Origin of the sequence: Maritimibacter sp. DP1N21-5 (assembly GCF_019218295.1) — a bacterium.
Lineage (GTDB): Bacteria > Pseudomonadota > Alphaproteobacteria > Rhodobacterales > Rhodobacteraceae > Maritimibacter.
In genome coordinates this window covers 334,035-539,704 of the sequence record NZ_JAHUZF010000004.1, presented here as the reverse complement: position 1 = coordinate 539,704, position 205,670 = coordinate 334,035, and the positions used below count along the sequence as shown (strand labels likewise).

The 205,670-nt window shown below is 64.5% G+C and carries 236 protein-coding genes, 2 tRNA genes and 2 riboswitches (1 of these 240 only partly in view); of the genes, 92 read left to right on the top strand and 146 right to left on the bottom strand.

Translation table 11 applies throughout. The annotated features are described in order from the left end of the window. Positions 1-155: 155 nt before the first annotated feature. Both KJP29_RS07330 and KJP29_RS07325 read right to left on the bottom strand, forming a co-directional pair. Positions 156-623, bottom strand: a complete 468-nt coding sequence (locus KJP29_RS07330; RefSeq protein WP_218462943.1) for a nuclear transport factor 2 family protein — start codon at positions 621-623, stop codon at positions 156-158. A gap of 70 nt (positions 624-693) precedes the next feature. Continuing rightward, positions 694-1,248 (bottom strand): carboxymuconolactone decarboxylase family protein, encoded by a 555-nt coding sequence (locus KJP29_RS07325; RefSeq protein WP_218462907.1) that lies wholly within the window; start codon positions 1,246-1,248, stop codon positions 694-696. 118 nt (positions 1,249-1,366) lie between these two features. Here KJP29_RS07325 and KJP29_RS07320 point away from each other — a divergent pair, with 118 nt between their 5' ends. Together KJP29_RS07320 and KJP29_RS07315 are read left to right on the top strand one after the other, a co-directional pair. Then, positions 1,367-2,257, top strand: coding sequence for a LysR family transcriptional regulator (locus KJP29_RS07320; RefSeq protein WP_218462906.1), 891 nt, complete (start codon positions 1,367-1,369; stop codon positions 2,255-2,257). A gap of 313 nt (positions 2,258-2,570) precedes the next feature. Next, positions 2,571-3,845, top strand: a complete 1,275-nt coding sequence (locus KJP29_RS07315; protein ID WP_218462905.1) for a DUF6538 domain-containing protein — start codon at positions 2,571-2,573, stop codon at positions 3,843-3,845. On the opposite strand, the gene KJP29_RS07310 is transcribed toward KJP29_RS07315, so the two are convergent. From KJP29_RS07310 to KJP29_RS07075, 48 genes are all read right to left on the bottom strand, one after another. Further along, positions 3,846-4,130 (bottom strand): hypothetical protein, encoded by a 285-nt coding sequence (locus tag KJP29_RS07310; RefSeq protein ID WP_218462904.1) that lies wholly within the window; start codon positions 4,128-4,130, stop codon positions 3,846-3,848. Beyond that, positions 4,130-4,399: a hypothetical protein gene (locus KJP29_RS07305; protein WP_218462903.1), complete on the bottom strand. Its 270-nt coding sequence runs from the start codon at positions 4,397-4,399 to the stop codon at positions 4,130-4,132. The genes KJP29_RS07310 and KJP29_RS07305 overlap by 1 nt, the downstream gene beginning before the upstream one ends. Then, positions 4,396-4,707: a hypothetical protein gene (locus KJP29_RS07300; protein ID WP_218462902.1), complete on the bottom strand. Its 312-nt coding sequence runs from the start codon at positions 4,705-4,707 to the stop codon at positions 4,396-4,398. The genes KJP29_RS07305 and KJP29_RS07300 overlap by 4 nt, the downstream gene beginning before the upstream one ends. Beyond that, the gene (locus KJP29_RS07295; RefSeq protein WP_218462901.1) at positions 4,700-4,906 is read right to left on the bottom strand and encodes a hypothetical protein; all 207 of its coding nucleotides are present in this window, start codon (positions 4,904-4,906) and stop codon (positions 4,700-4,702) included. Before KJP29_RS07295 ends, KJP29_RS07300 begins: the two co-directional genes overlap by 8 nt. Then, positions 4,875-5,174, bottom strand: coding sequence for a hypothetical protein (locus KJP29_RS07290; protein ID WP_218462900.1), 300 nt, complete (start codon positions 5,172-5,174; stop codon positions 4,875-4,877). Before KJP29_RS07290 ends, KJP29_RS07295 begins: the two co-directional genes overlap by 32 nt. Continuing rightward, positions 5,171-5,488 (bottom strand): DUF6527 family protein, encoded by a 318-nt coding sequence (locus KJP29_RS07285; protein WP_218462899.1) that lies wholly within the window; start codon positions 5,486-5,488, stop codon positions 5,171-5,173. The genes KJP29_RS07290 and KJP29_RS07285 overlap by 4 nt, the downstream gene beginning before the upstream one ends. Next, a complete protein-coding gene (locus KJP29_RS07280; RefSeq protein WP_255553462.1) occupies positions 5,488-6,216 on the bottom strand; it encodes a lysozyme in 729 nt (242 codons plus the stop codon). Before KJP29_RS07280 ends, KJP29_RS07285 begins: the two co-directional genes overlap by 1 nt. After that, entirely contained in the window at positions 6,213-6,665 is a 453-nt protein-coding gene (locus KJP29_RS07275; RefSeq protein ID WP_218462898.1) for a hypothetical protein, read from the bottom strand. Before KJP29_RS07275 ends, KJP29_RS07280 begins: the two co-directional genes overlap by 4 nt. Then, the gene (locus tag KJP29_RS07270) at positions 6,665-7,048 is read right to left on the bottom strand and encodes a hypothetical protein (RefSeq protein ID WP_218462897.1); all 384 of its coding nucleotides are present in this window, start codon (positions 7,046-7,048) and stop codon (positions 6,665-6,667) included. Before KJP29_RS07270 ends, KJP29_RS07275 begins: the two co-directional genes overlap by 1 nt. Positions 7,049-7,111: 63 nt before the next feature. Next, entirely contained in the window at positions 7,112-8,089 is a 978-nt protein-coding gene (locus tag KJP29_RS07265; protein WP_218462896.1) for a hypothetical protein, read from the bottom strand. Beyond that, positions 8,086-8,862 (bottom strand): hypothetical protein, encoded by a 777-nt coding sequence (locus tag KJP29_RS07260; RefSeq protein WP_218462895.1) that lies wholly within the window; start codon positions 8,860-8,862, stop codon positions 8,086-8,088. The genes KJP29_RS07265 and KJP29_RS07260 overlap by 4 nt, the downstream gene beginning before the upstream one ends. Next, the gene (locus tag KJP29_RS07255; protein WP_218462894.1) at positions 8,862-9,161 is read right to left on the bottom strand and encodes a hypothetical protein; all 300 of its coding nucleotides are present in this window, start codon (positions 9,159-9,161) and stop codon (positions 8,862-8,864) included. Before KJP29_RS07255 ends, KJP29_RS07260 begins: the two co-directional genes overlap by 1 nt. Before the next feature lie 12 nt (positions 9,162-9,173). Further along, on the bottom strand, positions 9,174-9,764 hold the full coding sequence (locus KJP29_RS07250) for a hypothetical protein (RefSeq protein ID WP_218462893.1): 591 nt from the start codon (positions 9,762-9,764) through the stop codon (positions 9,174-9,176). A 93-nt stretch (positions 9,765-9,857) separates the two neighbouring features. After that, positions 9,858-25,379, bottom strand: a complete 15,522-nt coding sequence (locus KJP29_RS07245; RefSeq protein WP_218462892.1) for a PLxRFG domain-containing protein — start codon at positions 25,377-25,379, stop codon at positions 9,858-9,860. 87 nt (positions 25,380-25,466) lie between these two features. Then, positions 25,467-27,320, bottom strand: a complete 1,854-nt coding sequence (locus tag KJP29_RS07240; protein ID WP_218462891.1) for a hypothetical protein — start codon at positions 27,318-27,320, stop codon at positions 25,467-25,469. Positions 27,321-27,335: 15 nt separating this feature from the next. Next, entirely contained in the window at positions 27,336-28,133 is a 798-nt protein-coding gene (locus tag KJP29_RS07235) for a lysozyme (RefSeq protein WP_218462890.1), read from the bottom strand. Next, a complete protein-coding gene (locus KJP29_RS07230) occupies positions 28,130-29,086 on the bottom strand; it encodes a tail fiber domain-containing protein (protein WP_218462889.1) in 957 nt (318 codons plus the stop codon). The genes KJP29_RS07235 and KJP29_RS07230 overlap by 4 nt, the downstream gene beginning before the upstream one ends. After that, positions 29,064-29,516, bottom strand: coding sequence for a GNAT family N-acetyltransferase (locus KJP29_RS07225; RefSeq protein ID WP_218462888.1), 453 nt, complete (start codon positions 29,514-29,516; stop codon positions 29,064-29,066). The genes KJP29_RS07230 and KJP29_RS07225 overlap by 23 nt, the downstream gene beginning before the upstream one ends. An 11-nt stretch (positions 29,517-29,527) precedes the next feature. Beyond that, entirely contained in the window at positions 29,528-30,229 is a 702-nt protein-coding gene (locus KJP29_RS07220) for a hypothetical protein (protein ID WP_218462887.1), read from the bottom strand. A gap of 1 nt (position 30,230) precedes the next feature. Beyond that, entirely contained in the window at positions 30,231-31,805 is a 1,575-nt protein-coding gene (locus KJP29_RS07215; RefSeq protein ID WP_218462886.1) for a hypothetical protein, read from the bottom strand. Positions 31,806-31,817: 12 nt separating this feature from the next. Continuing rightward, on the bottom strand, positions 31,818-32,438 hold the full coding sequence (locus KJP29_RS07210; RefSeq protein WP_218462885.1) for a hypothetical protein: 621 nt from the start codon (positions 32,436-32,438) through the stop codon (positions 31,818-31,820). A gap of 3 nt (positions 32,439-32,441) precedes the next feature. After that, on the bottom strand, positions 32,442-33,095 hold the full coding sequence (locus KJP29_RS07205; RefSeq protein ID WP_218462884.1) for a DUF6682 family protein: 654 nt from the start codon (positions 33,093-33,095) through the stop codon (positions 32,442-32,444). Positions 33,096-33,150: 55 nt separating this feature from the next. Then, positions 33,151-33,702 (bottom strand): hypothetical protein, encoded by a 552-nt coding sequence (locus tag KJP29_RS07200; protein WP_218462883.1) that lies wholly within the window; start codon positions 33,700-33,702, stop codon positions 33,151-33,153. 103 nt (positions 33,703-33,805) lie between these two features. Beyond that, positions 33,806-34,246, bottom strand: coding sequence for a hypothetical protein (locus KJP29_RS07195; RefSeq protein ID WP_218462882.1), 441 nt, complete (start codon positions 34,244-34,246; stop codon positions 33,806-33,808). 64 nt (positions 34,247-34,310) lie between these two features. Further along, a complete protein-coding gene (locus tag KJP29_RS07190) occupies positions 34,311-35,417 on the bottom strand; it encodes a N4-gp56 family major capsid protein (RefSeq protein ID WP_218462881.1) in 1,107 nt (368 codons plus the stop codon). Between the two features lie 100 nt (positions 35,418-35,517). After that, on the bottom strand, positions 35,518-35,754 hold the full coding sequence (locus KJP29_RS07185; protein WP_218462880.1) for a hypothetical protein: 237 nt from the start codon (positions 35,752-35,754) through the stop codon (positions 35,518-35,520). A 33-nt stretch (positions 35,755-35,787) separates the two neighbouring features. Next, complete coding sequence (locus tag KJP29_RS07180; protein WP_218462879.1) at positions 35,788-36,732, bottom strand: hypothetical protein; 945 nt, start codon at positions 36,730-36,732, stop codon at positions 35,788-35,790. Between the two features lie 13 nt (positions 36,733-36,745). Then, on the bottom strand, positions 36,746-39,016 hold the full coding sequence (locus tag KJP29_RS07175) for a hypothetical protein (protein ID WP_218462878.1): 2,271 nt from the start codon (positions 39,014-39,016) through the stop codon (positions 36,746-36,748). Then, on the bottom strand, positions 39,009-39,476 hold the full coding sequence (locus tag KJP29_RS07170) for a hypothetical protein (RefSeq protein WP_218462877.1): 468 nt from the start codon (positions 39,474-39,476) through the stop codon (positions 39,009-39,011). The genes KJP29_RS07175 and KJP29_RS07170 overlap by 8 nt, the downstream gene beginning before the upstream one ends. After that, positions 39,473-41,089 carry a hypothetical protein gene (locus KJP29_RS07165; RefSeq protein WP_218462876.1) on the bottom strand — a complete coding sequence of 539 codons (1,617 nt, stop codon included), beginning with the start codon at positions 41,087-41,089 and terminating at the stop codon, positions 39,473-39,475. The genes KJP29_RS07170 and KJP29_RS07165 overlap by 4 nt, the downstream gene beginning before the upstream one ends. Continuing rightward, positions 41,086-41,490, bottom strand: a complete 405-nt coding sequence (locus tag KJP29_RS07160) for a hypothetical protein (RefSeq protein ID WP_218462875.1) — start codon at positions 41,488-41,490, stop codon at positions 41,086-41,088. Before KJP29_RS07160 ends, KJP29_RS07165 begins: the two co-directional genes overlap by 4 nt. Continuing rightward, a complete protein-coding gene (locus KJP29_RS07155; RefSeq protein ID WP_218462874.1) occupies positions 41,487-42,116 on the bottom strand; it encodes a terminase small subunit in 630 nt (209 codons plus the stop codon). Before KJP29_RS07155 ends, KJP29_RS07160 begins: the two co-directional genes overlap by 4 nt. A gap of 132 nt (positions 42,117-42,248) precedes the next feature. Then, positions 42,249-42,644: a hypothetical protein gene (locus tag KJP29_RS07150; protein ID WP_218462873.1), complete on the bottom strand. Its 396-nt coding sequence runs from the start codon at positions 42,642-42,644 to the stop codon at positions 42,249-42,251. Beyond that, positions 42,641-43,093, bottom strand: a complete 453-nt coding sequence (locus KJP29_RS07145; protein ID WP_218462872.1) for a hypothetical protein — start codon at positions 43,091-43,093, stop codon at positions 42,641-42,643. Before KJP29_RS07145 ends, KJP29_RS07150 begins: the two co-directional genes overlap by 4 nt. Then, positions 43,090-43,410 carry a hypothetical protein gene (locus KJP29_RS07140; protein WP_218462871.1) on the bottom strand — a complete coding sequence of 107 codons (321 nt, stop codon included), beginning with the start codon at positions 43,408-43,410 and terminating at the stop codon, positions 43,090-43,092. The genes KJP29_RS07145 and KJP29_RS07140 overlap by 4 nt, the downstream gene beginning before the upstream one ends. Before the next feature lie 2 nt (positions 43,411-43,412). Beyond that, positions 43,413-43,790 carry a hypothetical protein gene (locus KJP29_RS07135; RefSeq protein ID WP_218462870.1) on the bottom strand — a complete coding sequence of 126 codons (378 nt, stop codon included), beginning with the start codon at positions 43,788-43,790 and terminating at the stop codon, positions 43,413-43,415. Positions 43,791-43,919: 129 nt separating this feature from the next. Then, a complete protein-coding gene (locus tag KJP29_RS07130; RefSeq protein WP_218462869.1) occupies positions 43,920-44,303 on the bottom strand; it encodes a hypothetical protein in 384 nt (127 codons plus the stop codon). After that, positions 44,303-44,494: a hypothetical protein gene (locus KJP29_RS07125; RefSeq protein WP_218462868.1), complete on the bottom strand. Its 192-nt coding sequence runs from the start codon at positions 44,492-44,494 to the stop codon at positions 44,303-44,305. The genes KJP29_RS07130 and KJP29_RS07125 overlap by 1 nt, the downstream gene beginning before the upstream one ends. A gap of 2 nt (positions 44,495-44,496) precedes the next feature. Continuing rightward, positions 44,497-45,003, bottom strand: a complete 507-nt coding sequence (locus KJP29_RS07120; RefSeq protein WP_218462867.1) for a hypothetical protein — start codon at positions 45,001-45,003, stop codon at positions 44,497-44,499. A 6-nt stretch (positions 45,004-45,009) separates the two neighbouring features. After that, positions 45,010-45,219, bottom strand: a complete 210-nt coding sequence (locus tag KJP29_RS07115) for a hypothetical protein (protein WP_218462866.1) — start codon at positions 45,217-45,219, stop codon at positions 45,010-45,012. Then, positions 45,216-45,413 carry a hypothetical protein gene (locus KJP29_RS07110; protein WP_218462865.1) on the bottom strand — a complete coding sequence of 66 codons (198 nt, stop codon included), beginning with the start codon at positions 45,411-45,413 and terminating at the stop codon, positions 45,216-45,218. The genes KJP29_RS07115 and KJP29_RS07110 overlap by 4 nt, the downstream gene beginning before the upstream one ends. Before the next feature lie 89 nt (positions 45,414-45,502). Continuing rightward, complete coding sequence (locus KJP29_RS07105; RefSeq protein WP_218462864.1) at positions 45,503-45,790, bottom strand: hypothetical protein; 288 nt, start codon at positions 45,788-45,790, stop codon at positions 45,503-45,505. After that, positions 45,783-46,373: an MT-A70 family methyltransferase gene (locus tag KJP29_RS07100; RefSeq protein WP_218462863.1), complete on the bottom strand. Its 591-nt coding sequence runs from the start codon at positions 46,371-46,373 to the stop codon at positions 45,783-45,785. Before KJP29_RS07100 ends, KJP29_RS07105 begins: the two co-directional genes overlap by 8 nt. After that, the gene (locus tag KJP29_RS07095; RefSeq protein ID WP_218462862.1) at positions 46,370-46,660 is read right to left on the bottom strand and encodes a hypothetical protein; all 291 of its coding nucleotides are present in this window, start codon (positions 46,658-46,660) and stop codon (positions 46,370-46,372) included. Before KJP29_RS07095 ends, KJP29_RS07100 begins: the two co-directional genes overlap by 4 nt. Beyond that, on the bottom strand, positions 46,653-47,078 hold the full coding sequence (locus KJP29_RS07090; RefSeq protein WP_218462861.1) for a hypothetical protein: 426 nt from the start codon (positions 47,076-47,078) through the stop codon (positions 46,653-46,655). Before KJP29_RS07090 ends, KJP29_RS07095 begins: the two co-directional genes overlap by 8 nt. A 149-nt stretch (positions 47,079-47,227) precedes the next feature. Further along, positions 47,228-47,461 carry a hypothetical protein gene (locus tag KJP29_RS07085; RefSeq protein ID WP_218462860.1) on the bottom strand — a complete coding sequence of 78 codons (234 nt, stop codon included), beginning with the start codon at positions 47,459-47,461 and terminating at the stop codon, positions 47,228-47,230. Further along, positions 47,458-48,297, bottom strand: coding sequence for a hypothetical protein (locus KJP29_RS07080; RefSeq protein WP_218462859.1), 840 nt, complete (start codon positions 48,295-48,297; stop codon positions 47,458-47,460). The genes KJP29_RS07085 and KJP29_RS07080 overlap by 4 nt, the downstream gene beginning before the upstream one ends. 191 nt (positions 48,298-48,488) lie before the next feature. Further along, the gene (locus tag KJP29_RS07075; protein ID WP_218462858.1) at positions 48,489-48,731 is read right to left on the bottom strand and encodes a hypothetical protein; all 243 of its coding nucleotides are present in this window, start codon (positions 48,729-48,731) and stop codon (positions 48,489-48,491) included. A gap of 90 nt (positions 48,732-48,821) precedes the next feature. On the opposite strand from KJP29_RS07075, the gene KJP29_RS07070 reads away from it, so the two are divergent. From KJP29_RS07070 to KJP29_RS06925, 30 genes are all read left to right on the top strand, one after another. Further along, positions 48,822-49,136 carry a helix-turn-helix transcriptional regulator gene (locus KJP29_RS07070; protein ID WP_255553494.1) on the top strand — a complete coding sequence of 105 codons (315 nt, stop codon included), beginning with the start codon at positions 48,822-48,824 and terminating at the stop codon, positions 49,134-49,136. Positions 49,137-49,487: 351 nt separating this feature from the next. Beyond that, positions 49,488-49,676: a hypothetical protein gene (locus tag KJP29_RS07065; protein ID WP_218462856.1), complete on the top strand. Its 189-nt coding sequence runs from the start codon at positions 49,488-49,490 to the stop codon at positions 49,674-49,676. Continuing rightward, entirely contained in the window at positions 49,673-49,912 is a 240-nt protein-coding gene (locus KJP29_RS07060; protein ID WP_218462855.1) for a hypothetical protein, read from the top strand. Before KJP29_RS07065 ends, KJP29_RS07060 begins: the two co-directional genes overlap by 4 nt. Further along, positions 49,905-50,294: a hypothetical protein gene (locus KJP29_RS07055; RefSeq protein ID WP_218462854.1), complete on the top strand. Its 390-nt coding sequence runs from the start codon at positions 49,905-49,907 to the stop codon at positions 50,292-50,294. The genes KJP29_RS07060 and KJP29_RS07055 overlap by 8 nt, the downstream gene beginning before the upstream one ends. A 2-nt stretch (positions 50,295-50,296) precedes the next feature. Further along, positions 50,297-51,073: a hypothetical protein gene (locus tag KJP29_RS07050; RefSeq protein WP_218462853.1), complete on the top strand. Its 777-nt coding sequence runs from the start codon at positions 50,297-50,299 to the stop codon at positions 51,071-51,073. Next, positions 51,070-51,324 (top strand): hypothetical protein, encoded by a 255-nt coding sequence (locus KJP29_RS07045; protein ID WP_218462852.1) that lies wholly within the window; start codon positions 51,070-51,072, stop codon positions 51,322-51,324. Before KJP29_RS07050 ends, KJP29_RS07045 begins: the two co-directional genes overlap by 4 nt. After that, positions 51,321-52,502 (top strand): recombinase RecT, encoded by a 1,182-nt coding sequence (locus KJP29_RS07040; RefSeq protein ID WP_218462851.1) that lies wholly within the window; start codon positions 51,321-51,323, stop codon positions 52,500-52,502. The genes KJP29_RS07045 and KJP29_RS07040 overlap by 4 nt, the downstream gene beginning before the upstream one ends. Continuing rightward, the gene (locus KJP29_RS07035) at positions 52,499-52,810 is read left to right on the top strand and encodes a hypothetical protein (RefSeq protein ID WP_218462850.1); all 312 of its coding nucleotides are present in this window, start codon (positions 52,499-52,501) and stop codon (positions 52,808-52,810) included. The genes KJP29_RS07040 and KJP29_RS07035 overlap by 4 nt, the downstream gene beginning before the upstream one ends. Continuing rightward, positions 52,810-53,622, top strand: coding sequence for a hypothetical protein (locus KJP29_RS07030; protein ID WP_218462849.1), 813 nt, complete (start codon positions 52,810-52,812; stop codon positions 53,620-53,622). Before KJP29_RS07035 ends, KJP29_RS07030 begins: the two co-directional genes overlap by 1 nt. Positions 53,623-53,633: 11 nt before the next feature. Further along, positions 53,634-53,891: a DUF2312 domain-containing protein gene (locus KJP29_RS07025; protein WP_218462848.1), complete on the top strand. Its 258-nt coding sequence runs from the start codon at positions 53,634-53,636 to the stop codon at positions 53,889-53,891. Between the two features lie 2 nt (positions 53,892-53,893). Beyond that, positions 53,894-55,054: a hypothetical protein gene (locus KJP29_RS07020; protein WP_218462847.1), complete on the top strand. Its 1,161-nt coding sequence runs from the start codon at positions 53,894-53,896 to the stop codon at positions 55,052-55,054. A 9-nt stretch (positions 55,055-55,063) separates the two neighbouring features. After that, a complete protein-coding gene (locus KJP29_RS07015; protein WP_218462846.1) occupies positions 55,064-55,375 on the top strand; it encodes a hypothetical protein in 312 nt (103 codons plus the stop codon). Beyond that, positions 55,359-55,637, top strand: coding sequence for a hypothetical protein (locus tag KJP29_RS07010; protein ID WP_218462845.1), 279 nt, complete (start codon positions 55,359-55,361; stop codon positions 55,635-55,637). The genes KJP29_RS07015 and KJP29_RS07010 overlap by 17 nt, the downstream gene beginning before the upstream one ends. Continuing rightward, positions 55,634-56,044, top strand: a complete 411-nt coding sequence (locus tag KJP29_RS07005; protein WP_218462844.1) for an HNH endonuclease — start codon at positions 55,634-55,636, stop codon at positions 56,042-56,044. The genes KJP29_RS07010 and KJP29_RS07005 overlap by 4 nt, the downstream gene beginning before the upstream one ends. Next, positions 56,041-56,226, top strand: a complete 186-nt coding sequence (locus KJP29_RS07000; protein WP_218462843.1) for a hypothetical protein — start codon at positions 56,041-56,043, stop codon at positions 56,224-56,226. The genes KJP29_RS07005 and KJP29_RS07000 overlap by 4 nt, the downstream gene beginning before the upstream one ends. Continuing rightward, positions 56,223-56,918, top strand: a complete 696-nt coding sequence (locus KJP29_RS06995; RefSeq protein ID WP_218462842.1) for a hypothetical protein — start codon at positions 56,223-56,225, stop codon at positions 56,916-56,918. The genes KJP29_RS07000 and KJP29_RS06995 overlap by 4 nt, the downstream gene beginning before the upstream one ends. After that, entirely contained in the window at positions 56,915-57,094 is a 180-nt protein-coding gene (locus KJP29_RS06990) for a hypothetical protein (protein ID WP_218462841.1), read from the top strand. The genes KJP29_RS06995 and KJP29_RS06990 overlap by 4 nt, the downstream gene beginning before the upstream one ends. Before the next feature lie 8 nt (positions 57,095-57,102). Continuing rightward, the gene (locus KJP29_RS06985; RefSeq protein ID WP_218462840.1) at positions 57,103-57,309 is read left to right on the top strand and encodes a hypothetical protein; all 207 of its coding nucleotides are present in this window, start codon (positions 57,103-57,105) and stop codon (positions 57,307-57,309) included. After that, positions 57,309-57,641 carry a hypothetical protein gene (locus KJP29_RS06980; protein ID WP_218462839.1) on the top strand — a complete coding sequence of 111 codons (333 nt, stop codon included), beginning with the start codon at positions 57,309-57,311 and terminating at the stop codon, positions 57,639-57,641. Before KJP29_RS06985 ends, KJP29_RS06980 begins: the two co-directional genes overlap by 1 nt. Further along, positions 57,638-58,267: a hypothetical protein gene (locus tag KJP29_RS06975; RefSeq protein WP_218462838.1), complete on the top strand. Its 630-nt coding sequence runs from the start codon at positions 57,638-57,640 to the stop codon at positions 58,265-58,267. The genes KJP29_RS06980 and KJP29_RS06975 overlap by 4 nt, the downstream gene beginning before the upstream one ends. Continuing rightward, a complete protein-coding gene (locus KJP29_RS06970; protein WP_218462837.1) occupies positions 58,264-58,581 on the top strand; it encodes a hypothetical protein in 318 nt (105 codons plus the stop codon). Before KJP29_RS06975 ends, KJP29_RS06970 begins: the two co-directional genes overlap by 4 nt. Beyond that, positions 58,581-58,841 carry a hypothetical protein gene (locus KJP29_RS06965; RefSeq protein WP_218462836.1) on the top strand — a complete coding sequence of 87 codons (261 nt, stop codon included), beginning with the start codon at positions 58,581-58,583 and terminating at the stop codon, positions 58,839-58,841. The genes KJP29_RS06970 and KJP29_RS06965 overlap by 1 nt, the downstream gene beginning before the upstream one ends. Further along, complete coding sequence (locus KJP29_RS06960; protein WP_218462835.1) at positions 58,834-59,103, top strand: hypothetical protein; 270 nt, start codon at positions 58,834-58,836, stop codon at positions 59,101-59,103. Before KJP29_RS06965 ends, KJP29_RS06960 begins: the two co-directional genes overlap by 8 nt. Continuing rightward, positions 59,103-59,768 carry a hypothetical protein gene (locus KJP29_RS06955; RefSeq protein ID WP_218462834.1) on the top strand — a complete coding sequence of 222 codons (666 nt, stop codon included), beginning with the start codon at positions 59,103-59,105 and terminating at the stop codon, positions 59,766-59,768. The genes KJP29_RS06960 and KJP29_RS06955 overlap by 1 nt, the downstream gene beginning before the upstream one ends. After that, a complete protein-coding gene (locus tag KJP29_RS06950) occupies positions 59,765-60,283 on the top strand; it encodes a hypothetical protein (RefSeq protein ID WP_218462833.1) in 519 nt (172 codons plus the stop codon). The genes KJP29_RS06955 and KJP29_RS06950 overlap by 4 nt, the downstream gene beginning before the upstream one ends. Further along, on the top strand, positions 60,280-60,531 hold the full coding sequence (locus KJP29_RS06945; RefSeq protein WP_218462832.1) for a hypothetical protein: 252 nt from the start codon (positions 60,280-60,282) through the stop codon (positions 60,529-60,531). The genes KJP29_RS06950 and KJP29_RS06945 overlap by 4 nt, the downstream gene beginning before the upstream one ends. Continuing rightward, entirely contained in the window at positions 60,528-60,803 is a 276-nt protein-coding gene (locus KJP29_RS06940) for a DUF4031 domain-containing protein (protein ID WP_218462831.1), read from the top strand. The genes KJP29_RS06945 and KJP29_RS06940 overlap by 4 nt, the downstream gene beginning before the upstream one ends. Further along, positions 60,796-61,341 carry a DUF1192 domain-containing protein gene (locus KJP29_RS06935; protein WP_218462830.1) on the top strand — a complete coding sequence of 182 codons (546 nt, stop codon included), beginning with the start codon at positions 60,796-60,798 and terminating at the stop codon, positions 61,339-61,341. The genes KJP29_RS06940 and KJP29_RS06935 overlap by 8 nt, the downstream gene beginning before the upstream one ends. After that, entirely contained in the window at positions 61,338-61,517 is a 180-nt protein-coding gene (locus tag KJP29_RS06930; protein WP_218462829.1) for a hypothetical protein, read from the top strand. The genes KJP29_RS06935 and KJP29_RS06930 overlap by 4 nt, the downstream gene beginning before the upstream one ends. Beyond that, positions 61,514-62,140, top strand: a complete 627-nt coding sequence (locus KJP29_RS06925; protein ID WP_218462828.1) for a hypothetical protein — start codon at positions 61,514-61,516, stop codon at positions 62,138-62,140. The genes KJP29_RS06930 and KJP29_RS06925 overlap by 4 nt, the downstream gene beginning before the upstream one ends. Here the strand turns inward: KJP29_RS06925 and KJP29_RS06920 are convergent. Both KJP29_RS06920 and KJP29_RS06915 read right to left on the bottom strand, forming a co-directional pair. Continuing rightward, positions 62,112-62,285: a hypothetical protein gene (locus KJP29_RS06920; protein WP_218462827.1), complete on the bottom strand. Its 174-nt coding sequence runs from the start codon at positions 62,283-62,285 to the stop codon at positions 62,112-62,114. The two genes, KJP29_RS06925 and KJP29_RS06920, sit on opposite strands and share 29 nt — an antisense overlap. A 123-nt stretch (positions 62,286-62,408) precedes the next feature. After that, a tRNA-Ser gene (locus KJP29_RS06915) sits at positions 62,409-62,498 on the bottom strand. Positions 62,499-62,837: 339 nt separating this feature from the next. Between KJP29_RS06915 and KJP29_RS06910 the strand changes: the two genes are divergently transcribed. Beyond that, positions 62,838-63,503, top strand: coding sequence for a sugar transferase (locus KJP29_RS06910; RefSeq protein ID WP_218462826.1), 666 nt, complete (start codon positions 62,838-62,840; stop codon positions 63,501-63,503). A gap of 21 nt (positions 63,504-63,524) precedes the next feature. On the opposite strand, the gene ychF is transcribed toward KJP29_RS06910, so the two are convergent. Beyond that, complete coding sequence (gene ychF / locus KJP29_RS06905; protein ID WP_218462825.1) at positions 63,525-64,622, bottom strand: redox-regulated ATPase YchF; 1,098 nt, start codon at positions 64,620-64,622, stop codon at positions 63,525-63,527. A 103-nt stretch (positions 64,623-64,725) separates the two neighbouring features. Between ychF and KJP29_RS06900 the strand changes: the two genes are divergently transcribed. Then, the gene (locus KJP29_RS06900; protein ID WP_218462824.1) at positions 64,726-65,124 is read left to right on the top strand and encodes a VOC family protein; all 399 of its coding nucleotides are present in this window, start codon (positions 64,726-64,728) and stop codon (positions 65,122-65,124) included. Here the strand turns inward: KJP29_RS06900 and KJP29_RS06895 are convergent. The 6 genes from KJP29_RS06895 to KJP29_RS06870 form a co-directional block, all read right to left on the bottom strand. After that, positions 65,121-65,882 (bottom strand): TIGR02186 family protein, encoded by a 762-nt coding sequence (locus tag KJP29_RS06895; protein WP_370630845.1) that lies wholly within the window; start codon positions 65,880-65,882, stop codon positions 65,121-65,123. The two genes, KJP29_RS06900 and KJP29_RS06895, sit on opposite strands and share 4 nt — an antisense overlap. Beyond that, positions 65,882-66,787, bottom strand: a complete 906-nt coding sequence (locus KJP29_RS06890) for a sulfite exporter TauE/SafE family protein (RefSeq protein WP_218462822.1) — start codon at positions 66,785-66,787, stop codon at positions 65,882-65,884. Before KJP29_RS06890 ends, KJP29_RS06895 begins: the two co-directional genes overlap by 1 nt. 78 nt (positions 66,788-66,865) lie before the next feature. Beyond that, positions 66,866-67,669: a purine-nucleoside phosphorylase gene (locus KJP29_RS06885; RefSeq protein WP_218462821.1), complete on the bottom strand. Its 804-nt coding sequence runs from the start codon at positions 67,667-67,669 to the stop codon at positions 66,866-66,868. 96 nt (positions 67,670-67,765) lie between these two features. Beyond that, on the bottom strand, positions 67,766-68,182 hold the full coding sequence (locus KJP29_RS06880; RefSeq protein ID WP_218462820.1) for a GNAT family N-acetyltransferase: 417 nt from the start codon (positions 68,180-68,182) through the stop codon (positions 67,766-67,768). Next, positions 68,179-68,766 carry a tRNA (adenosine(37)-N6)-threonylcarbamoyltransferase complex dimerization subunit type 1 TsaB gene (gene tsaB / locus KJP29_RS06875; RefSeq protein WP_218462819.1) on the bottom strand — a complete coding sequence of 196 codons (588 nt, stop codon included), beginning with the start codon at positions 68,764-68,766 and terminating at the stop codon, positions 68,179-68,181. Before tsaB ends, KJP29_RS06880 begins: the two co-directional genes overlap by 4 nt. Then, complete coding sequence (locus tag KJP29_RS06870; protein WP_218462818.1) at positions 68,756-69,322, bottom strand: NifU family protein; 567 nt, start codon at positions 69,320-69,322, stop codon at positions 68,756-68,758. Before KJP29_RS06870 ends, tsaB begins: the two co-directional genes overlap by 11 nt. 101 nt (positions 69,323-69,423) lie before the next feature. On the opposite strand from KJP29_RS06870, the gene KJP29_RS06865 reads away from it, so the two are divergent. After that, a complete protein-coding gene (locus KJP29_RS06865; protein ID WP_218462817.1) occupies positions 69,424-70,326 on the top strand; it encodes a DMT family transporter in 903 nt (300 codons plus the stop codon). 4 nt (positions 70,327-70,330) lie between these two features. On the opposite strand, the gene KJP29_RS06860 is transcribed toward KJP29_RS06865, so the two are convergent. The 6 genes from KJP29_RS06860 to KJP29_RS06835 all read right to left on the bottom strand — a co-directional run bounded on the left by KJP29_RS06860 (position 70,331) and on the right by KJP29_RS06835 (position 75,943). Next, entirely contained in the window at positions 70,331-70,786 is a 456-nt protein-coding gene (locus KJP29_RS06860) for a universal stress protein (protein WP_218462816.1), read from the bottom strand. Between the two features lie 84 nt (positions 70,787-70,870). After that, positions 70,871-72,226: a TrkH family potassium uptake protein gene (locus tag KJP29_RS06855; RefSeq protein WP_218462815.1), complete on the bottom strand. Its 1,356-nt coding sequence runs from the start codon at positions 72,224-72,226 to the stop codon at positions 70,871-70,873. A gap of 3 nt (positions 72,227-72,229) precedes the next feature. Beyond that, positions 72,230-72,892: a TrkA family potassium uptake protein gene (locus tag KJP29_RS06850; protein ID WP_218462814.1), complete on the bottom strand. Its 663-nt coding sequence runs from the start codon at positions 72,890-72,892 to the stop codon at positions 72,230-72,232. An 89-nt stretch (positions 72,893-72,981) separates the two neighbouring features. Beyond that, the gene (locus tag KJP29_RS06845) at positions 72,982-73,764 is read right to left on the bottom strand and encodes an ATP-binding cassette domain-containing protein (protein ID WP_218462813.1); all 783 of its coding nucleotides are present in this window, start codon (positions 73,762-73,764) and stop codon (positions 72,982-72,984) included. Beyond that, positions 73,761-74,840, bottom strand: coding sequence for an ABC transporter permease (locus tag KJP29_RS06840; RefSeq protein WP_218462812.1), 1,080 nt, complete (start codon positions 74,838-74,840; stop codon positions 73,761-73,763). Before KJP29_RS06840 ends, KJP29_RS06845 begins: the two co-directional genes overlap by 4 nt. A 95-nt stretch (positions 74,841-74,935) precedes the next feature. Continuing rightward, positions 74,936-75,943: a sugar ABC transporter substrate-binding protein gene (locus KJP29_RS06835; RefSeq protein WP_218462811.1), complete on the bottom strand. Its 1,008-nt coding sequence runs from the start codon at positions 75,941-75,943 to the stop codon at positions 74,936-74,938. Positions 75,944-76,135: 192 nt separating this feature from the next. Here KJP29_RS06835 and KJP29_RS06830 point away from each other — a divergent pair, with 192 nt between their 5' ends. Continuing rightward, the gene (locus tag KJP29_RS06830) at positions 76,136-77,323 is read left to right on the top strand and encodes an ROK family transcriptional regulator (RefSeq protein WP_370630844.1); all 1,188 of its coding nucleotides are present in this window, start codon (positions 76,136-76,138) and stop codon (positions 77,321-77,323) included. A gap of 16 nt (positions 77,324-77,339) precedes the next feature. Here the strand turns inward: KJP29_RS06830 and KJP29_RS06825 are convergent, their stop codons facing one another. Both KJP29_RS06825 and KJP29_RS06820 read right to left on the bottom strand, forming a co-directional pair. Beyond that, positions 77,340-78,200, bottom strand: coding sequence for a branched-chain amino acid aminotransferase (locus KJP29_RS06825; protein WP_218462810.1), 861 nt, complete (start codon positions 78,198-78,200; stop codon positions 77,340-77,342). A gap of 230 nt (positions 78,201-78,430) precedes the next feature. Beyond that, positions 78,431-79,054, bottom strand: coding sequence for a gamma-glutamylcyclotransferase family protein (locus tag KJP29_RS06820; protein ID WP_218462809.1), 624 nt, complete (start codon positions 79,052-79,054; stop codon positions 78,431-78,433). Between the two features lie 72 nt (positions 79,055-79,126). Continuing rightward, positions 79,127-79,225, top strand: a riboswitch (glycine riboswitch). A gap of 127 nt (positions 79,226-79,352) precedes the next feature. Between KJP29_RS06820 and gcvT the strand changes: the two genes are divergently transcribed. The 5 genes from gcvT to gcvP are packed head-to-tail and all read left to right on the top strand — an operon-like array spanning position 79,353 to position 84,493. Beyond that, a complete protein-coding gene (gene gcvT / locus KJP29_RS06815; RefSeq protein WP_218462808.1) occupies positions 79,353-80,447 on the top strand; it encodes a glycine cleavage system aminomethyltransferase GcvT in 1,095 nt (364 codons plus the stop codon). Between the two features lie 17 nt (positions 80,448-80,464). Continuing rightward, positions 80,465-80,824 carry a glycine cleavage system protein GcvH gene (gene gcvH / locus KJP29_RS06810; RefSeq protein WP_218462807.1) on the top strand — a complete coding sequence of 120 codons (360 nt, stop codon included), beginning with the start codon at positions 80,465-80,467 and terminating at the stop codon, positions 80,822-80,824. After that, positions 80,821-81,285 carry an SRPBCC domain-containing protein gene (locus KJP29_RS06805; RefSeq protein WP_218462806.1) on the top strand — a complete coding sequence of 155 codons (465 nt, stop codon included), beginning with the start codon at positions 80,821-80,823 and terminating at the stop codon, positions 81,283-81,285. Before gcvH ends, KJP29_RS06805 begins: the two co-directional genes overlap by 4 nt. Beyond that, complete coding sequence (locus KJP29_RS06800; RefSeq protein ID WP_218462805.1) at positions 81,282-81,635, top strand: VOC family protein; 354 nt, start codon at positions 81,282-81,284, stop codon at positions 81,633-81,635. Before KJP29_RS06805 ends, KJP29_RS06800 begins: the two co-directional genes overlap by 4 nt. 11 nt (positions 81,636-81,646) lie before the next feature. After that, the gene (gene gcvP, locus KJP29_RS06795) at positions 81,647-84,493 is read left to right on the top strand and encodes an aminomethyl-transferring glycine dehydrogenase (RefSeq protein ID WP_218462804.1); all 2,847 of its coding nucleotides are present in this window, start codon (positions 81,647-81,649) and stop codon (positions 84,491-84,493) included. 124 nt (positions 84,494-84,617) lie between these two features. On the opposite strand, the gene KJP29_RS06790 is transcribed toward gcvP, so the two are convergent. From KJP29_RS06790 to KJP29_RS06780, 3 genes are all read right to left on the bottom strand, one after another. Then, positions 84,618-85,799, bottom strand: a complete 1,182-nt coding sequence (locus KJP29_RS06790) for a geranylgeranyl reductase family protein (RefSeq protein ID WP_218462803.1) — start codon at positions 85,797-85,799, stop codon at positions 84,618-84,620. After that, positions 85,796-86,989, bottom strand: coding sequence for a geranylgeranyl reductase family protein (locus KJP29_RS06785; protein ID WP_218462802.1), 1,194 nt, complete (start codon positions 86,987-86,989; stop codon positions 85,796-85,798). The genes KJP29_RS06790 and KJP29_RS06785 overlap by 4 nt, the downstream gene beginning before the upstream one ends. A 61-nt stretch (positions 86,990-87,050) precedes the next feature. Then, a complete protein-coding gene (locus KJP29_RS06780; protein ID WP_218462801.1) occupies positions 87,051-87,236 on the bottom strand; it encodes a hypothetical protein in 186 nt (61 codons plus the stop codon). A gap of 71 nt (positions 87,237-87,307) precedes the next feature. Between KJP29_RS06780 and trxC the strand changes: the two genes are divergently transcribed. Then, a complete protein-coding gene (gene trxC / locus KJP29_RS06775) occupies positions 87,308-87,754 on the top strand; it encodes a thioredoxin TrxC (protein ID WP_218462800.1) in 447 nt (148 codons plus the stop codon). Between the two features lie 68 nt (positions 87,755-87,822). After that, a tRNA-Ala gene (locus KJP29_RS06770) sits at positions 87,823-87,898 on the top strand. Positions 87,899-87,928: 30 nt separating this feature from the next. On the opposite strand, the gene KJP29_RS06765 is transcribed toward KJP29_RS06770, so the two are convergent. The 4 genes from KJP29_RS06765 to KJP29_RS06750 all read right to left on the bottom strand — a co-directional run bounded on the left by KJP29_RS06765 (position 87,929) and on the right by KJP29_RS06750 (position 92,617). Further along, positions 87,929-88,318 carry a GFA family protein gene (locus tag KJP29_RS06765; protein ID WP_218462799.1) on the bottom strand — a complete coding sequence of 130 codons (390 nt, stop codon included), beginning with the start codon at positions 88,316-88,318 and terminating at the stop codon, positions 87,929-87,931. Beyond that, on the bottom strand, positions 88,281-90,782 hold the full coding sequence (locus KJP29_RS06760; protein ID WP_218462798.1) for an FAD-dependent oxidoreductase: 2,502 nt from the start codon (positions 90,780-90,782) through the stop codon (positions 88,281-88,283). Before KJP29_RS06760 ends, KJP29_RS06765 begins: the two co-directional genes overlap by 38 nt. A 114-nt stretch (positions 90,783-90,896) precedes the next feature. Beyond that, positions 90,897-91,565, bottom strand: coding sequence for a hypothetical protein (locus tag KJP29_RS06755; RefSeq protein WP_218462797.1), 669 nt, complete (start codon positions 91,563-91,565; stop codon positions 90,897-90,899). Positions 91,566-91,630: 65 nt separating this feature from the next. After that, positions 91,631-92,617 carry a D-glycerate dehydrogenase gene (locus tag KJP29_RS06750; RefSeq protein ID WP_218462796.1) on the bottom strand — a complete coding sequence of 329 codons (987 nt, stop codon included), beginning with the start codon at positions 92,615-92,617 and terminating at the stop codon, positions 91,631-91,633. A 141-nt stretch (positions 92,618-92,758) separates the two neighbouring features. On the opposite strand from KJP29_RS06750, the gene KJP29_RS06745 reads away from it, so the two are divergent. From KJP29_RS06745 to KJP29_RS06735, 3 genes are read left to right on the top strand one after another with little or no spacing between them, the layout of a single operon-like run. Next, positions 92,759-93,268, top strand: a complete 510-nt coding sequence (locus KJP29_RS06745; protein WP_218462795.1) for an SH3 domain-containing protein — start codon at positions 92,759-92,761, stop codon at positions 93,266-93,268. Then, entirely contained in the window at positions 93,214-94,260 is a 1,047-nt protein-coding gene (locus KJP29_RS06740) for a CDP-glycerol glycerophosphotransferase family protein (protein ID WP_218462794.1), read from the top strand. The genes KJP29_RS06745 and KJP29_RS06740 overlap by 55 nt, the downstream gene beginning before the upstream one ends. A gap of 47 nt (positions 94,261-94,307) precedes the next feature. Beyond that, positions 94,308-95,216: a cation diffusion facilitator family transporter gene (locus KJP29_RS06735; RefSeq protein ID WP_218462793.1), complete on the top strand. Its 909-nt coding sequence runs from the start codon at positions 94,308-94,310 to the stop codon at positions 95,214-95,216. 49 nt (positions 95,217-95,265) lie between these two features. Here the strand turns inward: KJP29_RS06735 and KJP29_RS06730 are convergent, their stop codons facing one another. Then, complete coding sequence (locus KJP29_RS06730; RefSeq protein WP_218462792.1) at positions 95,266-96,828, bottom strand: 2-isopropylmalate synthase; 1,563 nt, start codon at positions 96,826-96,828, stop codon at positions 95,266-95,268. Positions 96,829-97,087: 259 nt separating this feature from the next. On the opposite strand from KJP29_RS06730, the gene KJP29_RS06725 reads away from it, so the two are divergent. From KJP29_RS06725 to KJP29_RS06710, 4 genes are all read left to right on the top strand, one after another. Beyond that, entirely contained in the window at positions 97,088-97,756 is a 669-nt protein-coding gene (locus KJP29_RS06725) for an SDR family NAD(P)-dependent oxidoreductase (RefSeq protein WP_218462791.1), read from the top strand. Continuing rightward, a complete protein-coding gene (locus KJP29_RS06720) occupies positions 97,750-99,276 on the top strand; it encodes a cryptochrome/photolyase family protein (RefSeq protein WP_218462790.1) in 1,527 nt (508 codons plus the stop codon). Before KJP29_RS06725 ends, KJP29_RS06720 begins: the two co-directional genes overlap by 7 nt. A 119-nt stretch (positions 99,277-99,395) precedes the next feature. Further along, on the top strand, positions 99,396-100,010 hold the full coding sequence (locus tag KJP29_RS06715) for a TetR/AcrR family transcriptional regulator (protein ID WP_218462789.1): 615 nt from the start codon (positions 99,396-99,398) through the stop codon (positions 100,008-100,010). A 195-nt stretch (positions 100,011-100,205) separates the two neighbouring features. Further along, entirely contained in the window at positions 100,206-101,492 is a 1,287-nt protein-coding gene (locus KJP29_RS06710; RefSeq protein WP_218462788.1) for an NAD(P)/FAD-dependent oxidoreductase, read from the top strand. Positions 101,493-101,578: 86 nt separating this feature from the next. On the opposite strand, the gene KJP29_RS06705 is transcribed toward KJP29_RS06710, so the two are convergent. After that, the gene (locus tag KJP29_RS06705) at positions 101,579-103,348 is read right to left on the bottom strand and encodes a 2-isopropylmalate synthase (RefSeq protein ID WP_218462787.1); all 1,770 of its coding nucleotides are present in this window, start codon (positions 103,346-103,348) and stop codon (positions 101,579-101,581) included. A gap of 181 nt (positions 103,349-103,529) precedes the next feature. Here KJP29_RS06705 and KJP29_RS06700 point away from each other — a divergent pair, with 181 nt between their 5' ends. Both KJP29_RS06700 and KJP29_RS06695 read left to right on the top strand, forming a co-directional pair. Further along, a complete protein-coding gene (locus KJP29_RS06700) occupies positions 103,530-105,191 on the top strand; it encodes an NAD+ synthase (RefSeq protein WP_218462786.1) in 1,662 nt (553 codons plus the stop codon). A gap of 90 nt (positions 105,192-105,281) precedes the next feature. Beyond that, the gene (locus KJP29_RS06695) at positions 105,282-105,830 is read left to right on the top strand and encodes a hypothetical protein (RefSeq protein WP_218462785.1); all 549 of its coding nucleotides are present in this window, start codon (positions 105,282-105,284) and stop codon (positions 105,828-105,830) included. Here the strand turns inward: KJP29_RS06695 and KJP29_RS06690 are convergent. The 3 genes from KJP29_RS06690 to KJP29_RS06680 all read right to left on the bottom strand — a co-directional run bounded on the left by KJP29_RS06690 (position 105,805) and on the right by KJP29_RS06680 (position 107,441). After that, positions 105,805-106,266, bottom strand: a complete 462-nt coding sequence (locus KJP29_RS06690; protein WP_218462784.1) for a MaoC family dehydratase — start codon at positions 106,264-106,266, stop codon at positions 105,805-105,807. The genes KJP29_RS06695 and KJP29_RS06690 overlap by 26 nt on opposite strands. Before the next feature lie 5 nt (positions 106,267-106,271). After that, complete coding sequence (locus tag KJP29_RS06685) at positions 106,272-106,589, bottom strand: hypothetical protein (protein ID WP_218462783.1); 318 nt, start codon at positions 106,587-106,589, stop codon at positions 106,272-106,274. 78 nt (positions 106,590-106,667) lie between these two features. Next, positions 106,668-107,441: a ZIP family metal transporter gene (locus KJP29_RS06680; protein ID WP_255553461.1), complete on the bottom strand. Its 774-nt coding sequence runs from the start codon at positions 107,439-107,441 to the stop codon at positions 106,668-106,670. Positions 107,442-107,533: 92 nt separating this feature from the next. Between KJP29_RS06680 and KJP29_RS06675 the strand changes: the two genes are divergently transcribed. Further along, positions 107,534-108,697 (top strand): alpha-hydroxy acid oxidase, encoded by a 1,164-nt coding sequence (locus KJP29_RS06675; RefSeq protein ID WP_218462782.1) that lies wholly within the window; start codon positions 107,534-107,536, stop codon positions 108,695-108,697. Positions 108,698-108,821: 124 nt separating this feature from the next. Then, on the top strand, positions 108,822-109,448 hold the full coding sequence (locus tag KJP29_RS06670) for a 50S ribosomal protein L25/general stress protein Ctc (RefSeq protein WP_218462781.1): 627 nt from the start codon (positions 108,822-108,824) through the stop codon (positions 109,446-109,448). A gap of 70 nt (positions 109,449-109,518) precedes the next feature. Here KJP29_RS06670 and KJP29_RS06665 read toward each other — a convergent pair whose 3' ends face one another. Then, positions 109,519-110,196 (bottom strand): FkbM family methyltransferase, encoded by a 678-nt coding sequence (locus tag KJP29_RS06665; RefSeq protein ID WP_218462780.1) that lies wholly within the window; start codon positions 110,194-110,196, stop codon positions 109,519-109,521. Positions 110,197-110,312: 116 nt separating this feature from the next. Between KJP29_RS06665 and pth the strand changes: the two genes are divergently transcribed. From pth to KJP29_RS06630, 7 genes are all read left to right on the top strand, one after another. Continuing rightward, a complete protein-coding gene (pth, locus tag KJP29_RS06660; RefSeq protein WP_218462779.1) occupies positions 110,313-111,017 on the top strand; it encodes an aminoacyl-tRNA hydrolase in 705 nt (234 codons plus the stop codon). 62 nt (positions 111,018-111,079) lie between these two features. Then, positions 111,080-112,240 carry a serine hydrolase gene (locus tag KJP29_RS06655; protein ID WP_218462778.1) on the top strand — a complete coding sequence of 387 codons (1,161 nt, stop codon included), beginning with the start codon at positions 111,080-111,082 and terminating at the stop codon, positions 112,238-112,240. Positions 112,241-112,249: 9 nt separating this feature from the next. Then, positions 112,250-112,624 (top strand): DUF2237 family protein, encoded by a 375-nt coding sequence (locus tag KJP29_RS06650; RefSeq protein WP_218462777.1) that lies wholly within the window; start codon positions 112,250-112,252, stop codon positions 112,622-112,624. A 60-nt stretch (positions 112,625-112,684) separates the two neighbouring features. Continuing rightward, positions 112,685-113,017, top strand: a complete 333-nt coding sequence (locus tag KJP29_RS06645) for a hypothetical protein (RefSeq protein ID WP_218462776.1) — start codon at positions 112,685-112,687, stop codon at positions 113,015-113,017. A 263-nt stretch (positions 113,018-113,280) separates the two neighbouring features. Beyond that, the gene (locus KJP29_RS06640) at positions 113,281-113,838 is read left to right on the top strand and encodes a PepSY domain-containing protein (RefSeq protein WP_218462775.1); all 558 of its coding nucleotides are present in this window, start codon (positions 113,281-113,283) and stop codon (positions 113,836-113,838) included. Between the two features lie 274 nt (positions 113,839-114,112). Then, entirely contained in the window at positions 114,113-114,697 is a 585-nt protein-coding gene (locus KJP29_RS06635; protein WP_218462774.1) for a hypothetical protein, read from the top strand. Positions 114,698-114,952: 255 nt separating this feature from the next. Next, complete coding sequence (locus tag KJP29_RS06630; protein WP_218462773.1) at positions 114,953-115,393, top strand: hypothetical protein; 441 nt, start codon at positions 114,953-114,955, stop codon at positions 115,391-115,393. 80 nt (positions 115,394-115,473) lie between these two features. On the opposite strand, the gene KJP29_RS06625 is transcribed toward KJP29_RS06630, so the two are convergent. From KJP29_RS06625 to trpB, 4 genes are all read right to left on the bottom strand, one after another. Beyond that, positions 115,474-116,058 carry a helix-turn-helix transcriptional regulator gene (locus tag KJP29_RS06625; RefSeq protein WP_218462772.1) on the bottom strand — a complete coding sequence of 195 codons (585 nt, stop codon included), beginning with the start codon at positions 116,056-116,058 and terminating at the stop codon, positions 115,474-115,476. Between the two features lie 3 nt (positions 116,059-116,061). Next, on the bottom strand, positions 116,062-116,469 hold the full coding sequence (locus KJP29_RS06620; RefSeq protein ID WP_218462771.1) for a hypothetical protein: 408 nt from the start codon (positions 116,467-116,469) through the stop codon (positions 116,062-116,064). Positions 116,470-116,543: 74 nt separating this feature from the next. Further along, positions 116,544-117,002, bottom strand: a complete 459-nt coding sequence (locus KJP29_RS06615; protein ID WP_218462770.1) for a hypothetical protein — start codon at positions 117,000-117,002, stop codon at positions 116,544-116,546. 144 nt (positions 117,003-117,146) lie between these two features. Then, positions 117,147-118,382: a tryptophan synthase subunit beta gene (trpB, locus tag KJP29_RS06610; protein WP_218462769.1), complete on the bottom strand. Its 1,236-nt coding sequence runs from the start codon at positions 118,380-118,382 to the stop codon at positions 117,147-117,149. A 177-nt stretch (positions 118,383-118,559) separates the two neighbouring features. On the opposite strand from trpB, the gene KJP29_RS06605 reads away from it, so the two are divergent. Continuing rightward, positions 118,560-120,188: a tannase/feruloyl esterase family alpha/beta hydrolase gene (locus KJP29_RS06605; protein WP_218462768.1), complete on the top strand. Its 1,629-nt coding sequence runs from the start codon at positions 118,560-118,562 to the stop codon at positions 120,186-120,188. 50 nt (positions 120,189-120,238) lie between these two features. On the opposite strand, the gene KJP29_RS06600 is transcribed toward KJP29_RS06605, so the two are convergent. The 6 genes from KJP29_RS06600 to rpsA all read right to left on the bottom strand — a co-directional run bounded on the left by KJP29_RS06600 (position 120,239) and on the right by rpsA (position 124,259). Next, positions 120,239-120,505 (bottom strand): N-(5'-phosphoribosyl)anthranilate isomerase, encoded by a 267-nt coding sequence (locus KJP29_RS06600; protein ID WP_218462767.1) that lies wholly within the window; start codon positions 120,503-120,505, stop codon positions 120,239-120,241. Between the two features lie 54 nt (positions 120,506-120,559). Next, a complete protein-coding gene (locus tag KJP29_RS06595) occupies positions 120,560-121,000 on the bottom strand; it encodes a GNAT family N-acetyltransferase (RefSeq protein WP_218462766.1) in 441 nt (146 codons plus the stop codon). Then, positions 120,997-121,629: a phosphoribosylanthranilate isomerase gene (locus KJP29_RS06590; RefSeq protein WP_218462765.1), complete on the bottom strand. Its 633-nt coding sequence runs from the start codon at positions 121,627-121,629 to the stop codon at positions 120,997-120,999. Before KJP29_RS06590 ends, KJP29_RS06595 begins: the two co-directional genes overlap by 4 nt. 4 nt (positions 121,630-121,633) lie before the next feature. Next, on the bottom strand, positions 121,634-121,984 hold the full coding sequence (locus KJP29_RS06585) for a LapA family protein (RefSeq protein ID WP_218462764.1): 351 nt from the start codon (positions 121,982-121,984) through the stop codon (positions 121,634-121,636). 13 nt (positions 121,985-121,997) lie between these two features. Next, positions 121,998-122,279 carry an integration host factor subunit beta gene (ihfB, locus tag KJP29_RS06580; protein ID WP_218462763.1) on the bottom strand — a complete coding sequence of 94 codons (282 nt, stop codon included), beginning with the start codon at positions 122,277-122,279 and terminating at the stop codon, positions 121,998-122,000. Between the two features lie 300 nt (positions 122,280-122,579). After that, entirely contained in the window at positions 122,580-124,259 is a 1,680-nt protein-coding gene (gene rpsA / locus KJP29_RS06575) for a 30S ribosomal protein S1 (RefSeq protein ID WP_218462762.1), read from the bottom strand. A gap of 377 nt (positions 124,260-124,636) precedes the next feature. Here rpsA and KJP29_RS06570 point away from each other — a divergent pair, with 377 nt between their 5' ends. The 3 genes from KJP29_RS06570 to KJP29_RS06560 all read left to right on the top strand — a co-directional run bounded on the left by KJP29_RS06570 (position 124,637) and on the right by KJP29_RS06560 (position 127,047). Further along, positions 124,637-125,029, top strand: coding sequence for a DoxX family protein (locus KJP29_RS06570; RefSeq protein WP_218462761.1), 393 nt, complete (start codon positions 124,637-124,639; stop codon positions 125,027-125,029). Positions 125,030-125,068: 39 nt separating this feature from the next. Continuing rightward, positions 125,069-125,764, top strand: coding sequence for a ZIP family metal transporter (locus KJP29_RS06565; RefSeq protein ID WP_218462760.1), 696 nt, complete (start codon positions 125,069-125,071; stop codon positions 125,762-125,764). A 167-nt stretch (positions 125,765-125,931) separates the two neighbouring features. Beyond that, positions 125,932-127,047, top strand: a complete 1,116-nt coding sequence (locus tag KJP29_RS06560; protein WP_218462759.1) for a sulfotransferase — start codon at positions 125,932-125,934, stop codon at positions 127,045-127,047. On the opposite strand, the gene KJP29_RS06555 is transcribed toward KJP29_RS06560, so the two are convergent. The 6 genes from KJP29_RS06555 to KJP29_RS06530 form a co-directional block, all read right to left on the bottom strand. Beyond that, entirely contained in the window at positions 127,044-127,649 is a 606-nt protein-coding gene (locus KJP29_RS06555; protein ID WP_218462758.1) for a d(CMP) kinase, read from the bottom strand. The two genes, KJP29_RS06560 and KJP29_RS06555, sit on opposite strands and share 4 nt — an antisense overlap. Further along, the gene (locus tag KJP29_RS06550) at positions 127,646-128,167 is read right to left on the bottom strand and encodes a hypothetical protein (RefSeq protein WP_218462757.1); all 522 of its coding nucleotides are present in this window, start codon (positions 128,165-128,167) and stop codon (positions 127,646-127,648) included. Before KJP29_RS06550 ends, KJP29_RS06555 begins: the two co-directional genes overlap by 4 nt. Then, entirely contained in the window at positions 128,164-128,538 is a 375-nt protein-coding gene (locus KJP29_RS06545; RefSeq protein ID WP_218462756.1) for a hypothetical protein, read from the bottom strand. Before KJP29_RS06545 ends, KJP29_RS06550 begins: the two co-directional genes overlap by 4 nt. After that, positions 128,535-129,056 (bottom strand): hypothetical protein, encoded by a 522-nt coding sequence (locus tag KJP29_RS06540; protein ID WP_218462755.1) that lies wholly within the window; start codon positions 129,054-129,056, stop codon positions 128,535-128,537. Before KJP29_RS06540 ends, KJP29_RS06545 begins: the two co-directional genes overlap by 4 nt. Further along, positions 129,053-130,405: a 3-phosphoshikimate 1-carboxyvinyltransferase gene (aroA, locus tag KJP29_RS06535; protein ID WP_218462754.1), complete on the bottom strand. Its 1,353-nt coding sequence runs from the start codon at positions 130,403-130,405 to the stop codon at positions 129,053-129,055. The genes KJP29_RS06540 and aroA overlap by 4 nt, the downstream gene beginning before the upstream one ends. 101 nt (positions 130,406-130,506) lie before the next feature. Further along, on the bottom strand, positions 130,507-131,232 hold the full coding sequence (locus KJP29_RS06530) for a tRNA (guanosine(46)-N(7))-methyltransferase TrmB (protein WP_218462753.1): 726 nt from the start codon (positions 131,230-131,232) through the stop codon (positions 130,507-130,509). 147 nt (positions 131,233-131,379) lie between these two features. Here KJP29_RS06530 and KJP29_RS06525 point away from each other — a divergent pair, with 147 nt between their 5' ends. Next, on the top strand, positions 131,380-131,805 hold the full coding sequence (locus KJP29_RS06525) for a DoxX family protein (RefSeq protein WP_218462752.1): 426 nt from the start codon (positions 131,380-131,382) through the stop codon (positions 131,803-131,805). Between the two features lie 170 nt (positions 131,806-131,975). Here the strand turns inward: KJP29_RS06525 and metK are convergent, their stop codons facing one another. The 9 genes from metK to miaB form a co-directional block, all read right to left on the bottom strand. Then, positions 131,976-133,142 (bottom strand): methionine adenosyltransferase, encoded by a 1,167-nt coding sequence (gene metK / locus KJP29_RS06520; RefSeq protein ID WP_218462751.1) that lies wholly within the window; start codon positions 133,140-133,142, stop codon positions 131,976-131,978. A gap of 6 nt (positions 133,143-133,148) precedes the next feature. Continuing rightward, positions 133,149-133,197, bottom strand: a riboswitch (SAM-SAH riboswitch). 11 nt (positions 133,198-133,208) lie between these two features. Then, entirely contained in the window at positions 133,209-134,759 is a 1,551-nt protein-coding gene (gene lnt, locus KJP29_RS06515) for an apolipoprotein N-acyltransferase (protein WP_218462750.1), read from the bottom strand. Next, positions 134,749-135,654 carry a hemolysin family protein gene (locus KJP29_RS06510; RefSeq protein WP_218462749.1) on the bottom strand — a complete coding sequence of 302 codons (906 nt, stop codon included), beginning with the start codon at positions 135,652-135,654 and terminating at the stop codon, positions 134,749-134,751. The genes lnt and KJP29_RS06510 overlap by 11 nt, the downstream gene beginning before the upstream one ends. Positions 135,655-135,678: 24 nt before the next feature. Continuing rightward, positions 135,679-136,164, bottom strand: a complete 486-nt coding sequence (ybeY, locus tag KJP29_RS06505; protein WP_218462748.1) for an rRNA maturation RNase YbeY — start codon at positions 136,162-136,164, stop codon at positions 135,679-135,681. A gap of 9 nt (positions 136,165-136,173) precedes the next feature. After that, on the bottom strand, positions 136,174-137,130 hold the full coding sequence (locus tag KJP29_RS06500; RefSeq protein ID WP_218462747.1) for an SDR family NAD(P)-dependent oxidoreductase: 957 nt from the start codon (positions 137,128-137,130) through the stop codon (positions 136,174-136,176). Positions 137,131-137,257: 127 nt separating this feature from the next. Beyond that, positions 137,258-138,277: a PhoH family protein gene (locus tag KJP29_RS06495; RefSeq protein ID WP_218462746.1), complete on the bottom strand. Its 1,020-nt coding sequence runs from the start codon at positions 138,275-138,277 to the stop codon at positions 137,258-137,260. Positions 138,278-138,451: 174 nt separating this feature from the next. Further along, positions 138,452-138,784 (bottom strand): hypothetical protein, encoded by a 333-nt coding sequence (locus tag KJP29_RS06490; RefSeq protein WP_218462745.1) that lies wholly within the window; start codon positions 138,782-138,784, stop codon positions 138,452-138,454. Continuing rightward, positions 138,781-139,368, bottom strand: coding sequence for an OmpA family protein (locus KJP29_RS06485; protein ID WP_370630843.1), 588 nt, complete (start codon positions 139,366-139,368; stop codon positions 138,781-138,783). The genes KJP29_RS06490 and KJP29_RS06485 overlap by 4 nt, the downstream gene beginning before the upstream one ends. Before the next feature lie 199 nt (positions 139,369-139,567). Beyond that, on the bottom strand, positions 139,568-140,914 hold the full coding sequence (miaB, locus tag KJP29_RS06480; RefSeq protein ID WP_218462744.1) for a tRNA (N6-isopentenyl adenosine(37)-C2)-methylthiotransferase MiaB: 1,347 nt from the start codon (positions 140,912-140,914) through the stop codon (positions 139,568-139,570). A 147-nt stretch (positions 140,915-141,061) separates the two neighbouring features. Between miaB and KJP29_RS06475 the strand changes: the two genes are divergently transcribed. From KJP29_RS06475 to KJP29_RS06465, 3 genes are all read left to right on the top strand, one after another. Then, a complete protein-coding gene (locus KJP29_RS06475) occupies positions 141,062-141,931 on the top strand; it encodes a hypothetical protein (protein WP_218462743.1) in 870 nt (289 codons plus the stop codon). 172 nt (positions 141,932-142,103) lie between these two features. Then, entirely contained in the window at positions 142,104-142,532 is a 429-nt protein-coding gene (locus KJP29_RS06470) for a peptidylprolyl isomerase (protein WP_218462742.1), read from the top strand. Positions 142,533-142,595: 63 nt separating this feature from the next. Then, on the top strand, positions 142,596-143,045 hold the full coding sequence (locus tag KJP29_RS06465) for an SRPBCC domain-containing protein (protein ID WP_218462741.1): 450 nt from the start codon (positions 142,596-142,598) through the stop codon (positions 143,043-143,045). Positions 143,046-143,073: 28 nt separating this feature from the next. Here the strand turns inward: KJP29_RS06465 and irrA are convergent, their stop codons facing one another. After that, positions 143,074-143,496: an iron response transcriptional regulator IrrA gene (gene irrA, locus KJP29_RS06460; protein ID WP_218462740.1), complete on the bottom strand. Its 423-nt coding sequence runs from the start codon at positions 143,494-143,496 to the stop codon at positions 143,074-143,076. A 248-nt stretch (positions 143,497-143,744) separates the two neighbouring features. Between irrA and fabA the strand changes: the two genes are divergently transcribed. From fabA to KJP29_RS06445, 3 genes are read left to right on the top strand one after another with little or no spacing between them, the layout of a single operon-like run. Beyond that, entirely contained in the window at positions 143,745-144,254 is a 510-nt protein-coding gene (gene fabA, locus KJP29_RS06455; protein WP_218462739.1) for a bifunctional 3-hydroxydecanoyl-ACP dehydratase/trans-2-decenoyl-ACP isomerase, read from the top strand. Between the two features lie 36 nt (positions 144,255-144,290). Next, positions 144,291-145,520: a beta-ketoacyl-ACP synthase I gene (gene fabB, locus KJP29_RS06450; RefSeq protein WP_218462738.1), complete on the top strand. Its 1,230-nt coding sequence runs from the start codon at positions 144,291-144,293 to the stop codon at positions 145,518-145,520. Between the two features lie 20 nt (positions 145,521-145,540). Further along, entirely contained in the window at positions 145,541-146,329 is a 789-nt protein-coding gene (locus KJP29_RS06445; protein WP_218462737.1) for an enoyl-ACP reductase, read from the top strand. Between the two features lie 28 nt (positions 146,330-146,357). Here the strand turns inward: KJP29_RS06445 and KJP29_RS06440 are convergent, their stop codons facing one another. After that, a complete protein-coding gene (locus tag KJP29_RS06440; protein WP_218462736.1) occupies positions 146,358-146,924 on the bottom strand; it encodes a hypothetical protein in 567 nt (188 codons plus the stop codon). A 352-nt stretch (positions 146,925-147,276) separates the two neighbouring features. On the opposite strand from KJP29_RS06440, the gene KJP29_RS06435 reads away from it, so the two are divergent. From KJP29_RS06435 to KJP29_RS06405, 7 genes are all read left to right on the top strand, one after another. Continuing rightward, complete coding sequence (locus KJP29_RS06435) at positions 147,277-147,966, top strand: haloacid dehalogenase type II (protein ID WP_218462735.1); 690 nt, start codon at positions 147,277-147,279, stop codon at positions 147,964-147,966. Then, positions 147,963-148,784, top strand: a complete 822-nt coding sequence (locus KJP29_RS06430) for an alpha/beta fold hydrolase (protein ID WP_218462734.1) — start codon at positions 147,963-147,965, stop codon at positions 148,782-148,784. Before KJP29_RS06435 ends, KJP29_RS06430 begins: the two co-directional genes overlap by 4 nt. Then, positions 148,781-149,743, top strand: coding sequence for a threonine/serine dehydratase (locus KJP29_RS06425; RefSeq protein WP_218462733.1), 963 nt, complete (start codon positions 148,781-148,783; stop codon positions 149,741-149,743). The genes KJP29_RS06430 and KJP29_RS06425 overlap by 4 nt, the downstream gene beginning before the upstream one ends. Beyond that, entirely contained in the window at positions 149,743-150,537 is a 795-nt protein-coding gene (gene pcaD / locus KJP29_RS06420) for a 3-oxoadipate enol-lactonase (RefSeq protein WP_218462732.1), read from the top strand. The genes KJP29_RS06425 and pcaD overlap by 1 nt, the downstream gene beginning before the upstream one ends. Beyond that, the gene (locus KJP29_RS06415; protein ID WP_218462731.1) at positions 150,537-151,250 is read left to right on the top strand and encodes an alpha/beta fold hydrolase; all 714 of its coding nucleotides are present in this window, start codon (positions 150,537-150,539) and stop codon (positions 151,248-151,250) included. Before pcaD ends, KJP29_RS06415 begins: the two co-directional genes overlap by 1 nt. Positions 151,251-151,331: 81 nt before the next feature. Then, positions 151,332-152,423 carry a Zn-dependent alcohol dehydrogenase gene (locus tag KJP29_RS06410; RefSeq protein ID WP_218462730.1) on the top strand — a complete coding sequence of 364 codons (1,092 nt, stop codon included), beginning with the start codon at positions 151,332-151,334 and terminating at the stop codon, positions 152,421-152,423. 281 nt (positions 152,424-152,704) lie between these two features. Next, complete coding sequence (locus tag KJP29_RS06405) at positions 152,705-153,409, top strand: Crp/Fnr family transcriptional regulator (protein ID WP_218462729.1); 705 nt, start codon at positions 152,705-152,707, stop codon at positions 153,407-153,409. Between the two features lie 16 nt (positions 153,410-153,425). Here KJP29_RS06405 and KJP29_RS06400 read toward each other — a convergent pair whose 3' ends face one another. Beyond that, positions 153,426-153,848 carry a hypothetical protein gene (locus tag KJP29_RS06400; protein ID WP_218462728.1) on the bottom strand — a complete coding sequence of 141 codons (423 nt, stop codon included), beginning with the start codon at positions 153,846-153,848 and terminating at the stop codon, positions 153,426-153,428. Continuing rightward, positions 153,845-154,078, bottom strand: coding sequence for a YdeI/OmpD-associated family protein (locus tag KJP29_RS06395; RefSeq protein ID WP_218462727.1), 234 nt, complete (start codon positions 154,076-154,078; stop codon positions 153,845-153,847). Before KJP29_RS06395 ends, KJP29_RS06400 begins: the two co-directional genes overlap by 4 nt. A 52-nt stretch (positions 154,079-154,130) precedes the next feature. Between KJP29_RS06395 and KJP29_RS06390 the strand changes: the two genes are divergently transcribed. Beyond that, on the top strand, positions 154,131-154,826 hold the full coding sequence (locus KJP29_RS06390) for an NAD-dependent deacylase (protein WP_218462726.1): 696 nt from the start codon (positions 154,131-154,133) through the stop codon (positions 154,824-154,826). A gap of 38 nt (positions 154,827-154,864) precedes the next feature. Here the strand turns inward: KJP29_RS06390 and KJP29_RS06385 are convergent, their stop codons facing one another. The 14 genes from KJP29_RS06385 to KJP29_RS06320 form a co-directional block, all read right to left on the bottom strand. After that, a complete protein-coding gene (locus KJP29_RS06385; protein WP_218462725.1) occupies positions 154,865-155,398 on the bottom strand; it encodes a copper chaperone PCu(A)C in 534 nt (177 codons plus the stop codon). 36 nt (positions 155,399-155,434) lie between these two features. After that, positions 155,435-155,773 (bottom strand): hypothetical protein, encoded by a 339-nt coding sequence (locus KJP29_RS06380; protein ID WP_218462724.1) that lies wholly within the window; start codon positions 155,771-155,773, stop codon positions 155,435-155,437. A 120-nt stretch (positions 155,774-155,893) separates the two neighbouring features. Beyond that, the gene (gene rpmB / locus KJP29_RS06375; protein WP_218462723.1) at positions 155,894-156,181 is read right to left on the bottom strand and encodes a 50S ribosomal protein L28; all 288 of its coding nucleotides are present in this window, start codon (positions 156,179-156,181) and stop codon (positions 155,894-155,896) included. Between the two features lie 238 nt (positions 156,182-156,419). Further along, entirely contained in the window at positions 156,420-157,349 is a 930-nt protein-coding gene (locus KJP29_RS06370) for a glyoxylate/hydroxypyruvate reductase A (protein ID WP_218462722.1), read from the bottom strand. Next, the gene (gene rodA / locus KJP29_RS06365) at positions 157,349-158,494 is read right to left on the bottom strand and encodes a rod shape-determining protein RodA (RefSeq protein WP_218462721.1); all 1,146 of its coding nucleotides are present in this window, start codon (positions 158,492-158,494) and stop codon (positions 157,349-157,351) included. The genes KJP29_RS06370 and rodA overlap by 1 nt, the downstream gene beginning before the upstream one ends. Next, positions 158,491-160,434, bottom strand: a complete 1,944-nt coding sequence (gene mrdA / locus KJP29_RS06360; protein ID WP_218462720.1) for a penicillin-binding protein 2 — start codon at positions 160,432-160,434, stop codon at positions 158,491-158,493. The genes rodA and mrdA overlap by 4 nt, the downstream gene beginning before the upstream one ends. Then, entirely contained in the window at positions 160,431-160,970 is a 540-nt protein-coding gene (locus tag KJP29_RS06355) for a rod shape-determining protein MreD (RefSeq protein ID WP_218462719.1), read from the bottom strand. Before KJP29_RS06355 ends, mrdA begins: the two co-directional genes overlap by 4 nt. Further along, positions 160,967-161,953, bottom strand: a complete 987-nt coding sequence (gene mreC, locus KJP29_RS06350) for a rod shape-determining protein MreC (protein WP_218462718.1) — start codon at positions 161,951-161,953, stop codon at positions 160,967-160,969. The genes KJP29_RS06355 and mreC overlap by 4 nt, the downstream gene beginning before the upstream one ends. A 41-nt stretch (positions 161,954-161,994) precedes the next feature. Then, a complete protein-coding gene (locus tag KJP29_RS06345; protein ID WP_218462717.1) occupies positions 161,995-163,032 on the bottom strand; it encodes a rod shape-determining protein in 1,038 nt (345 codons plus the stop codon). A gap of 174 nt (positions 163,033-163,206) precedes the next feature. Next, a complete protein-coding gene (locus KJP29_RS06340; RefSeq protein WP_218462716.1) occupies positions 163,207-165,243 on the bottom strand; it encodes a M3 family metallopeptidase in 2,037 nt (678 codons plus the stop codon). A 57-nt stretch (positions 165,244-165,300) separates the two neighbouring features. Then, positions 165,301-166,344, bottom strand: coding sequence for a ThiF family adenylyltransferase (locus KJP29_RS06335; protein ID WP_370630842.1), 1,044 nt, complete (start codon positions 166,342-166,344; stop codon positions 165,301-165,303). Between the two features lie 9 nt (positions 166,345-166,353). After that, positions 166,354-166,821 (bottom strand): dUTP diphosphatase, encoded by a 468-nt coding sequence (gene dut / locus KJP29_RS06330; protein WP_218462715.1) that lies wholly within the window; start codon positions 166,819-166,821, stop codon positions 166,354-166,356. After that, complete coding sequence (coaBC, locus tag KJP29_RS06325) at positions 166,818-168,014, bottom strand: bifunctional phosphopantothenoylcysteine decarboxylase/phosphopantothenate--cysteine ligase CoaBC (RefSeq protein WP_218462714.1); 1,197 nt, start codon at positions 168,012-168,014, stop codon at positions 166,818-166,820. Before coaBC ends, dut begins: the two co-directional genes overlap by 4 nt. Positions 168,015-168,085: 71 nt before the next feature. Continuing rightward, positions 168,086-168,871 carry a ChaN family lipoprotein gene (locus tag KJP29_RS06320; protein WP_218462713.1) on the bottom strand — a complete coding sequence of 262 codons (786 nt, stop codon included), beginning with the start codon at positions 168,869-168,871 and terminating at the stop codon, positions 168,086-168,088. Positions 168,872-168,945: 74 nt separating this feature from the next. Here KJP29_RS06320 and cobU point away from each other — a divergent pair, with 74 nt between their 5' ends. The 4 genes from cobU to KJP29_RS06300 are packed head-to-tail and all read left to right on the top strand — an operon-like array spanning position 168,946 to position 172,547. Continuing rightward, positions 168,946-169,485: a bifunctional adenosylcobinamide kinase/adenosylcobinamide-phosphate guanylyltransferase gene (cobU, locus tag KJP29_RS06315; protein ID WP_218462712.1), complete on the top strand. Its 540-nt coding sequence runs from the start codon at positions 168,946-168,948 to the stop codon at positions 169,483-169,485. Next, positions 169,482-170,054, top strand: coding sequence for a histidine phosphatase family protein (locus tag KJP29_RS06310; protein ID WP_218462711.1), 573 nt, complete (start codon positions 169,482-169,484; stop codon positions 170,052-170,054). Before cobU ends, KJP29_RS06310 begins: the two co-directional genes overlap by 4 nt. A 57-nt stretch (positions 170,055-170,111) precedes the next feature. Further along, positions 170,112-170,984, top strand: coding sequence for a glutathione S-transferase (locus KJP29_RS06305; protein ID WP_218462710.1), 873 nt, complete (start codon positions 170,112-170,114; stop codon positions 170,982-170,984). Between the two features lie 51 nt (positions 170,985-171,035). Beyond that, positions 171,036-172,547, top strand: a complete 1,512-nt coding sequence (locus KJP29_RS06300; RefSeq protein WP_218462709.1) for a YifB family Mg chelatase-like AAA ATPase — start codon at positions 171,036-171,038, stop codon at positions 172,545-172,547. On the opposite strand, the gene KJP29_RS06295 is transcribed toward KJP29_RS06300, so the two are convergent. From KJP29_RS06295 to rsmI, 4 genes are read right to left on the bottom strand one after another with little or no spacing between them, the layout of a single operon-like run. Continuing rightward, positions 172,528-173,445, bottom strand: a complete 918-nt coding sequence (locus KJP29_RS06295) for an alpha/beta hydrolase (protein ID WP_218462708.1) — start codon at positions 173,443-173,445, stop codon at positions 172,528-172,530. The two genes, KJP29_RS06300 and KJP29_RS06295, sit on opposite strands and share 20 nt — an antisense overlap. Further along, a complete protein-coding gene (gene gshB / locus KJP29_RS06290; RefSeq protein ID WP_218462707.1) occupies positions 173,442-174,389 on the bottom strand; it encodes a glutathione synthase in 948 nt (315 codons plus the stop codon). The genes KJP29_RS06295 and gshB overlap by 4 nt, the downstream gene beginning before the upstream one ends. Positions 174,390-174,448: 59 nt before the next feature. Further along, complete coding sequence (locus tag KJP29_RS06285) at positions 174,449-174,799, bottom strand: YraN family protein (RefSeq protein ID WP_218462706.1); 351 nt, start codon at positions 174,797-174,799, stop codon at positions 174,449-174,451. Beyond that, a complete protein-coding gene (gene rsmI / locus KJP29_RS06280) occupies positions 174,796-175,653 on the bottom strand; it encodes a 16S rRNA (cytidine(1402)-2'-O)-methyltransferase (RefSeq protein ID WP_218462705.1) in 858 nt (285 codons plus the stop codon). Before rsmI ends, KJP29_RS06285 begins: the two co-directional genes overlap by 4 nt. A 111-nt stretch (positions 175,654-175,764) precedes the next feature. Between rsmI and KJP29_RS06275 the strand changes: the two genes are divergently transcribed. From KJP29_RS06275 to murJ, 3 genes are read left to right on the top strand one after another with little or no spacing between them, the layout of a single operon-like run. Next, the gene (locus KJP29_RS06275; RefSeq protein WP_218462704.1) at positions 175,765-176,949 is read left to right on the top strand and encodes a penicillin-binding protein activator; all 1,185 of its coding nucleotides are present in this window, start codon (positions 175,765-175,767) and stop codon (positions 176,947-176,949) included. After that, positions 176,930-179,719, top strand: coding sequence for a [protein-PII] uridylyltransferase (locus tag KJP29_RS06270; RefSeq protein WP_218462703.1), 2,790 nt, complete (start codon positions 176,930-176,932; stop codon positions 179,717-179,719). The genes KJP29_RS06275 and KJP29_RS06270 overlap by 20 nt, the downstream gene beginning before the upstream one ends. Further along, positions 179,719-181,275, top strand: a complete 1,557-nt coding sequence (murJ, locus tag KJP29_RS06265; protein ID WP_218462702.1) for a murein biosynthesis integral membrane protein MurJ — start codon at positions 179,719-179,721, stop codon at positions 181,273-181,275. The genes KJP29_RS06270 and murJ overlap by 1 nt, the downstream gene beginning before the upstream one ends. Positions 181,276-181,287: 12 nt before the next feature. Here murJ and KJP29_RS06260 read toward each other — a convergent pair whose 3' ends face one another. Then, a complete protein-coding gene (locus KJP29_RS06260) occupies positions 181,288-181,980 on the bottom strand; it encodes a rhomboid family intramembrane serine protease (RefSeq protein WP_218462701.1) in 693 nt (230 codons plus the stop codon). A 93-nt stretch (positions 181,981-182,073) separates the two neighbouring features. Here KJP29_RS06260 and trpS point away from each other — a divergent pair, with 93 nt between their 5' ends. Next, complete coding sequence (gene trpS / locus KJP29_RS06255) at positions 182,074-183,093, top strand: tryptophan--tRNA ligase (RefSeq protein ID WP_218462700.1); 1,020 nt, start codon at positions 182,074-182,076, stop codon at positions 183,091-183,093. Between the two features lie 144 nt (positions 183,094-183,237). On the opposite strand, the gene gltX is transcribed toward trpS, so the two are convergent. Beyond that, positions 183,238-184,563, bottom strand: coding sequence for a glutamate--tRNA ligase (gltX, locus tag KJP29_RS06250; RefSeq protein WP_218462699.1), 1,326 nt, complete (start codon positions 184,561-184,563; stop codon positions 183,238-183,240). A gap of 284 nt (positions 184,564-184,847) precedes the next feature. Here gltX and KJP29_RS06245 point away from each other — a divergent pair, with 284 nt between their 5' ends. Then, entirely contained in the window at positions 184,848-185,207 is a 360-nt protein-coding gene (locus tag KJP29_RS06245; protein ID WP_255553488.1) for a metallopeptidase family protein, read from the top strand. Positions 185,208-185,228: 21 nt separating this feature from the next. Here KJP29_RS06245 and KJP29_RS06240 read toward each other — a convergent pair whose 3' ends face one another. Then, positions 185,229-185,657, bottom strand: coding sequence for a DUF1801 domain-containing protein (locus tag KJP29_RS06240; RefSeq protein WP_218462697.1), 429 nt, complete (start codon positions 185,655-185,657; stop codon positions 185,229-185,231). Between the two features lie 98 nt (positions 185,658-185,755). Between KJP29_RS06240 and KJP29_RS06235 the strand changes: the two genes are divergently transcribed. After that, a complete protein-coding gene (locus KJP29_RS06235; protein WP_255553459.1) occupies positions 185,756-186,706 on the top strand; it encodes an MBL fold metallo-hydrolase in 951 nt (316 codons plus the stop codon). Between the two features lie 17 nt (positions 186,707-186,723). On the opposite strand, the gene trpA is transcribed toward KJP29_RS06235, so the two are convergent. From trpA to KJP29_RS06205, 6 genes are all read right to left on the bottom strand, one after another. After that, complete coding sequence (gene trpA / locus KJP29_RS06230; protein ID WP_218462696.1) at positions 186,724-187,515, bottom strand: tryptophan synthase subunit alpha; 792 nt, start codon at positions 187,513-187,515, stop codon at positions 186,724-186,726. 277 nt (positions 187,516-187,792) lie between these two features. After that, positions 187,793-188,488, bottom strand: a complete 696-nt coding sequence (locus KJP29_RS06225) for a dienelactone hydrolase family protein (RefSeq protein ID WP_218462695.1) — start codon at positions 188,486-188,488, stop codon at positions 187,793-187,795. Positions 188,489-188,543: 55 nt separating this feature from the next. Further along, the gene (locus KJP29_RS06220; RefSeq protein ID WP_218462694.1) at positions 188,544-189,965 is read right to left on the bottom strand and encodes a UdgX family uracil-DNA binding protein; all 1,422 of its coding nucleotides are present in this window, start codon (positions 189,963-189,965) and stop codon (positions 188,544-188,546) included. Then, positions 189,965-191,197 carry a putative DNA modification/repair radical SAM protein gene (locus tag KJP29_RS06215; RefSeq protein ID WP_218462693.1) on the bottom strand — a complete coding sequence of 411 codons (1,233 nt, stop codon included), beginning with the start codon at positions 191,195-191,197 and terminating at the stop codon, positions 189,965-189,967. The genes KJP29_RS06220 and KJP29_RS06215 overlap by 1 nt, the downstream gene beginning before the upstream one ends. A gap of 163 nt (positions 191,198-191,360) precedes the next feature. Next, positions 191,361-192,350 (bottom strand): hypothetical protein, encoded by a 990-nt coding sequence (locus KJP29_RS06210; RefSeq protein ID WP_218462692.1) that lies wholly within the window; start codon positions 192,348-192,350, stop codon positions 191,361-191,363. Next, a complete protein-coding gene (locus tag KJP29_RS06205; protein ID WP_218462691.1) occupies positions 192,347-193,063 on the bottom strand; it encodes a hypothetical protein in 717 nt (238 codons plus the stop codon). The genes KJP29_RS06210 and KJP29_RS06205 overlap by 4 nt, the downstream gene beginning before the upstream one ends. Positions 193,064-193,158: 95 nt before the next feature. On the opposite strand from KJP29_RS06205, the gene KJP29_RS06200 reads away from it, so the two are divergent. Then, positions 193,159-194,175, top strand: coding sequence for a hypothetical protein (locus KJP29_RS06200; protein WP_218462690.1), 1,017 nt, complete (start codon positions 193,159-193,161; stop codon positions 194,173-194,175). A gap of 1 nt (position 194,176) precedes the next feature. Here the strand turns inward: KJP29_RS06200 and KJP29_RS06195 are convergent, their stop codons facing one another. From KJP29_RS06195 to KJP29_RS06155, 9 genes are all read right to left on the bottom strand, one after another. Further along, positions 194,177-194,794, bottom strand: coding sequence for a hypothetical protein (locus KJP29_RS06195; RefSeq protein WP_218462689.1), 618 nt, complete (start codon positions 194,792-194,794; stop codon positions 194,177-194,179). A gap of 163 nt (positions 194,795-194,957) precedes the next feature. Further along, positions 194,958-196,520 carry a flotillin family protein gene (locus tag KJP29_RS06190; RefSeq protein ID WP_218462688.1) on the bottom strand — a complete coding sequence of 521 codons (1,563 nt, stop codon included), beginning with the start codon at positions 196,518-196,520 and terminating at the stop codon, positions 194,958-194,960. 13 nt (positions 196,521-196,533) lie between these two features. Next, on the bottom strand, positions 196,534-198,009 hold the full coding sequence (locus KJP29_RS06185) for an aldehyde dehydrogenase family protein (protein WP_218462687.1): 1,476 nt from the start codon (positions 198,007-198,009) through the stop codon (positions 196,534-196,536). A 15-nt stretch (positions 198,010-198,024) separates the two neighbouring features. Then, positions 198,025-199,239: an ABC transporter ATP-binding protein gene (locus KJP29_RS06180; protein ID WP_218462686.1), complete on the bottom strand. Its 1,215-nt coding sequence runs from the start codon at positions 199,237-199,239 to the stop codon at positions 198,025-198,027. After that, positions 199,232-199,966 (bottom strand): ABC transporter ATP-binding protein, encoded by a 735-nt coding sequence (locus KJP29_RS06175; protein ID WP_218462685.1) that lies wholly within the window; start codon positions 199,964-199,966, stop codon positions 199,232-199,234. Before KJP29_RS06175 ends, KJP29_RS06180 begins: the two co-directional genes overlap by 8 nt. Beyond that, positions 199,963-200,895 (bottom strand): branched-chain amino acid ABC transporter permease, encoded by a 933-nt coding sequence (locus KJP29_RS06170; RefSeq protein WP_218462684.1) that lies wholly within the window; start codon positions 200,893-200,895, stop codon positions 199,963-199,965. Before KJP29_RS06170 ends, KJP29_RS06175 begins: the two co-directional genes overlap by 4 nt. Then, the gene (locus KJP29_RS06165) at positions 200,892-201,758 is read right to left on the bottom strand and encodes a branched-chain amino acid ABC transporter permease (protein WP_218462683.1); all 867 of its coding nucleotides are present in this window, start codon (positions 201,756-201,758) and stop codon (positions 200,892-200,894) included. Before KJP29_RS06165 ends, KJP29_RS06170 begins: the two co-directional genes overlap by 4 nt. Positions 201,759-201,818: 60 nt before the next feature. Beyond that, positions 201,819-203,018, bottom strand: a complete 1,200-nt coding sequence (locus KJP29_RS06160; protein ID WP_218462682.1) for an amino acid ABC transporter substrate-binding protein — start codon at positions 203,016-203,018, stop codon at positions 201,819-201,821. A 39-nt stretch (positions 203,019-203,057) separates the two neighbouring features. Beyond that, positions 203,058-204,506, bottom strand: coding sequence for an aldehyde dehydrogenase (locus KJP29_RS06155; protein ID WP_218462681.1), 1,449 nt, complete (start codon positions 204,504-204,506; stop codon positions 203,058-203,060). A gap of 145 nt (positions 204,507-204,651) precedes the next feature. Here KJP29_RS06155 and KJP29_RS06150 point away from each other — a divergent pair, with 145 nt between their 5' ends. Further along, on the top strand, positions 204,652-205,542 hold the full coding sequence (locus KJP29_RS06150; RefSeq protein ID WP_218462680.1) for an AraC family transcriptional regulator: 891 nt from the start codon (positions 204,652-204,654) through the stop codon (positions 205,540-205,542). On the opposite strand, the gene KJP29_RS06145 is transcribed toward KJP29_RS06150, so the two are convergent. Further along, positions 205,539-205,670, bottom strand: the end of a protein-coding gene (locus KJP29_RS06145) for a TetR/AcrR family transcriptional regulator (protein ID WP_218462679.1). Its footprint extends 630 nt past the window's final position; the window shows 132 of its 762 coding nt (coding positions 631-762); its start codon lies beyond the right edge, outside the window; the stop codon is at positions 205,539-205,541. The genes KJP29_RS06150 and KJP29_RS06145 overlap by 4 nt on opposite strands.

Below are 205,670 nucleotides of genomic sequence, written 5' to 3'. Positions count from 1 at the left end.
GACGGCCGTGTGCAACGATACCGGCGCGGCGACGATGATCGCCGCGCAGTGAACGAGCAGCACCAGCTATGAAGAAGCAGGTGGACGCCAGTTCCTACACCATCTCCCGGGACACTACCACATCGCTGGAATAGAAAATGTCCATTCGATCCTCGCTATAGCCCGAGATCGTCGAGACCGGGGTGGTCGTCGGGGCGGCGTCCCAAGGGCCAGTGGAACTTGCGGTCGTGTTCTCGGATCGGGTGTTCGTTGATGCTGGCATGGCGGACCGCCATCAGTCCATCCTCGGCGAATTCCCAGTTTTCATTGCCATACGCCCGAAACCATTGTCCGCTGTCATTGTGGTATTCATACGCATACCGCACGGCGATCCGATTACCGGAGACTGCCCAAAGCTTCTTGATCAGGCGATAGTCCAGTTCCCGCGCCCATTTGCGGGCCAGGAAGGCTTCGATTTCAGCGCGCCCAACCGGGAATTCAGCGCGATTGCGCCAGCGGCTTTCCGGCGTGTAGGCCAGCGCCACTTTGGCCGGAGCGCGAGAATTCCAGGCATCCTCGGCCAGCCGGACCTTTTCTCTGGCGCTGTCTTTGTTGAAGGGGGGAGAGGGGGGCGGCTCATTGATGCGTCCTTTCAGTTCTGGGCCTCAAAGACGGGTGGCCGGGTTGGGGAGCGGCCCGGCCACCGCGCTACGGTTATGCCGCGAGTTCGTCGGCATTCACCGTGGGGAAATCGATCTCGGTCTGTGCAACCTCGTTCAGGTAATTGGTCCAGGTGTTCAGCGCGACATGCTGCACGATCTCGATGATCTGGGCATCGTCATAGCCGGCATTGCGCACCGCGTGCAGATCCTCGGCGCTGATGTGGCCGCGTTCGATAACCAATTTCGCGGCAAAGCGCACGGCGGCGTCGGCCTTGGGATCATTCGAACGGCCGGCACGGTTGGCGGCGACTTCGGCCGCGTCGAGCTTGGCGAGATTCGTGCCAAGATAGGTGTGTGCCGAGAGGCAGTAGTTGCAGCCGTTGATCTGTGCCACCGCCAGAGCGACGCGTTCGCGGGTCGCGGCTGGCAAGCGTCCTTTTCCAAGGGCACCGGACAAGCTGAGATAGCCTTCCAGGGCGGCCGGGCTGACGCTGGCGAGGCGGAACAGGTTGGGGACAGACCCCAGCTGTTTTTCAACCGCTTGCAACAAAGGTTGCGCGGCCTCGGAAGCGGCTGCGATATCGGCGGGATAGGTAATGCGGGACATGTGAAAGCCTCCTTGGGTTATGGCCAGTCATTCTGGTCGAGCGATAGATAGCGGCTGGCATCTTTCGGGATAATCCTTTATTTTCGGCAATCAAAATTCCATTTTTCGGGAGGGTGATTTGGACCGGTTTGATGCGATATCCATTCTCCATGCGGTCGTGGAAACAGGGAACCTGTCGGCCGCCGGAAGGCGGCTCGGTGTGCCGCTCTCGACGGTTAGCCGCAAAGTTTCCGATCTCGAAGCGCATCTCGGTGCGCGCTTGCTGATCCGGTCAACACGCAACGTCAGCCTGACCGAGGCTGGAAAAGCCTATTTGGTCGCGACCCGGCGCATCCTCGAAGACCTCGCCGAGGCCGAGCGGGCGGCGGCTGGCGAATATGCGGTTGTGAAGGGGGAACTGGTGATCACCGCGCCTATCGTGTTCGGACGCCTGCACATTCTGCCGATCGTCACGGCCTTCCTGCAGGCCTATCCGGAAACCGATGTGAAGTTGGTCCTTGCCGACAGGCTTTTGCACCTTGCGGACGAACACATCGATCTGGCCCTACGCATCGCGACGCTGCCTGACAGCAGCGATGTCGCCGTGAAGGTCGGAACGATCCGTCGTGTGGTCTGCGCAAGCCCCAGCTATATCGAAAGGCGGGGCCGTCCGCAAAATCCGGCGGAGCTTGTTGGCCATGATGTCGTGACCTTCTCGGCCTTCGCCCTATCCGAGGCCTGGACCTTCGGAAGGGGAGCGGCGGCACGGCCTGCCACGCCCCGTTTGCGTCTGACAGTCAATACGGCCGAAGCCGCAATCGATGCGGCCATCGCCGGCGTGGGCATGACGCGCGTGTTGTCCTATCAGATCGCAAAAGCCGTCCGTGCAGGACGACTTGTAACTGTCCTCGACGATCACGCTCCCGATCCGCTGCCTGTCAGTTTGGTCTATCGCGGTCAGGAAATGCTGCCACGGAAGCTTCGGGCCTTCATCGATTTCGCGACCCCGCGCCTCAAGGCTGCTCTATAAGCTGCATGAGCGGCGATTCTATGGGCGAAGCCGCGTTCGTTCCGCCGACTATGCGTTCGGCCACGCCAATCAATAGGGTGGCACTCTCCTGAGAGCTGGCCATGCAGTTGGATTTCGGTTCCATTTGCTTGTGGCGGAGACGAAGTCCGACACTAAATATGCACTAGCGCCATAAAAACAAGGGATACACCGAACAAGACGCGAGAAAAAGCTACGCTTTGGGTCACGTTTTGGGTCACAAATCGGGCCTCATTTCATCTTGCCGTTTTTACACCAATTCGGCACCCTGCGGCGAGTCGGCAGGGGAAGCGAAGTGTCATTGATCGAACGAGGCGGGGTCTACCACATGCGCAGGCGCGTGCCCCGGCGCTATGCCAAGGTCGATCCCCGCACCTTCGTCAAAATCTCCCTCAAGACCGACAGCCGCGCCGTCGCCGAACTGAAGGCGAAAGCCGCATGGGCCGAACTCATCGACGGATGGGAGGCGCGGCTCGCCGGTGACACGGACGACGCTGACGACCGGTTCGCCGCGGCGCGCGAGATCGCCCAGAAGCGCGGGTTCAGGTTCCTGCCGGTCCAACAGGTCGCGCGCCTGCCCGTCGAAGAGATCGTTGAGCGCATCGAGGCCGCGACCGATCGGATCGGACGCGTGAACAAACAGGAGGCCGACGCGCTGCTCGGCGTGGTGAAGCCGCCCGAGATCATGCTCGCCGGCATCCTCGATGAATACTGGCCGTTCGCCCGGGACAAGATCAGGGGGAAAAGCCCGGACCAACTCCGGCGTTGGCGCAATCCCCAGATCAAGGCGTTCAAGAACCTGCTGGCGATCACCGGGAACAAGCCGCTCTCGGAACTGACCCGCGACGACATGCTCGACCTGGTGCAATGGTGGCAGGACAAGATCGAGCGCGAGAACCTGACGCCCAACAGCGCGAACAAGGATTTCACCTACATCGCGTCGGTCCTGCGGCGCCTGAACGAAAAGAAGCGTCTGGGCCTCGACGTGGAAAACCTCGTCGGGCGCCTGCGTATCGCAGAACATGAGAAAGGCCACAGGCCGCCGTTTTCGACCACGTGGATCCGCGAGAAGCTGCTCGCGCCGGGCGCGCTGTCCGGGCTCAATGGTCAGGCGCGCGGCATCCTCATCGGCATGATCAACACCGGATACCGCCCGAGCGAGGCCGCAAGCCTCCTGCCCGAACACATCGTCCTCGATGCGACGATCCCGCACATCGTCATCGCGCCAGAGGGCCGGCAGTTGAAAAGCCAGTATAGCCGGCGGTCCATCCCACTGACCGGCGTGAGCCTGGAAGCGTTCCGGCAGAACCCGCGCGGGTTCCCACGCTATGCCGACAACCCGGCGCTATCCGCGACCGTGAACAAGTTTCTTCGGGAAAACGGCCTACAGGAGACCCCCGAGCATACGCTCTACTGCCTGCGCCACAGTTTCGAGGATCGCCTTCTCGCGGCGGAGGTCGATGAACGCATTCGCCGCGACCTCATGGGCCACACGCTCAACCGCCAGAGATACGGGCACGGCGCGTCCCTCGAACACATGCACGGCATCCTCAAGGGTGTCGCGATCTGATTAGGCCGGAATGGGCTGCTCGAATTTCCGTCCGAAACCGAGGATGCAGGAGCGCCCCGAAGGGTAGGACAATATGACTGTCCACGTTCCGGTGCGCAGGTTCGCAAAGGTCTCCACCACCTCGCCGGATGACATATCGCCCTTCGATTGCAGCGTCTCGCCGAACCTGGTGTCGAGCGCCATCACGATCTGCGAGCGAAGCGCACAGTTGTCATTGGCGAGGACCGGCGCGGCTGGCCACGCAAGGCAAGCGGCGATTCCGATTGAAAGGATGATCGCTCGCATCACCGATCCCTCCCGATCCGATAGTTTCGCCACGCAATCGCGACGAGGATCGCGGCGAGGCTTGTCTTACTGAACGCGGCCAGCCCCTCGAACCCGGCACCGTTAGCGCGCTGGACCATGGTGACAAGGATCGACATGCCGAGCGCGGCCAGGAACCACGCGAGGACACGCCCGGGCGGGATGGCGCGCGCGTATTGATGGGCCAGCCACCAGCACGCGAGGACCGCGACCATGGAGGCCACATGGTTCCAGAGGTCGATATGTGTCACTTCGCTTTCTCCTTCAGGATCATCTGGCGGAACATGCGGATCGCCGCGAGCCCGCTCTCCCCCATCACGAAACCAGCCGCGAGATAGGAGGCGGTCCCGGCGCCGGTGGCCGCGTTGATGATGTGGCCGACGACACCGCCCAGGAACACCGCGCTCGCGCCCCCGGCGATGCCCTCGATTACCCGCCGTTTCCAATGGTGCTCGGGCGCGTAGATCGCGCGCACGAACGCGCCGGCCGCACCGCTGACGATCAGGGCCTTCACGTGATCCGGGAGGTCAGCGATGACGGTGGGCATTTTATCAATCATCAGACACGATCTCCGCGATGCTGGTCAGTTTGTCGTTTGCGGTGTCGAGCCCGCGGCGCAGCGCGATCGCGCAGGAGCCGAGGGCGCGCACCGTGTCACCCGGCGGGCAGGTGACGATTTCAGGGCGCAGAAGCTCGTCTGGAATCGGCTGCGTAACCGGCGGCACCTCACCGCACGCGGTCAAGAACAGCCCGGCCATAATCACTAAGCGGCTCATCGGCTCCCTCCATGGTTTCGAGGTCTTTGGCGATCTGCTCCCACCGCTGCCGCTCGGCGGTCTGGAACTTGATGTGGGCATCGAGGACGCGCGCGGCTTCCTCATGTGCCTCGATCGTGCGCAGGGCGGCGTCACGCTCGCGCGTGAGCTGCGCCACGTCCTGCCGCAGCGACATGACCCACCATGTCCCGCCTCCCACCGCCGCGAGTGCCAGCCCGAGAGCGGCGAGGATGAGGGTCAAGCGGTTCATGGCGTATCCAGATCGGGCAGATCGACCGTCTGCCCGCGCAGATCGTGGGTGCAGTCGTTCAGAAACTGGATGCGGCCATCGGTGACATACGAATGGCAGCGCGCCGGAGGTGCGTCCTCGATCCCCGCATCGGCACCGTCATAGGTGACGAGGATCGACGGCGAGAAAGTGGGCGCGTCAGGATTGCCGTTGAACGACCACATTGGACGCCCCTCGCCCTCGACCCGGACGTGATGCATGTATCCGCAGCCAGGACACTTGAACGCGACCCGCCCGCCTTCGAGGGAACGGAGTTTCGAGCCGATACGCGCCATCACTTCAGCCCCGACAGACAGAGCCCGCGCTCATCAGCGCGCCGGTTGTCGAGCCCCTTCCAAACGCGCCCTCCGGCCCGGTTCCAGCGCGGGAGCTGGTCGCAGGCCGCGCGCCAGTCACCGGCCCGGGCATACCGCGCGAGCGTGGAACTACACGCCGCGCCGATGCCCACGTTGTAGGTCCACGACGCGAACGACGCCTGCACCTCGACCGGGGCCATGGGCAGGTTGGGGATGCAACGGGTGAGCGGGACATAGTAATCCTCGAAAAGCCGCTCCTCGAGCATCGAGGCGCACTCGGCCCGGGTGTGAACGTCGCCCGGGCGAACGCCCTCGGTCTCGCCGTAGCAGACAGTCCAGACACCCACGACATCGCGGTAGGCCTCGGTTCGGAGCCCTTCCCATTTCGCGACCACGGGCACGGCCAGAGCCATGACCGCCGCCCCGATCGCCGCGCCCTTGGCGGTCTTGCTGCGGATCGCACCGGCCTCGTCGCGGATCATCTCGGCAACCTTCCGGGCGAGGTCCTTCTGTTGCAGGAGCCGGGCTGGGATGCCGATGATGCCGAGAACCGCACTGATCAGCGCCCAGGTCATGACCGACAGTCCGGTCTGCTCCGGCGTCGTGGCGTCCCAGATCGCGCCGATGCCGGCGGCGGCTTGGGCGACCAGAACCCAGATCGACCACATGCGGTGGGCCTGTTTCCACTCGGGGATGAGGTATTTCATGTCGATGCTCCTTGAAGAACGAGGAGGATGACAAACGGCAGGGCGCCGGCGAGGACCGCCACCGCCTTTGTCTGCCCGTCGCTCATGCTCCATTTCGGGGGATTGTGTCTGTGCCAGAAGCCGGGATCGGCGAAGGGCGAGCCATAGCGGATCCAGCTCCGGCCCTTGTCCCAGATGTCCATCGCATTGCCCGCGATCCAGCCGGAAACCATGACCCAAGGGATGCCGGAAAGAAACGCCGCGAGTGCGAACATCAGGATCGGCACGCCGTCCCAGAGAATATGCTGACGCGACAGGAACCGCCCGTAGGGGTGTTCCCAGAAGCGATCGAGGACGTGGTGCGAAAGAAAGGCCAGCGGCAGAGCCCCGACCACGCCAGCAGGCCCCGCGACGGACCATGCCGCGACAGTGATGATGGCTCCGAAGGTTCCGTGGGCGGCGGTATACATCACTTCCACCGACCGATTGCGAGAAAGCTACCAGCGGCGCTGTTTCCATCATTCGTGCCGCCAATTTCCTTCGCAGATATTTTCGCCGCTGTCGCTGAGTTTGAGAACTGGCGGCGGGGCGAGATAATAACCTCCCCGGTCGTGTTTGCAGCCGCCTGCTCCTGATCGCCTGATGCGAACACCCGAGGCGTCTCTAAGAACGCATGGGGGTAGGTCCATGTGTAGTTCTCAAGTTTGTTTCCCGCTGTTCCCGACCAGCCGCTCGGAGGTCCGAAGCTGTGATCCATCCAGCAAATCAGCGTCCCATCGGGGAACTTGGTGTAACTCCCGTTCGCGTTCGAGCCGTATTCGATGCCGTCTGCGTTCTGTCTTGCTTTGGACATTAGATAATCCTCATGTAATATGTCGCGAAGGTTCCGTGGACGGCGGTATACATCACGGGCTCCTCATGGACTGCAATCTGCTGTCCAAGTGAGCTGCATCCCCTCGGTGTCGCTGGCATTAATTCTCCACGTAAAACCGTGAATGTAGGGCCCGCTAATTATCCCGTAGGTTGCAGAAACGCTGGTGCCGCCACCAGTGTATCTACTACCTGCTGCGGTAACCGTGTGAGGCACGGAGGCTTTTGTTACCTTGAAACTCACATATCGCCGCAAGTCTGAGGCAGTTTCTGAGCTAGAGTATTCAACCTGGTATCCCGTTTCGTAGTATGCTTGGCACCGCAACAGTTCTGCGGTCCGCGCCAGAAGCTCGAACGATGTGGCAACACTACCCGGCTCAAGCTGGACTAGGCTCATTTCGCCAGTGCCAGATGTTTCAACCTCGGCATCGGTCCCGCCCGTGAGAGTATCAATCATGCCGCTGTCGCCAGCCGTGCCGCCGTCGATCTTCATTTGCAGCGTGCCGGTCCACGAAAGGACATAGGTGCCGGATTGCAGGTCATCGCCGCTGATTATTTGCTTGAGAGAACCTGCGCTGATCGTGATCGTCGTAACGTTCTCGCTGGTCGCGAAGGTATAGGTGCACCCGCTCGCCCCAGCTTTCCACATATCGTGGCCGTAGGCCCCTGCGGACAGAACAACCGTGCCCGACACTTCTCGTTGGTTGATCGCGAAGTTGCCATTGATGATCCTATTCCGAGGCCCCAGATGCGCGCCGGAGAGGAAAGATGCAGCCTCGAACGTCTTGAACGCGATGAACTCAAGCACATCATCTGCGGCTGCCCCGGAAGCCAGCACAATGTCCGACCCGTTGACCGCCGTGTAGTCGTCTCCACGCACCAGCTTCACGCCGTTCAGCCATACCAACTCGAAACCGGGAGTATACCCGAGGGTCGCGAAGGTTGTCTGCGAGGCGGTCGCGATGAACGATTGGTCCGTGCGGGTCGCCTGCGGGACCGGGGTGCGTCCGTTGTAGCCGCTCATGTGTAAATCTCCGCGTCGATGGAAACTGTGTCGAGCGTGTGGGCGTAGCGGTTGGTTGCGCCAAAACGGACGCTATTGGGCGAAACGTCGCCCCCAATGCTGGCTGCGCCCGATACCGAGCCACCGGCCGATGCGTTGAAATAGCCGGACGCCGCAGGAGTCGTGCGCAGAGGGTTTTCAAACTGCATGACAACAGAGGAACCCAAACCAGTGCCGCTACTCTCTGTCTGCTGAGACATCGGCCCTTTGTTAGCTGCCACTGACCAGCCGATGTAATACCGGCGACACCGACGCAATTCGTCATCCCGAAACTCAAAGGGAGTGATGACGCCGCCACGCTCAAGCTGAACGAGGTTAAGTGTCCCCGTGCCCACCGTCTCCAAGTAGCAATCGGCGCCACCCGTCAAGACTGCCTGCATTCCGCTGACGCCTGCCGCCCCTCCATTGATCTTCATGCCTACGGAGCCGCCCCATGACAGCGTGTGCGCGCCGCTTTGCAGTGTGGCGCCTTCAACGACTTGGACCAACGAACCAGCCGTGATGGTAATAGTCGTCAAGTTTTCTGAGGTGGCGAAAGTGTAGGTGCAGCCAGAGTCCCCGCCGCGCCATCTGTCATGTGCGTAGGTGTATGCCCCGACTGATACCGTGCCTGAAACGGCCCGCTGGTTGATCGAGAAGGCGCCATTGATCACGCGATTGCGCTGACCGAGTTGGTAGAGCAAGTCCGGCGTTGGCGTCACCAGTGTTGGGGTTGACCCGTTGTATCCACTCATCAGGCCTGCTCCAACATGCTGACGAACACGTCGAGGCTCGCCGCCGTGTCGCTAGTCACGACAAGCGTTTGCGCGGCTTCCAAGACGACCTTGCAGTCGTAGGAGAACGACGCGCCGGCAGGGATTGGGATCGCGGGCAAGAGCACGACGCCGTTGGCCGTGACGGTCGCCTCGATCTGGGTCGCCTCTGTGTTCGCAAGGTTGATGTTGATGATCGTCGCGACCGTGGAGGCCGGGACGGTGTAGACCGTCGCCGGGCTGGTGCCGACATCGGCTTGCGTTGCGTTGGTGAGTGCCATGTCTGTCTCCTGTTACCCGAGTGCAATGGCGTAGGTGATCGCGGCCTCTTCCGCCGCCGCCGCGCTGGCCGCTGCATCACCGGCGCTGTCGGATGCCGCCGAGGCACTTCCGGCCGCCGCCGTAGCTGACCCATCCGCCGCCGTGGCCGATGCCGCGGAATTGCCGGCGCTGGTCGCGCTGGCCGCCGCGCTATCCGCCGATCCCGTGGCCGATGCCGCCGCAGCCGCCGCACTGGCCGCCGCCGCGTCCTCATGGTCGCCCGCCGCTTCAGTGAGCAACACGATTTCGGACTTCGCGTTCGAGATCGGGATTTCGGTCAGGATGCTCGCGAGGGTCGCGGTCTCAACGTCATCGACAATGACCCCGGACTGAAAAGAGCGCGCCACGCCGTCCTTGGGAACGATGGTCATGACGTAGCCGCCGGGGATCAGCTCGCACTCAAGCGCGCCGTCCTCGTCGGTTTCATACTGAAGCCGCTCGGGCAAAGCGATGTCGCCGCCGATCCGGGCGGTCAGGTCGGGGGATGGGCGGAAGAACACGAAGGCACCCGCCTTGGCGACGTTCGCGTAATTCGACACGGTTCCTGTGATGGTGCAAGTCATGCGGACGCGATCCTCGGGTGCGGTCAAAGAGGAAGCGCGTCCTGCACTTTCCGCTCTTGTAGCACGTAACCGGGGGTCTCGCTATCCCTTGCCTCAGTCGTAGATCATGGGCGCCACACCCTCGCGCACGCGCCGCTCGATCTTCGGATTGATCCTCACACCGCCCTCGCGCTGGCCCTCATACCGCTGCTTGGACGCGAGCGACTGCCGGATCGACTTCGCCGTGATCATCCATTCCGGGTAGTCGCGGTTGAACTCCATGATCTTGTCCAGCGTGCGCTGCGAAATCGGCTTGCCGTCCATAAGCGCCTGGCGCGCGTCCGCAAGGAGCCGGTCGCGCCGCCCGTCGATACGCTTTTCGGAGTTCACCAGATGGTTGTTGACCCGATAGCGCTCCGACACCCTAGCGGGGCTGAAACCAAGCGCCTTGGTGATCGCCTCGCGCGGCGAAACCTCGGGCAAGACCTCATAGCCGGAATAGGCCTGCACGCCCTCCGACCAATAGCGCCCCGCGACCATGAGATCGCGGATCGCCTTGGGCGCGACGGCCTCGATGCCCCGGTAGACTTCGCCCTCGCTGATAAACTGCACGCCCTTGATCACGTTCGAGCCAATGGCCGGGACCGCGCCGACAAGCTGCTCGAGCCAGTGCGCGTAAACGTCCTGCCCTTCGAGCATCCGATCGCTCGACCGGAACCACAGTTCCGGCATACCGATCCGCGACGAAAGGTCGATCCCGAGCATGTGCCCGGGGATGCCGTTGAACATCATGCCCGCGACGTGCCGCCCGAACAGTTTGTAGAGCGCGCCCTTGATCTCTTCCTCGATCTCGTCCTTCTCGCCGAGCCCCAACATGCTCATCATGGTCAGGATCAGCGAATAGCCCCAGACGCCGCGCACGCCCGCGTGCAGGAACATCGACGTTGTGATGCCGATCAGTTGAGCGCGCGCCTCGCGCCGCACCTCCGGGCTGTCTCCCTGCGTGGCCTGATGCACGTCCCGGAACAGGCGCCAGAGCATGTTGATCTGGAAGTTGCGGAACACCATGAACACGCGCAGCCAATCGTTCTGCATCAGCCGGGGCCGGCTGGTGTTCTGGTAGTCGAAGTGCGTCTTGTAGGTGAGTTCGCCCGCCTTCTGGATCGCGCTGTCATGTGCGTAGCCGTTCTTGCGCGCCATGCGGTAGGCGGCGAGGAACGTCACCTCACGGTTCAGGCGCTCGGCGTGGTGGAACGAGAACGAAATCACTTCCATGGCCCGGCGCCAGCCCACCTGGTATTCGGTCCCGGTTTCGGAAATCCCCGCGAGGTCGTGCGCCTGGGACGCATCGACAATCCCTTGATCATAGGCCGCCCGCATCGCCGCCTTCTCATCGCCGGTGAGCCGTGCCGAACGTTCGGCCTTGCCCTTGCCGCGCGTGAAGTCGGCCAGAGCCTTGGAAAGCTCGGCTCCGGCGCGGGTGAGCCCGCCCTTCTCGAACGCGGCCCCGAGGATCGGCGTGCCAACGACCGTGGTCTGCGTGAGGTTGACCATGGCCGCAGACGGCGTGATCCCGAGGTAGTAGACGAAGGCCGCGCTCGTCGCCTTCTGGGCGATGGGCGAGCCGCCCGGGTTCATCACGTGGTCGTGCCGACGCTTCATCTCCGCCACGATCAGGCCATTGCGGTTCGGATCACTCGACCGCGCCGCTTCGGTCTCCGCCTTCTCAAGCTCGCGCTCCATCTCGACCGCGTATTTCAGGCGGGCGAGCTGGTGAGAGCCATGGAAGAGCGCGCGGGCATAGGCGCGGAACGCATCCCCGGAATAGCCGGCGGTGCCCTTGCGGTGGATCCGCGACTTGCGCACGCTCATATCCGGCAGGGTCATCAGCCACCGCTGCCAGATCGCATCCATCACGCCCGGGTCAACGATGGCGTCACCGAGGATTTCATCAATGTCGGCCACGAAAGACGGGTCCACCTGGTCCCGGAAATCCGCGTCCTCATCAATGACACCCGTGGTCACGTTGACACCGCGCTCCTTGGCCGCTTCCTTGGCCGCCTTCTGCTGCTCGCGCTCGGTCTCGTATTTCGAGAACGACAGGACCCGGCCCTCGGCATCGCGCACCGTGACGAAGAAGTTGCCGAAGCGCATGAGCGGGAAATAGGGCTCGGGCACCTTCTGGGTCTCGAAGATCGACCGCAGTTGCTTGATCCGCGCGGCCTTGTTCCAGCCGTGGCGCATTTCCGCCGCCTTGAGTTCCTGCTTGGCCGCGTCGGTCGCCTCGGACAGCGCCGCGCCGCGAAGGCCCATGTCGGCGATTTCCTTGATCGCCTTCTCATACTTGTCCTTGGCCCGATCGAGGCCGATCTCCATGGACTTCTGCACATTCTCGATGATGGCGGCCTCGAAGGCATCGCCCATCGCCTTGTGCTCGCCCCGCACCTTGCGGAACACGTCCTTGAACTCGGCGGGCAGAGCGTTCCATTTCGGCTTCATCTCCTGCCATGCCGCGAAACGGCGCTCGTTGATCGCGCGCAGGCGCTCGGTGGCCCCAAACCCGTATTCGCCTTCATCGGGCGCAAAGAACGCATCGAGGTCCGTGGCCGCGCCCAGAGGCAGGAACGGGCGCGACGGGTCAACGCCCGCGATGGTGGCCTCGTGCATGAGGTTCATCATCGCCTCGTTGGCGGCTCTGTCCTTGACCATGACCTTGCGCCACGACTTCGCCACCTCGTCGGTGCGCTCATGCCATTCGTTGCGCACCTTATCCATGCGCTCCTTGAGCCGAAGATACCGCTTTGCCGATCCGATGTTGCGGCCAAGCTCTTCGTAGAGCGGACGGCCCGGCACCAGTGCCAGAACCCCGCCACGGCCATTCATCGCCTGGGTGAGAAGGTTCGAGATCAGCGTGCGCTCTTTCTTGGCGTAGGCCGCATCGCTTTTCGCGGGAGCCGCATCCGTGAACGCCGCCATTTCACGGGCACCAGCCATGGCAAACCGCCCGGAATCGTCGCGGGCGCGCTTGCCCACGTCGCCGCGTGCGATCCGGTCCATGATGTCGGCATGGCTGTGGAAGCCCTCGCCCCTCAGGGCAGAGGCCAGCGCCGTGAAGAAGCGCGAAATCTTGTCCATGATCCCCGACAGCCGTTCGCCGTTGCGCGCCTCGTATCCGCCGCCCGCACGCCAGCGCCGATAGAGTTCCGCCACGGCTTCCTCGTTCTTCGCCGCCGTCGAGAGCGTCGGATAATACTGGTTCACCCACGCCATGATTTCCGCATCGGCCCGCGCCGCCCGGGTCAGAGCCCGCCATTCGTTCTGGTCGAACAGGCCATAATCCCGGCCCCAGAGTTGCGAGGACCGCAGGGCATGGATGATTTCGTGATGCAGGATCGAGGTCGGGTCAAACCCGCTGCCCGCGCTGATCTCGATGCCGGTGCGCGTGGAGAACACGCCGGGAATGGGCGTGCCCGTGCGCGTGGACAGGATTTCGGCCACGACCCTTGCCGGGACACGCCCCTTGATGCCATGGGCGCGCATTTCGTTGTTCACCGCCATCTGGATCAACCGCGGATCCGGCGCGTCCTCCGCCTCGATTTCCGTCCAGCCGTCAGCGGCCATTTCCTTGCTGTCGTCATCCTTCTTGTGATCGGAGATGAGCGCGCCCTCGATCTCGGCGATCTGAACCTCGATTTCGGCGAGCTTGTCGCTGTCCTCAAAGGGTTTCACGCGCGCCAGTGCCTCGGTCGACTCCTTCACCGTCGCCTCGGAGCGAGCGATGTCACGTTGGATGCGCGCAGGCGCCTCCGCGATGGCGGCGACGGCGTTCTCAAGCCGCCGCGACAGCCCGACCGGATCATCGGACCAACCGGCCTCGATGTTCTCGTCGCTGAATGCCCTGAGGTCGAAATCCACCGACTGCGCGGCGATGGACGTGTTCATGAGAACGTCAAATCCGCTGATCTTCGCCACGACCTTCTGCCGTGCCGCCACACCAGCGGCTAAGGCATCATCAGCCAGGTCGATCAGCATTCGGCCAAACTCGACGCGCTCGGTCGTCTCCACGGAACCGACACGGGCGGTGAAATTCTTGCCCTTGAGGTCAACCACCTTCTCGGCGGCGGCCTGCCACGCTTCGATTTCGCTGGTCAGGAACTCGATGGAACGGCGGCTCGACCGGATGCGCCCGTCAAGGCGCGACCGCTGCCGGTCCACGGCATCGGCACGGCGCTTGAGTTGGTCGCGCTGCCCCTTCAATTCGGTGAGCTGAAGCACGCGCGGGTCAGAGGTCGTGAGTGCCTTTGCCTGCTCGAACACGCTGGCCTCGCCAATGTCCTCGATGTCGCGCACGTTCGGATCGCCACGGAAGAACCCTTCGATGAACGCGCCCTTCCGGCCCATCATCTGCCACATGGTCGAGTCGTAGGTGCCCTTGGTCGAATAGTCGTTGATCGCGATCTCGCGGTTCATGTTGCCTTGGCGGATGCCGCGCCCATTGCGCTGCTCGTCGTCGGCGGGGAACCAGAGCGGATCGAGGTTGTGGATCGCGCGCAGGCGCCGTTGCGCGTTCACGCCTGTGAACAGGGTTCGCGAGCCGATGAGGATGCGCCGCTTGCCCTCGTTCATGTCGTTGAACGCCCGCTGCTTCTTCGCGTGCGAGTTCAATTCGTCGGCCACAATGATCTCGTTCGCGGGCACGCCACGGCGGATCAGTTCGCTGCGAATGAAGCGGTGGACGCTGAAACCCGGGTTGTGCTTGGTCGGGTTCACCCCGAGCGTCGAGAACACGATCTGCGTGGCCGGGCCATGGGATACCGGCTCGTCCGTGTAACCGCCCTCGGGCTTCACGCCGTAGAATGGAACGTTCTTGCCGTCCTCCCACTCGCGATAGATCGCCTCCACCATCTCGCTGAGTTTCGACCCGGTGCCGGTGGCGTTTTCATCGACAAGGCGCATGTCGATCGCCGCGAGCCGCCCATCGCCGATGACGTTCAAGAGAATGTCGTCACCCTTCTGGCGCGGTCCCTTGTGGTTCTTGATCTTCTCCATCCGGGCGCGAAGCTGCTCCTGATAAGCCTTGGCTTCCGGTCCCGCCGGGACAACGACCAGATTGCGGGACCCGCCTTTCAGCGCGGGACGGGTCACATACTGGTCGAGGTCGTGCGACGACACCACGTCCATGACCTGCCGCACCATCAGCGACAGTTCCGGCGTGTTCACGAACCGGGCGAAGCGCGCCACCGACTTGTAGGACCCATCGGGCTCCTGCTCCAAGTCCTCGGCAACCTCTCCGAACGTGGCCGCCCAGGCATCGAAGGACGCGACACCACGGCGGCGAAGCTCCTGCGGCTGAAGGAACCGGCTGATGGAGAACAGTTCGGCCATGGTGTTGGTGATCGGCGTGCCCGACATGAAGACGAGCCCGCGCCCGGGGTTCTTGGCCTCCACGCTCCTGGTCTTCACGAAGAGGTCCATCGACTTGTCGGAGCCAGCGGCATCCACGCCCTTGATGGAGCCCATGCTGGTGGCAAACGACAGTTTGCGGAACTCATGGACCTCATCCACGATCAGGGCATCGACGCCGATTTCCTCGAAGTCGACCACCTGATCCCGGTTCGCTGTCGAAACCTGCCGGGTGACGCGCTGCTCGGCTTGCTCGAGGATTTGCTCGATCTTCTTGCGCGTGCTGCGCCCCTTCTCCTTCACGATGGAATTGACCGGCACGCCGGCGGCCTTCGCGATGGAGGTGAGCGCATAGAGGATCGAGCGTTCCGTCGCCATATCCGCGTTCCGGTCGCCGCTGCCGCCCTGCTCAAGAAGTTCGCGAATGTCGGACAGGAAGTCCGCGACGGCGGCGGCGCGCGCCTGTTCGCTCGACGGGATTTTCTCGAACGCGCTGTGCGTGATGATGACCGCATCGTAATCGTTGAGCGCGATGTCGGCGACGAACGCCTTGCGCCGGCTGGTATGGAACCGCTGCTCGTCGGCCACCGCGATCTTCGCGAGCGGGTATTGCTCGTAGAACTCCTTGGTGAACTGCACCAGCATGTGGTTTGGCACCACGATCATGGGCTTCTTCCAGAGCCCGAGACGCCGCGCCTCCATGGTCGCGCCAATCGCAGCGCTGGTCTTACCGGCCCCGACCGTGTGCGCCATGTAGGTGTTGCCGTCCTGAAGGATGCGGGCGATCACCGCAGACTGATGCGGGCGCCATTGCCATGCGGTGTTGATCCCCGGCGTGGTGAGATAGCCCCCATCGAAGGACGGGGCCACATCGCCGTTGAACTTCCGGTTGTAGGTGTCCTCAAGGTCCGCTTTGCGTGCCTCGTCCGACCAGAGCCAATCGCGGAACAGGTCCCGCATTTCGCGCGCCTTGTCGGTGGCCGCCTGTGTCGCGGTCTCGTCCGTAAAGCTCGTCGTGGACCCATCCGGGTTCTTGGCTGTTCGCGTGACCTTGAGCGGCTGGTTGTTCATCACCTTGCGCATGAGCTTCGCGAACGGCAGGTCCTCGGTGCCGTAGTCGCTCGTCGCCTTGGCCCCGGCTTCCGAACCGTCCACGACCCACGTGCCGAGCGCGGGCTTGAATGTCGCGGTCAGGCGCAGGCCAAGGTGTTCCGCGAACTGGCTGTAGATACCGGCATCGAACCAGTGCGCACCGATCGGCACCGTGATCTGCTCGCCCGGGATCGGGTCAGGCTGAATGGCCTCAAGCTCGGTGACGTTGCCCTCATAGGCGGGGTTGGTCTTGGCGGCGGCGCGTGCCGCATCCAGCTTCTCGCGCACGTTGCCGGAGAGATATTTGGCCCGGGTCTGCCATTCGCGCGTCGTCGGATCGCGGAACACCTTGCCGGCAAGCTCCTTCTGGACGGTCGGAACATCGGACTTCGCATAATGGGCGATCTTCTCAAGATCGACGCGCCCGAACTCCGCCAGGGTGAACAGGAGCGCGTCCTCGGGCGAATTGATCTTTGGCGTCACCGACTTCGTGACCACATTCTCGCGGAACACCGGGCCTTTCTTCGCGGTGTCCGTCACCTCGTCATAATGCTCGATGGCGAGAAGGCGATAGCCGTCCTGATCTTCCATGAAGGGGTCAAGGTTCGGGCGGGTCACGATGATGTTGGCAGGCGCCGCGTCCGGGTTGAAATCGCCCTCGCGATAGCCCGGCTGGTTTCTCGCCTCTTCACGTGCGGCCGCCACTTCCGCCATGGACTTCCCTTGCTCATCGAACAGGGGTTGAGCGTCGAAAGAGCCGATGTCGAAGTCCTCACCAGCGGAACGCGCGTCCTCGCGCGCCCGCTGCCGGAGCGTTTCCATCTGAACCCGGCTCGGGCGGCGTTCGCTGCGAACCTGTTGGTTGATCGGCCCGAACTTCTTGACGAAGGCATCATAGGTGTCGTTGAGCCGCTTGCGCGCTTCCGACGAGTCCTTGCCCGCCACATCGGCGGCGTAGACATCGCGCAACGCCATCTTGATCGGGACCAGCCCCATGATCCGGTCAATCGCGGCCTTGGTCTTGCCGGTCTTGCCTTTGGCGCGAGCCTCGACCTTCACCCCGGCGTTTCCATCGAACTGCCAGAGCTGACCGTCCTTGATGTAGTAGCCGCCGGTCTTGGTTTCGGTCGCGGAGCCGTCGCGGGCGTCGAGTTTCTGCTCGGCGGTGCGCTCGCTCATGATCTGGCTCGGGAACCGCTCGATGACCTCGGCGATCTGCTTGCGAATGTCCGCGCCGGGTAGCGCGCGCACGCCCACACGCGGTCCAGCCGCCAGTTTCTCGTATAGCCCCTGCTCGCCAAGGATCATTTCCGGGTGGTCGATGAAATACTGGTTCACCGTGGCCTGTCCCTCGCCACCGTCCCGGTCGGGGAGCGTGACGACCGGAGCCTTGCGCCAAGAGGGATCGACCTCGGCCTCACCCTCAAGGCGCTTGCGCAGGATGATGATGTCGGTCGTGACCTCGGTGCCGTTCTCCTTGAACGCGGTGTTGGGCAGGCGGATGGCCCCCACCAGATCGGCGCGGTCAGCCAGATAGTCGCGAGCCTTGGTATCGGCCTTGTTCATGGTCCCGGCGCTGGTGACGAACATGAGAAGCCCGCCCGGGCGCACGCTGTCGAGCGACTTCGCAAAGAAGTAGTCGTGCATCAGGAACTTCTGCGGATATGCCGGGTCAGCCTCGATGCGGGTGCCGGAGAACGGCGGGTTGCCGATCACCATGTCGTAGTAGTCGCGCGGCGGTGCCATGGTGATGAAATCGCCCTGTGCGATTTCGGAGCGCGGATAGAGCGTCTTGGCGATCAGCGCGGTCACATGATCAAGCTCGATCCCGCGATAGCGCGTATCGGCGCGAATGGCCGCCGGGACCGTGCCTGCGAAGCCGCCGACGCCCATGCCGGGCTCGAACACGCGCCCGCCCTCGAAACCGAGACGCTGCGCGAGCGTCCACATGCCGCGCAAGACCGGTTCAGCCGTGTAGAAGGCGTATTGGCTCGTGCGCGAGAGGGTGGCGTATTCCTCGTCGGTCAGAAGGTCCTTGATGTCCGCGTGAACGTCCTCGAACCGGATCGACCCATCGTCACGCGGGAGAGCCGGAGCCAACGTGCCCGCGCCGCCGTAGAGCGCAATCGTGGCGCGCTCTTCCGGCGAGGCGACACGCCCCTCGGCCTCGATCTCCTTCGCCAGACGAATGGCGGCCACGGAATTGCGCGCGCGGGTTTTCTCGCCGCCGCTGACTTCCAACGCGCCGCGTTCGATGACGTGATCTTGTGGGGTTACTCGTCGGCCAGCGCGGTTTCCAGAGCCAGCGCCATCGCCCGCTCCCTGACCATCTGCATCCGCGCCGGGTCCGTCTCCGGCACGTTCTGCGTCTCGATCTCCGTCCGCGCCTGTGTCGCGATCATCTTGGCGTAGGCTTCCAGCTTCCCGGGGCCGCGCTTCTGGATCGCCCGCGCCTTCGCCGGGGCCTTGTCCACCATCGCCTGCATCAGCTCGGTTATCATCGCCGGAATCCTCATCCACGCTTTCCTGCATGGAAGATAGGCCTTCCTCTGGCAGTTTTCCAGCCTCAAGCCCGTCGATAGCGCCAGACTGAAGGATCGTGCGCACGGTCTCGGCGCTGTCCATGCCCTCAACGGACACGTCGCTGTCCTCCATCATGTCGCGCGCGCCGTTATACCAGGACCGCAGATAAGGTTTCAGCGCCTTGGGCGTGGTGCTCAGATCGCCCGAGATCGCCCGGGCCATGTCGATGAACCGGCGCGCACCGGCCTCGATGTGGAACACGGCCAGTTCCGCGCCGAGGGCGAGGATTTCCGGGTCAATGCCCGCGTTGGTCTGGTTCTTCAGTTTGTCCATGAGCCGCGCGCGCAGTTCGGCGGCCCGGTCGGTGGAGACGAGCTTGTTGTCGGCGCCGTAGGCGGGTTTTGCCGGTTTTGCCGGTTTTGCTGTAACCTCGCCGGGTTCTTCCACTCCAAAGAACGGGATGCCCGCCTCACGGAACAAGGCTTGCGTCTCTTCAAGCCCGCCGTTTCCAAGGTGCGTGGCCCCGTGGAAAGGGTTCATGTCGTCCTTGAATTGCGGGGCGAGCCGGTCCAGTTCAGCATCGCTGCGTGCCGCGAGCCAATCCGCATAGTCTGCCAGTTCCGGGAACATCGAGCCACGCAGGTCTCCGGCCCCATCGCCGCGCTCCAAGTTGTTGGCCCATGCCTGCTTGAACAGGGAAAGCCCCTTATTGCCCTTCCATCCCTTCTGGGCCTGCGCACCGTTCACCCGGTCGGCGATCTCCTGCGCTATTTCGCGGAATATTTCACCCGCACGCTCAAGGTTGTCGCCAGCGGTAGTGAAATGCTCCGTCGTCTTGGTCTTTCCATCCCCCGTGGTCTCAATGTGCTGTAGAACGCCGATGGCCTTAACGTGCAGTCGATGGCCGCGTGGCATCGTTTCCTGAACCGCGCTGACGGCGGCTTTCGCGTCAGCATATCCCTTGTTCAGCTTGTCCTGTCGTGCCTTCGGGTCGCCGCCGATCATCAGTTCCAATTCGGAAACGCCCGCCATGTAGTCGTCGCGCTTCTTGGTCTTGGGCTCGGCCTTGCCGCCCTTGGCTTTCTCGGCGTTCTGGCGCGTGAACTCGGCGCGTTCCTCGTCGGTGAGCTTGCGCCCGCGTTCTTGATCGGTTTTCCCATCCGGGCCGACATAGTTGACCAAAACGCGCGGGCCGGCGAACTCACCATTGGTTTCAGCCGGCGTATCTTTCTTGATCGACTTTTGATCCCGCAAGGCTTCCTCGATCGACTCGTGAAGCTGCGAGGGAGAGGCATAGGCGATCACGCCGCTGTCGCGGTCGAGGTCGATGGACGTGCGATCCGAACTCCAAGTGGGCGTGTTGTAGGACACCGCCATGGAAATCCGCCCGCGATCAGGCAGCGCGGCCTTGTAGAAGATGGTGACATCGCCAATCGTTACGGCTTCGCCACTGGCCACCCAATCCTCGATCTCGGAACGGTCGTAGTCCTTGCTGGTGACGACCTTCTTATCACGGGCCGACGCGGGCGCAGTGAACGCCTCGACCGTGTTGCGGATTCCGCGATTCGCCATGCCGGTGAACACACGCTTGAACGCTTGCAGAGCATCGGTCTGCTTCTTCTCGCCGCGAATGCGCTGCCACGATCCGTTCCCATTGCGGTATTCGGCGACATACTCCTTCGCGTTGACCAGCCTATAGGCCATCCTGCCGATCTGGATCGTGGAGCCTTTGCGCAGATCGCGGACAGCCGCCTTCCACGCATCGCCGTCACCGGCGAGCGCATCGTATTCAGCCCCATCCTTGTCCGGCGCCGCATCCTTCGGCTCTGCCTTGGGCTTCTCGGCCTTCGCCCTCAACGGCTTCTTCCACTTGGCGGGGTCGGCGATCAGCGCGCCGAAATCCGCCACGCTCATGGCGGTGAGACCGCCCAGACGGTCCTTACCCTTCCCATCCGAGAACCCGGCCTCATAGGCGGCCCGGGCGTCGGCCTCGGTCGCGAACCCGAGCATGACCTTGTGTTCATCGAATTTGCCGGTCTCAGCGTCCACCTGGTCGATGACAAAAGCGCGCTCGGCCTTCGGATCGTCGCCCATGTAGAAGTCCACATGATCGCCGTCCGCGCCCTCGGTGCCGAGGATGCGCCCGTAGTGGGCGGGCATCTTCACCTCCCACGCGGTTTCCCCGTCCGGGCCGATCTTGCGGCGCATGGAGCCCTTGGCGTTCTCGATCGACAGCGTGAGCCCGCGCCAGCCAATCTTCCCCGTCTTGTAGTTTTCCGCCTCGGCCTGCGCCGGAGACGGGTCTTTCACCGTCTCGGCTGCGGCTTTTCGCACATCGGTGGCGGTCGGCACCACGTCCTCTTTCATCTTCGGCGCGATCGGCGCCGGGGCCTTCTGCTGGCCGGTGAGCTGGCGCAGTTTCGAGAGAATGACGCCGGTCGGCGCGTCGGCACGCACCTTGCCCATGATTTCGCCGGTGTCCCGGTCCATCACGTCGAGGTGGCCGCCCGCGCGCCCCTTGTGGCCGGTGATGAAGAAGCCCGCGACTTCCTCCTTGATGTCGGCGAGGTATCCGCCTTCCAGCATCCCGCCGATGCGACCAAACGCACGCCGCGCATTCTCTTCGCGCTCCATATCCGCAGCGGCCTTATCCTTTCCGAACAAGTCACCCTGGCTCTTGGGCTCTTCCATGGTCGCGGGCTTGGCGCGCGGGGTCTCGGTCTTGGCCTTCGACGGCAGGTCGATCGGTTTGCCGAGTTCCTTCCGTGCGGTCGGGTCGTTGGCCATGAAGAAGGCATAGGCGAAGCCCTCGGGGGTCTTGGAGCGGTTTTCCTTGCCCATGGGGTCGTCGCCGCGCATCTGCGACTGCATCTTGGACCCGTCTACCGGCTCCACGTTGGCGGTCGGCAGGTCTGTTTTCATAGTCCCGAACAATTGGGTGCGCTTGGTGTAGGCGTCACCGAAGTTGTGCGGGTGCAGCCGCACGGCGGGCTTGGACAGGCCGGTTTTCTCCTGAATGCGCCCGATGGGGTTTTCCAACACATGGAACCGCGTCGGCGCCGCAGCCGCGATCACGTCCCGCGTGGCCTCGTAGAGCATGACGTTATACTCGACCGGGCTCTTTGCGCCCGAGGCGAGTGCGCCGGAGCCAAACACCTTCGCCACGGCGTCGGGGCTCTCCACGTCATGCAATTCCTCCCACCAGCGCGCACCAGAGCCCGCGAACGTGGTGCAGGGGCAGGCGCTCAACACGCCCACGACCTCGAACCCGGATTGCCGGGCCTCGGTGATCTGATCGTAGATCCACTGATCGGTGAGGACGTTGGCTCCCGCCTTGATGTCGTGCTGGATCACGCGGTAGCCGGCATCACGCCACGGCTGCGCCCACGATCCGGTGTAGTCGAACAGGCTGACCACGACCTTCTTGGAGTTGTCCACCTCGTCGCCGATGCGTTGGGCGGTCTCCTTCCACGATGCGACCAGCGCGTCGGCATCCTCTTGCGGGATGAAACCCTCTTTCTTCAGGCGCGTGTCGATTGCCACCGTGGACTTGAGCGGCGGGAAAATCTCGGCGGCGGGCATTTCCGGCGTCGGCGTGTCCGGGTTCCAGGAGGGTTCACCCTGCGCGGTGTCCGTCTCGTTGATCGGAAAGCCGTGGCCCTCGAAATCGTCGCGCAGGTTGTCAAACTCTTCGAGAAGCGCGGCGGCGGTCTCGTCCTCTTGGTCGAAGTTTCCATCTTTCGGCGCGGCATCGAGGATGCGCTCGGCAAGATCGGTGATTTGCGCGATCTCCGCGAACCCCTGCTCGTAGATGTTCCGGCCCTTGTTGATGTCGCGGGGCTCCTTGCCGCGCTCGTAGAGATGCGCGGCGGCGCGGCGAGCCATGCTGTCGAGTTCACCGAGCATGTAACCGGTGTCGCTGCCGCTGAGTTCCGGGCCGGTGAATTTCGCCTGCCGCTTGCGATAGCTGTCGTCGGGCAGGTTGTCGGCGAGCTTGAAGGCGCCGAACTTCGGCCCGCTGGCACGCGGCTTGGGCTCTGCGGCCGGCGCCGCATCATCCTCGGCCTCGACGGGCGCGGCGGGCGCTTCCACCTTGGGCGCGGGCGCCTTCGGTGCCGGTTCTGCCTTGGCCTCGGTCGGCGCGGTCTCGGTCTCGGCGCGCGACTGCTTCACCATGTCGCCAAGGCGGTCGGCCATGGCCTGCACGGCTTCCTCCGGCCACATGGACAGAAGCTCGCCCTCCATGTCCTCAAGCCACTTGACGGCTTCACGCGCGTTGCCAGCGGCGATCTCGGCGGCCTCTTCGGGGCTCGTGCCCTTCTTCACCTTGAAGGACGGTTTGGCGCCCTCGCGGATGCGTTTCGCCTCGTCGGCCCATTCTGCGGCCTCAGAGCTGCGCCCGAAAGCTTCGCCCATGGTCTCCATGAGCGAGGTCGCCACGGCCTCCGGGTCAAGGATCGTCGGATCGAGCCGCCCCTCTGCATCAAGAGCCAGGAGTTTCTGCGGGTCAGGCGATGGGAACGTGGCCTCGAAATCCCACGGGCCTTCGCGCGTCACCGATACCTTGCCCGGGCCGGTGCCGTCCTCGACCTCCACGTCGAAATCCCCGACCACGTTGTATTCGCTGCCCGGCGTGCCCTGCGGCGGCTCCATGGTGCCCTCGGTGGCGCCTTCCGCATCCAGTTTCGCGAGCGCGGCCATGGTGTCGGCGCGCAATTTCATGCGCTCGTCGGTCCAGCCGCGCGACCGGCCCTGATCTTCGATGATGGCGAGGCGGCGCTCTAGCTGATCGCGATCCGGGGCCGGGTCGGGCTCACGCGGTGCGGGCTTCGTCGTGGGGGGTGACACTTTTGTCGCCCCTTGGGGGGGCACGTCTGACGTGATCTCGGTATCCCGCTGCATGGGCGTGAACCGGACCTGCCCGCTTTCGATCTGATCGCGGGGGATGGCGAAATCCATGCCGTCATCGCTCTTCAGCATGACGCTATCGGCGTCCTTCGCGGCGATGCGCCCGCGCGCGACCTCTCCGGCCTCGGTCTGAACCGAGACCTGCGCACCGAGCGGCACGTCATCGAGAAGCGGGGCCGGTGCCGACTGCATGGCGCGGCCAAGCGGCCCTGTAGGTGTTGCGCCGACTCCAACGTCCCGTCCACCAGGTTGGGTGGAGTTAGGCCCACCTGTCGGGGGCGTCGGGGCCGGCGCCTGAGGGCCACCTACCAAACCCTCACTGGTATCTGGCGGGGGAAGCGCCAGAGTTGGTTCAGGAGCCGGGAGCCCGGGTCCTGCTGGTTCTGTGCCGGGGGCTTCTTCCTCCGGCCTGCGGATCCCGCCAATCGCGCCCACGGGGCCACCGCCCATGGCACCCAAGACAAAATCGGCGAACGAACCGTCCATCACGTCTTCATTGAGCCCGGTCGCCATGTTGGTGGCCGCGCGCGCCGAAACGCCCTCCGCGACTTCCTGCACGCCTTCCTCAAGCCCGGATGCGACCACGCCAGCGCCCACGCGACCGGCCACGGTGCCGCCGATCTTCTGGCCGAGAACATTCCCGGCGGCGCCCGACATGATCTTGGAGGTTGCGGCACCGCCAAACATGCTGATCGGCATGGTCATTTCGGCGGCGACACGCGCGGCGGCCTCGCGGGTGAGCTGCAACGCCTCTTCGGGCGAGGCTCCACCGGCAATGGCTTCCTTGTAGTAGGACGATTCCGCCTGCAACCGGCCATCGGCGGCGGCGGCGTCCACGATCTCGCGCGCCTGGTCAGATGCCGCGCCCGAACCCTGCAAGCCGCCCGCGACCATACCGGCGGCGGCGGAGCCACGGGTGGCGACGGTCGCGGCCACGACCGGGGCGAGAGAGCCGAGAACATCACCGGCCAGCATCACGAGCCCGCGCGCGCTCGGGGCATCGCCGAAATCCCACGTGCTCGGCTTGAACAGGTTGCCGCTGATGTTGGTGCCTTGAAGCGCTTCCTTGGTCCGGTCGCTCACGCTGTCGGAAATCGCCTGCCCGGCGCCGCGCCACCGGTCGGCGGCGGCCACCACGTCCTCGAACCGATCGGCCTCGACCTCGCGCATGGTCACATCGCCGGTCGCGGGGTCAAAATCCCCCTCGAACTGACGGTCATAGCCGAGACCGCGCCCGGTGGCTTCGAGCATGTGGCCACCGGAACTGACGACCGCACCGGCCACGCGGCGGCCAAGATCGCCGATGAAACCGGGCTGGTTGTCGGCATCCTTGGGCGCTGCCGCCTGATCCGGGGCCGGTCCAGCCGCGCCACCATCCTTGGGAAGCGGGTATTTCTGTGCTGCGATCTTCTTGGCGTGGTCGATGAGTGCGCCGGCGGCGTAATCGTCGCCCACCATCTGGCGAATGGCCGTCTCCGGGTCCGCGCCCTTGTCGATGAAGGGTTTCAGCCTCGTCGCGGTGTTGCGCGCCACCTTCTCTGGGTCGAAATCAGGTCCCGCACGCTCCACGGCGGCCAACAGCACGTTGACCGGCACGCCGGTGTCCACGGCGATCTGCTCGACCGGGTTCAGGCCGGGTCCGGTGCCGCGCTCGGGGCTTTTGGTCTCAGGAAAGGCAGAAGGGCGCTGTGCGAAGACATTATCGGCCATGAAACACTCACGTTCTTGGGGTTTCGAGGCGCGTCCTACACCAGTGCGACCATGAATAGCACAGCCGCACCGGCGCGAGAACCGCCCTTAGCGCATCACCGGAACTTGCGGTGCTGCCGGGTTTTCGGAGGTGACGCCGCCGCGTGCGCCGTTCGCCACGTTCAGGAACTGGATGATCTGCGCAAGCTGCTCTTCGGCGGGCAGTTGCGAGAACTCAAGGCTGTTCTCGCCAAGGTATTTGCCCACCTCAAGGATCGTCTCAAGGCTCGCGGAATCGGCGCCGGCCTTCACCGCGGCTTCGCGCAGGGCCTCGCGCTTGGCCTCGGCGTTCTGGGTCTGGGTCCATCCTTCCTCGAACACGCGCTCGGGCGAGGTCATGGCCAAGCCCGCCTCGTAGATGTCCTCCACGTCATCGAAGACCTGCTTGAACGTGCGACCGCTCTTCGTGTCCTTGAACGTGACGGTGGCGCCGACGATGTTTCCACCCTGGTCCCGATCGAGGCCAGATTGCGCGGGCACGATCTCGTAGCCGTCATCGAAGTAGCCGGTGGAGTTGTAGGCCTTGGTCAGCCCTTCCACGAACCCGCGATCATCGCCCATGGAGGCTGCATTGAGCGCCGCCGCCCACCCGAGCATCCCCGCCTTCGTCTTGTCGTCCTTGAGGAAGGTCTCGAACTGGCGCGCTTTGTCGATGTCGCCGGTTTCCAGATAGTGCCGGATGATCGCCTCGCTCTTGTCCTCCATCCAGCGCCCGAGCGTGAACTCGGCCATCCGCTCGCTGGTCTCGGGGTCCACCATGCGACCGTCCACGCCACCGCGCGCACGGCGCATTGCGTGCCAAGGGCGTTCGATCTCGCCCGGCGCGGCATCGGGGCTCGCGATAGGTGCGCGATCCGGGGATCCGGGTGCGGCTGGCGCCTGCGGACGCGGGACCGGTGCCGCCTCAGTCGGCGCGGTGCGGCGCGGCGGCCCATAGGACACGGGCGCGGCGGGCTCGGGAGGCTGCGCGGGGGCTTCCGCCTGGTAGGAGGTCGGCGCCTGCGGCACATCGTTGTTGAAATCGAACCCCAAGACACGGCCCATGGAATCGACATTGGTGTTGGGTGTCGTGGGCAGGACCTCGACGGTCGGGGCTGGCTGTCGGGGCATCGGCGGCTGGCCCGCGCCGCTGTCGGGCATCCTCGGAGTCGGCGCGGCCTCGGGGATCACGCCGGAGCGGCGCGTGTTCATGCTGTCGAGCGGATAGCGGGCACCGCCCACGACCATGTAGCTCTGATCACCGCCCATCACGGCGGCATCCCAATAGCCATCGGTTTCCGCGCCGGTCTGCATCGGCGGCAATCCGGCGGCGGCAGCATCCTCGACCGTGCGGATCCCGCTCACATCGAGGCGCGGGGCCGGGGCACTCGGCGCGGTCGGGGCCGGTGCAGCGATGGGCGTGCCGGGAATGCCCGCCGGGCGCCCTGCCGGAGCCGGTGCGGCCTGCGGTGCGGTCGGGGCGGGTGCATCCGGGGCCTGCGGGCGCTGCGGGACCGCGCCGACACCAACGCGCGCGGGCGGCGTCGGTGCGCTGGCCGGTGCGGTGGCGCCTCCGGGCGCCTGTGCCGGGCGTGCGGGCGTGTCCGGGTCGGTGTCGCCGCCGGTGCCGTCTCCGCCCGCGATCTCGCGCCAGAACTCACGCTCGGCGGCATCACGGGCGCGCTGCTGGTCCTTGTCGTTCCAGTCCTTGCGGGTGTTGTTGCGGGTTTCGTCCTGCCAGCCCCAATCCTCGCGGGTGCGAGAGCGGTTCTCGTCCTCCCAATCCCAATTCTCCTGCTCGCGATCAAACCGAATGTCGTCGCGTTCTTCCTGCTTGTTCTCGCGCTTCCAGCGGCGGCTGTCCTCGACACCCTGAAACGCGCCGTCGATGAAGGCGCCGATGCCGTTTGCGAACATGGACATGGTGAAGCCCCCTTGTCAGGACGATTGGGGCGGGATCGCGCCCGTGCCCATCATCATGGCGGGGCCATAGGCGGCCCTGCGGTTGAAATCTACGATGTTGGTCTGTTGCGGCTGCTGCGTCTGCGCGGCGGGCACCATGCCGAAGATCGCGGCCTCGGAATTGCGCCGGTCCCGGTTGACCCCGCCATTGTGCGAGCCGAGCGCCTGGATCGCGGATTGCGCGGCGGCCACGTCACCGCTGCGCACGGCGGCGGCCACGTTCGCGAGGCTCCCGGACCACGCGCCGGCGCCGTAATTGTAGGCCAGAGATTGCAGGGCGCCCTGCTGGCCGGGCGTGAGGCGGTTCCACGTGTCCTCGCCCACGGCCTTGATCGCGGAGGGCGCGAACTCGGTGCGAAGGCGCCGCTGGCGGTCGCGGTCAGCGTCCTCGCGGGTGATGTGCATCCCCTGCACGACCGGCACGACCGATCCGTCAGCGCGCGTGATCGTGTCCGAGCCGTATCCACCGCGATAGGCGTTCACGTCCCAATAGGGCGTGTGACTGAACCCTTCGTAGCGGGCGAGCATGTTCGAGGCGGTGGTGATCCCGTCGCCTGCGATGTTGATCTCGCCGTATTTCCCGGCGTTGATCGTCTGACCGGGCGTCTGCGGTCCCGGCGCCCCGGGCGTGCCATAGTTGCCGGTGAAATCGCCGGTGACGACACCCGCATTGCGCGCCTCTAGGCGTTCTTTCTCAAGATCGCGCTCCTGCTTGTCCTCGACGGCACCGGCAAACCCGCTCAGTGCCGCACCGATGCCTGCCGCGAAGCTCATGCCGCCATCCTCTCCATCTGGTCGACCTTCCGGGAGAGGTCCTTGACCGCTGCCATGGTGACTCCCACGGCGTCGATGATCCCGATGCTGCGGCCATCGCCCTTGCCGGTGGCATCGGCGAAGTCCTCGGCATAGGGGCCGATGTGGCGTCCCTCGTCGCCCATGCCGGGCTTGTAGGTCCATTCCTCGACGGGCATGGCGTTGACCGCTTCCAGCGCCGCGCCTTCCCTGACCGGCGTCTTGTCGGTCTTGGCCTCCTTGGACGAGAGCATGAGCGGTGCGCCGAGCCCACCGGTCGCGAAGACCCCGGCGATGCGCCCGATGCCACCGAGAAGCGAGCCGATCCCCGCGCTGTTGGCCTGATAGGTCTGCATCCGGTTCTGGTAATCCTGATTGAGAAGGCTTCCCTGCTGGCCGTAGCCGGTCATGGCCGCGCTCGCGCCGCTCGATGCCGCACCATTGGAGAGCCCGATAGAGGTTCCGGGGTTCACGGCGAGCCCCTGCCCCATGTTCACGGCTGCGGCCTTGCGCGACAGCCCCTCGGTTTCGACCTGACGCCGGGCCATTTCGCGGGCGCCCGCCGTGGCGAGACCCGATTGAACCGAGCGCGATTGCGCCGTCGCGTCGGCGCGACCGGAGTCGGGCGAGACCCCCATTCCGGCAAGCCGCCGGTCCTCCTGTTGGCGGGCCAGCGTGATCTGCTGTTGGGTGTCGGCCTCGGCCTGCGCGGCGGCGGCGGCGCGGCGCTCGGGCGTGTCGTATCCCTGCGCGTCCGCGATCAGCTCGTCCTGAAGCGGGATGAAGGTGTTCTTGTAGCGCGCCCGGTCCTCGGCGGCCCAGGCGTTGGTGATCTTCGCCTGCTTCTCCATCCAGTCTTGGTGCCGCTCGCCGGTCTGCGCCGACTTCTTGGCGGCGATGCCGATATTCTTGTCAGGTTTGGGTGCGCTCGCCATCGCTGCCTCCGCTCGAAATCCATGGACACGTTTCCCGTGTCATTGAGAATAAGATAGCATCTCCGCCGTCCATCGCGCCATTACGCAAACGCGCCTCGATCTGAAAACCGCCCTTGATCGCGGCGATCTGGCTGGCGATGTGGCTGGTTGCGATGACCGCGACCATGCGGTTCTGGTCCAGAAACTCGAACACGTAGCGCGCCACGCGCTCGAACATCGAGGGGAATGCCCAATCCTTCGTCCGGTCGGAAACAACCGACATATGGCATGTTCCATTGTGAAATTGGTTCAAAACGATGACCGCGCGGATGCGATCCTCGTCGGGGTGGCGCACACCGATCGCCTGCGCGTCGGCGCCGAAGCGTTCGACCCCGAGCATCCGGGCGGCGATGGTGAGTAGGGCCTTCTGGTTTTCAATTTCGAGCATCATGGCGGTGGCTCCTATGGCGAGATGACAAACGGCGCGATCTCCAACGCGCCTGGAATATTCTCCACCGTCATGAACCAATCGGAAAGCCCACAATCGCTCGTGCCGTTCACCCATCCCTCCAATCGGCACCCGATCAGGTTGTCGATGTCGTCGGTCAGATCGAAGATGAAGGTCTTGGCCAATCCGTTCTCGGCGGCGGTGGTGAGAAGGTCGATGGGGAACACGCACAGGTCGGTTTCGTAGTCGGGGCCTCCGGCGTTGAAGATGCCGACGATGCGCAGGCGCAGGACCTCGGGCGCCGTGTCCACGTCGAACGTCCCCGAGAGCGTGAACCGCACCAGAGACGAACCCGAAAACTCCATGTCCCAATCCGGCGTGATCTCGCGCGGGGCGGCGTCGGTCGTGGTGTTGATGATCTTGGTCTGGATCGCCGAAGAGACGTGGTGAACGATGTTCCCGGTCGTCACGGCCTCCACCGCGTCCATTTCGCCTTCGAGCGTGGTGATCCGCGCCTCGGCGGCGTTGAACTGCGTGGCCGAGACAAGACCGGACGCCAGCGCGAAGAAGCTGGTGTTGGAGAGATACTTGCCCACGGCGAGGGCCAGCTTCTCGGAATCGGACCAGCGCACGGCGCGGCTGTTGGCGTCACCGCGGATCCCGCAAATGATGTCGAGGCGTTCCTTGTCGATGGCGTTGAAGGTGGTTTCGGCCATGTCAGCCCCCGAGACCGAAGTCAGAGGGGCTATGCGCCAGGTAGATCGCGGTGATCTCCACGTTCGCGATGACCTCGACGCTCCACTTGGTGTAGAGCCGCCCCGCCGGTATCCTGACAATCTCGTTCATTCGCGCGACCGAGTGCAGAAGCTCGCCGTCCGCATAGATGTTGAGGCAGAAGGTGTCGTTGGGCGCGAGGCTGTCCGCATCCACCTTCAGCGCGCCGAACCCGTCTGGGTAGGGCAGTTTCATCGGCTTGGAGTGCCATGTGTAGGTGGCGCGGTCTGCCCAGAGGTCATCCATGAGCTTGATGTCGCGGTCGCCGTCGAGGAAGAACAGGTTCCCGGTCGGAAGGTCGTTGAAGAAGAACGTGCCCGCGATCTCGTGGCGCACGACAAATGGCTGATCGCCGGTCAGGTCCAACGCGAGGGTCTTTCGCCCGAACCCGGCGTCGTAGCTGACGATGTAGCGGCCATTGTGGTGCGATGCCGTGAACGTCGCCGGGCGCATGGCCCACCACTGTTCGAGCGTGAACACACTCTTGGATACGAGCTGCGCGCCCGAGCCCGAGACCAGCACCAGCCCATTGGTCGATGGATAGGCGGCGGCATAGCCAAGGTCCACGATTCCGCGCGCGGCGGTGCAGGGGAGGTTTTCCTCGATCTTCGCCATGACCATGCTGTCGGGGTGCGTGCCCTGCGCGGTGTAGGGCGTGCCTTCGGTCATGATCGCGAGCGTGGTGCCGAAGGCGGCGAGCCCCACGATCTGCGCGTCGGTCTTGAGCGTGTAGGAGCGCGGCCAGGCGTGCGGCACGTAGGGCTCCGAGAAGAACAGTTCGCGCCCGGAGAACGCCGCCATCATGCCGTTGGGCATGGACACGATCCCGGTGAGCCCATCGGGCGGCACATCATAGGCGAGGGTCGCGAGGGTTTCCTGAAGCGGATGCGTCACCACATCATGGACGAACGAGCCCGCGTCCGCGTCGACCTCGGCCACGAAATAGAGGTCCGTGGTGCCCAAGGCGCTGACCTGCGTGCGGTAGATGCGGATGCGGTCGATCAGCCGCCCCGCGCCGGGATCCACGAGACCGGAGACCGTGACGGTGATCCCGCTGGAATACTCCACCGAGTCCGAGAGCGGGCTCGGTGCGCTTTCCTCATCCAGTTCGGTCACATAGGTGTAGACGTATTGCACGTCCGTGGCCGTGTCCTCATCGAGCGTGCCCGCCGGGGTCAGGGTCGGCGCCGCAGTCGGGGCTGGGAGTGCCAGCGGATATTCCGTGCCCTCGAACCGGACCTTGGGCACGCCGTTGCCGGTGAGGTAGAGGCGGTCTGCGGACACGTGACCTGTCACGACATTCACATGCGCGTCCCAGGCGATCCAGTCGCCCGCGTGCCGGTAGATCGTCTGGGCGTCCGCGTCCAAGGTCTCGACCAGCGTGTGTTCGCGGGTCGGGGCCAGCGCCCCATCCTCGAGGCGCGCGCCCTCTGCGGTCACGGCGAAGCCTTCGGGAAGGAGCGTGGGCGTGATGCGGGGGATTTCACCCTTGAAGTTGGTGATCGGGAACAAGGCCATGTGCGCGTCCCCTCAGAGCCAGCTTGGTTTCACCCGGAGCGGTGCCCGCGCGATGCCGGTGGCGCCCCGGGCGCTCAGTTCCCCGATCTTGGCCTCGAATTGCGCGATCAGATGCGCGGCCATGGCCGGGTTGGCGTAGTCGGTGCCTGGCAGGAGCATGAGCTTGCCCGCCGCGCCGTCCGCGATCACGTCGCCATAGTCGGAGATCACGGCGTCGGGCAATTCCTGCGCCCATGCGCCCGCCTTGGGCACGGTCAGCGACACGGTGATGTCGAGATCGCATTCGGTGAAGGGATAGACCGAGAGCTTGCCGACTTCCGCCTGGTAGAAGTGCGAGGGCGGAGACGCCGGGACCTCGCCGGCGGGAATATGGGCGGCCCGCGCCTTCTCAAGATCGAAGCCCGCATAGGTGACGCGGTGAACCTGCACGGCGCGGGTGTTCTCGGGCACGTCGAGCACGAAGGTCGCCGCCTCGATCGTCTGGGTGAAGGTCTCGCGCCAGATCGTGGTGCCTGACAGAAACTCGGCGGCGGCAAGCCGGATATGATGGATCGCGACCGGGCGCGCGCAGGTCGGAACGTGGATCAGCACGCTCGGCAGAAGATCGGCGATGTTCACCATTGTCGCGGCCATGGGTTATCCTCGCGCTGCCTTTCCGCGTTGGGTGTCGGGGTTGGAGTAGAGTTCGGACTTGGCCTTGTTGCCCAAAGCCACGTCGAAGAGGGCGCGGTGTGCTTGCGCCCTTGCGGCTGATCCGGGGATGCCCGCCTCCTTGGAGAAGGCGCGGAACAGAAGATAATCGGTCAGGACCGGGACAATCGCGGCTTTGGCGGTGATGTCGTCGGTGGTCTCGGTGATGACCGGGGGCACGCAACAGACCGCCTGGATGGAGCCGTTTCCGGTGTTGCCCGGATAGACCATGTATTCGCCCGGTGCCTCGTCGTCGTAGATCACGTGAAGCACCGCGTCGGTGAACGGGACCACGGCGGTGGTCGGCCAGCCCGGCTCCATCACGTCGAGGATATGGCGCTCGACCACGGTGATCGCGGCTCCGTCCGTGTTGCGCAGAACCCGGATCATCTGGGTCGCGGTGTCGGGGAGAACCTGATCGGCACCGGCCTCAAGCGATAGCTCGATGGTCGCGGCGAAGGTAGAAGGCTTGATCGCGGCGGTCTCGCGCACGGCGTCCTGCAACCACATGAGCATTTCGTGGGTTGTCCAGCGCACAGTGTCCACGTCTTGGAGGGTGAGCGCTGCGCGGTCGATTACGTCTTGTGCCGTGATGGTCATCGACCGCTCCGCTTATGGTGATCGGCGCGACCACGGGAGCCGCGCCGATGGGGTGTTACTGCTCGTCGGTCTTTGCCGCGTCGTCGTCTTTGTCGGTCTTGGTCTCGATGGCGGTCTTGCCCTCGTCGGTGACGTTGCCGTCCTCATCAATGACCGCAGGCGCGCTGGTGCGGCCTTCGGCGGAGGCTTTCGTCTCCATGCGCTCGCGGATTTTCGCAACGATGGTGTCGGGGTGCGCCTTGGCGTTGGGCGCGCGGCCAAACACTTCCTTGTAGGCATCGCGCGCCAGGTCCACATCGGCGGCCAGAGCCTCGAAATCGACGGTGCCAGCCTCGGTGGTCGGCCACTCGAAGCCCTCGGGCTCCTTGGTCGCGGCCTTCTTCTTGGTCGCGCTCGGCGGTGTCACGTCCTTGATGTCGGCGCGTTCCGGGTCATAGAGCCGGTAGCCGGGAATGGACAGGAGCCGTTGCTGGTGGTCGGTGTCATCGACCTCGGCCACGTGATGGCCCTGCTCGTTGGGCTTGAAGTGGTAGTCGATGCCGTCGCCCATGTCGATTTTCGAGCCGTTCGGGCGGATAAGCGTGGTCTGGATTTTCAGCGGGGGCATGGTGGAACTCCTCTAGGCGCTGGTTGGTGGTGGCGACACGCGGGGCCGGAAAAGGATGAAAAAAACCCCGCGTGCCGCCGGTCACTCGCTTCTCGCGGCGAGATCAGGTGGTGTAGTGGACAACCACGGTGAGCTTCTTGCCCGCGCCGGCCGCCACATCGGCGGAGAGCACGGCACCGAGCGCCCGGAGGTTGCCGGATCGGCCTTCGGCAAGACAGGCAAGGGTCGTGGCCTTGGCCGGGGCCGAGGTGATTGCCACGCCGTCGATGAACTCGTCACCAACGTTGCGGCTGTCGTCGTTGTCGCCATAGGTCCCGTCGATCCAGCCCACGTCCACCGAAATGGTGCCGAGCGAGGACGAGATGGCTTCCACGCCAATGACGGTGCATTCGGCGGGGATTGCGCCCAGCTCGATACCGTCCGTCGCGGTGGTATAGGCCACCGACGCGAAAGAGGCCTCGAACACGGCGGCCATGACGGTGCCGCCGATGGGGTTGAACGGGATGGGCGCCTTGCCCTTCGCCTGCGGAGATTGATGAAGCATCGCTGTGTTCCTTGTGGTCGGAAGAGTGAAGCCCCGCCGGGATCAGCCCGGCGGGGTGCGTTCCTTAGCCGTTGGGATCGGTCGCGGCGGTGTCGATGGCGACAACGCCAAAGTCCTTGCCGTTGAAGCGCGACTTCTTGAAGCCGAAGATGACACCCGAACAGATGTCGACGGAGTTGTTGAAGTCGTCCTTCTCTTCTTCCCACTGGAAGCGTTTGCCCGCCGGGGTGCCGTAGGCGATTACGCCCGCCTGACGACCAAGGGCGATGGCCCGCGCCGCATCCACGTTGGTGCCGACGCCATAGTCGTTGTAGCGGATGACGTGGTGGTGTTCGTGCAGCACCACGTCATTGATCATCCCGAGCCCGCCCTTGAAGATTTTGTTTTTCGAGCCCTCGGAGGCGGCGGCGGCTTTCTGGATTTCCAGCCAGCCGGTCGCGCCGGTGTCGGTGCGCATGTCGTAGCACTGATCGGGGGTCATCACGACCACGTAGCGCTCGGCACCCTCGACCACGACCGGCACAAGGTTCGCAAGCTGCGGGTTGCGCGCCCGCATCATCTTCGCCTTGTTCGAGAACTTCTCGATGACCGTGCGGGTCATCTTGTCGCTCGACGTGAGGTTGGCTTTGGCCGTCGCGGATCCACCGTAGATGATGTGATCTGCGTCGGGGGCCTCGAAGGCGTTGCCACCGTGACCGGCGAAGGGCGTGACCTCATCGTATTCGATGAAGTCCTCGTTGATGCCGGGGCCACCGGACAGATACATGAAGTGGATTTGATCCATGTAGGCCGCCCAATACTCGGTCTGGCGGGACTTCGCGACCATGCGCTGATCGTGGATCGTGCGCTTGCGCGACATGCGGCCACCGAGGCTGACGGGCGCACGCACCTGGTCGATGATCACTTCATCGGTGTAGTAGCGCAGGTTTTCCGACTTGCCCTTGGCGGTCTGGTCGCCGCGCACCGGCTTCTGGCGAAGCTGGACGGAGAGGTCGAACTGGATGCGCTCGCCCTGGTCCTTCTCAAGCTCGTCCTTCTGCTCGATGATATTGTTCGCACCTTTGCCGGTGAACTTCTTCTGCCAATACATGGCGAGAAGCGTCTCGGCGGCGAGTGCGGTGGAGTAGTGGCGGATCGCTTTGGGATCGCCGACAGGAATCACGGTCTGCATATAACACGTCCTCTGCTTGACCAAAATTGTTCAGCATCGGGCGCGTCCTGCACCTCTGTGCCTGCTGGTTTACCAGAACGGTTCCCCTTTTTGAAGATGGTTATTCCGGCGGCTGATCCGCGGGCTTCACCTGTGCCTCAATCCGGGGCTCCGTTTCTGTTTCCTTGATGTTGTCGTCCACCCACCCATCCCCACCGGGCAGGTATACGATCTTGTGTGAGGGCGGCGCATTGATCGACAGGATGAACCGTGACGACCGGGTGCGCTTGATCGTGAGTTCGATCGCCCCGATGTTGATCTGGTCGCCCGCGTTGACCTTCTTGATGTATCTGCCCATGCTTCCCTGCCTTCGTCGCCGCATGTCGCCCGGTCAGTAACCGCGCAACATCTGCTCCCGCTCGGACTCGGTGAGCCGGAGATACGCGGCCTCGCCGTCTGCCGCGCCCTTCTCGGCCGCGCGCTCGATCATGGCGAATTGCCCATCATCGAAGCCGCCGGGGGTCGTTTCCGAGCGCGGCATGTTGCGCAGGGTCTCGGGCGGCGTGCGAAGGTCGGTCTCGAAATCGTCGCGCTCGCCCTGATCGCGGGTCGCGGGCTCGTTCGGGGCCGGGAGGTTCTTGAGCCCGAGCTTGGGGGCCTGCACCATGAGCATCCGGTGCGCGGTTTCGAGGATTTCGGTCTGGTCGGTGTCGTAGAACGCCGGGTCGGCGTTGACCGCGCGCACGATCCGGTCGAAGGCGGCGAGCGCCGGCGACTGCTTGCCCTCGATGACCGCGTAGAGCTGCGGGAACCGCTTGGCATAGTCGATGTTGGCCTTCTGCCAGTTGTCGTTCCAATCCTTCTCGATCTTGGCCTTTTCGGCCTCGATCTGATCCAGATCGCGCTGGCGCAGGGCCTCGTGACGGGCGGCGTTCGAGCGCAGGTCCAGCGCCTCGTTCTCGGCTGCGGAGAGGGCGGCCTCGTATTCCTCGGCGGTGATCTCCCCGTCCTCGTAGTCGGCGAAGGCCTTGGCGCGGGTGTCCTTGAGTTCCGCGAGCTTGTCCTTGAGCGCATCCCCGGTCAGCACGTCTGCGGGGATTTCATAGACCTGCGGAGCCTCTTCCTTCGTGGGGGCCGGGTCTTGCTCCTGAGCTTTCGCAGCCGATTCCTGTTCGCTCTCATTCTCGGCTGTCGTGTCATCGGCGGCGTCATCCATAAGCAGGTCGTTGATCTCGTCGGGGGTCATGGTCTTGACCATTTCCCGCACGGTGTCCTCGGTCTGCATCCCGGATGGGTTCAGAATGGCGTTAGCCTGGGCGAATGCCTTGTCGTCCATAGTGGTGTTCTCCTTACATGGTCGGTTGAGGTTGGGATTGCGGCTGCTGCGGCGGGGCCAAGTGCGCGGCGATCTCGGCGCGGGCCTCCATCATCACCTGATCCGCGATGGACACGGCGGAGGGCGAGGACAGCGCGAGGTTGGCCAGTTCGAGCGCGGCCTTCTGTTTCGTCACCGCGTCGTTCTCCGCGCCGGTCATGATCCTGACCAGTTCGATGGCGGTTTTCTGGGCCTGCGCGATCTTCACGGCGGCCTCGGCCTCCATCTTGCCGATCTCCGCGTTCGCCGCGCGCTCCGCCATCTGCGCCTCCTTGTCGGCGGCGGCCATGCGGGCGGCTTCCTCGGGTGTGGGTGGCGCGTTCGGGTCCGCATCCGGGTCCTTGGCCCCGGTCATGGCGCGGATCCGCTTCACGGTTTCCTCGCGCTGCGGCGTGTCGAGCATTTCGACCATGAGATCGAGGAGGTTGATGACCATTTCCGGGGCCACGGGCGCGAGCTTCAGGAGCAATTCCATGAACTCGTCGGCCTGCGAAGCCCGGATCGTCGCGTTCCAGTCGTCCTCGCTGATGATGTAGTCGGCCTTGGTCCGGGCGATCCAGTCGTCAAGGATGCCGTCCGCGTTCTGCTCGTTGATGGTGATGAAGGTGGCGGCGCCGCGCTTGTTGGTGACGCGAAACTCTTTCTGCTCGGTCACGAATTGCTCGGTGAGCGCCAACATCTTCTCGCCGTGGACCTGCCGGGCGAAGCGCAGGTTGTCGAACACCGGCGCGGTGGCGAGGGCGCCTTGTTCCTGCCGGGCGATGATCGCCTTGCCGGAGACCGCGTTGGTCGTGCGGCCCATGGCCTCGTCGGTGATCCCGGTGATCGACTGGATCATGTTCACGCCCTCGGACATGAGCATGAGCTGTTCCTTGGCCTGCTGGCCGCCCTCCACGTATTCGAGCTTTGCGCCCGGCTTGATGCGGATGATCGCATCAGGCCGGTGCGCCTCTTCCTCGAAGGCCTCCCATCCATCGGGTTTCACCGCGTCGTCATCCACGATGATGCGCGCCGTGGAAATCAGGTGCAGCGCCTTGGTCGCACGCTTGTTGATGTCCATGTTGTTGGACTTCACGTTGCGGACAAACCCGTAGGGCATCCCGTTCGTGCTGTCGCGGTAGCACCAGATCGGGGTGAACGGATAGCGGTTGTGCCGGTAGGGGCTTTTCGAGAGCCAGAGAACGCCGTCATCGGTCATGATCATGACGTAGGTGCGCAGGATCGTCTTGCGGATGATCGAGGCACCGCCGGTCTGAAGGTCGACGTAGTGGCCGATGCTGCCCTCGTCGAAAATCTCCCCGGCGAACTGCCCGCCCTTCATGATCTTCTCTTCGGCGGGGAGCTTGAACCAGCACTCGATGAGGCGCACGCGGTCGCGGTCCTCGGAGTATCCGCCCGCGATGTAGGAGCCGAACGCGCCCTCCTGAACGAAACGCTCGCGCTCGTCCATGGCATCGTCGCCGAACCCGTCGAGCGTGCCCAAGATGCCGATGGTGAGGTTGCGCGTGGCCGAATGGCGCAGGACCCCGGCCCGGTTGCGGAACCGCGCCTTGGCAATGTCGAGGTCCACCCAGGCGGTGCGGAACTTGTAGCGCCCGTCCGAGAGGTCCATCTTCTTGGCCGCGCTGTCGAAGATCATGTTGCGCCACGATTCCGAGCCTTCGTAGATGGGCTCACCCTCGCTGTCGTCCTGCACGCCGCTTTCCATCCATCCCAGACCGGCGGTGACACACTCGGCGAAGGCCTGCGACCACTCAAACTCCGTCCGGTTCTGGTCGGCGATGTATTTGAGAAGCTGCGTCTTCGACTCGGCGGCGGCGGCACCTTCCTTGCGCCGGGGCAGGATTTTGTAATCCGTGCGACCGCGCCGCTCGGTGCCCAACAGGTAGTTGATCGAGGTCGCGGTGACGTTGAACGTGAGCGGAAGCTGCCCGCGCTCGTCCAGTGTCGCGAGGTCTTCTGGGGTCCAGTGGTGGCCGTGGTAGAACGCCTCGTCGCTGGCCATGGAAGCCCGGCCCTCGGACTGTCGGTCCAGTTCGGCGAGGTAGAGCCCGAGGAAGCGCCGATGGAGACCCTGCACCTGTGGGCTGTCGAGCTTGTTGGCCTTGATCGGCGTCGAGTGGCGCATCGCGGCTTCGGCGGGCCGGGAGAGGACGCGATCCTCGGGCAGTTCCGTCCGTCCCTGTGGCCGGTTCATGAGCGCAATCGACCGCGCGGCGTGCGGGTCCTGGTCCGTGTCATACATGATCCGTGATCTCCCGGTGCGTGATCTTGCCTGTGTCGTGGTCGCGATGGAGGACATCGGCCACGACTTCCCGGCTGTCGTCGGGGAGCGGCGGCATTTCGATGAGGATGTCCAAGTTGTCGCGGATGAGCGCGAGGACGCGGTTCTTGCGCTTGTTGTCGTGCTTGCCGAACCCGAGGGGCGTGGCGAACTCTTCGAGCATGTCCTTGATGAACACCGGATCGCCGATGGGCGGCTCTGCCCAACGGAACGCCTGATTGAGCGTGACGATGCAGGGCCGGGAATACTCGCTCTTGTAGGGCATGGACGTGGGCAGGATGACCATGCAGGGCTCGCCGTTGGTGATCATCCACGTGAACCGGGCGGTGAGATCGCCCTTGGTGACAACCCACGCGACGTGGTTGAGGTCGATGGCGAGTTTCGGGGCAGGTTGAGCGAGCCCCGGCAAGAGTTGTGTCATGCTGCTGCTCCTGATGCGCGTTTGCGCTTGCGTTTTGACGGCGGCGCGTAGCTGTAGAGGCTGGTTTCGGTCTGGGCCCATCCCATGATCGCGTCGGCACCTTCCGAGTGACCGTCGAGCTTGTTGGGTTCGCTCGACCACGCGCCTTGGGCGGTGTTCCACTTCTTGCGATACTGGTTGAGGTGGATGAGACCTTCCTTCGTGTTGGTCGCGTGCCACTTGCACTCGCTAAGGCGCTGCCGGGTCAGGTTGATGGCCGCGAGCTTGTCGTGGGTGCGCGGGACGATGTGGATGCGCCATTCGCTCGGCACGATCTCGGCCAGCATGTCCTGTGGGCTTGCGATCCGGTCGGCCTGCTGGCGCTGGTGCGCGGCGTCGTGGGGCAGGAACAGGCCCCGGATCAGGAGTTGCGTGGCGTGGAGTTCGTCCACGAAATACCGATAGGGTCGGCCCCATCCCTCGATGTAGCCCACCCACTGCATGTATCCGTCGATGTGCTGGCCGAGCCAGATCGCGGTGCCGTCCGAGTTGCCGATGTCCCACCACGTGAAGACCGGGACATGCCGCAGGATCGGAAAGTCGATGATGCGCCCGGACTGGCGTGCCGCGCCCATCTGGATCGCGAAGAACGTGCCTTCCGTGGACTTCTGCCAGCACTCATCGGGCGTGGACGGATATTCCTGCCACATCATCTCGCCGTCGCCGGCGAAATCCTCGTCGCGCACGCTCACATACCAGGCGCGCTGGCCCATGGTGATCTTCTTGCCGAGCTGGTGCTCAAGCTCATCGAAATACTGGTGGTCTTTCGGGCTGATGGACACGCCTTCGGGGTCCATCGTGTATTCGTCGGCCTCGTGCCACGGGAAGAAGTGGAAGCGGAATTGCCGATCGGTCAGGTTCGCGCGGGCTTCGGCGAGGTCTTGGGCGCGCTTGGCAAGCTCGTAGAAGTATCCTTCGGCGCCTTCGCTGGTGCTTTCGACAACCACGATGCCGCGCGCCGGGACAGAGGGGAGCGAGCCGGTCTTGACCTCGTTGGCGCGTTTGGGGAACGCGGCGGCGATCTTGCCAAGCTCGGATATGTGGAGCCGGTGGACGGTGCCGGAGCGTGTGGAGATCGCCACGCGGATCCCGCTGTTGTTGTGGGCGAACAGAAGCTCGTCCTCGGTGTCCTTTTGCAGCGGACAGGCCGCGCGCACCGCCGGGGGCAGGTTGTCGTAGGCGAATTTCACCTTGTCGCGAAAGATCGTCTGCGCCGCGGTCTCGCCGTGAGCGACGATGGCGCAGCGCTGGTCCGCGTTGAAGAGCGCGTGATCGAGCCAGAGGATCGCGATCAAGGTCGTGAAGCCGAGTTGCCGCGCCTTCAGGATGATGTTGCGGTAGTGGAGGTTGTCGAGGAACTTTGCCTGCGCCTTGTTGGGGCGGAACGGCAGGACGAAACCCGGGTCATCGGGGTCGTCGTCGTCCTTGACCATGATCTTGTAGAGCTTGCCCGAGAAGATGCGCCAGTGCCATGAGCGCAGGCACATCAACAGGTCCTCGCCCGTCTGAGGCTCGAATGAAGGGGCGACATAGACCTCTCCATTGGGCAATCGGATGGGCTTGAGGATCGTCAATTGAGGAACCTCTTGAGCGCGGCGTCGGCGTCGAGCGCGTCCAGCCGGGTTTCCTCGTCGTCATCCTCGGGTTGCTCGTAATCCTCGTCGTCGTCCTCGTCGCTGATTGCTATGATCGCGATGGTCAGGACGGCCGCCGCGATGATGGCGCGCGTGACCGGCATCCCGTTGGGCACGAAGGCTGTGAAAGGCCGCCAGGCTCCGGCCTCGGTGCGCACGCGACCGAACACGGCGGCGAGACGGTCATCCATGGTCGAGTGCGTCATGGATCCCGTGATCTCGATGGCGTGGATCGGCCCCACGCTGCTGGCCTGCTGTGGATCGGCCATGGCGCGCATGTCGGCCACGGCCTCCTTGGCGAAGCAGGTCAGGCAGAACGTGGCGTGGGCATGTGCGGTCATGGGTCGATGTCCCTATCGAGGTCGGCATACTGGTCGTCGGCTGTGGGTCCGGTGCGCACGGGTGCGGCCTGCTGCTGCGCTGCGATGGGCGCGCGGCTTCCGGTCTTGCTGATCTGGGCGAGGGCTTCGGCGAGGTCGGACATGCCGTCGCTCTTGTCGGCGTTGTAGAGCCCGAGGTGACGCATGAGCTTGTCGAGGGCGGAGAGCTTGTCGTGGAGCTTGACCTTGGTCCTGATCGCCTCGCGGGCGTCATCTCCGCGCCCGAGTGTGAACTCTTCCACGGTGATCTCGGCGACGGCGGCCATGATTTCGGCGTCCTCGCCGATGGTCGAGAAGTCGAAATACGGGAGCCCGTCATTCGCGATCCTGATGAACTGGCGGTAATTGGCGAAGGCGACGCGGGCGATTTCCATCAGCACGCGATCCTGGCTCACCTCCACGCGCTCATTGCGAGCTGCGCGCCGGGCGTTGAGGTGCTTGATGATGTGGGGCTGCTTGAGCATGGCCGAGGCCTGCGAGGCAGCATGTTTCTCCGCGTATCCTGCACGGACCGCGGCATTCTTGCCGTCGAGGTCGATTAGATATTCGTCCACGAACCGGGCTTGTTTTTCGGTCAGGTCGCCCATTTGCCCGCCGCTTACTGCTCGCGGGCATTGTGCCTGTGGAGAATTATCCAGTCAACGGACTGCGGGATCGGCCATTTGGAGGGTCTACTGGCCTGTCGGATTAGTAGGGCCGGTAATTAATCCGACGCCAGATCAGCCTTTGCGCAGGTGCGCGGCGTGTGCGTTGAGCCAGCCCGCACAGACGGTGACGCGGCCAGTGCGCCGATCCGGCATGTCATAGGCGCCGGTGTCGATGTCTCGACGCAGGCCCTTGTGGCAATGAAAGGCGGGACCTTCGCGCACGATCTCCTCCATCTGCGCCCATCGGTATGGGTCGGCCCGCTCGGGCGAGCCCTTGCGAAACGCGCAGTCGTCGCATGGCGTCGATTCCGGCCAGTCTCGAGTTTCCACGTCCTGAACGCGACCACATTCCAGGCACCGGCCCATGAGCGTGCCACTGTCGGGCAGGATCGTGGTTTTCATGTTCCGGGATCCGCAGGCACCGCATCGGCCCGCCTCGTCACCCTCGAAGTCTGGGCGCGCGCTCATGTGATCTCACCTGACTTGAACCTTTCCCACTGCTCGTCGTCCATTCGCTCGAAGACCTCGCGCATCTCGGCGATCTCAGGAAGAACATCACGCTGGTCGATCTTGGCATCACCCTTGAACCGGTCCCTGATCGTGCTGCGGTAGTCGAACAGGTCGCGCGGTGTTGGCTTCGCAAGTCGATTGACCTCAAACGGCTCCGCGTCTGGGTTGACCGCGCGCATCTCGGCGATCTGGTCGTCGGTCCAGCGGTCGGCCTTGGGTGGATCGACACGCTCATACCGGGTGCCGATGCGACCATCGCGCGGGTGGGTGAGTATCGGTCCCATGGCCCGGTATGTGCTCGCCTCACTGATGACAATGATGGTGTGCCCGACGAATATTCTGACGAGCGCCATTTCACGACCGACAGCATCATCGTCATCCCAGAAGGTGATTGCGTGCAGCCTCATGACTTAGCGATCCTCTCCTTCCACTCGTCCCACCCTTCACCGCGCTCGATGTCTTCGATGATCTGTCGCTCAACCTTAGCCATGAGGGCATGGACCAGTTGCGCCCGAACGGCGCGCTGTTTGGTGAGCTGGTGATAGAGCGTCAAATCTCGCATCTCGTTCGCGTAGAACACCGCGTCGTCCAGCGCGCGCCCGGAAATCTCGAAGGGGCGTCCTGTCTCGGGATTCACAAGGCGATGATTGAGCCTCCGCTCGGGCATTCCATCAATGCCGAACCATGTCCTGATCGTCGTGATCTTTTCATCGGTGAATGCCATGATCACTCTCCCAAGGCGTGGTGGCGCAGCGTGAACCAGAGCGGCCATGCCACGCCGGACAGGCGGCGCGTGAACAGGTCGCGGCCATGGTTGGGGCTCATACCGATGTGACGCCATGCGTCGGCGCGGTTTGTCTCGCCCAGACGGAAGGTCAGGGTGTCGACCAAGACCGCGAGGTCGTCGCCAGTGGGCGGCATATCCTCGACGGTATAGGCCATGAGGCGTTGCAAGGTCTCGGCGGTCTCGGCGGGCGCTTCGTCCATCTCCAAGATGGCCGCGCGTATCCGCAGGCGTTCGGGGCGGCGATCCACGGGGCGCAGGCTCATGTGGATGCGCTGGTATTCGAGAGCCATGGTCAGGTAGGCAAGTTTGTCGTCCAAGGGGGTCTCCTGTGCGTGATGGTCCGGGAAAACTCTTATAGGGAAATGTCCCTTAAATCAGCGGTTCTCCGGCGTGCAAACAGGCCGGGAGGTGATCCCCGGCCTGTTTGAGTTACGTTGTGCGGTGTTTCACCCTTCTTCCTCATCCACCTCGGCGTCGAAGTTGATCTTCGCCGTGGTCATGCAGGCATCGAAATCCACGTCGATCCAGCGGGCAAGGTGCATGAGTTGCGTGATTGCATCCGCGATCTGATCCTCGAGTTCATCGACGCCGGTCATCCTCTCCATGAGGTCGCAGAGAAACTGCCCCTCGGCGGCACGGTGCTGGTTGGTGCGCGGCATGGGATCGGTTTCGATGCGATGCTGCACGATGTCGTCACCAAGCCGATGCAGCGTCATTGCCAGTTCGACCATGGCAGGATGGGTTTCCGGCTCGAAACGTTGCTTCGTTTCCGGCGGCGCGGTGCCGAAATCGACGCCGATGAAAACCGAGTCGCTTGGTCTGGTCGCCATCAGTTGATCCTTTCGCAGAGCGCGTCGATGTCCTCGACGGTTAGGGGCGTGAGTATGCCGCCGTTGGTGGAGATGTCACCGGGCTCCCACTGGTCGCCTTCCTCCACCATGTCACGCTGCATGTAGCGAAGCGCGGCAAGGATCGTGGCAAGTTCGCGCAGATCTACGTCGATGGTGCGATTATCGCCCATGATCAGACCCCCGCGCGGTAGATCGCCAGAGCCTCGGGCTCGGGCAGATCGTTGAGGATGGTGGCGTCGGGGTGGCGCTGTCGGCACGTGCTGATGTGGCTGGGCTGAAGCTGCTGACCCTTCGCGGGTGTGATGAAGTAGACGCTTGTGTCACCGGGCATGGTGAACAGGACCTTGCGCTTGAGGTTGGAGCGCAGATCGCGGGTCAGGAGATAGTCATCCAAGAGCGCGCCGCAATGGAGTTCCAAATCGGCGGGCACGGGGTCGAAGCCCTCGCCGAGTTCGACGGCGGGCAGGTTGGCCTTGCACCATGCGTCCGCGCGAGCGTGTGCATCGCGGTTCTGATGGATGCTCGGGTTCGCGGACGGGTAGAAGTAATCCGAGCCGCCGGTGCCGGTGTTGCCCACGTTGCCGATCTTGCGACCGTCGATGTAGAGCGCCGCGTCGTAGCAGTTGGTTTCCTGCGAGGCGAAGGACGAATACTTGATGTTCTTCAGTTCGATTTTCATTGGATTTTACTCCTCTTCGTAGGCTTCGGCTGCGCCGGGCATGTCGATGGCGCCGAACGTGGCTTCAGCGTGCTGCGGGCAGTTGTGATGGGACGGGGTGTAGCGGTCGTCCGCGTTGGGCACGGGCGCGGTCTGGTTCAGGCACCATGCGTAGACCGCGCCGCCTTGGGCGTGCGCGATCAGTTCGGACCAGTAGCGGCAGGTCTCGCAGGTCACTGTGCGACCTCCGTGAAGAGCGTGAAACCCTCGTCATCCTTGAGCGAATGCGTGGCCTGCGGCCATTCGCGATGGAGCCGGGCGAGTTCGCGCAGGCCCTCGTTGATGGCGGAGCGAAAGCAGCGGCCTTCGACGGTGCGCGCGGCGATGGTCTCGCCAGTCTGGTCGGTGGTGTTGAGTTCGAGGGTGATCATCTTGGTGCCTCCTGTGGCGTTCGGCCTGCGCGTCATGCGCCGCCTTGCCTCTCTTATAGTGCGGGTATGGCGCACTATGCAATAGAGAATTATCTACTGGCTGACACTTCTGGCGCGCGCAGTTCTGCGATGACCCGCTCGACCGCCGGAACGAAATCCGCGCGGCGGCGAATTACCAGGCGCGCCGATGATCTGGCCCGCGTCCTGATGTCGGTCACGCTGATGACGAGCGAAAAACCGTAGTCGGCGCGCTCCACGTCCACGATGAAACCGTGCGCGGATGACGACCTCGCGAACCCGATCAGCTCGTCACCAGTGGAAACCTGAGACGCCAGAGCCGACGACAGGACCCCGGCGAGGAATTGCCGCCTATCCATGGTCTGGCTCCACCTCATCGAACTTCCCGGCCTCGTTCCCGGCGCTGTCCCATCCGGGCCGGGTCTTGCGGCTGAACAGGTCGAGACGGAACGCCTGCGGGTGCGCCAGGCGCTCGGCGTTTCGGTATGCTTCCTCGGGCTTCTCGCTGTGCCGGCCGCGCGGGGCCATGATCGTGCTGCGGATCGACTTGTCGCGGAAACGTGGATCCCCGATCTTGCCGATGAAATACGGCTCGCCGGTCTCCCGCATGACGTGGCCGGTGCCGATGGCAGGCCGGATCGGCTCGCTCTTGGTCGTCTTGAGCCACCAGCCCATTGTGACCGGCTTGATGCGCCATGCCTCCCAGATTTCGTTGACGCGGTGCGCGAACGCCGGGGTGATCCAGAGCCAAACGATACCCTCGCCGGTGAGCATGTCGCCGACACGGATCGCCGCGATCTCATCGAAGGTCATGGTCTGGTATTTCGAACCCGCGCTCCGCTCGCCGGGCTGGCCCCAATGATCGAACGCCCATGGCGGATCGGCCATGATGAGCCCGTATTTCATGAGCGGGATCTGCGAGAGGTCACGATAGGCGGTCATGACACCTCATCCTGTCTGCGCACCAGCTCGTGCCGCATCCACCCGACCAGGTTGTCGATCTGGATCGCCATGGTCTTGGCCGTGCCACCGTGCCTGCGCAGTGTGGCGACGTGGCGCCCGTAGTGGCCCCGGCAATTGCTGATCTCGGCATTGGACGTGCAGGCGCGCAGCGCAGCCTTGATCGTGGCCACGGTGACACCGCGCCCGTTGCCACGATCGGGGCACTTCGGGCACGTGTCGGGATAGACACCGCCGCAGACCTCGCAGATGAACAGGTTCTCACCCATGGCGCGCCCGTTCTGCGGCCATGAGCCGCCCAATCTCCATTTCGTGATACTCGGCGGCGCTGATGGTCGAGAGCCACCCGCCCTTCTGACCGCTCCTGCCCCTTTTGCGCGCCGGGAGACCGAGAGCGCGGCGGCGGCATGTAACCGTGTGCGCTCGCCTATATCCGCAGAAAGTGGCCATGTCCTGCGTCGAGACACCGGCGAGCCACATGCGCGTGAACGTCTGATCATCGACGCGCTTGGTCGACTCCCTGTTCCCGGTGCGCGGCGAGAGCCCGAGTGCTTTTGCCTTCCAACTCAGACCGGCGCGCGTGACGCCAAGCGCGGCTGCGATCCGCTCGGTCGGTATGTCGAGGCGCGACCACAGGGGGCGCAGGTCGTCGGCTGTGATGTTCATGAGAGGTGTTTGCTTCGGCATGTCGCTTCTTCCGCTCGTTTCGATGCTGGCGAGGCCATCCGGTTAGAAAGGGAGACCGGCGCTGCTCGCCGCGGATGTTTGGGCCCCAATGATACCCGGCACCGTCCGCTGACCACGTGCTTGCCCTGCACGCTCGGGAACTCAGGCCGTCACGGGGGCGGCTTCTCTGCAATCGACGCGGCCACACGAGCCAGCGCGTCGGCTGTTGGTTGATAGGTTGCCGCGAAGCGCCCGTTCAGCCGGGCGGCGAGTCCGCGATAGAGGGCGATACGTCCCGGCAGCGACTCCACGGGAAATGTTTCGGACCATGCCTTGAGCTTGAGCGTGACCCGTTTTCGGTCGCCGGAGAGGAACGCGCGGGCTCTGGGCGGGGTCTGGGTCATCCTTGACCCTTCCCGAGCGACTCGATGGTTTCGGCGATGTCGTCAGGAGTTCTTCGCCCGGAAGCGGATGTTTCGGCGTCTTCGCCCGTTTCCGTAGCCGTAGCCTTAGCCTTTGTCTTAGCCTTAGCCTTAGTCTTTTCTATAGTCTTTGTATTAGTCTTATTCTTTTCCGTTGTATCGGTAGGGCTATGGATAGGGCTATGGATAGGGCTATCCAATAGGGGTATCGGTATCTCTATTTGCAGGACCTCGGCGATCCGTTCGGCGGTCTCTTCGTCGGCGGCGAGGCGCCCGATCATGCGCTCGATGCGCATGGTCCTGACCAGGTTGACGGCCGCATTGTCGAAACCGGAGACGGCTTCCAGGATTTTCTCGGCCTCGGCGTGGTTGCTGCGAAGGTCCGACCGGCGCAGGCGACGAGCTTTCTCTGCCCAATCTTCGCGGCGCTCGAACATCGCGAAGACCAGATCGCAGGCCGCCGCATCGCGAACAGGCGAGGACGGCAGGTTCTGGATGACCCACAATGGTCCCTGAAGGTGCTTCCGGCTAGACAGCGTATTGAACCTGTAAAAGCCGGTGATCTGCACAAGACCCTCATCGGGGTCGTAGCGAATGAGCCCGACACTGGCCAATTCCTCGTAGGCGGCGCGCACGTTCTCGGTCGGCATCCTCAGGTCGATGGCCGACATATCCGGCGTGAGGACGAAGACTCCGGCGCTGCTGCCGTGGTTTGATGTGTGCAAATAAAGGTAGGTGAGCCGCGCCGCGTCCGATGTGAGACGCCTAAACCGCTGACTGCGCCAGATGTTCGACGCGACAATCCCGAAGTTTCGCATTGCCTACTGCCCCTTTTTTTGGACGAGGACCCGCGCCGGTAGACCTATGGCGCAGGCCCTCGCCGACCGGGCGGTGACAGCACCCGGTTTCTCCGTGAGTGATTGCGAAAAACAGGTTGTTTCCTGTCTCGCGGCTAATCGTCAGGCCCACCCGAGGCCACATGGGCCTAGTGCCACGGCGGGACGCGCGATCATTTCTTGTCGTCTGGTGCTTGATCCGGCTCGGCCACGTGGGCTTCAAAGACGCTCAGCTTGTCGTGGTATTCCATCACACGGCGTCGAATGGATCGCATGTTGTCCACGATGCGCGCATTTCCAAAGGCTTGGCGGCCAATGGTGCCTGGGGATTTCCCCTCACGTGCTGCGATACGCAAAACGCGACTGATCAGATGGTCGATCCGATCAACGTCCGAGTGTTCCGGTTCATTGTCCATGAAACCGGGTATTAGATTATAAGCAATCATCGCGCAAGATTGATTATTAGCAATTCGCCAATTGGCGATCAGGAGACTACTGTGAACAGCATGAGATCGTTTCGCGAATCCTTCATCCGCCGCCTGGACGAAACAGGCGCAACCGTCGCGGAAGTGGCTGACACTATTGGAGTGTCACGCCACCAGCTCTACAAACTCACGCATAGGAAAGTCGAAAGCACCAACGCAGACGACGCCGTGAAGATCGCAGCCTATTTCGGCATGTCGGTCGAAGAGTTCATGTCGGATGAACGCGCGTCCCTCTCGGATTTTGCACTACTTTTCGCGAAACTCACTCCCGAAGAGCAGGCAATGGTGGTGGCGCAGCTAAGAGGGCTCGTCGGCATGCGGGGTCCGTCTGCCTAACCACATCTGAAAGCCATTTCACCAAAGCCTCGCGCTGATCTGCGGTCAGCGCGCGCTCTAACCGATTGATTTCGGCCATTGCCCCGTCTCTTCCCAACTCTCAATCCCCTCTGAACAAGTCATTAAACGTGACCTAGGGTTGCATTGACCTTGAGGAATGTCATCGCTGTTCCGATTGCGAATTGGCAATAAACTGTTTCCCGTGGGGTTGACAGTTGCCAATTAGCAATTGTATCAGGGAGCGTGACGCGACGAAACCGCGTGTCATAGGGTCCCTGTTCGATCCTGCCTCAACCACTCGCTCGGTGACGACCTCCATGCGTCACCGAGCATTTTGACAAAGAGATACCGATGGCGCTGGAAATCCCCACGCCGGTCGGCGCGAACGTGATGTTTCGCGCCGAGCCGATGGATCATTACCAGGCGGGCCGGGTTATCGCCCGCTCCCGCGTCCGTGGTCGCGATCACTTCGACGTGGTGGGGCCGGATGGCGTCATCCATCACGATATCACCGACACCATGACCGCGACCGCCGCATGATGGAAACGCGGGTCTTCGTTGTCACCGATCCGGGCGAGCATTGCCGCGCCTGCCGTGGTCGCGGGGAAATCCGTGACGCCTACTATCGTGTGTCCATGACCTGCGACTTCTGCGGTGGCAGCGGCTCGCAATCGCTCGTCCTCGTCAGCGACGACAATACGCCCATCCATCCCGACGACACGCTCACCGCCGACCAGCGCCGCGACATAGACCGCGCGAGGTGGGACGATGAATAGACCCACGCCCCTGCACGACCAGCTTGATTGGCATCGCCGCACCCTCGCTGGCGAGCGCGTGCCCCGTGTCGAGGACGAGCCCGAATGTGGCTGGTTCAGCCGCCAGTTCGTGAAGAACGGGCCGCGCGTGCCCGTGCGCATCTATCTCGAACAGGTGATCGACCCCGAGACCGGCGAACTGGATGAGCCAGAGGTTCTGCGCTGCGAGGTTCTGGGCCAAGCCGCCGATCCGGTCGCGATCTGGCCGTTCTGCCGCGCGATCTCCGAGGCCGATTTTCACGACCTCACCGACAAGCACATTCGCGACGACCTGATGATGCGCGCCACCCACGCGCCCATCGACCTCACCGAAAACCCGACCAGACCCCCAAAAGGAGTATGACCTTGAGCGCTGCACCCACCCCCGGCAACATCGCCGCCGCCCCCGACCCGGCCCCGGCTGGCCATAACAATCCTCCGCCCTACGATCCCGAGGTCATCGCCTCGTTCAACCGCATCATTGACGAGTGGTCGGACGCGGGCGGCCAGTGGCTCGATCTGGGCGAGATCACGACCGAAGCGCAATCCAACCACCTGACCGACTTTATCTCCGGCGGGCGCAAGATCGCCAAGCAGGTGGAGGACGCGCGCAAGGCCGCGAAGGAACCCCACGACACCGCCGCCAAGGCCGTGCAGGCCGCGTTCGCACACCCGGAGGAGACCATCGACCGGCTGATCAAAGCCGCGCTCGCGCTACAGGCTCCGTTTCTGGCGAAGGAACAGCGCCGCAAGGAAGAAGAGCAACGCCGCGCCCGCGAGGAAGCCCGCCGCCGCGAGGAAGAGGCCGCTGCCGCACGCGCCGCCGCCGAAGCGCGCAACGACACCGCCGGGATCGTCGCCGCCGAGCAGGCCCAGAAGGAAGCCGAGAAGGCGGCAAAGGTCGCGAGCCGCGAGGTCAAGGCGCAGGGGAAATCCGCGTCCGGTGGCGGGCGCACAACCTCGCTCGTCACGGTGCGCCGCGCCGAGATCGTCTCCATCAACGCGCTCTTTATGCACTACCGCGACCGCCCCGAGGTCAGCGATCTTCTCACGCGCCTCGCCACCGCTGACGTGCGCGACAAGGACGTGGATGAAACCAAAATCCCGGGCATCCGCGTCATCGAAGAGAAGGTCGCCCGATGATCCGCCGCCTCTTCACGTGGTGGGAGCTGCGCCGGCCTCTCACCACCCGAGAAAAGGTGGAGGCGCTGTCGTCCGAAATCGACCGCCTCACCCGGCGCATACGGTCCGTGGAGCACGCGGTCTACGCGGACGAACGAGCCGCCGAGACCGCGCTCGCCCCTCTCTTCAAGGGCGATCTTGCGATGACGCCCGAGCGGATCGCCGACGCACTCGAAGCATTTCGCAGGCAACAGAAGGAGCCAAAAACGTGAACGCGAAGTCTCTCGACACCCTCAAGTCCCAATCACTCCGCGCTGTCGGAAACGTGCGGGAACTGCTGGTCAATGAAACCGCCAAGGAGCAACTGGCCACCATCGTCAGGGACCGGCTCGGCGCAGATCGCATGTTCGAGCTGGCGATCAACGCGATGCGCCGCACGCCCAAACTGCAAGACTGCGACCCCATGAGCTTCTTCAACGGGCTCATTCAGGTTTCGACACTCGGGCTCGAACCCAACACGCCGCTCGGCCATGCCTACCTGATCCCCTACGGCAAGGAATGCACGCTCGTCATCGGCTACAAGGGCTTCCTCGACCTCGCGCGCAAACACCCGAGCGTGGTGAGCGTCCACGCCGATGTCGTCTACGACGACGACGAGGAATGGTCCTACTGCTACGGGACCGACATGCACCTTCGCCACCGGCCCGGCCCCCGCGAAGGCAAGAAGACCCACGCCTACTGCTACGTGAAGCTCAAGGACGGTGAGGGCTTCGTGGTCCTGCCCGCCGCGCAGATCATCAAGACCCGCGACGGCTCGCAAGGCTGGCAGACCGCCGTGCGCTACAACAAGACCGCCAAGAGCCCGTGGACGACACACGAGGACGCGATGTTCGCCAAAACCGCCGTGCGCGCCATGGCGAACAAGGGCGAGATGCCCATGTCCAACGAGTTCCGTCTCGCGCTGCAATCGGACGACTCGCCCATGACCACGGCGATGCCGGGACAGAAGCGCGACGAGTTCGACCCGTTCACGCGGATCCCCGACGACGATGACGGCGATTTCATCGAAGGCGAGGCTCAGGAAGTCGAAGAGGACAAACCCGAGCCGAAGAAGCCTACGGCCACGGCGAGACCCAAGGCCGAGCCCAAGCCCAAAGCTGACCCCAAGCCGGAGCCCGAACCCGAAAAGGACCCGGAGCCGGAACAGGGTGACATGCTTGCACGGCAGGATGCGGAGAATGCCGCCGCCGCGCAGGCTCGGGCGGCGAGCGACTACGACAACATCGTCGCCAACTGCATGGACGCGCAGAGCCAGGACGACCTCGACCACATCGCCGCGAGCTTCGCCAAGGAAATCGACCAGATCAAGGCCGCCGACGCGGACATGCACGCGCGGCTCATGAGCGAGTTCACCGAGTTCGCCAAACAGTTCGAAGGAGACGATCAATGAAGCGCACTGACGACGAGAACGATTTCGCCGAAGTCGGCGTCATGAGTTCCTGCACCGATGGCGAGGCCATGTCTGCACGGGAGCCGGATAGCGGGCTCTACTGCGTGATCGTGGAATGGAAGCTCCACGGCCCCACGATCCTCGAGCTTGAGCGCGACCAGATGGACGATCATTCCACGCGGATGATCATGAACCGGTTCTCGGGCATGGCTCATGTCGTGCGTGTCTGCCGGGCGCGTCTCGTATTCGACCACGGCAATGAGGCCATGTTCGACGCCCTTTCCGCGAAAGCGCGCGCGCCGTTCTGATGGCCCGTCTCAACCCCGCAGAAATGAAGCGTCGGAAGGCGCGTGAGGGCAAACTCAAAGCTCTCCACGACTTCCGGCGGTTCAAGATCGGCACCGTCGCCGATGGAAACTCGCGCGTCCTCGCGGCGAAAGACGCGACCGGGACCTTGCACCCGAAGACCGTTCGGACGTGGGCTCCCGGCGAGACCGAAACCATCCTCAAGGATGGGCGCAACAGTTCCAAGATCGGCGGCGCCGTTCTGCGGGGTGAGATCAAGGGCGCGAAAATCCTGACCTTCGCGCTCGAAGAACGCGCGACCTGCCCCCGTGCCTGCGCTCATTGGCGCACCTGCTACGGGAATAACCTGCACCTGACCCGGCGTTGGTCGCCGAACTTCGCGATGTTCGGGCAGATCACGCGCGAGATCGAGGCGGCCTGCGCCACCTATGATCACGTTCTCATCCGGCTCCACGTCCTCGGCGACTTCTACAGTTTCGACTACCTGCGGTTCTGGGTGGACCTGCTGGACAAGCACGAAAACCTCTGGGTGTTCGGCTTCACCGCCCACAAGCCCGACACCGAGATCGGTCGCGGAATCGTCCGTGTCCGCGAAGCGCTCGGGCGCCGGTTCTCGATCAGACATTCCGGCGTCAGCGGCGAGTGGGGCACCGTGACCATCCCCTTTCCGACCGACGCCAAGCGCATCGGCGACATCATCGTCTGCCCGGAACAGCGCGCCGGAAACGGCGACGATCCCGACGAGACCAAACATTGCGGAAGCTGCGCCCTGTGTTGGCGCACGTCCGCGCCCATCGGCTTCATTCAGCACTGAGGAGACCAAGCATGAACGAAGATCACACCGCGACCAGCTACCGCGTGACCGCCGACGAGCTGCGCCAGTTCATCGAGCGTTTCGAGCGCCTCGAAATGGAGAAGAACGACATCGCCGAGCAACAGAAGGAGGTCATGGCCGAGGCCAAGGCGCGCGGTTACGACACCAAGGTCATGCGCAAGATCATCGCCCTGCGCAAGCGCAGCAGCGACGACATCGCCGAGGAAGAGGCGATCCTCGAAATGTATCGCGAAGCTCTGGGTATGTGATCATGGCGAGGATCACACTTACCAGGTCAAGTCTGACCCGCCCCCTCGCGCTTCTGAACAACGTGATCGACCGGCGCCTCACGATCCCGGTCCTCGGCATGGTCAAGGTCAGCCCCTTCGGCAAGAACCAGGTCGCTCTGGAAGGAACGGACCTCGAACGGCAGATCATCTGCCGGGTGGATGTCGAACGCGACGGGGATGTGCCGCCGTTCCTGATCCCGCTCAAGCTCCTGAAAGGGGCTCATTCCGGCGCGGGCGAAATCATCAGCATCGAGATCGACAGCAACCTCGAGGTTCTGAAGATCACCGCCGACGCCATGACTTTGACCGTGCGTTCGCACATGCCTGTCGATGACTTCCCGATCGTCAATCCGTCGATCGACATGGACGGATGGCGCTTGCTCGCCGCCGGGGTGACGCTCGCCCCGTCCGAGTGGAAGCGCATCATCACCAAGTCCCTGTTCTGCGCGAGCCAAGAGCCGAACCGATACTACCTGCACGGGCTGCACATCACGACCAAGCCCGATGCCACGACCGTGCGCGTGGTCGCGACCGACGGTCATCGCATGGCGATCATGGACACCGAGACCACGCCGAACGGCTCATTCGGGGACGAGAGCATCATCGTGCCGACGCCCACCGTCGAAACGCTCAAGCTCGCGCTCGGGCGCGGTGACGGAAACGAGCCCGTCGAGGCCCGGTTTGGGAAGTTTCATGCGGAGTTCGTGATCGGCAACACGACCCTGCGCACCAAGCTCATAGACGGGACATACCCGAACTACATGCGTGTGGTCCCGGACAAGGCGCCCGAAGCCGGGTGCGCCGGGCACATCACGCTCAACCGTCTTGGCTTCGGGCGATTCCACAAGATCGCGACCGCGCTAATTTCCGAGCGGACTGTGGTCTGCCGGTTCGATATCGAAACCGCACGGATGACGGTGAAGGGTCTGGGAGCGGAGGACGAGATTTCAGCGCCGGTGCAGGCGCGGTGCGAGGACGGGTTCAAGGTCAACAAGAGCATCGGCTTCAATCTCCGCTACATCAAGGACCTCATCGACGCGGAGCCGACCGTCACCATGACCGGTGACAGCGCGGAAAGCCCCATGATCGCGCGCGGCGAGGACCCGCTCGCGATGTGGATCCAGATGCCGATGCGCGTGTGAGGCCCGACCATGCCCTACACCAAGGACGGCATCGGATACCGGCACACCGACACCAGCGAGGCGGCGGCGCAATCGGCGAAGACCTCAGCCGAGACGTTGCGCGCCCGTGTCCTCGATGTGCTGGCCGCGAGCGCGATCCCGCGCAGCGCCGAGGGCATCGCCCGGAGCATGGGCGAACACCCCGCGAGCGTGAAGCCGCGGATTTCAGAACTGCGCAACGCCGGAAAGGTCCGGGACAGCAAGAAACGCGGGCGCACCGATATGGGGCGGTCCTGCATCCTCTGGGAACTCACGGAAGGCACAAATGCCCAAGACAATTGAAATGATACGCCGCGAAGGCGAGACCCTGGCCGATGCGCTCCTGCGCACGCTCCGGGACGCGGAACCCGGCGACTGCGTGGTCTACATGCGCGCGCCCGCCGGCCACGTTGGCCGGCCGCAAATCTTCAAGGACGCATGGCGGTTCATGGAGCGCGGATACTGCCTGCTCGCGCAACGTGCGACCGCGCCCGTGTCCAGCGAGAGTGGGCGCGAGTTTGAACACCTCGCGATCCGCATGAAGCGGTGGGGCATCCCCCGATGAACGACCGCCGGTCCATATCTCCGCTTCAAATGCGCGGGCTCCTGCACCGGCAAAAGAACATCTGTCCGATCTGCGGTCAGGTGATCAACCTGGCGCGCGGCGACAAGGTTCATGTCGACCACGTGATCCCGCTCGCGCTCGGTGGCGCGGACACGTGGGACAACATGACCGCGACCCATGATCACTGTCACGTCGAGGTGAAGACCCCGCTGGACCGCAAAGACATCGCCCGAGCCAAGCGCCTCGCCAAGAAGATGGCTGAACACGCCGAGCGCATGGCCGCCAAGGGCCAGCCGATCACGGAGGCAAAGCCCCGGCGCAAGATCGCGAGCCGTGCCCTTCCGGGCGGGCGTGGCGACACCCTCAAGAAGAAGCTGACCGGCCAGACCGAACGGAGGGGGCCATGAAGAAGGAATTACCCCAACCGAGAGGGGACCGGTCGAAGCTGACCCCGGAAGAACGCGACAGGCTGGAAAACGAAATCATCCCGAACGCGCGCGCGTGGCTCGCCGACAAACACAATCCGCCCCTGTCCAGCAAGTGGGAAAGCGCGGTTCGCACGCTCCGGTATTGGGGAGAAGAGATTTGATCGAGAAGGCATCCGAACTCACGGACTTGGCGTCTACCTGGCTCGCGGCAACCTATCCCGAGAGCATCATCGTCAGGGAATTGTCCGTCGCTGATTGGGGCGGCGCGCGCATCGACATTGCTGCGATCACTGCGCAGGAGATCGTGGGCGTCGAGGTCAAAGGCGCAGGCGACAGCCCGTCCCGGCTCGAACTCCAAGGTTTCGTCTATGGGCGTGTCGCCCGTCGCATGTGGGTTCTTCCCTGCGAACAACTGCGTGAGCGCTGCTTTGACCAGCGCCCGAGAGGATGGGGCCGCCTCGAAGTCTTTGATGGCGCGGTGCGCCCCATGAACACGGCAAGGAAGCTCGGCCCCGAGGTGAAAACGCAGAATGGGTCCAAGCGAAATTGCGTTCGAGACGACAGCCGCTATGAGCCAGACGAAGCGGGTGCGATCCCGTTGCTCTGCCCGTTCAGCATGTGCGGCACGCTCTGGCGCGATGAACTCTACGAGGTCGCGCGGCGCAACAACGTTCAGACGACCGGAAAAGCCCTGGTTCATGCGCTGACCGAGGCCATCGTGAACCAGATGCCCGCGCCGATGATCCACGCCGAAATGATCAGGGAGCTTCGATCCCGCGTTTGGCGCAAGGAGGTTCTGGACACGCGCACCGGTCAATCGCCGGGCCCACGAGGACAGGGGGCGCTTCTGTGATCGAGATCACCCGCCTCGAAGCCGCGACCCGCGCGGTCGCCGAACTGATGCTGGTGGACCCGACCTATGCGCCGGTGTTCCGCACGCTCGACGCCGCGCTTCAGACACACCGCAAGGCCATCGCCACGGACGACCCCATCGAGCGGGCGCGTGAGCTGGCGAAGATGCACGAGTGAGAGACCAGATGACCAATCAGACGTTCAGCCGGGAACAGAAGCTCGCCGCCATCGAGCGGGAAATCATAATGCGCAGGCGGGTCTATCCGAGACGGGTTCAGGATGGGCGCATGACGCAGGCGGAAGCTGATCGCGAATTGGCGATCATGAAAGACATCGCCCGGGATTGCGCCGCTCAAGGCGATCTTTTCGAGAAAGGCAATGGAGGCCAATGATGACCAATGAAATCGCTTGGGGGCCGTGGGTCCTGCACGATCACAAGGGGATTCCGTCCGCGCTCAAGGCCGGGGTGATCGTTGAATTGCAGATCGTTCACATCACCGGCCCGATCAGGGTTGTCGCGAAATGGCCCGGAGCCAGCGAAATCGCGAGGATCGCTTTCTCCGGCGGTCAACTCCCTGCAATCGGCAAGGTGATCCGCTGGCGGATCCAGAAACCGAGGTCCAAGGCGCTGAACGATCTGATCGCGCTCGCGGCGAACCCGTCCTCCATGCAGATCTCCGGGCCGGTTGAGCCGACACGCGCGCCGGATGGGGCGAAGGCATGACGCAAGCCTACCCCCTGCAATGGCCGGATGGGTGGCCACGCACGAACCCGCTGTATCGCGACAACGGACACAAGTTTCAGCGCGGCGACTGGAAGGGCGGCTACAAGGCCACGACGATCAACGACACGCGCATCGCGCTCGCCAAGGAGCTTGAAATGCTCGGCGCGCGCAACGTGGTTCTATCCACGAATGTGGAGATTCGCCTCGACGGCGAGCCCTATTCCGGTCGCCGTGCGCCCGATGATCCGGGAATCGCCGTGTATTTCACCCTCGACGGTGAGGCCATGGTCATGGCGCAGGACGCTTACCAGCGCGTGCCCGACAACATCAGGTCCCTGACGCTCGCGATCTCGGGGATGCGCCAGATGCAGCGCCACGGCGGCGGCACGATGCTGAAGCGCGCGTTCGCCGGGTTCACCGCGCTCCCGCCGCCCGGAGACATGAGCCCGATCGTCACAACCCCGCCGCGCATGTGGTGGGAGGTTCTGGGCGTTGCGCAGGATTGCCCGCTGGCCGTCGCCGAAGCCGCCTGGAAGGCGCTCGCGCGGATCACACCCGAAAACGACCGATACGACATCAACGCCGCCATCGAGGCGGCACGGAACGCCAAGAGGAGCAACGCATGAAACTGACCCTAACCCTCCTGACCGCACTCGCCCTCGCCGCACCGGCCAGCGCGGGCGAACTAATCAAGGTCGCGGACAAGATCGAGGAAACGGCTATCGAATACGAGCTGATCGCCAAGGTCTCGATCCCACAGGCGTCCAAGCGCGACGTGACCCACTACTACACCCGGACATTCAACGCCTTCCCTGACGGGCAGATGAACCGCGCCCAGTGCGAACTATGGAAGCTGCGGCTTCTTATCATCCACGGAGAGTTTGGCGATCCCGTCACGGGCGACTGCCACCCTGTCCCCCTGCCGCCGGGGGCTATGTGATGGTGGAGAGATTTTCAAACCTCCACCAAGGGCAGGAACTCGACGCGGTGTTCGGCCCGGAAAACGAGATCGGGGAGTATTCCTTCGGCAAAGTGGGCCGCAACGGGGTAACGCGCATCGTGGTCAAGCAACTGGCCGGGCCGATGGGCTTCTACGATGTGGCGGTCATCGTGCGCGAGGACACCGACGAACCGGACGAGATCATCCCCCTGCACATGGCCGAATTTATCCGGCTCAAGAAAGGTCCGAACCATGGCTGAAGTGAACCCGAACGATCTGGACCAGCTCGCGGCGATGGATAGCGAAACCTTCGTGGGGTCAGCCGCGACCATTCGAGGTCACGCGCGTGAGCTTATTGCCGCCCGAGCCATGATCGAGGCCGCAGATGGGTTCTATGAGGCCTGCATGTCCGCTTGGGCGGCCGGCGAGCCCAAGCACAAGGTCGAGAAGATGGTCAAGGCAGCGGGCGTTTTCGAAATCGCCCGAGACGCCTACCGCAAGACAAAGATGGGCAAAGAGTGATGGGCGCATATTCCTACCTCGAAACCGACGAGTTCACCGGCGGGATCGTCTTCGCAAAGTCCAACATAGAGGCCCGCCGGATCGGCGCGAACCTCCTGAACATGGACGACATCGGCGGCATGGAAGTGAAGCGCCGCAAAGACCTCGATCGCTTTGAAGAGACCGGCGTTCCCGCGTGGCTGCTGGTCTCTGAAGGTTGGCGATTTGAATGCCTCGGCTGCGGAATGCAGATCAACGAGGATGAGATGGAGGACGCGGGGCTTCCCGTGACCGGCATCGTCGGCGTCGAGCATGGACACATCTACTGTTGCCACGTCTGCCGGATGCAACGCATGGCGGAATACGCAGCCTGCAAAGCGTTCGGTGAGGCGTTTCTGGACATGCTCAAAGGCGTGGTCACAGCGCGGTTCCCCGACATCGAGCCCTGCTTTGGCGAGTATCGGCACCACGTCTATGTGCCGACTTGGTGCAGCCCCTACGTTGTCCAGCAGGCCAAGGTTCATTTCAGCTTCCCGGGCATGAAGATCGGCCCCGCTTCGCTGGTCTACCAGCACCAGGCCAACGCGCACGGATCCCGCATTACCGGCCCGGTGAAGCCTGAATTTTACTGCTGCAACGGAGATCGCGAAGCGTTCGAAGCGCTCGCAGGAAGGAGTGACCAATGACCGAGACGAAAGCACTTACAGCCCACGAGACTATGGCAGACACGGAAGCCCGCCACGGCAACCGGGACGCCCTTGAGGCGATGACCCGCGAACGCGACATAGCCCGCGCCCGCCTCGCTGCGGTGGTGGAGCAGGCGGCGAACCTCAAGACATACGAGAACCGCAGAAACGCGGCTCTTAGCTATCGGCATGACCTTGGACTGCTACCCCCGTCAGATCAAGAGGAGCTTATAAGCACCGCAGGATGGTGGTTTGAGGCGTGGTCGCACCAAATCCGCGCCCTCGCCGACCAATCCGACCGGGACGCGCTCGCCGAGCACGACAGGCGCATCCTCGCACCGTGGATCGACTTTGTGACCGAACTCGCCGAGTGGAAATTCGACGTGATCAGCGGTCGCGCACCGGACCCGCAAGACAGCCTGGACGATGTGACGCCCTACGATGTGGTCGAGGCGTTTCAGGACGACGCGCGGGCGTTGCTCGCCACCATCCGCGCACAGGGAGGCGAGACGTGAGCAACTACCGCGATATTCAGGACATGCCGTCTGGTGTCCACGAGGCACTTTGGCAGATGTTCAAGGACGGACCGATCTGGGACGGGAACCTTGTCTGCAAAACCTCCCGAAAGTGGCTCAGGGAAAACGGCTATGCCGATCAAAGTTCGGGCCACAACTTTCTCACGGCAATGGGCGTCGATCTCGCCGTGTCACTCGGTATGGGAGACCGGAAAGATCGACGCGGAGCACAGGGAGGCGAGGAATGACCGTCTACGTCGACACCATGCGCGCGTCCTTTGGCCGCATGAAGATGTGCCACATGATCGCCGACAGCACCGAGGAATTGATCGCCATGGCTGATCTGATCGGCGTTGACCGGAAGTGGATACAGAACGCGGGCACGCCCCGCGAGCATTTCGACATCGCCCTGTCCAAACGAAAGCAGGCCGTCGCACTCGGCGCGGTGGAAGTCTCCATGATGGAGCTAGGCCGCATTCTCAGGGCACGACGCGCACAGGGAGGCAAGAGCGATGAGTGATCCTGGACAAATACATCACGAGCCGGAAGTCAAAGAAGGCTATGCAACCGAGTTTTACCCTGTTCGCTGGCTCGCCTACAAACCTAAGTCTGATCAATTTCGCAGGGGCATCAAAGGACGCTGGCAGCGTATGAACGAATACGGTGGATGGGAGAACCTTCCTCGTGGAGAGCCTATCGGGCCTATCCATCCGAACCCGTTCGACGCAGACGAAGCCGCCGACCGCATCACCGCCCTAGAGGCCGAGGTGGCGCGGCTGCGGGAGGCGATGAACGCGAAGGTGCAAGTGAAGCCGCTGGTGTGGGAGGACGAACGTATCAGCAGAAACTCTCCGCGTCAGACTGCTGACAGCATAATTGGCTGCTACGAGGTTTTGCAGTGGTCATCGGGTGACTACGGTGGATCCGCCCCAGCAGAAGACCCGGGAGATCAGAATGAAGAGTTTAGCGGATTAGCCTCGCTGGACGAAGCCAAAGCGCACTGCCAAGCCGACTACGAGGGCCGCATCCGCGCTGCACTACAGGAGGACGGTGAATGAGCCAGTGGCACCGCATAGATGACCCGTTCTTCGAGTTCGCGATGAAGCTCCAGCTCGAAGAGGACCGCTTGCGTAAGGCGCGTCGCACAGCCGAGGTCCGCGCGAGGACCGCTGCGAAACCCGACAAGCGCGCAAAGGTGAAGGCCGCGCGCAAGCAACGGAGGCGCACCAGATGATCAAGCCCATCCTCTTTTCCGCGCCGATGGTCCGTGCCCTTCTGGACGGTCGCAAGACACAAACGCGCCGCGTCCTGAAGCCTCAGCCGTATGGCGACGTGATCCACTACGGATGGGAGCAGGACGCGGGCGCCCGATGGACTGACCAGTCTTTCGATAGTTACCGACTGCCGTTCTGGGTTGGCGATCTGCTCTGGGTCCGCGAGGCTCACAAGCTGATCGACCGGCATTGCGATTATCGCGCCGACTGGCCGGAGGGCAGCCAAGGCCATTTTTCTTGGCGCCCCTCGATCCACATGCCCCGATGGGCCTCACGCCTGACCCTGCGTGTCACGGACGTGCGCGTGCAGCGGTTGCAGGAGATCAGCGAGGCGGATGCGGTGGCTGAGGGTGTTGCACACGATCAGGACCGCTCTCGCGGGAACTGCATTGCATGGCGGGACTACCTCGACCGTGGCGGAAAATGCGCAACCGGAACGGCCTCTTTTCGTAGCCTCTGGGACAGCCTCAACGCAGGTCGCGGCTACGGATGGGACGCGAACCCGTGGGTCGCGGCCTACACGTTCGAGGTGATCCGCGAGAACGTGGACGATCTCATCCGATCAGGATCGCAGCCGCAATAACCACGGATCCCGCGAGAAGGCCGCCCCAGATCACGGTGGCGCCTTCTTCCTCGGGGTGCTTTGCGGTCTCGACAAGAGCCCAGAGGGAATAGGTCCCGACGATTCCGCACGCGGCGAGGATGATTTCTTGGAAGGCGCTGATCATGAGCCAGATACTACGCCGGCCGCAGGGGAAAGCACCCCGCATTTTTGGGTCACATTTCGGGTCACAAAACGGGTCACGGTGAAAGCCCCTTATTCCTTTGGTTGTTGGCGCTGAAAAAAGGTATGGCGGAGACGAAGGGATTCGAACCCTCGAGACCCTTCCGGGCCTACTCCCTTAGCAGGGGAGCGCCTTCGACCACTCGGCCACGTCTCCGCTGGTGTGTCTATGGGCGTCTTTCAGGGAAAACAAGAGGCAAAGGGCGGGTGGGGCAGGTTTCCCGGGCCCGGAGGTGGCATAGATGGCGGAATTGATGCCCCAATCGTCATCTGTGGCATGTGTATCGGGGCGGGCCATCGGCACACTGCCGTTTCCTCCCACTCAACAAACCGGCCAGATCCCGCCAATTTGACACTTCAGGTCTTTGGTCTTGACGATTTCCCAACGGTTTTGCTTGCTCATGTGCGATGGCGGTCGCTAGATACCCTGGGGATATGACCGGCCACGAAACGCCACGAGGTTTGGACGAAAGGGATTGTTGCTGCCGTGAGAACCATGGAATTCGATGCGACCTTTCTGTCCGACGCCCCGACGCGAAGCCTGCGTGAGGCGAGGGTGACACTTGCGGCCAACCACCCGGTCTACTGGAAATCCAAACGGGTCCTCGACGTGGTCATCGGGCTGTGCGCGCTCCCCTTCGTCTTTTTCGTTGCCTTGGCACTTCTCGTCCTGAACCCATTTTTCAACCGGGGCTCCCTGCTTTTCTCGCAGACTCGCGTGGGTCGGGATCTGAAACCCTTCACGGCCTACAAATTCCGCACGATGACCGACGCGAAGGGCGCCCAGCGCGCCGTGAACGACCCGGTTGAGGCGCATCGGATCACGCCGCTGGGGCGTCTTCTACGAAAAGTGCGGTTCGACGAATTGCCGCAATTCTTCAATATTCTCATCGGTGACATGTCCTTCATCGGCCCGCGTCCTGACATTGCCGAACATGTGGCGGTCTTCATCGACGCCATTCCGGAATATCGCGCCCGGCATCAGATTCGGCCCGGCCTTGCGGGGCTCGCCCAGGTGCAACTCGGATATGCGACGGGGATCGACCAGACGCGCATGAAGGCGCGGGCCGATCTGACCTACATCCGGCAGGCGAGCCTCTGGCTCGATCTGAAGATCGTCTGGCTGACGCTGGTCGTGATCGTCCGGGCCAAGGGGCAGTAGACCCGCCCAAGGCGGCGGACGTCAGGCGTTGAAGAGGAAGTGCAGGACGTCGCCGTCCTTCACGATGTATCCCTTGCCCTCGGCCCGGAGCTTCCCTGCATCCCGTGCGCCGGCTTCGCCGCCCAGGGCGACGAAGTCGTCGTAGGCGATGGTTTCAGCCCGGATGAAGCCCCGTTCGAAATCGCCGTGAATGACACCGGCGGCCTGGGGCGCGGAGGTACCTGTCTTGATCGTCCAGGCGCGCGCTTCCTTGGGGCCCACGGTGAAATAGGTCTGAAGGTGCAGCAGATCGTAGCCCGCGCGGATGAGTCGGTCGAGGCCCGCCTCGTCGAGACCGAGCTCGCCCAGAAACATCTCCTGTTCTTCGCGGTCGAGTTGCGAGATCTCTTCCTCGATCTTGGCCGAGATCACGACACTCGCGGCACCCTGTTCCTTCGCCATCCTGGCGACGGCTTCAGAATGGGCGTTGCCGGTGGCGGCCTCGTCCTCGCCCACGTTGCAGACGTAGAGGATGGGCTTCGAGGTCAGGAGCTGGAGCATCCGCCAGGCTTTCTTGTCGTCCTCGGCCACGTCGACGGTCCGCGCCGGTTGGCCGTTCTCGAGTGCGACCTTGGCCGCCTGCATCAGCCGTTCCTGCTGGACCGCTTCCTTGTCGCCGCCACGCACCTTGCGGACGATGTTGACGAGGCGCTTCTCGATGGACTCGAGGTCGGCGAGCATCAGCTCGGTCTCGATGGTCTCGGCGTCGGCCACCGGGTCCACGCGGTCCTCGACATGGGTCACGTCCTTGTCCTCGAAACAGCGCAGGACATGGGCGATGGCATCGACTTCCCGGATGTTGGCAAGGAACTGGTTGCCGAGCCCCTCGCCCTTGGACGCGCCCTTCACCAGACCTGCGATGTCGACGAAGGTCATGCGCGTGGGGATGATGTTCTGGGACTTGGCGATCGCAGCCAGTTTGTCGAGCCGGGCGTCGGGCACTGCGACTTCGCCCACGTTGGGTTCGATGGTGCAGAAGGGAAAGTTGGCGGCCTGGGCCGCTGCGGTCTTGGTCAGCGCGTTGAACAGGGTCGATTTGCCAACGTTCGGAAGCCCGACGATCCCCATGCGAAAGCCCATGTCACTCTCCTATCCAAAGTCCCGCGCCTTCTAGGGGGAATTGCGATTGCCCGCAACGGGGCGCGTGCTAGCGTGACGCCGTGAACCGCCGGAGGACTCACCCATGCAACCGATCCCATACGTGTTCTTGAAAGATACTGCACGCGCTGCCTTTACCTTCTGGGGGGAGGTCTTCGGCGCCACGCCCGAGATCATGCCCGCGGGCGACATGTTCCCGGACAACCCGGAAGGCGTCATGCACGCCGCGCTGAAGGTCGGGGACGGCTGGATCTATGGCTCCGATGACCTGAGCGGCAACCCGGTGGCGCCGATGGCCGGGTGCAATATCCATGTTTCGTTTCCCACGGTAGAGGAGGCGCGGGCGGCTTTCGACAAGCTCTCGCAGGGTGGGGAAATTCGGATGCCGCTTGAAAAGTCCTTCTGGGCGCCGGCCTTCGGGACCCTGTCAGACAGGTTCGGTGTGCGTTGGATGGTCTCGGCGGACGCCTCTGAGACGAGCTAGTTCCGCAGGAAGACCCGGAACGCGGCGGAAGCGAGCCAGCCGGCCGCGATGGCAATGGCGAGCGACAGGAGCCCGTAGACCAGCGGCACATCGTGCGCGAGGTTGTAGACCCAGCGCTCCAGTCCGACTTTCTGCACGCTCACATAGGACACCTGATCGGCGATGATCCGGCCTTCGCGGGTCAGGAAGATGCGCGCCTGATACAGGCCTTCGGTCACATTGGCGGGCAGCTGGATCGCTGCGTCGAACAGCGTTTCCTGCGAAACGCGGACCGTGCTTTCATGGCGCGAGTAGAGGTCTTCGTCTTCCCGGATCCGAATGAGCGCATCGGCAAAGGCCTTTTCGTTGTCGGTCGCATCGGTATCCATGACCCAGACGCTTTCGTCGATCGACACCAGCCGCGCCCGGTTGTCTTCGACGCTCAACACCTCGTCGAAAGGACCGGAGGTCGCGACGGCATAGAAGGACGGGGCCTCCTGCACGTCGACGCTCTCCGCGTTCACCCAGATGCCGAACTTCCGGTCCTTTCGGCGCACCGTGACGGGTTCGTTTGGTCCCTGCACGACGATGACCACCCCCAGCGCCCCCTCGGGCGCTGGCGCTTCCCGCTTCACCGCCCCGAAGACGAGGATCTCGGACCCCACGAAGGTGGCGTCGATGGCGACGCGGTTCTGGCTCAGACCCGCGACGATATCCTCTTCGGTCTGCGCCTGCGCCGCGCCGGTGAGAAGGATCAGGAGAAGGGCGAAGATGCGCATCATTCCTCTCCGATCGAATAAAGTTCGGAGGGCTCGACCAACAGGCCGAAGGCGAGGTTGAGGCAGACGCCCAACACCAGCAGCGCCAGAAGAATGCGCGTCTGTTCCGCCTTGATCCGCATGCCGATCCGGGTGCCGACCTGGGCACCGATCACACCGCCGACGATCAGCAGAACCGCGAGCCCCAGATCGACCGTGTGGTTCTCCCAGGCGTGCATCAGAGTGGTGAAGGCCGCGACGAAGATGATCTGGAAGAGCGACGTCCCGATCACCACCTTCGTCGGCATATGGAGGAGATAGATCATGGCTGGCACCATGATGAAGCCGCCGCCGACCCCCATGATGGCCGACAGCACCCCCACAAAGAAGCCGACGAGGACCGGCGGGATGACCGAGATATAGAGCCCCGAGGTGCGAAACCGGGTCTTGACCGGCAGCGCATGGACGATCCCGTGCTTGCGCCGCTTCGGCACCGGGTTCGAGCGCGACCGCATCAGCGCGCGGACGCTCTCGATCAACATGAGCCCGCCGATGATGCCCAAGAAGACGACATAGGACAGGGTCACGAGCAGTTCGACCTGTCCGATGGACTGCAGGTAGGCGAAGAGCCGCACGCCCAGACCGGCCCCGACCAGACCGCCTCCCAAGAGGACGGTCCCCATCTTGAGGTCCACGGTCTTGCGTTTGAGGTGGGCGAGCACGCCGGAAATCGACGAGGCCACCACCTGGTTGGCGCCGGTCGCCACGGCGATGGCGGGCGGGATCCCGATGAAGAACAGGAGCGGAGTCAGAAGGAAGCCACCGCCGACCCCGAACATGCCGGACAGGATACCGACCAGCCCGCCAAGGCCAAGAAGGAGGAAGGCGTTGACCGAGACCTCGGCGATGGGAAGATAGATTTGCATGGGGTTCAGGCGTTCACGATGGCGAATGTGTCCGGAGGGTCTGGCGACCGGTTGGGTCGGGGCGATTGCCGGCGGCAATCACGCCATGTCGGACAGATATCGTCGGATCAGCCGTTCGAGTTTCTCGGCGCCGGCCACGGCCTGTTTCTTGGTGTGTTCGTGCGACAGTTTCTCGTCCGACATGCCCTCGGCCATGTTGGTGATGGCCGACACCGCCGCGACCTCGAGCCCGAAGAACCGGGCGAGGATGACTTCAGGCACGGTGGACATGCCGACGGCATCGCCACCCAGAAGCTTGATCGCCCTGATTTCGGCCGGCGTTTCGAATGACGGGCCCGAGAACCAGGCATAGGTGCCATCCTTGAGCGTGATCCCCTCGGCCTCAGCAGCCTTGGCCAGATCCGCGCGCATGGCGCTGGAATAGGCGTCGCCCAGTGGCACGAAGCGCCGGTCGGTCTTTTCACCGATGAGCGGATTGGCCCCGGCGAAATTGATGTGATCCGAGAGCATCATGAGCTCGCCCGGCGGAATGTCGGGACGGGTGGACCCGGCGGCATTGGTGAGGAACAGTTTCTTCGCGCCGAGATCGGCCAGAACCTCGAGCGGCAGGCGCATCGCTGCCGCATTGCCGTGTTCATAGTAATGCGAGCGTGCACCGAAGATCGCGATCCGGTGGCCAAGGAGGTCGCCGATCACCAGCTTCGGGTTGTGCCCGGACACCCCGGCATGGGGAAAGCCGGTCAGGTCCTCATAGGGGATCGCGGTGCCTTCGACCGCGTCGGCCAGATGGCCAAGCCCCGATCCGAGGATGAACCCCATTTCCACGGACGCCTCCCCTGCCCTCTCGCGGATCGCGGCGGCAAGTGATCTGGCATCGGACATGGCGGAACCTTTCGATTTTTCCCTCACCCTAGGCCGGGTTTTGCAGGAGGGTCCAGAGGGCTGCGGGACATGACCGTAGTTTTACGTATCTCTCGGTCAAAAAAAGTCACCGGGGAGCGTCTTGGTCATCAGAATCGCGTCCACGGCACGGTCCGGGCCTCGGGTGTAATACCCTTTGCGGCGGCCCGTCTCTCTCCATCCCGCCCGCTCATAAAGCGCGCGGGCCGGGGTGTTGTCTTCGGCGACCTCGAGGAAGGCGACCGCAGTCCCCGACTGCGCCTCGAAAGCCGCGAGCAGGTCACGTCCGACGCCCTGCCCTTGGGCCTCGGGCAACACGGCGATGGTCAGAAGCTCCACCTCGCCCGCGATGTTACGGCCGAGCGCGAAACCGGACGCATGCGTGACGAGGACGCCGCCTTTGGACGTGGCGAGGTCCTCGATTTCACGGGCCGACCAGCCGCGTTCGCCTGGAAATGCCCCGGCGTGGATCGCGGCGAGCGACTCGAAACTCACGGCAGAATGACCGGGGGCGGATCGGAGGGCGGCGCGGCATCTGCCCCACGGATATAGAGCGGGGCGGGCCGGGGTTCAGGCGCGTCGAGACGCCGAGCCGCAAGTTCCGCGATGGCCGTGACCAGAGCGGCGCCGTCCAGCGGTCCCGCGAGGGGAAGATCGTCTGGCAGGCTGTCGGCGCCGACCATTTCCGCCACGCCGCCCGGAAAGACCTGCGCATAGACCATGCCACGCCGCGCATCGGTGACCGAGCGACAGGGACGCGCAACGCCATGCGCCTGTGCCTCGAGTGTCGACACCCCGATCGCCGGCTTTCCAAGCCCCAACGCAAGCCCGCGTGCCGCCGCGACGGAAATCCGGATCCCGGTGAAATTCCCCGGCCCGACGCCCACGCCGATCCCGTCGAGGTCGGCCCAGCCAAGCCCCCCCTCCGAAAGCACCTCGACCAGAAGCGGCATCAGCCGCTCCGCCTGCCCCTTGCCCATCTCCTCGACCCGGGTCGTCACCTTGCCATCACGAAGCAAAGCGGCCGCGCAGTGCGCGGCCGATGTATCGAAGGCAAGAAGCGTCGGATCAGACGGCAACCGGCCGCACCTCGGTCACTTCCGGGATGTAATGCTTGAGCAGGTTCTCGATCCCCATCTTCAGGGTCAGGGTCGAGGACGGGCATCCAGCACAGGCGCCCTGCATGTGCAGATAGACCACGCCCCGGTCAAAGCCGTGGAACGTGATGTCGCCCCCGTCCTGCGCCACGGCGGGACGCACGCGGGTGTCGAGCAGGTCCTTGATCTGGACCACGATATCGCCATCCGGCCCGTCATGATCGGCATGGGCCTTCTGCCCGGCGGAAGCGCCACCTTCCATCACCGGCGCGCCGGATTGGTAGTGCTCCATGATCGCACCGAGCAGCGCCGGCTTGATGTGGTCCCAGTCGACCTCGTCCGACTTGGTCACGGTGACGAAGTCGGTGCCGAAGAACACCGCTGTCACGCCATCGACCGCAAAGATGCGGCGGGCGAGCGGGCTGGCCGATGCGGCGTCGGCGCTCGGGAAGTCGGCGGTGCCGGCATCGAGCACCGCTTGTCCCGGAAGGAATTTCAGGGTCGCCGGGTTCGGCGTGGATTCGGTCTGAATGAACATGAGACTTACCCTTTCTGTCAGGCATTCATATGCGCTTGGAACAGTTCTAAGTCAACCGCTCCCCCTTCCCTTTCCCGCGAGCCGCCGCCATGGTCGCGCGCATGTCGACGTCGAACCCCGATCATATCAAGGGCCTTCTGATCACCGCTCTGGGCGTGCTTTTCATCGTGCCCGACAGCCTCATGGTGCGGCTGATCGACACCGACGGGGCGACGGTGGCCTTCTGGAAATCGCTGGTCGTCGGGTTGGTCACCGGACTTGCGATCCTGATCTGGCAAGGTCCCCGCGCGTTTCGGACCACGTTCGGGGCGGGCTGGCCGGTGTGGATCTATGCAATCTGTGCAGGGGCCTCGGGCGCCCTCTTCGTTATCGCGGTGGCCCATACCAGCATCGCGAATGTCGTGTTCATCATCGCGGCCATGCCCCTCGTCTCGGCGCTCTTCTCGCGCATCGCCCTTGGCGAACGCCTGTCGCGCCGCACGGCGATCACCATGGCGGTCGTGCCGGTTGGGATCGGCCTCATCGCCTTCGGTTCGGGCGAAACCGAGGGCGCATCACTGACAGGTGACCTCATCGCCCTTGGCGTGGTCTGTGTCTTTTCGCTCGGCCTCACGGCGGCGCGCAGCGTGCGCCCGGTCTCGGTGGTGCCGGCCATTCCTGCCGGCATGCTGCTCTGGGCGCTCATCCTGTTGCCCTTCGCCGATCCGATGTCCGTGCCGCCGGGCGACTGGATCTGGGTCGCACTTCATGGCGGATTCTTCATCGCCATGTCCACAGCGCTTCTCGCCATCGGCCCGCGCTTTCTGCCCTCGGCGGAAGTCGCACTTCTCATGCTGATCGAGAGCGTTCTGGCCCCGATCCTGGCCTGGGTCGTGGTCGACGAGGACCCTGGCCTCTACGCCCTTGTGGGCGGCGCCATCGTCATAGTCACGCTCGGAATCTCCAACCTCGTCGCCCTGGTGCAGGGGCGCCGTGTCGCGGTCAGACCCGCCATGCGCCCCTGATCGGTCAGGTGATCGACTCCAGTCGTTCCTTGGACATTTCCCCCGGCACGATGGTCAAGGGCACCGGCAGGTTCGCGGCCGACCGCGTCAAGGCGGTCACGAGCGGCCCCGGACCTTTCTTGTCCGACCCCGCGCCCAGCACCACGACACCGACCTCGGGGTCCTCGCGCACCTGCGCCAGAAGCTCTTCCACAGCATCGCCTTCGCGGATGACGAGTTCCGGGTCCACGCCCTGCTTGTCGCGCATCCATTTCGCGAAGACCTCGAAATGTGCCTCTATCCGCTCACGCGCCTCCTCACGCATGAGCGTTCCGACCCCGAGCCAGTGATTGAATTCCTCCGGCGGAATGATCGACAGGATCTCGACCCCGCCTCCGGTGTTTGCCGCCCGCATGGCGGCGAAACGCATGGCGTTCAGACACTCGCGACTGTCGTCCAAGACCACGAGAAACTTGCGCATCGGATGCTCCCTCTGACCGGCCCCGATCATGCCGCCGGAACCGTCACCGCACAAGGGCTGTTGATCGCCGCCCGGCGCCGGGACCTAGCCCAGATGCACCTGCCCCTCCGGATAACGAAGCCGCGGCGTGGTGCGCGTGGCGAGGAAGAAGCCGAGCGTCAGGGGGCCGACGCGCCCGAGAAACATGATCGCAATGATGATCGCGCGGCCAAGGTCGGACAGTTCGGTCGTATAGCCGCGCGAGAGGCCCACGGTTCCAAAGGCAGAGGCGACTTCGAACGAAATGTCGAGGAAATCGCCGTCATGGCTCATCGTCACGACGAAGATGCCGACAAAGACCGTCACCAGCGAAATCGCCGTCAGGGCCATGACCTTCAGCACCTGCTCGAGCCCGATCGACCGCCCGAAGGCGTGAAGCTGGGTCTGCCGCCGGAAGAAGGCCACCGTGGCCAGGATCATAACGACGAAGGTCGTCACCTTGATACCGCCCGCGGTCGAGGTCGGGCCACCGCCGATCAGCATCAGCGAGATGAACATCATCGAGGTTGAATCATGGAGGCCCGAGATGTCGGTGGTGTTGAACCCCGCTGTCCGTGTGGTGACCCCCTGGAACCAGCTCACCACCAGCTTCTGTCCCGTGCCGTCCAGACCTCCCAGCGTCGCCGGATTGGTCCACTCCAGCGCCGCAAAGCCAGCCACCGACCAGGGGATCAGGATCGCGGTGCCCAGAAGCATGGTCTTTGTGTGAAGCGTCCATTGATGCCGCCGGCGCCGTCCGAAGACATCCTGAAGGACGACATAGCCAATACCACCCACGATGAAGAGCGCGGGGATCACGATGTTCACGACGGGGTCGAGTGCGAAAGGCACGAGCCCTGCGGAAAAGGTCGAGAAGCCTGCGTTGTTGAAGGCCGATATGGAATGGAAGGCAGCCGCCCAAAGCCCCGCGCCCAGACCGAAGTCGGGAACGAAGGTGATCGCGAGCAGAAGCGCACCGACCCCTTCGCAGATGAGGACGACCTTGAGGATCGTCTTCACGAGCTTCGTCAACTGATACATGGACGACTGGTTCAGGTCTTCGCGCAGATAGGTCTCGCCGGTCAGTCCCAGGGGCATGCCCAGCGCCGCCAGAACGAGCACGGCGAAGGTCATGAGACCGAGTCCGCCAAGCTGGATCAGCACCATGAGCACCAGCTGTCCGAACCCCGTCAGGTCCGCGCCGATATCGAAGACGGCGAGCCCCGTCACGGTCACGGCAGAGGTCGCGGTGAAGATCGCGTCGGACCAACTAAGCGGCACCGTCCGCGAGATAGGCAACATCAGGAGCACGCTGCCCACGATCACCAGCGCCCCATAAAGCAGCGCAAGCACGAGCGGCGCGGGAATACCCGACAGCCTTCGGGCAAGGCTCAGGCGTTTCGTGTAACGCGGGCGCGCCATGGGTCAGAGCCGGTCGCCGAAGTACTGCAAATCCGGCCTGCGGCCCAGAAGGAGCAGCTTGTCGCCCTTCTCGAGCGTGAGGTTCGGCGTGTCGGGGGAAAGGTGCTCGGTCCCGCGCATCATGCCCAGAAGCCGCAAATCGTGGGTGGCGCCGATGCCCAGCGTGTGAAGCTCGCGTCCTTCGAGGCGCGCGGGTATGACGACGTTGACCACCGAAAACCCGTTGCCCAGCGACATGTAGTCCGTCACGGCCGGGTTGTTCAGCATCTGCGCCGTGTGCCGGCCCATCTCCTGTTCCGGCAGGATTACCCGGTCGGCCCCGATCTTGGACAGGATGCGGTGATGGGTCTTGTTGTTGGCCTTGACCCAGATCGTCCCCACACCGAGCATCTTGAGGTTCATCGTCGCAAGGATCGACGCCTCGAGGTCCGTGCCGATGGCGACCAGCGCGACATCGTAACGGTCGATTCCCGCTTCGCGCAGGGCAAGCTCGTCCCTTGCGTCGAGGATGACGGTTGCCGGAAGGACGCCGGAAGCCCGGGACACATGCCCTTCGTCCGCGTCGATTCCGATCACGTGATTGCCGAACCTTGCCAGTTCGAGAGCCACCGTGCCGCCAAAGGCCCCAAGGCCGATGACGGCGAAACTGCGTTCTTCGCGCGCCATGATCCCCTTCCGGATCGTAACTCCGAAGGGTTTAATGCCGCAGCGCGCCGGGAAGTTCCACGGTTTTCTGCCGCAGCGCTGAACCGGGATCAGGCGGCGTCCTGCTCCGGCTGCTTCGCCCCGGTCATGAGCGCGACCGCGTCCGACATGGAATGTGTCTTCGGGTCGATGACACAGAGCCTGCGGCCAAGGCGGTGAACGTGGATTCGGTCAGCCACCTCGAACACATGCGGCATGTTGTGCGAGATCAGGATGATCGGCACCCCGCGCGAACGCACGTCCTGAATGAGGTCGAGCACCCGCCGGCTTTCCTTGACGCCCAGGGCCGCCGTAGGTTCATCGAGGATGATGACCTTGGACCCGAAGGCCGCCGCCCGTGCGACGGCGACACCCTGCCGCTGCCCACCGGAGAGCGTTTCGACCGCTTGGTCGATGTCCTGAATGGTCATCAGCCCGAGGTCGTTGAGCTTTTCGCGGGCGAAATCCCGCATCTTCCCATTGTCGAGCTTGCGCAGAAACTTGCCTGCGAAACCCGGCGCGCGCAGTTCTCGCCCCATGAACATGTTGTCCACGATGGAGAGCGCCGGAGACAGCGCGAGCGTCTGGTAGACTGTCGCGATGCCCGCGTCCTGTGCTTCGAGCGGCGAGGCGAAGTGCACGGGCTTGCCGTTCAGCTCCACCGAGCCCTCGTCAGGCTGGACGGCACCGGAGATCGCCTTGATCAGCGTGGACTTGCCGGCCCCGTTGTCGCCGATCACGGCGAGGATCTCGCCCGGCATCAAGTCGAAGTCGCAATTGTCGAGCGCGGTGACACGGCCATATCGCTTGGTCAGTCCGCGGGCCTTGAGCATCGGTTGCACTGCCTGGGTCATGCCGAGACCTTTCTGATCCATTGGTCGATGGCGACCGCGATGATGATGAGCCAGCCGATGGAGAAGACCTGCCAGAGCACATCGACGCCGGCCAGACGAAGACCCGAGTTGAACACGCCCACGATCAGCGCGCCGAAAAGCGCGCCAAGGATCGACCCGCGTCCGCCGAAGAGCGAGATCCCTCCCACCACGACCGCCGTGATGGATTGCAGGTTGCCCTCGTAGAAGGCCTGCGGGCTGATAGAGCCGACGCGCCCGATCGACGCCCAAGCCGCGATTGCGCAGACAAGACCTGCGAGCATGTAGACGGACAGAAGCGTGCGATCCGTGCGGATGCCTGCCAGTTCGGCGGCCTCCTTGTCATCGCCCACGGCATAGACGTGCCGGCCCCAGGCGGTCTTGTTGAGCATGTACCAGAGCACGGCGAAGACCACGACCATCAGGATCGAGCCATAGGAAATCCGCGCCGCGCCAATGGCGATGTTCTCTCCGAAGAACTTGAGAAGTGGCGCTTCGGCGTCGATGTCCTGCGACCGGATCGACTGTGCGCCGGAGAGCCACAAATTGAGTGCGTAGAAGATCGACCAAGTGCCCAGCGTCGTGATGAAGGGGGGGAGCTTGACCTTGGTCACGAGGAACCCGTTCATGAGTCCTGCTCCAGCACCCCCGACAAAAGCCACAAGCAAGGCGATGGGCGCCGGCACGCCAAGATAGACGGCGAGGTTGCCCGCGACCACCGACATGAGCACCATGATCGCCGCCACCGACAGGTCGATGCCCGCCGTCAGGATGATCAGCGACTGCGCGGCGGCGAGGATGCCGATGATCGACACTTGCTGCATGATCAAGGTCAGGTTGAAGGCGGAAAAGAACTTGCCACCGGCGATCAATCCGAAGACGCCGATGGCGGCCACCAGAACTATGACCGGCACCAGTGTCGGGTTGCCGTGCAGCACGTGCTGGACGGTCTCGACCGGCGTTCTCTTGCGCACGAAAGTGGCGACGGAGCGGTCGCTCTTGTCGAGCTCCCGTTCGAAGTCCTGACCGTGCTTCGGGGTGGAGGTCGTGTCAGACATGGCTCATCCTTCTGCCGCTCTGGCCAAAGGGGTGGAAAAAGGACGGGAGGGACGCAAGAGCCCCTCCCTCCGGTGTCAGGAGGTCAGGACCGGGATCAGCCCCAGCATTTCTCGAGCGCTTCCGCCGAGGTGATCGAAGGGATGCCCTCCACCGGCTCGTCGGTCACAAGCTCGACGCCCGTGTTGAAGAAGTCGAGCCCTTCCGTGTTCGCGGGCTTGGTGCCGTCTTCCGCGAAGGCTGCGATCGCCTCGATACCCTTGGACGCCATGAGCAGCGGGAACTGCATGGAGGTCGCGCCGATCACGCCTTCGGCCACGTTCTGGACGCCCGGACAACCACCGTCGACGGACACGATGAGCGCCTGCTCTTCCAGCCCGACCGACTTCAGCGCCTCATAGGCGCCCGCCGCAGCGGGTTCGTTGATCGTGTAGACCACGTTCACGCCGGGGTCCTTCTGAAGCAGGTTCTCCATCGCGGTGCGCCCGCCTTCTTCGTTGCCGTTGGTCACGTCGTTGCCGACGATACGCGGGTCATCCTCGTCGCCGATGTCCTTGGGATCCTTGATGTCCACGCCGAACCCCTGAAGGAAGCCGTTGTTGCGCAGATAATCGACCGAGACTTCGGACGGGTTCAGGTCGAGCATGGCGATCTTGGCGTCCGCCGTATCGCCCATCTTGGCGGCGGCCCACTGGCCGATCAGCTCACCGGCAAGGAAGTTGTCGGTGGCGAAGGTGGCGTCAGCCGTGTCCGCGGGTTCGAAGGGCGTATCGAGCGCGATGACGAGCGCACCAGCCTCGCGGGCTTGCGTCACGACAGGGGCGAGCGCCCGGCTATCCGAGGGCGTGATCAGGATGCCTTTGGCGCCGGAGGCGATGCAGCTCTCCACGGCGGCGATCTGGGTTTCCACGTCGCCGTCGATCTTGCCCGCATAGGTGTTGAGCGTGATGCCCATTTCCTCGGCCTTGGCCTGTGCGCCTTCTTTCATTTTCACGAAGAAGGGGTTGGTGTCGGTCTTGGTGACCAGGCAGGCGGTGGTTTCGGCGAACGCCGCGCCGGATACGAGAGCGAGCGCGATCGCACTTGTGGCGAGAAGTTTGGTCATGGAGGTCCTCCCAGATGTCCATGTGGAGTGCCTGTCCGGCACATATGTGAACGACGTCCTCATCGTCGTTATGCCAGATAGAAACCGCGATTCTGGTCGGGCGTCAATAAATAAATCCACTTGATTTAATAATTATCGACTGTCACCTTGCACCAGCCTTGACTAGGAAGTCGCATCGGGGAGGAGCGGGTCTTGGACGGAAACGACACCATGCAGCCAGAGCGATACGCGAGCGGCGCCGGCGTGAACCAGCTTGGCGCAAGGGCGCATAACGAAAGGCTGATCCTGTCGCTCGTGCAACGCAACGGGGCGCTTCCCGGAGCGGAGATCGCAAAGCTCACCGGCCTCTCGGCCCAGACGGTGTCCAACATCCTGAGGAAACTCGAAGCGGACGGGCTCCTGAGCCGGGGCGCGCCACAGCGTCGTGGCGTAGGCAAACCGTCGATCCCCATGGGCATCGACCCGGACGGGGCCTTGTCCTTCGGGATGAAGCTCGGCCGTCGGACGGCAGACCTCGCCGTGCTCGATCTGACCGGCAAGGTGCTCGGACAGCGTCTTGTAACCTACCCCTACCCGATGCCCGACGCGGTCTTCGGTTTTCTGCGCGACGGGATGGAGGAGCTCGCCCGCGACCTGAGCGACCGGCAACGCGGCAACATCGTCGGCATCGGGATCGCTGCGCCCAGCGAGATGTGGAACTGGATCGACGCCCTCGGCGCACCGCGCGATTTCACGGTCTGGCGCGACATCGACATCGCCGAGGAAGTCGCCCGATTCTCCGACCTGCCGATCTTCATCGACAATGACGCGACGGCGGCCTGCCGCGCGGAACACCACTTCGGACGCGGGCGCGCCGTGGAGGACTACGCCTATTTTTTCATTGGCTCCTTCGTGGGCGGCGGTGTCGTCATGAACGGCGCGGTCATCGACGGAGTGCAGGGCAACGCCGGCGCTTTCGGGTCGATCCACGTGCCCGGCCGGGACGGCGCCAATGTGCAGCTCATCGAGGAGGCATCGCTTTACCTCCTTCAGGAGTCCCTGGAGCAGATCGGCATCGACGGACTCGAAATGTGGCGCATGCCGCAGGACTGGTCGGGTTTCGGTGTCGAGGTCGAGCGCTGGATCGAACGGACGGCCCGGGGGCTCGCCCATGCGAGCCGCTCGATCTGCGCGGTGATCGACTTCCCCACCGTGCTGATCGACGGCGCCTTCCCTGACGAGGTTCGCGACCGCCTGGTCTATCGCACCCGTGCGCTTCTGGCCGAACAGGATACGCGCGGTCTCATGCCTCCCCGGATCGAACCCGCGTCGATCGGCGGCAACGCCCGCGTGATCGGTGCCGCAAGCGCGCCGCTCTTCTCGCGCTATTTCCTCGCCTGAACCCGGTTGGAGCGGGTCACGCGGAATGCGCCCAGTCCCAGTAGAGATCGCGCACACGCCGTGTCACGGGACCATGCTGATACATGGTGCCGTCGAATTCGGTCACTGGTGTAACCTTGTTCATGTTGCCCGACAGGAACACCTCGTCCGCGTCGCGGAAGTCGTCGAAGCTCAACACGCTTTCGTGGACCGTCACGCCATCGGCCCGCAGGTTGGCGATATGGCGGGCGCGGGTGATGCCCGACAGGAAAGTGCCGTTCGGGACCGGCGTTAAGACCTCGCCATCCCTGACCATGAAGACATTGGCGCTCGCGGTTTCGGCCACATTGCCCAGCGCGTCGGCGACGAGCGCGTTGCCGTAGCCTTTGGACCGGGCCTCGGCCAGCATGCGCGCGTTGTTGGGATAGAGGCAGCCGGCCTTTGCATTGCAGACGGAATCCTCCAGCACCGGGCGACGGAAGCGCGTGGTGGTCAGCGTGGTCGACGCATCCGGGGCGGCCATCGGGATCTCTTCGAGCGAAATGGCGAACCCCGCGTCGCCCTCGCCGGGCACGATCCCCATGTAACCGCCGTCGATGCCCCAATACATCGGACGGATATAGACCGCCGTGTCCTTGGGATAGAGCGACAGACCCTCCCGCACGATGTCGAGCATGTCTTCGGTCGAGACGGCCGGACGAAGCATCAGCGCCTCGGCCGACCGGTTGACCCGCGCCAGATGCCGGTCGAGGTCGGGCGCAAGACCATTCACATAGCGCGCACCGTCGAAGACCGTCGACCCGAGCCAGGCGCCGTGATCGGCAGCCCGCATCACGGGCACATCGCCTTCGTGCCATGTGCCGTCGAAATAGGTGCGCAGGTTGGTGCCGGTCGCCATGGCGGTCTCCTTCTGTCTGGAGCGCGACATTAGGAGCGCTCCGCCGGAAGGTCCAGCCGCCAGCAGAGGCGAAAGGCGCCCCCGGCCATGGACCGGGGGCGCAAGTCAGGCGCGCAGGGATAGATAGGGACAGGCGCGCGGCCCGCTTGCCGGGATGGGCTGGGAATCGCGGGCAGGGTCACGCTAGCGGGGAGATGATTCCGAAATGTGACCATGCCGCACAGGACCGATCAGCCGCGCAGGACCCGCGCGCCGACAGCCTGCAGCATCTCGTCCACCAGCCGCCGCTCGCCATCGGCCAACAGCCGGTGACGCGCATAGATCGGATGCGCCCGGTCATCGAGGATCGGCACATCCCAGCCTTGTGTCGTCGCGAAGAAGCGTTCGACCCCGGCGCGACCATATTCCGTGAGGAACCCCTGCACCACGACATCGAGGTAGGACAGGATCACGGGGTCGTCCGGACCGGGCACATGGGCCTCGTCCTCGGGCACGGCATAGATCGCGATGTCGAGCTCACGCCCGACGGGGTGGGTCACCGACCGGCTCGCGTCGAGCCGGGCATAGGCCGCCTCGCGTTCGTCGAGCACGGCCCAATCGGCGCCGGGAACCGCCGCGATCAGCCCGTCGATGGTCGTGTCGGGGTCGGGCACCACGGTCAGGAAGCAGCGCTGCCGCCGGGGCGATTTTCGCCACGCCCGACGCCAGCCGGTGACGGTAGCCCGATGCGCATCGGAATAGTCATGGGTGCTGCGGTTCACAAGGGATCCATACCCGAAGAAATAAGGATCGCCGGCGTGAGGCGGGTCGTCGTCGGCGAGGCGGGCCCGGTCTGGGTCGAACAAATGGGTCATGTCGGAAATGTTTGCGCAAGCGTCGTGTTTGGCAAGCCTTGTGCGCAGACCGCTCCTCCCTATAACCTCCGCTCGACCACGTTGGGAGAATCTGGCGCGCCGAAAGACCCGCGCCGGTGCCGAAGGAGCAACCGCCCCGGAACCTCTCAGGCAAAAGGACCGCGTGGGAGGACACTCTGGAGAGAGGCGCATCGCGCGTCCGCCGAAGGGATAACGATCTCAGGCGACAGGACAGAGGGGGCATCGGTGGGCCGCGGGGCCTGAAGATGCCGGGCCGTCGCCCGGTCTGGGAGACACGATGAGCGACTTGAAGCGCACGGGGCTTTACGATCTGCATCTGGAACTGGGTGCCAAGATGGTGTCTTTCGCGGGCTGGGAGATGCCCGTTCAATACCCGATGGGCGTGCTCAAGGAGCATCTGCACACCCGCGCCGACGCTGGCCTTTTCGACGTGAGCCACATGGGTCAGATCATCCTGCGCACCGACCCCGCCGCGCTGGAAGCGCTCGTGCCGGTCGATGTGATCGGCCTGCCGGAAGGCCGCCAGCGATATGCGCTGTTCACAAATGACGAGGGCGGCATCCTCGACGATCTGATGATTGCGAACCGTGGCGATCACCTGTTCGTCGTCGTGAATGCCGCCATGGCGGAACAGGACGTCGCCCATCTGCGCCGCGCTTTGGGCGATGCGGTCGAACCTGTCACAAATCGCGCCTTGCTCGCCCTGCAAGGACCGAAATCCGAGGATGTTCTTGCAGAAATCACGCCTTCGGTTGTGACGATGCGGTTCATGGATGTTGCCGTGGTCGACAGTGACTTCGGGGATCTTTGGATCAGCCGGTCGGGATATGCGGGTGAGGACGGGTTCGAAATCTCGGTGGCCGACGACCGGGCCGAGGTCCTCGCACGCGCGCTCCTCGCCCATCCATCGGTCGCGCCCATTGGCCTAGGCGCGCGGGATTCGCTCCGGCTCGAAGCCGGTCTGCCGCTCTATGGTTCGGACCTCGACACGACCACGACACCCGTGGAAGCCGACCTCGGCTGGGCGATCCAGAAAGTCCGGCGCACCGCCCGGACCGGGTTTCCCGGCGCGCATACCATCCTCAATCAACTGTCCCACGGCCCGGCGCGCAGACGTGTCGGACTCGCCCCGAAAGGGCGGGCCCCGATGCGGGCGGGTGTCGAACTCTTCGCCAACGACACCGACCAGACCCCGGTCGGCCATATCACATCCGGCGCCTTCGGCCCCTCGGTCGAAGCGCCGATCTCGATGGGCTATGTCGCGACGGAACATTCCGCGCCCGGAACCCTTCTCTATGGCGAGTTGCGTGGCAAACGGCTTCCCGTCGCCGTCACCGCACTCCCCTTCCGACCCGCAACCTACAAACGCTGACCTGACAGAGGCCCGACATGAAATACACTGAACAACACGAATGGCTCGACGAAGACGAAGGCATCGTCACCGTGGGCATCACCGCCCATGCGGCCGAGCAACTGGGCGATATCGTTTTCGTGGAACTGCCCGAGGTCGGCAGCGAAGTCTCCAAGGACGACGAGGTCGTGGTGATCGAAAGCGTCAAGGCGGCTTCGGACATCCTGGCACCCCTTGATGGGGAGATCGTCGAAGTGAACGACCCGCTCACCGATGACCCCGGCAAGGTGAACGAGGACCCCGAGGGCGAGGCCTGGTTCTTCAAGATCCGGGTCGAGGATCTGTCCGAACTCGACGACTACATGACCGAGGCCGAGTACAAGAAGTTCATCTCTTGACGGATCGGACCGATACGGCGTCGCGCGTGATCCGCGCGACGCCAGAGGCGATCTGGCAGGCGCAGGTGGACCCGGTACGGCTTGCCCGGTGGTTGCCGCCCGAAGGAGCGACGATGGAGGTTCTGGCCCTCAATCCCGTGCCTGGGGGCGACTATCACCTGCGACTGACCTTTGCCGAAACAACAGGTGGACAGGGCAAGACGGACGCGACCACCGACGAGGTGAACGGCCGTTTTGTGACGCTCGCCCCGTTATCGCAGCTTGTGCAGGACGTGGACTTCGTCTCGGACGACCCGGCCTTCTCGGGCACCATGCGGATGACCTGGGACATGACGCCGGTCGAGGGCGGCACGCGGGTGACGATAACGGCCACGCATGTTCCCGAAGGCATCAGCGCCGAGAGCCACCTCGAAGGTCTGACCTCCTCGCTCGACAACCTCGCGCGGGAGGTCGAGACATGACCGTCAAACGCATCGTCCCGAACCTGCGCGCCTCGAATCCGGCGGCGCTGGCCCGTTTCTATGCCGAGGTCTTCGACCTCACCGTTCCGATGGATATGGGCTGGATCGCGTTTCTCCAGAACGAAACCACGCATCAGCTCGAACTCCACACGGCCTCCGAAGGCGGATCGGGCACACCGCTGCCCGTGGTCTCCATCGAGGTCGACAACTTCGACGACACGCTCGCCCGGCTGAACCGCCTCGGCCACGCGCCGGACTACGGTCCGGTGGACGAACCTTGGGGTATCCGCCGCTTCTACTTTTCCGACCCGGAGGGAAACCTCGTGAACGTGGTCACCCATATCTCTTGACGGATTACGACATGACCTTCGCGCTGACCGGCTATGACCCCTACGACTTCGCCAACCGCCGCCACATAGGCCCCTCGCCCGCCGAGATGGAAGACATGCTGAAGGTGATCGGTGTCGAGAGCCTCGACGCCCTGATTGACGAGACGATCCCAAAGAGCCTGCGGCAGGACACGCCCCTCGACTTCGGCGCGCCCCTGTCCGAGCGCGACATGCTGCACCGGATGCGCAGCGTGGCCGACCAGAACCACGTGCTGACGAGCCTCCTGGGCCAAGGCTATCACGGCACCGTCACCCCGCCCGCGATCCAGCGCAACATCCTCGAAAACCCGGCGTGGTATACCGCCTATACCCCCTACCAGCCCGAGATTTCGCAAGGCCGGCTGGAAGCGCTTCTGAACTACCAGACGATGATTTCCGACCTGACCGGGCTCGACGTCGCCAATGCGTCGCTTCTGGACGAAGCGACCGCCTGTGCAGAAGCCATGGTCATGGCCGAACGCGTGGCGAAGTCCAAGGCGCGGGGGTTCTTCGTCGATCAGGGCTGTCATCCGCAGAACATCGCCGTGATGAAGACCCGCGCCGCGCCGCTCGGGATCGAGGTGATCGTCGGTGATCCCGATGCGCTCGACCCCGGCGCGGTCTTCGGGGCGATCTTCCAGTATCCCGGCACCCACGGGCACCTGCTCGACCTTACACCCCTGATGGACGCGCTCCACGACGCGAATGCCATCGGAATCGTGTCGGCCGACCCCCTTGCCCTGACGCTTCTAAAGGAACCGGGCGCGATGGGCGCGGACATCGCGGTGGGCACGACCCAGCGCTTCGGCGTCCCGATGGGATACGGCGGACCGCATGCCGCCTACATGGCGACCCGCGACGCCTTCAAGCGGCAGATGCCGGGGCGGATCGTCGGGGTGTCGATCGACGCGCGGGGTAACAAGGCCTATCGCCTGTCGCTCCAGACCCGCGAACAGCATATCCGGCGCGAGAAGGCCACGTCGAACGTCTGCACCGCGCAAGCGCTTCTCGCCGTGATGGCGAGCTTCTATGCGGTCTTCCACGGGCCGGAGGGGCTGAAGGCCATTGCGCAGCGCGTCCACCTGAAGACCCTGCGCATGGCCGAGCGTCTGGAAGCGGCCGGGTTCGAGGTCGAACCCAAGGCCTTCTTCGACACGATCACCGTCGACGTCGGACTGCTCCAGAAAGGCGTGATCCATGCCGCCCGCCAGCAGGGCGTGAACCTGCGCCCGGTGGGCAAGACCAAGGTCGGCATCACCATGGACGAGGCCACCCGCGACGAGACGCTCGTCGCTGTCTGGCGCGCGTTCGGCGTCGATGCCGGCGACGCGCCTGCCACCGAGGGCCACCGGCTTCCCGAGGACCTCGCGCGGGAGAGCGATTACCTGACCCATCCGGTCTTCCACATGAACCGCGCGGAAACCGAGATGATGCGATACATGCGCCGTCTCGCCGACCGCGACCTCGCGCTCGACCGCGCGATGATCCCGCTCGGCTCCTGCACCATGAAACTGAATGCGGCAGCCGAGATGATGCCGATCTCCTGGCGCGAGTTTGCCTTCATGCATCCCTGTGCACCCGCCGCCCAGGCCAAAGGCTACCGCGCGCTGATCGAGGACCTGAAAGCCAAGCTCTGCGCGATCACCGGCTATGACGCCATGTCGATGCAGCCCAATTCCGGCGCGCAGGGGGAATATGCCGGTCTCCTGACCATCGCGGCCTATCACGCCGCGAACGGGGAAGGCGCGCGCAACATCTGCCTCATTCCGATGAGCGCCCATGGCACCAATCCGGCGTCTGCGCACATGGTCGGGATGGATGTGATCGTCGTGAAATCGGCGGCGAACGGCGACATCGATCTGGACGACTTCCGGGCCAAGGCGGAAGCCGCTGGCAACCGGCTGGCCGCCACGATGATCACCTATCCCTCGACCCACGGCGTCTTCGAGGAAACCGTGCGCCAGGTGTGCAAGATCACCCACGATCACGGCGGCCAGGTCTATATCGACGGGGCGAACCTCAATGCACTGGTCGGGCTCGTGAAACTGGGCGATCTGGGCGGCGACGTGAGCCACCTCAACCTGCACAAGACTTTTGCCATCCCGCATGGGGGCGGCGGACCGGGCATGGGCCCGATCGGCGTGAAGGCGCATTTGGCACCCCATCTGCCGGGCGATCCGCTCACCGGCGGCACGGGCGCGGTCAGTGCGGCGCCCTATGGATCGGCTTCCATCCTGCCGATCTCCTGGGGCTATATCCTGATGATGGGTGGCGCGGGGCTGACACAGGCCACGAAGGTCGCGATCCTCAACGCCAACTACATCGCCGCGCGCCTGCGCGGGGCCTATGACGTGCTCTACAAGGGGCCAACCGGCCGGGTCGCGCATGAATGTATCCTCGACACACGTCCCTTCGCCGAGAGCGCCGGGGTGACCGTGGATGACATCGCCAAGCGGCTGGTCGATTGCGGCTTCCACGCGCCGACAATGTCCTGGCCCGTGGCGGGCACACTCATGATCGAGCCGACCGAGTCCGAGACCAAGGCCGAGCTCGACCGGTTCTGCGACGCCATGCTCGCCATCCGCAACGAAATCCGCGCGATCGAGGAGGGCCGGTCGGACAGGGAGTCGAACCCGCTCAAACACGCGCCCCATACCGTCGAGGATCTCGTGGGCGCCTGGGACCGGCCCTATTCCCGCGAAGAGGGATGCTTCCCCCCGGGGGCGTTCCGGGTCGACAAATACTGGCCGCCCGTGAACCGGGTGGACAACGCTTATGGCGACCGGAACCTCGTTTGCATCTGCCCGCCGCTCGAGGATTACGCAGAGGCGGCGGAGTAGGATTTGCGGGGATCGAATGCCGCTTGCGCGGCATCCGATCCGGGGGGGGCTCTGCCCCCACACCCCCGAGGTATTTTTGAAGCAGTGAAGAGGCGCGCGGGGTCTGTGGTGGGTCGCAGAGGGTTCAGGCCCGCCGGCGGAGTTTCGCGGGCCAGGCGGTGATGCCCTTGATCGCGGAGGCGAAGGCCTTCTGCGCGAAGCGTTTCTCGACCTCGGCATAGGTCGTCTTGCCCGCGAGCACGTCGAAGAAGGACGAGGCAACCCATTGGCTTTCGGTGAGACGGCTCTTGAAATGCGTCTCGAAGGCTTCGGCATAGACGATGCCCCGGATGCGCCGGACCTTGTCGAGTTCGGACTGAATCGGTTTGACCTTGGCGAAATAGGTGCGGTCGGCTCTTGCCGGATGGCCCGCGCGGATCGCTTCTGCGGCAGCCTCGGCCGCCAGAGCACCGCTTTCGATGGCAAGCGCGATGCCTTCGCCGGTGATCGCATCGACGAAGCCCGCAGCATCGCCAGCAAGGAGCACGTTGCCGCGCCCCGGTTTCACCTTGTAGTCGCCGCCGGGCAGATGGGCGCCCTTGATCTTGACCGACGTGGGATCGACGCCCTCGTTCACGAGATACCGGTTCATCAGGGTCTTGAGGTCCTGATCCACAGACTTGATCCCGCCCAGCCCGATGGTCCGGGTCGCCCGTTTCGGGAAGTTCCAGCCATAGCCCCAGCGCACGATGCGAAAGTCGATGGACATGAGCGCATCGGGCGCGCAGGGATCGTCGACCTCGGTCTCGAACGCGAAGGCGATCTTGTCGTTGTCGAAGGCTTGGCCAAAGAGGTGCTTGGCCACCGGTGACGCCGCGCCATCCGCTCCGATAAACACGCCGTAGGTGAGCCGCCGGCCATCTTCGAGCAGGAGGGCGTTTTCCTTGTCGAGGATCTCCGCGACCCGCGTTCCCTCCATGTTGACGGCCCCGGCCCGGAGCGCCGAGCGCTGCAGCCAATGATCGAAGTCCGTCCGCATCGTATAGGTCAGGTCATAGGGCGCCTCGATCTCTCGCAGGGTCTCGCCGTTCCATTTGAAGGCGACCTTGCGGGAGGCGAGATACATGTCGTCAGGGAGTTTCGTCCCATGCACATCGGCAATCGCCGTGTGGGCGCGCGGGCTGACCAGGGCGCCGCAGAGCTTGTGCCGGGGAAACACTGACCGATCAATGAGCGCCACAGTGAGCCCGAGGTCGGCGGCCCGTTTCGCGGCGGCGGACCCCGCCGGACCCGCTCCCATCACGATGACGTCGAAATCGTCGCTCATCCCCGCACCTTTCTGGACAGTGCCTGCGGCCAGCTTCCCAGTTTCGACACCATCTTGACCATGGCATGTTTCGCCATGCGCTTCTCGATGTCGGCATAGGAGGACTGGCCCGAAACCACCTCGAACAGCGCCTCGCGCAGGCGGGTCGAGGTGCGGAGCTTTTCCTTGAACATGCCACGCGTGGCCGATCCATAGGCGATGGCGCGCATCTTCTTGACCTTCTCGAGGTCGGCCTGAATGTGTTTGACCTTGGGATAATAGGCACGGTCGGCGCGTTGCGGCCGCCCCTCGGCGATGACCTGCGCCGCGGCTTCGGCGGCATGGGCGCCGCTTTCGAGCGCGAGAGCGATGCCCTCGCCGGTGATCGCATCGACGAACCCCGCCGCATCGCCGACGAGCAGAACGTTCCCCCGTCCCGGCGTTTCGCGGTAGTCACCGAAGGGGATATGCGCGCCTTTGATCGTCACGCTGGACGGATCGAAGCCTTCGTTGCGGAGATAGCCGTCCATCGCCGCGCGCAGATCCTGATCGACGCCCCGGATCGACACGACGCCGATCGTGCGGCTTCTCGATTTGGGGAAATTCCAGCCGTATCCCCAGCGCACCACGCCGAAATCAATGGTCATCTCCGCCTGATCGGAACAGGGCGCGGGGACTTCGGTTTCATAGGCGAAGCCGATGGTGTCCGTGTCGAAGGCCTTGCCGAACAGGTGCTTGGCCAGCGGCGAGGCGACCCCGTCGGCCCCCACCAGCACCTTGTAGGTGACGCGCGTCCCATCGGCGAGGACCAGGGTGTCGTCCTGATCGAGGATGGTCTCGACCCGGGTTCCCTGACGCACCTCGGCACCCGCGGCTTCGGCCTCACGCAGGAGCCAGTGGTCGAAATCCGTGCGGTAGGTATAGATGAAATCGTAGGGCCCCTCGAAGGCGGCGAGATCCTCGCCATCCCAGCGAAAGCCCATCTTGCGGGATGCGATGTGGTAGGCGTTGGGCACATTCGCGCCGAAAATGTCCACGAGCGCCTTTTGCGAACGTGGCGTGATCCCTGCCCCGCAAAGTTTGGGGCGCGGAAAGATCGCCTTGTCGATCATCAGGACGGACAGGCCAAGGGTCCGGGCCCGTTTCGCCGCCGCCGACCCCGCCGGGCCCGCGCCCAGCACGACCAGATCGAAGGACGTGGTCTCGCTCATGCTCGTTCTTCCCGTGTCTTCGGCCCGCGTTATCAGGCCCGCGACCCCGCCGGGTCCAAGGCTACTTACGGGAAATGTCCTCTCTGGTGAAGGCGATATTGTGTCGGGCGAGCCAGTCGGCGAAACGGGCCACCTTCAAGTCGAAATCGCAGGTCGAGGGCTGGCTGTCCAAGGCCGGCTGATAGGCGACCTGAAGCGCGGTGCGCTCTTCCTCTGTGAGGTCTTGCCAGTTTCGCATATCTTTCATCCCGACCACCCTTGAACGCTGCCTTCGCCTTCCCACATATGCATCATAATGAATGTTTCCAGAGGCCCGACATGTCCCAGTCCCTGAAAATCACCTGTCTGGAGTGCGGCGCCGTGAACCGTGCGCCCTCTGACAAGCTAGGCGCGGGGCCCAAATGCGGCACCTGTGGCGCGCGGCTCATGGACGGCAAGGTCCGCGAGCTTGACCCGGCGACCCTGCAGAAAGCGTCGAAGACCGACGACGTTCCGCTGATCGTGGATTATTGGGCGCCTTGGTGCGGACCCTGCCGGATGATGGCGCCCGAGTTCCAGAAGGCCGCCCAGTCCATGAGCGGCGTCGCCCGTTTCGCCAAGATCAACACCGAAGATTTCCCCAAGGTCTCGATGAAGGCCAACATCCGGGGCATCCCGGCCCTGATCCTTTATCAGAAGGGCCGCGAGGTCGCCCGTCAGGCCGGCGCCATGCCCGCGAAATCCATCGAGGATTTCGTGCGCGCGAAATCACAGACCATTTCCTGATCGGACATGAAAACGGCCCTTCTGGCCGCTTGACAGGACGAAGAGAAAAGGCCATTTAGCACGCCGTTGGGGTCGTAGCTCAGTTGGGAGAGCGCGTCGTTCGCAATGACGAGGTCAGGGGTTCGATCCCCCTCGACTCCACCAAATTACCACCCTCGAACCATCGTTTGCGTTTCAGTCGAGAAACGCCCATGTGTCCGCACCGTCGAAGTGGCGCACCCGGACGCCGTCGAGCGCTGCGGGATCGTCCGCCAGGGCCATGTTGAAGGCACGGTTCTCGTCGATCAGGGATTGCCAATGGGTGACGCAGCCGCAGGTCGGACAGTGGTGGAAGGCGAGCGATTTCTCGCCGCGCGCGTAGCCGACCGTCGTTCCTTCACCCGTTAGAAACTGGGCCTCGCAGGGCGGCGCATAGGCCCATCGCGCGTTCAGGCGACGACAGGCCGAGCAATTGCAGACCGTGAGCTTCGGGGGCCGCGTGATTTCAAACCGCACGGCCCCGCAGAGACAGGACGCCCCGATCCAGTCATCCGTCGATGCGGATTCTCGCGTTGGTCGGGTCATGCGGGCTGTCCTCGACGATTTCGCAATCCCAAAGCTCGCCCTGCATGCGCACCTTGAGCTTCTGGCCGACCGTGGCCAGCTCAGGCGCAACATAACCCATGCCGATGGATTTTCCGAAGACTTCCGAATAGCCACCCGACGTCAAGCGCCCGATCTTCTTGCCGTCGAGCAAGAGCGCCTCGCGGCCCCAGGGGTCGGCGTCCGACGGCCCGTCGATGAGCACGGTGACGCACATCGACCGGATGCCGGTGGCGACCATGGCGTCCTTGCCGTGGAAGTCCTTGTCCAGATCCACGAAGCGGTCGAGCCCGGCCTCCAGCGGAGTCGCGTCGCGGCCAAGCTCGGTGCCGAAGGCGCGGTAGGATTTCTCCTGCCGGAGCCAGTTCTGCGCCCGCGCACCCGCCGGTTTCAGACCGTATTTCTCGCCCGCCTTCATCAAGAGATCCCAGAGGTAATTCTGCATCTCGATCGGGTGGTGAAGTTCCCAGCCAAGCTCGCCGGTATAGGCCACGCGGATCGCCATGACCGGGCACATCTTCAATTCGATGTTGCGCATCGACAGCCACGGGAAACGCTTGTTGGATAGCGCCGTTTCCGGGTCGGCGTCCACGATCAGTTCCTTCAGGATGTCGCGGGCGTTGGGACCGGCAAGGGCGAAACAGCCATAGCGGGTGGTCACGTCCTCGCGGTTGATCCGGCCGAACTCGGGTTCCATGTCCTCGATCGCCTTGTAGAGATAATCCTCGTCATAGGCATGCAGACCCCCGGCGGACACAAGGTAATAGCTGTCCTCGGCCTCGCGCACGATGGTGTATTCGGTGCGCGTCGTGCCAGCGGAGGTGAGCGCATAGGTAAGGTTGATGCGCCCGACCTTCGGCAGTTTGTTCGTGGTGAACCAGTCGAGGAAGGCGGTCGCACCCGGCCCGGAAATCCGGTGCTTGGCAAAGGCGGTCGCATCCACGATGCCGCAGGTTTCGCGTATCGCTTTCGCTTCGGCCTGTGCATATTGCCACCACTCGCCGCGCCGGAAGGACCGCGCGTCGTGGTCGAAGTTCGACGGCGCATCCAGCGGGCCGTAGTAGTTCGGACGCTCGAAGCCGTTCACCACGCCGAATTGCGCGCCCAGCGCTTTCTGCCGGTCATAGGCGGGGCCGGTGCGTAGCGGACGGCAGGCTTCGCGCTCTTCGTCCGGGTGGTGCAGGATAAAGACGTGCTCGTAGCATTCTTCGTTCTTGCGCGCGGCGAACTCGGTGGTCATCCAGTCCTGCCCGTAGCGTTTCGGGTCGAGCGACGCCATGTCGATCTCGGCCTCGCCCTCGACCATCATCTGGGCGAGGTAATAGCCCGTGCCACCCGCGGCGGTGATCCCGAAGCTGAAACCTTCCGCCAGCCACATGTTGCGCAGGCCCGGCGCGGGACCGACAAGCGGGTTGCCGTCCGGCGTGTAGCAGATCGGGCCGTTGAAGTCGTCCTTCAGACCCACGGTCTCGGACGAGGGCAGACGGTGGATCATCGACATATATTCTTCTTCGATCCGCTCGAGATCGAGGGGGAAGAGGTCGGCACGGAAGCTGTCGGGCACGCCATGTTCGAACCGGGCGGGCGCACCGGCCTCGTATGGGCCGAGGATCCAGCCGCCGCGTTCCTCGCGGACATACCATTTCGCGTCGGCATCGCGCAGAACCGGGTGCTGCGGGTTTGTCTTGCGCCATTCGACCAGCGCGGGATCGGGCTCGGTCACGATGAACTGGTGCTCGACCGGGATCGCCGGGGTCTTGATCCCCAGAAGCTTCGCGGTGCGCTGCGCATGGTTGCCGGTCGCGGTCACAACGTGTTCGGCATGGATTTCAAAGCGCTCCTCGGTCGGCACGAGGTTGCCGCCCTTCTCGCCCATGACGACGCCCGAGACGATCCAGTGATCTCCCGCCCAGACATAGCTGTCGACCTGCTTCTTCCGTTCGATGGTCACGCCGCGCTGACGGGCGCCCTTGGCCATCGCCATGGTGACGTCGGCGGGGTTGATGTAGCCGTCGGTGGGGTGGAAGAGCGCGCCAATGAGGCCGTCGGTATTCACCAGCGGCCAGCGTTCGCCGATCTCTTTCGGCGTCAGGAATTCGTGCGGGATACCGACGGTCTCGGCGGTCGAGGAATAAAGCTGATACTCGTCCATCCGCGCCTGCGTCTGCGCCATGCGCAGGTTGCCGACGACAAAGAAGCCGGCGTCAAGCCCGGTTTCTTCTTCCAGGGACTTGTAGAACTTGACCGAGTAGTCGTGGATATGGGTCGTCGCGTAACCCATGTTGAACAGCGGCAAGAGCCCGGCCGCGTGCCATGTGGACCCCGACGTCAGTTCGTCGCGTTCAAGCAGCACAACATCGTCCCACCCGGCCTTGGCCAAGTGATAGGCGATCGAGGTCCCGACCGCGCCCCCACCGACAACCAGCGCCTTCACATGCGTTTTCATCCCGCGACTCCTTGGATTTCGTTAGGCGCACATTGCCGCACCTGCAAAACCGCGGGCAGGATGGCCCGACACTTCAAGTTGGAAAAACGACGCGCGGCCTGTCGCGCGGCGATTTCAGCGGTTCAGAGACGCTAGAAACCGGTCAACCGGGAGCACGGGACGCAGAATCGCGGCCAAGTCGTCCAGGACAGGATCGAGGGGGTCGAAGAGCGCGTAGCAGACGAAGTCTTCCACGATGGCCGCCTGCTGTTCGAACCCATAGGTCAGGAACTCCGGCCTCCCCTCGGTCGTGAAGAAATAAGGATCGCGTGATCTTATGCTCTCACCCCCCGACAGGAATGGCGTATAGCCTGTGGTCTCTCGGTTCTGCCATTGCCAGACATGGACCAGCTCATGCGCCATGAGGATCGACGAGGGGAACTTGGCCGTCTCGGGCAGGCCTTCAAAGGCATCGTGGGGATAGTATTTGAACGAAAAGAAGATGTTCGAATCGAGCACGAAAGCCGCGGGCCAGTTCCATTCCCGACGCGGCGAGGGACGACGCACGCACAGGTCGTCGGGTGCCTTCACGACAGGGGCAGGTTCGGACCCGGCGCTCACCGGTTCGGGTTTCGGCTTCATGGGCAGCGGGATCACGCCCAGACCCGCGGTCACGATCACCTCGGAGGTATCGAGCGTGTCGCCGAAGAGGTTCTTGGCGAAGACCTGTTCGTTGACGGTCAATGACCGCGCACAGCCGGAAACGGCAAGAACAAGTGACAGCAGAAGGAGAGGGACGCGCATCGCGGCTCCGTCATGAGGCGGCAGTCGGGCCAGACTATTCGATTTGGCGCCGGGGAAAACCCCGATCAGAGCATTCCGGGTACAACGAGGTCCGGTGGCCGGTGACCGTCGTCGAAGGTCTTGATGTTGATGATGACCTTCTCGCCCATTTCGATCCGCCCCTCGACGGTGGCCGACCCCATATGCGGCAGGAGCACCACGTTCTCGAGTTCGCGCAGGCGCGGGTTCACGTCGGAGCCGTTCTCGAAGACGTCGAGCCCCGCACCGGCCAGTTCCCCGGCCCGGAGCATCCGCGTCAGCGCGTTCTCGTCGATGACCTCACCGCGCGAGGTGTTGATGATGACCGCCTCGGGCTTCATGAGTTTCAGTCGCCGCGCGTTCATCAGGTGGAAGGTCGAAGGCGTGTGCGGCGCGTTGATCGACAGCACGTCCATCCGGCTCACCATCTGGTCCAGGCTTTCCCAATAGGTCGCCGACAACTCGGCCTCGGTGTCGGGATGGAGCCGTTTGCGGCTGTGGTAGTGAACCTGCATGCCAAAGACATTGGCCCGCCGCGCCACCGCCTGGCCGATCCGGCCCATGCCCAGAACGCCAAGCCGCTTGCCCGCGATCCGTGACCCCAGCATGTTCGACGGCGACCAGCCGGTCCATTCGCCGGCGGCCATCTGACGGATGCCTTCGGGCAGTTTGCGCGCGACCGCGATGATCAGGGCGATCGCCATGTCGGCGGTATCGTCCGCACTCACACCCGGCGTATTCGACACAAGGATCCCGCGCTGGCGCGCGGTCCCGATGTCGATGTGGTCGACGCCCGCGCCATAGTTCGCGATCAGCTTCAGCCGGTCGCCCGCCCCCGCCAGCATCGCTTGGTCGATGGTGTCCGTCAAAGTCGGCACGAGCACGTCGCAACGCTTCATCGCATCCGAGAGGGCCTCGCGGGTCATGGGAACGTCGGTTTCGTTGAACTCGACATCGAAGAGGTCCCGCATCCGCGCCTCGACCGCCTCCGGCAACCGTCGCGTTACGACAACACTCAACCGATTCTGAGCCATCAAATGCCTCCCGTGGCTTTCTTTTTCGGCGCGTCGCCTTCATCGTGTCAGGGAACGCAAAAGGGCACAAGCCCGAGCAGGCGGCAAGCGCGAAACAATATTGCGCAGCCAAAAACAAAACGCGTTCACGGGCAGAGTAGTATGACGAAGATAGGCGCAGTTCTCGCGTTCATTGGCGTTGTCGCAGGGATTCTCGTTTCTGCGGCCGAAGCGCATGCGGCCGAGCGGGGTCCGGTGACGAACCTGCCCATGCCGCGTTACGTGTCGCTCAAGACCAGTGAAGCGAACGTCCGGCGGGGGCCTTCCCTGACGCATCGGATCGACTGGGTGTTCACGCGCCGGGGCATGCCGCTCGTCGTGACGGGCGAGTTCGGTCATTGGCGCCGAGTGCAGGACCGCGACGGAGTCGGCGGCTGGATTCACTATTCGCTGGTGTCAGGCGCCCGCACGGGGATCGTCGACGACGATCTCGCGCCGGTCCTCGCCCGGGCCGCGTCCGACGCGCAGGTGAAAGCACGACTGGAGGTCGGCGTGATCGTCGCCTTCGACAAATGCGGACCTGAATGGTGCCGCGTCAAGGCCGGGGGATACAAAGGATGGATGGAGAAGACCGCACTCTGGGGCGTTGGACCGGACGAAACCTTCGAGTAACCCTCGAGGAAATCGCCTCTCCCGTCGCCGCCCGAATGCTCGCCCGGCAGGGGCAGCGCATGTTGGTCATCCATGCCGAAGGCCCGCTCGTCGGGTCGGTTCTGAGCGGCAACGACGGCTTCTTTCCGAAACTCGCGCAACGCGCCCTGCGAGACGGGATCCAGACCCGCGTCGTGCGGGCCGGGACCCGCCAGGCCGAGATGATGGCGGACCCGGCCTACGGCCATGTCCACCTGAATTTCGGATTGAAGCCCGGCTATGCCCCCAACTCACTTCACGTCGGGCCGGGGCCGATCTCGGGCTTTTGGTATCTGGATGAGGTGGGCACCGACTGGCATTCCTCGATCCGCTTCATGCCCTTCGCGCCCGAACGCATCCTGCGCGACGAGGCCGAGTATTTCTTCCACGGCGTCACCGGATGGATGCTCGACCACAACGTCTCGATCCTGAAGCAGCCCGACCGGGTCCAGCTCGAACCCGCGCGCGCGACGATCTTCTGTCAGGAGATCGAACAGGATGCGGAACGGTCGCATTTCCTCAACACCGAACAGATCATCCGCACGGTCGCCGAGCATGACCGTAACCGCGTCATCTACGTCAAACCCCACCCCGCCCAGTCCAAGCCGATGCGGCGTGACATCATGACCGTGGCGCAGGACTATCCCAACCTGCGGGTGACGGATGCCTCGGTCCACGACCTGGCCGCCGCCGCCGATGTCGTGATCACCCAGAACTCCGGCGCCGGGTTCGAGGCGCTGATGCAGAAGAAGCCCGTCATCACCTGCGCCAAGTCCGACTACTGGCACGCGACCCTCACCGCGCGCAGTTGCGGGGACCTGCGCGAAGCCATGGACTTCGCGCCCGAGGCGATGGCCGACTTCCCCTATGAGAAGTATTTCTTCTGGTATCTGCACCGCAATCTGCTGGAAGAAGCCAAGGACAATTTCGCCGAACGCGCCTGGGCGAAAATCTCGGACAAAGCCTTTATCTGACTCCCGATCCGTCCTAGGGAATACGCCACGAAATACGGGGCGCGACCATGGCTAACGCGACGACACGCATGAACCTTTCGGCGGGCATCGCTTCCTCCGTTGTCGCGCTCACACTGGTGGCCCTGAAGCTCTGGGCGCTTGGCGGCACCAATGCGCTCTCCGTCGCCGCCTCGCTCGCCGACAGCGCCATGGACCTCATGGTGTCGCTGGGCGGTCTGGCCGCGATCGTTTATGCCGCCCGCCCCGCCGACGAAGACCACGCCTTCGGTCACTCGAGCGCCGAAGACCTCGCCGCGCTTGGTCAGTCCCTTTTCATCCTCGTCGCGGCCGGGATCATCGGCTGGGCCTCGATCGAACGACTTCTGTCGGACGACCCTGTCGCGCTCGCCCAACAGGGTCGCGGGATGGCCGTCATGGGTATCTCGATCGTCCTGACCCTTGGGCTGGTCTCGTGGCAGCGCTACGTCGCGCGAAAGACGGGCAACAAGGTCGTTGCGGCGGACAGCCTCCATTACCTCGGCGACCTTCTTCCCAATCTGGGCGCGATCCTGTCGCTCTGGGCCTCGGCCGCCTTCGGACTTGCCTCGATCGACAGCATCGTTGCCATCGGGGCCGCGATCCTTCTGGCGGTGGGTGCGGTCCGGATCTTCAAGGGCGCCTTCGATGCGCTGATGGACCGGACCACCGACCCGGAACTTGTGGAAAAGATCAGCGCACTCGTGGCCGACTTTCCCGGCGTCTACGGGCACCACGACCTCAAGACGCGCAGCGCAGGCTCCGTGACCTTCGTCAACCTGCACATCGAACTGGACGGCAGCCAGTCGCTCGACGAAGCGCATGCCATCGGGGCCGCGCTCCGGCGCAAGATCCTGACCACCTTTCCGGGAACCGACGTGCTCATCCACAAGGACCCGGTCGGGGTGGAACCGCACCCCGACGACCCCTCTCGCCAATGAAAAAACGCCCCTCCGAAGAGGGGCGTTCGTGACAACAGCACGTAACCCGTCAGCTCGCGTCGGTGTAGCGTACTTCCGGTGTCGACTTGGTCAGACGCACCTGCAGCCGGTTGAGCGCGGTGACATAGGCCTTCACGCTCGCCACCACCGTATCGGTATCCGCCGATTGCCCGGTCGAAATCCGCCCGTCCTCGGCCAGACGCACCGACACCGTTGCCTGCGCATCGGTGCCTTCGGTCACGGCCGAGACCTGGTAGAGCTCCAGCCGCGCCTTGGTCGGAAACAGCGCCTTCACCGCGTTGAAGGCCGCGTCGACAGGACCGTCGCCGGTCGTCTCGACGCTGTGCTCTGTGCCGTCGATGTCGAGCGTCATCTCGGCGCTTTGCGGGCCTTCGGTGCCACAGACGACGCGGAGTTTCTTGAGCTTGATCCGCTCGTTCACCTTGTCGCCCGCCGTGTCGGTCATGAGCGCGATGATGTCGTCGTCGTAGACCTCTTTCTTGCGGTCGGCCAAGGCCTTGAAGCGCACGAACATGTCCTTGAGCTGGTTGTCCCCGACCTCATAGCCCAGGTTTTTCAGCTTGTCCTTCAGCGCGGCTCGGCCCGAGTGTTTGCCCAGGGGCAGCGAGGACGAAGCGAGGCCGATGTGCTCGGGGCGCATGATCTCGAAGGTCTCGGCGTTCTTGAGCATGCCGTCCTGATGGATGCCGCTTTCATGGGCGAAAGCATTCTTGCCGACGATGGCCTTGTTGAACTGGACCGGGAACCCCGAGACCTGAGACACCCGGCGCGAGATGTTCATGATCCGACGCGTGTCGATCTGCGTCTCATAGGGCATGATGTCGTTGCGCACGCGCAGCGCCATCACGATTTCTTCCAGCGCGGCGTTTCCTGCACGCTCGCCAAGCCCGTTGATCGTGCACTCGACCTGACGCGCACCTGCCTCGACAGCGGCGAGGCTGTTGGCGGTCGCCAGGCCGAGGTCGTTGTGGCAATGGGTCGAGAACACCACACTGTCGCCGCCCGGCACCTTTTCGATCAGCATCCGGATCAGATCGGCGCTTTCGCGCGGGGCAGTATAGCCCACGGTGTCGGGAATGTTGATCGTCGTCGCCCCGGCCTTGATCGCGATCTCCACGACCCGGCAGAGGTAATCATGTTCGGTCCGCGTCGCATCCATCGCCGACCACTGCACGTTGTCGCAGAGGTTGCGGGCATGGGTCACCGTCTCGTGGATCAGGTCAGCCATCTGATCCATCGTCAGGTTCGGAATGGCGCGGTGCAGCGGCGAGGTGCCAATGAAGGTGTGGATACGGGGCTTCGCGGCATGGCTCACGGCTTCCCAGCAACGGTCGATGTCGGTCTTGTTGGCCCGCGCCAACCCGCAGATCACCGAGTTCTTCGAGCGGACGGCGATTTCCTTCACCGCCTCGAAGTCGCCTTCCGACGCGATGGGAAAACCCGCCTCGATGATGTCCACGCCCATGTCGTCGAGCATCTCGGCGATCTCGAGCTTTTCCTCGTGGGACATGGTCGCGCCGGGCGACTGTTCGCCGTCACGCAGGGTAGTGTCGAATATCAGGACGCGGTCCTGTTTGGTCGTATCGGTCATGAAAAGTCTCTTTTTCTCAGTCTCAGCCTGGGGTTCGCTGGCGCGGACACATACCCCTGAGCGCTCGCGCCGACGGCACGCTCAGAGGCGGCTAAGAAGAAGCAGGACGGCAAGGATCGCCGGATGCCGGGTGGCACCGTTCTGGATCGCATTATGAGCCGTCGTTGTCATGGCAGCGATTTATACGCGAGATGCCGTGAATGAAAAGCCTAATCTTCAGGCGACTGAACCGGGGTATGGGCGCAGGCGTATAGGCCAGATGAAGAAAAAGGCTCTCATTCTCGGCGCTTCTGGCGGGATCGGATCGGCGATCACCCGACGACTGGAGGCGGCCGGCTGGTCCGTCACGGGCCTGTCGCGGAGCGCGGATGGCTTCGACTATGCCGATCCCGACCGGGTCGATACGCTCCTGTCCGACATCGACACGACCTTCGATATGATCTTCATCGCGACCGGCGCATTGGAGATCGACGGGACCGGGCCAGAAAAGGCGCTCAGGCAACTGGACGCCGATGCGATGGCCGCGCAATTCCGGGTCAATACCATCGGCCCGGCGATGATCCTGCGGCACGCGGCGCGGCTCCTGCCCCGCGACCGGGAGGCCCGACTGGCGGCCCTGTCTGCCCGGGTCGGGTCGATCGGGGACAATGCGCTCGGGGGCTGGTATGGCTACCGCGCCGCGAAGGCCGCGCTCAACCAGATCGTGCACACCGCTTCCATCGAACTTGCCCGCACCCATCCGCAGGCCGTCTGCGTCGCGCTCCATCCCGGCACCGTCGCGACGCCCCTGACAGAGGTGCACGGACGCGGCCACGACAAGCACTCACCGGACGAGGCCGCAAGGCATCTTATGGGCGTGCTGGACCGGCTGACGCCCGCGGACAGTGGCCACCTCTTCGACTGGCGCGGCGACCCGATCCCATGGTGAGGCTAGTGCTGGTTCTGGGCGACCAGCTCTCGCCGGAACTCTCTGCGCTGGCCGAGGCCGACCGTGACCGGGACGTCGTGGTCATGGCCGAGGTGCGCGGCGAGGCGGGCACGCCCAAGCATCATCCCAAGAAGATCGCGCTCATCTTCGCCGCGATGCGCAAATTCGCCGCCCGCCTTCAAGACGAAGGCTGGACGGTCGATTATGCCCGCCTTGAAGATCCGGCGAACGCCCAGAACATTTCGGGCGAGCTTCTGCGCCGTGCCGAGGCGCGTGGCGCGAAGGAAGTGCTGGCGACTACGCCGGGGGACTGGCGGCTGATCGAGATGCTGGACGATCATCCGCTCAGGGTGACGCGTCTGCCCGATACCCGGTTCATCGCGACCGAAGCAGAGTTCCGGACCTGGGCGAAGGACCGCAAGTCGCTGCGCATGGAGTGGTTCTACCGCGAGATGCGGCGCAAGACCGGGATTCTCATGGACGGCGATACCCCGGCGGGTGGTCAGTGGAATTTCGACAAGGAGAACCGAAAGCCACCGCGCGACGATCTGTTTCGCCCGGAACCGCCCGTCTTTGCCCCCGACCCGATCACCGAAGCGGTGCTCGATCTTGTCGAGGCCAACTTCAGCGACCATTTCGGCGATCTCCGGCCTTTCGGCTTTCCCACTACCCACGAGGACGCCGAGCGCGCCGCGCGGGATTTCATCGACAACCGGCTGGAGCAATTCGGGACCTATCAGGACGCGATGCTCACCGGGGCCGACTTCCTTTATCACTCGGTCCTCTCTCCGGCGCTCAACATCGGTCTGCTCGATCCGCTCGCGCTCTGCAAAATGGCAGAGGAAGCCTATCGCGCCGGCCGCGTTCCGATCAATTCGGCCGAGGGCTTCATCCGCCAGATCCTGGGCTGGCGCGAATACGTGCGCGGGATCTGGGCGCTGGACGGTCCAGGTTACATGGAGCGCAACGTGCTGCGCCATGACCGCGCACTTCCGTGGCTCTACTGGGGCGGCGAGACGCGCATGGCCTGCATGGCCGACGTGGTGCGGGCGACGCGGGAAAACGCCTATGCCCACCATATCCAGCGCCTCATGATCACAGGGAATTTCGCACTCATCGCAGGGCTCGATCCGGCGCAGGTGCAGGACTGGTATCTTCGGGTCTATGCCGATGCCTTCGAATGGGTCGAAGCGCCCAATGTGGTCGGCATGAGCCTGTTCGCCGATGGCGGGATGCTCGCCTCCAAACCTTATGCGTCCTCTGGAAGCTACATCGACCGCATGTCGGATTACTGTGGCACCTGCCCCTATGACGTGAAGCGGCGGACCGGCGATGACGCCTGTCCCTTCAACTCGCTCTACTGGGCGTTTCTCCACCGGCACGCGGATCGATTCTCATCCAACCCAAGGATGAGTCCCATCATGGCGACATGGCGCAGGATGTCGGCCTCCGACCGGGAGGATATCCTGTACTCAGCCCAGACATTCCTAGAAAAGCTCGATCGGGGCGAACCAGTTTAACAAAGTATTTCATATACTTCTATGTTTTTCGGCTGATTTCAGCCAGCTTGCAATAACTTGCATTTGCGGCTCGTATTTTAGGAGTGGCTGCTGTATCTTCTGGTTGTATCGACCGTTCCATGACACAGAAAGGACCCCCCGTGGAAAAGCAGCGCAAACGCAAGAGCGCGGCAGACCGGAGGGCGGAGATCGTAGACACAGTCATCGAACTTTCCGCCGCCCTGGGACCTGACCGCGTCACCACTCAGCACCTCGCGGATGCCGTCGGCGTGACGCAGCCGGCTATCTTCCGGCACTTCGCCACCAAGACCGAAATCTGGGAAGCGGTCGGCGCCCGCATCGTGAACCAGATCGAGACGGTCGCCATCGACGTGGCCGACTGCGACGAACCCGTGTCGACCTACATCCGCGAATTGACTGCGCTTGTGCGCAGCTACCCTGCCCTGCCCAGCATCGTCACCTCGCGGGAGTTGCAGGCCGAAAGCGAAGGGCTTCGCAAGGCCATCGTTGCCGCGCTCGACGCCTGCGGCACCCAGATCGCCCGGCTGATCTCCAAGGGTCAGAACAACGGGACCTATCGCAACGACCTCGAGGCTGCGGCCATCGCGCGTCTTGTAACCTCGTCCTGCATGGGGCTCTGCACGGCATGGGTCGTGGCCGACCATGACTTCGACCTGATGGAGCGCGGGAGCGAACTCGCATCCACGCTCGAAACCACGCTGGCGCCCTGCTGACCGGGTGCTACGGCCATAATTGAACGTCCAAGGGGCGGACTGACTGCAATCATCCGCCCAAACAAATTCCTACATTTGAATTTGATCTTCCGTTTCGGCGCATCCCGCTGTATACCGTCCTTGCGAACTGGACAGAATGGTTCAATCCGGTCGTGATCGGGCGGCACCCTGTCGGGGGCCGGAGGGAGGAACGTCATGGCACATATCGTCGTGCTCGGGGGAGGTCTGGGGGGAACGATCCAGGCCTATGAGCTCAAGGAAACCTTGAACAAGAGCGACAAGATCACGCTCGTATCCAACAAGCCCTACTTTCAGTTCACACCTTCGAATCCCTGGGCGGGCGTCGGCTGGCGCAACAAGAAGGAGCTGACGGTCGATCTGGCTCCGGTCATGAAGCGGCGCGGGATCGAGTTCATCTGCGACGGCGCGGCCAAGCTCCTGCCCGAGGACAACAAGATCCAGCTCGAAAGCGGTGCCGAGCTGTCCTACGATTATCTCATCATCGCGACCGGGCCGGAGCTTGCCTTCGACGAGATCGAGGGCTTCGGTCCCGAAGCGCATACGAATTCTGTCTGCACCATCGAGCACGCCGAGAAATCCGGCGGCAAGGGCGGCACATGGGAGGCCTTCTGCCAGAACCCCGGCCCCATCGTCGTGGGCGCCGTGCAGGGGGCGAGCTGCTTCGGCCCGGCCTATGAGTATCTTCTCACCCTCGACACCGACCTGCGCCGGCGCAAGATCAAGCACAAGGTCCCGATGACCTTCGTGACGTCCGAGCCTTATGTGGGGCACCTGGGACTTGGCGGCGTGGGCGACACGAAAGGGATGCTGGAAAGCGCGCTGCGTGACCGGGACATCAAGTGGATCACCAATGCCCGCACCGACAGGTTCACGGCGGAAGCGGTCCATGTAACCGAGTTCAACGAAGACGGGACCGAAAAGAAAACCCACGAGGTCCCTGCCAAGTACAAGATGATGCTGCCCGCCTTCCGAGGCATACCGGCGGTGCGCGGGATCGAAGGGCTCGTCAATCCGCGCGGCTTCATCATCGTGGACGAATACCAGCGCAATCCGAAATACCGCAACATCTTCGGGATCGGCGTGGCCATCGCCATTGCCCCGCCCGTGGCGACACCGGTGCCGACCGGAGTGCCCAAGACCGGCTTCATGATCGAAAGCATGGTGACGGCGACGGCGCATAACCTGCCGCGCGTCCTGCGCGGCGAAGAGCCCAACAACCTGCCGTCGTGGAACGCGCTCTGCCTTGCCGACTTCGGCGACCGGGGTGCGGCCTTCCTCGCCATGCCGCAGAACCCGCCGCGCAACGTGAATTGGACCTCGGAAGGGCGCTGGGTGCATTGGGCCAAGCTCGCGTTCGAATGGTATTTCATCCGCAAGGTGAAAAAAGGCGTGAGCGAGCCGTGGTATGAAAAGACGATGATGAAGATCCTGAAGATCAACAAGATCGAGGGCGGTCACTGACCCCCGGCGGGGCGCCCCGCCATCCGTGACATGTGAAAGGGCCGCCCGGTGGGACGGCCCTTTTTTCCGATCAGCGCGGTCGCGTGTCAGTAAAGCCCGGAGCTGCCCAAGGTGCCGCCGGATGCCGATGGGGCCGGGAACGAGGGCTCCGGTGCAGGCGCCGGTGCGGGCGCCGGGACCGGCTGCGGCACCGGTTCGGGTTCCGGCTCCGGTTCCGGGGCAGGCTCGGGTGCAGGCGCAGGGGCAGGTGCGGGTTCCGGCGTCGGCGCGGGGGCCGGGGCCGGCTCCGGTTCAGAGACGGGCTCGGCCTCTGCTTGCGGCGCAGGTTCTTCGGCCGCGGGCTCCTCGGCTTCGGTGGTCTCGGGCTCGGGCTCTGCCGCGGCCGCGTCCGCCACCGGAACCGGGACCGGTTCTGCGGCAGGGTCGGTCACGTCGGCAGTCATCGGCGCCGGTGTGCCACCCTCGTACATCGACGACAGGATGCCGTTGACCCACTCGCCCGACTGCTGCTCGCCCGAGGCATAGACCACGGTCCCCTGCCCCTGCCGCAGGTCATTGGCGAAGCCGCCTTCGTAGACGTCGCCGTTCGGATAGGTGGCCTTGCCGGTGCCGTCCTTCAGCCCGGCCTTCCACTCGCCCTCATAGATGAACCCATCCGTCAGCGTCAGCGTCCCGGTGCCATCATAGCGCCCCGCAGCCCAGCCGCCGGTATAGGTCGAACCGTCGGCATAGGTTTCGCTCCCCTGACCGTCGCGTTTGCCGGACTTCCAGTTGCCTTTGTAGCCATGCCCCTCGGGATAGGTCAGCGTGCCTTCGCCTTCGAAGAGCGCCGAGGCGAAGCCGCCTTCATAGGTCGCGCCGGTCGGATAGGTCGCCCGACCCGTGCCCTCGATCACCCCGTCGCGCCAGCCGCCCACATAGGTGCCGCCATCGGGATAGGTGATGGTGCCCTGCCCGTCGGGAAGCCCGGCGCGAAAGGTGCCCTGATAGACCGATCCGTCGGGATAGGTGACGGTTCCTTCGCCCTCGATCTGGCCGTCTACCCAGTTCCCGTCATAGCTGTAGCCGTCGGTGCCCGTGAACACGCCCGCACCCGAGCGGTGATCGGCCGCGAAATTACCGGTGTAGCTGTCGCCATTGGCATAGGTGACCGTGCCCTCGCCCGACCGCGCCCCTTCGACGAAGGCTCCGGTATAGACGTCGCCATTGGCCTGCGTGAGTGTGCCCTGACCGTGCATCTGCCCGTTGGCCCATTCCCCTTCGTAGCGCATGCCGTCCGCGCCCTCGAAGGTGCCCGTGCCGGACCGCTGGTCGCCCACGAAACCGCCCTCGTAGGTCGAGCCGTCAGGATAGCTCTCGCGGCCCTGGCCGTCTTTCTTTCCCATGTTCCAGTCGCCGGTGTAGGTGAGCCCCGAGGGGCTGACCATCGTGCCGCGTCCATGGTGGAGCGCCTCGCGCAAGCCGCCTTCGTAGGTCACGCCATTGGCGTAGCTCGCCATGCCGTCGCCGGTGATCTTGCCGTCGATCCAGTCACCTTCGAAACTCGATCCGTCCGCGAAGGTGATCTTGCCGAACCCATGCGGCTTGCCGGCCGCAAAGTTGCCTTCATAGACCGATCCATTCGGGAACCGCGCCACGCCCTCGCCCCGGATTTCGCCTTCGACGAAGGTGCCGGAGTATTCATAGCCGGTCGGCGTGCGCAGGGTGCCCGACCCATGCGGCTGCCCGTCCTTGAAGGTGCCTTCATAGACGCGTCCGTCGTCGTATTGCATCGTCTCGACCTGCGCGACGGCCCCGCCCGCCACCAACGCGAGCGTGGCAGCAAGGGGAAGAATGTGACGGAAACGGCTTCTCATGTGCATCCTTGGGGATTTCCTCGGGTCTACCGGGTGGCGCGGGCTATCCGGACGTATTGCGCGGAAACCTAAAGTCCCCGGCGAAGGGAGACAATTGTTTTTCCATGACAATCGCGGCACTCGGCTTTTCTGCGCTCGCAAAGGCGACTAAAGGTGTCGATGACCCGACGAAGGAACACCCATGACCGAGACGATCAAACTCGCTCTGGCGCAGTTGAACCCCACCGTGGGCGACATCCCCGGCAACGCGGCCAAGGCGATCTCGGCCTGGGAAGAGGCGAAGGCCGCCGGAGCGGATGCGGTCATGCTCACGGAGGCCTTCCTGACGGGCTATCAGCCGCAGGATCTGGTGATGCGCCCGGCCTTCTGGGCCGAGGCGATGGAGACCTGCGAGGCACTGGCCCGCGACTGTGTCGAGGGTCCCGTGATGGGGATCGGCTGTCCGTTCCATGACGGGAAATCGCTCTATAATGCCTTCTGGATCCTCGAAGGCGGCAAGGTCCGGCATCGGATCCTGAAACAGCTTCTGCCCAATGAAACGGTGTTCGACGAGAAGCGTCTCTTCACCGCTGCACCGCCGCAGGACCCGATCAAGCTCAAGGGTCTCTGCCTTGGCATTCCGATCTGCGAGGACGCCTGGTGGCCCGATGCGGTCTGCGCCGACCTGGCGGAAAAGGGGGCCGAAGTGCTCTTCGTGCCCAATGGGTCGCCCTACTACCGGGGAAAGGTCGCGCATCGGCACGACGTGATAAGGGGCCGGGTCGAAGAGACCGGGCTTCCTCTCGTCTATCTCAACATGGTCGGCGGACAGGACGATCAGGTCTTCGAAGGCGCGAGCTTCGGCATGGACGTGCAGGGCGAGCTTGCCTTTCAGTTCCCCCAGTTCGACGAGGTGACGCGAATTGTCACGCTCGAGAAGGGTGCGGACGGCTGGCGCATCGTGCCGGCCGCGGTGGCGCCGGCCCTCCCCGACCACGAAGCCGATTACCGCGTGATGACGGAAAGTCTGCGCGACTACATGCGCAAGACCGGGTTCAGGAAGGTTCTTCTTGGCCTCTCCGGCGGGATCGACAGTGCGATCGTCGCAACCATCGCGGCGGACGCGCTGGGACCAGAGAACGTGCGCTGCGTGATGCTGCCCTCGGAATACACCTCGGAAGGCTCGCTCGACGACGCCGAAGCGCTCGCCAAGAACCTTGGTTGCCGCTACGACTACGTGCCGATCTCCGGCCCCCGCGCCGCAGTGACCGAGGCGCTCGCGCCGCTCTTCGAGGGCACGCAACCCGATCTGACCGAGGAGAACATCCAGTCGCGCCTGCGCGGGCTGCTCCTCATGGCGCTGTCCAACAAATTCGGGGAGATGCTGCTCACCACCGGCAACAAGTCCGAAGTCGCCGTCGGTTATGCGACGATCTATGGCGACATGGCCGGGGGCTACAACCCGATCAAGGACCTCTACAAGACCCGCGTCTTCGACGCCTGCCGCTGGCGCAACGCCAATCACCGCGACTGGATGTTGGGCCCGGCCGGCCAAGTGATCCCGGTCTCGATCATCGACAAGCCGCCCAGCGCGGAACTGCGCGACGACCAGAAGGATTCGGACAGCCTGCCACCCTACGAGGTGCTCGACCCGATTCTCGAAGGCTTGGTGGATCACGAACTCTCCATCGCGGAACTTGTCGCAAAGGGCTTCGACCGCGAGACGGTGAAACGGGTGGAGCGCCTGATTTTCATCAGTGAATACAAACGCTTCCAGTCCGCGCCCGGCGCGCGCCTCACGATGCGCAGCTTCTGGCTGGACCGGCGCTATCCCATCGTGAACCGCTGGCGCGACAAGACCTGACGCGCCGCGCGCGACGCCGTGACCCATTGACGCGGAACAATCCGCCTTCCTAATCCGTTGTGCGACCCTTCGAGACGACAGGACCAAACAATGGCCACGAGCTATGACGTCATATCCGGCCCGCCACCGCAGCGGGAGTTCCGCTTGGCGGGGACCGCGCTGACCGCGGTCACCGGCGGGATGCTCCTGTGGCTCGCGCAGACGACCGATCTGGTTGCGCTCATGCGCTCGCCGGTCGTGGTGCTTCTGGTGCTGCCCGTGGCGCTCGGCGTAATGCTGATCTGGCTGGGAGTCAGCGGAAGCGAAGCCAAACGCCGTCTCGCCCGGGTCGACGCCCTCGGGGTGCAGGCCGGGGTCTTCGGACTACTGCCCTGGGATCAGGTGGGACGGATCGAACGGCGTGGATCAGGCAAGCAGGAGGTCCTCGTCGTGCTGCCCAACGCCCGCAAGGAACTGCGCCGCATCGTGCCCATCGGGCGGTCCACGGTCGCGCCGGACCGCGTTCTGGCCGATGTTTTGGCGGTCGTCGCAGAGGCGGGCATGACCGCGACCTACCGCGAGGACGCCCACCCCGGCTGGGACATCGCGCCCACTCCCCGTGCCGCGCGCGAGGTTACGCCGCCCCAGACCGGGTTTTGATGATGTGATTGCCGATGTAGGAGGCGATCTTCTCGTCTCCGCCCTCACGCTTGCGCATGACGTCATAGGCGAACCGCACATAGCCCCGGTCGCCCCGGCGTGACGGCTCTGCTGAGATCACTTCACCCACCGCATAGATTTCGTCCCCCGGCAGGCTCGGCTTCAGCCAGCGCACCTCATCCATGCCCGAGGCTCCCATGCTTGCCTCGTCCCAGACGCCGGCTTCCATGGCGAGGTTGAAACAGACCAGCAGCGTCTGCCAGCCCGAGCCGATGAGCGTTCCGAAATGGCTTTTGGCGGCTGCGGCTTCCTCGAGGTGGAAGGGCTGCGGGTCCCAGTCCCTGGCAAACCCCACGATGTCTTCTCGGGTCAGCACCCGCGACCCGGTCGTGAAAGAAAAACCGACAGGCATGTCTTCGAAATAATGTTGCGCCATCGTCTTCAGCCCAGCTCGATGGTGCCGTCGGTGATCATGCCAGCCGTTGCCCAGAACAGCGCCGCGGCGATCAGTATCGCAATCAGCAGGATGCCCGGAACACGGCTTGCCACGCGTGGCACCGACCGCACATCGAAGCGGCGCCCATAGACGAACAGGAAGACGGCAAGGACGCCCGCCATCCCCTGCCACAGCACGAAATGCGACATCGACCGCACGCCCCCGATGGTGCCGCCCAGGGCACCGCCCATGTCCAGGAAGGCCCCTATGAAGGTCACTGTCCAGGCCAGTAGCCCGACGCGAAAGATCGAACGTTCATCCATGTGTCATCTCTGCCCAACTGCCTTTCGTGCGCAACCGAAATTCGGCGGCACTGCACCGCTATCCGCAGCCCGGCACCGCTACCCAAGCGTTACGTCAAGGAACATCATCAACACCAGCCCGATCATGAGCCCGGTGGTGGCCCGGTTCTGATGCCCGTGGCGATGGGTCTCGGGGATGATCTCGTGACTGATGATGAAGAGCATCGCCCCGGCCGCGAAGGTGAGCCCCCAGGGGAGCAGCGCCTCGGACACCGTCACGGCGATCACGCCGATCAGCCCCCCAACAGGTTCGATCAGCCCGGTGAAGAGCGCGATCCGGAAACTGCGGCCTTTCGAGTATCCCAACCCCCGAAGCGCGACGGCAACTGCCAGCCCCTCCGGCGCGTTCTGAAGCCCGATCCCGGTGGCCAGCGACAGACCGTTGGCGATGTTCCCGCCGCCGAACCCCACGCCGACCGCCATGCCCTCGGGGAAATTGTGGATCGTGATAGCGATGATGAAGAGCCAGATCTTGGACAAGGCACCGGGATCCGCGCCCTCAGGCCCGACAATGAAATGCTCATGCGGCAGGAAGGCATTCATCGCCCAGACCGCGAGCGCCCCCAGCAGGATCCCGCAGGCCGCGAGACCCGCCGCGTCCCAGACCGAACCCGATCGCTCCTGCGCGAAGTCGATCCCGGGCAGGATGAGCGAGAAGAACGAGGCGGAAATCATCACCCCGGCCGCGAAGCCCAGAAGCGTGTCCGACCACTGACGCGAAATCGACTTGCCGAAGAGGACGACGAGGGCCCCGACCCCGGTCATGAGCCCTGCGCCAAGGCTCGCCAGCATGCCGATCATGATGATACTCATGCCCACTTCCTGCGGCTTTCGCGCACGCCCCGCAAGGGCACGTTGTGCAGATTGCACCAGCGGGCTAAGAAAAACGGAAACGGGAGGGGACAATGGCCGTCATTACAAGCATCGAAGACCTCAAGCGCGTCTACAAACGCAGGACGCCGAAGATGTTCTACGACTACTGTGAAAGCGGGTCCTGGACCGAACAGACCTTCCGCGAGAACTCGTCGGACTTCGACGACATCTATCTGCGCCAGCGGGTTGCCGTCGACATGACGGACCGCAGCACGCGCACGAAGATGATCGGACAGGACGTCGCCATGCCGGTGGCGCTGGCCCCCGTGGGTCTGACTGGCATGCAATCTGCAGATGGCGAGATCAAGGCGGCGCGGGCAGCAGAGAAGTTCGGCGTGCCCTTCACGCTGTCCACGATGTCGGTCTGTTCGATCGAGGATGTGGCGGCACATACGCAGGCGCCGTTCTGGTTCCAGCTCTACGTGATGCGCGATCAGGATTACCTGCGCCGCCTGATCCAGCGCGCGAAGGACGCGAAGTGCTCGGCGCTGGTCCTCACGCTTGACCTCCAGATCCTCGGCCAGCGGCACAAGGACCTGAAGAACGGGCTGTCCGTGCCCCCTAAACCCACGCCCGCTACAATGCTCGACCTGTCGACGAAGTGGCGCTGGGGCATGGGGATGCTAGGTACGAAACGGCGGAGTTTCGGCAATATCGTTGGCCATGCCAAGGGGGTCGAAAGCCTTACGTCCCTCATGCACTGGACCGCGGAACAGTTCGACCCGCGTCTCGACTGGAAGAAGGTCGAGGAAATCCGGGACATGTGGGGCGGCAAGCTCATTCTCAAGGGCATCATGGAACCCGAGGACGCCACGATGGCTGCCAAGATCGGCGCGGATGCGATCGTCGTGTCGAACCACGGCGGGCGGCAACTGGACGGCGCACTGTCGTCGATCCGCGCGCTCGACCCTGTGCTGCAAGCCGTGGGCGATCAGGTCGAGGTGCATATCGACAGCGGCATCCGCTCGGGCCAGGACGTGCTGAAGGCCGTGGCGATGGGCGCGACGGGCACCTATATCGGGCGCGCCTTCATCTATGGGCTGGGCGCGATGGGCGAGGCGGGCGTGACACGCGCGCTCGAGATCATCCACCGGGAACTCGACGTCTCCATGGCCTTCTGCGGCCACCGGGACATCGGCGCGGTGTCGCGTGACATCCTGCGCGTGCCGCAGGATTTCTCGGGCCGCTGGCAATAACGCCGCGGCGTGCGGGGCAAGGCAGTTTTCCCTTCCCAAACCTCCGATTCCCGACTATACGCGCGCACTCATGCGGGGTTGCAGCCTTGGAGGAACCCCGCGCAACTTTACTGGAGAACCAATCATGGCTCGTGAGATTCCCGATTTTCACGCCACGGTACGGACGGGGACAGGCAAGGGCGCCGCTCGTCAGGCGCGTCGCGACGGCCTCGTACCCGGCATCGTCTATGGCGGCGGCAAAGACCCGCTGGCGATCAACATGCCCTTCAACGTGCTTCTGAAGTCGTTGAAACAGGGCCGATTCCTGTCGACTCTCTTCAACCTCAAGGTCGAAGGCGAGGACGACGTGCGCGTGATCTGCCGCAACGTGCAGCGCGACGTGGTCAAGGACCTGCCGACGCACGTCGATTTCCTGCGCCTGCACCGTGACACCCGCATCAACCTCTTCATCCACGTCAACTTCGAAAACGAAGACAAGGCGCCCGGCATCAAGAAGGGCGGCGTCGTCGTCCACGTGCGCCCGGAAGTCGAGCTTTCGGTCATCGCTGGTGACATTCCGGACCACATCACCGTGGACCTGACCGGCCGTCAGATCGGCGACGTGATCCACATTTCGGACGTGACCCTGCCCAAGGGCGCGAAACCGACCGTGGACCGCGATTTCGTGATCGCCAACATCTCGGCTCCCTCGGGCCTTCGGTCCTCGGACAACGCCGAGACCGAAACCGAAGAAGAAGCCGAAGAGGCGTGATCCTCTCTCCGCCACGGATTGGCGGAGCCGGACAGAGAGACGAAAGCGGGGCGCCATCGAGCGCCCCGTTTCATTTTTCGCACCTTTGCAGCACTACGACCTCGCCGATCGTGCCCCAGGGCATGTAGGTCATGTTGTTCTTCGACATGCCGTCGAACATCGCCTTGACCGCCGAAGGCGGGTATTGCCCGGTGTGGATTTCCATGACCAGAAGCCGCACGCAGTCGGGCCAGGGCTGCTGACAGAGGTGCAACTCGGCGCCCTCGACGTCCATCGACACCACGGTGGGCTTGAACTCCGCCAGCAGCTCCGACAGTTTCACCGCCGGCACCTCGACCGTCTTGTCATCGGGCGTCGTGTCCTTCGCGACACCCGACGCCCAGAAGGCCTGCCGCGTCTCGAAACGCACTGTGTCGCCCTCATGGCCGTCCGCGACCACCGCCGCGTGCAGGACGGTCGTTTCCGTCATCCCGTTGCGATCGAGGTTTTCGCGCAGCGCGGCCATCATCGTCGGGTTGCCTTCGACCGAGATGACGTTCTCACCCCCGACGATCCGCCCCGCGTGGATCGACACGAACCCCGCCCCCGCCCCGATGTCGAGCACCCGGTCACCCGGTTGCAGGTGCCGACGGATCGCGCGGGATTCGTTCACCTCGTAGCGACCCGAATTGAGCGCCTCGCGCAGCTTCGCCGTCAGGGCATGGTTCGGCACGCGGAGCGCGATGTCGTCGATCTTGAATTGCGCCATGTCCGTCTGCCCCGTTACCCGTTCTTGGCAAGCGCCGCCCCCTGCCCTAGGTTTGCGCCGATCCTAGGGGTGGCGTCGTGATTGGCCAACCCGCAAATCCCGAACCGGAGACCCGGATGAAACTCTTCGTCGGCCTCGGCAACCCCGGCCCGAAATACGCAGGCAACCGCCACAACATCGGCTTCATGGCGGTGGACCAGATCGCCGCCGATCACGGGTTCGCCCCCTGGCGCGGCAAATTTCAGGGGTCGGTCAGCGAAGGCACCCTCGAGGGCGAAAAGGTCATCCTGCTCAAGCCCGAGACCTTCATGAACCTCTCCGGGCAATCGGTCGGCGAAGCGATGCGCTTTTACAAGCTCGACCCCGACGACGTGACGGTGTTCCATGACGAGCTCGACCTTCCCCCCTTCAAGCTGAAGCTGAAGACGGGAGGCGGACACGCGGGCCACAACGGCCTTCGCTCGCTCCATCAGCATATCGGCGACGCCTATCACCGGGTCCGTCTGGGCGTCGGCCATCCCGGCCACAAGGACCGCGTATCGGGCTACGTGCTGTCCGATTTCGCCAAGCAGGAAGGGAAATGGCTCGACGACATGCTGCGCGGCATTTCGGATGGCGCCCCATTCCTGGCCAAGGGCGACGGCGCCAAGTTCACCAACGCCGTGGCTCTGCGCACGGGTGGCGCGAAGAAGCCGAAGCCCGATAAGCCCGCCCCGACCCCCGCGCCGGAGCACCGCGCCGGTGAACCTGTCGCAAGTTCTGCCGATGACAGGGCGGACGACCGCTCGCCGCTGCAACGGCTCATGGACAAGTTCAAATGACCAACGCGCAACTGGACGCGCCGCCGACCTGACGCCATAGTCCCCTGACAAAGGGACCATTCATGCGCCGCATTCTTCTCTGGGGTCTTCTCGTCTTCGTGCTCGCCGGGGCCGCTCTGGGCGTGGCCCGGCAAGAGGAACTCACGCGCCTTCTGGCCGTGAACACGCTCTTTGACGAAGAGAAGATCGTGCACAACTTCTCGCATATGGGAGAGCTCTTTCACAGCAAGGCGATCCAGACCTCAGGCAAGGACCCCTCGCCCCTTCCCCGCGGCGATGCCGTGGACCTGCCCGACGACCTAGACCGCTGGCTCGCCGACCGCGCGACCACAGGGATCGTCGTCCTCTCCGGGGGTGAGATCGTCTTTGAGGACTATTTCCTCGGCACTGGTCCGGACGACCTGCGCATCTCTTGGTCGGTCGCGAAGAGCTTTCTCTCGGCCCTGCTCGGCACCGTGATCGAGGAGGGCGTGATCGAGAGCCTGGACGATCCGGTCGTCAAGTATGCCCCCCTGTTGCAGGGATCGGCCTACGAGGGCGCCACGATCCGGCAGGTGGCCCAAATGTCTTCGGGCGTGGTCTTCGACGAGGACTATCTGGACTTCTGGTCCGACATCAACCGGATGGGCCGGGTGCTCGCGCTCGGAGGGTCGCTCGACCGTTTCACCGCCGACCTGACCGAAGCGCGCGGAGAGCCCGGCGCGGACTGGCTCTACGTGTCGATGGACACCCATGTGCTGGGCATGGTCATTCGCGGTGCCACCGGGCGCGACGTGCCCACCCTGATGGGCGAACGGATCATCGGCCCTTTGGGGCTCGAATCCCAGCCCTACTATGTCACCGACAGCGAAGGCGTGGCCTTCGTCCTGGGAGGGCTCAACATGATGACCCGCGACTATGCACGATTCGGCCAGATGATCGCGCAGGACGGGATGTGGCAAGGGCAACAGATCGTGCCCGCCGACTGGATCGACGCCTCGCTGAGGGCCACGGCCCCGACGGCGGACGGCGCGGCGCGATACGGCCTGCAATGGTGGCTTCCCGCCGACGCCCGCGAGGGCGAGGCCTTTGCCATCGGCGTCTACGGCCAATATATCTGGATCGACCGGGCGGCGAATGTGGTCATCGCGATCAACGCCGCCGATCGGACGTTCGAGGAACCGGGCGTCTTCGAGGACAACATCACGATGCTCCGGCGGATCACCGAAACCGTGAAGGAATAGGAACGACCGATGAAAGCCGAACCTATCAAACCGATCAACGTGCTGGGCGGAACGCTGCTTCTGTGCTCGGACTCGCCGAAGACGGGATACTTCCGCGACAGCTACTGCAATACCTGCGCGGCCGACCGGGGCAACCACACGGTCTGCGCGATCATGACCGCCGAATTCCTCGCTTACTCGAAATACGTGGGCAACGACCTCTCCACACCGCTGCCCGAGTTCAATTTCCCTGGCCTGAAGCCCGGCGATCAATGGTGCCTCTGTGCCTCGCGCTTCCTTCAGGCTCATGAGGAGGGCTGCGCCCCGCGCGTCCGTCTGGAGGCGACCCACGGGCGCGCGCTGGAAGTCGTGTCGCTCGCCATTCTCGAACAATACGCGATCTGACGGGAACCTTTTCGCTCGACGCGCGTTTCGTCCGACCTGACCTGCGTCTTGGAGGACCCCATGATCACCCGCCAATGCCCGTTCCGCCTCGTGGTCGCCTGCGCGATCGGGCTTGGCGTGGGACCGGCGATGGCGGATTGCGCGGAGCACCTGCGGGCACAGGGGGTCGAAGAAATCCCCTCTGGCACCGTTCAGGCGCAGGGTCTGGCCCATCTGGACGACGAAGGTTTCGACGTCTTTCGCATGATCGAAAGCGCGGATGGCAGCATCGTCTTCCATGCGTCCAGTGGCGCTTTCGGTCGCGTGCTGGTCCTCGACGCGTCAGGCGCGGTGATCTCCGACAACCTGTTCCGGACCGACGGCGTCTCCGACAACACTTTTGCCCAGATATAAATCCCGCCTCATTCCGAACGGCAGGCAACCTATCTCTCTGCCTTGAAATATGGCGTAAATGTGGAAAATTTTACAATAACCACAAACGGTATTTTTGGTATTGTTTACTGTTTTCGAACAGTATATTTTCGGAACTGCATCCTCGCCGGTCGTGTTTTTCCGCTACATCGCGGGAACCGGCGAAACTTCGCCTTCCCAACCGTCCACGGTCCCCGGCACGCTCGGCCTGATTCCGAGACCGGGGCAGACCACAGGGAAGTACCATGAAACAGACAACACTCATCCTCGCGACCGTCTCTGCCCTTGCTCTGGGCGGTCCGGTGTTCGCGGCAACCGACATGTCGTCCACGTGTGAGGACCGCGGCTGTTCTGCCGTTCAGGCCGAACTCATGGCCTCCGGCATGGCGATGCTGGAGGCTCAAGGCTACGTCGTGCAACGCGTGATCGCTCACCCGAACAACTCCGTAACACTCTACGGCACTTCGGCAAAAGGCGTCCGCGAGATCACGCTTCGTGCGGACGGGTCCGTGATCGCCGATAGGATGATGGAAGATGGCCCCGACATCCGCTCGGCCGCCGCCTCCGCGGGAGGAGGCTACATGAATACGGTTCCCGACCGCCACGACAACGGCTCTGCCGGACACGACGGCTCTTCGGGCGGGTCAGGCAGGGGGAGCGGGGGCGGTTCGCATGGTGGCGGCGGCTCGCACGGTGGCATCGGGATTGACGCGGGCGTCGGCGTCGGCGGGTCCAGCGCATCCCACGACAGTGGCAGTGGCGGATTGCTTGGCATCGACCTGTCAATCGGCATCCTGAACTGAACCGAGACTCTGAAATTCTCTTGTGAATGCCCTTGCAAGCAGCGCTCCGGCGCTGCTTTTTCTTTCCCCAGATGCCTTTATTATATGACGGACGAGAAAGTTAACAGTCTTCTTCAAGGATTTTTTGAAACTCATACTGAAAGCCTGTCGTTTCTTAGGGCACAAGACCCAACGATCGGGCCGCCCTCGGACTGCCAATACCGGCACCCCGCGACATGGCGCCCACGGGTCAGGGCACAACGCTTGCCCATGGAAAGACAAGGAGTTCTTAACTATGAAACGCTTTGCCACGATGACCGCCGTCGCCCTTCTTGCCGGGACCGCGGCTTTTGCCGATACCACCTCGGCCGGACTGAACCAGGAAGTTTATACCCAAGGCATGGCCACGCTGGAGCGTGACGGCTACGACGTCGACCAGGTGCGCCAGGACGGCCGCGGCATGCTCCACTTCACCGCCCATAACGACACCAACGGCCGGATCATGGTGATGGACGATGACGGCGACGTCATGTCCGACACGATGGTCGACCTCGAAGGCGGGGCGATGATCCAGGCGATGGGCAATGACGACGACGATAGCGGCTCGCTGTCGCTCGGTGCCGAAGGGGGGCTCTCCGCCTCGGCCATGACCGAGAACTCCGACGGTTGGGACGAGGACGAATCCTCGGCGTCCATCGGCCTTGACGGTGGCCTCGACCTTGGCGTGTCCGGCTCGGACGACGGTGACAGCGGCTCGATCTCGGTCGGCACCGGTGGCAACCTCGGCGTCTCGGCCAGCGGTTCCGACGATGGCGACTCCGGTTCGATCGGGCTCGACCTCGGTGGCGGGCTGAATATCGGGATCATGGGCGACTCGTAAGCCCACCCGATCTGAAAACGAAGGTGGCGTCACCCCCGGTGGCGCCACTTTTCCGTTCGGTCACATGGACTTGAAGTGAAGCTACGAGTCTCGCGATTTTTTTCAGGAACCGTTTCGTCAGCCCTTCGTTGAGCACCCATAGCACACCACAGGGCGCGCCCTCATCGGTCAATCTCGGCCGGTGCGACACGGCCTCCCAGTCTGTGACGGGCCACCCCCGGGCAGTGTGGTTTTGACATTAGGAGAAACAACGCAATGAAACGCACTATGATCACTCTTTCGGTTGCAGCCATGCTCACCGGGGGCGCGGCATTCGCTCAGCAGGCAAATACGCTGAACGAGTCCATCTATGCACAAGGCATGGGCATGTTGCAGTCCGAAGGCTACAACGTGAGCCTCGTTCGCCAGGACAACATCGGCAACCTCACGTTCATGGCCTCGTCGGACGCTGGTGGGCGCGTGCTCGTCATCGACGGCGAAGGCGCTGTTGTATCCGACACGATGACCACGCAATCGGCCGGTTCGATGTACACCCTCGAAGGCGAAGGCATGGAGGAGTTTGGCTCCAACACCATCATCTTCACCGACGAAGGCTCGGAACCCAATGATGGTGGCTATGCCGACGACGTGACCGAAGTGGACGCGCCGGATGGCGGTCGCGAACTTGATATCGACGTGTCCGACCAAGACAACTGATAGCGTTGAAAGCTGGAAAAGGTCAGGCGCCGCGCACTCGCGCGGCGCCTTTCTTATTGCTCCGTTTTCTTTCTTCGCAGTCACTGCACAGTGGTTCGGCCCGCCTCTCCTGTGTCTGACCGCATCCCAAGCCGCATCCCGTCGCCCGGGACCAGCTGTTCCTCCATCAGCCCGTCGATGAAGACCGACAGGAGCTGCGCCCTGCTCGACACTCCCGCCTTGCGATAAATCGCGTTGGTTTGCGCCTTCACCGTTCCTTCGGAGGTCGTGCGAAGAGCGGCGATGTCCGCCGTCGAAAGCCCCTTCACTACGAAAAGCGCAACGTCCCGCTCTGCCGGCGTCAGGCTCCATTCGTCGAAGTATTCCGCGAGCAGGTCCATGAACGCCGTCGAGGCCACCCGCAATTTCGCCTCGGCCGCGAGATGGCGTGACCTCGATCGTCTCAGTGCCACCGCGCCGAGGACGATCCCAAGCAGCAGGCCGAAGCCCGCTCCGATTTCGATGATCTCGCGCGCCTGCCAGGGGATCGGTGTTGCGCGCAAACCGATGGTGGAGGAGAGCATGTCCGCGATGAAGAACCCGGCGCAAAGAGCCTGAATGACAAGCGCGGCCGCGATGAAATAACGGTCACGCAAGCGCAGGCTCTTCGGCAAACGGACGAACATGGCTCAGTCGTCGTCCCCGCCGCCATCATCATCGTCTCCGCCACGACCCCTGCCCCGGCCTCTTCCCCGGTCGTCGTCATCGTCGTCGTCGCGCCCCCCCGATCCCCCACCGGGAGCCATGCGGCCTGACGGATCCGCGATCCGGGGGCCTGCGGACGGATCGGTGGAGGACAGCACCTGCCAGTAGTCGCGCAGGATTTCACCCGTGTTGTCGTTGAGCACGATTTCCCTGCGATACTGGACCGAGCGCGCCAGGATGCGCGTGCGGCCCAGAAGGGTGCGGGACACCTCGATCCGGGTGAACCCCTGCTCTCGAAGCTGAGACATGATGTCGGAAACGGCGTCGGCTTTCGCCGGCGCCGTGATCATGGCCGCCGCGGTAAGGACGGTCAGGAAATGTCGTCTGTCCATCTCAACTCCCCGAGGACCACTTTGCCCCAGGCCGACCCGCCGTCAAGCGGGCCGGCGCGGAATATTGTTCGTGATCAATCGTCGTCATCGTCCCGATCACCGCCCCGACCACGACCCCGTCCGCGGCCCCGGTCATCATCATGATCGTCGTCCCGGCCGCTGCGATGCCGGCCATGATCATCGTCATCGTCATCATCGTCCCAACCGCGTCCGCCGTGGCGACGTCCGTGATCATCGTCGTCATCGTGATCGTCGTCATCCCAGCCACGCCCGCCAAGGAAGGCGCCCATGTGGCGACCGTTGACCTCTTCGCGCAGAAGCTCGCCCAGCGAGTTGTAGACCCGTTCGATCTCACCGTTGGGCCCGGTGGCCTCGACCTTGATGCCATTGAAGCCCTGCTTCACTTCGAAGCGGGTGTAGCCTTGAGCGGTCAACTCGCTCACGGCCGCGTTCACGACGTCCTGCACTTGTGCATGGGCCGTCGAGGTGAACATTGCCGCCGCGACGGCAAAGATGAGTGCGTTCCGTTTCATGTCGTTCCTTTCCAGCTTTCAGTTCAATGCCTCCCTGGGCATGAGCCGATAAGCACCGGAAGTTCGTCACGACACTATTGACCACAGGCTTATGGCGGCCACCATAAACCCCCGGTTCAAGCGCATAAACTCAGGTTTAGACGGTCAGTTCACCAGACCCGACATATCCGTGCCAAGCGCCTTGGCCACGGTGAAGATGTCCTTGTCGCCCCGACCACAGAGATTCATGCAGATGATGTGGTCCTTCGGATAATCCTTGGCGACCTTCATCACATGGCCCAGCGCGTGCGAGGGTTCGAGCGCGGGGATGATACCCTCGGTCTGGCACAGGAGCTGGAACGCCTCGAGCGCCTCGGTGTCGGTGACCCAGACGTATTTCGCGCGGCCGGTATCGTGGAGCCACGAATGTTCCGGCCCGATTCCCGGATAGTCGAGACCCGCCGAAATCGAATGGCCTTCGAGGATCTGGCCGTCTTCGTCCTGAAGCAGGTAGGTGCGGTTCCCGTGGAGGACGCCGGGGCGCCCGCCGGTGAGAGAGGCGCAGTGCTCCATCTTGTCGTCCACGCCCTTGCCGCCGGCTTCGACGCCGATGATCTCGACTTCCTTGTCGTCGAGGAAGGGATAGAAGAGCCCCATCGCGTTCGAGCCGCCACCGATCGCCGCGACAAGCGTGTCAGGCAGGCGGCCCTCGGCGCGCAGCATCTGTTCCTTGGCTTCCTTGCCGATGATCGACTGGAAATCCCGCACCATCGCCGGATAGGGATGCGGCCCCGCGACCGTGCCGATGCAATAGAAGGTGTCGCGCACGTTGGTGACCCAATCGCGCAGCGCGTCGTTCATCGCGTCCTTCAAGGTGCCGCGCCCCGACGTCACCGGCACCACGTCGGCACCCAGAAGCTTCATGCGGAACACATTCGGCGCCTGCCGCTCGACGTCATGCGCGCCCATGTAGACAATGCACTTCAGCCCGAACTTGGCGCACACCGTCGCGGTGGCGACACCGTGCTGGCCCGCGCCGGTTTCCGCGATGATCCGGGTCTTGCCCATACGGCGGGCGAGGATGATCTGGCCCAGAACGTTATTGATCTTGTGCGCACCGGTGTGATTGAGCTCGTCCCGCTTGAGATAGATCTTGGCCCCGCCAAGCTGCTCGGTCAGACGTTCTGCGAAATAGAGCGGCGACGGACGCCCCACGTAATGGGTCCAGAGATGGTTCATCTCCTCCCAGAAGCTCTGATCAGTCTTGGCCTTCTCATATTCCGCTTCCAGATCGAGGATCAGCGGCATCAGCGTCTCGGACACGAAGCGCCCGCCGAAGTCGCCGAAGCGGCCCTTCTCATCCGGGCCTTTCATGAAGGAATTGAACAGATCGTCGGCCATAGTGCCCTCCAGATACATTGGCCGTTCCTAGCCTTTGCCCCCCTTTGGTGCAAGGACCGACAGCGGCGCGAACACCCCTCGAAGCGGGTGGCCCGAAGAATTTCCTAGCTTTCAAGATATTTTCCACGGATCATAAAATGGATTCGGGACACCCCCGGATCGACACGGGAGGAAACCATGAAACATCTCAGAACCAGCGTTGCGGCGCTGGCGATGCTGCCATGCGCGGCCATCGCCTCGCCCGAAGCCTGCGAAGACGCCGCGGGTCTGTCGCTCGACGGCGGCAAGATCACCGGCGCGACCTATGCGCCCAAGGGTGAGGAAAGCCCGCTTGCCCACTGCATCGTGACCGCAACGATTGCCGAGCGGACCGGGACCGACGGCAAGCCCTATGCCATCCGGTTCGAACTTCGGCTGCCCGACGACTGGACCGGGGCGCTCGTCCACCAGTTCAACGGCGGCAACGACGGCGAGGTCAAACCCGCCCTTGGCACGATCGCCGGGCTTGCACCGGGGGACGGCGCGCTGGCGCGGGGCATGGCGGTCGTGTCCTCCGACGCGGGCCATGCCGGGGACGCGAACCCCGAGGCCGGGCTGGCCGGATCGAACCTTTTCGGCAAGGACTTCGAGGCACGGCGCAACTATGGCTACGCGGCGGTGCCGCAGGTGCAGACAGCGGCCGAGGCGCTGACCACCGCTTACTTTGAGCGCAACATTGACTACCGCTACGGGATGGGGGTCTCGAACGGGGGGCGTCACGCGATGGTGGCCGCGAGCCGCATGGGCGATACCTTCGACGGGCTGCTTGCGGGCTTCCCCGGCTTCAACCTGCCCCGCGCGGCGATCCAACACGCCTGGGACGTTCAGGCGTTTCTCTCGGTGGGTGATACCCTGCCCGGTGCCTTCAGCCGGGACGAGATGAACCTTGTCGCGGCCAGCATCGTGGCGGCCTGCGACGGGCTTGACGGGGCCGAAGATGGTCTCGTGCTCGACCCCATGGGGTGTCAAAGCGCCTTTGACCCCGCCTCGATGATCTGCTCGGACGGCCAGAACAGCGACTGCCTGCCCGCGGACAAGGTCGCGGCTCTGGAAAAGATCCACGCCGGTCCGACGGACAGCGCGGGCAACGCGCTCTATTCCGACTGGGTGTGGGATCCGGGCATTGCCTCGGGCGGCTGGCGGTTCTGGAAACTGGAAAGCCCGGTTCCGCCGTGGGAGCAACAGCCGATCATCGCCGTCATGGGCGCCGGATCGCTGGCGCAGGTGTTCTCGACCCCGCCCAGCGACGTGGGCGGTTCGCCCGCCGAGTTGCAAGGGTTCCTGACGTCCTATGACTTCGACGAAGAGGCCCCCAAGGTGACCGCCACCTCAGAGGCGTTTCCAGAAAGCGCGGTCGACCTGATGACCCCGCCCGACATGGATGACCCCAAGCTGGCCGATTTTGTGGCTGCGGGCGGTAAGCTCGTGATCTTCCACGGCACGGCTGACCCGGTGTTCTCGATCCTCGACACCGCGGGCTGGTACGACCGACTGTCGGACAACCTTGGCGAAGCGGCTCGTGACAACGTCGTCTTCTACCCGGTGCCCGGGATGCAGCATGGACCGGGTGGACCGGCCCCCGATGCGTTCGACATGCTGACGGTCCTGACCGATTGGGTCGAAGACGACGTGGCCCCCGGCCCGGTCGACGCGATGGTGCGCACGGACAACGCAGAGGCGCCAGAAGCAGTGCGGGGCGAAACCCGTCCGCTCTGCCTCTACCCGCAGGTGGCGCGCGCCGAAGGTGACGGCTTCAGCTGTCAGTGACTATTGACGCAAAGCATTGAGGGGCGCGACCGTCGCGCCCCTTTTTGCGGCTAGGTCAGCACCAGCGTCGGGCGCGCCATGGCGAGCCGCACGGGGTTTCGGTTGCAGAAGACGATCATGTCGTCGCCGTTTTCGACCGCTTGGAAACCACGTTTCTTGATCTCCGACAGGAACCGTTCCCGTCCGATGATCGACTGAACCTCGCTCACCGACCGCTTGATGACGCCGCCGGAAAGTGCCGTTTTGCAGGTGAACGTCCGGTCGAGCCAAAGCTCGGCGGCCGTTTGAGGATTGGTTGTGTGGATGAAGTCTTTCATGCGCCCACCTCGCCCGATTCTGGTAAAAGGGCGGTTAAGCTTAATGCGCCTTCGTCACGCGAGCGGCTTCTTCATCCCGACATGGCTCGGTAGGTAGCCAAGCCCGGCATAGAAGCGATGCGCCGCCTCCCGCTGCTGGTTCGAGGTGAGCTGGATCATGGTGGCCCCCGCCGCGCGCGCCCGCGCCTCGGCATCCGCGACCAGCTCCCGACCGATCCCCTGCCCCCGAAGGTCACGGCGCACCCGAACGGCTTCCAGGATTGCGCGGCAGGAGGCGGTCAACGACACGCCCCAGACGACCGAGAGCTGGTAGGTCGCCGTCACGCCGGTTTCGTCCCGCGCGACGAAGAGCTGTGTGACGCCCTCGGCCAGCATCCTTGCATAATCCGCCTCGGCCCGTTCGAGGTCCGGCGTCACCTCGCCGATCCAGTCATCAGCCAGAAGCGCCACGACCTCGGCCACATCGCCGGGTGTCGCGGCACGAAACACCGTCACCCGGCCGCCTCGATGAAGGCGCGCATGAGCGCCGGGTCCTTCACGCCCGGCGCGCTTTCGACGCCCGAAGCAGTGTCGACCTGTCGGGCGCCGGTCATCTTGATCGCCAGCGCAACGTTCGCGGGCGTCAGCCCACCGGCGAGCATCCAAGGTTTCGTCCAGTGCCGGCCGGCCAAAAGCCGCCAGTCGAAGGCGATCCCGTTGCCGCCCGGCAGCACCGCATCCTTGGGCGCCTTGGCGTCGACAAGGATCTGGTCCGCCACATCCATATAGTCGTCGAGCTTGGCCACATCCTCCGGCCCCGCGATGCCCACGACCTTCATCACCGGCAGGCCATAACGCGCCCGGATTTCCGCGACCCGTTCGGGCGTTTCGGACCCATGCAACTGGATCATGTCGAGAGGCACGACATCCACGATCCCGTCGAGTGTCGCATCGTCCGCGTCGACGACCAGCGCGACCTTGGCCACGCCGGGGGGCACATCGGCGGCGAGCGTCGCCGCCTGCTCCGGCGTCAGGTAACGCGGCGACTTCGGAAAGAAGTTGAACCCCAAATAGAGCGCCCCTGCCGCGACCGCCTCGGTCACCGCCTCGGCGCTCGTCAGTCCGCAGATCTTGACCCTGGCCATGGAATCAGCGCGGCGGTTCCAGCAGGGCCAGAACCTCGTCCTCGGGTTTGGCCTGCTGGCGCTTGAGGTCCTGCACCTCGGTGGCGAGCTTGACCGCTGCGGTCTTGGCCCGCCGCCCCTCGGCCCGGAGCTTGTGCTCACGCAGCCATTCCCAGATGAAGCCGATCAGCACGCCGGCAATCACGCCCATGAAGATGACGATGAACAGCGGCAGGTTGACGGACCAGCTCCAGCCTAGAAACCCGGAAAGCTCGGCAGGCAGAAGTCGAAGTGTAACGATCTCGCGGTTGGCGAGGGCAACGGTGATCAGCACCACGGCAAGCGCGGCAAGGAACGCGTAGCGGATGTAACGCATGAAATGCGGCCTTTCAGTTCCCGTTCAGACGGTCGCGCAACAGTTTGCCGGTCTTGAAGAAGGGGACGTGTTTCTCGTCCACATCAACCGATTCACCCGTGCGCGGGTTCCGTCCCAGTCTGGCATCCCGCTTCTTGACTGAAAAGGCGCCGAAACCGCGCAGTTCGACGCGGTCGCCCTTGGCCATCGCATCGATGATCTCTTCGAAGATCGTGTTCACGATCCGCTCGACGTCGCGCTGGTAGAGGTGCGGATTTTCGTCCGCGATCTTCTGGATAAGCTCCGAACGGATCATTCCGATATCCCCCCGACAGGACTGGCCGACGCTCGTTGGCAGTGCGCCGGTCTCTGCCCGACTATAGGAGCATTCAAGCAGCCGTGAAACAGTGGCGACAAGCCCGGCGCGGAAAAATATGCGCCAAACAGCCGATTTTTCCATTCAAATCCGGGCTGTTACAGCAGGCGCCTCGGGGAATCCGCCGCCGTATGGCTCCCGCTGGCCGTTTCGTGGACCTGATTCGGGCGCTGGGACGGCGCACAAGAAAACGGCCCCGGATCGCTCCGGGGCCGTTCCACCGTCAGGCTATACGCCCGATCAGTCTTTCTTGTTCAGAGCCGCGCCCAGGATGTCGCCAAGCGAGGCACCCGAGTCGGAGGAACCGAACTGTTCCACGGCTTCTTTCTCTTCCGCGATTTCCCGGGCCTTGATCGAGAGGCCAAGACGGCGCGATTTCGCGTCCACATTGGTGACGCGCACGTCGACGTGGTCACCGGTCTGGAAGCGCTCGGGGCGCTGCTCGGCACGGTCACGCGACAGGTCGGAGCGGCGGATGAAGGACTTCATGCCTTCGTATTCCACTTCGATGCCGCCGTCTTCGATGGCGGTGACGGTCACGGTGATCACGTCACCGCGCTTCACGCCGCCCACGACTTCGGCGAACTGGTCACCGTCGAGCGCCTTGATCGAGAGCGAGATGCGCTCTTTCTCGGTGTCGACTTCGGTCACCACGGCCTTGACCACATCGCCCTTGTGGAACTGCTGGATGGCTTCTTCGCCACGCTGGTCCCAGGAGATGTCGGACAGGTGCACCATACCGTCGATGTCGTTGTCGAGGCCGATGAACAGGCCGAATTCGGTGATGTTCTTGACTTCGCCTTCGACCTGCGTGCCCTCGGGATGGGTCTCGGCAAAGACTTCCCACGGGTTGCGCATGGTCTGCTTGAGACCGAGCGACACGCGGCGTTTCGCCTGGTCGATCTCAAGAACCATGACTTCCACTTCCTGGCTCGTCGAAACGATCTTGCCGGGGTGGACGTTCTTCTTGGTCCAGGACATCTCGGACACGTGGACGAGACCCTCGACACCGGCTTCCAGCTCAACGAATGCGCCGTAGTCGGTGATGTTGGTGACACGACCGGTGTGCACCGATTCCAGCGGGTATTTCGCGGCGACGAGATCCCACGGATCTTCCTGAAGCTGCTTCATGCCCAGCGAGATGCGGTGGGTGTCCTTGTTGATCTTGATAACCTGAACCTTGATCGTCTCGCCGATCGAGAGGATCTCGGACGGGTGGTTCACACGGCGCCAGGCCATGTCGGTCACGTGCAGCAGGCCGTCGACACCGCCGAGGTCCACGAAGGCGCCGTATTCGGTGATGTTCTTGACCACGCCGTCGACGTTCTGACCTTCGGTCAGGTTGCCGATGACTTCAGCACGCTGTTCGGCACGCGATTCTTCGAGGATCGCACGACGCGACACGACGATGTTGCCACGGCGACGGTCCATCTTGAGGATCTGGAACGGCTGCTTGAGACCCATGAGCGGGCCGGCATCGCGCACCGGGCGCACGTCGACTTGCGAACCCGGAAGGAACGCAACGGCGCCGCCGAGATCGACGGTGAAGCCGCCTTTGACACGGCCAAAGATCGCACCTTCGACGCGGGCGTCGTCGGCGTAGGCCTTTTCCAGACGGTCCCAGGCTTCTTCGCGGCGGGCCATCTCGCGGGAGATGACGGCTTCGCCACGGGCGTTTTCAGCGGCCCGGAGGTAAACCTCGACTTCGTCGCCAACCGAGATATCGGGGGCTTCGCCGGGGTTTGCGAATTCTTTCAGGTCGACGCGGCCTTCCATCTTGTAGCCGACGTCGATGATGGCTTGTCCCGCTTCGATCGCGATGACCTTGCCTTTGACAACCGAACCTTCGTCCGGGGTGTCCATTTCGAGGCTTTCATTAAGGAGGGCCTCGAATTCCTCCATCGTTGCATTGGCGCTCATGAGCGTGTCAGTTCCTTTTCAAGTCGCTATTCGGGCCACACGGTTGTCTCCGCGGGTCTTTGGTTTCCTGTCCGACAGGCATCCGCAAAACAAAGAGGGCCGGTTCCCCGACCCTGCTCGCTCTCGGTTACGCGGCGTTCATCGCCTGTCTTGAGGGGGGCTATACGGTGTTCAGCCCTTGTTGGCAAGGGGATTGGGCCTTTCTGCGCCAAGCTTCGCCGGCGTGGCCAACCCCTGGCACGGGACTTTCGACGACCCAAGGCGGGATGCGCAGGGTCCGCACAAGGAAACGTTGTTGGCGCATGCCCCGCCACATCTCTGCCCACTTGACAAGAATGCCGCGCCGCCGCCCGATCAAGGCTCGCAGGAGGCCGCACATGTCACAGAAAACAATGACGATTATCGGATGGGCCCTTTCCGGGCTCTATGGCCTCTTCATCCTTGGTGCGTCGGTCTACCCGAAGCTCGCGGGCCTTCCTGTCGCCGACGAGACCATGGTGGCGCTGGGATGGGAGGCAAGCCCGATCCTTCTCATCGGCATGATCGAACTGGTCTGCGTGGTGCTCTACCTGTTCCCGGTCACCTCCGTTCTGGGCGCGGTCCTGTTGATGGCGGTTCTCGGCGGTGCGATGGCCACCCAGATCCGGGCGGGGACGCCGCTCTTCTCGAACGTGCTGTTCTCGATCTATCTGGGTCTCTTCATGTGGGGCGGGCTTTGGCTTCGCTCCCCGGCGCTCAGGGCCTTGTTCCCCTTCGCGCGTCGGACCTGACCGGGAACCAGCCCGCCGCGCCCGGCGTAGATCAACGCCATGATCGTTGTCGCCGTCATTCTCGTCACGTCCTTCGCGCTTCTCGCCGGCGCGTTCTGGGGGGCGTTTCGGAACCTGTCGGAGCGGACCGAAGGCTTCGTCGTCGCCTTCGCGGGCGGCGCGCTCATCGTTTCGGTGATGGACGAGCTGATCCGACCCTCTGTCGACACCATGCCGCTCTGGGGTGTTCTGGTGGCCGTGATGGGCGGGGCGGCGATCTTCACCGGGTCAGATGCATTCGTCGCCGCGAGGTTTCGGAACGCGGGCGGCACGGGGCTGGTCCTCGCCGTGACGCTGGACGGCGTGCCCGAGAACCTCGCACTCGGCACCGCACTCATTGGCGCGCAACCTCTGGCCGTCGCGGCGCTCGCCGGGTCGATCTTTCTGTCGAACCTTCCCGAAGCAGCGGGCGGCGCGAAACGGATGGTCGCCGACGGTCGCCACCCAAGGCGGGTCGTCGCGGTTTGGGCCGGGGTGGCAACACTTCTGTCGTTGGCCGCGCTCGGAGGCTACACCGGCCTGAGCGACGCGTCCGAACCGCTGATCGCCACGATCAAGTGCATCGCCGCCGGAGCCGTTGCCGCCTCGCTCGCCACCGAGGTGTTCCCCACGGCCTTCCGCGAAGACGCGAAGTGGACCGGCATCGCCGTGGCGCTTGGTCTCTGCTTCGCAGTCGCTCTCGGGCAGTTGGGGTGAAGTAGGTTTCGCGGCTGGAGGCCATTTTTATGACGCGAAATCAATTATATACTTCCAATTCCGAGATTCTAGAATTCCGGAATCCTGGAATTCCAGAATCCCGAGATCCATACCTCGGTTTTGACTTCCCCCGCCCCGTCGGGCAGCCTCCGCCGAAAGAGCCGAGAATGACGCTGACCGACCTGAAACTCCTCCTCGCCCGCGCCGAGGCCGCGCTCAACGAAGGTCGCTTCGCCGCATGCCGGGCCGACCTCGAAGCGGTCTTCGCCGTTGATCCCGGCTCGCTGGCGGGTCTCTGGCTCTACACTCATGCGACGCCCTATCGGCCCGACGACCCGGTCTTTGCCCGGTTGCAAGGCTTCGCCGCGCAAACCGCTCTTGCGCCCGCGTTGCGATCCCAACTCTACTTCATGCTGGCCAAGGCCCATGGCGACATGGGCCAGGTCCAAGCCAGCTTCGATGCGGTGATCACAGCCAACCGGCTTCGCGGCGCGACCTTCGACGATGCGGGCACCCAGCGGCTGACCGATGCGTTCATCGCCCGGGTTCGCGCGACTCCCCCTCTCGCGCTTTCGCCCGCCGGCTCGCGCCTGATCTTCGTCCTCGGGATGCCGCGATCCGGCACGTCGCTGACCGCGCAGATGCTCGGGGCCCATCCGGCGATCACCAACATGGGCGAGCGCACCGCGCTTGGCGCTGCACTTGCCCTTGAGGCCCCTGGTCAGCAACCGCATCTGGCCTTTCTGGACGGCCTCACAGAAGAACGGCTCGAGCAGGCGCGCGCCGCCTATCTCGCAAATCTCCCGACGGACACCATCGCGCTCGACAAGATGCCCGAGAACTACATTTTCGCCTGGGCGATCCCGATGCTGTTTCCCAAGGCCCAGATCCTGCATCTCACCCGCGACCGCCTTGCGACCACCTGGTCCTGTTTCAAGAACGACTTTCGCGAGGGCCATGCCTATTCCTACGACTGGCAGACGCTCCAGAACCACTATGACCGTCACCTTGCCCTGGCGGAGCTTGGCCGCTCGCGCGCCGGGGACAACTGGCACAGCGTCCGGCTCGAGGACCTCACCCGCGATCCTCGCGCCGTTCTGACTCCCGTGCTGGACAGGCTGGGGCTCGACTGGGACCCCGCCATTGCCGCACCCGAGCGCGCAACCGGCACCATGCCGACCCTGTCGAAATGGCAGGTGCGTCAGGGCATCGACCCGGCCATCGCGGGCGGTTGGCGGGACTATGAACCGCTCATCCGGGCGCGCTGGCCCGATACGCCCTAGCGCCGCGCCTCGACCAGCCGGACAGCCTCGGCCACGGCCTCGTCCACGCTCATCTCCGAGGTGTCGATCACGATCGCATCCTCTGCCGGGCGCAGGGGGGCATCGGCGCGGTTCATGTCCCGCGCATCGCGCGATCTGACGTCGTCAAGCACCGCGTCGAAGGACACCTCATGCCCTGCGACACGCTCTTCGTCGAACCGGCGCCGGGCGCGGACCTCGGCGCTCGCGGTCACGAAGAGCTTCACCTCGGCGCCCGGACAGATCACCGTTCCAATGTCGCGTCCATCCAGCACCGCGCCACCTTCGGACCGCGCGAAGGCACGCTGGAAGTCGACGAGCGCGGCGCGCACCTCGGGGATCACCGCGACGCGGCTCGCGGCCTGCGCCACTTCCGGATCGCGCAGCCCCGGCCCGGCAAGGTCCGCCGCCGTCAGGCTCCGCGCCGCGACCAGCGCATCTTCGCCCGCCATTACCCGCCGTCCCACGGCGCGGTAGAGAAGCCCGGTGTCCAGATGCGCGAAGCCGAACCTCTGGGCAAGCACCCGCGATATGGTGCCCTTGCCCGCCGCCGCGGGTCCGTCGATTGCGACTGTAAATCTCACGCCTGTCCCCGCGCCTGTCCGAACATCCCGGCCGCGAAGCGGGCCACCAGCGCCACGAAACAGGCCCCCACGAGCACCCATTTCGTCACCGACACCGCCGAGGCCCGCGCCACCGCCTCTGGCGTGATCTCCTCCGGCATCCCCTGCATCAGCCGCGCGACCAGCATGTTCTCGGTCAGATCGCTCACCGCATAGGCGAGGCCCAGCACCGCCAGCACCCGCCAGATGCCGCCGCCCGTCCATAGCCCGAGCGTGAACATCGCCCCGGCCAGCACCGGCACCGCCCGGTCCCAAGTGGTCGCGACATGGACATAGGCATCCACGAACCCCGGTTGCGCCGCCTCGAGAAGCGCCTGGACCTCCACGAGCCCGTAACCTGTGGGCCGCGTGTCCAGCACCGCGAGCCCGCCTGCAAGCTCGGTAAGCCAGGGCCCGACCCAGCCGACGAGAAGTCCGTAGACCACGAAGAAGACCGCCGAAATGGCCCAGAAGGCCCGCATCTGCGCCTGATGGCTCATCGTCCCAAGGCCTCCCGCCGTTCTGCAAAGGCCGCTTCGACCAGATCTCTCAGGGCCCGGTCATTCTCGGGCCAGGCTGTCAGCTTCACATGGCGCAGCGCCTTGCCCGTTCCTTTGAGAATGCCGCACGGGTCCGGCAGGGACGCACCCTGGTAGAAGCCGAGGTTCACCCAGTTCGACTGCAGCGCCAGATAGACCGCGCCTTCGGTGTTCTTCTTCGGCCCCACGCCGTAACTCACCGACCGATAGGCCGGATAGGCCTGCGCGTATGCCTCCGGCGCGACCGCGCGGATCAGGTCGTCGCCGGCTTCCAAGACCGCAAGCAGGTGCCCCGCCTTGCCAAAAATCCCGGTCCAGCCCTCGGGTCTCATGCGCGCCTCCAGCGAACCCAGTCGCGTAGGAAGATACCGAAGGTCAGCACGGAAAACAGCAGGAGTTTCGCCACGGTAAAGGCCGCCGCGATCGGCGTGCCCCCTTCGGAGGCCGGCGGGAACAGGACCCAGCCCACCGCCTCGCTCGTCACGCCCCAGGACCAGCTGAGTTCCCGGTAGAGAAGCACGTTCTCGCCAAGATCTGCCGCTGCGTAGGTCACCGCGAGGATGACCCCGAACCAGGGCCAGCGCCGGAAATCGAGCGCGACCCAAAGCCCGAAACACAGGACGAAGGCGCTGTCGGCCAGCACGAGCACATCCCGATAAACCTCGCCCAGACCGGTGCGCAGCAACTGGACCCCGAAATGCGTGATGTCGGCATAGGTGTATCCGGCCCAGCGCGGTTGCAGCGCCATGCCGGTGACCGGCACGATCCGGGTCTGGATGACCACGACCATATAGGCCAGGAGCCCGGCCCAGAGGATGAAGAGTCCGACCCTGACGGCGCCCCGGCTCACCCTGTCGACCGCTCGATCCGTGCACCGAGACCGGCCATGAGGGGCTCGAAGATCGGGAAGGACGTGGCGATGGGCGCCCCGTCGTCGACGCTGACCGCGTCCCGCGCGGCCATGCCCAGCACCATGAAACTCATTGCGATCCGGTGATCGAGACGCGCGTTTGCCGTGCCGCCGCCGGGCACCCCGCCCGGCCCCCTGCCATGCACGGTCATCCAGTCGCCGCCTTCCTCGACGGTCACGCCGTTGGCCTCCAGCCCCCGCACCATCGCATCGATCCGGTCGCTTTCCTTCACGCGGAGCTCATGGACGCCGACGAACTCGGTCTTGCCCTCGGCGAAGGCCGCGACGACCGAGAGCACCGGGTATTCGTCGATCATGCTCGCAGCGCGCTCTTCGGGCACGCGGATACCGCGCATGTCCGGCGAGAACCGCGCGCGCAGGTCCGCGACAGGTTCGCCGCCCTCTTCGCGTTCGTTCTCATAGGTCAGGTTCGCGCCCATCTCGCGCAGCGTTTCGAAAAGCCCGGCCCGCGTCGGGTTCAGCCCGATGTTCGGCACCAGCACATCCGAGCCTTCGACGATCAGCGCCGCGCAGACCGGGAAAGCCGCCGACGACGGATCGCGCGGCACGGCGATGGTCTGGGGCTTGAGCTCCGGCTGGCCGACAAGCGTGATGACGCGGCCTTCATCCGTCACCTGGACATCGACCTCGGCGCCGAAGCCCGCGAGCATCCGCTCGGTATGGTCGCGTGTGGCTTCCGCCTCGATCACCACGGTCTCGCCGGGGGCATTCAGCCCGGCAAGCAGGACGGCGCTTTTAACCTGTGCGCTGGCCATCGGCGTCGTGTAGCGAACCGGCACCGGATTGCGCGCGCCCACGACGGTCATCGGGAGCCGCCCTTTCGACCGCCCATATGAGGCCGCTCCGAAGAGTGCGATGGGATCCGTGACCCGCCCCATCGGCCGCGACCGCAGCGAGGCATCGCCCGTGAATGTCGCAGTGATCGGCGAGGTCGCCATGCAACCCATGATGAGCCGAACGCCGGTGCCCGCGTTGCCGCAGTCGATCACGTCTTCAGGCTCGGCAAAGCCGCCGACGCCGAATCCGTTGATCCGCCAGTCACCGTCGCCAAGACGCTCGACATCGGCCCCGAAGGCGCGCATCGCGGTGGCGGTCGCCAGCACGTCCTCACCCTCCAGAAGCCCCGTCACCCGCGTCTCGCCCACGGTCATCGCGCCCAGAAGCATCGAACGGTGCGAAATCGACTTGTCCCCCGGCACATGCGCCTCGCCCGTCAGGGGGCCGCACTTGTGCGAAGTCATCGGAATGGGGTCGCCGTGGCCGGACATATGCGTCTCCAGAAAGTGGTCACGCGCTGATAGCGCAGGCCGCGGGACAGGTCTACGCCCGCCCCTTTCATCTTTCCCTAAATACTCAAAAAACCCGCCGCCTAAACCCGGCGAAACGTCAGATAATGCGGCACCCGGCCTTCGCGCAGCGCCTTCTGCTCGTAACGCGTCGAATACCAGTCGTCCCACGGACGCCGCCAATCCTTGGGGCCTTCGCCCAGCCATTCGAACCCGGCCTTCGGCACTTCTTCCAGCGTCTGGCGCACATAGTCCGGAATGTCGGTGGCCACCCGGAACTCGGCCCCGAGCTTGAGCGAACGGTGCAGGGGCTCCAGATGCTCGGCGGTCACGAAACGGCGGCGATGGTGGCGCGCCTTGGGCCAGGGATCGGGATAGAGAAGGAAGGCCTTGTCGAGCGATCCCTCCGGCAGCACGTCGAACAGGTCCCGCACGTCGCCCGCATGAATGCGCACGTTGTCCAGCTTGCGCTTCACCACCTTGCCAAGTGCCATCGCGACGCCGTTGACGAAGGGCTCGCAACCGATGACGCCCACCTCGGGATAGGTCGCGGCCATATGCGCGAGGTGCTCGCCACCTCCGAAGCCGACTTCGAGCCAGACCGGCTTGCCGCCGAACATCGCCTCCATGTCGAGCGGGACCCGGTCGGGGTTCTCCTCCCAGCCAACCTTGCCGGGCGCGAGGCGCGGCAGGTCCTCGTCCAGCCATTTCTGCTGGTTGGGCTTCAGCGTCTTGCCGTGAATGCGCCCGTAGAAATTGCGCCAGGGTGCGCCGGAGGCATGGGAGTCGGATCGTGTATCGCGGGTCATGCCGCCATGTAACCGAGCAGCGGCGGCCTAGCAACGCCCGCGCGTTTTCGCACAGAACCTCTCTCTAATGTCCGAATTGCGTGCACATTCGCAAATGGGCATAGTCCTCCCGTCACGCAGCATCGCGTCAATCAAAGGAACGTCAACATGTCGAACGCACTCACTTACACCGCGCCCCTCGCGCGCCTGCTCCTGTCTTTCATGTTCATCCTCTCGGGGTTCCAGAAGATCACCGGCTATGCCGGAACCCAGGGCTACATGGAGATGATGGGCGTCCCCGGCGCGCTCCTGCCCCTCGTGATCCTCGTCGAAGTGGTCGGCGGCCTCGCGCTTCTCGTTGGTTTCCAGGCCCGCATCGCGGCACTCCTTCTGGCCGGGTTCGCGATCGTGTCGGGCGTGCTCTTCCACCTCGTGCCGTCCTTCGCGATGGAAGACGCCATGGCCGCGCAGGCGCAGATGATCAGCTTCATGAAGAACCTGACGATTGCGGGCGGCATGCTCATGGTCGTGGCCTTCGGACCCGGCGCCTGGTCGATGTCCTCGAAGAACGCGGGTTCGGTTCCGGCCGAGTGAGGTTTCGCGTCGGCTCCGGCTGACACGACCTTCTGGGGGCTCCGCCCCGTCGCCATTGTCTCTCGGACCAATGGCGCGACAAAGGCGACCCCCGGGATATTCATGGACCAGAGAAGAGAGGCCCCGCGCATTTGCCGGGGCCTTTGTTTTTCTGCGATGTGGGCGGACGGTCAGACCGCGGACTTGAGCGCGTCCACGAGGTCGGTCTTTTCCCAGGAGAAGCCGCCGTCGGCATCGGGCTCGCGTCCGAAATGGCCATAGGCCGCGGTGCGCTGGTAGATCGGCTTGTTCATGCCGAGGTGTTCGCGGATGCCACGCGGCGTGAGGTTCATGACCTCGGCCACGGCCTTTTCGATCCGCGCCTCGTCCACTTCGCCGGTGCCATGGGTGTCGACATAGATCGACAGCGGTTTCGAGACGCCGATGGCATAGGAGAGTTGCAGCGTGCAGCGCTTGGCCAACCTCGCCGCAACCACGTTCTTCGCGAGATACCGCGCAGCATAGGCCGCCGAGCGGTCCACCTTGGTCGGGTCCTTGCCGGAAAACGCGCCGCCGCCATGGGGCGCGGCCCCGCCATAGGTGTCCACGATGATCTTGCGCCCCGTAAGGCCTGCGTCACCATCGGGACCGCCGATCACGAATTTGCCCGTGGGATTCACGTGCCACTCGGTCGCGTCCGACAGCCATTCCTCCGGCAGCACCTCACGAATGTAGGGCTCGACCATCGCGCGCACATCGGCCGAGGTCATCGACTCGTCCATATGCTGCGTGGACAGGACGAGCGAGGTGATCTCCTTCGGCACGCCGTTTTCGTAGCGCACGGAAAGCTGGCTCTTCGCGTCGGGGCCAAGCCGCGGTTCGGTGCCGTCCTTGCGCACCTCCGCCAGACGCTTGAGGATCTTGTGCGCGTAGAGGATCGGCGCCGGCATGAGCATGGTCGTCTCATCCGTCGCATAGCCGAACATGATTCCCTGATCGCCTGCGCCTTCGTCCTTGTGGCCCGCCGCGTCGACGCCCTGCGCGATGTCGGCCGATTGCGCGTGGAGGTAGTTCTCCACCGTCAGATTGGCCCAATGAAAACCCTTCTGCTCATAGCCGATGTCGCGCACGCAGTCGCGCGCGATGTCCTCGACCCGCTGGATGACGCTGGCCGGGCCGCGCACCTCGCCGCCGATCACCACGCGGTCGGTGGTGGCGAAGGTTTCGCAGGCGACCCGCGCATAGGGGTCTTCGCTCAGGAAGGCGTCGAGAACCGCATCCGAAATCCGGTCGCAGACCTTGTCCGGGTGCCCCTCCGAGACGGACTCGGAGGTGAAGGTGTATTCGCTACGTGACATGAAAAGTGCTCCGTTATGCTATCCCCGCCACGTCAGGAAGCCGTTGTGGCGGTTGTCCAGACGGGGTTAACGAAGGCTTGAGTCGGGGTCAATCGCATAGCGGCGGCGTCGTAACCCGAGGATGAACAGCGTTGCAATCGCGCCAAGGATGAGCGGCCAATCCGCCCATTTCGCATAGGGCGTTTCGGGCAGCGCCACCGGAATGGGCGCATCGATCACCCCGGCCTGGCCAAGCCCGAGGCTCGCCGTCACCGCCCCGGTCGCGTCGATAACAGCCGAAATCCCGGTGTTCGCGGCCCGCGCAACGGGCAGCCCGAACTCGATCGCCCGGAACCGCGCCTGAACCAGATGCTGCTGCGGGCCGGAGAAGGTGCCGAACCAGGCGTCGTTGGTGGATTGAACGATCCAGTCGGGGCGCACCGGGGCCGAGCGAATATCGCGGGGGAAGATCATCTCGTAACAGATGAGCGGCAAGACGTTGCCAAGCCCGTCGGGCAACGGCAGAACCTCTGCGCCCACGCCGCTCGAGAACCCCATCCCTTCCCGCTGGGCCAGGCCGTGGATGCCGACCTTGGCCATGAGGTTGCCAAAGGGCACGAACTCGCCAAAGGGGACGAGGTGGTGCTTGTCATAGACCCACAGCGGGACCTCGTCGCCGCGATAGAGCACCAGTGAATTGTAGTAGCTCGCGCCGTCCCGCCGCTGGATGCCCGCGATGAGCGGCGCGGGCGCGGCGGATGCAGCCGCCTCTGCCTCGAACCAGGGGGACTGGCCCAAGAGCGCGGGGATCGTCGTCTCCGGCCAGATCACGAGATCCGGCGAGCCTTCGCCCGCCGACAATTCCTTGGACCGGTCATAGAAGGTCTCGACCCAGTCCGGGTGCCATTTGAGCTCTTGCGGCGCATTTGGCTGGACCAGTCGCACCGTGGCCTCCATCGGTGCGGGCGCCGGACGCTGGAGGAAGAAGCCTCCCAGCGCGAAGAGGAACACCGCCCCAACCCAGACGATGCGCCCCTGCAGGCCCTCGATCGCCTGCCAGATGCCGAAGCCCAACGCGAAACTCACCGCATTGAGCCCATAGACCCCGCCGAAGCGCGCATATTGCGCCATGGGCAGGTCGATCCAGATCATGCCCGGCCCGCCCCAGGGAAAACCGGTGAAGAGCCAGCCGCGCAGCACCTCGGCGAAGGCGAAAGCGGCCGCCATGGCAAGCCAGAGCCAACGGCCCGGCCGCAGCGCCTGCACGATGCCTGCGGCGAGCCCCCAGTAAAGCGCCATGCCCGCGGCAAGGAAGAAGACCCCGAAAGGCGCCATCCAGCCATAGACCTCGGGCTCGACGAGGAAGGGGTTCACCACCCAGGCGAAGGTCAGGCCGAAATATCCGGTGCCCAGCGCCCAGCCCGACAGCGCCGCACGTTTCCATGTAGGTGCCGCGGCGACCAGCGCCGCGCCAACGGCGAGCCCGACAAACGTGAAGGGCCAAAGGTCGACGGGTCGCTGACCAAGCCCGGCCACGATCCCGCCCGACAGCGCCACGGCAAAGACCCGGGGCCAGCGGGCATGGACCCACGCCAGGCTATCGCGCATCCCCGGTCGGCCCACGACGTCAGTCGGCATTCCGCTCCGTCCGCTCCGCCGCGTCCGGCAGGCGCACGCGCAGCCGCTTGATGCGGCGCGGGTCGGCGTCGACCACTTCGAATTCCGCCCCGGTGGGATGCTCGATCACCTCTCCACGCGCGGGCACCCGGCCCGCTTCGAGAAAGACCAGACCGCCAAGCGTGTCGATTTCTTCCTCGTCACTGTCCACCGTCGCGAGCTTCAGCCCGGAGGCCTGTTCGAATTCCTCCAGCGGTGCCTTGGCCTCGACCAGCCAGGCGCCGTTCGATTCCTGCAACCACAGCGCGCCCTCTTCCAGGTCGTGCTCGTCCTCGATCTCGCCGATCACGGTTTCCACCAGGTCCTCGAGCGTGACGAGACCATCGACCCCGCCGTATTCGTCAATGACCAGCGCCATGTGCATCCGCTCGCTCTGCATCTTCTGCAAGAGGACCCCGATCGGCATTGAGGGCGGCGCATAGATCAGCGGCCGCACCATGCTTTCAAGGTCATACTCCGGCCCGGCCCCGTTGAACCCGTAGCGCAGCGCGAAATCCTTGAGGTGGATGAGCCCCACCGGCGTGTCGAGCGTACCCCGAAACACCGGCAGACGCGTCAGACCCGACTCGCGGAAAACCTCCACCAGCTCGTCCTTCGGCGTATCCACCGACACGGCCACGACATCCGCTTTCGGAATGGCCACGTCCAGCACCCGCATCCGCCGGAGGTTCATCATTCCCAAGGGCAGCGCCCGCGGCACCTCGCCCGCGCTCTGCGGGTGATCCGGTTCCGTCTCGCCCGCGTCCGAGGGGCTCAACACCCCGATGATCCGACCGAAGAAACCCGGTCTCTGACTGTCGTCTTCCGACTGCGCGCTCTGCGCCGCGTTAGAAGACCCTTCGCCGTTCTCGCCCATTGATCCTTTCCATCAGGCCGGAGTTCAGGACTCCGCCTCCCCATATGGGTCGGCAATGCCCAGTTTGCCAAGTATTTCCACTTCGAGCCCCTCCATCAACGACGCGTCTTTGTCGTCGATGTGGTCATAACCCAACAGATGCAGCGTGCCATGAACCAGAAGATGGGTCACGTGGTCCTCCATCGACTTGCCCTGCTCGGCCGCCTCGCGTTCGCAAGTGTCGAAGGCGATGGCAATATCGCCAAGCTCGTGCTCGGTCGGGGGAAAGGGCGCGCCACCGGGATCGACCGCGCCGCGTTCCTCGCTCGGCCAGGACAGCACGTTGGTCGGCCGGCCCTTCTGCCGGAACTCCCCGTTCAATTCGGCGATCCGTGCATCGTCACAGGCCAGAAGCGCAATCTCGCCCTCGAAGGCCCGGTCGGCCAGCACCGCTGCACAGGCGCGCTCGGCCAGCACGTCAAGCCCGAAGGCCGCCCAGCGGTCATCTTCAATCACGAGGTCCACGATCATTCCTTGCCTCTACAGGCTTTCCCGTGTCTGCGCCAAGGGGGGAAAGGATGCGCCCGTCAAACGGGCGCTTTCCGCCCAAAGTCGGGACGCCACGTCTTCGCGTTCGGCATAGTCGGCTGTCGTCGCCGGCCCCACCGGCCCCGACAACTCGCGAAACCCGACAGGCCCATAGTTGCCACCGCCCCGCACCTCGGGCGAGGTCGCCGCGAAGAGGATCGACCAGGCCGCCTTCTCGGGCACATGCGACAGGAGCGGCACCACCGTCTTTCCTGCGATCCAGCCCAGCAGCGGGATCGTCGCAAGCCGCGTGAACACCCCGTCCGTGCGCGCAAAACCGGGATGCGCCGCGACGCTGGTGATCCCCCAGCCGCCCGCCTTCGACCGCCGGTCGAGCTCCTTCGCGAACATGAGACAGGCGAGCTTCGTCTTGCCATAGGCGACCATCGGCTTGAACTTTCCCGTGCTCATCAGGTCGTCGAAGTCGAACTCGCCATACTGATGCGCGCCGGAGGAGAGGCTCACCACCCGCGCCCTGGACCGCATGAGGAGCGGCATCAACCCCGCCACCATCGCGAAATGGCCAAGGTGATTGACGCCGAACATCATCTCGAAACCGTCCGTCGTCTCGCTCCGTCCTAGCTCGGCCATCACCGCAGCGTTGAGCACCAGCATGTCGACGTGCTCGATCTCGGCCACCGCCTTTTCTGCAAAGGCGCGCACGCTGGCCTGATCGCCAAGATCGACCACTCGAAACCCGAGGTCGGCCTCCGGCACACGCGCCCGGATCCCGTCCAGAACCGCGCGGCCACGCACCTTGGACCGTCCGCACATGATCACCCGGGCCCCGGCCCGCGCGAGCCCTTCGACGATCGCGACGCAAAGCCCCGTGGTCCCGGTGACCATCGCCACCTGGCCCGTCAGATCGCCCATGTCCGCAGGCGTCCAGTCGAAAGCTTCACTCTTCATCGCTTCAAAAGTACTTTGGGAGGTCTGGAGGGCAAAGCCCTCCAGGGGCATCGGTCTTGTGCAGTCGCACAAGACCGATGGAAAAACTGCGTGGGCAGCCCCCGGCTGCCCACACCGCTAAATGACCTCAGCCCTGCGCTTCTTTCGCGTCGTAAGCCTCGATGATCTTCGCGACCAGCGGATGGCGCACCACATCCTTGGCGGTGAAGTAGTTGAAGGAGATCTTGTCGATGTCCTTGAGAAGCGTCTCCGCCTCCCGAAGCCCCGACTGCACGCCGCGCGGCAGGTCGATCTGGCTCCGGTCGCCGGTGATCACCATGCGCGAGCCCTCGCCCAGACGGGTGAGGAACATCTTCATCTGCATGGTCGTCGCGTTCTGCGCCTCGTCGAGCACCACGAAGGCATTGGACAGCGTCCGCCCCCGCATGAAGGCGAGCGGCGCGATCTCGATTCGCTTCTCTGCGATCAGCTTCTCGACCTGCTTGCCCGGCAGGAAATCGTTGAGCGCGTCATAGAGCGGCTGCATGTAGGGATCGACCTTGTCCTTCATGTCGCCGGGCAGGAAGCCGAGCCGCTCGCCCGCCTCCACCGCCGGACGGGACAGCACGATCCGGTCCACATGACCCGAGATGAACAGGTTCACCCCGACCGCCACCGCGAGATAGGTCTTCCCCGTCCCGGCCGGACCGATGCCGAAGGCCAGTTCGTTCTTGAACAGGTTCTGGACATAGGCCTTCTGCGCTTCGGTGCGCGGCTCGACCATCTTGCGCCGGGTCTTGATCTCGACCCGCCCGCCCTTGAACATCTCGAGCTGTGCCTCGGGCCCGGCGCTGTCGCCGGGGGCGTCGAAGAACATGCCCATACGGATCTCTCCGTCGATGTCTCCGGCCTCGATCTGCCGGCCGCTCTCAAGCCGCTGGTAGAGCGATTGAAGAACCGCTGCCGCCTGACCCCGCGCCGCGCCATCCCCGACCACGGCAAGCTGGTTGCCACGGCGCAGGATATGCACATTCAACTGGTGTTCGATCTGGGCGAGGTTTCGGTCGAATTCCCCGCACAAGTCGATCAACAATCGGTTGTCGGGAAACTCCAGCAGGGTTTCGTGAATGTCTTCGGGTTTCGGCGGGTTTAACGCATCTAGTCCCAAGTATATCTCCGTTTCACGGGGTGCCTGTACCAACGATGGTGGACCCGTTCCGGTTCCCACGCAAGAAATAGTGCGCAAATTTCATGCAATCTTCACGAAAAGACCGCGCACCGGGGGGTGCGCGGTCGAATTTTGGGCGAAAGTGAATCTGTCGCGTCCTGGCCGTCGCAACGGTTAGGGCAGGATGTCGATCAGGTCGTCCGAGGTGCGCCATTCGCCGATCACGGCGCCGCGCGGCAGTTCGTTGGAACAGCGCGGCAGGCCCGATTTCGGGTCGGACCGGTCACCGCCGTATCCTTCCAGACCGTCATCCACGATCCAGGCTTCGCAGCCGTCGGGCAGAACCGCGACAGCGGCAAGTCCGTCGCGCGGACCCTGCGGATCGCCGAACGAGCTGTCATAGGGACGCGCGATCAGCTTCGGCGCACCGCCGTCGTAGGCAGTGGATTGGCAGGCCGCGAGCGTCACGGGCGCGAGCAGGGCCAGAACGAGTGTCTTCTTCATCATGGGTTCGGATACCTGTAGCAAACGATTTCGACGCGACGGTTCTTCTGCATATTCGCAGCCGAATCGTTGGCCGCGATCGGGCGGCGTTCGCCGAAGCCGACGACACGGTCCACCACGGCGCCCGTCGAGCGGGCAACCTGCGCGACCGTATTGGCGCGGTTCTGCGACAGGCGCATGTTGTATTCGTCCGAGGCCCGGCTGTCCGTATGGCCATAGACGGCATAGGCGAAGGCGCCCGCCGAGGCGAAGAACTGCTGGAGCCACTGGCGGCCCGTCGCGGTCAGTTGGTGGCTGTCGGTCGCGAAGAGCACGTCGGTGTTCTGCACCGCGCAGGTGTTCTTCTCGAGGCACATGTGGCGCCCCGTTTTGGGATCGCGGCGCGACACCATGTAGCCTTCGACGCCGCCGTCGGTCCACCAGTGCATGCAACCATCGGGATCGACCCAGAGGCCCCAGTTGATCTTGCCGGTCACGGTGACCTGGCTCTGAGCGGATGCCGTGGTGGCAACTCCGCCCGCAGCCGCAATGCCCAGCACGGCCGCGGTCGCGACTGTCCTGAACCGTTTGAAAACCCGGTTCTTCACTCCTAATCCCCCAAAATGGCCGCGTGGCGACGGCGCAGACTTATGTGTCGGAGGTTAAACCGATGAAAAGCCGCATGTAAATGGCGCTGGACCCGATTTTGTGGTCGGACCCCAGACATTCCACAACCGTGGTGTCCAAAGAGGGAACAATGACCCGGGACTCGCCGGATCGCCTCGGAAACCCGCGCGAGTGGCGGTGTCAGATCAATTCGCCGGCCAGCGAATTGGGCGCACGGGCGGTGATTCTCACCCGCCGCAGGTCGCCCACCGCGATGTCCCCTGCGTTTGGCCCGCTGTCCGGGGCCGAGACATGGACCGCATGCAGGTAGTCCGACTTGCCGACCATCTGGCCGGGAAGGCGCCCGGATTTCTCGAAGAGCACGCCGACCTCGCGGCCCACCATGCCCTCGAGCGCCGCGGCAGCCTGATCGTTGAGGAGCGCCTGGAGACGCTGCAAGCGCTCGTCCGCGACGACGTCGTCCACCAGGGGCCGTTCGGCGGCGGGGGTGCCGGGACGCGAGGAATACTTGAAGCTGAAGGCGCTGCCGTAGCCCACGGCCCGGATCAGCGAAAGCGTGTCCTCGAAATCCTGATCGGTCTCTTCGGGGAAGCCCACGATGAAATCTCCCGACAGCATGATGTCGGGACGCGCCGCGCGAATGCGGTCGATGAGCCGCAGATATTCCTCGGCGGTATGCTTGCGGTTCATCCGCTTGAGGATCCGGTCCGAGCCCGACTGCACCGGCAGGTGCAGATAGGGCATGAGCTTTGCACATTCCCCATGCGCCGCGATCAGGTCGTCGGACATGTCGTTGGGATGCGAGGTGGTGAAGCGGATGCGCTCCAGCCCGTCGATGTCGTTCAGGGCCCAGATCAGCCGCGCCAGCGTCCAGTCGCCGCCGTCGCCCTGCCCATGATAGGCGTTCACATTCTGACCCAAGAGCGTTATCTCGCGCACCCCGCGCTCGACCAGTTCCTGCGCCTCGCGCAAGATGCGTTCCGGCGGGCGGCTCACTTCGGCGCCGCGGGTATAGGGCACCACGCAGAAGGCGCAGAACTTGTCGCAACCTTCCTGCACGGTCAGGAACGCTGCCGGCGCACGCCGCGCAAGCGGCCGGTTCTTCAGCACCTCGAACTTGTCCTCGACCGGAAAATCCGTATCGACGGGACGTTCGCCTGCCTCCACCGCGGCCACCATGTCGGGCAGCCGGTGATAGGTCTGCGGCCCCACGACAAGATCCACCAAGGGCTGGCGCCGCATGATCTCCTCGCCTTCGGCCTGCGCCACGCAGCCTGCGACGCCGATCTTGAGGTCGGGTTTGGCGTCCTTGAGATCCTTGAACCGGCCAAGCTCGGAATAGACCTTCTCGGCCGCTTTTTCCCGGATGTGGCAGGTGTTGAGCAGGATCATGTCCGCTTCTTCGGGGCTTCCCACCTCGACATAGCCCTTCGACCCCATGGCCTCGGCCATGCGCTCGCTGTCATAGACGTTCATCTGGCAACCGTAGGTGCGGATGAAGAGCTTCTTCGGGTCCATATCGGCCATCTCGGGCTCCATGTGCTGGGTCAGCGCGCGTCCTACCCCGATTGCGCCTTCATCGCAACGCCCCGGGGGCCGGGCCAAGGTCCGGGCTTGCACCCCGCCCGCTTTCAAGGATTGTTTACCGGACCCGGGCCAAGCTACCAAGGACACATGCGATACACCTCCCTCGATCACTTCCGGCAAACCGGTGCCGCCGCCATCGCGCGCGGGCCCGCCGCAATGATCTTCGTCGAAGACCTGATCGAGGTCGAAAGCACGATCCGCTACCACCAGCTCACGGGCTTCAAGGCGATCCTGCTCTTCGCGCCGACGGCGCTTGAGCTGCCCTCCTCGCTCGAGGACGAGGTGCACAGGATCGACTATCCCGTGCTCGACGTCGCGGACGTGCAGCGCGCCGTGGACGCGGTGAACGACATGGCCCCGGGAGCCTGGCTCTATTACTGTTATAACGCCGAATACCTGTTCTTTCCCTTCTGCGAGACGCGGAACGTGAACGAACTTCTCACCTTCCACACCGAAGAACGCCGCTCGGCCATGCTCGCTTATGTCGTCGATCTCTACGCCGACGACCTCCGGCGCTATCCCAATGCCGTATCGCTCGATCACGCCTGCCTCGACAAGACCGGATACTATGCGCTGTCCCGGCCCGATCCGGGCAACCGGAACTACCCCAAGGAACGGCAGCTCGATTTCTTCGGCGGCCTGCGCTGGCGGTATGAGGAGCATGTCCCCCGCGACCGGCGCAAGATCGACCGCATCGCGATCTTCCGCGCCAAGCAAGGCCTGCGCCTGCGGGCCGATCACACGTTTTCGGACGAGGAGTACAACACCTACGCCTGCCCTTGGCATAACAACATCACCGCCGCCATCGTCAGCTTCCGGACCGCGAAGGCGCTGAAGATGAACGCCGGGTCGACCTTCGCGATCCCGACCTTCAAATGGCATAATTCCGTGCCCTTCGACTGGACCTCGCAGCAGCTTCTCGATCTTGGGCTAATGGAACCGGGCCAGTGGTTCTAGGCCCTCTCTTCGCCTAGCGCCCGTCGCGAAACACCGGCGAATCGGCCTTCGGGTTTACACCCGCGAAGCACCTGCCCTATGCTTGTCGCGAACCCCGCAAGCACCTGCGTCCGGGCATTCCCCCGGTGCGGCCTTGCCAAACCCATTCTCCGATCAGACCCAAGAGGTAAGCATGTCCCAAGTCAAATCGGGCGACAAAGTCCGCATTCATTACACCGGCACACTGACCGACGGCACCGTCTTCGACAGCTCCGAAGGCCGCGATCCGCTCGAATTCACCGTGGGCTCCGGCCAGATCATCGCAGGGCTCGACAAGGCGCTTCCGGGCATGACCGTTGGCGACAAGAAATCGGTCCCGGTCCCGGCGGACGAGGCCTATGGCCCGCACAACCCCGAAGGCGTCGCCGAGGTGCCGCGCGACCAGATCCCCGCCGACATTCCGCTTGAAGAAGGTCTCCAGCTTCAGATGCAGACCCCGCAAGGGCAGCAGCTTCCCGTCACGGTGACGAAAATCTCCGAAGAAAGCGTGACGCTCGACGCCAATCACCGGCTCGCGGGCAAGGATCTGACCTTCGACATCGAACTGGTGGAAATCGCCTGATCTCTCGGCTCTGTTGGAACCTCCTGTCCTGCCCATTTGTTGACAGGACAGGAGGACAGACAGATGGCAGATCCCAAAGTCAAAGCCGCCACGCTCATTCATGGCGCCCCCACAGTCGTCTACGAAGCCTTCACGGACCCCGAGCAGTTGACGCGGTTCTGGTTTCCCGTGATCTCGGGACCGCTCGAAGCGGGTGCCGAAGTGACCTTCGCCCTAGGCGAGGAACCCGACGCCATGTGCATTGACGTCAAGGTGGACGAGGCCCGCCCGGGCGAAGTCCTGTCCTTCGACTGGGGTCCTGAGGATCACCCGACCCGCGTGACCTTTCGATTCACTGAAAAGGGACCGACGACCGAGCTTTCGGTCACGGAAACCGGTCACAGTGCGGGCGAAGAGGAGAACATTGCCGCGTGGCTCGACTCGCAGGGCGGGTTCAACCAGCTCGTGATCGCGGCCAAGGCTTGGGTCGAGCACGGCGTGTCGGTTCAGATCGTGACCGACCGTGCGGGGTAAGCGCCGGGCGCTTGCCCGACGTCCCGGCTTAACCTTTCGAGCGCAGGCGGATCACCACATCGACCTTGGAAATCTCGGCCCCTTTCGGCGCGGCCGGAAGGGCTGCGATCTCGAGGTCCTCTTCCGGCGCATCCTGAAGCTGGCCGGTGTCTTCCCAGAAGAAATGCGGATGGTTCGTGGTATTCGTATCGAAATACCCCTTGGTCCCGTTGACGAGGATCTCGCGCAGGAACCCGACTTCGGAAAAGGACCTGAGCGTGTTGTAAACGGTGGCGAGCGAAACCTTGTCACCCGCCGCCTGCGTCGCCTCGAACAGGCTCTCGGCGGTCACATGCCGATGCTGCCCGTCGCCGACGAGGAGCGATGCGATGGCAAGCCGCTGTTTCGTCGGGCGCAGTCCGGCGGACTCCAGCCAACGCGCGCCCATCTCTTTTGCCTGACTGTGATGCATTTCGTGCCTCTGGCTCGGTCTGACAGCATTTATACGGCGGGATGCCGCCCTATTTCAAACGGTTTTCCCTTGTGGCGCTTGCCCGGCGCGAACCGGGCCGACCCCGCCTGGATCGCGCCGGGCGCCTCCGGCCTGCCAAGGGCGGACTGCGGCGCCTCGGCACATGGCACGCCCAGTGCCCTTGCTTACGGCGTCCGGCGGGTGATAGAGGGAGCCGAGACCGCGCAGTTCAAGCAAATGGGGGCCTGATGGCTGATTTTCCGACCAGTTTCGACAAAGAAGACCTGCTCAAATGTGCAGCGGGCGAACTGTTCGGTCCCGGCAACGCGCAGCTGCCCGCACCGCCCATGTTGATGATGGACCGGATCACCGACATTTCGGGGGACGGCGGCAAGCACGGCAAGGGCCATGTCGTCGCCGAATTCGACATCACGCCGGACCTCTGGTTCTTCGACTGCCATTTCCCGGGCAACCCGATCATGCCCGGCTGCCTTGGTCTTGATGGCCTCTGGCAGCTGACCGGCTTCAACCTCGGCTGGCGCGGCTGGCAGGGGCGCGGCTATGCGCTGGGTGCCGGCGAAGTGAAGCTGAAGGGCATGGTCCGCCCGGACCGCAAGATGCTCACCTATTACGTCGATTTCACCAAGGCCGTTCAGACCCGCCGCCTGACCATGGGCGTCGCGGACGGCATCGTGGAAGCCGACGGCGAAGTGATTTATGAAGTCAAAGACATGAAGGTCGCGCTCTCTGAATCGTAATCAGGGGACGGGCGCTACCACAGGGAAGGAGCCACAATGCAACGTGTCGTCGTAACGGGGCTCGGCATCGTGTCGCCCATCGGCAACAACGCGGACGAGGTCATTGCCTCGCTCAAGGCGGGTCGCTCGGGCATCACCGCCAACCAGGACATGATCGACCACGGCTTTCGCAGCCAGGTCGCCGGTGCTGTCGATCTCGACATCAAGGAACATGTCGATAAGCGCGCGCTGCGCTTCATGGGACCGGGGGCCGCCTATGCCTATATAGCCATGGGTCAGGCCATCGCGGATGCGGGTCTCGACGACGCGACGGTCGTGAATGAGCGCACCGGCCTGATCGCAGGTTCGGGGGGGCCGTCGACCAGCGCGATGTTCCAGGCGCATCAGACAGTGCTCAATTCCGGCAGCCCGAAGCGGATCGGCCCCTTCGCGGTGCCGAAGTGCATGTCGTCCACGATCTCCGCGAACCTCGCCACAGCCTACAAAATCAAGGGCATCAACTACTCGATCACCTCGGCCTGCTCGACCTCGCTCCACTGCATCGGCAATGCCGCCGAACAGATCATGTTGGGCAAGCAGGACGTGATGTTCGCGGGCGGAGCGGAAGAACTGGACTGGACTCTGTCCTGCCTCTTCGACGCGATGGGTGCCATGTCGTCCAAGTATAACGACGCACCGGAAAAAGCCTCGCGGGCATTCGACGCGGACCGAGACGGTTTCGTGATCGCCGGCGGCGGCGGGATGGTGGTGCTCGAAAGCCTTGATCATGCGCTGGCACGCGGCGCCAAGATCTATGCCGAGGTCACGGGCTTTGGCGCGACGAGCGACGGCCATGACATGGTGGCCCCCTCGGGCGAAGGCGGCGAGCGGGCCATGAAGCTCGCGCTGTCGACCCTGCCTGAAGGTCGCAAAGTTGGCTATATCAACGCCCATGGCACCTCGACTCCGGTCGGCGATGTCGGAGAAGTGAAAGCCGTGCGCCGCGTGTTCGGCGAAGGCTCGACCCCGCCGATCAGCTCGACCAAGTCGATGACCGGTCACGCGCAGGGTGCGGCAGGTGCACTCGAGGCGATCTTCTGCCTGCTCATGCTGGACGGCGATTTCATTGCGCCCTCGATCAACGTGGACAGCCTCGACCCAGAGGTGAAGCCCGAGGAAATCGCCACGGCGCTCCGGGAAAACGCGGGGCTCGACACGGTGATGACCAACAGCTTTGGCTTCGGCGGGACCAACGGGTCCATGCTTCTCAGCAAATACAACGACTAAGAACAATCAGGAGTGGGGCAATGGCGGACTGGATGAAGGGCAAGCGCGGCCTGGTCATGGGGGTCGCCAACGACCGTTCGATCGCATGGGGCATCGCGCAGGCCATGGCGGCCGAGGGGGCGGAGCTTGCCTTCTCCTATCAGGGCGACGCCTTCGGCAAACGGGTCGAACCGCTCGCCGCGTCGCTCGGGTCTGATATCCTCGTGGACATGGACGTGACCAACGACGAAACCCTCGACTCGGGCTTCGCCGCGCTTTGGGAGCGTTGGGATCGCATCGATTTCCTCGTTCACGCCATCGCCTACTCCGACAAGACGGAACTCACGGGCCGGTTCCTCAACACCTCGCGGTCGAATTTCAAGAACTCGTTGGATATCTCCTGCTACTCGCTGATCGAAGTCGCGCGGCGGGTCGAACCGAAAATGACCGACGGCGGCTCGATCATCACGCTGACCTATGGCGGGTCGAACCGGGTCACGCCCTACTACAACGTCATGGGCGTGGCGAAAGCCGCGCTGGAGGCGACCGTGCGCTACATGGCCAACGACATGGGGCCCCAGAACATTCGCGTGAATGCCATCTCGCCGGGGCCGATGAAAACGCTCGCCGGCGCAGCCATCGGCGGTGCGCGCAAGACCTTCCGCCACACCGAGGCCAACAGCCCGATGCGCAAAAACGCCACGCTGGAGGCAATCGGCGGCACCGCCGTCTACCTCTGCTCCGACTATGGCGCCTGCACGACCGGCGAGATCATCACGGTCGACGCCGGTTTCCACGTGCTGGGCATGCCGCAGCCCGAACACCTCTGAGCTCAGGTCCAAGAGTGACAGGCGACGGTCAGCCCCGCCGTTTCGCGTTCACGGGCCGCGTGTCGTCGCGGCCCTCGGTGATCCGGTAGCGCGAGCGCGACCAGCGACCATCGAAGTCGGTCTCGTCGCCGTAGTCCATGAAATCGTCGTAATACTGGTGCCGCCCCTCGGCCCGGTGCTCGTGCTTGATCGGGCACCAATAGGCTTCGGTCCGCGCGGCGACCTCGGTCGCATAGGCGAGCACGCCGTTGCCATAGCCGCAATACAGGCAGTTGAGTTTCTGAAACGGGTTGAGATAGGGCAGCCGCCCCCGGTCGACGACCACATACTCCCGCCGCCGCACCATCGGGATGCGGTAGATCGGGAAACAGATCCACATGTAGAGCGTCACGAAAAGGTCGAGAACCACGAAGGCGAAAAAAACCGAGTAAATCACTGGCAACGTCGCAATGACTAGCGGGTTAAGGCCCCGCATGTATTCGCGGATCGCGTGCATCCGGTCGGAGGTCTCATTCAGGGCTTCTTCGGTCCGGGCCCGGCGCGCTGCCACCCGGTTCTGCACACGCATCAGAAAATCGTCGAACGTCATCCGCATTTAATGCCCCATGAGACTGTTCAAAAAATTAGTATTGCGCAGGAAAACGTCAAGTCTGCTGAACGTTTTGTTTCCAAGACAGATACGCTCCGTTTCCGCCATAATCGTTGCCCGAGTCCGCGCATTTGCGGCATGAACAAGGCACGGACCGCGCGTTGATCCCTCCGACGATCTCGCCGCGCGGTCCCCTGTGAACCCGGCTCGCCGTGGTGTGGTCGTCGCTGTGAACGACCCGGGGGAACCCCGAGACCCACCACGGCTGCGCCTTTCGACAGGGACGCTTCGACCGGCGCGGCCTGCTCTTTCCCTTCCCCTCCCGGCGTGACAGTCTGCCCCGAAAACGGGAGGACACATGCCGATCACCACCTGCGTCTTCGATGCCTATGGCACGCTCTTCGACGTGGCCGCTGCTGCACGCGAGGCGGCGAGCGAGCCGGGTACCGGCAAGCTCGCCGAGGTCTGGCCAAGGCTCGCGGCGGACTGGCGGCGAAAGCAGCTCGAGTATTCGTGGCTCCGGGCGATCACCGGCGAACATGTGAGCTTCTGGCAGGTGACGCAGGACGGGCTCGACTGGGCGCTCGAGGCGCAAGGGATCGCGGGCGACGCGGACCTTCGCGAACGCCTCCTCGCGCTTTACTGGGAGCTTTCCGCCTATCCCGAGGTGCCCGGCGTGCTGGCTGCGCTGAAGTCCAGCGGCCTGAATGTCGCGATCCTGTCGAACGGCTCGCCCGACATGCTCCAGGGGGCCGTAGACAGCGCCGGCATCGGCGAATTTCTGGACGACATCCTCAGCGTGGAAAGCGTGGGCATCTTCAAGCCCGCAGCACCTGTCTATGACATCGTAACCAAGCGCTTTAACTGCCCGCGCGACGCCGTGCTCTTCGTGTCGTCGAACGGCTGGGACGCCTCCGGCGCGGCGGGGTTCGGCTTCTTCACCGCCTGGGTGAACCGCGCGGGCGAGCCGATGGACCGGCTGGGCCACCCGCCCCATGAAATGATCACCGACCTCACCTCGATCCCCGACATAGCGAGCGCCATATGACCCGTTTCACCGCCCCCGATGGCACCCAGATCGCCTATACCGACGAGGGAGAGGGCCTTCCCCTCATCGCGCTCTCGGGCCTGACCCGCAACGGGCGCGACTTCGATTTCCTCGCTCCGCATCTGTCCGGCGTGCGCCTGATCCGCCCCGACTATCGCGGTCGTGGACTTTCGGGACTCGCCGCGTGGGAGACCTATGCCGTGCCGCAGGAATCCGGGGATGTGGTGGCGCTCATGGATCATCTCGGGATCGAAAAGGCTGCCTTTCTTGGCACCTCGCGGGGTGGGCTCAACGCCATGCTCCTTGCCGCGACCCAAAGCGCGCGGGTGATCGGCGTCTGCCTCAATGACGTGGGGCCGGTTGTGGAACGCGCCGGGCTCGAAGCCATCGACAGCTATATCGGACGCAACCCCAAGGCCCGCACTCTGGACGAGGCCGCCGAGATCCGTGCGCAGACCGCCAAGGGCTTTGCCGGCGTGCCGCACGCGCGCTGGCGGGAAGAAGTCGAGCGCAACTACATCGAAACGCCCGAGGGGCTTCGCATCAACTATGATCCGGCGCTGCGCGACAGCTTCCTTGCCTCCATGGCCGCCGATACCCCCGATCTCTGGCCGCTCTTCGACGCGCTGGCAGGCAAGCCGCTCGCCGTGATCCGGGGCGAGAACTCCGATGTGCTGTCGGCGGCGACACTGGCCGAAATGCAGGCCCGGCGCCCCGACCTTATCGCCGCCGTGGTGCCGGATCGGGCGCATATCCCCTTCCTCGACGAACCCGAGGCCGTGGACGCCATCACCCGCTGGCTGGAGGCTTGCCGTTGAACATCGACATGATCCGCGCGGCCCGCAGCCGCCTGTCCGGCCACGCCCGCGTGACACCGCTCCTGTCCTCGCCCTTTCTGGACGAGCTTGCGGGACGGCGCATCCTCGTCAAACCCGAGTGCCTGCAACACACCGGCAGCTTCAAGTATCGCGGGGCACGAAACGCGCTCGCGGCCCTTGAGCCCGAGACACGCGCCCGGGGCGCCATCGCCTTTTCCTCCGGCAATCACGCGCAGGGCGTCGCGCTCGCCGCGCGGGAATTCGGTGTTCCGGCCGTCATCGTGATGCCCGCCGACGCCCCGGTGCTGAAGCTCGCCAACACCCGGGGGTTCGGGGCCGAGGTCGTCACCTTCGACCGCGCGACAGAGGACCGTGACGAGATCGGGGAACGACTGTCGCGCGAACGGGGCCTTAGCCTCGTGAAACCCTTCGACGAACCCGAGGTGATCGCCGGCCAGGGCACCGTTGGGCTCGAAATCGCCGAGCAGGCCGCCGACCTCGGCGTGACCCGGGCGCAGGTCGTCGTCCCATGCGGTGGAGGGGGGCTCACGTCCGGCATCGCGCTTGCGCTCGCCGATACCGCGCCCGGAATGACCGTCCACCCCGTCGAGCCCGAAGGTTTCGACGATGTCTCCCGGTCCCTCGCTTCGGGTCGGCACGAGGTGAACTCCCGCCTCTCCGGCAACATCTGCGACGCGATCATCACGCCAAGCCCCGGAAAGCTGACCCTGCCGATCATGAGCGCCCATTGCGGCCCCGGCATCACCGTGACCGAGGACGAGGCTCTCAAGGCCATGGCGCAGGCCTTCCTCAGGCTCAAGATCGTTCTGGAACCCGGTGGTGCAGTGGCACTCGCGGCGGCACTTTCAGGGAAATGCGAGTCGGAGACGGTGATCGCCGTGGCGAGCGGCGGCAACGTTGACCCGACGATCTTTGCCCAAGCCATGGCGACGCTCTGATGCCCTTCGCAGCGCTCGGCGACATTCTTACCCATTACCGCGAGGATGGGCCCGAGGATGGGCCCGTGCTCGCCTTCGCCAATGCGCTCGGCACCGAGCTTTCGATCTGGGACGATGTGGTCGCGCGACTTCCGGACGGGCTGCGCGTCATCCGCTACGACATGCGCGGCCACGGCCAGACCTCGGTGCCCCCTGGACCCTACTACATGGGCGACCTCGTGCAGGATGCCGGGCGGCTCTTCGATCATCTCGGTGCACGCGAGGTGGTCATGGTCGGCCTTTCCATCGGCGGCATGGTGGCGCAGGGGCTGGCCGCCGAACGGCTCGATCTGATCCGCGCGATGGTGCTGTCCAACACCGCCTCCAAGATCGGCACCTCCGAGATCTGGCAGGACCGTATCGCACAGGTTCGCGACGGCGGGATCGAGGCGGTGGCCGATGCGACGATGGAGCGTTGGTTCCCCCGCGCGACCCGCCGCACGCATCCCGGCCTCGTGGCCCGCGCCCGCGCCATGCTGGTCGCGCAGGACCCCGAGGGCTTCATGGCCTGCGCCGCCGCGATCGGCGAGACCGACCTTTACGAGTCGACGGCGCGGCTGACCCTCCCCACCCTCGGAATCGCGGGGAGCGAGGATGGCTCGACACCCACCGACCTTGTGCGCGAGACCACGAGCCTCATCAAAGGCGCGAAGTTCGAGATCATCCGGCGCGCGGGCCACGTGCCCTGCATCGACCAACCTGAAACCTATGCGGCGGTCCTGACCGCCTTCCTGACCGAGATCGGACACATCTGATGGCGCGCTTTCTCCTCATTCATGGCTCGAACCACGGCGCATGGTGCTGGGAGGCCGTTGTTCGAAACTTGCAAGAACTCGGCCACGATGCGCTCGCCATCGACCTTCCCGGGGCAGGATCGGACAAGACCCCGCTCGAGGAGGTGACGCTCGCCTCCTATGCTGACGCGGTTCTGGGCGCGGTGGACGGGCCGACGATCCTCGTCGCGCATTCGGCGGGCGGCTTCGCGATCACCGAGGCGGCCGAACGCGATCCGTCGAACATCGAGGGGCTCGTCTATGTCACGGCCTATGTGCCTGCCCCGGGAAAGTCGCTGGTCGCAATGCTGAAGGAGGCGCCCGAACAACCGATGCGCAACGCTTTCGAGCTGCGCGAGGATCGCGTCGCCTTCCGGTTCAAGGACGACTTCGTTGCCGGACCGATGTATGCCGATTGCCCGCCCGGCACCGCCGACCACGCGGCCCCGCGCCTGAGCTGGCAACCCTTCGCGCCGCAGACCACGCCCGCGACGCTCACCGGCGCGTCGGACCACCTGCGCAAGCTATATGTCTTCTGTGACGAGGATCGGGGCATCCCGCCCGCCCATCAGGAACAGATGGCGGCGGGCTTCCGCGAGGACGAAAGCGTGCATCTGCCCTCAGGCCATTCGCCCTTCTTCCAGATGCCCGAAACGCTCGCCCGCACGCTCGCGGACTTCGCGGACGCAACGTAAACAGACCGCGGGCTTGTCCGGGCGCGCATGACGCGGCAAGACAAAAATGAAACACGGTTTCGCACGCTCGGGAGGGATACCATGGACAAGATCAAGGCCGCCGTCTGCCACGCCTTCGGGGAACCCCTCGTCATCGAGGAGATCTCGATCCGCCCGCCCGAGGCCGGCGAGGTCGAAGTCGAAATCCACGCCGTCGCGATCTGCCAATCCGATATATCCTTCGCCGAGGGCGGCTTCGGCGGCCCGCTTCCCGCCGTCTACGGACACGAAGCGGCAGGCATCGTGTCCAGGGTCGGCCCCGAGGTCCATGGCATCGCGCCCGGTGACCGGGTCGTCGTGACCCTGATCCGCGCCTGCGGCCATTGCCCCTCCTGCCAGACCGCGCGTCCCGTCACCTGCGAAACGCCCTATGACGGCCTTGATCAAGGTCCCCTCACGACTGGTGACGGCGCCCCGGTCTATCAGGGGCTTCAGACCGGTGCCTTCGCGGAACGGGTCGTCGTGCTGGCCAGTCAGGTCGCGAAAATCCCCGACACCGTGCCCATGGACTCGGCCGCGCTCTTGGCCTGCGGGGTGATCACCGGCATCGGGGCGGTCGTCAATGTGGCCAACATCCGCCCCGGGCAAACGGTCGTCGTGATCGGCGCGGGCGGTGTCGGGCTCAATGCCATTCAGGGGGCCCGCATTGCCGGCGCGGCCCGGATCATCGCCGTTGACATGACCGAGGAAAAGCTCGCCATGGCGCGCGACTTCGGTGCCACGCATGGCGTCCTTGCCTCGGAGGAAAAGCCCTGGTCCGCGATGAAGAAACTCAACGGCGGGCGCGGGGCCGACGCGGTCTTCGTCACCGTGGGCGCGGCGCCTGTCTATGACGCGGCGCCGCGTTACCTCGCCCCGGGCGGCAACGTGATCATGGTCGGCCTGCCCCATGCCACGGCCAAGGCGAGCTATTCCCCGCTTGGCATGGGCAACGCGGCGCAGGGTATCCTTGGCACCATGATGGGCAACACCGTCATCGCCCGCGACATCCCGTGGATGGTCGATCTTTACGAACAGAAGCGACTGAAGCTCGACGAACTGATTTCGAATCGCTTCCCCCTCGACCAGATCAACGAGGCCATCGCCTCGACGAAATCCGGCAGCGCCAAGCGGAACGTCATCGTCCTGAAGTGACCCCGCGCCGAGAGGGGCGAAACGCCTGTCACCGGGTAATTTTTTCTCTCTGCGGGCCGGTGCAACCGGCCGCTCCTCCCCCCCGAGGGTGGCCGGTGAAGCGACCAGCCAGGGTTCAAGACGCTTGCTTCCGTGGCGAGACGGGCGAACAATGAACCAGTTCGAATATTTCAGAATATTTTTTTGACCGCGGGGCGGACGGGACATCCCCTCCTGCATGACGTTTCGTTTCGGCCGTTTGGCTGCACACCCGGGCGCCCTGCCCCTTGAAAGCTCAATCGATGTGGCAGCTAACCATCTTCGACTGGTCGGGCATCCTTTCTGTCATGCTCGCCGTTCTCGCCTACGGCCTGCTCCAGACCGGCTATATTCGCGGCACCGGGAGCATCTACCCCGGCCTCTACCTCATCTCCGCCCTGCTCATGCTGGTGAGCCTCTGGAAGGACTGGAACGCCGCGGCCTTCGTGGTCGAGGTGATCTGGATCGTAATCTCGGTCTATGGGCTCGTGCGCACCTTTGTCCTGACGACGCGGGCCGACTTCTCGGACGAGGAGATGACACTGATCTCCGACGGCCTGCCGAATATGGCGCGCCCGACCGCGCGGCAACTTCTGAACAAATGCACCTGTGTCGATGCCGCCCCGGGCACGCTTCTGACCGCCGAGGGCACGCCCGTCACCCATCTGCATTTCATCGTCGAGGGCGCGGCGCGGGTCCTGTCGGACGGATCCGTCGTCGGCACGATCAACCGTGGCTTCATCGGCGAAATGGAGGTGATGGAAGCGGCCCCCGCCTCGGCCACGGTCGAGATCGTCGAAGCCGCGCGCATCTACAGCATCGCCGGCACCGTCCTGCGCGCGCTCACCGAGCGTGACGATGAATTCGCCCATGTTCTTGGCCGCCATCTCGCCGAAAGCACGCGGCGCAAGCTCATCGACGCGAACGCCCGCCTCGCGGCGCATGAAAAACGCAACGTGGCGGCCTGACCCGGCGCCGGATGCCTCAGCGCAGGTGCCCCCGGCTCGCCATCGCGCGCGCATAGATCCAGAGCCCAGCCGCGATCAGGATCAGCACCGAAGAGAAGGCGAGCGGCGTCGGTGACACGACGTCTGCGGCCTCGCCCACGGGCAGGCTCAGGGAATAGCCGGTCGTCACGAGCACCCCGATCAGGGACAGCACAAAGGCCAGCACAGCGAAACGCGATCGCGCCAGAAGCAGCACCGAGCCCAGGAGCGCGCCCCAGACGCCCAGCGCATAGGCGAGGCTCACCCAGACGGGCAGCGTGTCGAACCAGGAGACCTGGGCCGACGACAGCGCTTCCGTATAGGCCGCGATCTGCAGCCGCGATACGACGTAGATTCCGGCGCCCACCGCGTTCCACAGGAGCGACAGCCAACCCACGACCCGAAGGTGCCACGGCGTCATCCCCGGCCTCCGTTCCACTGCATCTTCATGTAGACACCTCCCCGCGCCAACTCGTCCAGCATCTGCGCCACTCGTTTCTCCCGCGTCTCGGCCCGTTTCGCGCGACAGATCCAGCCGAGATAGTCGTTCCGCTGGTAGTCCGGGCGCCCGTCATAGGCCGCGCGCAGCCCGCCGAGCTCCAGCCGCGCGGCGATGTGCTCCGGCAATTCGTGGCGCTCACGCTTCAACATGAAGCCAGCCTTGCCGCTTGACGGCCATGGGTCAAGCAGACAGCGTGCCGACATGAAACGCATCGTCATTCTCACCGGCGCGGGCGTGTCCGCCGAAAGCGGCCTTGGCACCTTTCGCGACAAGGACGGGCTCTGGACGAAATACGACCTCAACGAGGTCGCGACGCCCGAGGGATTTGCCCGCAACCCGGTGTTCGTCCACGACTTCTACAACGCCCGTCGCGCCAATTGCCGGGGGGCGGAACCCAATGCGGCCCACCGCGCGCTCGCCCGGCTGTCCGCGGCGGTTCCCGGTCAGGTCACGTTGGTCACACAGAACGTCGACGACCTGCACGAACGCGCCGGCGCGGTGGGAGTGATCCACATGCACGGTATGCTCGACGGGGCGCTCTGTGCCTCCTGCGATCATCGCTGGCGCGCGCAGGCGGTCATGTCGCCCGTGGATGCCTGTCCCGCCTGCGGAATGCTGGCGGCGCGGCCTGATATCGTCTGGTTCGGGGAAATGCCCTATCGGATGGACGAGATCTACGAGGCGCTTCTGATGGCCGATCTCTTCGTCGCCATCGGCACCTCTGGCAACGTCTATCCGGCGGCAGGCTTCGCCGCTGAGGCACGGGCGAACGGGGCCGAAACGCTGGAGCTGAACCTCGAACCCACCGAGGGTCGCCGCGCCTTCGACGCGGGCCGCTACGGTCCTGCGAGCAGCGTCGTTCCGGCCTGGGTCGATGAGGTTCTGTCGCGGGTCTAGGGGGCACGACCTCCTCGCGCCCCCTTCCCGGTGCGGGGTCAGTTCCCGGCAGGCTTGTTCATGCCGCCCTGGTTCATGCCACCGTGGCCACCATGGTTCATCATGCCGCCGCCCATTTCGTCCGGTTTGCGGTCATTGTCCACGGGGATCTCGACCACGACCTCGCCGGCCTGTTCGAAGACCAGCGTCACCGCGACAGTCTCGCCGTTCTCGAAGCCGTCGCGCAGGCCCATGAACATGACATGGTCTCCGCCACGTTGCAGAACATGGGTGCTACCTGCCGCGACGGGGAAGCCTTCTTCGACTTCAACCATCTTCATGACCCCTTCGCTGTCGGCGATATGCGTGTGAAGCTCGACCCGCTCGGAGACATCCGACTTCGCGCCGATCAGGCGGTCGTCCGTGTCCCCGGTGTTCGAAATGACGAAGAAGGCCGCGCCGGCCATGGCGTTCATGCCGGCGGCCCGTGCGTAAGCGTCTTCGATGGCGATGATGCTGTCCGCGCGGGCCGGCAGCACGGCGGCGGACAGGGCGAGAGAAGCCGCAGCGGCGGCCAGGAGAGTGCGTTTCATGGATGTTTTCCTGTGTTTGATCTGAAAGCGGAACGTTCAGGTCGTCACAGGCGGCCCCCGTGCCGTAGGGGTCAGTTCATGGCGTGCAACATGAAGGATCGGCGCAGGGCTTTCGACGCTGGCAACCAACCGCTCGAAGGGGCGCGGCAGGTCGGGCAGGACGAAAGCAGCCGCAAAGACGGAGCTGCCATCCGGACAAGGCTCTTTCGTCTCGATCAGTTCGCCATCGGGTCCAATGGTGATGGTCGTCATCCCGACGCCCGAACAGATCACGATCTCGGCGCCGATGTCATGGTTCGCCCCTCGCGCATCGGCGAGGATCACGCCAGACAGCGCGATGAGGCAGGACAGAACAAAGGCGAAAGTCGCACGCATGGTGCCGATCTATCCGCACACCCCGGACCCGGCAAGGCGTCACGTGGTCGCGGAAGGCCCCACGACAAACGAAAACGGCCCCACCGAAAGGCAGGGCCGCTTTGCGTAATCTAGCTGAAATCAGGCCGAGGCTTGTGCCTTGGCGATTTCTTTCTTCACTTTCAGAGCGCGGTCCGAAAGCTCGCTGTCCTTCGCCTTGGCAAGGAAAGCGTCAAGTCCGCCACGGTGGTCGACCGAACGCAGCGCCGAGGCCGAGATGCGCAGCTTGACCGGACGACCCAGCGTCTCGGAAACAAGCGACACGTCGTTCAGGTTCGGCAGGAACCGGCGGCGGGTTTTGTTGTTGGCGTGGCTCACGTTGTTGCCCGTGGCCGGCCCTTTACCAGTCAGTTCGCAGACGCGCGACATGGGTTCATTCCTCATCTTGGCGGCAGTTTCCGGGGGGTTTGGCGCCCGCCCCGACTTGCCAGTCAATACAAACGGGCGCCGCACAGGCAGCGCCCCGAATTCCGTTCGCGGGCAATAGGCCCTTTTTTATGGCCCGTCAAGTGAGTCGCCCCGGAAAGCCGGGCCTTGCCGATCGCCCATGTCCACAGCCCGGCGGCGCCGGGGAAGAGCGGCGTTCCCCCGCCCGTGAAGGGCCCCCTCAATACCCGCGTGTCCGGTCGACGAGGTGAAGCACCGGTTCCCCAGCCTCGGAACGGCGGATGTTTTCGGCCACAACGCGGGCGGCCGCATCGGGTCGGGTTTCCGAGGCGATATGAGGCGTGATCGTTACGCCGGGGTGGGTCCAGAAGGGATGGGCGGCGGGCAGCGGCTCGGTCTTGAATGTGTCGAGGGTGGCATGGGCGATATGGCCCCTCTCCAGCGCCGCAAGCAGCGCATCCTCGTTTATGAGGGCACCGCGACCGGGATTCAGGATGACCGCGCCTCGTGGCAGGGCGGCCAAGGTGTCGGCGTTCATAAGATCGGTCGTCACGGGTGTGGCGGGGAGGAGCAGGACGAGGATCTCGGCTTCCACCAAGGCCGCTGAAAGCCCAGCCTCGCCGTGGTGGCAATTGACCCCTGGAAGCGCCTTCTCCCTGCGGCTCCAGCCGGAAACGCGAAACCCGAGGGTCACCAGCGCGGCGGCGCAGGCTGCACCAAGCACGCCAAGCCCCAGGATCGTCACCCCGCGATCGGCGGCAAGGGGGGGCACCCTCTGGTCCCAGTGCGGGTCCTTGGCCGTGATATAGCGGTCCATCCCGAGGTGGTGGCGCAGGACATGGCCCGTGACCCATTCCACCATGCCTTCGGTCAGTCCCCCGCCCACCATGCGGGCATAAGGCTGGGTCAGGCTGCGATTCTCGATGATACTCTCCACCCCGGCCCAAAGCCCCTGGACAAGCTTCGTGGACGTATAAGGCGAAAGGTCCACAGGACCGCCGCCGGGCGCGTAAATCACGTAATCCACCGTCTCCGGGGCGTGATCGGTGGCCAGCGCCGCCTCGATCCCCGCCTCCTCAAGCGCGGCCTCGAGCGCGGGGGTCCAGACCGGCAGGGCGGCAGGCTTGAGGAGCAACTGGACGCGCAGCATCACTTCTGGCGCGGGCGGTGGACGTGGGCCGACTGGACGAGGCCGAAGCCGATCAGGAGGATCATCATGGCCGAGCCACCATAGCTTACCAGCGGCAAGGGCACACCGACGACCGGGGCAAGGCCCATAACCATCGACATGTTGACCGCGAAGAAGAAAAAGAAGGTCGTCGCGATGCCAAGCGTCAGGAGCGAACCGTAGCGGTCGGAATTGCGCACGGCGGAGACGATGCAGAAGATGATGATGGCCAGATAGACGGCCAGGAGCGACACCGCGCCGATAAAGCCGAATTCCTCGGCCAACGTGGTGAAGATGAAGTCGGTGTGTTTCTCGGGCAGGAAGTTCAGCCGGGACTGCGTGCCCTGCATGAACCCGCGCCCGGACCAGCCGCCGGAGCCCAGCGCGATCTTCGACTGGGTGATATGATAGCCCGCGCCAAGCGGGTCGGACGAAGGGTCGAGGAAGGTGTCGATGCGGCGATACTGGTAGTCCTGCAGAAGCTGCCAGGGGGTTCCGCGCGACGAAAAGACAGCGGCGACAAGGCCCACGCCCGCCCCGCCCACGACGATGAAATAAAGGATATGGACGCCTGCGAGGAACATGAGAACGGCCCCGCCCCCCATGAGCAGGATCGCGGTGCCGAGATCGGGCTGGCGCAGGGTGAGATAGGTCGGAAACAGGATCATGACCACCGGGATCAGCACCCAGAGCGGGCGCGAGACCTTGTCGACGTCGAGCCAGTCGTAATAGGCGGCGAGCACCATCACGAGGGTGATCTTGGTCAGCTCGGACGGCTGAAGGCGCAAGGGGCCCAGGTCGATCCAGCGCTGCGCGCCCATCCCGACCTCGCCGAAGAACTCCACCGCGATGAGAAGCACGACCGAAACGAGGAAGGCCATCGCCGAGAGGTTGCGCCAGAACCAGATCGGCACCATCGCGACGAAGAACATGAGGACCAGCGAGACGCCGAAACGCTTCATCTGGGGCTCGGCCCAAGGGGTCCATGACCCGCCCGCGACCGAGTAGAGCATGAGGAACCCGAAACTGGCCGCCGCACAGATCAGCAGCACCAGCACCCAGTTGATATAGAGCACCTTGGACAGGCCGGTGGGCGTGAACTTGACGTTGTATTCTAGGAAACTCATGCGCGGCTCCGGCCTTCCGAGGGGGCGAGCGGTTCGCGCAGGGTCATTGCTTCGAAGCGGGAGCGGATCGTGCCGCGCTGCGAGCTTGGATAGGCGTCGAGCGGCGGGATGTCGTCGTAGAGCGCGGCCAGCATGATGTCGCGGGCGATCGGCGCAGCGGCAGTAGAGCCGCCCATGCCGTGCTCGACCACGACGGAAACGGCGAGTTCGGGGGCCTGGGCCGGCGCGTAGGCGACGAAGAGCGCGTGATCGCGCCGCTCCCACGGCAGGTCTTCGTTGCGGGTCACACCGCGCGCACGTTCGGCGGCGGTGATGTTGCGCACCTGCGAGGTGCCGGTCTTGCCGGCCATCTGGAGACCTTCCGCGACGATCCGGCTGCTGCCGGCGGTGCCGCGATTGCCGTTGACGACCTCGTACATGCCCTGTCGGACGGCCGCGAGGTTGTCAGGGTCGATGTCGAGCGGCTCGGCCCCGAAGACCGGCTGTTCGACGCCGTCGATGGATCGGACGAGACGCGGCAGGATCGCGTTGCCGGACGCGATGCGCGCCGACATGACGGCGAGTTGCAGGGGCGAGGTCAGCACGAAGCCCTGCCCGATGGAGGCGTTGATCGAGTCGCCAACCACCCATTCGGCGCCGCGTACTTCCTGTTTCCAGGCCTTTGTCGGAATGAGTCCTTCGGCCACCGCCGAGAGCGGCAGGTCGTGGCGGATGCCAAGACCCAGTTTCTTGGCCATGACCGCGATATTGTCGATCCCGACCCGCTGGGCGAGTTCGTAGAAGTAGACGTCGCAGCTTTCCTTGAGCGAACGGACGAGGTCCACACGCCCATGGCCGCCCCGGCTCCAGCAGTGGAAGCGGCGGTTGGACACTTCGAGATAACCGCGACAGGTCACGGTCTCGTTCAGGCTGATCACCCCGGCCTCGAGCGCGGCGAGCGCGGTGACCATCTTGAAGGTGGAGCCCGGCGGATAGGTGCCCTGCGCCGTCTTGTTGGCAAGCGGGCGATAGGGGTCCTCGAGCAGCGCGTTGTAATCGCGCGAGGAAATCCCACGCACGAATTTATTCGGATCGTAGGAGGGCGCGGAGGCGATGGCGAGGATGTCGCCGTTGCGGGTGTCCATCACCACGGCGGCAGCACTTTCGCCGGCGAGCCGCGCCTCGGCGAAGTTCTGGAGCGCATGGTTCACGGTCAACTGCACGTTCGCGCCGGGTTCGCCCTCTTCCCGGCTCAATTCGCGCATGACCCGGCCCACGGCATTCACCTCGATCCGCTTGGTGCCGGCCGAGCCGCGCAGTTCCGCCTCGAGCTTGTTCTCGACCCCGGTCTTGCCGATCTGGAAGCGCGGGATCTGAAGCAGCGGGTCGGGGTTTTCGAGCAGGCTCAGGTCATAGTCCGACACCGGTCCCACGTAGCCCACCACATGGGCGAAGTCCGCACCGAGCGGGTAGATCCGCGACAGGCCCATCTCGGGGGAGATGCCCGGTAGCGCAGGCGCGTTGATGGCGACCTCGGAGATATCCTCCCAGCTGACCCGTTCCGCGACCGTCACCGGCACGAAGGGCGAACGGCGGCGCATTTCCTCGAGCGCCTTGGCCCGGTCCTCGGGCGGCAGCCAGATGAGTTTCGCCAGCCGGTCGAGCACCGCTTCCGGGTCGTCGGCATCCTCGCGCACCAGAACGATGGAGTAGTTCTGTTCGTTACCGGCCAGCAGCACGCCCTTGCGGTCAAAGACGAGCCCCCGCGCCGGTGGGATCAGACGCATGTTGATGCGGTTCTCGTCGGCGAGCATGCGGTATTCGTCGGCCTGATCGACCTGCATGAAGCGCATCCGACCGACCAGAACGGCCGCCATGGCCACCTGCGCGCCGCCCAGCAGAAGGCCGCGACGGGTGATCTTTTTTTGACTCTTCTCTGTATCGACCGGGGTGCGTCTCATATCGTGCGCGCCTCCTGATCGTAGTCCCCGGGTTTCACCTTTTCGATGCGGAAGCCAAGGATCGAGACGCCCACGGCGATGGGATAGAAAACGACCGTCATCACGAGGGACAGGACAGACAGCCCGAAGGAGGTCTGCGGCACGAAGAAGACCCCGAGGATCACCCGCTCCAGAAGAATCATCGCGGTGAAAATGACGGCCACGGTGCCCCATTCGACCACGAAAGGCTGCTTCGTCAGGAGCGCCTGCCGCGAGCGCAATTGTTCGAGCCCGATGATGGTGAGGAACGGCGCGAGCCCGGGCGGGGCCAGCGATAGCATGTCGGCCACGACGAGCACGGCAGCAACCAGAAGCACCGGCACATAGTCCGGGCGGCGCACTGTCCAGGCAAAGGCGAAACACAGGATGAGGTCCGGGGGCGGGAAACTCGCTGCACCAGAATGAAGTGGCAGCATGCGGGTGAAGATGATCACCGCGCAGATGCCCAGAAAGAGCAGCGTGAAAAGAAACCTGCGCAGCGTGAAGGGGTCGATCATTGCCCCACCTCCGCGCTTTGGTCAGGCATGTCGATGTCGGGCGGACAGGTGGCGGGCCGCTCCGCACCCTGGGCCAGATCCAGGCATTCCGCCGGGATGCCCTCGGCCACCGGGGCAAGCACCGGGTTCATGACAAGAAGCGCACCGGTGTCCGTGACCGCTTCGCCGGGGTGCGAGCGCAGCACGCGCAAGAATTCGAGCCGCTGGTAGTCGGCGGCAAGACGCACGCGCAGGCGGCGGTCCTTGCCCTGCACCACTTCGCCCACCAGAAGCCCCGCCGGAAAGACGCCGCCGTCGCCCGAGGACAGCACGCGGTCACCGGGACGCACGAGATCGGTGTTCTCGACGAACTCAAGCGGCGGGGCGACGGAGTTATCGCCGGAGAGGAGCGCGGTCTGACCCGAGGGCTGGATCGTCACCGGGATCGAAGAGTTGGAGTCGGTGAGAAGGATCACCCGCGCGGTCCGCTCGCCCACACCGGCGATGCGACCGACAAGCCCGAGCCCATCCATGGCGGCCCAGCCGTCCACGATCCCGTCGCGCGCGCCCACGTTCAGAAGCACCGATTGCCGGAAGGGCGAGCCCGAGTCCGCCAGCACGACGCCCGTCACGTAGGAGAGCCGCGCATCCATCCGCACGTTGTTGAGGTCGCGCAGTTTGGCGTTTTCCTGTTCGAGCTGAAGCGCGGCTTCCTTCCAGGCCTGCATCTGGCGCAATTCGCGGCGCAGTTCCTGGTTCTGGTCATAGATCCGTCCGTAGCTCTGGAAGCCTTCAACCATGTCGGCCGCCTTCGACACCGGCACCAGCGCCCATTCGAAGCTGGGCACGACCTTGTCCACGAGGTTCGCGCGGAAGCGTTCCACGCGCGGGCTGTCGATGCGCCACAGCAGGAACATCGCAAATAGCACGAAGAGAGTCAGGCCGATCAGGATGCGCCTGACCGGGCCAACGTAGTCTTCGTTGCGTGTCCTCGAACGTGCCAAGGTTCCCCCCGCAGGATGGGGCCAGCCCAGTTTGACTGTGCTTAACTGTCGTAGTCGATAACGTGACGCAGTTGCTTTTCGTATTCCAGTGCCTTGCCGGTCCCCAGCGCAACACAATTGAGCGACTCGTCGGCGACCGAGATCGAAAGCCCGGTCTGTTCGCGCAAGGCAAGGTCGAGCTCGCCCAGAAGCGCGCCGCCCCCGGTCAGCATGACGCCCCGGTCCACGATGTCGGCAGCAAGGTCGGGCGGCGTGGTTTCGAGCGCTGTCATCACGGCTTCGCAGATCTGCTGCACGGGTTCGGACAGCGCCTCGGCCACTTGGGCCTGGCTGATCTCGAGTTCTTTCGGCACGCCGTTCAAAAGGTCGCGGCCCCGGATCGTCATCGACGCGCCGCGCCCGTCATCGGGCATCCGCGCGGTGCCGATCGAGGTCTTGATCCGCTCGGCGGTCGCTTCGCCCACGAGCAGGTTATGCTGGCGGCGCAGGTAGTTGACGATGGCCTCGTCCATCCGGTCGCCACCGACGCGCACGGACCGCGCATAGACGATGTCGCCCAGCGACAGAACGGCCACCTCGGTCGTGCCGCCGCCGATATCGACGACCATCGACCCGGTGGGGTCGGTGATCGGCATGCCTGCCCCGATGGCGGCTGCGATGGGTTCCGCAATCAGCCCGGCGCGACGCGCACCGGCGGAGAGAACCGACTGGCGGATGGCGCGTTTTTCGACGGGAGTCGCGCCATGCGGCACGCAGACGATGATCTTCGGCTTCGAGAAGGTCGTGCGCTTGTGCACCTTGCGGATGAAGTGCTTGATCATCTCTTCTGCGGTGTCGAAGTCGGCGATGACACCCTCGCGCATCGGACGGATCGCCTCGATCGAGCCCGGCGTCCGACCCAGCATGAGCTTGGCGTCCTCACCGACGGCGAGCACTTTCTTCACGCCGTCCTTCACGTGATAGGCGACGACGGAGGGTTCGTTCAGGATGATCCCCCGGCCCTTGACGTAGACGAGCGTGTTCGCCGTCCCGAGGTCGATTGCCATGTCGGAAGAAAATAGTCCCGAAAACCCAGCCATATTGCCGCTGCCTTGTGCCTGCCCGGATGCTTACCCGTGGTCCCAATACCCATCGCCCGAGACTCGCCCGGGTGGTCGGGGCCTTATATTGGCGCTTGCCTGCCAGTGAAAGGGGGGCGGCACGCGAGGTAAGCACAAAATCGCGCAAAACTTCCGCCGTTCCCCTGCGTCGCTTCATTCCGCCGCGATCAGCCCGCGTCCTTTGAGCAGGGCGTCGACGTCGGGCATCTTGCCACGGAATCGCAGGTAAAGCTCGGCCGCGTCCACCGACCCGCCCCGCGAGAGAATGTGATCCTCGAGCTTGCGCGCCGTGTCCGTGTCGAAGGCGTCGCCGGTTTCGCGGAAGGCCTCGAAGGCGTCGGCGTCCATCACCTCGGACCACATGTAGCTGTAGTAGCCCGAGGAATAGCCGTCGCCCGAGAAGACATGGGCGAAATGCGGCGTCGCGTGTCGCATGCGGATCGCGCGGGGCATTCCGATCTCTTCGAGCACCTCGGCCTGTTTCTGCATCGGATCGGCGGGCGCGGGGCCTTCGTGGAAGGCCAGGTCCACGAGCGCCGAGGCGACGTATTCCACGGTGTTGAAGCCCGCGTCATAGGTGGCCGCGCCGATGAGCCGCGCGAGCAGGTCCTCGGGCATCGCTTCGCCCGTCCCGGCGTGGGTTGCGAACTCGGCCAGCACGTCAGGCACTTCCATCCAGTGTTCGTAAAGCTGCGAGGGCAACTCTACGAAATCGCGGGCGACCGAGGTCCCGGACACCGTTTCATAGGTCACGTCGGAGAGCATCTGGTGAAGCGCATGGCCGAACTCGTGGAAGAGCGTGCGCGTGTCGTCCCAAGACAGAAGCGCCGGTTTGCCCGCCTCTGGTTTGACGAAGTTGCAGACGTTCACGACCACGGGCCGGGTCTCGCCGCCCAGCTTCTTCTGGCTGCGCATGGCCGAACACCAGGCCCCCGAGCGTTTCGAGCCACGCGCGAAGTAGTCACCCAGGAACACCGCGATATGCTCGCCGTTGCGCGTGACCTCGAAGGCTTTGACGTCGGGGTGATAGGTCTCGATGTCAAGCGGTGCGAAGTTGAGGCCGAAGAGCCGGTTGGCCACGGTGAAAGCCGCTTCGATCATCCGGTCGAGCTGCAGGTAGGGCTTGATCTCGCCCTCGTCGAGCGAATGCTCGGCCTGCCGCCGTTTCTCGGAATAGTAATGCCAGTCCCAGGGTTCCAGCGGCCCGGTCTGGCCGTCGGCGTGGAGCATCTCCTCGAGCACCTTGGCGTCAGCCTCGGCCGCGGCGCGCGCCGGGGTCCAGACGTTCATGAGAAGCGCGCGCACGGCCTCCGGCGTGCCCGCCATTTCGGTTTCGAGCTTGAAAGCGGCAAAGCTCGGGTAGCCCAGGAGCCGGGCCCGTTCCTCGCGCAGCTTCAGGGTCTCGGCCGCGATGGCCCGGTTGTCGGTCTTACCGCCGTTTGCCCCGCGCGAAACAAAGGCCTCATATGCGCGTTTACGAAGCTCACGCTTCGGCTGGAACATCAGAAACGGCGTGATAAGGGACCGCGACAGCGTGACGACCGGACCGCCGGCGCCCTTGTCCTCGCCAGCCGAACGCGCCGCATCCTTCAGGAAATCGGGCAGGCCCTTGAGGTCGTCCTCGGCCAATTCCATGAACCACGACCGTTCGTCAGCCAGAAGGTTCTGGGTGAACTCCGTGCCGAGCGTTGCGAGGCGCTGCATGATCTCGGCATAGCGCTTCCGGTCGTCGCCTTCCAGGAGTGCCCCGGATCGCACGAAGCCGCGCCGGGTGAGCATGAGCACGCGCGCCTGCTCGTCATCGAGCGGCAGCATGTCGCGTTCCTGCCAAAGCGTTTCGATCCGGGCGAAGAGCGCCTCGTTCATCGAGATTTCCGACGAGTAGGCGGCGAGCTTGGGGGAGAACTCGCGTTGCAGTTCCTCGCGCCGCTCGTTCGCATCGGCCCCGGCGAGGTTGTAGAAAACGCCCAGCACCTTGGACAGGGTTTCGTCGGCCTGCTCCAGCGCCTCGATGGTGTTCTCGAAGGTGGGGCTGTCTTCGTTCTCCGTGATCGCGGCGATATTGGCGCGCGCCTCGATCAGTGCCGTTTCAAGCGCGGCTGGGAAATCGTCGTCGGAGATCGCGGAGAAGGGCGCGAGGGCAAAGGGCCCGGTCCAGTCGGAGAGAAGCGGGTTCGTCGTGTCGGTCATGGAGGTCTCCTTTGCACCAGAGCTAGGGGCGCGGGCGGCCCGCGTCCAGTGCCCGGGTCAAACCGTGTCCCGCGCGCCGCCGCAAACGGGGCAATCGGCGCGCGGCTTCACCCGGATAATCCGTGTGTCGGCGTAAAGCGCGTCATAGATGAGCAGGCGACCGCCAAGCCCTTCGCCCGCCCCGGTGATATGCTTCACCGCCTCGACCGCCATCATCGACCCCATCACGCCGGGCAGCGGTCCGATCACGCCGGCCTCGGCACAGGAGGGCGCAAGTCCGGGGGCTGGAGCTTCGGGGAAGACGCATTGGTAACAGGGCGCGCCGGACGCCGGATACCAGAGCGAGATCTGCCCTTCCCACTGGGTAAGCGCCGCGCCAATGACAGGTTTGTGCAAGGCGGCAGCGGTCGCGTTCACCAGATAGCGGGTCTCGAAGTTGTCCGATCCTTCGAGGATCAGGTCATAGTCTTCGAACATTTCGGTGGCGATATCCGGAGTCAGGCGGCGATTGTAGGGCCGGATCACGACATTCGGGTTCTGCGCGCGCATGGCGGCTTCGGCGGAGAAGACCTTGGGCGTGCCGATGTCCTGATCGCGGTGGATGACCTGTCGTTGCAGGTTGGCGTTGTCGACGGTGTCGTCGTCGATCACGCCGATGGTGCCCACGCCGGCCGCCGCCAGATAGAGAAGCACGGGCGAGCCAAGCCCCCCTGCCCCGACGACCAGAACTCTGGCATCCTTAAGCGCCTTCTGCCCCGGACCACCGACTTCGCGCAGCACGATATGACGGGCGTAGCGGTCGAGCTCGGTGTCCGAGAACGGCCCCTGCTCTGCCTGCGGCGCGGGTTTGACGCGGGCGCGCAAGGCGCCAAGGCCCCGGTTATATCCCGCGATCACGATGAGGATGGCGGCGAGCGTGGCCCAGCCCGCGAAAGTGCCTCCGAAGAGCCGAGGGAGCGGATTGTCAGGCGGCAGGATTGCGTGGGCGAGAAGCACAGCGGCGAGCAATATCCAGATCATAACCCAGCGGCGACCGGTGGGCACCGACAACAGGTGACCGGTCCCCCAGATCGCGACGACGGCAAGAAGGACGAAGATCACGACGCGCCCCTAGCTTCGGCCTGTCGAGCCGAAACCGCCGTGGCCACGCGCGGTGTCGTCCAGGCTCTCGGCGATGGCGAAGGACGCTTGCACCACCGGGGCGATCACCGCCTGCGCGATGCGGTCGCCGTGATGGAGCGTGTAGGGCTCGGTCCCGATATTGACCAGAAGCACGCCCAAGGGCCCGCGATAATCGCTGTCGATGGTGCCGGGCGTGTTGGGCAGTGTGATCCCGTGCTTGAAGGCGAGGCCGGAGCGCGGGCGGATCTGCATCTCGAAGCCCTCGGGAATGGCGACACGCAATCCGGTCGGGATGATCCGGCGCTCGAGCGGGGCGAGCGTGATCCCCGATGCCCGGTCCCCCGACGGCAAGTTCGCGCGCAGATCGGCCCCGGCGGCGCCGGTAGTTTCGTAGGACGGCAAGGCGATCTCGGGGTCGGCCCAGTCTTCGCGGACGACTAGAACACGGGGCGTCATGCGAGCGCCTCGGCGATCCGGGCGGCCAGCTTGCGTGCCACCTCGTCCTTGCCCATGCGCGGCCAGACGTCGGCGCCATCCTCGGAAATCAAGGTCACCGCGTTTTCGGTTCCGCCCATGATCCCGGTCGCGGGCGAGACGTCATTGGCGACGATCCAGTCGCAACCCTTGCGCTTGCGCTTGGCGGTGGCGTGGGCCTCCACATCGTCAGTTTCAGCGGCGAAGCCCACGACGAGCCTCGGGCGGCCTTCGATCATCTGCGACACCGTGGCGAGGATGTCAGGATTCTCGGCGAAATTCAGGACCGGCAGACTACCACTCCCGTCCTTCTTGATCTTCGACGTCGCTTCCGACGCCACTCGCCAGTCGGCCACGGCAGCGGCAAAGACGGCGGCATCGGCGGGGAGCGCCGCCTGAGTGGCGTCGAGCATCTCGCGCGCGGTCTGGACCTTCACGACTTTCACGCCTTTGGGCGGCGGCACGTCGGCGGGACCGGTGACGAAGGTCACGCGCGCGCCAAGCCCGGCCAGAGCGGCCGCGATGGCGGTGCCCTGTGCGCCGGAGGAGCGGTTCGCGATGTAGCGCACCGGGTCGATAGGCTCATGGGTCGGGCCGGAGGTGACGAGGACGTGCTTGCCCTTGAGCGGCCCCTCCATCAGCGCCGCGGCGATGTCGTTGGCGATCTCGTCGGGTTCGACCATGCGTCCGGGGCCGTATTCGCCGCAGGCCATGGCGCCTTCGGTCGGCCCCGCGAAGATCACGCCGTCGGATAGAAGCGTCGTCACGTTGCGCTGGGTCGCGGGATGTTCCCACATCCTGACGTTCATCGCGGGTGCAACCAGCACCCGTTTGTCGGTAGCCATGAGGATGGTCGAGGCAAGGTCATTGGCGAGCCCGTTCGCCATTTTCGCCAGGAGGTCGGCGGTGGCGGGGGCGACGACGACCAGATCGGCATCGCGGGACAGCTCGATATGGCCCATCTCGGCTTCGTCGGTGAGCGAGAAGAGATCGGTATAGACCTTTTCGGCGGAGAGCGCCGAGGCGGAGAGCGGCGTCACGAATTCCTGCCCCGCCTGCGTGATCACTGGCACCACGCTCGCCCCGCGTTCGCGCAGCATGCGGATCAGCGTCAGCGCCTTGAAGGCCGCCACCCCGCCGCCGATGATCAGGAGAATGCGTTTGCCAGCGAGCATGTCCGTTCCTTCGGGTCCAATCGGAACAAAGTGTTACGGGGCGCAGGCGGGTTGGGCAATGGCCCTTGGCTTCATTCGAAGGCCTTGCAGGGGTCCTCGCGCGGCGCGGCGGGCGCATCGAGCGTGGTATCGAAGCCCCCATCGGGGGTGCCCCCGTCTTCGCCCTGCCCAAGGGTGACGACGGTCAGCTCCGGCGCGACGCGGGCGATGTAGGCGGGCACGCCCCAGTCTTCACGGGCATGACCATTGCCGGTGATCACCGCGACCGGTCCGCCGGTTTCGGCCTGGGCCACGATGGCCGCCTGTGCCAGCGTCGCATCGCGCAGGCGCTGGATATCGACCATTCCGGGCAGGAGATCGGGCGGCAGCATGCCACAATGCGCCTCCATCTGAAGGTTCAGACGCGCGGCGAGTTGCTCTTCGTCGAGCGGTTCGGTCAGACCGAAGAGGTCGGCGGCGTCCCCGAAGGCGGCGGCAAGGCCGTTCTCCAGCACGGCACTTGTCCGGTCTCGGGGCACAGCCGCGCCCACGAACCAGGAGCCGCGCGCAGCGGTGAAGACCGGGTAATACATGTCGAAGTCCGGCCAGCCCGACTCGGCCCAACCGAGCGCCTCGCCCAGCGCTTCGGCGTCATCGAGAAGTGCGTCGGTGATCCGGCCCGCCTGTTCGATGGTCAGCATCTCGAAGACCACGGCGCGAGGCTCGATGTCGATGATCGCCTCCGCCTGTGCCTCGTGATGCGCAGGGTTATCGTGCACCTCGCCCAGAATGAAGATGTCGCCCTCAACACCCTCGAGGGGGCCGCCTTGAGCGGTAAGCGGCAGGAGGGCGGCAAGACAGGCGAGGATTTTCCACATGGGCGCACTGTGGCGTGGCGCCAGGGGGCGGGCAAGTGCTTCCCCTACACGTTTGCGGGTGCTAGCACACCGAGATGACCATCACGCTTCCCCAGTTCACACTCGTCATCGGCGGCGCGGCCTCCGGCAAGTCGCTGTTCGCGGAACGGCTCGTTGCGGCGACCGGCAGGCCACTGGCCTATGTCGCCACGGCAGAGGCGCATGACGAGGAAATGCGCCTGAAGATCGCAGCCCATCAAGCCCGACGCAACGCCGACTGGCACACGATCGAGGCGCCCCGCGACCTTGGCGCAGCGATGGAGGCGGCGGAAGATCGCGTGGTGCTCATCGACTGTTTCACGCTGTGGCTCACCAACCTGATCCTTGCCGAGGAGGATCTGGTAAATGCCGAAACCCGCGCCCTTCGCGAGATTGCCGCCGCATCCGGCCCGGTTGTCGGTGTCACCAACGAGGTGGGTGCCGGCATCGTGCCGGAAAATGCGCTCGCCCGGCGGTTCCGGGGCGCGCAGGGGCGGCTCAACCAGACGCTCGCGGCCCGTGCCGGGCTCGTGGTGACGGTGATGGCGGGGCTGCCGCTCGTGCTCAAGGGCCAGATGCCCGAGGGGTTTCAATGAGGCGCTTCTGGTGGGTGCGCCACGCGCCGACGCATCAGAAGGGCATGGTCGGCTGGTCCGATGTGCCCGCGTTTCTGGAAGATGCCGAACTGATCGGACGGGTTTCCGCGCATCTGCCGGCCGCGCCAGTCATCTCGTCTGACCTCCTGCGTTCGGTCGCGACGGCCGATGCACTCCAGGGACCGAGGGTGCGACTGCCACACGACCCCGGCCTGCGAGAACTCAACTTTGGCACCTGGGAACTGCGCACCGCCGCCGAGGTCGAGGCCGAAGCGCCCGAGGCGATCCGGTCCTTCTGGGACGACCCGACCAACAATCGCCCGCCGGAGGGCGAAAGCTGGGACGAGATGCGCGACCGTGTGGGGGCCGCGGTGGACGGACTGATGGCGCGCACATCGGGTGACCTGATCGTCGTGGCACATTTCGGGGCCATTCTGGGACAGGTGCAACGCGCGCGCCGTTGCGGCGTGCAGGAGGTGCTGGCCCAGAGGATCGACAACCTCTCGGTCACCTGCCTCGCCTTCGACGGGCGCGACTGGCATGCCGAGGCGGTCAATCACATTCCGTGATACGCCCATAACGAAGGATCGTTGGGCGGGTCGTGCCAAGGCGACTAATCTGGTCGCATGAGCTACGATCTTTACATCGGTGACAGAACCTTTTCGAGCTGGTCCCTGCGCGGCTGGCTCATGTTCGTGAAATTCGGCCTTCCGGTGCGCACGCATCTGGTGGGCCTCTATGACGGAACCATGGCCGAAGATCTCGCCCGCCTCGCCCCGGCCCGCTTCGTGCCCTGCATGACAACGCCCGAAGGCATCGTGGTCGGCGACACAATGGCGATGGCGGAAACGCTGGCCGAGACCCACCGCGATGTGGCGTTCTACCCGGAAGAGCCGGCCGCCCGGGCGCTCGCGCGTTGGATGGTCGCGGAAATGCATTCCGGCTTCGCGGCACTCCGGGGAGAATGCCCGATGCAGCTTCTGCACCAGTTCGCGGGGTTCGAGGTATCGGAGGCCGTTCGCGGCGACCTCGACCGGATCGAGACGCTCTGGGCGCTGGCTCGTTCGCGGCATGGGACGGTGGGTCCGTGGCTCTTTGGCGACTACTCGCTCGCGGACGTGTTCTTCGCGCCGGTCTGTGCCCGGATCGCGGGATACGGGCTTTCGGTCGGAGCCGAGGCGCAGGCCTATGTGGATCAGGTGCTGAAGGACGCGACCTTCCGGCAATGGCGGGCTATGGGGCTCTGCAAGACCTATGACCCCCTGCCCTATGCGCGCGACCTGCCCACCCGCGACTGGCCAGGACCCGCGTCCTTGGTCGCCCACAAGGCGGAGGGACCTTCGGTCAACACCGACTGCCCCTATTCCGGTGATCCGGTGACGGATTTCCTCTCGCTCGACGGTGTAACCTATGGGTTCTGCAATCCGTTCTGCCGGGACAAGACCCTGCACGACCCGGCGGCCTGGCCCCGGTTCTTGGCGCTGGTGGAGGGACGTTAACCTTTCGCTAACCATGCGCGCGCTAGGGTGCCGTCACCAATGGAGGGCGGCATGGTCGCGCGGGCTTATACGGTGGCGTTCGAAGGCGTCGACGCGCGGCAGGTCGAGGTGCAATGCGCCCTCTCCCCCGGCGTGCCCGCCTTTTCCATCGTCGGCCTGCCCGACAAGGCGGTGAGCGAGGCGCGCGACCGGGTGCGTGCGGCGCTGGCGTCGATGGCCATCGCGCTGCCTGCCAAGAAGATCACCGTGAACCTCTCGCCCGCCGACCTGCCCAAGGAAGGATCGCATTTCGACCTGCCCATCGCGCTCGCCCTTCTGGCGGCCATCGGAATCATTCCAGAGGAGGCAGTGGAGGGCGCCGTCGCGCTCGGGGAACTATCGCTCGACGGAACGCTCGTGCCGGTGATCGGCGCGCTTCCAGCCGCGATGTCGGCGGCCGACGACGACCGGGCGCTGGTCTGCCCGCGTGCTTGCGGGGCGGAAGCCGCCTGGGTCGGGGCCGCACGTGTGCTTGCCGCGTCGTCGCTCACCGCGGTGATCCAGCATTTCAACGGCCAGTCACCCCTTGCGCCCGCCGACCCCGGCGAGGTGCGCGAAGACGTGTCGGGCCGCGACTTCGCAGATGTGAAGGGGCAGGAACGCGCCAAGCGCGCGCTCGAAATCGCGGCGGCAGGGCGGCACCATGTGCTCATGATCGGGGCACCAGGGTCGGGCAAGTCGATGCTGGCGGCCCGTCTGCCCACGATCCTGCCGCCGCTGTCGCCGGCGGAAGCGCTCGAAACCTCGATGATCCAGTCGCTCGCCGGGCTGATTGACGAGGGCGGTATTTCCCGTAGCCGGCCGTTTCGCGATCCGCATCACACGGCCTCCATGGCCTCGATCGTCGGGGGCGGGCGCGGGGCGAAGCCGGGCGAGGTATCGCTGGCCCACAACGGGGTGCTGTTCCTTGACGAGTTGCCGGAGTTCGCGCGCCCGGTGCTGGAAACCCTGCGCCAGCCGGTCGAAACCGGCGAGGTCGTTGTGGCCCGGGCCAACGCCCATGTCCGATATCCCTGCCGCTTCATGCTGGTAGCGGCGGCGAACCCCTGTCGCTGCGGGCATCTGGCCGATGCCAACCGGGCCTGCGGGCGGGCGCCGGGCTGCGGCGAGGAGTATCTGGGCCGGATCTCGGGACCGCTCATCGACCGCTTCGATCTGCGCATCAATGTGCCGCCGGTCGATTTCATGGACCTGGCCGAGGCGCCGGTTGGCGAATCCTCGGCAGTGATCGCGGCGCGCGTCGCCGCCGCGCGGGCGGTGCAGACCGCGCGGTTCGAGGGCAGCCCGGGACTGCGGGTGAATGCGGATGCGGAGGGCCGGCTGCTCGAAGACATCGCGACCCCGGACGCGGAAGGTCAGGCGATGCTCGTCCGGGCCGCCGAACGCTTCGGGTTAAGCGCGCGGGGGTATCACCGGGTGCTGCGGGTCGCACGCACCATTGCCGACCTCGAAGGTGCGGATCGCGTGCAACGTCCACATGTCGCCGAGGCGCTGTCCTACCGGCTCAATGGATATTCAGCCTGAGCCGGGCGAAATCGGCCACGCCGCGCAGCGCGTCGCGCGCCTCGGGCAGCCAGCCGTCGAAGATCTGGAACACATGGGGCGCATCGGGCCAGACCTGTTCGGTTACCTCACCTCCGGACGCCCGCAGCTTGGCCCCGAGCCGCACGCAATCGTCACAGAGGATTTCCGTTTCGGCATATTGGAGGAGGATCGGCGGCGGGTCGGGGAAGTCGGCGTTGAGCGGGCTCGCCTCCGGCCCCGCCGGATCTGCACCGGCCAGATACCACCGCGCGACATCCGGACCACGTCGGGCGGGCAGAAGCGAATCGCGGGCGAGGTTCGTCGTCATGGTGCCGCCCGAGAAGGTGAAATCGGTGATCGGCGACAACGCGAAGAGCCCGGCGGGAGGCGTGCCGCGGGCGAGGAGGCGAGACAGGAGCACGAGCGCGATGTTGCCGCCCGCGCTGTCGCCGCCCAGAAGGATGTGCTCCGGCGCATAGCCGCGCGCGAGAAGCGCATCCCAGGCGGCGAGGCAATCCTCTATGGCGGCGGGAAAAGGATGCTCCGGTGCGATCCGGTAGTCCGGCGCGACGACCTCGACCCCCGCGAGCCAGGCGATGCGGGCGAGCATGGCGCGGTGGGTCTCGGGGCTGCCCGCGATGAAGCCGCCGCCATGGATATAGAGGATCACCCGGTCTGCCGGCACCGGCCGCGATCCGGGTCTGGCGGAAATAATTAGCCCCCTGAGCCCCGGAGCCAGCGCGGTCTCGCGGTAGAGGGCGAAAGGGGGTGCACGGAACCAGCGTTTCGAACCGCGTTCGATCAGGCGACGGTTCGCCTCGGGATCGACCGCATGGGCGAGATAGGGCTTCACCGTGAACCGCAGCACGGTGGACATGAGAGAGAGGCGGAGGCTCACCGCTTGCCCTCGATCGCCTCCCAGATCTTCGCGGCCACGTTGATCCCCTCGAAGCGTTCCAGTTCCTGAATGCCGGTGGGAGAGGTCACGTTGATCTCGGTCAGGTAGTCACCGATGACGTCGATGCCGACGAAGATCTGGCCCTTTTCACGCAGGAGCGGCCCGATCGCGGCGCAGATCTCGCGGTCCCGGTCGGTCAGCGCGACCTTCTCGGGACGTCCGCCCACATGCATGTTGGATCGCGTCTCGCCCTCGGCCGGCACCCGGTTGATCGCGCCGACGGGTTCGCCATCGACGAGGATCACGCGCTTGTCGCCCTTGGTGACGGCGGGGAGGTATTTCTGCGCGATAAGCGGCTCGCGCGACATGCCGGTGAAGAGCTCGTGCAGCGAGGACAGGTTGCGATCGTTTCCGTCGAGCCGGAACACCCCGGCGCCCCCGTTGCCGTAGAGCGGCTTCAGAATGATGTCGCCATGTTCGGCCTTGAAGTCCTTCAGCGCCGCGAGCGACCGCGCGATCATGGTCGGCGGCGTGAGGTCAGGGAAGGACAGGACGAGGAGTTTCTCGGGGTAGTTGCGCACCCAGAAGGGGTCGTTCACGACGAGCGTCGTCTCCGCGAGAAGGTCGAGGAGATGGGTCGTCGTGATATAGCCCATGTCGAAGGGCGGGTCCTGGCGGAGCCAGACCACGTCGTAGGTGGACAGATCCACGACCTGCCGTTCGCCCAGCGTGAAATGATTGCCTTCCTCGCGCCGGACCGTCAGTGGCCAGCCCTCGGCAAGCACCCGGCCTTCGCGGAACATCAGGTTATCAGGCGTATAGTAGAAAAGCTCATGCCCACGCGCCTGCGCCTCTTCCGAAATGCGAAAGGTCGAATCCGCGTTGATGTTGATCCCGTCGATGGGGTCCATCTGGATCGCGACCCGAAGGCTTTTGGCGGCCATGTGTTTTTCTCCGTTCGTTGCCCCTTACATGGCGCAGCCGACCCGAGAGGGCAATGGTGTCACAGCGTGATGTTTTCGACCGTTTGCATGCGTCCCGCGCCGTCGACCATGGCGAGGTCGAAGCGCATGCCCGCACCCATGCCGCCGGGGATACCCGCGAGAAATTCGGTGGCCGTCCGGCAGATCCGTCCGAGTTGTGCCGCCGACAGTCGTTCGGCGGCGCGCGCGAAGCTGCGAGATTTCTTGACTTCGACGAAGACGAAATCATCGCGGTCGCGCAGCACGATGTCGATTTCGCCGCCCGAGCCGCGCCAGCGCCGCGCGACAACGCCATAGCCGCGCCTTTCATAGTCCCGGGCCACCGAGTCTTCGGCCGCCGCGCCCGCCAGATATCCGACACGCCCCGTCATTTCGCTTTCTCCAGTTCCAACGCCGCCTGATAAACCTTGCGGCGCGGCAGGCCATAGGCTTCGGCCACCGTCGCTGCCGCATCCTTCAGGCTCATGTCCGCCATCGCCCGTCGCAAGGCATCCTCCATCGTTTCATCCGCCACCGTCACGTCGCCCTTGCCGATCACCAGAACGACCTCGCCCTTGAGGTCGCGGTCTTCGAGTTGGTCGCGCAGGTCCCGGACCGTGCCGTGCAGCACCTCTTCGAATCTCTTCGTCAATTCCCGGCACAGCGCTATTCTACGGTCCTCAGCGCCAAGCTCGCACAGAGAAGTCAAAGTTTCCCTAACGCGCCTCGGGCTTTCGTAGATCACCAGCGTCGCCTCGACCGGCAAGAGTTCCGCCAACCACGCGCGCCGGGCCCCGGCGGAGGACGGCGCAAAGCCTGCAAAGAGGAACCGGTCGGTGGGAAGGCCTGACAGCGACAGCGCGACAGGGATCGCGCTCGCCCCCGGCGCGGTGGTGACCAAATGGCCGGCGCGCGCCGCCTCCCGGGCCAGGGCAAAGCCCGGATCGGCGATCATCGGAGTGCCGGCCTCGCTCACATAGGCGACAGAGCGTCCCTCGCCGAGCAATTTCACGATCCCGGCGCGCCCATGGTCGCCGGAATGATCGTGGTAGGGGATCATCGGACGGCCGCCGACCGTGATCCCGTGGATATCCATGAGCTTGCGGGCAGTGCGCGTGTCCTCGGCCGCGATCACATCGGCGCTGGCGAGAATGTCGAGCGCGCGCAGGGTAATGTCGCGTGCATTGCCAATCGGGGTCGCGACAAGATAGAGACCGGGGGCAAGCGCAGAGGGCTCGGGTTTCAAGGGTGGACCTGCCTTTCTGGCCGTCTATGATGCCCGGATGGGCGAGCCTGAGTCTTTGCCCCGCCCTTTCGCGGCATAAGCCTTGGAAAAAGCACGAGAAGGATGTCGATCATGTTCGCCGTTTTGAGACAGGCCCGCAAGCTCTGGACGCTCTTTGTGATGCTTTTCGCGGCCCTGTCGCTCGCGGCCTGCGGCGCAGGATTCCCGACGGCAGGTGGCGGCGGACCGCGAATCGACACGTCGGAACCGGTCCCGGTCGCGCTTCTCGTGCCGGGTGGATCGGCGAACGCGACCGATACAGCGCTGGCGCAATCGCTGGAAAACGCCGCGCGGCTGGCCATGGCCGAGCTTGACGGGGTGCAGATCGACCTGCGGGTCTACAATACCGCCGGGCAGGCCGCGCAGGCTTCGGCGCAGGCGCAGACCGCCGTGGCCGAGGGCGCCAAGGTCATTCTCGGGCCCGTCTACGCCCAGAGCGCCGCCGCCGCCGGGGTCGCCGCAGCGGCCAATGGGGTGAACGTGCTCGCCTTCTCGAACAACCCCGAGGTCGCGGGCGGCAACGTCTTCATCCTTGGCAACACCTTCCAGAACACCGCCAACCGGATGGTGCAGTTCGCGGCCAGCCAGGACAAAGGCAACATCCTCGTCCTTTACGGCAACAGCCCGGCGGAAACCTTCGGACGCGACGCCATCGTTCAGGCCATCGCCAATACCAACGGCGCATCGCAGGCCGGGGCCGTGGGCTTCGAGCTGTCCCAGAACGGCATCATCCAGTCGATGCCGCAGATTTCCTCGACCGTGCGGTCCTCGGGCGCGAACAACATCATGTTCACGTCGGGCACCGATGGCGCGCTCCCCTTCCTTGCGGGGCTGCTGCCCGAGAACGGCGTGAATCCCTCGGCCGTCCAGTTCATGGGTCTGCAGCGCTGGGACATTCCGGCCAATGCGCTGACCCTGCCCGGGCTTCAGAACGGCTGGTTCGCCATTCCCGACCCGACGCTCTCGACCCAGTTCAACGCGCGCTACGAAGCTGCATATGGCACGCCGCCGCATCCGATCGCGGGCCTTGCCTATGACGGGATCGCGGCCATCGGTGCGCTGGTGAAGGCGGGCAAGGCCGATGCGCTGACCGGCGCCGCACTGACCCAATCGCAAGGTTTTGCCGGGGTGAACGGGGTGTTCAGGCTGCTGGCCGACGGGACCAACGAACGCGGGCTCGCTATCGCGCAGATCCAGAACCAGCAGGTCGTCGTGATCGACGCGGCCCCGAAGAGCTTTGGCGGCTTTGGTTTCTGAAGTCCTCGAAACGTCGTCCGAAGTTCCTGACGGGCTGATCGCCCCTGCCCTGCGCATTTTCGACCGCGCCGCGGTGGAGGCGGAAATCGCCGCGGCCGCTGGAGAGACCCGGGACCCCGCCGAAATCCGCAAGGCGACGGTCGAGGTCCTGCGCCGGGTCCAGAAGGACAGCCGCGACATCATCGAGGCGGCTTTTGTCGCTGATCCGCGCGCGGCGCGCGAAGCGGTGCAGAGCTATGCGTGGCTGACTGACTGCCTCGTCCAGACGGTATTCCGGACGGCTACCACCCGCCTGCACCCGACCCGCAACCCGACCGCCTCCGAGCGGCTTTCGGTGCTGGCTGTCGGCGGCTACGGACGCTTCGAGATGGCGCCCTTCTCGGACGTCGACCTGCTGTTCCTGACCCCCTACAAGATCACCGCTTGGGCCGAGAGCGTCATCGAGTCGATGCTTTACATGTTCTGGGACCTGCACATGAAGGTGGGGCATTCGTCCCGCACGGTGAAGGACTGTCTCCGGCTCGGCAAAGAGGATTTTACGATCCGCACCGCCATGCTGGAAGTGCGCTTCGTGGACGGTGACGCGCCACTGGCGCAGGAGCTTTTCTCCAAGCTCTGGGGCGAACTCTTCAAGGGCACGGCGAACGAGTTCATCGAAGCCAAGCTCGAGGAACGGGCCGAGCGGCACCGCAAGCAGGGCGGCCAGCGCTACATGGTCGAACCCAACGTGAAAGAGGGCAAGGGCGGGCTTCGCGATCTCCAGACACTGATCTGGGTCGCAAAATACCTGCACCGCGTCACCCGCGCGCGGGAGCTGATCTCGGTCGGGATGTTCACGCCCGAGGAATATGCGACCTTCGCGGAGGCCAACAATTATCTCTGGGCGATCCGCTGTCACCTGCACCTGATCGCGGGCCGGGCGGCGGATCAGCTCACCTTCGACATGCAGGTCGCCGTGGCCGAGCGCATGCGCTACGTCGACCGGGGCGGTCGGCGGGCGGTCGAGCACTTCATGCAGGACTATTTCCGCCACGCCACGCAGGTGGGCGAGATCACGCGGATCTTCCTGACCGACCTCGAAGAGGAACACATCAAGAAGGAGCCCAAGCTCGTCGGGTTTCTCAAGCGGCGCAAGAAACTGCGCGCCGGATGGAAGCTTGTGAACGGGCGGCTCCATTTCACGGACGAGAAGAGCTTTCTCGCCGACAAGCTCAACTTCCTGCGCATCTTCGAGGAGGGGCTGCGCACGGGATACCTGATCCATCCCGATGCCATGCGCGTCGTGACGGCGAATATCGACCTGATCGATGACGATCTGCGGTCCAACAAGGAAGCCGGCGCGATCTTCCTCGACCTGCTTCTCAAGCACGGCAACCCGGAACGCGCGCTCCGGCGGATGAACGAGCTAGGCGTGCTGGCGGCTTTCATCCCTGAATTCGAGCCCATCGTCGCGATGATGCAGTTCAATATGTATCACAGCTTCACGGTGGACGAGCACACGATCCAATGCATCTCGGCCTTGGCCGAGATCGAGCGCGGCGAACGGATCGAGGAGCTTCCCTATGCGAGCCGGATCCTGAAGGCCGGGGTTAATCGCAAGGTGCTCTACGTCGCGCTCCTGTGCCACGACATCGGCAAGGGACGGGAAGAGGACCATTCTGTCCTGGGCGCCCGGATCGCGCGGCCGGTGGCGACGCGGCTGGGACTGACCAAGACCGAGGTCGAAACCGTCGAATGGCTCGTGCGCTATCACCTGCTCATGTCCGATGTCGCGCAGAAACGCGACCTTGCCGATCCGCGCACGATCAAGGGCTTCGCCAAGGCCGTGTCGTCAAAGAAGCGGCTCGACCTCCTGCTCGTGCTGACCGTCTGCGACATCCGTGGCGTGGGCCCGAACACCTGGAACAACTGGAAAGCCGCGCTTCTGCGCGATCTTTATTCCCAGACCGCGACCGCTCTCGACGAAGGGATCGAGGCGCTGTCCACGGGCGCCCGCGCGGAAGTCGCCAAGAAGGCGCTTCGCGAGCGGCTGGGGGATTGGGACCGCAAGGTCCTGCGCACGGAAACGGCGCGGCATTACGACACCTATTGGCAGGGCCTCGGAACGGCCGAGCACGCGGTCTTTGCCGGGCTTCTGCGCGACATCGGGCCCGACGACATCCGTATCGACCTGACACAGGACCCGGACCGGGACGCGACGCGGGCGGCCTTCGTGCTGGCCGACCATCCCGGGATTTTCTCGCGGCTCGCGGGCGCGCTGGCGCTGGTCGGCGCGAACGTTGTCGATGCGCGGACCTATACCTCGAAAGACGGCTTCGCCACGGCGGTCTTCTGGGTGCAGGACCATGACGGGCATCCCTTCGAGGACACGCGCCTGCAACGGCTGACCGACATGATCCACAAGACGCTGTCGGGCAAGGTCATCGCGCGGGAGGCGATGAAGGACCGCGACAAGCTCAAGAAACGGGAAAAGGCCTTCAAGGTCCCGACCAACATCAGTTTCGACAACGATGCCTCCGACATCTACTCGCTGATCGAGGTCGACACCCGCGACCGTCCCGGGCTGCTCTATGACCTGACCCGCACGCTCGCCGACAACCACGTCTATATTGCGAGCGCGGTCATCGCGACCTATGGAGAGCAGGTCGTGGACACCTTCTATGTGAAGGACATGTTCGGGCTGAAGCTCTACTCCGAGGCGAAACAGAAGGCGCTCGAGAAGAAACTGCGCGAGGCAATCGTGCAGGGCGCCGAAAGGGCAGACAGGTAATGGCGCAAATCCGTCTGGTGCGCGGCTTTCTCACGGTCGGGGGCTGGACGGCGCTGTCCCGCATCCTTGGTTTCGTGCGCGATGTGGCCATCGCGAGCGTGATGGGCGCCGGTCCCATCGCCGAGGCGTTCTTCGTCGCCTTCTCGCTTCCCAACATGTTCCGCCGCTTCTTCGCCGAGGGCGCGTTCAACATGGCCTTCGTACCGATGTTCGCGAAAAAGGTCGAAAGCGGCGAAGGCGCCGAGACCTTTGCCCGCGATGCGCTGACCGGGCTCGCCATAATCCTGCTCGCGCTGACGGTTCTGGCGCATGTCTTCATGCCCGGACTGGTGCTTGCCATGGCGGCGGGCTTCGCGGGGGACGAACGCTTCGACCTCGCGGTGACCTACGGACGGATCGCCTTTCCCTATATCTTCTTCATCTCGCTCTCGGCTCTCCTGTCGGGCGTCCTTAACGCGACCGGGCGCTTCGGCGCCGCGGCTTTCGCGCCGGTGCTCCTCAACATCATCTTCATCGGCGCGGTGCTCGTGTCGATCTTCTTCGGCACCGACGTGGGGCTCACGCAAAGCTGGGCGATCCCGCTGTCCGGCGTCGCGCAGCTTGCCTTCGTCTGGTGGGCGGCGGCGCGGGCGGGATACAACCTCTGGCCCCGTCGCATCCGGATGACGCCCGAGTTGAGGCGCCTCGCCATCATCGCGGCGCCTGCGATGCTCGCCCAAGGGGTGGTGCAGATCAACCTGCTGGTCGGGCGGCAGGTGTCGTCGTTCTTCGACGGCGCGATCGCCTGGCTATCCTATGCCGACCGGCTCTATCAGCTCCCGCTGGGCGTCGTTGGCATCGCCATAGGCGTCGTGCTCCTGCCCGACCTGTCACGCAGGCTGCGGTCGGGCGACGAAGGCGGATCGCGCTGGTCGCTGTCGCGGGCGGGCGAGTTCGCGCTGATGCTCACCGTCCCGTCCGCGGTGGCGCTGGTGGTGATCCCGCTGCCCCTCGTGCAGGTCCTGTTCCAACGTGGCGCCTTCACCGCCGACGACGCGGCGAATACCGCGATCGCGGTCGCGGTCTACGGGCTCGGTCTGCCGGCCTTCGTGCTTCAGAAGGTACTTCAGCCGATCTATTTCGCGCGAGAGAACACGCGCACGCCCTTCTACTTCGCGCTCTTTTCGCTGGTCGTGAACGCAGGTCTCGCCATCGGGCTTGCCCCGGTTATCGGCTTCATCGCGGCGGCTTTCGGCACCACCTTCGCCGGCTGGGCGATGACCCTCGCGCTCTGGGTGGGCACGCATCGCATGGGCGAGACGACCCGCTTCGACGCCCGGTTCTGGCGGCGCATGTGGGGTATCCTCGCGGCCAGCCTGATCATGGGGGCCGAGCTTTGGGGCGCGACCATCGTGCTCGGGCCGATGCTGGGCACCGGGGGTATCGATGTGATCGGGCTTGTCCTGCTGATCGCCTCGGGTGTCGTGACCTACTTCGCCGCGGGTCATGTGCTGGGCGCGGTCAAGCTGTCGGACATCAAGAAGATGATGAAACGCGACGGGACCGCCAAAGGGTAAAGGCGTGCCGGGTCAGCCCCGCGCCCGTGCCCGTTCCAGGATCCGGCCCCAGGCGCCCGGATACATCACCGAAGCGATGCCGAAGCCCGAAACGAAGCCCGTCACCTCGGCCACCCAGTTCTTGCCGGCACCGAAGAAGATGCCGAAGAGGAACTGAACGGCGAGAAGCACCGCGATGAGCGCGAAGGCCTGATACCGCGGCCCGCCGCTTTCGCCCAGACGTGCCCAGAGGATGAGCGTGAAGGCCCCGACAAGGCCATAGGCACCGGTGAATCCCCCGAAGAGCGGCACCCGCGTGTCCCAGACCACGCCATACATGATCGCTCCCAGGATCGACGCGCCGAAGAAAATCGCGAGGATCGAGACCTGGCCGATGCGTTCACCCACCATCTTGCCCAGGGCGAGCAGGAACACGATGACGAAGACAGCCTGCGTGAAGGACCCCTGCAGGAAGGGATAGGTGAAGAAGCGCATGAGATACTTGGCCTTCACCGTCCCATGCTCGATCATCCACTGAAAGAGCGGCTCGTAGAAGGCAAAGGTCTCCATCCCCGTGATGCGCCAGCCGAGCCCAGCGTCGCCGCCGACGAGACCGTTTTCTGCCGCGAGAAAGACAAGCTCCACCACGGCAACGATGCCCGCGAGCAGGATCACCACGGGGGGCAGCGGGTTCACGGGGCGGGTGTGGTCGGGCTGGAACGTCATGGTTTCCGGGGGCCTTCCTTGACGGGGGTTTCCCGCCTAGTTAATCGAGCCTGACGAGATATTCCAGCCAGTCTACAGAATGGAGCCACGACCATGGCCGACACCGCCTTCGCACCGCGCGTCTTCTCCGGGATCAAGCCGTCGGGCGGCCTGACCCTTGGCAATTACCTCGGCGCGATCAAGCGGTGGGTCGAGATGCAGGAGGATCCGACCTACGAGACGATCTATTGCGTCGTCGACATGCACGCCGTCACCGTCTGGCAGGACCCGGCGGACCTGCGCCGCGCGACGCGCGAAGTGGCCGCGTCGATGATCGCGAGCGGCATCGACCCGGAACGTTCGATCCTCTTCAATCAGGCCCGCGTGCCCGCACATACCGAGCTTGGCTGGCTCTTCTCCTGCGTGGCGCGCGTGGGCTGGATGAACCGTATGACCCAGTTCAAGGACAAGGCCGGGAAGAACGCCGAAAAGGTCTCGCTCGGGCTTTATGCCTATCCTGCGCTGATGGCGGCGGACATCCTGCTTTATCACGCGACCCATGTGCCCGTGGGCGAGGACCAGAAACAGCACGTGGAACTGACCCGCGACATCGCGGCGAAGTTCAACCATGACTACGGCGTCGACTTCTTCCCGATCACCGAGCCGGTGACCGAAGGCCCCGCGATGCGCGTGATGAACCTGCGTGACGGGTCCAAGAAGATGTCGAAGTCGGGCGAGAGCGACATGGAACGCATCAACATGCTCGACGACGCCGATACCATCGCGAAGAAGTTCAAGAAGGCGAAGACCGATCCCGAGCCGCTGTCGTCGGATCTGGCCGGGCTGGCCGGACGGCCCGAGGCGCGCAACCTCGTGGATATCTATGCGGGGCTCGCGGACATATCGGCCGAGGCGGTGATGGCGGAATACGGCGGGTCCGGCTGGGGGGTGTTCAAGCCGGCGCTCGCGGATCTCGCGGTGGCAAAGCTCGCCCCGGTGTCGGACGAAATGCGCCGACTGCTGGATGCGCCCGAAGAGCTGGATGCGATCATGGCGCGCGGGGCGGAACGGGCCGACGAGATCGCCCAGCCGATCCTTGCCCGGACCTATGACATCATGGGCTTCGTGCGCTGAGGGATTGCGCTTTCTGCTTCGCAGAAAGCGCGGGAAGGCGCCTCGCTGCGCTCGGCGCGGCCTGTGGCGCGATTGGTTGAAAAGTGAAAACGCCGCGCCATTTGTGAGCGCGGCGTTTCGCGTATTTGTTGGAAAGATGAAAGGTCAGGCCCTTGCCGGGACCTTCTGCAAGAGCGGCATGAGGGCCGACATGTCGGGGCCGTGGTCCATTCCGGTAAGAGCCTTGCGGAGCGGCATGAAGAGCCCCTTGCCTTTGCGACCGGTCGCCTCTCTCACGGCGGCGGTGAAGGTCGACCAGCTCTCCGCACTGTAGGGCGGCGGCGGCAGGAGCTCCATCGCGGTCGCGATCATATCGCGGTCCTCATCGGCAATCATCGGCGTCGCGCCATCACGGCAGAGGGTCCACCAGCCGTCGAGATCACCCATCGTCTGGATGTTCTCGCGCGTGACCGTCCAGAAGTCTTCGGCGATGTCGTCCGGCACACCGAGCGCGCGGATATGATCCGCAACCGCCGCATAGGGACGGGCGGCGAGGATATGGGCGGTGAGCGGATAGAGGTCCTGCTCGTCGAACTTGGTCGGCGCGGCGCCGAAGGTCGAAAGGTCGAAACCCTCGACGATCTCGTCAAGGGAGCCACGCAGTTCCACCGGTTGCGACGAGCCGAGCCGGGCCATGAGGCTCAGGAGCGCCATGGGTTCGACGCCCGCCGCGCGCAGGTCGCGCAGGGACAGGGTGCCAAGGCGTTTGGACAGCGCCTCGCCCTGCGGGCCGGTGAGGAGCGAGTGGTGGGCAAAGCCCGGAACGGTGCCTCCCAATGCCTCGATGATCTGGATCTGGGTCGCGGTGTTGGTCACATGGTCGGACCCGCGCACGATGTTGGTGACGCCGAAGTCGATGTCGTCCACGACCGAGGCGAGGGTATAGAGGAACTGCCCGTCCGCGCGGATGAGGACGGGGTCCGACACGCTCGCCGCGTCGATGGAAATCTCGCCCAGGATGCCGTCCTGCCAGACAATCCGCTCGTGATCGAGCTTGAACCGCCAGACGCCGTCGCCCCGCTCGGCCCGAAGCTTGGCACGGTCGTCATCCGACAGCGCGAGCGCGGCACGGTCGTAGACCGGGGGCTTGCCCATGTTGAGTTGTTTCTTGCGCTTGAGGTCCAGTTCCGTGGGTGTCTCGAAGGCCTCATAGAACCGGCCCTTGTCGCGCAACTCCTGAGCGGCCTCCTGATATCGTTCCAGCCGGTCCGACTGCCGCTCCATCCGGTCCCAGGTCAGGCCCAGCCATTCGAGGTCTTCCTGGATGGCGTCGGCATATTCCTGCTTCGACCGCTCCGGATCGGTGTCGTCGAGCCGCAGGATGAAGGTGCCGCCAGCCTTGCGCGCGATGAGATAGTTCATCAGCGCGGTGCGCAGGTTACCGACATGGATGAAGCCCGTGGGGGAGGGCGCGAAACGGGTGGTCGTCATGATACTCTCCTTGACCCGCTGCGTTTTTCACATGAGGCCGGATTTGTCCATGTGTTTGACGAGGGACACGGGGCGCGCGCGCACGGGCAGACGCGCGGAAGAACCATCATCCCCTGCCCTTCCCCTCTGCGCGCCAGGCACCTATCTCATCGGGCAGGGTCGATGGCCATTCAGCCGCCCCGCAAGCTACAGGACGACGTATGACCGCCGATACCGCCCGACAGGACGCCGCCGATACCGACAGCAGCGAGGACCTCTTGCCGCCCACATGCGACGCCATCGAGATGATCGCGCGTGACACGGTGGAGGCACTGCCGGAGGCCTTTCGCGCCGCGGCGCGGGCGGTCGCGCTTCGGGTCGAGGAGTTTCCGGATGACGGGATGCTCGACGATCTGGACCTTGCCGACGGGTTCGAGCTGACCGGGCTTTATGACGGCATCCCGTTGACCCAGAAATCGGTGATGCATCAGCCGGAGGGGCCGGACGTGATCTGGCTGTTCCGGCGCCCGATCCTCGATGAATGGGCCGAGCGAAGCGACGTCGGCTTCCGCGCGCTGGTGGCGCATATCATGGTGCATGAACTCGCGCATCATTTCGGCTGGTCGGACGACGATATCGCGACCATCGACCGCTGGTGGGAGTGACCAGGGGCCTGACGGACGGGATCAGGACGGCTGAACCGGATAGATCTTGCCCAGATCGTCGAGCCCGCGCCGCACGAGGCGGGCGAGAACGTCCTGATCCACATCGGCGAGCTTGTTGAGATAGAGGCAGGACTTGCCCAGCTTATGCTTGCCCAGATCGGCAAGGAGCGCGCCGTAATCCTGATAGCCGGGCATAATGTAGAGGACGAGGTTGGCCTTGCGCGGGCTGAAGCCGGTGGCGAGGAAATCGCCCTCCCTCCCGCTGCCATAGCGATAGTGATAGCTTCCGTAGCCGACGATCGACGGGCCCCAGAGGACGGGCGACCAGCCGGTCACCTTGCGAAACAGCGCGTCCAGTCGTCTTGCATCCTCTTGGCGCCGGTCGGGTTGGACCGCGTCGAGGAACGCGTCCACGCTGTCGCTGGTCGGCTGGGTCTTATTCTCGGCCATGGCGTAACCTCACGTTTTCGTGATCGCGGGAACGCGCAACGCGTCCGGGCGTCCTCATCCTAGACGGACTTTATTCGACAGACAAACGAAGGGACGCCATGGCGCGCCGCACACTCCCCTTGAAGACCCCCATGCTGTCACGGCGTGGCCTGATCGCCGGTGCCGGCGCCCTGCCCCTTGCTGCCGCGGCGGTCGCGCGTCCGGCCCGTGCCGGGGCCGACCTGATGGGACCCGGGATGACCCGGTTCAACCGGTTCACGCTCGGGGAGTTCGAGGTGACGAACCTCCTCACCAACATGGCGACGCAGGACAATCCGCAGGAGATCTTCGGGCTCGACGTGCCGGAAGCCGATTTCAAGGCCGCCGCGAAAGCGCGGCATCTGCCCGACACGGTGGCCAAGACCTTCTTCACGCCAACGCTGGTCAACACCGGCAAGGAACTCGTCCTTTTCGACACGGGCGAGGAGCCGATACAGATCATCCGTGCGCTCGAACAGGCGGGATATTTCGTCGAGGACGTGGACCGCGTGATCCTGACCCACATGCATTCGGACCATATCAGCGGCCTCTCCGACGAGGCGGGCCCGACCTTTCCCAACGCTCGCTATGTGACCGGCAGTCTCGAGTGGGATGCCTGGGACGATACGGGCGACGACGCCTTCGACACCTTCATGATGCCATTGGCCGACCTGACGACCTTCGCTGCGGACGGGCAGGAGGTGACCACAGGCATCACGGCGGTCGAGGCATTCGGCCATACGATGGGTCATATGGCCTATATGGTGGAAAGCGCAGGCAAGGCCCTGTTCATCGGGGGTGATTTCGTGCTGCACCACGTCTGGTCCCTGGAGCACCCGGACTGGCCCGTCATCTTCGACGAAGACAAGGAGGCCGCCGCCCAGACGCGCAAGCGGCTCCTCGACATGCTCGCGACTGACGGGATCCCTTTCGTGGGATATCACATGCCCTGGCCGGGGCTGGGATTTGTCGAGAAGGACAAGGACGGCGGGTTCCGCTACGTGCCCGCGACCTATCAGTTGCTGGTCTAGGGGGGCAGGGCAGGCGCTTACGCCCGGTGCGCACCTGCGGCCAGTCCTTCCACGAAGGCGAGGATATCCGCGACCGGCTCGCCCTTGCCGATGAGGTCCACGATCGCGGAGCCGACCACCGTCCCATCGGCAACACCCGCAATCTCTTGCGCGGTCTCAGGGGTCCGCACGCCGAAGCCCACGATCACCGGAAGGTCGGTCGCCGCCTTGATGCGCTTGACTTCGGGGGCGACATCCGCGGCCTGTGCTGCGGCGGCCCCGGTGATGCCAGTGATCGAAACGTAGTAAACGAAGCCCGACGTGTTGGTCAGGACCTTCGGCAGGCGCCGGTCATCGGTCGTGGGCGTGGCGAGCCGGATGAAGTTGAGCCCGGCCTCCTGCGCGGGGATGCAGAGCTCCTCGTCCTCCTCGGGTGGCAGGTCCACGACGATGAGCCCGTCGACGCCGGCAGCCTTCGCATCCTCGAGGAACTGCGCCACGCCGCGGTTGTAGATCGGGTTGTAATATCCCATGAGCACGATCGGCGTCGTGTCGTTCTCCTTGCGGAACTCGGCCGCCATATCGAGCGTCTTCTGAAGTGTCTGCCCCCCTTCGAGCGCGCGCTGGCCAGCGAGCTGGATCGTGGGCCCGTCCGCCATTGGATCGGTGAAGGGCACGCCCAGTTCGATGATGTCGACACCCGCGCCGGGCATCCCTTTCATCACCTGAAGGCTCGTCTCGACATCGGGATCGCCCGCCATGAGATAGGCCACGAACGCCTTCTTCCCGTCGGCTTTCAGCTTGGCGAAGGTGTCGTCGATGCGAGTCATGGAAGTCCCCTTTGTGCGTCCCGCCGTGATTGCTTGAACGGGCGGGGAAAATCAACCGACATCGCGGCTTTCATCTTTCCAAGTTACTCACGTGCGACCGCTCCCTGCGCCCGTAAGCCCGGGGATCAAGCGCTGGTCGCACCACGGGCCGACCGAGCGCAGCGAGGCCCCCCGCGACGCGCCGAAGGCGCGGCGCAGGCCTTATTGACAGGGGATGCGCCGAAGGCGCGGCGCAAACCCTCCTTGACCGGGGACACGCCGAAGGGCCCCCATTCTCTCAGCCGAAGGTGTCCTCCAGGAACCCGATCAGTGCCCGCCATGACCGCCGGTCCGCCGCATCGGTGTAGTTGTCGGAGGCCGGATTGGTGAAGCCGTGCCCGGTGTGACCCAGCGCCAGAAGCTGCCAGTCCGCGCAATGCGCGTCCAGTTCCTCGCCCAGGGCAACGACCGCTTCCGGTCTGGCCAGCGCGTCCGCCCAGCCATGAAGGGCCAGCACGGATGCCTTCATCGGTTCGGTATCGAAGTTCGGGCGATCGAAGATCCCGTGGATCGGCACCACGCCGGCCAAATCGGCGCCCGAGCGCGCGAGATCCAGAACCGCCTTGCCCCCGAAACAATACCCCATGGCGACCACCTTTTTCGCCTCGACCTCGTCCCGCGCCTTGAAGAGCGCAAGCGCCGCCCGCATCCGGTCGCGAAGCTGTGTGCGGTCGGCCTCCACCTCGTCCTTCCAGCGTCGTGCTTCGGCGGGATCCGTGGAATGGCGACCGGCGCCGTAGTAATCGACCACGAGCGCCGCGTAGCCCATCTCGACCAGCGCCTTTGCCCGGTCCCGCTCGAAATCGCTCATGCCCCAGAAGGCGGGTGCCACGATCACGCCGGGGCGGGCACCGGACAGCGCGTCGTCCCAGAAAAGTTCGCAGACAAACCCTGCGCCCTCGACCTCGTAAGTCAGCTTTTCGGTCCGGATCATCTTCATCTCCCTCGTTTCGCACGAAAAGACCCCGGCCTGCGGCGCTTGTCCAGCCTCAGTCCGTCAGGGACCGGAGCCGCTCAAGATCGGCCCGGAAACGGTCGCGCTCTTCCTCCTGCCGCACCCGGTCGGGAATGCGCAGGATGAAGCTCGGGTGCACCGTGACAAAGAGCGGCGTGCCGTCGCCCAGCGCCTCGACCCCGCCGCGCCGCTTCAGAATATCCCGGCGCGACCCCGTCAGGCTCTCGAGCGCGGTGCCACCCATGGCGACGATCAGCTCCGGCTGCACCCTTTCGCGCTCGAGACCGAGCCACCATTTGCAATGTTCGATCTCGTCGCGATTGGGATTCTGATGAAGCCGCCGCTTGCCACGCGGGACAAATTTGAAATGTTTCACCGCGTTGGTGACATAGACCTTGTCGCGGTCGATCCCGGCTCCCTCCAGCGTCTCGTCGAAAAGCTGCCCGGCCGGACCCACGAAGGGCCGGCCCGTGAGGTCCTCCCGGTCCCCCGGCTGCTCGCCCACGAACATGAGCCGCGCGTCGAGCGGCCCTTCACCCGGCACCGCTTGAGTCGCGTTTTCCCACAGCGGACAGCGTCGGCATCCCGCGAGCGCCACCTCGAAGGCGTCCTGGCCCGCCTCACGCAGGGCCTGAGCTTGTCTGACCGCCTCCCCGACTCGGGCGGCACGCGCCGGGGCTATGGTCGGCATCGCCTCGGCCATGGCGCGGGCGCGGGCGGGGGCGGTGGTGATCAGTTCAGGGATGAGCCCGGCCTCGGGCATGTTCTTCCAGTATTTCTTCGGCATCTCCGACTGCATCGCCTTGGGCATGAGCCGCGACGGGTTGAAGATGTTGCGGAAATAGGTGCGCCAGAGATCCTCGGTCGCATCCTCCGGAAAGGGCGGTTTCGCGGCACATTCGGCAAAGTTCAGGGTGCCGTCGAAATGCACCGAGAGGTCAGGTGTGAAAATCGACCAATCCATGTCGCCGAAGCGCTTGGCGAAAAAGGGCGCGGTCGGTTCGACGATGAAGTGCGTCGGTTCGAACCAGGCGGCGAACTGGCGGCGCGGCGCAGCCGGATCGCCGGTTTCTCGAAATCGGACGAAGGCGGTCATCTTGTGCTTGTCGCGCCCGACCTCCTTGGCCATGGCGTTCAGCTTTGCGACCAGCGGATCGCCCCGGTCGCCGATCAGACGCTTCTCGCACTGAACGCGCCATAACAACGTATAGAGCCGTGCGAAGCGTTCAGGGTCGCGGTGCCAGACTGCCTGACGAGCGAGTTGCAGGAACTCACGGGGCACGGTCACGGTGCCTTCGGCGTCGGGAAGCGGGCTATCCCTGGCAAAAAGGTCCGGGGCGACTTCGCCCATGGACCAGGAGACCTCTTCTGGCGTCACGCGAGCCAGAAGCAGGGCGCGCGCCGCATCCCGCCATGCCTCGAAGGTGCCGACAGGGGGCAAGGGCTGGTGGCGCATCAGATGAGCCGCAGTTGCTCGGGCGGCGGCGCGAACCGCGCGCGCAGGTCGGCGCTGTCGGCAAGTGTCCGGGGCGACCAACCCGGGAGTGAGATGAAGGGCCGGGCGTGTTTCAGGTTCGCGCCCATCCGGACGAGGTCCTCGTAACGCAGGGTGCGATGGCGCCGCACGGCGACGATCCGGGTCACGGTCTTGGTTCCGAAGCCCGGCACCCTGAGCAGCATGTCCTTGTCCGCCCGGTTCACCTCGACCGGGAACAGATGTCGTTGCCCCAACGCCCAGGCGAGCTTCGGATCGACGTCGAGGGCGAGGTTCCCGTCGCCCTGCCCTGCCGTGATCTCGCCCGCCTCGAAGCCATAGAACCGCATGAGCCAGTCGGCCTGATACAGACGGTGTTCGCGCTGAAGCGGCGGTTGGACGAGAGGGAGGTGGGCGCTCGCGTCCGGGATCGGGGAGAAGGCAGAATAGTAGACGCGCTTGAGGTCATAGCTCGCATAAAGCCGGGTGGAGGCCTTCAAGATCGTCGCATCGTTCGCCCCGTCGGCCCCGACGATCATCTGCGTCGATTGCCCGGCCGGCGCAAAGCGGGGCGGACGTTTGCCAGTGGCGGTCTTGTCCTGTGACGCCTCTTTCAGCACACGCACATCGGCCATTGCACGCCGGATACGGTCGGGGTTTTTTTCGGGCGCGAGATCGCGAACGGCGGTATCTGTCGGGAGCTCCACGTTGATCGACAGCCGGTCGGCATGGCGCCCCGCCTCCTCGATCAAACGCGGGTCCGCGTCGGGGATGGTCTTGAGGTGGATATAGCCCCGAAAATGATGGTCCTGCCGTAGCATCCGCGCGATGCGCACCATGTCGGCCATCGTGTCATCGGGCGACCGGATGATCCCGGAGGACAGGAACAAGCCCTCGATATAGTTCCGCCGATAGAACTCGAGCGTGAGATGCACGACTTCCTCGGGGCTGAAGCGCGCACGCTCCACGTTCGAAGACACCCGGTTCACGCAATAGGCACAATCATAGATGCAGAAGTTGGTCATCAGGATCTTGAGCAGGCTGATGCAGCGCCCGTCCGGCGCATAGGCATGGCAGATGCCTGACCCGGTGACCGACCCGATCCCCTTGCCATCGCTGGAATCCCGGCGTGACCCGCCGCTTGACGCGCAGGAGGCGTCATATTTCGCCGCATCCGAGAGAATCGCGAGTTTCTGGTCCAGTGTCCGCGCCATGCGTTCACTTTATGTTCTCATCCAGCCAACGACAAGAGACTCCAGCACTCATTTCCGCGTCATTCACTGCTCGACCAACACGCTAAGCGCGGTCACGTCGCCGATTGGTTCGCTGAGGCAATGAACGGGTGGACGCGCCTCGGCTAAGCCGTAGGGGGCGGCGTCAACCCTCCTTGGGCCAGACCCATTGGAAGAACCCGATCAGCCCGCCGACGAGAAAAGCCATGAGGATCAGCACCGGGTCGTTGGCCACCGCACCGATCAAGGAGGGCCGGATCAGGATTGGCTCGGCAAGGAAATGGTCCACCAGAAGATCGACCGTAGTGTAATCCGACAGGGCACTTACCCGCATGAGGCCGGTCTCCTCCGGGTCCGGGATCGCGATATTGACCCGCGCCGGCACGAGGTGATCGGCATCGCTTTCGGCGTCCCGCGGGGGATTGGCCGCCGTGAAGGTCAGGATCGCGCCGGACTGGATCCTCCCGTCCTGCACCACGGTCGGGCCGCCGCGCAGGCTGAGGATCGAGATCACCGACTTCGCGTTGACCTGATAGTTCGCGTCGATCAGCGGCACCTCGTCCACGTTCCCGAAGGGCGCCCCGATCCGGAGCGTTCCGCGCCCGAGAAAGTGTCCGAAGGACGACAGACCATCGCCCTCGAGGATAATCCGCCCACTTTCCAGCTTTGCGAGCGGCGTTCCCTTCGCGCTTTCCGGGAGGCTCGCGATCGCGATATCCAGTCGCCCGGGCCGGCTCTCGAACTTGAGCCGGGTGCCGGCGGGGAAGGACAACACGAAGGGACCTTCGGGCCGCACGACTTCGAACATGGACCCGAGGCAGCCGTATTCGCCCCCCGTCGCGTTGAAGTCGGGGCGGTCGCGGCGCTGGCACAGGGCCGCGTTCTCGAAGGACTTGCCACCGACCTCTTCGCTCAGGGTCACCTCGACGGCCCCGCTGTTGGCCTCGAGAAGGATGCTCCGGTCGAAATGCCGCTGGTAGAGCGGATTGAGGATCAGCCCGAGCGCCACCACGGCCAAGGTGATCGCCACCCTGAGCCACCGTTTGAGCACTTTGAGGTGCCGCTCCCTTGCGCGTGTGACGACCGCCTTGCTGTTCGCATCGGTGACGGTCGCCGCCTCGGTTTCAGCCGTCATTTCCGGAAGACCTGCATGACGGTTGCGGCGAACCGTTCCTCGGTGTTGTTGCGCGAAATGAGGAAGGTCAGTTCGATGGGATCGGCGGCCTCTGCCAGAACCTCGACCGGGATTTCACAGATGGTCGTGTATTTGAGCCCGGTGGCCTCGGTCACGTCGCGGCAGGGCTCGAAGAACCTCGTGCCATCCCCGACTGCGACGGCGGTGAAGTTGCCGGCCGCGTTCACGAAGAGGTTGAGGGTCGTCGCAGTGGTCGCACCGGCATCGGCCCAGGAGGCCGGAACAAGGGTCGGGTTCTGCGCCGTGCATTCGCCGCTCGTGACCCGGATCACGGATTTCCGGTTCTGGAGGAAATCGGGAAGCTCGCCGTCATAGGTGAAATCGGCCCGTTCCCCCGCGAAGCCCGCCGGAATGGTATAGGCGTTCTCGGCGATGTAGCGGCCATCCTTGGCGACGATGCGCACGCAGGCCTTGGCGGGTTCGTTGCGTGCCAGCCAGGCTCCGGGCGGGGTGACGACATTCGGCACCTGCGGAAACACGTCGTCCCCGATCAGCATGGCGCCAAGGATCACGTCGCCGGACACTTGCGAGTTCTCGGATTTCACTTCGACGAAGGCCTCGTGACTGTTGTCGCGCGTAATCTCCTGTGCAAGGCTTGTCGAGGAGGACAGTCCGACCAGAACGCCCCCTACCCCCAATATCTTTGCAAACATCCCTTCACCCCCAGCCCTACATCCCCATGAAATACCTTCATCATATCGCAGTTTGGGTTTTCTTCCTAGTTTCCGCGCAGCCGGCGCAGGCACAAATGGTGGTCATCGGTGACGGGTCCGGATCGGGGTTTCTGTTCCAGAGCAAGGGCAACTGTTTCGTGGTCCTGCCGACCCATCTGCACGGTATCCGCTTTGAAGGGATCCAGATCACCGAACCGGGCGGAAACCGCATCGGGACGGCCAAGATCCTCTACAAGGCAAGCGACAACGCCGACCTGTCGGTGGGACTCGTACGGGGCAGCATCACGGCGGATTGCGGCCCGGAGTGGTCCGGCCTTCCCCGCCGATTGTCGCAGAGCCTCAAGGTCGGGATGCCGGTCACCATGCGCCGCGCACGGCAGGCCTCGACCGAGGGGCGGCAGGTCGTCATCCGCACGCTGACCTTCCAGCAGATCGAGATTGCGCCTGAGGGCAACGAAGAGGCCGACCTTTTCGGTGGCACGAGCGGGGCGTTCCTCTTCGACGGAGATAAGCCGGTCGGCATGGTGACGGATGCGGCCAACGCCGGGCAGGCCTGGGCGCTTCGGATGGACGAGATCGTCAACCGCGTGTCGCGGATCATGGGCGAAATGCAGGAAGGCGACCCCTGCGCCGATCCGACGATGCCCGGTTGCGAAAGCGGCGGCGCACTGCCGGAGGCGGCCACAGAGGGCAAGGCGATCGAGGTGACGAGCTGGTCGGTGCATCCGGTCGAAGGCACGGCCGACCCCACGCAGATGCTTTTGGGACAGGGCGCATACGTGGCTCCGCTGACCGCAAGCACGCCGATCGTGCTGGAGCTGACCCTGCCCGAAGACGACCGTCTGCGCCGAATCACCATCCTGTCCAAGCCCGACGATGCGGCTTCCGTCCCGCGCGGGATCGAGATTTCAACCGACGCCACCGATGGGGCGGTTCGCAGGCCGAGCCCCTTCCCGAGCTACGAGATGTCGCCCGACGGGATCTATGACGTCAAGGTTCAGGAACGCTTCGTCAAACGGCTGACAATCAAGATCACCTCGACGTGGGGCGGCGGCTCACCGGCCCGGATCGACTCGATCGTGGTGGAATAGCTCACTCCGTCAGGTCGATGCGACCCTTGGTGAGGACCCCCGTCAGCGATTGCTCGCCCTCGAGCTGGCCACTGGCGTTCAGCACGTATTGCCCCCAGGAGCCGCCGAACCAGACGCTGACGACTTCCCCGCGCATCCGGATGATGCAGGGGGTCGAACTGCCGTTCCCCTGCACGGTCCAGCAGGCCTCCTTTTCGTCGTAGCCGACGAGTTTCTTCATCACCTGCCCCATGTTGTCGGCCCCGATGGTGCCGTTCGCATTGTTGATGTCGCGGGCGTAATAGGCGTGGGGTTCCTCATCCACGGGGTCGAACTCCAGCACCAGCGTCGGCTTGGAATCGAAGATCGACCGCAGGACCGTGGCGCGGATCGCACTGTCGGTGGAGTAAAGCCCGTGCCGGATCGCCATTCGCCGCTGATCCGCGTCGCCGTCGCGGATCAGGATCGACATGACGGCCAGCGCCTTTTCCGGGTCGGGGTCATTGAGCCTTTCCTGAAAGGCGGACAGTTCGCTGTCACGGGCGGAGGTGGCCGCGTCGAGATCGTCGAGCGAAACCTGAGCCCGTGCCGTTCCGAAAGTCGCGAGAAAAATTCCGAGAGCAGCAGAAGAAAGTCGCATGAATATGGTCCCGTTGCTTGTCAAATGCGCCGGCCCAGGCCGGCCATGAAGCGAGCCTAGCATCACTTTGCGGCACCGTCCTAGAGCAACTCCACGGAAAATGGGCGTCACGCCGATGCCACGGCGGACGCCCAATTTTTCGCCCGCCGCGAGGGTTTCGCGGTTAGTCCGTCTTGCCTGTCGTGCTCTTCCCGGCAACATGACTTCCGATCATGTCGCCCAGACGGTTCATGGCCGGGGCCGATACGGCGAGGTCGAGGATGGAGTCGACGATCTGGGACACGGGCGTGCCGCGTTCCGTCGCCTCGCCGCCGCCCTGACCACGCGCCCCAAGGCCGTTGATCTGGTGGATGGTGATGCTGTCGATCTTTTCGGCGGGCTTCACCATCTGGCTGACGATCCCCGGCATGGCCTCCAGCCGCATCTTCTCCATCTCGAGCGCCGCGAGCGCATCGGAGCGTGCGTTCTGGGCCTCGATGCGGGCGGCTTCGGCCTCGACCTCGGCAAGCTTGAGGAACTTGAGCGCCTCGGCTTCCTCGCGTTTGGCCTCGGACCGGTCCTTCGCCGTAGCCTTGTCGCTTTCCGCCGCGATCCGGGCGCGGGTGGCTGCCGTCTCGGCATCTTGTTGAGCCGCCAAGAGCGCCACGGCCTTGCGCCGTTCGGCTTCTGCCATCTGGCGCGCGGTTTGGATGGCCTCTTCGGCCTTCACCGCCTCGGCGCGCGCGGTATCGGCATCGGCGCGGGCGCGGCTTTCTTCCTGCGACTTGGCCGAGATCTGGATCTGCCGCTCCTGCTCGGCAATCTGGAGCGCCCGCTCCTGTGAAATCTCGGCCTGCCGGATCGTCAGTTCCCGGGCGATGTCGGCGGACTGGATTTCCTGCTCCATTCGTATGCGGGCATGCGCGGCCTCGCGTTCGGCATCGGCCTTGCGGCTCGCCACCTCGGCCAGTTGCGCGGCCAGAAGCGTCTCGACCTCCTGCGCCTGCGCGATCTCGGCCCGACGTTCCTCAAGGTCGATCTCGAGCTTCCGGCGGGTGGCCTCCATCGCGGTGCGCCGGACCTCCACCTCGCTGTCGCCCTCGATCTGGGCGCGCTCGCGCTTGGACTTGGCGATCACCTCGGCAAGCTTGCGCATGCCCACCGCGTTGAAAGCGTTGGTTTCATCCAGCGTGTTGAAGGGCGTCTGGTCGAAATCCGTCAGCGATACGCTGTCGAGTTGCAGGCCATAGCGCATCAGGGTTTCACCCAGGATGTCGCGCACCTCGCGCACAAACTCCGCGCGGTTTTCGTGCAGCTCGTCCATCGTCATCTGGGCGGCCACGGTGCGCAGCGCGTCGATCATCATGCCGTCGATCAGACCCTTCAGCTCGTCAGGCTGGAACGTGCGCCGCCCGAGCGTCTGGGCCGCCCGCGCAATCGCGTCGGGCTCAGGCACGACGGAGGCATAGAACTCCGCCCCCACATCGACGCGCATCCGGTCCTTGGTGATGAGGGCGGAATTGCCGCGCCGGACCACGTCCATGCGGATCGTCTGCATGTTCACGCGGCTGATCTCGTGGAAATAGGGGATTGCCAGCGTGCCGCCGTCGATGACGACCTTTCGGCCCCCGACCCCCGTCTTCACGAGGCTGATCTCGTTCGTCGCCCGTTCATAGAACCACGCGGCGAGCGCGACCAGAACGGCGGCGGCGACGATAAGGAGAATGATCCATCCGATCGCAGTCATGACGTTTCCTTTCTCAGAAGACCGGCGGGAAATGCCGCCCGCCGCGGTCGAGCGTGATCCAGCGCAGCTCGGTGAAGGCATCGAGCGACCAGCGCCCACCGTAACGGCCCACGCCTGACGCCTTGGTCCCGCCGAAGGGGACATGGGGCTCGTCGTTGATGTTCTGGCAGTTGACGTGGCAGATGCCGGTTTCGATATGTTCGGCCATGCGAAGGGCGCGGGCTTCGTCCTGCGTCATGATCGCCGCCGTCAGCCCGTATTCGGTATCGTTGTTGAGCGCGATGGCCTCTTCCTCGGTGCGGAAGGGGGCGACGATCACCACCGGGCCAAAGGTTTCGTCATGCCAGATGTCCATCTCGGCGGTGACATTGGTCAGAACGGTGGGCTCGACGAAGTTGTCCCAGGCCTTGCCCCCCAGTTCGACCCGCGCGCCCTTGGCGACGGCGTCGTCAATGAGCGCCTTCACCCGCAGCGCCTGCCGCGTGTTCACGAGCGGTCCGATGACGTTGTCTTTGTCGCGGGTGTGACCGGTCTTGAGCTTGGCCGCGCGGCCAAGGAACCGGCCCATGAAATCGTCATAGACGCGCTCCTGCACGAGGATCTTTTCGGTCGACATGCAGACCTGTCCCTGATGCATGAAGGAGCCGAAGTTCGCGGCCTTCGCCGCATGGTCGAGGTCGGCATCCTCCAGGATGATCATGGAGTCCTTGCCGCCCAGCTCCACGCAGGCTTTCTTCAGATGCGCGCCGCATTTGGCCGCGATGTGGCGGCCCACGGCGGTTGATCCTGTGAAGGACACCGCCTTGACGTTGGGGTTCTCGATCATCTCGTCGCCCACAGCGCCCACGCTGTCGCGGCTACAGGTGACGACGTTGAAAACGCCGGGCGGAATGCCCGCCTCGTCGAGGATCTCGGCGAAGTAGAGCCCGCCGGAATAAGGCGTGTCCTCGGAAGGTTTCAGGACCACGGTGTTGCCCACGGCAAGGGCCGCGGCAAAACCGCGCGACGTCAGGATGCCAGGCATGTTCCAAGGCGAGATGACGCTGACGACGCCAAGAGGAAAGCGCGTGGCCATCATGAATTTGTGGTGCTCGGACGGCAGCACTTCACCGATGTTCTGGTAGCAAAGCGCCGAGGCCGAACGGAACACCTCGGCCACGTAGCCCGCCTCGAACACGCCCTTGCCGAACCAGCCGCCGCCTTCCTGCACGGCGGCGTTGATGAAGTCACCCTGCCGCCTGTCCCAGACCTCGGCGATCTTGAGAAGCGCATGGGCGCGCTGGTGAAAGGCAAGGCCCGACCAGGCCGGAAACGCCGCCTTGGCCGCGGCGATCGCCTTTTCCACGTCCGCGGGCGAGCCGTCGGGGATGCGCGCATAGAGCGAATTGTCGGATGGGTTCAGGTCGTCGAAGGTGCGGGACGCGGGCGTCCATTGGCCGTCGATATACATGCCCTTGATGGTGGGCGCGGTGTCGGGACTGTCTAGCATGTTGCCTCCTCTCCCTTACGGTTTGCGGCCGGGCCGGGTCCGCGAACGGTCGCGGGCGCGGGCGGCGGCGGTTTCGATTTCGTTCAGGACCTCGCGCAGGCGATCGCCGTGGCTTGTGAGGTCCGGCATGGTCCGGGCAGGTTGGCTTCGGACAGGCTGGTTTCGGGCCGGTTTCGGCGGTTCCGGCATCGGCCCGGGGCGTGGTGGTGCCACCGATGGCTCGCCCCGGCGCGACGACTGGCCCGCGGCCTTGGACACGTAACTCGCCGTGTCGATGTTCGCCGGCCTTGCCGGGGCCGGCGATGGTGCCGGTGCGCGCGGCGCCGGAGCCGGCGCGGGACGGGACATTTGCTCGGGAACCGGGGCCGGGGTTGCCGGGCGCTGCGGCGCGAGCCGCTGCATCGCCTGCGCGGCGATGTCCGAGGGCGAGGGGCCTTTCGCCGGGCGCGGTGTCGTGGGTGCCGCGACAGGGCCGGTCGTCGGGGCCTCCGCCCTGCCCCTCGTCGCTCCGTTCTTCGCCCCGGCACCCCCAAGATAGGCCTTCTGCACCGCGGGATCGCGGGCGAGGTTGGCGCCCGTATCCTCGTGAATGACCTCGGTGTTTTCCAGAAGGTATCCCCGATCCGCGATGGCGAGCGACGCCTTGGCGTTCTGTTCGACCAGCAGGATACCGATGCCGGTGTCGCGCACCGCCTTGAGGCTTTGGAACAGCTCCTTCGACAGCAGCGGCGACAGCCCGAGCGAGGGTTCATCGAGCGTCAGGATCGCCGGGTTCGACATCATGGCCCGGCCGATGGCGACCATCTGCTGTTCGCCCCCCGACATGGTGCGCGCCACCTGCTTGCGCCTTTCCAGGAGCTTCGGGAACAGCGCATAGACACGATCGAGGTTCGTGCGCTCGGCATCCTTCGCGCGGTCGGAATAGGCACCGAGCATCAGGTTTTCTTCCACCGTCAGGTCGCCAAAGATCCCCCGGCCCTCGGGCACCAGCGCAATGCCCTCTTCCACGATCCGGTCGGGCTTCATCCCGACAAGCTCGTGCCCGTTCATCCGGACCGATCCCGTGACCTTGCCCTCGCAGATGCCGCTGATCGCTTTCAGAAGCGTCGATTTTCCGGCTCCGTTCGCGCCGAGAATGACGACGATCTCGCCTTTGCCGACGCGCACCGAGGCATTCTTCAGCGCCGGATGCTGGCCATAGGCGGCAGAAAGACCCTTCACCTCAAGCATCGTCGTCCCCCAGGTAGGCGCGGATGACTTCGGGATCGGACAGGACCTCGTCGGTCGAGCCCTGCGCGATCTTCTTGCCCGAGGACATGACCACGCAATTGTCGCAGAGCGACCGGATCGCATCCATGACATGTTCAACGAGAATGATCGTGCGCCCCTCTTCGCGCAGTCGGTGGATGAGGTCGATCCCTTCGGCAAGCTCCGTCGGGTTGAGACCGGCGAGCCATTCGTCGAGCAAGAGCACCTCCGGCTCGCCGCAAAGTGCGCGGGCAAGCTCCACGCGCTTGGTGTCGATATAGGTCAGTTGTCCGATATGGGCCTTGGCCTTATCCGCCATGCCGATCTTTTCCAGAACCTGCATCGCGTGGCGTTCGGCCGACGGACCCCAGCGGCGGCGATGGCCGAAGACGCCGCCCGCCATGACGTTCTCCAGCACGTTCATCGAGGGCAGGAGCCGAACAAGCTGGAACGTGCGCGACACGCCCTTGCGCGCGATGTCGCGCGCGGGCAGTCCGCTGATCGTGCCGCCGCGCAGGGAAATCTCGCCCTCCGTTGCGGGCAAGGCGCCGGAAATCAGGTTGAGCGTCGTGGACTTGCCGGACCCGTTGGGACCGATCAGACCCAGCACATCGTGTTCGCGCACGTCGAAGCTGACGTTGTCGACCGCGACGAGACCGCCGAACTGTTTCGTCGCACCGCGCAGGGATATGACCGTTGCCGCCGTCATGCCAAGGCACTCCGTTTGACCGCGCGCCCCCGGAGCCGGTCGTAAAGACCGACGAAGCCACCGGGGAGCAGATAGACGATTGCGAGGAAGCTGAGGCCCAGAAGCAGCGTGGTCTGGTTCGGGAAGGACGACGAGATCGCCTCCCACAGAAGCGTGAAGGGAATGACGCCGACGAGCGGTCCCCAGAGCCGCCCGGTGCCGCCAAGAAGCGCCATGATCACCACCTGGAAAGACAGCATGGGGGTAAAGGCGGTCGACGGCTCGATATAGATGTAACGCGGCGCGATCATCGCCCCCACGATGGCCGCCGTCGCGCCCGAGACCACGAAGAGCGCGATCTTTGAGAGTGCCGTGTTGATGCCGACGTGGCGCGCCACGTCCTCATCGTCCCCGATGATCCGCAGGGCAAAGCCCAACCGGGACCGTCCGATGGCCCAGCCCAGCAGGAACACGAGCGCGGCGAGGCCCAGAAGCTGCCAGTAGATGTCGGGATCGGTCAGGTCGGTGAGCACATAGGTGCCCTTGTGCCCAGTCTGGTTCTGATACCAGGTCACCGCCTGCCGTGTCATCTCGGCCAGACCCAGCGTGAAGATCACGAAATAGACGCCCGAGAGCCGCAGCGTGGCGAGACCGACAAGCGCGGCGATCACCCCTCCGATCAGCCCCGCGATGGGCAGGAGCACCCAGTAAGGCAGATACCCGATCCCCGACCCCATGACATAGGTGCCGATCCCGAAGAAGGCGGCTGTCGCGAGCGAGATGTAATGCGTCGGGCCGGAGAACAGCGCCCAGCTTGTCGCGAGCACCGTATACATCGCGATCGAGACCCCGAGCGAGATCAGGTAGCCGTCGCCCGTCAGCGGCAGAAGCGCCGCCACGATCAGGAGCGCAGCCCCCCAGCCAAGGTTTTTCCAGTCACCCTGCGTCATGTCGGCTTCCTCCCGAAGAAGCCCTGCGGGCGGAAGAGCAGGATCAGGATGAAGAGCGCATAGGCCGCGACGAGCGTAAGGCCCGGGTCGATGACCGAGGCGACAAAGGTCTCGCCGACGCCAAGGACCAAGGCGGCGAGGATCGTGCCGCGCACGTCGCCCACGCCGCCCATGATGACGATGATGAGCGCCTTCATCGTGAACATGACCCCGGTCGAGGCGTCGAGCGTCAGGAAGGTCGAGATCACCGCGCCGCCAACCGCTGTGACCGCCCCGCCCAACGCGAAGGCGCGGGCCGAGAGTTTCGGGACGTCGATCCCCACGAGGCGGGCGTTTTCGGGCGACACCGCGACGGCGCGGATCGCCATGCCGGCGCGCGAGACGTTGAGCCAGAGAAAGAGCGCGGCGCAAAGGATGGCGGCACAGACGAAGGCCACCACCCGGTTGAGACCGTAGTTGTCCCCGAAGACCGTGATGGGTCGTGCGAGGTAGGAATAGCTGAAGTAGTCGCCGCCGAAGGCCCAGATCATGATGCCGACCATCACGAAGGACAGGCCGAAGGTGGTGAGGATCGCATCGACCTCCAACATCCCACGGTTCTTGGCACGGTTCACGAGTGGCCGCAGCATGATGCGATAGATCAGCCAGTTCAGAACATAGGCCAGCGGCGCCACGAGGAAGATCGTGAGAAGCGGGCTCACCTGTCCCACGGTGAACAGGGTGAAGGCGGCAAATGCGCCGATCACGAGCATCTCGCCATTGGCGAGGTTCATGATGCGCGATACGCCGTATTGCAGGTTCAGCCCCAGCGCGATGAGCGCATAGGTGCCGCCGAGGATCACGCCTGTGATGAGAATGTCCATGAGGTCTCCGGATGAGGGAGCAGGCCCGGCATGCGCCGGACCCGCCAGTGTCGTGAGTGGTTATTCCCAGCCGGACTTGATGACCGGCGCGACGGCGCCTTCACGGCCCGTTTCCTTGATCCCCTTGAACTCGCCACCCTGCCATTGGCCCACGGTCCAATAGGCGGTGTTGGAGTTCTGGTCGTCGAAGTCGATCGTGCCCATCACGGTCTCGAAGCTGTTGTCCTTGATGAACTGGGTCACCTCGGCCATGTCGAGCGTGCCGGTGGTTTCGATCGCTTCCTCGAGGATCTGGAGCGAGGCATACATCATGCCCGAGGCCCAGTAGTCGGGCTTGGACCCGGTCGCTGCCTCCAGTCGCGCGGCATAGTCCTGAAACTCGGGCGACGCCGTGTTCACGCCCCCGATGCCCATCACGCCCTCGGCGGCCGCGCCAAAGCGCCCGGCATAGGACGGAAAGGCGGTCGCGACGGCGGTGTAGAACGCCTTCACGTTCAACTCCTCGATCATCGCCTGTTCGGTGAGGCCGAAGGTGTCCGGCGGATAGGACCAGGCAACAAAGGCGTCGGGTTCCGCCGCTTTCACCGCCTTCATCACCGGCGACAGGTCCTGCGTGCCCAGCGGATAGGACGTCTCATAGACCAGTTCGAACCCGGCGGCTTCAAGCGCGGGCCTGCCCACGGCCATCAGCTCGATCCCGAAGGCATCGGCGACGTTGACCATGGCCACCCGGTTTCCGATCTCGCCCGCCTCGCGCAGGTCCGACAGCACCTCGACCGCATCCTCGGCAAGGTCGGTCGACCGGCCCAGGAGGAAGAACATGTCGCCGAACTGCCCCGACAGTTCGCCGATCTGGTCGGTCGCTGCCGACGAGGTGATCTGCGGAAACCCGAGCCGGTCAAAGATCGGCGCGGCGGCGATGTTGAGGCCCGTGGAATAGGGCGCGAGGATGATGTCGGCATTGTCCTGCGTGGCGAGACGCTGAACCGCCTTGATCGTCTCGGCCGGGTTGGTCTGGTCATCATACTCGATGACCTCGAGCATCCGCTGCTCGCCGCCGACGTTCAGACCGCCGCGCGCGTTCACCTCTTCGACCCAAAGCGCGATGTTCGGCCAATGGGTCACGGCGGCCCCGCCCGCGAGTGGGCCGGTCTTGGGCGCCACCGCCCCAACGATGATGTTTTCCTGAGCGAATACGGTGCCCGCCACCAGCGTCGCGGCCAGTGTCGTCGTCACCTTGAAGAATGTTCTCCGTTTCATGTGTCTCCTCCCTGAGATCGCGCGGCGCGCGCGTTTTGATTACGTCCAGAATGGGTAATCGGTTCTTGGCTCCTGGACGGTGATCCACCGGAGCTCGGTGAATTCCTGAATGGCGGAGGTTCCGCCGAACCGGCCGTAGCCGGAGGCCTTGACCCCGCCGTATGGTTGCGAGGGGTCGTCATAGACCGTTGGTCCGTTGATGTGGCAGACGCCGGTTTCGAGCCTGCGCGCGATGCTCCGCCCGCGCGTTTCGTCTGCGGTGAAGACCGAGGCGACCAGCCCGTATTGCGTGTCGTTCGCGATCGACACCGCCTCGGCTTCGTCCCTCGCGCGGATGATCGCGGCCACGGGACCGAAGCTTTCCTCGGCATAGATCTGCATGTCCGGCGTCACCCAGTCGAGCAAGGTCGGCTGCACATAGGCCCCGGACACCTCGCCCCCGACGACGAGCGTGGCGCCCCGGGCGAGCGCATCCTCGATCAGCCGCCCGACCCGACGGGCCGCATCCGCGCTGATCAGGTCACCGACCTTGGCGCGATTTCGCCTGGCGAGCAGATTGGCGCACTGTGCCTCCATCGCCGTCACGAAACGGTCGGCGATGTCTTCGACCACCACCAGCCGTTCGGTCGCCATGCAGATCTGGCCCTGGTTGAAGTAGGCACCGTAGGTCGCGGCCAGAGCGGCGGCTTCGATATCGGCGTCCTCGAGCACGATGAGCGACGCCTTGCCCGACAGTTCGAGCACGCAGGGCTTCAGATACCGGGCACCGATCTCGGCCACCCGTCGCCCGACGCGCGTGGAACCGGTGAAATTGATCCGCCGCACCGCAGGATGAGCGGCCAGCGCCTCGACCACAGGCTCGGCCATCTCGGGCGCATGGATCACCGAGGTAAGGGCACCCTCCGGCAGACCCGCCTCGCAGAGCACATCGACAATCCGGGCGTGCAGCATCGGGCAAAGTTCGCTGCCCTTGAAGACCACCGTATTCCCGCAGGCCAGCGGCCAGACGATCGCCCGCACCGCGAGCGTCACCGGCGCGTTCCAGGGCGCGATGGCCAGCACGACACCGACCGGCTCCCGGATCACGGTCGAACGGATTCCGTCGCGTTCCGACGCTTCCTCGAAGCCGGACACCAGATCGGGGATCTTCATCGCCTCGTTGAAGACATCGGCGGCGATGGCCACGTTGAAGCGGACCCAGTCGGGGGTCGAACCAAGCTCCTTGCCTGCGATTTCCACGAAGTCTTCCGTGTGTGCGACCAAAGCGTCGCGGGCGCGGGCCAGAAGGGTGCGCTTCTGGTCATTGGGCATCGCATGCCAGACAGGAAAGGCCGCCGCCGCGGCACTTGCGGCATCCTGCGCGTCGCGCGGACCGGCGGCAACGGCGCGTGTGACCGGCTGGCCGCTGACCGGCGACAGCCGTTCGAAGAAGGCGCCGTCACGCGCCTCCACGCCCGCCGCGCGGATATGAAGCTTGGCTTCGAACATTTTCCTCCCTTGGACCGGCGGTGTGTCCCGCCGTGACCATGACATCAGCATGACCGAGAACCGTTGCAAAAATAATGCCGAAACATGGGCATGGATTGTCAGAAAATGGGTAAGATGGATGTGAAACCCGAATTTGGAGGAGACCATGTTCGATTCGCCGCTGTCGCGTTTCCGCGCGGGACATATCGAATGCGCTTTGCAGGAACGGGTCCTGGCGGCCCGGTCCACCGCATCCGACCACGACTGGTTCGTCTTCTACCTCGACAGCGGACAGGCCGTCGCCGAAACCCGCGACAGCGAGTTCGAGATGTCGGGTCCAGCCCTGCGCTGGGGTCCGCTCGACGAACACACGCGGCTCAGGATCGCGGCGGGCGGCGCCGGCTATTACCTGTTCTTCGGTTCGTCGATCTTCGAGGATGCCATCGGGCTCGCAGCCGAAGGCGCGGATCTGCGGATGTTCGCGACCCAGCATCTTGTCGCCACATTTGAACGCAGCGACTCGCTCGGCCAAAGGCTCGACGCGCTCTTCCAGCGCATCACGTCCGAAGCGACGACCCCGCAGTTCGGCAGCGAAGTGGCGCTCTCCGCCTATATCCGCCTCCTGCTCGTGCTGTTCTGGCGCAGCGTCGACCGCGACGTCCTGCCACGGGACAGCAAGAGACAGGGGCGGGGCGACATCGACAGGTTCCGAAACCTCGTCGAGGCGCATTTCCGCGCCCGCTGGACCGCACGCCACTATGCCGAGGAGATGGAGATCACATACGACCGGCTCCACGACCTTTGCGTGAGGATGGTCGGCAAGCCCCCGGCCCGTCTGATCCGCGAACGCTCGATCCATGAAGCGCGGGTCCTGCTCCAGCGCACGGCGCTGTCGGCCGAGAGGATCGCGGCGATGCTGGGCTTTTCGTCGGCCAGCCAGTTCAACCACTTCTTCAAGTCGATGACCGGAGAAACCCCCGGCGCCTTCCGCAGGCGAGGTCCGGTCCAATCGGACACGGGTACGGACCGGACCATCCGGTTTGCAGACTGGCCTTAGTCCGGTCTGGTGGCCTCAGATTGGCGCGAAGCAGGTGTCGACGGGGCCAGCGTGGGCGTGGCTAGGAACGCGGGAGAAAAGATCATCTCGCAGAGGGGCGCTAAGCGCGCTTTCAACTCTGCGCAGTG

Bases quoted from the DNA above. Each gene is read 5' to 3' on its own strand.
- KJP29_RS07325 (WP_218462907.1), bottom strand. From the start codon at position 1,248: ATGTCCCGCATTACCTATCCCGCCGATATCGCAGCCGCTTCCGAGGCC.
- KJP29_RS07310 (WP_218462904.1), bottom strand. From the start codon at position 4,130: ATGCGAGCGATCATCCTTTCAATCGGAATCGCCGCTTGCCTTGCGTGG.
- KJP29_RS07300 (WP_218462902.1), bottom strand. From the start codon at position 4,707: ATGATTGATAAAATGCCCACCGTCATCGCTGACCTCCCGGATCACGTG.
- KJP29_RS07295 (WP_218462901.1), bottom strand. From the start codon at position 4,906: ATGGCCGGGCTGTTCTTGACCGCGTGCGGTGAGGTGCCGCCGGTTACG.
- KJP29_RS07290 (WP_218462900.1), bottom strand. From the start codon at position 5,174: ATGAACCGCTTGACCCTCATCCTCGCCGCTCTCGGGCTGGCACTCGCG.
- KJP29_RS07285 (WP_218462899.1), bottom strand. From the start codon at position 5,488: ATGGCGCGTATCGGCTCGAAACTCCGTTCCCTCGAAGGCGGGCGGGTC.
- KJP29_RS07280 (WP_255553462.1), bottom strand. From the start codon at position 6,216: ATGAAATACCTCATCCCCGAGTGGAAACAGGCCCACCGCATGTGGTCG.
- KJP29_RS07275 (WP_218462898.1), bottom strand. From the start codon at position 6,665: ATGTATACCGCCGCCCACGGAACCTTCGGAGCCATCATCACTGTCGCG.
- KJP29_RS07270 (WP_218462897.1), bottom strand. From the start codon at position 7,048: ATGTCCAAAGCAAGACAGAACGCAGACGGCATCGAATACGGCTCGAAC.
- KJP29_RS07265 (WP_218462896.1), bottom strand. From the start codon at position 8,089: ATGAGCGGCTACAACGGACGCACCCCGGTCCCGCAGGCGACCCGCACG.
- KJP29_RS07260 (WP_218462895.1), bottom strand. From the start codon at position 8,862: ATGAGTGGATACAACGGGTCAACCCCAACACTGGTGACGCCAACGCCG.
- KJP29_RS07255 (WP_218462894.1), bottom strand. From the start codon at position 9,161: ATGGCACTCACCAACGCAACGCAAGCCGATGTCGGCACCAGCCCGGCG.
- KJP29_RS07250 (WP_218462893.1), bottom strand. From the start codon at position 9,764: ATGACTTGCACCATCACAGGAACCGTGTCGAATTACGCGAACGTCGCC.
- KJP29_RS07245 (WP_218462892.1), bottom strand. From the start codon at position 25,379: ATGGCCGATAATGTCTTCGCACAGCGCCCTTCTGCCTTTCCTGAGACC.
- KJP29_RS07240 (WP_218462891.1), bottom strand. From the start codon at position 27,320: ATGTCCATGTTCGCAAACGGCATCGGCGCCTTCATCGACGGCGCGTTT.
- KJP29_RS07235 (WP_218462890.1), bottom strand. From the start codon at position 28,133: ATGAGCTTCGCGGCAGGCATCGGTGCGGCACTGAGCGGGTTTGCCGGT.
- KJP29_RS07230 (WP_218462889.1), bottom strand. From the start codon at position 29,086: ATGGCGAGCGCACCCAAACCTGACAAGAATATCGGCATCGCCGCCAAG.
- KJP29_RS07225 (WP_218462888.1), bottom strand. From the start codon at position 29,516: ATGATGCTCGAAATTGAAAACCAGAAGGCCCTACTCACCATCGCCGCC.
- KJP29_RS07220 (WP_218462887.1), bottom strand. From the start codon at position 30,229: ATGGCCGAAACCACCTTCAACGCCATCGACAAGGAACGCCTCGACATC.
- KJP29_RS07215 (WP_218462886.1), bottom strand. From the start codon at position 31,805: ATGGCCTTGTTCCCGATCACCAACTTCAAGGGTGAAATCCCCCGCATC.
- KJP29_RS07210 (WP_218462885.1), bottom strand. From the start codon at position 32,438: ATGGCCGCGACAATGGTGAACATCGCCGATCTTCTGCCGAGCGTGCTG.
- KJP29_RS07205 (WP_218462884.1), bottom strand. From the start codon at position 33,095: ATGACCATCACGGCACAAGACGTAATCGACCGCGCAGCGCTCACCCTC.
- KJP29_RS07200 (WP_218462883.1), bottom strand. From the start codon at position 33,702: ATGCCCCCGCTGAAAATCCAGACCACGCTTATCCGCCCGAACGGCTCG.
- KJP29_RS07195 (WP_218462882.1), bottom strand. From the start codon at position 34,246: ATGCTTCATCAATCTCCGCAGGCGAAGGGCAAGGCGCCCATCCCGTTC.
- KJP29_RS07190 (WP_218462881.1), bottom strand. From the start codon at position 35,417: ATGCAGACCGTGATTCCTGTCGGCGATCCCAAAGCGATCCGCCACTAC.
- KJP29_RS07185 (WP_218462880.1), bottom strand. From the start codon at position 35,754: ATGGGCAGATACATCAAGAAGGTCAACGCGGGCGACCAGATCAACATC.
- KJP29_RS07180 (WP_218462879.1), bottom strand. From the start codon at position 36,732: ATGGACGACAAGGCATTCGCCCAGGCTAACGCCATTCTGAACCCATCC.
- KJP29_RS07175 (WP_218462878.1), bottom strand. From the start codon at position 39,016: ATGTATGACACGGACCAGGACCCGCACGCCGCGCGGTCGATTGCGCTC.
- KJP29_RS07170 (WP_218462877.1), bottom strand. From the start codon at position 39,476: ATGACACAACTCTTGCCGGGGCTCGCTCAACCTGCCCCGAAACTCGCC.
- KJP29_RS07160 (WP_218462875.1), bottom strand. From the start codon at position 41,490: ATGACCGCACATGCCCACGCCACGTTCTGCCTGACCTGCTTCGCCAAG.
- KJP29_RS07155 (WP_218462874.1), bottom strand. From the start codon at position 42,116: ATGGGCGACCTGACCGAAAAACAAGCCCGGTTCGTGGACGAATATCTA.
- KJP29_RS07150 (WP_218462873.1), bottom strand. From the start codon at position 42,644: ATGAGCGCGCGCCCAGACTTCGAGGGTGACGAGGCGGGCCGATGCGGT.
- KJP29_RS07145 (WP_218462872.1), bottom strand. From the start codon at position 43,093: ATGAGGCTGCACGCAATCACCTTCTGGGATGACGATGATGCTGTCGGT.
- KJP29_RS07140 (WP_218462871.1), bottom strand. From the start codon at position 43,410: ATGGCATTCACCGATGAAAAGATCACGACGATCAGGACATGGTTCGGC.
- KJP29_RS07130 (WP_218462869.1), bottom strand. From the start codon at position 44,303: ATGGCGACCAGACCAAGCGACTCGGTTTTCATCGGCGTCGATTTCGGC.
- KJP29_RS07125 (WP_218462868.1), bottom strand. From the start codon at position 44,494: ATGGGCGATAATCGCACCATCGACGTAGATCTGCGCGAACTTGCCACG.
- KJP29_RS07120 (WP_218462867.1), bottom strand. From the start codon at position 45,003: ATGAAAATCGAACTGAAGAACATCAAGTATTCGTCCTTCGCCTCGCAG.
- KJP29_RS07110 (WP_218462865.1), bottom strand. From the start codon at position 45,413: ATGATCACCCTCGAACTCAACACCACCGACCAGACTGGCGAGACCATC.
- KJP29_RS07105 (WP_218462864.1), bottom strand. From the start codon at position 45,790: ATGGATAGGCGGCAATTCCTCGCCGGGGTCCTGTCGTCGGCTCTGGCG.
- KJP29_RS07100 (WP_218462863.1), bottom strand. From the start codon at position 46,373: ATGACCGCCTATCGTGACCTCTCGCAGATCCCGCTCATGAAATACGGG.
- KJP29_RS07095 (WP_218462862.1), bottom strand. From the start codon at position 46,660: ATGGGTGAGAACCTGTTCATCTGCGAGGTCTGCGGCGGTGTCTATCCC.
- KJP29_RS07090 (WP_218462861.1), bottom strand. From the start codon at position 47,078: ATGCCGAAGCAAACACCTCTCATGAACATCACAGCCGACGACCTGCGC.
- KJP29_RS07085 (WP_218462860.1), bottom strand. From the start codon at position 47,461: ATGACCCAGACCCCGCCCAGAGCCCGCGCGTTCCTCTCCGGCGACCGA.
- KJP29_RS07080 (WP_218462859.1), bottom strand. From the start codon at position 48,297: ATGCGAAACTTCGGGATTGTCGCGTCGAACATCTGGCGCAGTCAGCGG.
- KJP29_RS07075 (WP_218462858.1), bottom strand. From the start codon at position 48,731: ATGGACAATGAACCGGAACACTCGGACGTTGATCGGATCGACCATCTG.
- KJP29_RS07070 (WP_255553494.1), top strand. From the start codon at position 48,822: ATGAGATCGTTTCGCGAATCCTTCATCCGCCGCCTGGACGAAACAGGC.
- KJP29_RS07065 (WP_218462856.1), top strand. From the start codon at position 49,488: ATGGCGCTGGAAATCCCCACGCCGGTCGGCGCGAACGTGATGTTTCGC.
- KJP29_RS07060 (WP_218462855.1), top strand. From the start codon at position 49,673: ATGATGGAAACGCGGGTCTTCGTTGTCACCGATCCGGGCGAGCATTGC.
- KJP29_RS07055 (WP_218462854.1), top strand. From the start codon at position 49,905: ATGAATAGACCCACGCCCCTGCACGACCAGCTTGATTGGCATCGCCGC.
- KJP29_RS07045 (WP_218462852.1), top strand. From the start codon at position 51,070: ATGATCCGCCGCCTCTTCACGTGGTGGGAGCTGCGCCGGCCTCTCACC.
- KJP29_RS07035 (WP_218462850.1), top strand. From the start codon at position 52,499: ATGAAGCGCACTGACGACGAGAACGATTTCGCCGAAGTCGGCGTCATG.
- KJP29_RS07030 (WP_218462849.1), top strand. From the start codon at position 52,810: ATGGCCCGTCTCAACCCCGCAGAAATGAAGCGTCGGAAGGCGCGTGAG.
- KJP29_RS07025 (WP_218462848.1), top strand. From the start codon at position 53,634: ATGAACGAAGATCACACCGCGACCAGCTACCGCGTGACCGCCGACGAG.
- KJP29_RS07020 (WP_218462847.1), top strand. From the start codon at position 53,894: ATGGCGAGGATCACACTTACCAGGTCAAGTCTGACCCGCCCCCTCGCG.
- KJP29_RS07015 (WP_218462846.1), top strand. From the start codon at position 55,064: ATGCCCTACACCAAGGACGGCATCGGATACCGGCACACCGACACCAGC.
- KJP29_RS07010 (WP_218462845.1), top strand. From the start codon at position 55,359: ATGCCCAAGACAATTGAAATGATACGCCGCGAAGGCGAGACCCTGGCC.
- KJP29_RS07005 (WP_218462844.1), top strand. From the start codon at position 55,634: ATGAACGACCGCCGGTCCATATCTCCGCTTCAAATGCGCGGGCTCCTG.
- KJP29_RS07000 (WP_218462843.1), top strand. From the start codon at position 56,041: ATGAAGAAGGAATTACCCCAACCGAGAGGGGACCGGTCGAAGCTGACC.
- KJP29_RS06985 (WP_218462840.1), top strand. From the start codon at position 57,103: ATGACCAATCAGACGTTCAGCCGGGAACAGAAGCTCGCCGCCATCGAG.
- KJP29_RS06980 (WP_218462839.1), top strand. From the start codon at position 57,309: ATGACCAATGAAATCGCTTGGGGGCCGTGGGTCCTGCACGATCACAAG.
- KJP29_RS06975 (WP_218462838.1), top strand. From the start codon at position 57,638: ATGACGCAAGCCTACCCCCTGCAATGGCCGGATGGGTGGCCACGCACG.
- KJP29_RS06970 (WP_218462837.1), top strand. From the start codon at position 58,264: ATGAAACTGACCCTAACCCTCCTGACCGCACTCGCCCTCGCCGCACCG.
- KJP29_RS06965 (WP_218462836.1), top strand. From the start codon at position 58,581: ATGGTGGAGAGATTTTCAAACCTCCACCAAGGGCAGGAACTCGACGCG.
- KJP29_RS06960 (WP_218462835.1), top strand. From the start codon at position 58,834: ATGGCTGAAGTGAACCCGAACGATCTGGACCAGCTCGCGGCGATGGAT.
- KJP29_RS06955 (WP_218462834.1), top strand. From the start codon at position 59,103: ATGGGCGCATATTCCTACCTCGAAACCGACGAGTTCACCGGCGGGATC.
- KJP29_RS06950 (WP_218462833.1), top strand. From the start codon at position 59,765: ATGACCGAGACGAAAGCACTTACAGCCCACGAGACTATGGCAGACACG.
- KJP29_RS06940 (WP_218462831.1), top strand. From the start codon at position 60,528: ATGACCGTCTACGTCGACACCATGCGCGCGTCCTTTGGCCGCATGAAG.
- KJP29_RS06935 (WP_218462830.1), top strand. From the start codon at position 60,796: ATGAGTGATCCTGGACAAATACATCACGAGCCGGAAGTCAAAGAAGGC.
- KJP29_RS06930 (WP_218462829.1), top strand. From the start codon at position 61,338: ATGAGCCAGTGGCACCGCATAGATGACCCGTTCTTCGAGTTCGCGATG.
- KJP29_RS06925 (WP_218462828.1), top strand. From the start codon at position 61,514: ATGATCAAGCCCATCCTCTTTTCCGCGCCGATGGTCCGTGCCCTTCTG.
- KJP29_RS06920 (WP_218462827.1), bottom strand. From the start codon at position 62,285: ATGATCAGCGCCTTCCAAGAAATCATCCTCGCCGCGTGCGGAATCGTC.
- KJP29_RS06910 (WP_218462826.1), top strand. From the start codon at position 62,838: ATGGAATTCGATGCGACCTTTCTGTCCGACGCCCCGACGCGAAGCCTG.
- ychF (WP_218462825.1), bottom strand. From the start codon at position 64,622: ATGGGCTTTCGCATGGGGATCGTCGGGCTTCCGAACGTTGGCAAATCG.
- KJP29_RS06900 (WP_218462824.1), top strand. From the start codon at position 64,726: ATGCAACCGATCCCATACGTGTTCTTGAAAGATACTGCACGCGCTGCC.
- KJP29_RS06895 (WP_370630845.1), bottom strand. From the start codon at position 65,882: ATGCGCATCTTCGCCCTTCTCCTGATCCTTCTCACCGGCGCGGCGCAG.
- KJP29_RS06890 (WP_218462822.1), bottom strand. From the start codon at position 66,787: ATGCAAATCTATCTTCCCATCGCCGAGGTCTCGGTCAACGCCTTCCTC.
- KJP29_RS06885 (WP_218462821.1), bottom strand. From the start codon at position 67,669: ATGTCCGATGCCAGATCACTTGCCGCCGCGATCCGCGAGAGGGCAGGG.
- KJP29_RS06870 (WP_218462818.1), bottom strand. From the start codon at position 69,322: ATGTTCATTCAGACCGAATCCACGCCGAACCCGGCGACCCTGAAATTC.
- KJP29_RS06865 (WP_218462817.1), top strand. From the start codon at position 69,424: ATGTCGACGTCGAACCCCGATCATATCAAGGGCCTTCTGATCACCGCT.
- KJP29_RS06860 (WP_218462816.1), bottom strand. From the start codon at position 70,786: ATGCGCAAGTTTCTCGTGGTCTTGGACGACAGTCGCGAGTGTCTGAAC.
- KJP29_RS06855 (WP_218462815.1), bottom strand. From the start codon at position 72,226: ATGGCGCGCCCGCGTTACACGAAACGCCTGAGCCTTGCCCGAAGGCTG.
- KJP29_RS06850 (WP_218462814.1), bottom strand. From the start codon at position 72,892: ATGGCGCGCGAAGAACGCAGTTTCGCCGTCATCGGCCTTGGGGCCTTT.
- KJP29_RS06845 (WP_218462813.1), bottom strand. From the start codon at position 73,764: ATGACCCAGGCAGTGCAACCGATGCTCAAGGCCCGCGGACTGACCAAG.
- KJP29_RS06840 (WP_218462812.1), bottom strand. From the start codon at position 74,840: ATGTCTGACACGACCTCCACCCCGAAGCACGGTCAGGACTTCGAACGG.
- KJP29_RS06835 (WP_218462811.1), bottom strand. From the start codon at position 75,943: ATGACCAAACTTCTCGCCACAAGTGCGATCGCGCTCGCTCTCGTATCC.
- KJP29_RS06825 (WP_218462810.1), bottom strand. From the start codon at position 78,200: ATGGCGACCGGCACCAACCTGCGCACCTATTTCGACGGCACATGGCAC.
- KJP29_RS06820 (WP_218462809.1), bottom strand. From the start codon at position 79,054: ATGACCCATTTGTTCGACCCAGACCGGGCCCGCCTCGCCGACGACGAC.
- gcvT (WP_218462808.1), top strand. From the start codon at position 79,353: ATGAGCGACTTGAAGCGCACGGGGCTTTACGATCTGCATCTGGAACTG.
- gcvH (WP_218462807.1), top strand. From the start codon at position 80,465: ATGAAATACACTGAACAACACGAATGGCTCGACGAAGACGAAGGCATC.
- KJP29_RS06800 (WP_218462805.1), top strand. From the start codon at position 81,282: ATGACCGTCAAACGCATCGTCCCGAACCTGCGCGCCTCGAATCCGGCG.
- gcvP (WP_218462804.1), top strand. From the start codon at position 81,647: ATGACCTTCGCGCTGACCGGCTATGACCCCTACGACTTCGCCAACCGC.
- KJP29_RS06790 (WP_218462803.1), bottom strand. From the start codon at position 85,799: ATGAGCGACGATTTCGACGTCATCGTGATGGGAGCGGGTCCGGCGGGG.
- KJP29_RS06785 (WP_218462802.1), bottom strand. From the start codon at position 86,989: ATGAGCGAGACCACGTCCTTCGATCTGGTCGTGCTGGGCGCGGGCCCG.
- KJP29_RS06780 (WP_218462801.1), bottom strand. From the start codon at position 87,236: ATGAAAGATATGCGAAACTGGCAAGACCTCACAGAGGAAGAGCGCACC.
- trxC (WP_218462800.1), top strand. From the start codon at position 87,308: ATGTCCCAGTCCCTGAAAATCACCTGTCTGGAGTGCGGCGCCGTGAAC.
- KJP29_RS06765 (WP_218462799.1), bottom strand. From the start codon at position 88,318: ATGACCCGACCAACGCGAGAATCCGCATCGACGGATGACTGGATCGGG.
- KJP29_RS06760 (WP_218462798.1), bottom strand. From the start codon at position 90,782: ATGAAAACGCATGTGAAGGCGCTGGTTGTCGGTGGGGGCGCGGTCGGG.
- KJP29_RS06755 (WP_218462797.1), bottom strand. From the start codon at position 91,565: ATGCGCGTCCCTCTCCTTCTGCTGTCACTTGTTCTTGCCGTTTCCGGC.
- KJP29_RS06750 (WP_218462796.1), bottom strand. From the start codon at position 92,617: ATGGCTCAGAATCGGTTGAGTGTTGTCGTAACGCGACGGTTGCCGGAG.
- KJP29_RS06745 (WP_218462795.1), top strand. From the start codon at position 92,759: ATGACGAAGATAGGCGCAGTTCTCGCGTTCATTGGCGTTGTCGCAGGG.
- KJP29_RS06740 (WP_218462794.1), top strand. From the start codon at position 93,214: ATGGATGGAGAAGACCGCACTCTGGGGCGTTGGACCGGACGAAACCTT.
- KJP29_RS06735 (WP_218462793.1), top strand. From the start codon at position 94,308: ATGGCTAACGCGACGACACGCATGAACCTTTCGGCGGGCATCGCTTCC.
- KJP29_RS06730 (WP_218462792.1), bottom strand. From the start codon at position 96,828: ATGACCGATACGACCAAACAGGACCGCGTCCTGATATTCGACACTACC.
- KJP29_RS06725 (WP_218462791.1), top strand. From the start codon at position 97,088: ATGAAGAAAAAGGCTCTCATTCTCGGCGCTTCTGGCGGGATCGGATCG.
- KJP29_RS06720 (WP_218462790.1), top strand. From the start codon at position 97,750: ATGGTGAGGCTAGTGCTGGTTCTGGGCGACCAGCTCTCGCCGGAACTC.
- KJP29_RS06715 (WP_218462789.1), top strand. From the start codon at position 99,396: ATGACACAGAAAGGACCCCCCGTGGAAAAGCAGCGCAAACGCAAGAGC.
- KJP29_RS06710 (WP_218462788.1), top strand. From the start codon at position 100,206: ATGGCACATATCGTCGTGCTCGGGGGAGGTCTGGGGGGAACGATCCAG.
- KJP29_RS06705 (WP_218462787.1), bottom strand. From the start codon at position 103,348: ATGAGAAGCCGTTTCCGTCACATTCTTCCCCTTGCTGCCACGCTCGCG.
- KJP29_RS06700 (WP_218462786.1), top strand. From the start codon at position 103,530: ATGACCGAGACGATCAAACTCGCTCTGGCGCAGTTGAACCCCACCGTG.
- KJP29_RS06695 (WP_218462785.1), top strand. From the start codon at position 105,282: ATGGCCACGAGCTATGACGTCATATCCGGCCCGCCACCGCAGCGGGAG.
- KJP29_RS06690 (WP_218462784.1), bottom strand. From the start codon at position 106,266: ATGGCGCAACATTATTTCGAAGACATGCCTGTCGGTTTTTCTTTCACG.
- KJP29_RS06685 (WP_218462783.1), bottom strand. From the start codon at position 106,589: ATGGATGAACGTTCGATCTTTCGCGTCGGGCTACTGGCCTGGACAGTG.
- KJP29_RS06680 (WP_255553461.1), bottom strand. From the start codon at position 107,441: ATGAGTATCATCATGATCGGCATGCTGGCGAGCCTTGGCGCAGGGCTC.
- KJP29_RS06675 (WP_218462782.1), top strand. From the start codon at position 107,534: ATGGCCGTCATTACAAGCATCGAAGACCTCAAGCGCGTCTACAAACGC.
- KJP29_RS06670 (WP_218462781.1), top strand. From the start codon at position 108,822: ATGGCTCGTGAGATTCCCGATTTTCACGCCACGGTACGGACGGGGACA.
- KJP29_RS06665 (WP_218462780.1), bottom strand. From the start codon at position 110,196: ATGGCGCAATTCAAGATCGACGACATCGCGCTCCGCGTGCCGAACCAT.
- pth (WP_218462779.1), top strand. From the start codon at position 110,313: ATGAAACTCTTCGTCGGCCTCGGCAACCCCGGCCCGAAATACGCAGGC.
- KJP29_RS06655 (WP_218462778.1), top strand. From the start codon at position 111,080: ATGCGCCGCATTCTTCTCTGGGGTCTTCTCGTCTTCGTGCTCGCCGGG.
- KJP29_RS06650 (WP_218462777.1), top strand. From the start codon at position 112,250: ATGAAAGCCGAACCTATCAAACCGATCAACGTGCTGGGCGGAACGCTG.
- KJP29_RS06645 (WP_218462776.1), top strand. From the start codon at position 112,685: ATGATCACCCGCCAATGCCCGTTCCGCCTCGTGGTCGCCTGCGCGATC.
- KJP29_RS06640 (WP_218462775.1), top strand. From the start codon at position 113,281: ATGAAACAGACAACACTCATCCTCGCGACCGTCTCTGCCCTTGCTCTG.
- KJP29_RS06635 (WP_218462774.1), top strand. From the start codon at position 114,113: ATGAAACGCTTTGCCACGATGACCGCCGTCGCCCTTCTTGCCGGGACC.
- KJP29_RS06630 (WP_218462773.1), top strand. From the start codon at position 114,953: ATGAAACGCACTATGATCACTCTTTCGGTTGCAGCCATGCTCACCGGG.
- KJP29_RS06625 (WP_218462772.1), bottom strand. From the start codon at position 116,058: ATGTTCGTCCGTTTGCCGAAGAGCCTGCGCTTGCGTGACCGTTATTTC.
- KJP29_RS06620 (WP_218462771.1), bottom strand. From the start codon at position 116,469: ATGGACAGACGACATTTCCTGACCGTCCTTACCGCGGCGGCCATGATC.
- KJP29_RS06615 (WP_218462770.1), bottom strand. From the start codon at position 117,002: ATGAAACGGAACGCACTCATCTTTGCCGTCGCGGCGGCAATGTTCACC.
- trpB (WP_218462769.1), bottom strand. From the start codon at position 118,382: ATGGCCGACGATCTGTTCAATTCCTTCATGAAAGGCCCGGATGAGAAG.
- KJP29_RS06605 (WP_218462768.1), top strand. From the start codon at position 118,560: ATGAAACATCTCAGAACCAGCGTTGCGGCGCTGGCGATGCTGCCATGC.
- KJP29_RS06600 (WP_218462767.1), bottom strand. From the start codon at position 120,505: ATGAAAGACTTCATCCACACAACCAATCCTCAAACGGCCGCCGAGCTT.
- KJP29_RS06590 (WP_218462765.1), bottom strand. From the start codon at position 121,629: ATGGCCAGGGTCAAGATCTGCGGACTGACGAGCGCCGAGGCGGTGACC.
- KJP29_RS06585 (WP_218462764.1), bottom strand. From the start codon at position 121,984: ATGCGTTACATCCGCTACGCGTTCCTTGCCGCGCTTGCCGTGGTGCTG.
- ihfB (WP_218462763.1), bottom strand. From the start codon at position 122,279: ATGATCCGTTCGGAGCTTATCCAGAAGATCGCGGACGAAAATCCGCAC.
- rpsA (WP_218462762.1), bottom strand. From the start codon at position 124,259: ATGAGCGCCAATGCAACGATGGAGGAATTCGAGGCCCTCCTTAATGAA.
- KJP29_RS06570 (WP_218462761.1), top strand. From the start codon at position 124,637: ATGTCACAGAAAACAATGACGATTATCGGATGGGCCCTTTCCGGGCTC.
- KJP29_RS06565 (WP_218462760.1), top strand. From the start codon at position 125,069: ATGATCGTTGTCGCCGTCATTCTCGTCACGTCCTTCGCGCTTCTCGCC.
- KJP29_RS06560 (WP_218462759.1), top strand. From the start codon at position 125,932: ATGACGCTGACCGACCTGAAACTCCTCCTCGCCCGCGCCGAGGCCGCG.
- KJP29_RS06550 (WP_218462757.1), bottom strand. From the start codon at position 128,167: ATGAGCCATCAGGCGCAGATGCGGGCCTTCTGGGCCATTTCGGCGGTC.
- KJP29_RS06545 (WP_218462756.1), bottom strand. From the start codon at position 128,538: ATGAGACCCGAGGGCTGGACCGGGATTTTTGGCAAGGCGGGGCACCTG.
- aroA (WP_218462754.1), bottom strand. From the start codon at position 130,405: ATGTCCGGCCACGGCGACCCCATTCCGATGACTTCGCACAAGTGCGGC.
- KJP29_RS06530 (WP_218462753.1), bottom strand. From the start codon at position 131,232: ATGACCCGCGATACACGATCCGACTCCCATGCCTCCGGCGCACCCTGG.
- KJP29_RS06525 (WP_218462752.1), top strand. From the start codon at position 131,380: ATGTCGAACGCACTCACTTACACCGCGCCCCTCGCGCGCCTGCTCCTG.
- metK (WP_218462751.1), bottom strand. From the start codon at position 133,142: ATGTCACGTAGCGAATACACCTTCACCTCCGAGTCCGTCTCGGAGGGG.
- lnt (WP_218462750.1), bottom strand. From the start codon at position 134,759: ATGCCGACTGACGTCGTGGGCCGACCGGGGATGCGCGATAGCCTGGCG.
- KJP29_RS06510 (WP_218462749.1), bottom strand. From the start codon at position 135,654: ATGGGCGAGAACGGCGAAGGGTCTTCTAACGCGGCGCAGAGCGCGCAG.
- ybeY (WP_218462748.1), bottom strand. From the start codon at position 136,164: ATGATCGTGGACCTCGTGATTGAAGATGACCGCTGGGCGGCCTTCGGG.
- KJP29_RS06500 (WP_218462747.1), bottom strand. From the start codon at position 137,130: ATGAAGAGTGAAGCTTTCGACTGGACGCCTGCGGACATGGGCGATCTG.
- KJP29_RS06490 (WP_218462745.1), bottom strand. From the start codon at position 138,784: ATGATGAAGAAGACACTCGTTCTGGCCCTGCTCGCGCCCGTGACGCTC.
- miaB (WP_218462744.1), bottom strand. From the start codon at position 140,914: ATGGCCGATATGGACCCGAAGAAGCTCTTCATCCGCACCTACGGTTGC.
- KJP29_RS06475 (WP_218462743.1), top strand. From the start codon at position 141,062: ATGCGATACACCTCCCTCGATCACTTCCGGCAAACCGGTGCCGCCGCC.
- KJP29_RS06470 (WP_218462742.1), top strand. From the start codon at position 142,104: ATGTCCCAAGTCAAATCGGGCGACAAAGTCCGCATTCATTACACCGGC.
- KJP29_RS06465 (WP_218462741.1), top strand. From the start codon at position 142,596: ATGGCAGATCCCAAAGTCAAAGCCGCCACGCTCATTCATGGCGCCCCC.
- irrA (WP_218462740.1), bottom strand. From the start codon at position 143,496: ATGCATCACAGTCAGGCAAAAGAGATGGGCGCGCGTTGGCTGGAGTCC.
- fabA (WP_218462739.1), top strand. From the start codon at position 143,745: ATGGCTGATTTTCCGACCAGTTTCGACAAAGAAGACCTGCTCAAATGT.
- fabB (WP_218462738.1), top strand. From the start codon at position 144,291: ATGCAACGTGTCGTCGTAACGGGGCTCGGCATCGTGTCGCCCATCGGC.
- KJP29_RS06445 (WP_218462737.1), top strand. From the start codon at position 145,541: ATGGCGGACTGGATGAAGGGCAAGCGCGGCCTGGTCATGGGGGTCGCC.
- KJP29_RS06440 (WP_218462736.1), bottom strand. From the start codon at position 146,924: ATGCGGATGACGTTCGACGATTTTCTGATGCGTGTGCAGAACCGGGTG.
- KJP29_RS06435 (WP_218462735.1), top strand. From the start codon at position 147,277: ATGCCGATCACCACCTGCGTCTTCGATGCCTATGGCACGCTCTTCGAC.
- KJP29_RS06430 (WP_218462734.1), top strand. From the start codon at position 147,963: ATGACCCGTTTCACCGCCCCCGATGGCACCCAGATCGCCTATACCGAC.
- pcaD (WP_218462732.1), top strand. From the start codon at position 149,743: ATGCCCTTCGCAGCGCTCGGCGACATTCTTACCCATTACCGCGAGGAT.
- KJP29_RS06415 (WP_218462731.1), top strand. From the start codon at position 150,537: ATGGCGCGCTTTCTCCTCATTCATGGCTCGAACCACGGCGCATGGTGC.
- KJP29_RS06410 (WP_218462730.1), top strand. From the start codon at position 151,332: ATGGACAAGATCAAGGCCGCCGTCTGCCACGCCTTCGGGGAACCCCTC.
- KJP29_RS06405 (WP_218462729.1), top strand. From the start codon at position 152,705: ATGTGGCAGCTAACCATCTTCGACTGGTCGGGCATCCTTTCTGTCATG.
- KJP29_RS06400 (WP_218462728.1), bottom strand. From the start codon at position 153,848: ATGACGCCGTGGCACCTTCGGGTCGTGGGTTGGCTGTCGCTCCTGTGG.
- KJP29_RS06395 (WP_218462727.1), bottom strand. From the start codon at position 154,078: ATGTTGAAGCGTGAGCGCCACGAATTGCCGGAGCACATCGCCGCGCGG.
- KJP29_RS06390 (WP_218462726.1), top strand. From the start codon at position 154,131: ATGAAACGCATCGTCATTCTCACCGGCGCGGGCGTGTCCGCCGAAAGC.
- KJP29_RS06385 (WP_218462725.1), bottom strand. From the start codon at position 155,398: ATGAAACGCACTCTCCTGGCCGCCGCTGCGGCTTCTCTCGCCCTGTCC.
- KJP29_RS06380 (WP_218462724.1), bottom strand. From the start codon at position 155,773: ATGCGTGCGACTTTCGCCTTTGTTCTGTCCTGCCTCATCGCGCTGTCT.
- rpmB (WP_218462723.1), bottom strand. From the start codon at position 156,181: ATGTCGCGCGTCTGCGAACTGACTGGTAAAGGGCCGGCCACGGGCAAC.
- KJP29_RS06370 (WP_218462722.1), bottom strand. From the start codon at position 157,349: ATGCTGCGCGTCCAGTTGCTCCTCAAGCCTGCCGCCCTGCCGGTCTGG.
- rodA (WP_218462721.1), bottom strand. From the start codon at position 158,494: ATGAGTTTCCTAGAATACAACGTCAAGTTCACGCCCACCGGCCTGTCC.
- mrdA (WP_218462720.1), bottom strand. From the start codon at position 160,434: ATGAGACGCACCCCGGTCGATACAGAGAAGAGTCAAAAAAAGATCACC.
- KJP29_RS06355 (WP_218462719.1), bottom strand. From the start codon at position 160,970: ATGATCGACCCCTTCACGCTGCGCAGGTTTCTTTTCACGCTGCTCTTT.
- KJP29_RS06345 (WP_218462717.1), bottom strand. From the start codon at position 163,032: ATGGCTGGGTTTTCGGGACTATTTTCTTCCGACATGGCAATCGACCTC.
- KJP29_RS06340 (WP_218462716.1), bottom strand. From the start codon at position 165,243: ATGACCGACACGACGAACCCGCTTCTCTCCGACTGGACCGGGCCCTTT.
- dut (WP_218462715.1), bottom strand. From the start codon at position 166,821: ATGACGCCCCGTGTTCTAGTCGTCCGCGAAGACTGGGCCGACCCCGAG.
- coaBC (WP_218462714.1), bottom strand. From the start codon at position 168,014: ATGCTCGCTGGCAAACGCATTCTCCTGATCATCGGCGGCGGGGTGGCG.
- KJP29_RS06320 (WP_218462713.1), bottom strand. From the start codon at position 168,871: ATGTGGAAAATCCTCGCCTGTCTTGCCGCCCTCCTGCCGCTTACCGCT.
- cobU (WP_218462712.1), top strand. From the start codon at position 168,946: ATGACCATCACGCTTCCCCAGTTCACACTCGTCATCGGCGGCGCGGCC.
- KJP29_RS06310 (WP_218462711.1), top strand. From the start codon at position 169,482: ATGAGGCGCTTCTGGTGGGTGCGCCACGCGCCGACGCATCAGAAGGGC.
- KJP29_RS06305 (WP_218462710.1), top strand. From the start codon at position 170,112: ATGAGCTACGATCTTTACATCGGTGACAGAACCTTTTCGAGCTGGTCC.
- KJP29_RS06300 (WP_218462709.1), top strand. From the start codon at position 171,036: ATGGTCGCGCGGGCTTATACGGTGGCGTTCGAAGGCGTCGACGCGCGG.
- gshB (WP_218462707.1), bottom strand. From the start codon at position 174,389: ATGGCCGCCAAAAGCCTTCGGGTCGCGATCCAGATGGACCCCATCGAC.
- KJP29_RS06285 (WP_218462706.1), bottom strand. From the start codon at position 174,799: ATGACGGGGCGTGTCGGATATCTGGCGGGCGCGGCGGCCGAAGACTCG.
- KJP29_RS06275 (WP_218462704.1), top strand. From the start codon at position 175,765: ATGTTCGCCGTTTTGAGACAGGCCCGCAAGCTCTGGACGCTCTTTGTG.
- murJ (WP_218462702.1), top strand. From the start codon at position 179,719: ATGGCGCAAATCCGTCTGGTGCGCGGCTTTCTCACGGTCGGGGGCTGG.
- KJP29_RS06260 (WP_218462701.1), bottom strand. From the start codon at position 181,980: ATGACGTTCCAGCCCGACCACACCCGCCCCGTGAACCCGCTGCCCCCC.
- trpS (WP_218462700.1), top strand. From the start codon at position 182,074: ATGGCCGACACCGCCTTCGCACCGCGCGTCTTCTCCGGGATCAAGCCG.
- gltX (WP_218462699.1), bottom strand. From the start codon at position 184,563: ATGACGACCACCCGTTTCGCGCCCTCCCCCACGGGCTTCATCCATGTC.
- KJP29_RS06245 (WP_255553488.1), top strand. From the start codon at position 184,848: ATGATCGCGCGTGACACGGTGGAGGCACTGCCGGAGGCCTTTCGCGCC.
- KJP29_RS06240 (WP_218462697.1), bottom strand. From the start codon at position 185,657: ATGGCCGAGAATAAGACCCAGCCGACCAGCGACAGCGTGGACGCGTTC.
- KJP29_RS06235 (WP_255553459.1), top strand. From the start codon at position 185,756: ATGGCGCGCCGCACACTCCCCTTGAAGACCCCCATGCTGTCACGGCGT.
- trpA (WP_218462696.1), bottom strand. From the start codon at position 187,515: ATGACTCGCATCGACGACACCTTCGCCAAGCTGAAAGCCGACGGGAAG.
- KJP29_RS06225 (WP_218462695.1), bottom strand. From the start codon at position 188,488: ATGATCCGGACCGAAAAGCTGACTTACGAGGTCGAGGGCGCAGGGTTT.
- KJP29_RS06220 (WP_218462694.1), bottom strand. From the start codon at position 189,965: ATGCGCCACCAGCCCTTGCCCCCTGTCGGCACCTTCGAGGCATGGCGG.
- KJP29_RS06215 (WP_218462693.1), bottom strand. From the start codon at position 191,197: ATGGCGCGGACACTGGACCAGAAACTCGCGATTCTCTCGGATGCGGCG.
- KJP29_RS06210 (WP_218462692.1), bottom strand. From the start codon at position 192,350: ATGACGGCTGAAACCGAGGCGGCGACCGTCACCGATGCGAACAGCAAG.
- KJP29_RS06205 (WP_218462691.1), bottom strand. From the start codon at position 193,063: ATGTTTGCAAAGATATTGGGGGTAGGGGGCGTTCTGGTCGGACTGTCC.
- KJP29_RS06200 (WP_218462690.1), top strand. From the start codon at position 193,159: ATGGTGGTCATCGGTGACGGGTCCGGATCGGGGTTTCTGTTCCAGAGC.
- KJP29_RS06195 (WP_218462689.1), bottom strand. From the start codon at position 194,794: ATGCGACTTTCTTCTGCTGCTCTCGGAATTTTTCTCGCGACTTTCGGA.
- KJP29_RS06190 (WP_218462688.1), bottom strand. From the start codon at position 196,520: ATGACTGCGATCGGATGGATCATTCTCCTTATCGTCGCCGCCGCCGTT.
- KJP29_RS06185 (WP_218462687.1), bottom strand. From the start codon at position 198,009: ATGCTAGACAGTCCCGACACCGCGCCCACCATCAAGGGCATGTATATC.
- KJP29_RS06180 (WP_218462686.1), bottom strand. From the start codon at position 199,239: ATGCTTGAGGTGAAGGGTCTTTCTGCCGCCTATGGCCAGCATCCGGCG.
- KJP29_RS06175 (WP_218462685.1), bottom strand. From the start codon at position 199,966: ATGACGGCGGCAACGGTCATATCCCTGCGCGGTGCGACGAAACAGTTC.
- KJP29_RS06170 (WP_218462684.1), bottom strand. From the start codon at position 200,895: ATGACGCAGGGTGACTGGAAAAACCTTGGCTGGGGGGCTGCGCTCCTG.
- KJP29_RS06165 (WP_218462683.1), bottom strand. From the start codon at position 201,758: ATGGACATTCTCATCACAGGCGTGATCCTCGGCGGCACCTATGCGCTC.
- KJP29_RS06160 (WP_218462682.1), bottom strand. From the start codon at position 203,018: ATGAAACGGAGAACATTCTTCAAGGTGACGACGACACTGGCCGCGACG.
- KJP29_RS06155 (WP_218462681.1), bottom strand. From the start codon at position 204,506: ATGTTCGAAGCCAAGCTTCATATCCGCGCGGCGGGCGTGGAGGCGCGT.
- KJP29_RS06150 (WP_218462680.1), top strand. From the start codon at position 204,652: ATGTTCGATTCGCCGCTGTCGCGTTTCCGCGCGGGACATATCGAATGC.